General features: G+C 57.1%; 173 protein-coding genes, 4 tRNA genes and 3 pseudogenes (1 of these 180 cut by a window edge). 92 read left to right on the top strand and 88 right to left on the bottom strand.

Going from position 1 to position 230,686, the window contains the following annotated elements:
• The 3 genes and pseudogenes from C7123_RS08195 to C7123_RS08190 form a co-directional block, all read right to left on the bottom strand.
• Positions 1–2,831, bottom strand: partial view of an InlB B-repeat-containing protein gene (locus C7123_RS08195; RefSeq protein ID WP_069174697.1) — the 5' portion only. The gene continues 583 nt to the left of window position 1, outside the view; the window shows 2,831 of its 3,414 coding nt (coding positions 1–2,831); it begins with the start codon at positions 2,829–2,831; its stop codon lies beyond the left edge, outside the window.
• Between the two features lie 609 nt (positions 2,832–3,440).
• Positions 3,441–4,640 (bottom strand): annotated as a pseudogene (locus C7123_RS13625) (IgGFc-binding protein); the annotation flags it as partial.
• A gap of 7 nt (positions 4,641–4,647) precedes the next feature.
• Complete coding sequence (locus tag C7123_RS08190; protein ID WP_038010487.1) at positions 4,648–5,160, bottom strand: hypothetical protein; 513 nt, start codon at positions 5,158–5,160, stop codon at positions 4,648–4,650.
• A gap of 869 nt (positions 5,161–6,029) precedes the next feature.
• Between C7123_RS08190 and C7123_RS08185 the strand changes: the two genes are divergently transcribed.
• Entirely contained in the window at positions 6,030–6,974 is a 945-nt protein-coding gene (locus C7123_RS08185; RefSeq protein ID WP_069174696.1) for a DUF6261 family protein, read from the top strand.
• A gap of 178 nt (positions 6,975–7,152) precedes the next feature.
• Here C7123_RS08185 and scpA read toward each other — a convergent pair whose 3' ends face one another.
• From scpA to C7123_RS12940, 19 genes and pseudogenes are all read right to left on the bottom strand, one after another.
• Positions 7,153–9,309 (bottom strand): methylmalonyl-CoA mutase, encoded by a 2,157-nt coding sequence (gene scpA, locus C7123_RS08180; RefSeq protein ID WP_069174695.1) that lies wholly within the window; start codon positions 9,307–9,309, stop codon positions 7,153–7,155.
• 12 nt (positions 9,310–9,321) lie between these two features.
• Positions 9,322–11,187 carry a methylmalonyl-CoA mutase small subunit gene (gene mutA, locus C7123_RS08175; protein WP_069174694.1) on the bottom strand — a complete coding sequence of 622 codons (1,866 nt, stop codon included), beginning with the start codon at positions 11,185–11,187 and terminating at the stop codon, positions 9,322–9,324.
• A gap of 80 nt (positions 11,188–11,267) precedes the next feature.
• On the bottom strand, positions 11,268–12,263 hold the full coding sequence (locus tag C7123_RS08170) for an HU domain-containing protein (RefSeq protein ID WP_159049874.1): 996 nt from the start codon (positions 12,261–12,263) through the stop codon (positions 11,268–11,270).
• Positions 12,264–12,826: 563 nt separating this feature from the next.
• Complete coding sequence (locus C7123_RS08165) at positions 12,827–14,365, bottom strand: helicase HerA-like domain-containing protein (protein ID WP_069174692.1); 1,539 nt, start codon at positions 14,363–14,365, stop codon at positions 12,827–12,829.
• A 237-nt stretch (positions 14,366–14,602) separates the two neighbouring features.
• Positions 14,603–18,841, bottom strand: a pseudogene (gene rpoC / locus C7123_RS08160) (DNA-directed RNA polymerase subunit beta'); the annotation flags it as partial.
• 586 nt (positions 18,842–19,427) lie between these two features.
• Positions 19,428–23,243 carry a DNA-directed RNA polymerase subunit beta gene (rpoB, locus tag C7123_RS08155; protein ID WP_069174691.1) on the bottom strand — a complete coding sequence of 1,272 codons (3,816 nt, stop codon included), beginning with the start codon at positions 23,241–23,243 and terminating at the stop codon, positions 19,428–19,430.
• 110 nt (positions 23,244–23,353) lie between these two features.
• Positions 23,354–23,728 (bottom strand): 50S ribosomal protein L7/L12, encoded by a 375-nt coding sequence (rplL, locus tag C7123_RS08150; protein WP_037984117.1) that lies wholly within the window; start codon positions 23,726–23,728, stop codon positions 23,354–23,356.
• Positions 23,729–23,770: 42 nt separating this feature from the next.
• A complete protein-coding gene (gene rplJ / locus C7123_RS08145; RefSeq protein WP_037984115.1) occupies positions 23,771–24,298 on the bottom strand; it encodes a 50S ribosomal protein L10 in 528 nt (175 codons plus the stop codon).
• A gap of 14 nt (positions 24,299–24,312) precedes the next feature.
• Positions 24,313–25,008: a 50S ribosomal protein L1 gene (gene rplA / locus C7123_RS08140; RefSeq protein ID WP_037984112.1), complete on the bottom strand. Its 696-nt coding sequence runs from the start codon at positions 25,006–25,008 to the stop codon at positions 24,313–24,315.
• Positions 25,009–25,022: 14 nt separating this feature from the next.
• Positions 25,023–25,469, bottom strand: coding sequence for a 50S ribosomal protein L11 (gene rplK / locus C7123_RS08135; RefSeq protein WP_037984110.1), 447 nt, complete (start codon positions 25,467–25,469; stop codon positions 25,023–25,025).
• Positions 25,470–25,535: 66 nt separating this feature from the next.
• Positions 25,536–26,078, bottom strand: coding sequence for a transcription termination/antitermination protein NusG (gene nusG / locus C7123_RS08130; protein WP_037984173.1), 543 nt, complete (start codon positions 26,076–26,078; stop codon positions 25,536–25,538).
• Between the two features lie 8 nt (positions 26,079–26,086).
• The gene (secE, locus tag C7123_RS08125; RefSeq protein WP_037984107.1) at positions 26,087–26,275 is read right to left on the bottom strand and encodes a preprotein translocase subunit SecE; all 189 of its coding nucleotides are present in this window, start codon (positions 26,273–26,275) and stop codon (positions 26,087–26,089) included.
• A gap of 18 nt (positions 26,276–26,293) precedes the next feature.
• Positions 26,294–26,366 (bottom strand) — tRNA-Trp (locus C7123_RS08120).
• Between the two features lie 52 nt (positions 26,367–26,418).
• Complete coding sequence (tuf, locus tag C7123_RS08115; protein WP_037984105.1) at positions 26,419–27,615, bottom strand: elongation factor Tu; 1,197 nt, start codon at positions 27,613–27,615, stop codon at positions 26,419–26,421.
• A 45-nt stretch (positions 27,616–27,660) separates the two neighbouring features.
• Positions 27,661–27,732, bottom strand: a tRNA-Thr gene (locus C7123_RS08110).
• A gap of 177 nt (positions 27,733–27,909) precedes the next feature.
• A complete protein-coding gene (hpf, locus tag C7123_RS08105) occupies positions 27,910–28,209 on the bottom strand; it encodes a ribosome hibernation-promoting factor, HPF/YfiA family (RefSeq protein ID WP_037998806.1) in 300 nt (99 codons plus the stop codon).
• Between the two features lie 10 nt (positions 28,210–28,219).
• Complete coding sequence (locus tag C7123_RS08100; protein ID WP_069174690.1) at positions 28,220–29,116, bottom strand: tyrosine-type recombinase/integrase; 897 nt, start codon at positions 29,114–29,116, stop codon at positions 28,220–28,222.
• A gap of 62 nt (positions 29,117–29,178) precedes the next feature.
• Positions 29,179–29,370: a 30S ribosomal protein S21 gene (gene rpsU / locus C7123_RS08095; protein WP_037984481.1), complete on the bottom strand. Its 192-nt coding sequence runs from the start codon at positions 29,368–29,370 to the stop codon at positions 29,179–29,181.
• 18 nt (positions 29,371–29,388) lie between these two features.
• The gene (locus C7123_RS12940; protein ID WP_159049873.1) at positions 29,389–29,550 is read right to left on the bottom strand and encodes a hypothetical protein; all 162 of its coding nucleotides are present in this window, start codon (positions 29,548–29,550) and stop codon (positions 29,389–29,391) included.
• Positions 29,551–29,571: 21 nt separating this feature from the next.
• Here C7123_RS12940 and C7123_RS08090 point away from each other — a divergent pair, with 21 nt between their 5' ends.
• The 3 genes from C7123_RS08090 to C7123_RS08080 all read left to right on the top strand — a co-directional run bounded on the left by C7123_RS08090 (position 29,572) and on the right by C7123_RS08080 (position 33,349).
• The gene (locus C7123_RS08090) at positions 29,572–30,084 is read left to right on the top strand and encodes a gamma carbonic anhydrase family protein (RefSeq protein WP_069176307.1); all 513 of its coding nucleotides are present in this window, start codon (positions 29,572–29,574) and stop codon (positions 30,082–30,084) included.
• Between the two features lie 61 nt (positions 30,085–30,145).
• On the top strand, positions 30,146–31,240 hold the full coding sequence (locus C7123_RS08085) for a CapA family protein (protein WP_394365939.1): 1,095 nt from the start codon (positions 30,146–30,148) through the stop codon (positions 31,238–31,240).
• Between the two features lie 51 nt (positions 31,241–31,291).
• Positions 31,292–33,349: a ComEA family DNA-binding protein gene (locus C7123_RS08080; protein WP_069174689.1), complete on the top strand. Its 2,058-nt coding sequence runs from the start codon at positions 31,292–31,294 to the stop codon at positions 33,347–33,349.
• 325 nt (positions 33,350–33,674) lie between these two features.
• Here C7123_RS08080 and C7123_RS08075 read toward each other — a convergent pair whose 3' ends face one another.
• The 14 genes from C7123_RS08075 to C7123_RS08010 form a co-directional block, all read right to left on the bottom strand.
• Positions 33,675–34,907 carry a 3-deoxy-D-manno-octulosonic acid transferase gene (locus C7123_RS08075; protein ID WP_069174688.1) on the bottom strand — a complete coding sequence of 411 codons (1,233 nt, stop codon included), beginning with the start codon at positions 34,905–34,907 and terminating at the stop codon, positions 33,675–33,677.
• Entirely contained in the window at positions 34,907–36,427 is a 1,521-nt protein-coding gene (gene gltX / locus C7123_RS08070) for a glutamate--tRNA ligase (protein ID WP_069174687.1), read from the bottom strand. Before gltX ends, C7123_RS08075 begins: the two co-directional genes overlap by 1 nt.
• 313 nt (positions 36,428–36,740) lie before the next feature.
• Positions 36,741–37,556 carry a PorV/PorQ family protein gene (locus C7123_RS08065; protein ID WP_037998790.1) on the bottom strand — a complete coding sequence of 272 codons (816 nt, stop codon included), beginning with the start codon at positions 37,554–37,556 and terminating at the stop codon, positions 36,741–36,743.
• Positions 37,557–38,203: 647 nt separating this feature from the next.
• Complete coding sequence (locus C7123_RS08060; RefSeq protein ID WP_159049872.1) at positions 38,204–42,388, bottom strand: DUF6383 domain-containing protein; 4,185 nt, start codon at positions 42,386–42,388, stop codon at positions 38,204–38,206.
• Positions 42,389–42,490: 102 nt separating this feature from the next.
• Positions 42,491–46,063: a DUF6383 domain-containing protein gene (locus C7123_RS08055; RefSeq protein WP_069174685.1), complete on the bottom strand. Its 3,573-nt coding sequence runs from the start codon at positions 46,061–46,063 to the stop codon at positions 42,491–42,493.
• A gap of 514 nt (positions 46,064–46,577) precedes the next feature.
• A tRNA-Thr gene (locus tag C7123_RS08050) sits at positions 46,578–46,650 on the bottom strand.
• Between the two features lie 66 nt (positions 46,651–46,716).
• On the bottom strand, positions 46,717–47,286 hold the full coding sequence (locus C7123_RS08045) for a hypothetical protein (protein WP_159049871.1): 570 nt from the start codon (positions 47,284–47,286) through the stop codon (positions 46,717–46,719).
• A 36-nt stretch (positions 47,287–47,322) separates the two neighbouring features.
• A complete protein-coding gene (locus C7123_RS08040) occupies positions 47,323–48,369 on the bottom strand; it encodes a DUF6340 family protein (RefSeq protein ID WP_069174683.1) in 1,047 nt (348 codons plus the stop codon).
• 17 nt (positions 48,370–48,386) lie between these two features.
• Positions 48,387–51,044 (bottom strand): valine--tRNA ligase, encoded by a 2,658-nt coding sequence (locus C7123_RS08035; protein WP_069174682.1) that lies wholly within the window; start codon positions 51,042–51,044, stop codon positions 48,387–48,389.
• Between the two features lie 367 nt (positions 51,045–51,411).
• Positions 51,412–52,746 carry a PDZ domain-containing protein gene (locus C7123_RS08030; RefSeq protein ID WP_069174681.1) on the bottom strand — a complete coding sequence of 445 codons (1,335 nt, stop codon included), beginning with the start codon at positions 52,744–52,746 and terminating at the stop codon, positions 51,412–51,414.
• 272 nt (positions 52,747–53,018) lie between these two features.
• Positions 53,019–53,348 carry a cupin domain-containing protein gene (locus C7123_RS08025; protein ID WP_069174680.1) on the bottom strand — a complete coding sequence of 110 codons (330 nt, stop codon included), beginning with the start codon at positions 53,346–53,348 and terminating at the stop codon, positions 53,019–53,021.
• A gap of 26 nt (positions 53,349–53,374) precedes the next feature.
• A complete protein-coding gene (locus C7123_RS08020; RefSeq protein WP_037984074.1) occupies positions 53,375–54,319 on the bottom strand; it encodes a ribose-phosphate pyrophosphokinase in 945 nt (314 codons plus the stop codon).
• Between the two features lie 150 nt (positions 54,320–54,469).
• Positions 54,470–56,176, bottom strand: a complete 1,707-nt coding sequence (locus tag C7123_RS08015) for an alpha-amylase family glycosyl hydrolase (RefSeq protein ID WP_069174679.1) — start codon at positions 56,174–56,176, stop codon at positions 54,470–54,472.
• A gap of 71 nt (positions 56,177–56,247) precedes the next feature.
• Complete coding sequence (locus C7123_RS08010; protein ID WP_083206776.1) at positions 56,248–57,150, bottom strand: patatin-like phospholipase family protein; 903 nt, start codon at positions 57,148–57,150, stop codon at positions 56,248–56,250.
• A gap of 188 nt (positions 57,151–57,338) precedes the next feature.
• Between C7123_RS08010 and C7123_RS12935 the strand changes: the two genes are divergently transcribed.
• Positions 57,339–57,791 (top strand): hypothetical protein, encoded by a 453-nt coding sequence (locus C7123_RS12935; protein WP_159049869.1) that lies wholly within the window; start codon positions 57,339–57,341, stop codon positions 57,789–57,791.
• 242 nt (positions 57,792–58,033) lie between these two features.
• On the opposite strand, the gene tsaE is transcribed toward C7123_RS12935, so the two are convergent.
• The 5 genes from tsaE to C7123_RS07985 all read right to left on the bottom strand — a co-directional run bounded on the left by tsaE (position 58,034) and on the right by C7123_RS07985 (position 62,496).
• Entirely contained in the window at positions 58,034–58,459 is a 426-nt protein-coding gene (gene tsaE / locus C7123_RS08005; RefSeq protein ID WP_069174678.1) for a tRNA (adenosine(37)-N6)-threonylcarbamoyltransferase complex ATPase subunit type 1 TsaE, read from the bottom strand.
• The gene (gene porX / locus C7123_RS08000; RefSeq protein ID WP_037984454.1) at positions 58,456–60,000 is read right to left on the bottom strand and encodes a T9SS response regulator signal transducer PorX; all 1,545 of its coding nucleotides are present in this window, start codon (positions 59,998–60,000) and stop codon (positions 58,456–58,458) included. The genes tsaE and porX overlap by 4 nt, the downstream gene beginning before the upstream one ends.
• Positions 60,001–60,241: 241 nt before the next feature.
• Positions 60,242–61,141, bottom strand: a complete 900-nt coding sequence (locus C7123_RS07995; protein ID WP_083206775.1) for an FKBP-type peptidyl-prolyl cis-trans isomerase — start codon at positions 61,139–61,141, stop codon at positions 60,242–60,244.
• Complete coding sequence (locus tag C7123_RS07990) at positions 61,141–61,851, bottom strand: FKBP-type peptidyl-prolyl cis-trans isomerase (protein ID WP_037984059.1); 711 nt, start codon at positions 61,849–61,851, stop codon at positions 61,141–61,143. Before C7123_RS07990 ends, C7123_RS07995 begins: the two co-directional genes overlap by 1 nt.
• A 60-nt stretch (positions 61,852–61,911) precedes the next feature.
• On the bottom strand, positions 61,912–62,496 hold the full coding sequence (locus C7123_RS07985) for an FKBP-type peptidyl-prolyl cis-trans isomerase (RefSeq protein ID WP_037996739.1): 585 nt from the start codon (positions 62,494–62,496) through the stop codon (positions 61,912–61,914).
• Positions 62,497–63,432: 936 nt separating this feature from the next.
• Between C7123_RS07985 and C7123_RS07980 the strand changes: the two genes are divergently transcribed.
• From C7123_RS07980 to C7123_RS07970, 3 genes are all read left to right on the top strand, one after another.
• Positions 63,433–63,903 (top strand): DIP1984 family protein, encoded by a 471-nt coding sequence (locus C7123_RS07980; RefSeq protein WP_069174677.1) that lies wholly within the window; start codon positions 63,433–63,435, stop codon positions 63,901–63,903.
• Positions 63,900–65,261 carry a DUF2130 domain-containing protein gene (locus C7123_RS07975; RefSeq protein WP_069174676.1) on the top strand — a complete coding sequence of 454 codons (1,362 nt, stop codon included), beginning with the start codon at positions 63,900–63,902 and terminating at the stop codon, positions 65,259–65,261. The genes C7123_RS07980 and C7123_RS07975 overlap by 4 nt, the downstream gene beginning before the upstream one ends.
• A 399-nt stretch (positions 65,262–65,660) precedes the next feature.
• Complete coding sequence (locus tag C7123_RS07970) at positions 65,661–68,822, top strand: glycosyl hydrolase (protein ID WP_069174675.1); 3,162 nt, start codon at positions 65,661–65,663, stop codon at positions 68,820–68,822.
• 842 nt (positions 68,823–69,664) lie between these two features.
• Here C7123_RS07970 and C7123_RS07965 read toward each other — a convergent pair.
• Both C7123_RS07965 and C7123_RS07960 read right to left on the bottom strand, forming a co-directional pair.
• Entirely contained in the window at positions 69,665–71,137 is a 1,473-nt protein-coding gene (locus tag C7123_RS07965; protein WP_069174674.1) for a RagB/SusD family nutrient uptake outer membrane protein, read from the bottom strand.
• A gap of 27 nt (positions 71,138–71,164) precedes the next feature.
• Positions 71,165–74,164, bottom strand: coding sequence for a SusC/RagA family TonB-linked outer membrane protein (locus C7123_RS07960; protein ID WP_069174673.1), 3,000 nt, complete (start codon positions 74,162–74,164; stop codon positions 71,165–71,167).
• Between the two features lie 263 nt (positions 74,165–74,427).
• Here C7123_RS07960 and C7123_RS07955 point away from each other — a divergent pair, with 263 nt between their 5' ends.
• Positions 74,428–75,318, top strand: coding sequence for a mechanosensitive ion channel family protein (locus tag C7123_RS07955; RefSeq protein WP_069174672.1), 891 nt, complete (start codon positions 74,428–74,430; stop codon positions 75,316–75,318).
• Between the two features lie 332 nt (positions 75,319–75,650).
• On the opposite strand, the gene C7123_RS07950 is transcribed toward C7123_RS07955, so the two are convergent.
• Positions 75,651–75,872, bottom strand: coding sequence for a dephospho-CoA kinase (locus tag C7123_RS07950; RefSeq protein ID WP_069174671.1), 222 nt, complete (start codon positions 75,870–75,872; stop codon positions 75,651–75,653).
• A 557-nt stretch (positions 75,873–76,429) separates the two neighbouring features.
• On the opposite strand from C7123_RS07950, the gene C7123_RS07945 reads away from it, so the two are divergent.
• The gene (locus tag C7123_RS07945; RefSeq protein WP_038012362.1) at positions 76,430–76,921 is read left to right on the top strand and encodes a hypothetical protein; all 492 of its coding nucleotides are present in this window, start codon (positions 76,430–76,432) and stop codon (positions 76,919–76,921) included.
• Positions 76,922–76,926: 5 nt separating this feature from the next.
• Positions 76,927–78,345, top strand: coding sequence for a THUMP domain-containing class I SAM-dependent RNA methyltransferase (locus C7123_RS07940; protein ID WP_083206774.1), 1,419 nt, complete (start codon positions 76,927–76,929; stop codon positions 78,343–78,345).
• 89 nt (positions 78,346–78,434) lie between these two features.
• Here the strand turns inward: C7123_RS07940 and C7123_RS07935 are convergent, their stop codons facing one another.
• From C7123_RS07935 to C7123_RS07930, 3 genes are all read right to left on the bottom strand, one after another.
• Positions 78,435–80,072 (bottom strand): DUF4139 domain-containing protein, encoded by a 1,638-nt coding sequence (locus C7123_RS07935; RefSeq protein WP_069174670.1) that lies wholly within the window; start codon positions 80,070–80,072, stop codon positions 78,435–78,437.
• 13 nt (positions 80,073–80,085) lie between these two features.
• Positions 80,086–80,886, bottom strand: a complete 801-nt coding sequence (locus tag C7123_RS12930) for a DUF6261 family protein (RefSeq protein WP_069174669.1) — start codon at positions 80,884–80,886, stop codon at positions 80,086–80,088.
• 419 nt (positions 80,887–81,305) lie between these two features.
• Positions 81,306–81,923 (bottom strand): TetR/AcrR family transcriptional regulator, encoded by a 618-nt coding sequence (locus tag C7123_RS07930; RefSeq protein WP_069176304.1) that lies wholly within the window; start codon positions 81,921–81,923, stop codon positions 81,306–81,308.
• Between the two features lie 142 nt (positions 81,924–82,065).
• Here C7123_RS07930 and C7123_RS07925 point away from each other — a divergent pair, with 142 nt between their 5' ends.
• The 4 genes from C7123_RS07925 to C7123_RS07910 all read left to right on the top strand — a co-directional run bounded on the left by C7123_RS07925 (position 82,066) and on the right by C7123_RS07910 (position 84,787).
• On the top strand, positions 82,066–82,659 hold the full coding sequence (locus C7123_RS07925) for an NDR1/HIN1-like protein (RefSeq protein WP_038012356.1): 594 nt from the start codon (positions 82,066–82,068) through the stop codon (positions 82,657–82,659).
• Positions 82,660–82,830: 171 nt separating this feature from the next.
• The gene (locus C7123_RS07920; protein WP_038012353.1) at positions 82,831–83,262 is read left to right on the top strand and encodes an Hsp20/alpha crystallin family protein; all 432 of its coding nucleotides are present in this window, start codon (positions 82,831–82,833) and stop codon (positions 83,260–83,262) included.
• Positions 83,263–83,486: 224 nt separating this feature from the next.
• Complete coding sequence (gene tpx / locus C7123_RS07915; RefSeq protein ID WP_037984020.1) at positions 83,487–84,011, top strand: thiol peroxidase; 525 nt, start codon at positions 83,487–83,489, stop codon at positions 84,009–84,011.
• A gap of 53 nt (positions 84,012–84,064) precedes the next feature.
• A complete protein-coding gene (locus tag C7123_RS07910) occupies positions 84,065–84,787 on the top strand; it encodes an SDR family NAD(P)-dependent oxidoreductase (protein ID WP_069174668.1) in 723 nt (240 codons plus the stop codon).
• Positions 84,788–85,729: 942 nt separating this feature from the next.
• On the opposite strand, the gene C7123_RS07905 is transcribed toward C7123_RS07910, so the two are convergent.
• Both C7123_RS07905 and C7123_RS07900 read right to left on the bottom strand, forming a co-directional pair.
• Positions 85,730–89,041 carry a TonB-dependent receptor gene (locus C7123_RS07905; RefSeq protein ID WP_069174667.1) on the bottom strand — a complete coding sequence of 1,104 codons (3,312 nt, stop codon included), beginning with the start codon at positions 89,039–89,041 and terminating at the stop codon, positions 85,730–85,732.
• 143 nt (positions 89,042–89,184) lie between these two features.
• Positions 89,185–90,633 carry a bifunctional metallophosphatase/5'-nucleotidase gene (locus tag C7123_RS07900; RefSeq protein WP_069174666.1) on the bottom strand — a complete coding sequence of 483 codons (1,449 nt, stop codon included), beginning with the start codon at positions 90,631–90,633 and terminating at the stop codon, positions 89,185–89,187.
• Between the two features lie 829 nt (positions 90,634–91,462).
• On the opposite strand from C7123_RS07900, the gene ilvD reads away from it, so the two are divergent.
• The 19 genes and pseudogenes from ilvD to C7123_RS07800 all read left to right on the top strand — a co-directional run bounded on the left by ilvD (position 91,463) and on the right by C7123_RS07800 (position 116,899).
• Positions 91,463–93,244, top strand: coding sequence for a dihydroxy-acid dehydratase (gene ilvD, locus C7123_RS07890; RefSeq protein WP_069174664.1), 1,782 nt, complete (start codon positions 91,463–91,465; stop codon positions 93,242–93,244).
• A 50-nt stretch (positions 93,245–93,294) separates the two neighbouring features.
• Positions 93,295–94,989, top strand: a complete 1,695-nt coding sequence (gene ilvB / locus C7123_RS07885; RefSeq protein ID WP_038012344.1) for a biosynthetic-type acetolactate synthase large subunit — start codon at positions 93,295–93,297, stop codon at positions 94,987–94,989.
• Positions 94,990–94,992: 3 nt separating this feature from the next.
• Complete coding sequence (gene ilvN / locus C7123_RS07880) at positions 94,993–95,586, top strand: acetolactate synthase small subunit (RefSeq protein ID WP_069174663.1); 594 nt, start codon at positions 94,993–94,995, stop codon at positions 95,584–95,586.
• Positions 95,587–95,745: 159 nt separating this feature from the next.
• Positions 95,746–96,483 (top strand): acyl-[acyl-carrier-protein] thioesterase, encoded by a 738-nt coding sequence (locus C7123_RS07875; RefSeq protein ID WP_069174662.1) that lies wholly within the window; start codon positions 95,746–95,748, stop codon positions 96,481–96,483.
• 249 nt (positions 96,484–96,732) lie between these two features.
• Positions 96,733–97,776, top strand: coding sequence for a ketol-acid reductoisomerase (gene ilvC / locus C7123_RS07870; RefSeq protein WP_037984145.1), 1,044 nt, complete (start codon positions 96,733–96,735; stop codon positions 97,774–97,776).
• 657 nt (positions 97,777–98,433) lie between these two features.
• Positions 98,434–99,945: a 2-isopropylmalate synthase gene (locus tag C7123_RS07865; RefSeq protein ID WP_069174661.1), complete on the top strand. Its 1,512-nt coding sequence runs from the start codon at positions 98,434–98,436 to the stop codon at positions 99,943–99,945.
• Between the two features lie 189 nt (positions 99,946–100,134).
• Positions 100,135–101,532: a 3-isopropylmalate dehydratase large subunit gene (leuC, locus tag C7123_RS07860; protein ID WP_069174660.1), complete on the top strand. Its 1,398-nt coding sequence runs from the start codon at positions 100,135–100,137 to the stop codon at positions 101,530–101,532.
• Positions 101,533–101,756: 224 nt separating this feature from the next.
• Entirely contained in the window at positions 101,757–102,353 is a 597-nt protein-coding gene (gene leuD, locus C7123_RS07855) for a 3-isopropylmalate dehydratase small subunit (protein ID WP_069174659.1), read from the top strand.
• A 30-nt stretch (positions 102,354–102,383) separates the two neighbouring features.
• A pseudogene (locus C7123_RS07850) lies at positions 102,384–103,891 on the top strand (alpha-isopropylmalate synthase regulatory domain-containing protein).
• A 597-nt stretch (positions 103,892–104,488) separates the two neighbouring features.
• Positions 104,489–105,916 (top strand): LysM peptidoglycan-binding domain-containing protein, encoded by a 1,428-nt coding sequence (locus tag C7123_RS07845; protein WP_237269297.1) that lies wholly within the window; start codon positions 104,489–104,491, stop codon positions 105,914–105,916.
• A 245-nt stretch (positions 105,917–106,161) separates the two neighbouring features.
• A complete protein-coding gene (locus C7123_RS07840) occupies positions 106,162–106,737 on the top strand; it encodes a DUF1599 domain-containing protein (RefSeq protein WP_069174658.1) in 576 nt (191 codons plus the stop codon).
• Positions 106,727–107,992, top strand: a complete 1,266-nt coding sequence (locus tag C7123_RS07835; RefSeq protein WP_107490627.1) for a BT_3928 family protein — start codon at positions 106,727–106,729, stop codon at positions 107,990–107,992. Before C7123_RS07840 ends, C7123_RS07835 begins: the two co-directional genes overlap by 11 nt.
• Positions 107,989–108,744 carry a triose-phosphate isomerase gene (gene tpiA / locus C7123_RS07830; protein WP_069174656.1) on the top strand — a complete coding sequence of 252 codons (756 nt, stop codon included), beginning with the start codon at positions 107,989–107,991 and terminating at the stop codon, positions 108,742–108,744. Before C7123_RS07835 ends, tpiA begins: the two co-directional genes overlap by 4 nt.
• 143 nt (positions 108,745–108,887) lie before the next feature.
• Positions 108,888–109,499, top strand: coding sequence for an SPOR domain-containing protein (locus C7123_RS07825; RefSeq protein WP_083206769.1), 612 nt, complete (start codon positions 108,888–108,890; stop codon positions 109,497–109,499).
• On the top strand, positions 109,496–110,086 hold the full coding sequence (gene folE, locus C7123_RS07820; protein WP_037983992.1) for a GTP cyclohydrolase I FolE: 591 nt from the start codon (positions 109,496–109,498) through the stop codon (positions 110,084–110,086). The genes C7123_RS07825 and folE overlap by 4 nt, the downstream gene beginning before the upstream one ends.
• A 564-nt stretch (positions 110,087–110,650) precedes the next feature.
• A complete protein-coding gene (gene porW / locus C7123_RS07815; RefSeq protein ID WP_069174654.1) occupies positions 110,651–114,316 on the top strand; it encodes a type IX secretion system periplasmic lipoprotein PorW/SprE in 3,666 nt (1,221 codons plus the stop codon).
• A 210-nt stretch (positions 114,317–114,526) separates the two neighbouring features.
• Complete coding sequence (locus C7123_RS07810; RefSeq protein WP_069174653.1) at positions 114,527–115,231, top strand: 50S ribosomal protein L25/general stress protein Ctc; 705 nt, start codon at positions 114,527–114,529, stop codon at positions 115,229–115,231.
• Between the two features lie 102 nt (positions 115,232–115,333).
• Positions 115,334–115,915 (top strand): aminoacyl-tRNA hydrolase, encoded by a 582-nt coding sequence (gene pth / locus C7123_RS07805; protein ID WP_037985429.1) that lies wholly within the window; start codon positions 115,334–115,336, stop codon positions 115,913–115,915.
• Between the two features lie 558 nt (positions 115,916–116,473).
• Entirely contained in the window at positions 116,474–116,899 is a 426-nt protein-coding gene (locus C7123_RS07800; protein ID WP_069174652.1) for an RNA-binding S4 domain-containing protein, read from the top strand.
• Positions 116,900–117,051: 152 nt separating this feature from the next.
• On the opposite strand, the gene C7123_RS07795 is transcribed toward C7123_RS07800, so the two are convergent.
• The 4 genes from C7123_RS07795 to C7123_RS07780 form a co-directional block, all read right to left on the bottom strand.
• On the bottom strand, positions 117,052–118,203 hold the full coding sequence (locus C7123_RS07795) for a cytochrome d ubiquinol oxidase subunit II (RefSeq protein ID WP_069174651.1): 1,152 nt from the start codon (positions 118,201–118,203) through the stop codon (positions 117,052–117,054).
• Between the two features lie 18 nt (positions 118,204–118,221).
• Positions 118,222–119,772, bottom strand: coding sequence for a cytochrome ubiquinol oxidase subunit I (locus C7123_RS07790; RefSeq protein ID WP_037998271.1), 1,551 nt, complete (start codon positions 119,770–119,772; stop codon positions 118,222–118,224).
• Between the two features lie 34 nt (positions 119,773–119,806).
• Complete coding sequence (locus C7123_RS07785; RefSeq protein ID WP_037998268.1) at positions 119,807–120,046, bottom strand: DUF4492 domain-containing protein; 240 nt, start codon at positions 120,044–120,046, stop codon at positions 119,807–119,809.
• A 906-nt stretch (positions 120,047–120,952) separates the two neighbouring features.
• On the bottom strand, positions 120,953–122,659 hold the full coding sequence (locus C7123_RS07780) for a nucleoside kinase (RefSeq protein WP_107490626.1): 1,707 nt from the start codon (positions 122,657–122,659) through the stop codon (positions 120,953–120,955).
• A 78-nt stretch (positions 122,660–122,737) separates the two neighbouring features.
• On the opposite strand from C7123_RS07780, the gene C7123_RS07775 reads away from it, so the two are divergent.
• The 6 genes from C7123_RS07775 (at position 122,738) to C7123_RS07750 (ending at position 128,938) form a co-directional block, all read left to right on the top strand.
• The gene (locus tag C7123_RS07775; RefSeq protein ID WP_107490625.1) at positions 122,738–124,543 is read left to right on the top strand and encodes a Na/Pi cotransporter family protein; all 1,806 of its coding nucleotides are present in this window, start codon (positions 122,738–122,740) and stop codon (positions 124,541–124,543) included.
• Between the two features lie 23 nt (positions 124,544–124,566).
• Positions 124,567–125,979 carry a glucuronate isomerase gene (gene uxaC / locus C7123_RS07770; RefSeq protein ID WP_159049868.1) on the top strand — a complete coding sequence of 471 codons (1,413 nt, stop codon included), beginning with the start codon at positions 124,567–124,569 and terminating at the stop codon, positions 125,977–125,979.
• A 150-nt stretch (positions 125,980–126,129) separates the two neighbouring features.
• Complete coding sequence (locus tag C7123_RS07765; protein WP_069174646.1) at positions 126,130–126,456, top strand: hypothetical protein; 327 nt, start codon at positions 126,130–126,132, stop codon at positions 126,454–126,456.
• On the top strand, positions 126,453–126,743 hold the full coding sequence (locus C7123_RS07760) for a Txe/YoeB family addiction module toxin (protein ID WP_069174645.1): 291 nt from the start codon (positions 126,453–126,455) through the stop codon (positions 126,741–126,743). The genes C7123_RS07765 and C7123_RS07760 overlap by 4 nt, the downstream gene beginning before the upstream one ends.
• A 399-nt stretch (positions 126,744–127,142) precedes the next feature.
• Positions 127,143–127,973 (top strand): 1-acyl-sn-glycerol-3-phosphate acyltransferase, encoded by an 831-nt coding sequence (locus tag C7123_RS07755; protein WP_069174644.1) that lies wholly within the window; start codon positions 127,143–127,145, stop codon positions 127,971–127,973.
• On the top strand, positions 127,973–128,938 hold the full coding sequence (locus C7123_RS07750; RefSeq protein WP_069176300.1) for a GNAT family N-acetyltransferase: 966 nt from the start codon (positions 127,973–127,975) through the stop codon (positions 128,936–128,938). Before C7123_RS07755 ends, C7123_RS07750 begins: the two co-directional genes overlap by 1 nt.
• A gap of 88 nt (positions 128,939–129,026) precedes the next feature.
• Here C7123_RS07750 and C7123_RS07745 read toward each other — a convergent pair whose 3' ends face one another.
• On the bottom strand, positions 129,027–130,190 hold the full coding sequence (locus C7123_RS07745; RefSeq protein WP_069176299.1) for a TlpA disulfide reductase family protein: 1,164 nt from the start codon (positions 130,188–130,190) through the stop codon (positions 129,027–129,029).
• 263 nt (positions 130,191–130,453) lie between these two features.
• Here C7123_RS07745 and C7123_RS07740 point away from each other — a divergent pair, with 263 nt between their 5' ends.
• The 4 genes from C7123_RS07740 to C7123_RS07725 all read left to right on the top strand — a co-directional run bounded on the left by C7123_RS07740 (position 130,454) and on the right by C7123_RS07725 (position 134,939).
• Positions 130,454–131,071: an SIS domain-containing protein gene (locus tag C7123_RS07740; RefSeq protein WP_394365898.1), complete on the top strand. Its 618-nt coding sequence runs from the start codon at positions 130,454–130,456 to the stop codon at positions 131,069–131,071.
• Complete coding sequence (locus tag C7123_RS07735; RefSeq protein ID WP_069174643.1) at positions 131,068–131,994, top strand: carbohydrate kinase family protein; 927 nt, start codon at positions 131,068–131,070, stop codon at positions 131,992–131,994. The genes C7123_RS07740 and C7123_RS07735 overlap by 4 nt, the downstream gene beginning before the upstream one ends.
• A gap of 113 nt (positions 131,995–132,107) precedes the next feature.
• Entirely contained in the window at positions 132,108–133,826 is a 1,719-nt protein-coding gene (locus tag C7123_RS07730) for a DEAD/DEAH box helicase (RefSeq protein ID WP_083207015.1), read from the top strand.
• A 480-nt stretch (positions 133,827–134,306) separates the two neighbouring features.
• Entirely contained in the window at positions 134,307–134,939 is a 633-nt protein-coding gene (locus tag C7123_RS07725; protein ID WP_069174640.1) for a ribonuclease H1 domain-containing protein, read from the top strand.
• A gap of 93 nt (positions 134,940–135,032) precedes the next feature.
• Here the strand turns inward: C7123_RS07725 and thiL are convergent, their stop codons facing one another.
• The 5 genes from thiL to C7123_RS07700 form a co-directional block, all read right to left on the bottom strand.
• Positions 135,033–136,070, bottom strand: a complete 1,038-nt coding sequence (gene thiL, locus C7123_RS07720) for a thiamine-phosphate kinase (protein ID WP_069174639.1) — start codon at positions 136,068–136,070, stop codon at positions 135,033–135,035.
• Between the two features lie 144 nt (positions 136,071–136,214).
• Positions 136,215–137,321 (bottom strand): tetraacyldisaccharide 4'-kinase, encoded by a 1,107-nt coding sequence (gene lpxK, locus C7123_RS07715; RefSeq protein ID WP_069174638.1) that lies wholly within the window; start codon positions 137,319–137,321, stop codon positions 136,215–136,217.
• A 9-nt stretch (positions 137,322–137,330) separates the two neighbouring features.
• On the bottom strand, positions 137,331–139,106 hold the full coding sequence (sppA, locus tag C7123_RS07710; protein ID WP_069174637.1) for a signal peptide peptidase SppA: 1,776 nt from the start codon (positions 139,104–139,106) through the stop codon (positions 137,331–137,333).
• A gap of 96 nt (positions 139,107–139,202) precedes the next feature.
• Positions 139,203–140,138, bottom strand: a complete 936-nt coding sequence (locus tag C7123_RS07705) for a DUF4922 domain-containing protein (protein WP_069174636.1) — start codon at positions 140,136–140,138, stop codon at positions 139,203–139,205.
• 74 nt (positions 140,139–140,212) lie between these two features.
• Positions 140,213–140,770 (bottom strand): helix-turn-helix domain-containing protein, encoded by a 558-nt coding sequence (locus C7123_RS07700; RefSeq protein ID WP_069174635.1) that lies wholly within the window; start codon positions 140,768–140,770, stop codon positions 140,213–140,215.
• Positions 140,771–142,068: 1,298 nt separating this feature from the next.
• Between C7123_RS07700 and C7123_RS07695 the strand changes: the two genes are divergently transcribed.
• From C7123_RS07695 to C7123_RS13205, 3 genes are all read left to right on the top strand, one after another.
• Positions 142,069–142,641 carry an NAD(P)H-dependent oxidoreductase gene (locus C7123_RS07695; protein ID WP_069174634.1) on the top strand — a complete coding sequence of 191 codons (573 nt, stop codon included), beginning with the start codon at positions 142,069–142,071 and terminating at the stop codon, positions 142,639–142,641.
• 206 nt (positions 142,642–142,847) lie between these two features.
• On the top strand, positions 142,848–143,462 hold the full coding sequence (locus C7123_RS07690) for a LemA family protein (protein WP_069174633.1): 615 nt from the start codon (positions 142,848–142,850) through the stop codon (positions 143,460–143,462).
• Positions 143,463–143,474: 12 nt separating this feature from the next.
• On the top strand, positions 143,475–144,593 hold the full coding sequence (locus C7123_RS13205) for a TPM domain-containing protein (protein ID WP_083206767.1): 1,119 nt from the start codon (positions 143,475–143,477) through the stop codon (positions 144,591–144,593).
• Between the two features lie 122 nt (positions 144,594–144,715).
• On the opposite strand, the gene C7123_RS07680 is transcribed toward C7123_RS13205, so the two are convergent.
• On the bottom strand, positions 144,716–145,066 hold the full coding sequence (locus C7123_RS07680) for a winged helix-turn-helix transcriptional regulator (protein ID WP_069174631.1): 351 nt from the start codon (positions 145,064–145,066) through the stop codon (positions 144,716–144,718).
• A 266-nt stretch (positions 145,067–145,332) separates the two neighbouring features.
• Between C7123_RS07680 and C7123_RS07675 the strand changes: the two genes are divergently transcribed.
• Positions 145,333–145,983: an NAD(P)-dependent oxidoreductase gene (locus C7123_RS07675; RefSeq protein ID WP_069174630.1), complete on the top strand. Its 651-nt coding sequence runs from the start codon at positions 145,333–145,335 to the stop codon at positions 145,981–145,983.
• Between the two features lie 102 nt (positions 145,984–146,085).
• Here the strand turns inward: C7123_RS07675 and C7123_RS07670 are convergent, their stop codons facing one another.
• Genes C7123_RS07670 through C7123_RS07660 form a run of 3 tightly spaced genes read right to left on the bottom strand, consistent with a single transcriptional unit; the run spans position 146,086 to position 148,079 of the window.
• Positions 146,086–146,808, bottom strand: coding sequence for a DUF6064 family protein (locus C7123_RS07670; protein ID WP_069174629.1), 723 nt, complete (start codon positions 146,806–146,808; stop codon positions 146,086–146,088).
• Positions 146,809–146,814: 6 nt separating this feature from the next.
• Positions 146,815–147,306, bottom strand: coding sequence for a threonine/serine exporter family protein (locus C7123_RS07665; RefSeq protein WP_037980702.1), 492 nt, complete (start codon positions 147,304–147,306; stop codon positions 146,815–146,817).
• A 2-nt stretch (positions 147,307–147,308) separates the two neighbouring features.
• The gene (locus C7123_RS07660) at positions 147,309–148,079 is read right to left on the bottom strand and encodes a threonine/serine exporter family protein (protein WP_037980558.1); all 771 of its coding nucleotides are present in this window, start codon (positions 148,077–148,079) and stop codon (positions 147,309–147,311) included.
• Between the two features lie 164 nt (positions 148,080–148,243).
• Here C7123_RS07660 and C7123_RS07655 point away from each other — a divergent pair, with 164 nt between their 5' ends.
• From C7123_RS07655 to miaA, 6 genes are all read left to right on the top strand, one after another.
• Positions 148,244–148,981, top strand: a complete 738-nt coding sequence (locus C7123_RS07655) for a hypothetical protein (protein WP_069174628.1) — start codon at positions 148,244–148,246, stop codon at positions 148,979–148,981.
• Positions 148,982–149,519: 538 nt separating this feature from the next.
• The gene (lpxD, locus tag C7123_RS07650) at positions 149,520–150,554 is read left to right on the top strand and encodes a UDP-3-O-(3-hydroxymyristoyl)glucosamine N-acyltransferase (RefSeq protein WP_069174627.1); all 1,035 of its coding nucleotides are present in this window, start codon (positions 149,520–149,522) and stop codon (positions 150,552–150,554) included.
• A 35-nt stretch (positions 150,555–150,589) separates the two neighbouring features.
• Positions 150,590–151,975, top strand: coding sequence for a bifunctional UDP-3-O-[3-hydroxymyristoyl] N-acetylglucosamine deacetylase/3-hydroxyacyl-ACP dehydratase (locus C7123_RS07645; RefSeq protein WP_037980566.1), 1,386 nt, complete (start codon positions 150,590–150,592; stop codon positions 151,973–151,975).
• A 6-nt stretch (positions 151,976–151,981) separates the two neighbouring features.
• Positions 151,982–152,764: an acyl-ACP--UDP-N-acetylglucosamine O-acyltransferase gene (gene lpxA, locus C7123_RS07640; RefSeq protein WP_037995945.1), complete on the top strand. Its 783-nt coding sequence runs from the start codon at positions 151,982–151,984 to the stop codon at positions 152,762–152,764.
• Positions 152,765–152,863: 99 nt separating this feature from the next.
• Complete coding sequence (locus C7123_RS07635; RefSeq protein WP_069174626.1) at positions 152,864–153,445, top strand: IS1096 element passenger TnpR family protein; 582 nt, start codon at positions 152,864–152,866, stop codon at positions 153,443–153,445.
• A gap of 80 nt (positions 153,446–153,525) precedes the next feature.
• Positions 153,526–154,437, top strand: coding sequence for a tRNA (adenosine(37)-N6)-dimethylallyltransferase MiaA (miaA, locus tag C7123_RS07630; RefSeq protein ID WP_069174625.1), 912 nt, complete (start codon positions 153,526–153,528; stop codon positions 154,435–154,437).
• Between the two features lie 611 nt (positions 154,438–155,048).
• On the opposite strand, the gene C7123_RS07625 is transcribed toward miaA, so the two are convergent.
• From C7123_RS07625 to C7123_RS07590, 8 genes are read right to left on the bottom strand one after another with little or no spacing between them, the layout of a single operon-like run.
• Positions 155,049–155,894 carry an aldo/keto reductase gene (locus C7123_RS07625; protein WP_069174624.1) on the bottom strand — a complete coding sequence of 282 codons (846 nt, stop codon included), beginning with the start codon at positions 155,892–155,894 and terminating at the stop codon, positions 155,049–155,051.
• 55 nt (positions 155,895–155,949) lie between these two features.
• Positions 155,950–156,522, bottom strand: coding sequence for an electron transport complex subunit RsxA (gene rsxA, locus C7123_RS07620; protein WP_037980584.1), 573 nt, complete (start codon positions 156,520–156,522; stop codon positions 155,950–155,952).
• Between the two features lie 12 nt (positions 156,523–156,534).
• Positions 156,535–157,116, bottom strand: a complete 582-nt coding sequence (locus C7123_RS07615) for an RnfABCDGE type electron transport complex subunit E (RefSeq protein WP_037980587.1) — start codon at positions 157,114–157,116, stop codon at positions 156,535–156,537.
• Positions 157,117–157,127: 11 nt separating this feature from the next.
• A complete protein-coding gene (locus C7123_RS07610) occupies positions 157,128–157,796 on the bottom strand; it encodes an RnfABCDGE type electron transport complex subunit G (protein WP_037986705.1) in 669 nt (222 codons plus the stop codon).
• Positions 157,797–157,799: 3 nt separating this feature from the next.
• Entirely contained in the window at positions 157,800–158,756 is a 957-nt protein-coding gene (locus C7123_RS07605; protein WP_038012296.1) for an RnfABCDGE type electron transport complex subunit D, read from the bottom strand.
• 58 nt (positions 158,757–158,814) lie between these two features.
• Positions 158,815–160,146, bottom strand: a complete 1,332-nt coding sequence (gene rsxC, locus C7123_RS07600; protein WP_037980595.1) for an electron transport complex subunit RsxC — start codon at positions 160,144–160,146, stop codon at positions 158,815–158,817.
• Between the two features lie 25 nt (positions 160,147–160,171).
• Positions 160,172–161,125 carry a Fe-S cluster domain-containing protein gene (locus tag C7123_RS07595; RefSeq protein WP_038012292.1) on the bottom strand — a complete coding sequence of 318 codons (954 nt, stop codon included), beginning with the start codon at positions 161,123–161,125 and terminating at the stop codon, positions 160,172–160,174.
• A gap of 23 nt (positions 161,126–161,148) precedes the next feature.
• Entirely contained in the window at positions 161,149–161,598 is a 450-nt protein-coding gene (locus C7123_RS07590; protein ID WP_069174623.1) for a SoxR reducing system RseC family protein, read from the bottom strand.
• Positions 161,599–161,702: 104 nt separating this feature from the next.
• On the opposite strand from C7123_RS07590, the gene C7123_RS07585 reads away from it, so the two are divergent.
• From C7123_RS07585 to C7123_RS07540, 8 genes are all read left to right on the top strand, one after another.
• Positions 161,703–162,188 (top strand): hypothetical protein, encoded by a 486-nt coding sequence (locus tag C7123_RS07585; RefSeq protein WP_107490622.1) that lies wholly within the window; start codon positions 161,703–161,705, stop codon positions 162,186–162,188.
• A gap of 481 nt (positions 162,189–162,669) precedes the next feature.
• Complete coding sequence (locus C7123_RS07575) at positions 162,670–165,327, top strand: DNA gyrase/topoisomerase IV subunit A (RefSeq protein ID WP_107490621.1); 2,658 nt, start codon at positions 162,670–162,672, stop codon at positions 165,325–165,327.
• A gap of 3 nt (positions 165,328–165,330) precedes the next feature.
• On the top strand, positions 165,331–166,188 hold the full coding sequence (locus C7123_RS07570; RefSeq protein ID WP_083206766.1) for a DUF3316 domain-containing protein: 858 nt from the start codon (positions 165,331–165,333) through the stop codon (positions 166,186–166,188).
• A gap of 1,140 nt (positions 166,189–167,328) precedes the next feature.
• The gene (locus C7123_RS07565; RefSeq protein ID WP_069174619.1) at positions 167,329–168,345 is read left to right on the top strand and encodes a S41 family peptidase; all 1,017 of its coding nucleotides are present in this window, start codon (positions 167,329–167,331) and stop codon (positions 168,343–168,345) included.
• 1,272 nt (positions 168,346–169,617) lie between these two features.
• Entirely contained in the window at positions 169,618–170,598 is a 981-nt protein-coding gene (locus tag C7123_RS07555) for a DUF6261 family protein (protein ID WP_069174617.1), read from the top strand.
• A gap of 691 nt (positions 170,599–171,289) precedes the next feature.
• Complete coding sequence (locus tag C7123_RS07550) at positions 171,290–172,693, top strand: alpha/beta hydrolase family protein (RefSeq protein WP_069174616.1); 1,404 nt, start codon at positions 171,290–171,292, stop codon at positions 172,691–172,693.
• 150 nt (positions 172,694–172,843) lie between these two features.
• The gene (locus C7123_RS07545; RefSeq protein WP_069174615.1) at positions 172,844–173,803 is read left to right on the top strand and encodes a GSCFA domain-containing protein; all 960 of its coding nucleotides are present in this window, start codon (positions 172,844–172,846) and stop codon (positions 173,801–173,803) included.
• A 248-nt stretch (positions 173,804–174,051) separates the two neighbouring features.
• Positions 174,052–176,526, top strand: coding sequence for a bifunctional UDP-N-acetylmuramoyl-tripeptide:D-alanyl-D-alanine ligase/alanine racemase (locus C7123_RS07540; protein WP_069174614.1), 2,475 nt, complete (start codon positions 174,052–174,054; stop codon positions 176,524–176,526).
• Positions 176,527–176,957: 431 nt separating this feature from the next.
• Here C7123_RS07540 and C7123_RS07535 read toward each other — a convergent pair whose 3' ends face one another.
• The 4 genes from C7123_RS07535 to C7123_RS07520 all read right to left on the bottom strand — a co-directional run bounded on the left by C7123_RS07535 (position 176,958) and on the right by C7123_RS07520 (position 180,606).
• The gene (locus C7123_RS07535) at positions 176,958–177,650 is read right to left on the bottom strand and encodes a DUF421 domain-containing protein (protein ID WP_069174613.1); all 693 of its coding nucleotides are present in this window, start codon (positions 177,648–177,650) and stop codon (positions 176,958–176,960) included.
• Between the two features lie 212 nt (positions 177,651–177,862).
• Entirely contained in the window at positions 177,863–178,426 is a 564-nt protein-coding gene (locus C7123_RS07530) for a DNA-3-methyladenine glycosylase I (protein WP_069176297.1), read from the bottom strand.
• Between the two features lie 42 nt (positions 178,427–178,468).
• Positions 178,469–179,011, bottom strand: coding sequence for a helix-turn-helix domain-containing protein (locus C7123_RS07525; RefSeq protein WP_083206765.1), 543 nt, complete (start codon positions 179,009–179,011; stop codon positions 178,469–178,471).
• Positions 179,012–179,586: 575 nt separating this feature from the next.
• Complete coding sequence (locus C7123_RS07520; RefSeq protein ID WP_069174612.1) at positions 179,587–180,606, bottom strand: FecCD family ABC transporter permease; 1,020 nt, start codon at positions 180,604–180,606, stop codon at positions 179,587–179,589.
• Positions 180,607–180,785: 179 nt separating this feature from the next.
• Here C7123_RS07520 and C7123_RS07515 point away from each other — a divergent pair, with 179 nt between their 5' ends.
• The 4 genes from C7123_RS07515 (at position 180,786) to C7123_RS07500 (ending at position 185,878) form a co-directional block, all read left to right on the top strand.
• Positions 180,786–181,883 (top strand): metallophosphoesterase, encoded by a 1,098-nt coding sequence (locus C7123_RS07515; protein WP_069176296.1) that lies wholly within the window; start codon positions 180,786–180,788, stop codon positions 181,881–181,883.
• Positions 181,880–183,025, top strand: coding sequence for a metallophosphoesterase (locus tag C7123_RS07510; protein ID WP_069174611.1), 1,146 nt, complete (start codon positions 181,880–181,882; stop codon positions 183,023–183,025). Before C7123_RS07515 ends, C7123_RS07510 begins: the two co-directional genes overlap by 4 nt.
• 45 nt (positions 183,026–183,070) lie before the next feature.
• Complete coding sequence (locus C7123_RS07505) at positions 183,071–184,354, top strand: hypothetical protein (protein WP_083206764.1); 1,284 nt, start codon at positions 183,071–183,073, stop codon at positions 184,352–184,354.
• A 603-nt stretch (positions 184,355–184,957) separates the two neighbouring features.
• Positions 184,958–185,878 carry a DUF6261 family protein gene (locus C7123_RS07500; protein ID WP_069174609.1) on the top strand — a complete coding sequence of 307 codons (921 nt, stop codon included), beginning with the start codon at positions 184,958–184,960 and terminating at the stop codon, positions 185,876–185,878.
• 162 nt (positions 185,879–186,040) lie between these two features.
• Here the strand turns inward: C7123_RS07500 and C7123_RS07495 are convergent, their stop codons facing one another.
• A complete protein-coding gene (locus C7123_RS07495) occupies positions 186,041–186,424 on the bottom strand; it encodes an START-like domain-containing protein (RefSeq protein WP_037980652.1) in 384 nt (127 codons plus the stop codon).
• A 208-nt stretch (positions 186,425–186,632) separates the two neighbouring features.
• Here C7123_RS07495 and C7123_RS07490 point away from each other — a divergent pair, with 208 nt between their 5' ends.
• From C7123_RS07490 to C7123_RS07470, 5 genes are read left to right on the top strand one after another with little or no spacing between them, the layout of a single operon-like run.
• Positions 186,633–189,470, top strand: a complete 2,838-nt coding sequence (locus C7123_RS07490) for a trypsin-like serine protease (RefSeq protein ID WP_069174608.1) — start codon at positions 186,633–186,635, stop codon at positions 189,468–189,470.
• Positions 189,454–191,073: a glycosyltransferase gene (locus C7123_RS13355; RefSeq protein ID WP_159049867.1), complete on the top strand. Its 1,620-nt coding sequence runs from the start codon at positions 189,454–189,456 to the stop codon at positions 191,071–191,073. Before C7123_RS07490 ends, C7123_RS13355 begins: the two co-directional genes overlap by 17 nt.
• Positions 191,070–191,786: a hypothetical protein gene (locus C7123_RS07480; protein WP_069174607.1), complete on the top strand. Its 717-nt coding sequence runs from the start codon at positions 191,070–191,072 to the stop codon at positions 191,784–191,786. Before C7123_RS13355 ends, C7123_RS07480 begins: the two co-directional genes overlap by 4 nt.
• A 13-nt stretch (positions 191,787–191,799) precedes the next feature.
• Positions 191,800–192,882: a DegT/DnrJ/EryC1/StrS family aminotransferase gene (locus C7123_RS07475; RefSeq protein ID WP_069174606.1), complete on the top strand. Its 1,083-nt coding sequence runs from the start codon at positions 191,800–191,802 to the stop codon at positions 192,880–192,882.
• A 24-nt stretch (positions 192,883–192,906) separates the two neighbouring features.
• Positions 192,907–193,287, top strand: coding sequence for a RidA family protein (locus C7123_RS07470; protein WP_037980662.1), 381 nt, complete (start codon positions 192,907–192,909; stop codon positions 193,285–193,287).
• Positions 193,288–193,382: 95 nt separating this feature from the next.
• Here the strand turns inward: C7123_RS07470 and C7123_RS07465 are convergent, their stop codons facing one another.
• The 4 genes from C7123_RS07465 to C7123_RS07450 all read right to left on the bottom strand — a co-directional run bounded on the left by C7123_RS07465 (position 193,383) and on the right by C7123_RS07450 (position 199,544).
• Entirely contained in the window at positions 193,383–193,934 is a 552-nt protein-coding gene (locus C7123_RS07465) for a hypothetical protein (protein ID WP_069174605.1), read from the bottom strand.
• Between the two features lie 178 nt (positions 193,935–194,112).
• Positions 194,113–196,374, bottom strand: coding sequence for a cation:proton antiporter domain-containing protein (locus tag C7123_RS07460; RefSeq protein WP_069174604.1), 2,262 nt, complete (start codon positions 196,372–196,374; stop codon positions 194,113–194,115).
• Between the two features lie 607 nt (positions 196,375–196,981).
• A complete protein-coding gene (locus C7123_RS07455; RefSeq protein ID WP_159049866.1) occupies positions 196,982–197,728 on the bottom strand; it encodes a hypothetical protein in 747 nt (248 codons plus the stop codon).
• 121 nt (positions 197,729–197,849) lie between these two features.
• Entirely contained in the window at positions 197,850–199,544 is a 1,695-nt protein-coding gene (locus tag C7123_RS07450) for a tetratricopeptide repeat protein (RefSeq protein WP_069174602.1), read from the bottom strand.
• A gap of 372 nt (positions 199,545–199,916) precedes the next feature.
• On the opposite strand from C7123_RS07450, the gene glmS reads away from it, so the two are divergent.
• The 13 genes from glmS to queC all read left to right on the top strand — a co-directional run bounded on the left by glmS (position 199,917) and on the right by queC (position 212,813).
• Positions 199,917–200,351: a methylaspartate mutase subunit S gene (glmS, locus tag C7123_RS07445; protein WP_069174601.1), complete on the top strand. Its 435-nt coding sequence runs from the start codon at positions 199,917–199,919 to the stop codon at positions 200,349–200,351.
• Between the two features lie 33 nt (positions 200,352–200,384).
• On the top strand, positions 200,385–201,764 hold the full coding sequence (glmL, locus tag C7123_RS07440) for a methylaspartate mutase accessory protein GlmL (RefSeq protein WP_069174600.1): 1,380 nt from the start codon (positions 200,385–200,387) through the stop codon (positions 201,762–201,764).
• A gap of 537 nt (positions 201,765–202,301) precedes the next feature.
• Positions 202,302–203,771, top strand: a complete 1,470-nt coding sequence (locus C7123_RS07435) for a methylaspartate mutase subunit E (protein ID WP_069174599.1) — start codon at positions 202,302–202,304, stop codon at positions 203,769–203,771.
• Between the two features lie 456 nt (positions 203,772–204,227).
• Entirely contained in the window at positions 204,228–205,475 is a 1,248-nt protein-coding gene (locus C7123_RS07430) for a methylaspartate ammonia-lyase (RefSeq protein ID WP_069174598.1), read from the top strand.
• A gap of 96 nt (positions 205,476–205,571) precedes the next feature.
• Entirely contained in the window at positions 205,572–206,945 is a 1,374-nt protein-coding gene (locus C7123_RS07425) for an acyclic terpene utilization AtuA family protein (RefSeq protein WP_038012264.1), read from the top strand.
• Between the two features lie 15 nt (positions 206,946–206,960).
• On the top strand, positions 206,961–207,281 hold the full coding sequence (locus C7123_RS07420; RefSeq protein WP_107490619.1) for a DUF4387 domain-containing protein: 321 nt from the start codon (positions 206,961–206,963) through the stop codon (positions 207,279–207,281).
• A gap of 383 nt (positions 207,282–207,664) precedes the next feature.
• Positions 207,665–208,606, top strand: a complete 942-nt coding sequence (locus C7123_RS07415; protein ID WP_038012262.1) for an alanine-tRNA synthetase second additional domain-containing protein — start codon at positions 207,665–207,667, stop codon at positions 208,604–208,606.
• Positions 208,603–209,445, top strand: coding sequence for a fumarate hydratase (locus C7123_RS07410; protein WP_069174596.1), 843 nt, complete (start codon positions 208,603–208,605; stop codon positions 209,443–209,445). Before C7123_RS07415 ends, C7123_RS07410 begins: the two co-directional genes overlap by 4 nt.
• 270 nt (positions 209,446–209,715) lie before the next feature.
• A complete protein-coding gene (locus C7123_RS07405) occupies positions 209,716–210,288 on the top strand; it encodes a Fe-S-containing hydro-lyase (RefSeq protein ID WP_037983622.1) in 573 nt (190 codons plus the stop codon).
• A gap of 111 nt (positions 210,289–210,399) precedes the next feature.
• The gene (locus C7123_RS07400; protein WP_037980691.1) at positions 210,400–210,654 is read left to right on the top strand and encodes a type B 50S ribosomal protein L31; all 255 of its coding nucleotides are present in this window, start codon (positions 210,400–210,402) and stop codon (positions 210,652–210,654) included.
• Positions 210,655–210,853: 199 nt separating this feature from the next.
• Positions 210,854–210,927 (top strand) — tRNA-Ala (locus tag C7123_RS07395).
• Positions 210,928–211,452: 525 nt separating this feature from the next.
• On the top strand, positions 211,453–212,151 hold the full coding sequence (locus tag C7123_RS07390) for a queuosine precursor transporter (RefSeq protein WP_037980945.1): 699 nt from the start codon (positions 211,453–211,455) through the stop codon (positions 212,149–212,151).
• Positions 212,148–212,813 (top strand): 7-cyano-7-deazaguanine synthase QueC, encoded by a 666-nt coding sequence (queC, locus tag C7123_RS07385; protein ID WP_069176293.1) that lies wholly within the window; start codon positions 212,148–212,150, stop codon positions 212,811–212,813. Before C7123_RS07390 ends, queC begins: the two co-directional genes overlap by 4 nt.
• 232 nt (positions 212,814–213,045) lie before the next feature.
• Here the strand turns inward: queC and C7123_RS07380 are convergent, their stop codons facing one another.
• From C7123_RS07380 to C7123_RS07345, 8 genes are all read right to left on the bottom strand, one after another.
• On the bottom strand, positions 213,046–215,289 hold the full coding sequence (locus C7123_RS07380; RefSeq protein ID WP_069176292.1) for a choice-of-anchor L domain-containing protein: 2,244 nt from the start codon (positions 215,287–215,289) through the stop codon (positions 213,046–213,048).
• A 237-nt stretch (positions 215,290–215,526) separates the two neighbouring features.
• Positions 215,527–216,471, bottom strand: a complete 945-nt coding sequence (locus tag C7123_RS07375) for a glycosyltransferase family 2 protein (RefSeq protein ID WP_037980939.1) — start codon at positions 216,469–216,471, stop codon at positions 215,527–215,529.
• The gene (locus C7123_RS07370) at positions 216,468–217,223 is read right to left on the bottom strand and encodes a hypothetical protein (protein ID WP_069176291.1); all 756 of its coding nucleotides are present in this window, start codon (positions 217,221–217,223) and stop codon (positions 216,468–216,470) included. The genes C7123_RS07375 and C7123_RS07370 overlap by 4 nt, the downstream gene beginning before the upstream one ends.
• Positions 217,224–218,199: 976 nt before the next feature.
• Positions 218,200–218,826 carry a TatD family hydrolase gene (locus C7123_RS07365; RefSeq protein WP_069176290.1) on the bottom strand — a complete coding sequence of 209 codons (627 nt, stop codon included), beginning with the start codon at positions 218,824–218,826 and terminating at the stop codon, positions 218,200–218,202.
• A gap of 11 nt (positions 218,827–218,837) precedes the next feature.
• Complete coding sequence (gene yidD / locus C7123_RS07360; protein ID WP_069176466.1) at positions 218,838–219,059, bottom strand: membrane protein insertion efficiency factor YidD; 222 nt, start codon at positions 219,057–219,059, stop codon at positions 218,838–218,840.
• Positions 219,059–219,457, bottom strand: a complete 399-nt coding sequence (locus C7123_RS07355; RefSeq protein WP_069176289.1) for a ribonuclease P protein component — start codon at positions 219,455–219,457, stop codon at positions 219,059–219,061. Before C7123_RS07355 ends, yidD begins: the two co-directional genes overlap by 1 nt.
• Positions 219,454–220,224: a uroporphyrinogen-III synthase gene (locus tag C7123_RS07350; RefSeq protein ID WP_069176465.1), complete on the bottom strand. Its 771-nt coding sequence runs from the start codon at positions 220,222–220,224 to the stop codon at positions 219,454–219,456. The genes C7123_RS07355 and C7123_RS07350 overlap by 4 nt, the downstream gene beginning before the upstream one ends.
• Positions 220,221–220,952: a DUF4271 domain-containing protein gene (locus C7123_RS07345; RefSeq protein WP_069176288.1), complete on the bottom strand. Its 732-nt coding sequence runs from the start codon at positions 220,950–220,952 to the stop codon at positions 220,221–220,223. The genes C7123_RS07350 and C7123_RS07345 overlap by 4 nt, the downstream gene beginning before the upstream one ends.
• Positions 220,953–221,452: 500 nt before the next feature.
• Here C7123_RS07345 and trpB point away from each other — a divergent pair, with 500 nt between their 5' ends.
• From trpB to C7123_RS07305, 8 genes are all read left to right on the top strand, one after another.
• Complete coding sequence (gene trpB / locus C7123_RS07340) at positions 221,453–222,646, top strand: tryptophan synthase subunit beta (protein WP_069176287.1); 1,194 nt, start codon at positions 221,453–221,455, stop codon at positions 222,644–222,646.
• A 177-nt stretch (positions 222,647–222,823) separates the two neighbouring features.
• Positions 222,824–224,242, top strand: a complete 1,419-nt coding sequence (locus C7123_RS07335; RefSeq protein WP_069176286.1) for an anthranilate synthase component I family protein — start codon at positions 222,824–222,826, stop codon at positions 224,240–224,242.
• A 452-nt stretch (positions 224,243–224,694) separates the two neighbouring features.
• Positions 224,695–225,267: an anthranilate synthase component II gene (locus C7123_RS07330; RefSeq protein WP_069176285.1), complete on the top strand. Its 573-nt coding sequence runs from the start codon at positions 224,695–224,697 to the stop codon at positions 225,265–225,267.
• 161 nt (positions 225,268–225,428) lie between these two features.
• Positions 225,429–226,427 carry an anthranilate phosphoribosyltransferase gene (gene trpD, locus C7123_RS07325; protein ID WP_069176284.1) on the top strand — a complete coding sequence of 333 codons (999 nt, stop codon included), beginning with the start codon at positions 225,429–225,431 and terminating at the stop codon, positions 226,425–226,427.
• Positions 226,428–226,624: 197 nt separating this feature from the next.
• Positions 226,625–227,443, top strand: a complete 819-nt coding sequence (gene trpC / locus C7123_RS07320; RefSeq protein WP_069176283.1) for an indole-3-glycerol phosphate synthase TrpC — start codon at positions 226,625–226,627, stop codon at positions 227,441–227,443.
• Entirely contained in the window at positions 227,440–228,105 is a 666-nt protein-coding gene (locus C7123_RS07315) for a phosphoribosylanthranilate isomerase (protein ID WP_069176282.1), read from the top strand. The genes trpC and C7123_RS07315 overlap by 4 nt, the downstream gene beginning before the upstream one ends.
• Before the next feature lie 270 nt (positions 228,106–228,375).
• On the top strand, positions 228,376–229,173 hold the full coding sequence (gene trpA, locus C7123_RS07310) for a tryptophan synthase subunit alpha (RefSeq protein WP_069176281.1): 798 nt from the start codon (positions 228,376–228,378) through the stop codon (positions 229,171–229,173).
• A 110-nt stretch (positions 229,174–229,283) separates the two neighbouring features.
• On the top strand, positions 229,284–230,660 hold the full coding sequence (locus C7123_RS07305; RefSeq protein ID WP_069176280.1) for a tetratricopeptide repeat protein: 1,377 nt from the start codon (positions 229,284–229,286) through the stop codon (positions 230,658–230,660).
• Positions 230,661–230,686 lie beyond the last annotated feature (26 nt).

The following is a 230,686-nucleotide window of genomic DNA, read 5'->3' as shown; positions in this document are numbered from 1 at the left end:
CCAACATAGGTCACGCCTTTCTGCAGGTAGTCGGGCACATTGTCGCTCTGACCGTTCGGACCCGTCTTATCCTCACCCCATACGGCGTATAGGTTTGCGAGTGCGGATGAGTAAGACACTTGCTGATTCGGCTGCTTCATGTCGGCCGGTACAGCGGATGCAGTTGTCACTACAGATACACTTGAAGTGTGCCATCCGATAAATACCGTCTGGTTAAGCGTCAAGTCGCCCTTATCCTTGATGGTCACTTGGTCGTCATTATTATAGAGGTTGGCATCCTGCGGAGCCGTGCCACTGGCGCCATTAGCATGATAGGTCACGCCATCTTGGCTATAGTCTGGCTTGCCGTCTGGTGTGCCGCTCGGACCGGTCTTATCTACTGCCCATACCGCATAGAGCGTCGTATCGGCCGTGATGGCGAAGGTTCCACCTGGCTGCTTCAGATCGGTTATTGCACTTTGTGCGGCCGACGTCTCAACCAAAGGATGCACGCCGAAGCTCCAGCCGATGAATACGGCTTGATTACGGGTCAGCTGTTCTTTGTCTTTCACCGTTACGGTTGCGTTGTTGTCATAGCGGTTGGCATCTGTCGGCGCTGTGCCTGTGCCACCGTTACCGTCGTAGGTCACACCCATCTGTAGGTAGTCGGGCACATCATCGCTCTGTCCAGCTGGGCCGGTTTCGTCCTTACCCCATACGGCGAAGAGCGTCGTGTCGGTGGTGATGGTGAACGTCTCGTGTTCCTTCTTCAGGTCGGTCACTGCATCGTGCTCGGCTTTCGTGGTCAGCAGCGACTTCTTACCGAAGCTCCAGCCAACAAACGCGGCCTTATCGCGGGTCAGATCATTCTTGCCCAGGACGGTCACTGCGTCATTGCTGTTATAGCGTTTGTCATCCGTCGGTGCTGTACCGGTAGAGTTCTCGTTGCCGTCGTAGGTAACGCCCTTCTGCAGGTAGTCGGGGATATTATCCGAGTTGCCGTTCGGGCCGGTCTTGTCCTGACCCCAGATAGCGTAGAGCTTATTGGTCGTAGACGAGTAATTGAACTTGTCTCCGGATTGCTTCAGACCTGTCGGCACATCGGCAGCCTTCGTAACCAAGGCGTGGCTATTGAACAGCCAGCCAATAAACACGGCCTCCGTGTGTGCCAAGGTGCCTTTATCCTTCGCGGTCACTTCGTCATTGTCGTTATAGAGGCTGTTGTCCGTCGGAGCGTCGCCTGTGCCACCGTTAGCATAGTAGGTCACGCCGTCCTGGCTATAGTCCGGCTTACCGTCAGGCGTACCGTTCGGGCCGGTCTTGTCGATTGCCCATACAGCGTAAAGCGTCGTATCGCTTGTGCTTGCGAACGTAGCACCCTTCTTCTTCAGGTCGGCAGGTTCATCTGCGGCCTTCGTGATTACAGGTTTCTGTGTGAAGCTCCAGCCGATAAATACAGCCTCGGTGCGTGCCAGTGAACCAGAATCTTTCACCGTTACGTTCTCACCATTGTTATAGCGGTTAGCGTCCACGGGAGCCGCGCCGCTGCTCTGATTGTTGCCGTTGTAGGTGACACCGTTTTGCAGGTAGTCAGCGATACCGTCAGAGGTCCCGTTCGGGCCAGTCTTATCCTCTCCCCAGAGTGCGAAGAGGGTCTTCTGGTTAGCCGAGTACTTGAAGGTGGCATCCTTCTGGTAGATCGTTGCCGGTACATCAGCCTTCTTCGTGATCAGAGGCTTCTGCTCGAAGAGCCAGCCGAGGAAGACGGCATCCGTACGAACCAAGCTACCCTTATCGAGCACTTTCACATCGTCGTTGTCATTGTAAAGCTTCGAATCTACCGGAGCCGTACCACCGGTATTGTCGTTGCCCTTGTAGGTCACGCCGGCTTGGCTGTAGTCAGGCTTACCGTCGGGGGTACCGCCCGGGCCCGTCTTGTCGATTGCCCATACGGCAAAGAGCGTCGTATCGGCCGTGATGTTGAAGTGGGCACCGGTCTTCTTCAGGTCTGCGGGTTCATCCGCGGCCTGCGTGATCAGACCCTTTTGCGCGAAACTCCAGCCAAGGAACACGGCCTCGGTGCGAACCATCGTGCCGGAATCTTTTACAGCTACTGACGTGCCGCTGTTATAGCGGTTGTTATCTACCGGAGCGTCGCCACTGGTTTGGTTGTTACCGTTGTAGGTGAGACCCTTTTGCAGATAGTCGGGGATACCGTCAGAGGTTCCGTTCGGGCCGGTCTTGTCCTCACCCCATACGGCGAAGAGTGTCGTGTCCTGGGTAATGGTGAAGTTCTGGCCTTTCGTCTTCAGGTCGCTTGGCACCTCGCTGGCCTTCTTGATCAGCTCTTTCTGCGTGAAGCTCCAGCCGACGAATGCTGCACCCGTACGAACGAGGCTGCCGGAATCTTTCACCTCAACCTGCGTATTGGCGTTGTAGAGGTTATCATCCGTCGGAGCGGCACCGGTTCCACCGTTACCGTTGTAGGTCACCCCGTTTTGCAGGTAGTCGGGCACATTGTCACCGTTGCCATTGGGACCTTTCTTATCGACGGCCCATGTGGCGTAAAGCGTCGTATCGGTCTTGATGGTGAACTTGTCGTTCTCCTTCTTCAGGTCGGTCGGCTCGTCGCTCTTGGCGGTGATGACGCCTTGCTTCTGCGTAAAGCTCCAACCGATGAACGTAGCATCCGTACGCTTGAGGTCGCCCAAGCCCTTTACGGTCACTTCGGCATCCTCGACATAGGGACTCTTCTCGTCCGTCGGCACCGTGCCACTGTTACTGCCGTTTCCGTTGTAGGTCACATTGAGCGTAGCGTTGCAGCCGTCTACCACGGTTACGGTGTCACTCATCGGGGAGGTGCACTTACCATACGAGCCAATTACTGAGTATTGACCCGCTTTATCCGACGTAACCGTGTATGTATTCTCTATGGCTCCTAAAATAGGATTGCCATTATAGTACCACTGATAACGTGTCGGACCACTTTCAGCTGTCAACACCGTATTTTTTGCAGGTGGGCAGATAAAACGGTCACCCGTAATCTTCAATGGTTTGGGATCTACTACTGTTATCGTAGATTTTATCGTGAGCTGCTTTCCATCTTCTCCGATAACGACCAATTTGATCTCTTGAGGGGTCTTCAATGGGAATGACGACTTCGTCCATTCGATCTTATCTTGAGCGGTGGGCTCTTCGACTCCGTTGACATACCATTTTATATGTCCGGGATTCGCACTTAGCGGGAAATTCAATTCAGCCTTGAATTTGAACGAGCCATTGCAGTACGTCTGCCCATTCGCATTTTGGAAATGGACATCATTGATATAGAATGAAGGGTTCAGCTGCCGTAGGGATGATGCTGCCATGTAGTAGTAGGATATGAAAGATCCAAAGCCATATCCATAAACAATAAGGCCCTCTTCGTTGTCAAACAGATAAGAGGCCGAAGACTCCGTAAGCTGTAGGTTGTAGAATGACATACCGGAGCTCGGATTGTCATACCACGTACCGTTTTGACTACTCAAAAGCATCGTCTGTCCAGCCCCAATCTTAATGGTCGTTTTCTCTTTTGTCGCGGTAGGGGTCACGATCAATGCATAATGAGACGACAACCTATCTGAACCAAATGGTGCAATCAAGGCTGTTTGCACAGACTGCTCAACAGGAGGAATCCACACAAGCGATTCATCACCATTACCAACCGCACCATTATTGTAATTCATTCCCACCATGTAGGAGCAGACTTGCACTGGCTTATCACTCTCGATATAGCAGCCCTTATTAGCTAATGAAATCTGAAGCTCTACGAACTCTCCGGCGTTAAGTGTATAAGTCTGTTGAGCAGGTGTAGACGTTTTAGGGAGTACCGCCCCGGTCTGCGTAACCTTGGTGTTATTATGAGACGCAACAATCCTAATCAATTCAACACCTCTCAAGCTGACCGGTACAATAAACTTGGTACCCCAAGTTTCGGTGGAGGTCAATTGCTGGAAGATATTGTCACCACCACCATCTATCTGATGATAATTGTGGGCTGTGAAGTAGGCTATCGGATTGTTTGAGGTGATGTGACGTCCACTCAAATCTTGGCTCATGTTATCAGCTCGTCTGAAATAGACTTGCCCTTTTGAAAGGTGTGCCACATCATTTCCATTCTCGTAGACGATCGTGTTATCCTGAGTGGCTACAACCATGTAGTTGTCAGTAAAATTACTATTAACAGCAGCTCGCCCCAAATGATAATAATCGCTTCCCAGTGTGGGGACAGGCAACAAATTCGTCGCATCAGCCAATGCCGCATAGGTATTAAAGGCATACACCGTCACGGGAATATCATTGTCCGTTTGGATTCGGATAGACTTGCTGCTTATCCTCGTTTCAAGGGAGTAGGAGGCAGCTCTATCCTCTTGAGTCAGGGTGTAATTGAACGCGTCATTATCTGAGATTGAGAAGGGAACAACCTTGTTGTTCTCCGTAAACGTAATCCGACCCGTTACCGCTTGTTTGGCTACGATTCGCAACTGCAGATATACGCCATTCGATGGGGCGTTTGCATTATTACCGAACGTAATCCAGAAATCAGACCCTCGCGTCTCGACTTGCGCACCAAGAGAACACGCAAATACCAAGAGGAGGAATAGTGTAATTATTCGCTTCATACTCCGATCAATTTTGCTTTTTCAAATCCACGATCAATTGTTCTTCCTCTTTGCCGTACTTAAAGATCGACGTTAAGGTCATCGTATTCCCATTCACGCTATACGAATAGTCAAAAATGGCGCCCAAGCTGTTGATGGAGAACTGTCCGTCTCCCAACTTATACTCAAGCACTTCTTTCCGCCCATCCTCAAAATACATTTCCAACTCCTTGCTATTCATCATCCTCCATCTCTGAGGGCAAGGGATGAACGACTCCACCTTCTGACCGGCCGAATAGGTGCGCTCGGAGGAGACACCGTCGACGGTCTTTTTGACCTTCACCCGGTTGATGGTCCAGGTGCCAAGCAGATCACCATCGGATACTGCGGGGTTGGATAGCGGTGCCCGAAGGCTGGCCTCTCCATTCCGGCCACTGGCGTCCGGGCTGGAGGCCCAAGCGTCGTGGGATGGTGCTGCAAAAAACGTCGTGGCCGCAAGGGCCATAGCGAACGTCCTACCAGAAATTCTTCTCTTCTTCATTTTGTAACACTTTATTGATTTGGAATCTGCCCTGACGCCTCTGTTCGGGGCGCCAGCGCTTTTATCGTCGTTTTAGTTATTACGGTCGAGTTTACCCGTTCACGGGGGGCACTCTTTTGTTTGATAGTTGGGCCATGTTCAAGCGTAAATGCGCCGCAAAGGGGCGGAAAAGATTTCGCCTTCGCCAGCGGCTACGTTTTTTCACGGATCTCCAGCGTCATGCGTGGTGGATATTAGGGAAAAACGGGGCCATCAGCGCGATTTTCCCGCTTCGATTCCTCAAAAACGGATAACGCACTCCTGTTGCCATTCCAGCTCTACACGCCTACCTTTGCCCTCGCTAAGTCGGATAGGATTCACCGCAAAAAGTCGCTTGACAGGGTTGCTGGGTCGAAGGTGGCGTCAAAATGTCGCATGACGGGGCCGCTGGCACGCAGGCTTCCCGAAATGTCGCATGACGGGGCCGCTGGCACGCAGGCTTCCCAAAATGTCGCATGACGGCGCCGCTGGCACGCAGGCTCTCCAAAATGTCGCATGACGGCGCCGCTGGCACGCAGGCTTCCCAAAATGTCGCATGACGGCGCCGCTGGCACGCAGGCTTCCCTAAATGTCGCATGACGGGGCCGCTGGCACGCAGGCTCACCAAAATGTCGCATGACGGCGCCGCTGGCACGCAGGCTTCCCAAAATGTCGCATGACGGCGCCGCTGGCACACAGGCTTCCCAAAATGTCGCATGACGGCGTCGCTGGCACGCAGGCTCTCCAAAATGTCGCATGACGGCGCCGCTGGCACGCAGGCTTCCCAAAATGTCGCATGACGGGTCACCTATCCGATAAACAGAAAGAGATACACTAATAATCTATAGGAAATGAATGAGAACAGTAAGGACCTTCCATGGGTCGAGAAAATTGAGCCAAGCAACAGCGGGATTTTCACCCTATCGTTGCATGTAGAGTACCAGAACGAACAGTATGCGCGGGTCAAGGCTTTTGACCAGACGAAGCTGAAGCTGCCCGCTGGGCTGATGGCGGCCTGGGACGGCAGGCGTGAGAAAGAGATTCAGGTCAACAAAACAGTGACGGAATCGGCTTACACCAAGCGGTTGGAGGAGGCCGACAAGAAGCGCGATAAGGTGTTGACCTTCATCTTCACCTCGGTGCGCAGCCAGAGGCTCTCCCCCACCGAAGCGGTGGCCGAAGCAGCGGAACGTATCGCACGCACCTTGAAGCCTTACGGGGGTTCGCAGATCGCCGCTTTTGACGAAGAGACGGCCAACATCCGCGGACTGCTGGAGGATCTGAGCAAGCAGACGACTGACGTGACCGCCCTCGGACTGACCGACGCCGTCACCCGACTGGGGGCGCTGAACACGGAGTTTATCAACCTGCGAGCCGAGCGCCGCGTGGAGTCGCCCGAGGGTGATCTGCCCAACTCGAGAGTCGTACGGGCGGAGACGGATGCGGCCTACGAGACGGTCTGCTGCTACATCGAGGCGGCCTTCCTCTATGCCGCCACCGACGAGGATCGCAAGGCCATCGCCAACTTGATCAAAGAGCTGAACAAGACCACGGCGGCCTACAAGACGACGCATCGCATGAAGGCTGCGCAACGCAAGCCCAAGGATCCGAAGGATCCCAAGCTGCCCAAGGAGCCTAAGCCGAACACGCCCAAGCCCGACGATAAGCCGGACATCAAGCACCCGGAGGAGGGGCCTAAAAAGCCCGATCCGAAGAAGCCCGAAGAGGGCGGCGGCAAGAAGCCTGAAGGCGGCGGTACGGGTGGCGATCCGGATATCCGTCTGCCGGAGGAGTAATTGATTGCGCGCGTCCCCCCCCGGGCGGTTGGGGCGCCGCATACAAAAAGAAAACAGGGGCGAACATCCCATCGCGGGGGTTCGTCCCTGTTTCGTTATAGTCGTGGAGCGTGGGGAGAGGAGAGAGGGCGCTCCCCCCTCGACTCCACCTTCAGCGCATTTTCTGCGCCGATGCCGTTTACTTATTCTCTTCCCCTAAGAGGATCTCCAGAATCTGGCAGGCAGCCTTGGCCACGGAGGTTCCGGGGCCATAGATGGCGGCCACACCGGCCTTGTAGAGGAAGTCGTAGTCCTGCGCGGGGATCACACCGCCGGCGATCACGAGGATATCCGGACGGCCGAGCTTCTTCAGCTCTTCGATCACCTGCGGCACGAGCGTCTTATGACCTGCAGCCAGCGACGATACGCCGAGCACATGCACGTCGTTTTCGACCGCCTCACGCGCAGCCTCGGCCGGCGTCTGGAAGAGCGGACCCATGTCCACGTCGAAACCGCAGTCGGCATAGCCCGTGGCTACGACTTTGGCGCCGCGGTCGTGTCCGTCCTGGCCCATCTTGGCGATCATGATACGCGGCTGACGGCCTTCCTTCTTGGCGAACTTCTCGGCCAATTCGCAGGCACGCTGGAAGTCGCTGTCGTTCTTTGTCTCTGATGAATACACGCCTGATATGGTTCTAATGATTGCTTTATAACGTCCCACTACGGCCTCGCACGCGTCGGAGATTTCACCCAGCGAAGCGCGCAGTCCGGCGGCCTTAACGGCCAATGCCAGCAGGTTGCCCTTCTTCGTCCGGACGCACTCGGTGATGTCAGCCAGCGCCTTCTGTACGGCGGCCTCGTCACGCTCGGCACGCAACTCCTTCAGGCGGGCTTCCTGCTCCTCACGCACGGCGCGGTTGTCCACCTCGAGGATGTCGATCGGGGCTTCCTTAGCCAAGCGGTACTTGTTCACACCGACAATCGTCTGCACGCCCGAGTCAATGCGAGCCTGCGTACGTGCGGCGGCTTCCTCGATACGCATTTTCGGCAGACCCGTCTCAATGGCCTTGGCCATGCCGCCCATGCTTTCGATTTCCTTGATCAGCGCCCAGCCCTTGTGCACGAGCTCGTTCGTCAGCGTCTCCACGTAGTAGGAACCGGCCCAGGGGTCGATCTCCTTGCAGATCTGCGTCTCCTCTTGGATGTAGATCTGCGTGTTACGGGCGATACGAGCGGAGAAGTCCGTCGGCAAGGCGATGGCCTCGTCGAGGGCGTTCGTGTGGAGCGACTGGGTATGTCCGAGCGTAGCGGCCATGGCCTCGATACAGGTACGGCCGACGTTGTTGAACGGATCCTGCTCCGTGAGCGACCAACCCGACGTCTGGCTGTGTGTACGCAGCGCCAACGATTTGGGATTCTTTGCGCCGAAGCTCTTCACGATCTTGGCCCAGAGCATACGCGCAGCGCGCATCTTGGCGATCTCCATGAAGTGGTTCATACCGATGGCCCAGAAGAAGGAGAGACGCGGAGCGAAGGCGTCGACGTCGATACCGGCGTTGATACCTGCGCGGAGGTACTCCATACCGTCCGAGAGGGTGTAAGCCATCTCAATGTCGGCCGTAGCGCCCGCCTCCTGCATGTGATAGCCGGAGATAGAGATGGAGTTGAACTTGGGCATGTTCTGCGAGGTGTACTCGAAGATGTCGGCAATAATGCGCATTGAAAATTCGGGCGGATAGATGTAGGTGTTACGCACCATGAACTCCTTGAGGATGTCGTTCTGGATCGTTCCCTGCATCTCCTCGAGCTTAGCCCCCTGCTCCAGACCGGCGTTGATGTAGAACGCGAGGACGGGCAACACGGCGCCGTTCATGGTCATGGATACGGACATTTTGCTCAAGGGAATACCATCGAAGAGCACCTTCATGTCCTCCAGCGAGCAGATCGACACACCAGCTTTACCTACGTCGCCCACCACGCGGGGGTTGTCAGCATTGTAGCCGCGGTGCGTCGGAAGGTCGAAGGCTACAGAGAGACCTTTCTGACCCGAAGCGAGGTTACGGCGATAGAAGGCGTTCGACTCCTCGGCCGTGGAGAATCCGGCGTACTGACGGATGGTCCAAGGGCGCATGGCGTACATACCGCTATACGGGCCGCGCAGGTAGGGGGGCAGACCGGAAGCGTAGTGCAGGTGCTCCATGCCGTCGAGGTCTTCTTTCGTGTATACGGATTTCACCTGAATGTGTTCAGGCGTTTTCCAGTCGGCAGTGATGCCGTTGGACTTTGCCCAAGCCGTCGCATCCGTAGCGACAAAGCCGGCTGACTTGATATCTATGTTTCTAAAGTTCGGTCTCATAAGATCTTTCCATCAAAGAAGTTTCGCGTTAAACATCTGCAAGGTCTCCAGCACGTTCGATTTCACGTGAATGAAATTTTCGATGCCGGCAGCTTTCAATTCCTCCATGCAAGCAGGCGCACCTGCCACCACAAACAATTCCTTGCCGTCGATCAGCTTGAAAGCTTCAGGGGCATGAACGGCATACTCGTCGTCGCTCGAGCAGAGCACGATGATGTCGGCCTTCTTCTCGCGAGCGGCCTTCACACCAGCCTCCACGGTCTCGAAACCAAGGTTATCGATGATCTCGTAGCCTGCGCAGGCGAAGAAGTTGGACGAGAACTGCGAGCGTGCCAGACGCATGGCCAGGTTGCCAATGGTCAGCATGAACACTTTCGGGCGCTTGCCGCTGTGCTCCGTGGCCAGACGCAGGGTTTCAAACTCCGATGCACCGCGAGAGAAGTCGAGCTTCTCGATCGAGGCGTCTTTGCTGCAACCGCATCCGTGGCCGGTGCCCTCTTCTTTCTTCTCGATCTTGTCGCCAGACATCTCCGTGAAGTTCGGGAAGATGTTCGTGCCCAGCAGACTGATGCGACGCGTGGCAACGAGCTTCTTGCGTGCCTTGTTCGATTCGTTGATGGCCTTCTGCACTTCGCCCGTGTTGGCTACGGCGGCAAATCCGCCCTTATCCTCTACCTCGAGGAAGAGCTTCCATGCGGCGTCAGCCATCGACTGCGTCAGCACTTCTACGTAATAGGAACCCGCTGCGGGGTCAACCACCTTGTCGAAGTGGCACTCTTCCTTGAGCAAGAGCTGCTGATTGCGTGCGATACGTTCCGAAAATTCGTCGGGCGTCTTGAATACGCTGTCGTACGGCAGGACAGTGATGGAGTCAACGCCTGCGATGGCGGCTGACATCGTCTCCGTCTGCGTGCGGAGCAGGTTTACGTAGGCGTCGAACACGGTCATGTTCCACATCGACGAGCGAGCATGGACGCGGATCTTGCAGGCGCAGTCGCACGAGGGGTTGTAGGCCTTGACGATCTCGGCCCAGAGCCAGCGTGCGGCGCGGAACTTGGCCATCTCTAAGAAGTAGTTCGACGAGATACCGAAATTGAATTTGATCTTCTTCGCCACCTTCTCTGCGGGCACACCGGCCTCGCTCAGTTTGGCGATCAAATCGTTACCCCAAGCCAGCGCATAGCCTAGCTCTTGGGTGATGTACGAACCGGCGTCGTTGAGGTTGACGGCGTTGACGGCCAGCACGCGATAGCCCGGCAGAGCTTCGGCGGCGTTCACCACAGCGACAGCTTCCTGCACCCAAGCGCCTGTCAAAGCCACACCCTTAACGAGGGGCTTCTTGAGCGGATCGTAAGCCACGGAGCCTACGACCTCGTCGAGGTTGACGCCCTTGGCCTTGAAATAGTCAGCGAGGATGCTGATCAGATCCGTCACGCGATGGTTGCAGGTGCGGAAATTGAGTTCTACAGCCACCGGATCGATGCCGTCGAGCAACGTGGCGATGTTCGCAGCGTCGATGAGGGTACTCTTTACATTGAAACCGAGGGCCGTGACGCCACTCTCTGCGATGAGGCGTTTGGCTTTCTCGTTTGCCGCCGCACAATCGTCGACGGCGAGGTCCTGACGGACCAACCACGTGTTGCAGACTTTCGTACCGCGCACGTAGGGGAACTCTCCGGGCAACGAGGTGGCGGTGGCCAGTCCTTCGATGTCTTCGGCGCGATAAAACGGATTCACATTGAATCCTTCGCCCGTTTTCCAAACCAGTTTCTTCTCGAACGGCACGCCCTTTAGATCGGCTGTGATCTTGGCCATCCACTCTTCGGTGGTGACGGGCGGGAACTCCGAGAACAGTTTCTCTTTTGCTGCTTCTGCCATAAATTTCTTCGTTTTACTGTGTAAAAAAATGACTGTATTGTATTCCTCACTTTTTGGGGGAGAGGAAGAGGATCTATGCTTTAAGGTCCGACGATGAGCCAGGCTGTTTCAAACTTGGGATTCTTTCGCCACCGCGCCAGCTCGGCCTCCGCCTCTTTCCGATCCGTATAATCGCCGATTATCACGCGGATCTTGCGGACCACTCCGTTCATCCGGATTCGAGCTCGAGCCCGATCAGCGGGCGTTAGCTTCGAGACAAGCTGCTCAGCGGCTTCGAGACGATCCAGACTGGCGATGACGATCCTATATCTCTTTTTCTCTGCTGCTTTTTGAGTCTTCGTTTGCCCCTCCCCTTCCGGCTGAATCTCTGGGACAGGCGCGGGCGGTGCGGCGGGCGTTTTTTCGCTCAGATCGTGGAGCAATTCAGAGGGGACAAAGCCGGCGGTATAGGCTGATCGATCCACCTCCTTCACGGGTGTGGACACCGTAAAATAGAAGGCGCATGCGACGGCGGCTACGGCGGCCGTCTGTCCCACCACACGCAGGGCGGCGGGGAGATGCGCCTTTACACTCTCAGGGATCAGGCGACGTGTGACGGGTATCGAATCGGGAACAGTAGGTTGGTTGATCGGCTGGGCCTCGGACGGTTCGGGGATGAGCGGCGGCATATAAAATAAAGGTAGACCGTAAGAACCGATGCCATAAAGGGGCGTTCGATCGATAGGATCAAAGAGGAGCGCACCGTCATCGTTGCGACGGAGCGTTCCGATAGCGTCCAATCGGAGGATGCCCTCCTCGTCGAGCTGGGCCAGCAGGGCGCTGACGTCGTGCCGGATAGCCTGTTGCGCCTCGTTGAAATCCATGCCGTACATCTCCATATACGACTCGGCCAGCAGGCCGTCGTTATGGGTGAGCGTGGGATTAAAAACGATTTCTTTTCGGGCGGGAAGGAAGGCACATTCCCGGGTTTTGTGGACGGCAGCATGCCGCCGGAGGATGAAGCCTCCGAAATCCGGGATTATTACGCAATCATTAACAAGGAGGATGCGTTCGATATGTAGCGGGATTCGTAGCACGAGCGCAAAAGTATTTTTTTTTCGGAATTGCGGAGATGCCGAACGGGACGCATTTGAAAGTACGGAAGGGCCTCCAGCGCTGTTCAAATCCACATTTTCCCCATGAAAATGCCCATCGACAGTGTAGATCGAGGCTTTCCAAATCCGAAATGCCGAATCGACAGTGTAGATCGGTATTTTTCAAGTCTGAAATGCCCCATCGACAGTGTAGGTCGGCGTTTTTCAAGTCCGAAATGCCCCATCGACAGTGTAGATCGAGGCTTTCCAAATCCGAAATGCCGGATCGACAGTGTAGGTCGGCGTTTTTCAAGTCTGAAATGCCCCATCGACAGTGTAGATCGAGGCTTTCCAAATCCGAAATGCCGAATCGACAGTGTAGGTTGGCGTTTTTCAAGTCTGAAATGCCCCATCGACAGTGTAGATCGAGGCTTTCCAAATCCGAAATGCCCCATCGACAGTGTAGGTTGGCGTTTTTCAAGTCTGAAAAGCCGGATTGACAGTGTAGGTCGGTATTCCCCCCAAAAAGAAGACCCGCACATCGGTATGATATGCGGGCCTTATGGCTATTTCAGGAGCGATCCCAGCAGGCCGCGACCGAATTTGAAGAGGAGATTGATCACCTCACGCTTGGCTTTGGTGGAGGCCATTTTGGTGAGGCTTCCCGTGAGGCTGTTGTCCTTCTCGCGCTGGCGCTGGCGTTCGAGGCGCTCTCGCTCGACACGCTCGGCCCGTTCGCGACGCTCTTGCTCCTTTTGTTGACGCAGCTCCTCCTTTTCGCGGAGGGCGTCGGCTTGCTCACGGCTGGCGCGCTCCATGCGAGCGGTGAGGAGTTCGAAGGCCGATTCGTTGTCGACCGCTTGGTCATACTTGCCCAAGAAGGGCGACGACTGAATCACGGCCCGACGCTCGTCTGCGGTGAGGGCGCCGGCGCGGCCCTCAGGCGGGATGATGACAGCGCGCTCGACGATGGATGGCCGTCCGGCGGCGTCGAGGAAGGAGACGAGCGCCTCGCCCACGCCAAGCTCTGTGATGGCTGTGCGCGCATCAAAAGCGGGATTGGGGCGGAAGGTGGAGGCGGCCGTCGAGACGGCTTTCTGGTCGCGCGGGGTGAAGGCACGCAGGGCATGCTGCACACGGTTGCCGAGCTGACCGAGAACAGTGTCGGGGATGTCGGCCGGATTTTGTGTGCAGAAATAGATGCCCACGCCTTTGGAGCGGATGAGCCGGACCACCTGTTCGACCTTTTCGAGCAGCGAGGGAGCTATGCCATTGAAGAGCAGGTGGGCTTCGTCGAAGAAGAAGACGAGGCGCGGCCGGTCGAGGTCGCCCACCTCGGGCAGGCGCTCAAAAAGCTCGGAAAGGAGGTAGAGGAGGAAGGTGGTATAGAGCTTCGGGGAGCGCATGAGGCGTTCGGCCTCGAGGATGTGGATGACGCCGCGGCCGTCGCGTGGCTGGAGGAAGTCGAGGATGTCGAAGGCCGGTTCGCCGAAGAAATGGTCGGCGCCTTGCTCCTCAAGCGCCAGCAGTCCACGCTGTATGGCGCCGATGGTGGCCACGGAGATATTGCCGTAGGCCGTGGTGTAGCGGGTGCGCTCTTGGCCGATGTGCTCCAACATTTTGCGGAGGTCTTTGAGGTCAAGCAGCAGGAGTTGCTCGTCGTCCGCGATGCGGAAGGCGATCGAGAGGACGTTGCTTTGGATGTCGTTCAAGTCGAGCAGCTGGCTGAGGAGCAGCGGTCCCATCTCGGAGATGGTGGTGCGCAGCGGATGACCGGCCTCGCCGAAGATGTCCCAGAGGCAGACGGGTGAGGCGGCGTAGGCAAAGCCTCGTTCGGCAAGGTGGTGCGCGTCCACGCTGCGTTGCAGGGCGGCGTTACCACCGCCCGGGCGGGCCACTCCGGAGAGATCGCCCTTGATGTCGGTGGCAAAGACAGGGACACCCATGCGACTGAATGTCTCGGCCATGTTTTGCAGCGTGCAAGTCTTGCCCGTGCCTGTGGCACCGGCGATGAGGCCATGCCTATTAGCCATCTGCGGGAGAAGGCAGACGTCGCCCCCTCCCGCAGTTACGGCTATGCATGCTCTGTTTTGGTTGTCAAGCATGAGGTGATGGATTGTTATAAGTAAGGAGAGCTTCTGAGAAGTAGTTACGAGTTACAAGTCGCCGGATAGGCTGCCTGTAACTCGTAACGTGTGCGCTTACGGCTCCACGATAGCGTCGGAGGTCAGAACGACCGTCTCGGACTCGACCACAGGTGCGGGGGCAGGCGCCGGGGCGGCTTTCTTCTTCTTCGTCTTGCGTGGTGCAGGCGTCTCAAGGGTTTCGCCCAGCTCGGCCAGCTCGCGTTCGGCAACAATGCGATCGAAGTCGTCCTTGGCGCCAACGATGAGTCGATCGAACTCGCGGCGGCCCGTTCCGGCGGGGATCAAGTGTCCGCAGATGACGTTCTCCTTCAGTCCCTCGAGACGGTCAGACTTACCGCTGATGGCGGCCTCGTTGAGCACCTTGGTTGTCTCCTGGAAGGAGGCGGCGGACATGAAGCTGGACGTCTGAAGTGCGGCGCGGGTGATACCCTGAAGGATCTGGATCGTTGTCGCTGGTTTCGCGTCACGAGCCTCGACGAGCTTTTTGTCGCGGCGCTTGAGCGAACTGTTCTCGTCGCGGAGCTTACGCGCGGTGACGATCTGTCCAGCGTTGAGCGTATCCGACTCGCCCGGATCAGTCACCACCTTCTTGCCCCACATGCGATCATTCTCCTCCATGACGTCGATCTTATCGACAAGCTGTTGCTCGAGGAAACGCGTGTCGCCCGCATCGGCAATCTCCACCTTGCGCATCATCTGGCGTACGATCACCTCGAAATGCTTGTCGTTGATCTTCACGCCCTGCAAACGATAGACGTCTTGCACCTCGTTGACGATGTACTCTTGCACGGCCGTGGGGCCCTTGATGGAGAGAATATCGGACGGGGTGATGGCACCGTCAGAGAGTGGCATACCGGCGCGGACATAGTCGTTTTCCTGCACCAGAAGCTGCTTGGAGAGCGGCACCATGTACTTCTTCGTTTCGCCGAGCTTGGAGGTGACCATGACTTCGCGATTGCCTCGCTTGATCTTACCGAAGCTGACCTCACCGTCGATTTCAGACACTACGGCCGGGTTGGACGGGTTACGCGCCTCGAAGAGCTCCGTGACACGCGGCAGACCACCGGTGATGTCGCCCGTCTTACCGACGGCGCGCGGAATCTTTACGAGCACCTCGCCCGTCTTGATCAGGTCGCCATCCTCCTTGATCACGTGAGCACCCAACGGCAGCGCATAGTTTTTAAGCGTCGTACCCTCGTCGCTGACTACGTGCGCCACGGGAACCTTCGTTTTGTCTTTCGACTCGATGATGATCTTCTCCTTCAAGCCCGTGGTTTCGTCGCTTTCCACCTTGTAGGTGATGTTCTCTTCCATGCTTTCGAACGTGATCCGTCCGGCGGCCTCGGAGACGATAACGGCATTGAAGGGGTCCCATTCGATGATCTTGTCGCCCTTCTTCACAGTGGCGCCGTTGTCGAAGAAGATCTTCGAACCGTAGGGGATGTTGTGGTTATGCAACACAATCTTCGTGTTCGGGTCTACGATGCGCAATTCGGCCAGACGGCTGACTACGATCTTGCAGCCATCGCTCTCAGAGTCTACCACGCGCAGCTCATCGATCTCCAGCACACCGTCGTACTTGGAGATGAGGCTGTTTTCGGTAGCGATGTTCGAGGCGATACCACCGACGTGGAATGTACGCAGTGTAAGCTGTGTACCCGGCTCACCGATGGACTGAGCGGCGATGACGCCGACCACTTCACCCTTCTGCACCATGCGACCCGTAGAGAGATTGCGGCCGTAGCACTTGGCACAGACACCCTTCTTCGATTCGCACGTAAGCACGGAGCGAATCTCGACACTTTCGATCGGCGATTCCTGGATCTCCATGGCTTCCTTCTCGCGAATCTCTTCACCCGAGTGGACGATGATTTTACCCGTGATCGGGTGAACGACATCATGCACAGATACGCGGCCTAGGATACGTTCGTAGAGCGAGGCGATGACGTCTTCATTGTTCTTCAATTCCGTGCAGACGAGGCCGCGCAGCGTACCGCAGTCTTCCTCGTTGATGATCACGTCGTGCGAGACGTCCACAAGTCGACGCGTCAGGTATCCGGCGTCGGCTGTCTTGAGGGCAGTGTCGGCCAAACCTTTTCGGGCACCGTGGGTGGAGATGAAGTACTCCAACACGGAGAGTCCCTCTTTGAAGTTCGAAAGGATCGGGTTCTCGATGATCTGACCGCCGTCGCTACCGCTCTTCTGCGGCTTGGCCATCAGACCACGCATGCCCGAAAGCTGACGGATCTGCTCTTTCGATCCACGAGCACCGGAATCCATCATCATGTAGATGGAGTTGAAGCCGTCGTTGTCCGAACTGAGCTGATCGATGAGCGTCTTGGAGAGCTTACTGTTGACGTGCGTCCAAGTGTCGATGATCTGGTTGTAACGCTCGTTGTTGGTGATGAAGCCCATGTTGTAGTTGGACGTGATCTGCTCCACTTCGTCGTATCCCTCCTTGACGATGCTGTCCTTTTCGGGCGGGATAAGCACGTCGGCTAGGTTGAACGACAGGCCACCCTTGAAGGCCATGTAATAACCGAGGTTCTTGATGTCGTCGAGGAACTGTGCCGTACGGGCCACGCCGCAGGTCTTGATCACGTTGCCGATGATGTCGCGCAGAGCTTTCTTACCCCAAACCTCATTGACGTAACCCACTTCTTCGGGTACGAACTCGTTGACCATGAGTCGGCCCACGGAGGTCTCGACCATGTGACGGACGGGGTTTCCTTCGGCGTCGCGGTCGTTGACATAGACCTTGATCGGGGCGTGGATGTCGAGCTTCTTTTCGTTGTAAGCGATGCGTGCCTCCTCGGGCCCGTAGAAGATGAGCCCTTCGCCGCGGGTGCCTTTACGGAGCTTGGTGATGTAATAGAGTCCGAGCACCATGTCTTGCGAGGGCACGGTGATGGGGGCGCCGTTGGCAGGGTTGAGGATGTTATGCGAAGCGAGCATGAGCATCTGCGCTTCGAGCACGGCCTCGTTGCCCAGCGGCAGATGGACAGCCATCTGGTCACCGTCGAAGTCGGCGTTGAAAGCGGTACAGGCCAAGGGGTGGAGCTGAATGGCTTTCCCCTCGATCATCTTCGGCTGGAAGGCCTGGATACCGAGGCGGTGAAGCGTCGGAGCACGGTTGAGGAGCACGGGATGACCCTTCATGACGTATTCAAGGATGTCCCACACGACGGGCTCTTTGCGGTCGACGATCTTCTTGGCCGACTTGACCGTCTTCACGATGCCACGCTCGATGAGCTTACGGATGATGAACGGCTTATAGAGTTCGGCGGCCATATCCTTGGGCAGACCGCATTCGTGCATCTTCAGCTCGGGGCCAACGACGATGACGGAGCGTGCGGAGTAGTCGACACGTTTACCGAGCAAGTTCTGGCGGAAGCGTCCCTGCTTACCCTTCAGACTATCGGAGAGAGATTTGAGGAGGCGGTTGGCGTCCGTCTTGACGGCGCTCGACTTACGCGAGTTGTCGAAGAGCGAATCGACGGCCTCTTGGAGCATGCGCTTCTCGTTGCGGAGAATGACTTCCGGGGCGCGGATGTCGATGAGCCGTTTGAGACGGTTGTTGCGGATGATGACACGACGATAGAGGTCGTTCAAGTCAGAGGTGGCGAAGCGTCCACCATCGAGCGGAACGAGCGGACGCAGCTCGGGCGGAATGACGGGCACGACTTTGATGATCATCCACTCCGGACGGTTGCGCCCCTTTGACGCACGGAAAGCCTCGACCACCTGCAGGCGCTTCAGGGCTTCGTTCTTGCGCTGTTGCGAGGTGTCGGTCATGGCGTGGTGGCGCAGGTCGTAAGAGAGGGTGTCGAGATCGATGCGCGTCAAGAGGTCATAGATCGCCTCGGCGCCGATCTTGGCGATGAACTTGTTCGGGTCCGTATCCTCGAGCATTTGGTTTTCCTTCGGCAGGGTGTCGAGGATGTTCAGGTATTCCTCTTCGGAGAGGAGGTCCATATCATTCACATTTTCAGCCTCACCGGTCTGGATAACTACGTAACGCTCATAGTAGATGATCGAATCCAGCTTCTTGGTTGGCAGGCCAAGCAGATAGCCGATCTTGTTGGGCAATGAGCGGAAATACCAAATGTGAGCCACGGGAACGACGAGCTGTATATGTCCCGAACGCTCTCGCCGCACCTTCTTTTCCGTCACCTCGACCCCGCAACGGTCGCAGACGATGCCTTTGTAGCGGATGCGTTTGTATTTTCCGCAATAGCATTCGTAGTTCTTCACCGGACCGAAGATGCGCTCGCAGAACAGTCCGTCGCGTTCGGGCTTGTACGTGCGGTAATTGATCGTCTCGGGCTTGAGAATCTCACCGTAGGAGTTCTCCAAAATCTCCTCCGGTGAAGCCAGTCCGATCGTGATCTTCGTGAAATCCGTCTTTATCTTATTCTCTCTCCTAAAAGCCATAATCCTCTTCTATTATATAGTCGTATTTGTATCGCGATGGGTCGCATGAAATGGGGTGAAACTGAATTTCCTCGAGTGTTTGGGCCTTCCGTAGGTCTACGAACATCTCCTGCAAGTTGCAGGGGATCACTGTAGGTCTACGAACATCTCCCGCAAGTTGCAGGAGACCTTCCGTAGGTGTACGAACATCTCCCGCAGATTGCAGGAGACCTTCCGTAGGTGTACGAACATCTCCCGCAGATTGCAGGAGACCTTCCGTAGGTGTACGAACATCTCCCGCAGATTGCAGGAGATCACCGTCGGTTGGCGAACATCTCCCGCAAGTTGCAGGAGATCACCGTCAGTTGGCGAACATCTCCCGCAAGTTGCAGGAGATCACCGTCGGTTGGCGAACATCTCCCGCAAGTTGCAGGAGATCAACCGTCGGTTGGCGAACATCTCCCGCAGATTGCAGGGGATCACCGTCAGTTGGCGAACATCTCCCGCAGATTGCAGGAGTCTGCTGTGCCCCCTGCTATTCGTCCCTATGAACAAGGGAAAGCGAGGGGTGTGCCCTCTCTTCCGCCCTGATTCATGCGCTGTATCTTTAATCTAATGTGAGGCTCAAGCAGAGCCCTTTGAGTTCATGGAGCAACACGTTGAGCGACTCCGGAATGCCCGGTGTCGGCATGTTGTCGCCTTTCACGATGGCCTCGTAGGCTTTCGAGCGGCCCACGACATCGTCCGACTTCACGGTCAAAATCTCCTGCAAGATGTGCGCAGCGCCAAAGGCCTCGATGGCCCAGACCTCCATCTCTCCGAAGCGCTGTCCACCGAACTGGGCTTTACCGCCGAGTGGCTGCTGTGTGATCAGAGAGTACGGTCCGATGGAGCGAGCGTGCATCTTGTCGTCCACCATGTGGCCGAGCTTGAGGAAGTACGTCACGCCCACGGTGGCTGGCTGGTCGAAGCGTTCGCCCGTGCCGCCATCGTAGAGATACGTCTTGCCATAGCGAGGAATGCCTGCTTTGTCCGTCCATTCGTTCAAGTCGTCGATCGAAGCGCCGTCGAAAATCGGTGTAGCAAACTTCACGTCGAGCGTCTTTCCAGCCCATCCGAGGACGGCCTCGAAGATCTGCCCGAGGTTCATTCGCGAAGGCACACCCAGCGGGTTGAGACAGATGTCCACCGGTGTACCATCCTCGAGGAAAGGCATGTCCTCTTGGCGCACAATCTTCGACACGATACCCTTATTTCCGTGACGACCGGCCATTTTGTCACCCACCTGGATCTTACGTTTCTTGGCGATGTAGACCTTCGCAATCTGCACAATGCCGGTCGGCAGCTCGTCGCCCACGGTGAGGTCGAACTTCTTTCGCCTAAGCTCCGAATCCAGCTCCTTGTATTTCTTGAGGTAATTCACGATCAGCTGCTTGATTAGCTCGTTTTTGGCTGCATCCGTTGTCCACTTGCTGACTTGGATCGCGTTGTAGTCCAGCTCCTCGAGCATCTTGCGCGAGAACTTCACACCGCGGGGTATGACCTCCGTATTCAGATAGTCCTTCACGCCCTGCGAGGTCTTTCCGTTCGTCAGCGATTGCAGTTTATCGACCAGCGAGGTCTTCAGCTGCGCCAATTTCTCCTCATATTCCTCGTCGATCTTGGGCAGTATAGCCTTGTCAGCCAAGCGTGACGAGGCGCGCTTTTTCACCATCTTCGAGAAGAGGTTCGTCCGAATCACCACGCCTCGTAATGACGGTGTAGCCTTCAGCGAAGCGTCCTTCACGTCGCCCGCCTTATCGCCGAAGATGGCGCGCAGCAGCTTCTCCTCCGGTGTCGGATCCGACTCTCCCTTCGGCGTGATCTTCCCGATCAGGATGTCACCCGGCTTCACGTGCGCACCGACGCGGATAATGCCGCGTTCATCTAAGTCCTTAATTGCATCCTCGCTGACGTTCGGAATATCGGAGGTCAACTCCTCCATACCGCGCTTCGTTTCACGCACCTCGAGGATGTATTCGTCCACATGCACCGAGGTGAAGAAGTCCTCCCGAACCATGCGTTCGTTCAGCACCACGGCGTCCTCATAGTTGTATCCCTTCCACGGCATGTAAGCCACTTTCACGTTCCGTCCCAGCGCCAATTCGCCATTCTGCGTGGAGTAGCCTTCTGTCAGAATGTCACCCTTCTTCACTCGTTGTCCAGGATGACAAATGGGCCGCAAATCGACCGTCGTACTCTGGTTCGTCTTCCGCCACTTGGGGATGTTGTAAGTCTTAATTGCATCCTCGAAACTGATGAATTCTTCTTCCTCAGTCCGGTCGTATTTGATCTTTATGCAGGTCGCATCTACGAACACAATCTCGCCCTCTCTTTCGGCAATCACCTGCGTTCGCGAGTCGCGTGCCACCTGTCCCTCAATACCCGTTCCCACGATCGGCGCATCGGTGCGGATCAACGGCACAGCCTGGCGCATCATGTTCGATCCCATCAGCGCTCGGTTCGCGTCGTCATGTTCCAAGAAGGGGATCAGTCCAGCAGCAATCGATGCGATCTGTGTCGGAGAGACGTCCATCAGACTCACCTTATCCGGCTCCACTACAGGGAAGTCTGCTTCATAGCGCGCCTTAACGCGGTCGAGCAAAAAGTGACCGTCGTCATCCAGCGGCGTATTCCCTTGTGCTACGATCTTGTTCTCCTCTTCCTCTGCGGTGTAATAGGTTATGGCGTCTTCCGAGAAGTCCACCTTTCCGTCCTCAACCTTTCGATAAGGTGTAGCGATGAATCCGAGGTCATTGATCTTGGCATACACACACAGCGACGAGATCAGTCCGATGTTCGGACCTTCTGGTGTCTCGATGGGGCACAGACGGCCATAGTGCGTATAGTGCACGTCGCGAACCTCGAATCCGGCGCGTTCACGCGACAATCCACCCGGTCCCAGAGCAGACAAACGGCGCTTATGCGTAATCTCAGCCAACGGATTCGTCTGATCCATAAACTGCGACAAAGCGTTCGTTCCGAAGAACGAATTGACGACAGACGAGATCGTCTTAGCATTGATCAGGTCAATCGGAGTAAAGACCTCATTATCGCGTACGTTCATTCGTTCGCGCACTGTACGCGCCATACGTGCCAACCCGACACCAAATTGATTGTACAGCTGCTCACCCACCGTACGCACACGACGATTACTCAAGTGGTCAATATCATCAACAACCGCCTTGGAGTTGATCAGCTCGATGAGGTATTTGATGATTTCGATGATGTCCTCCTTCGTCAACACCTTTGTGTCCACCGCTGTCGACAAATTCAATTTGCGATTGATCCGGAAGCGCCCCACATCGCCCAAATCATAGCGTTTCTCGGAAAAGAACAGATTCGTAATGACCTCTCTGGCACTTGCCTCATCCGCCGGATCAGCATTACGCAACTGACGATAGATGTACAACACAGCTTCCTTCTCCGAATTACTCGGATCCTTTTGCAGCGTATTGTAGATGATCGCGTAGTCTGACAGATTTTGGTCTCCACGATGGAGCAACACATACTGTGCACCCGAATCCACGATGGTGTTGATGTTGTCCTCATCCAGCTCAGCCTCACGGTCAATCACTACATCGTTTCGCTCTATCGAAACCACCTCACCTGTGTCTTCATCCACAAAGTCCTCAACCCAAGTCTTCAACACACGAGCCGCCAATTTGCGCCCGATAAATTTCTTCAGATTGGCCTTAGACACCTTCACCTCTTCGGCCAAATGGAATATCTCCAAGATGTCTTTATCGCTCTCGTAGCCTATGGCGCGAAGTAAAGTCGTAACAGGCAGTTTCTTCTTTCGATCGATGTAGGCATACATGACATTATTAATGTCTGTAGCAAATTCAATCCATGAGCCCTTGAATGGGATAATTCGAGCTGAATAGAGTTTCGTCCCATTAGCGTGAACACTCTGACCAAAAAAGACGCCTGGCGAACGATGTAACTGAGAAACGACCACTCGTTCTGCACCATTAATAACAAACGTTCCCCGCTCCGTCATATACGGAATCGGCCCTAAATAAACGTCCTGAATGACCGTATCAAAATCTTCATGCTCCGGATCCGTACAATACAATTTCAGTTTTGCCTTTAGAGGGACGCTATACGTCAGTCCACGTGCAATGCATTCGTCAATCGAATAACGAGGCGGATCTACATAATAATCCAAGAACTCCAACACGAAATTATTTCGCGTATCCGCTATGGGGAAGTTCTCAGAAAACACTTTATACAACCCTTCCTTCTTCCTCCTCTCTGGAGGCGTATCGAGTTGCAAAAAGTCTTGGAACGACTTTAACTGTACTTCGAGAAAGTCCGGATAGGGTAGAAACTTTTTTATCGAAGCGAAATTTATTCTCTGGACTTGGGCTGTTGAAGACATCTTCTATTGAACGAGTTTATTCTGAACTTATGAGATAGACACAAAAAGGTTAAGTATCCCCACACATAGGGGAGACTTAACCATATTACCTGATAAACAGGAGATAGAGACTATTTAAGCTCAACTTCAGCCCCAGCCTCTTCTAACCTCTTCTTCAAATCTTCAGCCTCGGCTTTCGCTGCACCTTCCTTTACATTATTGGGAGCACCATCAACCAAGTCCTTAGCTTCCTTCAAGCCCAGACCGGTAAGTTCCTTCACCAATTTAACGACAGCCAACTTATTAGCACCTGCAGCCTTCAATACCACGTCAAACGAGGTCTTCTCTTCAACAGCTGCAGCACCTTCAGCCGGTCCTGCAGCAACAGCTACAGCAGCAGCTGCGGGCTCGATGCCATATTCGTCTTTCAATATCGTCGTCAGTTCGCTAACTTCCTTTACGGTGAGGTTCACTAATTGCTCTGCTAAAGCTTTCAAATCTGCCATTTTCTTATGATTTAATCGATTATTATTCTGTATTAATATTTTCTATCTCTTCTCGAGAGTTTGTAAAACACCATGTATAACGTGTCCAGAAGAGGACTGCAATGCCGAGATCAGATTCTTTATCGGCGATTGCAACAAGCCGATCACATCTCCCAACATTTCCTCTCGGCTCTTCAGACTTGCTAACGTGTCAAGATGTTCAACTCCTACATAAAAACTTTCCTGTACATATGCGGCCTTCAACTGAGGTTTTCCCTCACCTTTCGTACCCTTAGTAAAGTCTTTAATTAACCTAGCCGGAGTATTCACCACGTTAGAGAACATGACAGCGGTATTCCCCTTTAGCGTCGAATATAATGCTGAATAATCAACATCCATATTCTCTAGAGCCCTCTTAAACAAGGTGTTTTTAACAACGACTAACTTCACATTCTCTTTAAAGCACAATCTTCTCAGCGCACTTGTCTTCTCAGCATTCAATGCCTCAATATCTGTCAAATAGAAGTTGTCATACTCCTTCAGTGTCTCAGTCAATTGTCCTATAACAATGCTCTTATCTTCCTTCTTCATCGTACTTACATGTATTACTCATCAACAGATTTCGGTTCAACCCTAATACCCGGACTCATGGTACTAGAAAGATATATACTCTTGATATAGGTACCTTTTGCAGCCGTAGGTTTCAACTTAACCAATGTGGAAATAAACTCCTTCGCATTTCCACTAATCTGCTCTGGATTAAACGAGACTTTTCCAATGGAAGTATGAACGATACCGGCCTTGTCAACTTTAAAATCAATCTTACCTTGCTTAACCTCTTTAACGGCACTACCTACATCATTAGTAACAGTACCACTTTTTGGATTAGGCATCAAACCACGAGGGCCTAAGATTCTTCCTAAAGCTCCAATTTTTCCCATGATGGACGGCATCGTAATGATAATATCGACATCGGTCCATCCACCTTTAATCTTCTCGATGTAATCATCTAATCCGACAAAATCTGCACCTGCAGCCTTAGCCTCAGCTTCTTTATCAGGCGTACATAAAGCTAAAACCTTAGTCTCTTTTCCAGTTCCATGAGGAAGAGATACAACGCCACGAACCATTTGATTAGACTTACGAGGATCTATCCCAAGGCGGACATCAATATCCACAGATGCATCAAACTTCGTCATCGAAATTTCTTTCACCAATACCGAAGCTTCTTGCAGTGTATACGACCTTCCCGCTTCAAGTTTGCTCTCAGCCAACTTTCGTTTCTTAGTTACTTTACCCATCTTCTTAATTGAGTTTATTGATTCGTCGTTGGGAAAGCGCCCCTTACAGCAATGCCCATACTTCGAGCAGTTCCAGCTACCATCCGCATAGCAGACTCAACAGTAAAGCAATTCAAATCTACCAGCTTATCCTCAGCGATTTTCCGTACTGTTTCCCAAGTAATCTGAGCCACCTTCTTACGATTAGGTTCAGAAGATCCTCCCTTTTGCTTAGTAGCCTCTAATAGCTGAACCGCAACAGGAGGAGTCTTTACTATAAAATCAAAGGTCTTATCCGCATAATAAGTAATTACTACGGGAAGAACTTTTCCGGCTTTATCCTGAGTTCTGGCATTGAATTGCTTGCAGAACTCCATTATATTAATACCCTTAGAACCCAATGCGGGTCCAACGGGGGGAGAAGGATTAGCCGCCCCTCCCTTAATCTGCAATTTAATTTGTCCAGCAATTTCTTTCGCCATCTTTCTTACCTAAAACAATTCACGAATTATCTCATAGAATAAAGATCCGCCATCCGTAACCAATGGCTATTCTTTCTCCACCTGCACATAACTTAACTCAAGAGGCATCTTGCGCCCAAAAATCTTAACTATTACCTTGAGCTTCTTCTTCTCAGCGTTGACTTCTTCGACTAGGCCGCTAAAACCATTAAATGGACCGGAAATCACCTTGACGGTTTCTCCCACAAAATACTGAATCTCCATTTCCTCTGGCTGCTCTTGTAGTTCATCCAAAGTGCCTAACACTCGGCTTACTTCAGATGGGCGCAACGGCACTGGTTGCCCTTCTCCCCCTAAAAAACCGATAACGTTAGGAATCTCACGTAAGCGATGAATAACCTCTCCAACCAAATTAGCCTCTACCAAAACATATCCAGGTAAATATGCCCGCTCCTTCATCACTTTCTTGCCGTTTCTTACAACGAAAGTTTTTTCAGTAGGAATCAAAACTTGGGAAACATAATTACCCAAGTCCGAATTCTTGATTTCGGCCTCCAGATATTCACGTACCTTGTTCTCCTTGCCACTAATAGCTCTGAGAACATAAAATTTTTGCTGAGAATCCGGCATTATAACCATTATAAGCTATAGATGAAATTCATCACAGCCTCAAATCCAAAGTCAACAACTCCAATTAGTACTGCTATGATAAGGGAAGCGAACATAACAACAACAGCACTACTCGAAAGCTCCGACCTCGTCGGCCAAGATACTTTATATACAAGTTCGTTATATGAGTCTTTAATATATGAGATAACCTTCTTCATTCATTATCCTATTTATTGCACGGAAGGAGAGGCTCGAACTCCCGACAGCCGGTTTTGGAGACCGGTACTCTACCAACTGAGTTACTTCCGTATATATGCAGCCGACCCACCGTTAGTGAAAATCGGCTGCAATTAACCCAATCCTAATCTAACAATTCCGTTATCTGACCTGCACCCACCGTACGTCCACCTTCACGAATAGCAAAGCGCAGACCCACATTGCATGCTACGGGATAGATTAACTCAACCTCAATCGTAACATTATCACCCGGCATTACCATCTCAACACCAGCCGGTAATGTTATCTCTCCAGTCACATCCAATGTACGGATATAGAACTGAGGGCGATATTTATTATGGAATGGAGTATGACGACCTCCTTCCTCTTTCTTCAAGATATAGACCTCGGCCTTAAATTTAGAATGAGGCTTAACCTGACCTGGATGACAAAGTACCATACCACGCTTAATCTCATTCTTGTCGATACCACGGAGTAAAAGTCCAACATTATCACCCGCTTGACCTTCGTCTAATATCTTTCGGAACATTTCAACGCCTGTAACCACGGATTTTTTACCATCAGCACCTAAGCCGATAATCTCAACTTCATCCCCGGTCTTGACAATACCCGTTTCTATACGACCTGTTGCTACCGTTCCACGACCTGTAATCGAAAAAACATCCTCCACAGGCATCAAGAAAGGTTTATCGACATCGCGAGGAGGAAGCGGAATCCATGTATCGACAGCCTCCATAAGCTCCAGCACCTTCTCCTCCCACTTCGGATCGCCATTAAGAGCGCCCAACGCAGAACCACGAATGATCGGCGTATTATCACCATCAAACTTGTAGAAACTTAACAACTCGCGCATTTCCATTTCTACAAGTTCCAACATCTCTTCGTCGTCTACCATGTCACATTTATTCATGAAGACAACCAACTTAGGTACATTCACCTGACGAGCCAAAAGAATATGTTCACGAGTCTGAGGCATTGGACCGTCAGTCGCAGCAACTACAATAATGGCACCATCCATCTGTGCAGCACCAGTAACCATATTTTTCACATAGTCGGCGTGACCTGGACAATCTACATGGGCATAATGACGATTGGCCGTCTCATACTCTACATGCGAAGTATTGATGGTAATACCTCTCTCCTTCTCTTCCGGGGCGTTATCAATTTGATCAAACGACTTTACGCCCTCTGCGCTAGAAAAACCCTTCTCAGCCAACACTTTCGTAATTGCAGCCGTCAGAGTCGTCTTACCGTGGTCAACATGACCAATCGTACCGATGTTTACATGCGGTTTACTCCTGTTAAAATGTTCTTTTGCCATAACTCAAATGCCTTTATACATTCAATTCTCTAATCTTTAATATTGAGCCGGTGCCGAGACTTGAACTCGGGACCTCTTCCTTACCAAGGAAGTGCTCTACCGCTGAGCTACACAGGCATTACCCTCTTGAAAACGACACATTCACACCTAGCCCACGTAAGAAGCTATCGCCATCACTGGATGGAAAACTCAGCAATGAATGGTCGAGTCTAGTTTAAAAGAGCCGTTCCGTTATCACGCGAAACGGCCGCAAATTTAGAATGAATTTGTTACGCAACAAATCTCCGGTCTTTTTTATTTGGATCTACTCTTTTCTTTGGCTTTAATCAGTTGCTTTTCCAAAGCAACTACAGCCTCGTCAACAGCTTCTTCAAAAGTATCACTTACCTTTTCGGCGAAACAGTCATTGCTTTTAATCTGTAAACGTATGCCGGCCTGCTTATTTCGCGCTGTCTCCGGCTTGACTACTCGCAATATGACTTCAGCATCCAAAATACCATCATGGTACTGATTCAATTTAGCTACTTTCTTCCGAATAAACGCATCTAAGCGTTCCGTTACGTCAAAATGAATTGCCTGAATTCTAATTTCCATAATTACCTCCTTATCTATTAGCCCTAGGATGAGCACAATACATTTCTTTCAACTTATCAAAGGTGATATGCGTATAAATCGAAGTTGAGGCTAAACTACTATGTCCCAGTAATTCTTTAACAGCGTTTAGTTCTGCACCGTTATTCAATAAGCTCGTCGCAAAAGAATGCCTCAGCATATGAGGAGCACACTTTGTACGCAAGCCCCTGTTAGAGACATATTTCTTCACGACATTGTATACTGTTGCACCAGTGACAGAACGACCATCCTTACGAACAAAAAAGTGAGTGTTATCACATTGCAGCACAGACCTTCTCTTTTGTAGATAGCTAACGATCTGCACCTTCAACCGTTCCGAGAAAGGGACTAGACGTTCCTTATTGCGCTTTCCACAAACCCTTACCACCATCGCCATTAGATCTATATCTGAGCACTTCAAAAAAGCAAGTTCTTGACGTCGAAGTCCGGTCTCATATAGGAGCTCCATCATTAGTCGATCACGTATTCCTATAAAATCATCCTTAAAACAACTCCCATCAAGCAATTCTGTCAACTCATCTTCCTTTATGATCTGAGGTAACGGACGGAAGAATTTGGGAGCAATAACTAAAGACGCCGGATTATTCAAGACCAATCCCTGCTTCATCAAGTACTTAAAATACGATCTTAATGCGCTCAGCTTTCGATTCACTGATATTGGAGACATATGTCCATCCATCAATGATGCGACCCACAGACGTATTAAGTCCGAATCGACAGACCCAAAGGTTGCTTTGCCATTCTCCGTGTGTCCACGCACATATGCCACAAATCGAAGCAAGTCATTTTTATAAGCAACTCTCGTAGCAGCACTTGCCCCTCTCTCGTATCGGAGATAGTCTATAAAAGATGCGATAGATGCTTCCATATCACCTCTCCATACACCTACTATCGTGACAAACACACGAAAGACACTTCGTGTAAGCGGAATTACTCTTCTTCCTGCTGCAAGTGCTGCACGTAGACCGCACGCATACGTTCCTTTCGTTTTTCCACCGAAGGCTTCGTATAAGCCTGACGACTTCTCAGTTCTCGAATAACACCAGTCTTTTCAAACTTCTTCTTGAACCTCTTCAGTGCTCGCTCGATGCTCTCTCCTTCTTTCAACGGAACTACAATCATATATTATCGCTTTTAGAATTACTCAGTATCTGTTTCTCTTCTACTTATACTAAAAATCAGGCGCAAAAGTAGAGATATTTTATTCCCAGCAAAACTTTCAGTTGGATTTTCATCCATGCTCTCCCACGCAAAATGGCTGTCTTTCTTTTGTCTACTTTTGTCGGCGTTAATTTCATTCATAACCCATCAAAGAAGAGAACAATGGCGCTTATCAAATCGGTAAGAGGATTTACTCCCAGCATTGGGAGAGATACTTTCCTCGCAGACAACGCGACGATTATTGGTGATGTCGTGCTTGGCGAAGGATGTAGCGTTTGGTTTGGCACGATATTACGTGGCGACGTAAACTCTATCCGCATCGGAAACGGTGTAAATATTCAGGACGGATCAGTGTTGCACACCTTGTACCAAAAGTCAACCATAGAGATTGAGGATGATGTCTCGGTAGGACACAATGTCACTATCCACGGAGCCAAGATCTGCAAAGGGGCCCTTGTAGGTATGGGGTCCGTAGTGCTCGATCACGCAGTGATCGGCGAAGGGGCAATTATAGCCGCAGGATCTGTTGTATTGAGCCACACACAAGTTGAGCCGTGGAGTATTTATGCGGGTGTACCTGCCAAATTTGTAAAGAAAGTAGACCCAGAGCAGGCCAAAGAGATGAATCAGAAGATCGCTCGCAACTATCACATGTACGCCTCGTGGTATGAATAAAGGCATCGCACGCGTAATACACAGATCGGCCACCCGTCCCCACCGCCTCTACTGGCTCGCGGTGGCTCTCCTATTTTGCATCGCATGCACGATGCATCCGCGGGAGGGACAATCGGGTGAACTCGACTCAAGCGCTTCGGACACGGTGCGCAGGGAGGCGAGACTGGTATTCGCGGGCGACCTAATGCAGCACATGCCGCAAGTAAGAGCAGCCCAACGTCCAAACGGTCGTTTTGATTACTCCGAATCGTTTCGTTACGTCAAGCCACTTTTCGAACAGGCTGATTATGCCATCCTGAACTTCGAGACAACTCTGACTCCAACAACTGATTATCACGGCTACCCTACGTTCCGATCGCCGGGAGCTGTGGCTGACGCTCTGTGTGACATAGGGATCGACGCTGTGATGTTCGCGAATAATCATATCTGTGACAACGGTCGTACGGGAATCGAATACACGACACGACGCTTCGATTCGCTCGGAATTGCACACACGGGAGCCTTCGTCGACAGTAGTCGGATACGCAGAGAACATCCGCTGTTGTTCCAAGCTGGAGGGCTACGGTTTGCGCTCTTCAACTATACCTATGATACGAATGGCATGCCGATACCCAAAGGCATGATCGTGAACCTGATTGATACGAATGCTATTCGTAGAGACCTATCGCAAGTAAACCGTAAGCACATCGACTGCGTGATCGTCTTTTTCCATTGGGGCATAGAGTATGCCCGTCGACCGAATGACGAGCAGCGCCGACTGGCCGCGCTCTGCCATCGACTTGGCGCCGAGATTGTCATCGGTAGTCACCCACACGTTATTCAACCCATTGAAGCGAAGCGCGACAATGAGGGTGTCGTGCGCAGCGTCACCGTCTATTCGCTCGGCAACCTCGTTTCGAACCAGAAGGAGCGTTACCGGAACGGTGGACTGATCGTCACGCTCGACATTAAGAAAGAACGCAATGGTGCTCTCCGGATCGCTCCCGCCTACACGCCCGGATGGGTCTGTCGTCCCGGTGGCTACCGGATTATTCCTCCGTCTGCGGCTGACTCCATCGCGCTACCAGCTGACCTACGCGCAACCTGCACGCAATTCTTCGAAGACACCCGCGCATTGCTCGAAGGGAACAAGATCTTCGAGGAGAGAGTCCGGTAAAATCGGCCAGCTCATCCTGAAATTCCACCAACACCTGAATCTATACATGCCATGCTCCGCCCCCTATTCGTCGTCCTGCTTTTACTCGTTGTGGCAAGCAACGTCGTCAGGTCGCAGGACACCCACCCGACGGACGATTGGATGGAGCAGCTGCGTGAACTTTCCGAATACACTGACGATGAGTTCGACGAAAAGCGACTTGAAGCACTCTACACCGACCTCTCCCACCTGGCTGAACATCCGATCGACCTCAACACAGCCACCACTTACGACCTTCACCAGCTTCCCTTCCTCTCCGACGCACAAGTCGACTCCATCCTCTCCTACCGCCAGCGGCACCACTACTTCCTCACCGTCTACGAACTGAGAACCATCGACGTCCTCGACTGGATCACACTCCGACGCGTCGCCCCCTTCGTTTGCGTAAACAGACATGGCCCCGAACGCCCGGCTATCACCCTTGCTAATCTGCTACACCACGGCGCCAGCGAATGGATCGTGAAATACAACCAGACTGTGGAACGAAAGCGCGGCTACTCCCCTGCTCCGGACAGCACCTCCCGCCGCTACCTCGGCGAGCCCTTCGGCCACGCCATCCGATACGTCTACACCTTCGACGACCGTCTGCAAGCGGGCTTTGCGGCAGAGAAAGATGCCGGAGAGCCCTTTGCTAATGCGACTCATAAGGGCTACGACTACTATTCGGCTCACCTCGTCCTGAAAGATTTCGGGCACCTGCGCACCCTCGCTGTGGGCGACTTCAAGGCCACCTTTGGGCAAGGGCTCGTCGTAAGTCATGACTATGCGCCCGCCCGTGGCACACTCGCCGCCGAACCCGAGTATCGCAACAACGGTTTCCGCCGCCATTATTCCACCGACGAACAGCAGTTCTTCCGCGGTCTTGCTGCCACCCTCACACTTTCGGACTGGCAGCTGAGCCTCTTCGGGTCGAGCCGCAAAGTGGACGCCACGACAGACGGCACCACCATCACCTCTCTCAAGATCAACGGCCTGCACCGTACCCGCAACGAACGCCTCACCCGACACACGGTCAGCCTGCGTGCCATCGGCGGCAACCTGCGCTATGCCCGCTCCCGCATGCACATCGGACTTACAGCCTTGGCCTACGATTTCGGTGGCCAACGCGTCGATCCACCACCTAAACCTTACAACCACTACGACTTCCGCGGCCGCAGCAACGTCGACCTTGGCCTTGACTACATGATCAAGAACGACCGTCTGAAGCTCTTCGGTGAGACGGCCCTTTCCACCGCCTCTGGCGCCACGGCCACACTCGCCGCCCTGCAATGGACACCCAGCTCCGAGATCATCGCCACCCTACTCTACCGCAACTATTCGCCCCGCTACCACGCCCTTTTTGCCTCTGCCTTCGCGCGCACGGCCCGCGTCCGCAACGAAGAGGGGCTCTACCTCGGCCTCACCTTCACACCCGCCCCACGCTGGTTGCTCACGGGTCATGCCGACCTCTTCCGCTTCCCCTGGATGAAGCCCCGCGTCTGCTTCCCCTCCACCGGCAGCGAATACGCCTTGCGAATCGATTGGACCGATCCACGCGAGATCATCGCGGCTTACGTCCGTTTCCGTAGCCAACGCACTGAAGGCGATGCCGTTCGCGGACATGAGATCGCCCTTCGCCCCATCATCAGACATCGACTCCGCACCCAAATCACCTGTACAATCGACACCGTTTGGGCGCTCCGCACCGCCCTCGACGTCTCGCTTCACCAGCCCGACGGAGCCCCTACCGCACGCGGCCACATGCTCTCCGAGGCCATCAGTTGGCGCCCTCAAAGACTGCCCGTCCGCGCCGAACTCTTCGCCGCCCTCTTCCTGACGGATGGGTTCGCCACCCGACTCTATTCCTACGAGAAAAACCTGCTCTACACCTTCGCCACGCCCTCGCTCTACGGCCGCGGACTGCGCCTCTCCGGCCTGCTCTATTGGCGCCCCGCGGGTCGTCGGCTCACCCTCTCAACTAAAATCGGCTGGACGCACCTCTTCACCGGCGACTCCATCGGCTCAGGCCTCGAAACCATCCGCGGGCGCAATCGCACGGACCTCTATGCCATGCTACGCTGGACGTTCTAAGGTGGGCCGTCGTTAACGCAAAGTGCATGCACACCTACCAGTAGGAGCGGGTAGACGAGTCCAATTTGATTGGACCTATAAGTCCAAAATGATTAGAACTATAAACCCAAATAGATTGGGTTTATGCATCCAAAGTGATTGGGGATATAGACCCAAAGTGATTGGGTTCATGCGCCCAAATCAAACCAAAACACATCCCAAGGTTTGTCACCACTACCCTATAAGGTAGGTCATCACTATCACGTAAGATAGGTCGTCGCTAACAAGCCATGGTATGACATCGCTAACCGGAGACGCACCTATATATAGGCTCCCACAGCCTGTTTTATAGGTCGATGGCGCGGAGGATCTGCTCAGTGGCGCCGCTATGTTGCTGGATATATGCGCCGGCAGACTCTCCCGCCGCAGTGCAGGCGTCGGGGTCGGCGAGGAGCGCATCGAGGCGGGTAGCAAGGGTGGACGCGTCAGTGATGGAGTAGGCGCCGCCGCAAGCGATGAGGTCAAGGGCCTCGCGAAACTTGCGGTGGTTGGGGCCGAAGAGAACGGGAACGCCGTAAACCGCAGCCTCGGGGGCGTTGTGGATGCCGTGGCCGAAGCCGCCGCCGATGTAGGCGATGCGGGCGTAGCGGTAAATGGACGAAAGGAGGCCAAAGGAGTCGACGATGAGGCAGTCAACGCCCGCGGCCGTGTCGGCATCGGCGCGGGAGAGGCGCAGGGCAGGGCGTGTGAGCCGGGCCTCAATGGCGGCGAGGTGCGCCTCGTGGATCTCGTGCGGAGCGAGGATGAGCTTCAGGTCCGGGTGGGCGTTGAAATAGGGGATCAGCAGCGCCTCGTCTTCTGGCCACGAGCTACCGGCAATCAGCACAGGGCGGGCGTCGCGTTCAGCGAAGGCGGCTACGACGGGGAGCGGCCGCGCGGCATGGCGGATGTCGATCACGCGATCGAAGCGGGTGTCGCCCGTGACGGTGACGTTCGTCAGACCGATGCCGGCGAGGAGCTGGCGCGAGGTCTCGTCCTGCACAAAGAGGTGATCGAAACAGCGGAGCGCATCGCGATAAGGTCGGCCGATGGAGCGGAAGAAGAGTTGACCGGGACGGAAAATGCCGGACACAAGGTAGGTGGGGACGCGTCGGCGCCGCAGCTCATCGAGCGTGTTCAGCCAAAACTCGTACTTGACAAAGAGGGCGAGGGTGGGGCGGACACGGTCGAGGAAACGGCGGATGCGGCGTGGGAAGTCGAACGGGAGGTAGCATACGACATCGGCGCCGGGGTAGTCACGGCGGACGTCGTAGCCAGAGGGGGAGAAGAACGTGAGGACGATTTTGTAGTCGGGGTGGCGCTGGCGGATGGCCTCAAGCAGGGGTCGCCCCTGCTCGAACTCACCGAGCGAAGCAGCATGGAGCCAGACGTAGCGCGCACCGGGGACTATCTTCTCACGCAAGACGTCATCAATGCTCCGCCTCCCGTCGATCATCTTGCGCGCCTTCCCATGAAAAGGCGCAGCGGCGTGGACAGCCGCTGCGTAGAGGCGGATAGCCGCCGTATAGAGGGGACGCATCACCCGAGTATTTCGATGGCGCGCTGAATGCGCCGAATGGTTTCGTCCTTGCCGATAGCCTCGGTGATGTGGAAGATCTGCGGCCCAATGCCCTGCCCAACGAGCGCCAGCCGGACGGCATTCATGATGTTGCCGAGATAGTAGCCCTTCGCTGCAATCCACTCCTTGACGTACGCCTCGGTACCCTCCACGTCGAAGGGCTCACGTCCACGCAAGACCTCGATCAGCTCCGTGAGTTGTGCGGCGCTGTCCTCGCGCCAACGCTTCTTGCGGGTCTTCTCGTCGTACTCGGTCGGCGCGACGAAGAAGTAATAGGTCAGCGGCCAGAGTTCGGGCACAAAACTGACGCGCTCCTTCATCAGCCCAACCACCTTCTCGACATACGCCTGGTCGGCATCCTTAATGCCATGACTTTCGAGCACAGGGCGGAACATGTCAGCGATGTCGCGGTCGCTGCGCAGCTGGATATAGCGGTGGTTGAACCACTTGCCTTTCTCGTAATCGAACTTGGCGCCGCTCTTGCTGCAGTGGGTGAGGTCGAAGAGGCGAACCATCTCGTCGAGGGTCATCAGTTCGATGTCGTTGCCCGGGTTCCACCCGAGGAGCGCAAGGAAGTTGATCACCGCCTCAGGCAGGTAGCCACTCTCGCGGTAGCCAGACGACTTTTCGCCACTCTTCGGGTCGTGCCACTCGAGGGGAAAGACGGGGAATCCGAGGCGGTCGCCGTCGCGCTTGCTCAGCTTGCCTCCGCCCTCAGGCTTGAGCAGCAATGGCAGGTGCGCAAACTGCGGCATCGTATCAGCCCAACCGAGGTAACGGTAAAGCAATACATGCAACGGCGCACTCGAGATCCATTCCTCGCCGCGGATCACGTGCGTGATCTCCATCAGATGGTCGTCCACGATGTTCGCCATGTGGTACGTGGGCAGTCCGTCAGCCGATTTGTAAAGCACCTTGTCGTCGAGGATGGACGAGTTGATGACCACCTCACCGCGGATCAAGTCGTTGACGCGGATATCCTCGTTCGGTTCGATGCGGATACGCACCACGTAGCGCGCACCGCTGTCGATCAGCCGCTGCACCTCGTCAGCTGGGAGCGTCAGGGAGTTGCGCATCTGCCCGCGCGTCGAGGCGTCGTATTGGAAGTTGGGGATCTCGCTCCGTTTCGCCTCTAATTCTTCGGGCGTATCAAAAGCGATGTAGGCCAGACCAGCATCCAGCAGCTGGTCGACATACTGGCGATAGATGGCTTTCCGCTCACTCTGTCGGTAGGGGCCATAGTTGCCGCCAAACCCGACGCCCTCGTCGAAGCGGAGGCCAAGCCACTCGAACGACTGAATGATGTATTCCTCGGCGCCAGGCACGAAGCGCTGGGAGTCTGTATCCTCAATGCGGAGAATGAAGTCGCCGCCGTGCTTTTTCGCAAACAGATAGTTGTATAACGCGGTACGTACACCGCCGATGTGAAGGGGTCCCGTAGGACTGGGCGCAAATCGCACCCTAACTTTTCGTTCTGACATGATTCGTATAGGCTTATTCGTTGAAAACGACGCCAAAAATATAGGGCGAATGCTTACCCGCCCTCCATAGCTGCCACAATACGTCCCTCCCCGTCGAACCTATTCGAGACCTATTCCGCCTTTCTGTCTCATCTTTTCCGTCACATAGCATGCTCTGCCCCTTAACGTGAGCTCGATGTAAGAACAAAGTCAGCAAAGAGTTTCTACGGGAGTCACACGTTGGCTGCTACTGCGCGCTATCAAAGACATTCTTCAGGGATTAGGGAGTCCATTCTTTCGTCGAACTCACGTTAAAAAAGAATGGCTTCTCGCATCAAAACGAATATGCCAGCCCAATTCCCACACTGGCTCCAAGCGCGGGGTGATAGTATAGTGCCGTGTCGAGGGTCAGGCCGATGAAGGAATAGCTCACGCCCAGCGAAGGGCTGAAGGGTGACGACTTCACACCGGCACGCAGTTGGAAATTGGCAAAAGGCGTGTACTCTGCCCCGACTGAAAAGAGGAAGGGCTCATACTGCCGATACTCCGCCTCGGCCGACAGTTCCAAGCCCTCGTCCATCATATAACGCGCCCCGAGAAGGACCATCCGCGGCGTCATGTGCACCTGATTCGTCTCATCGGAGCCGATCGAAACAGCGGGGAAATGAAGTACCGACAGTCCCAGCAGCCACTTATCTGTTGGCCGTAGCGCCACACCCACGTCGGCCGACAGCCGCTGCCCGTCCTGCTCAAAGATCTCAGACTGCAGGAGAGCATACTGTACACTCACCCCCAGTGACCACATGCTGCTCAGCCGCTTAGAGACCGAAAGGCGGAACATGCTCTCGCGATATCTGTCATAGCCAAACGAGGCGATGTGCACACCGAACGGCAGGATGCGGTTCGGTACGTTGAGCCCAGCACTGACCGTGACTAACTCCTTCATCCCATAGGGGTTGAAATAGTCACCGCGCAGCTGACGATGTGCAAAGAAGGGCGTCAGCGATGGGTTGAAGAGCGGCGAATAGACGACCTCGGAACCAGCCAATCCCAGCGCACGCGTATCTGGCCGACGCACATTGTCATAAGCTCGCATGTACAGGCTAACAGCGAGGCAAAGCAGTAACAGTAGGGTAAGACGTGTTTTCATACTCTATTTTCATTTGATGTTTAGTGATCTTCATTGCTTCCATGACTGTTTGTTCATAGAAATCGAAATGCTCCCGCAAAGCAAATAATTGTAATGGAAAGCATCAACTATATGAGGACGAATTAGGGTAACCTCGTATCAAAATGGCGATAGGCTCGAGATACACTCTTCATACTTACTCCTACGGAGATCAAAACCACACGTGGTTCCAATGTCTGTACCCCTACGGAAAGCAAAACCACGTGTGGTTTTAATGTCTGTACCTCTACGGAGATCAAAACCACACGTGGTTTTAATGTCTGTACCCCTACGGAAAGCAAAACCACGCGTGGTTCTCATGTCTGTACCCCTACGGAGATTAGAACCACGCGTGGTTCTCATGTCTGTACCCCTACGGAGATTAGAACCACGCGTGGTTTTGATCTCTGTAGCCCCTCAGCCCCCTCACCGTTGTACGGTTTTGCCCTCTCCTAACGAATGGGAATCTTGGAAAAGGAGGCCATGTTCTTAATAGGATCGCCCTTCGTGCGTGAAAGATTATCCCCTATCCATTTCTGATTGACAATAATTCCATCGGACCATAAGATCAAAAAAGAAAGGCTGCCCCCATACAGGAGCAGCCTTCCCTCAATTAATATCACTAGTTGTTACTTCACCAGTGCCTTCACAACCGGTTCGCCTTCAACGGCCACAAGCACAACTCCCTTCGGAGCAGATACCGTAGCACGATCAGAAGTCAATACCGTATTAGCCACCGTCTGACCCAGTACATTGCTGATCACTACACGCTTGCCAGAAGCGTTGAGCACAGTTACAGAACCGTTCTCAGCAACCACCTTCACACCCGTAGTAGCCGGAACAACTACGTTAGAAACAGGATCTTCAGATGTCATCTCTACATTGAACAGATCACCTTCCGGTATTCTCTTCTCTTCGTCAGAGCGGCTGATTACAGGTACACCATTCTGGATCTTCAACCAACCACCAATACACGGTGCGATCATCGGATTCCGATCCGTAATAGGCTCACCACGATATGCAGTCTCAGACTCGATCAAGAAGTCCTTCTGGGGCGATCCACGCTCAACCAAACGGAAGGAGAATACGCAGTCTTTGTGGTAGTTGTTACCCAAAGCGATCTTGCGGATCTTACCGTTCTTCGGTGCAGCCGGTGTCGTATCCGATACGGCATCCAACTTAGCCAAATCAAGCGCCTTCGCATTACCCTTAGCATCAACCTTCGTGTAGAGGTTGCTCAAGTCAGCACCACCAAGGATATAGAGAGCGTCGTTTGCATGGATAGCATCCGTGAACACAAAGCGTTCCCACCGAGTGTTCCAGAGGTAAGTGTTACGCTCGTCATCAACACCGGCCGTTCTCTCCATATTAGCAGAGTCGGTAGCATTGATCAGGTACATACCTCTACGGTAGCCCGGCAGATGGATCGTCAATTCACCATTGTCGTCGCAACCCAATGTATCGCTTACAATCGACGGACGGATCATGAGCAAGTACTGCGGTTTGATATAACCCGTTCCACGGTTTACATAAGCCGTATCCACGAAGATCGAAGTCTTAGCGTTAGGATTAGAGTTGCTACTTACAAGACCCAGATAGTTTCTCGGGCCCTTGTAGTAAGCCTTCTGATCCGTCAGAGCACCCGTATTCTCGAAGAGGTAATCCTTACCTGTCGTCATACTGCTTGTTCTGAAGAACTTCATCGTTCTGGGCGAGTCATCACCGACCTTACCCTCAAGCTCCGTATTGAAGCGACGGTAGATCGGATCTGCATCCTTCTTCAGTCTGAAGGTCGATACACGTGTTACAGAATTACCGCGATAGTCAAACTTCAGCTTCAGCGTCGGTTCGTCTACAGCCATGACAAAGAGACCCGGATTGAATTTACCAGCGATTCTGAGGTTCCTCATCATCAGGTCAGAGACCTGAGATCCCAGCGTCTGAGTCATATAAGTCTTCAGCTGCGTAGAATCTGCACTCTGCATAGCCACCGTATCCATTACCTGTACAAGAGCGAAGTCTTTTACACCATCGTTCTCCATATATACATCACGCAAGTAGAAGACGGGTCTACCCAGAATGTGGGTAAGAGGAGCTGTCAATCTCGAGCTCAATGAATAGTAGTGCTGTGCAGCATTGCTTACAGAAAGCGTACCCAAGCAGTACTTGAACGGATTCTCGAAGTTCAGACGATAAGCCTGACGCTTCAGCGTTACGAGGTCGCCTACTTGATTCCTATTAGAAACCACCTTGTAACCGTACTCGTTCAACTTACCATTCTCAGCACCGATCGTATCCATACGGAAGTAGGCAACATCGAAATTGTCCTTAGCACCGATATAGAGAACCGTATCCGTTTTGGGATAAGCATTCATATCGAAGTTCTTAGCGGTTGATATGTAACGGCTGTCATCGATACCACTTGCATAGTTAAATGCATAGAGGTTCACGATCGAAGTATCCGGATTAATCCACTGGTAACCCAGCAACGGATCATTCTTATACTTCTTCGGCAACGCAATAAACGTAGCGCCGTTCTTTTCACTCATGTTCGACTTAGCAGCATCGAACGTGGTCGTTCTCTCGTTCACCTTCTTCTCCTCATTCCATCTCCAGCGATCAGTACGGAAAGAGAAGTGCTCCATGTCTTTCTTCAACTGTACGTTTTCGAAAGCCAGACCATACTTATTACCAACTCGATGACCAAACTCACGGTTAATGATGTTGATCGGAGAGTTCTCCGAGTTCCTATAACGCTTCTCTACAATCCACTGGAAAGAAGGAAGTTCTTCCGGATGTACGAACTCGTCTAAGTAAGTCCAAACAGCAGAATCGTGAGCTGAGTACAACGGAACATGCAGATACTGCCCATCCGTATTACGGATCAGATACAAATCTGACGGGATCGAAACGCGATCAGAACCAGTAGCCAAGCAAGGAGTATAGTAGCCACCAAAATTGATGTGCGTATTGATACTGCAATCACCGGCTGGTAAGAATCCGCTATGGTTCGAGTGGAGAGTAACCTCACGTCCCGATGCCAGATTCTGAATCGATACATACAAACGATGACGATACTTATATGGTAATGGAGCATCCTCACCTCTCGTATTATAAGCGAATGTCATAAAGCCATCCCTTAAGCGAGCTGTCTTTATCTGATTACTGTCAAGGCCATTCGAGAGCGGAAATAAGCCATTAATCATAGTAGTTGTATTCGTAGTCCGAAGCGTAGTACGTGCCGCACCCAGATGTCCACTAAGCTTATCACTCTGCATATAGAGTACGCCCGTATCAGGAATTGCAGCAAACGTATAACGCTGTTGAGTCACCCAACCAATGGAACGGACACTATCCGCACCATTACGCCATATGGTAGGATCATATTCCGGACGATAAGCCGCCTTGAATGGATTGATATAAACACTATCTCCCGAAGGATAGTAAACCAGACGCCATACATATTGACCATACATCAACGAGTCCCGACGAGACACTGTATCAGTAGTATCAGTAAGTTTCTTCCACATCTGAGCCTGCGTGCCCGTTGCAAATTTTAAGAACTGATCACCTCCGGCATTACGCACGTGGAAGTTTGAATCAACACGGAGATAATTATTGCCACTCTTCAAGTGCATATAACCCATGTAGTCCAATACAGAGTCAGGGAAAGCCACAAACATCGTATCTGCCAAACGGGGATTCTGCCAATCGCCAGTGAAAGAAGGCGTAGGCGATGCATTTGATTGTAAGAATGCCACATCAACCAAAGCAGCACGATGCACATTTGTATCAAGTTGTGCTGCCTTCAGACCAGAGGTGAAAATATTGTTCGACGCAGCGTCCGGAGAGAATTTCAGCGGATTCGTACGACTCAATGAATTGAAATCATTGGCATCCAATGCGAACGGAAGCGCTTCACGCAAAGTGAAGTAGAGCATACCATCCACTTTACCAGCCCTTACATCCGTTGCCGGAGCAATCTTCACACAGATAAAGCTATCCGGAACTAATTTCCCAAAATTGGAGCCACCAGAAGTATCACGCGGCATACACAATACAGCCACTGTATCATGCGTGTCATCCAAATAAGTAACCAATGGACGACCTGTATTTAAAACAGTTGCATAAGTCTCTGAGAACTCCCATCCAGAAAGGCCACCAGGAACTAACGAGGTATCACCATGTGCAGGAGACATTCTCCAGTTATTCCGATCTGCATTTAAGGAACTAGATGAGTCACGTCTCCAACTCTCATGATTATAAGCATCTATTTCCAACAGAGTCTCATACTGCTTATTCGTAAAATCAAATGTTGGATTCTGCCCCTGTAGATAGTCCGTCACATTTACACACCACAGAGCAGAGGCTGAAATCTCTGTCTTCGGCGTATTATCCTTAAAATAACCCTTCCATTTAGCCTTTACAGAGTCTCGACTTCCTGAACGTCTGATTACATTAAGCGTATCAACAAAAAGGGAGTACCTCCCATTTTTGTTTGTATCCGGCCGCATAAACAGAACCATTAAATTCTTCGATCCATTATTACCGTCTGGTATGTAAGAATTAATCGTATCTCCGCGGCCTCCCTGCAGTTCACTCAGTGGGAGAGTGGGAGGAGTGAATCCCACGACACTATCTACAGATAAGTAGTAATAGCCTTTGTTGGGGCCAGCCTGCAATTTTCTCACGGGTTTTCCCACACGCAGGTCTTGCTTCTTTAAGAAGGTACTCCTCCCCTGGGCATTACCCGAGACCGCAAATAGCCCCAACATGAGAATTCCCGCTAATAGCGTGAAAATCTTTTTGTTCATAATCATTATCGTTTTAATATTCAAATAGTCGATTATAATTCGATCGAAGGAATCCGGACGGTAGATAGAACTCTACCGTCCGAAAATCTTCATCCCTATCTTTTACTTCACGACAGCCTTCACTGCATTCTCACCTTCTACCGACACAATAACGACACCTTGTGGTGCAGAAATCGTCTCGTTATCAGATGCCAATACGGCTTTTGCTACCGTTTGTCCCAAGATATTGCTTACAGTAACAGCCTTACCTGAAGCATTCAGAACAGTCACGTTACCAACACCAGCAGTTACCACTACATTCGTCGTAGATACTTCCTTGTTAGCCAACGGAGCCTTGTCCGTCTTACGTACATTCCAAACTTCGGCCTCAGTAATCGCATCGTAGTACGATCCACGGCTGACAACAGGCACACCATTCTGAATCTTGATCCATGCACCCTGCATCGGAGCAATCATGCGTCCAGCACCACGATTCCATGTCTCAGACTCGATCAAGAAGTCTTTCTTCGATCCACCACGAGGTTCGATATAGCGGAACGAGAACACTTCGTCCTTATGGAGATTGTTACCCAAGAATACTTTCTTTACACGCGGTGTGTTGTTCAGTTTCTTGTAGTTCACATAACGCTGTCCGTTAGCACCTTTCACATAGAACTCTTCAATCGAATGTCCATTAAGAACATACAACGTATCGCCTGCATGGATAGCAGGAGTGAAGGCCAAACGATCCCAGTTAGAAGGCAAGATGTAATCACGATCGCGGATGGCACTCTGCGAACCCAATTGAGGATCAGTGCGTGCAGAATCCGTCTCGTTACGTAAGAAGCGGCCATATACATATGGACGATTCAACTCATCTTCGCCACAAACCGGGCAACCCAGCCAACCAAATTCCGGACCTACTACCAGCAAGTACTGCGGTTTGATCAGACCCGTACCACGGTTCACATAAGCAGTATCTACATAAATAGCCCAATCTGTATCAATGTGGCGTTTGAATACCTGATCCTTATCCTTATTCTTGATAGCATCGTCTGCATTCTCTACACCAGCGAAATTGATATTGCTATAGCCAGCCGCATTCTGCTTCTTAGTCGCAGAATATACACTGTGCGCATCTTCATACAGATAATCATTGGGCTTTGCTGTACGACGGAATGCTACCGTATCAGGATCATCAGTTGCAATAGACCCTTCATCTAAAGAATTGAAGCGACGATACAATGGCTCTGTTTCATGAGTCAAAGCAAACGTTGAAACACGATACGTACCAATCGTCTTCGGCTGTGCGGCTACATACATCGGAGCGTGATCCGTTACGCTAGCAGCTACTACACCAAACGAATTCTGCCTGATGCTGCCATGACTCCAATCATAAGCCTTAATCGTATCCGTAACAGCAAGACCCTTTACATACGTCAGGTAGTGGAAGTTCGAGATATCGATTCGATCTAACAGCGTATAGTAATCCTTCCCATTTGTCTCATACGTAAAGCGCAGATAGAACTTCGCCTTATTCAAACGACGACTATTCGCATTTCTCTCTGGCGTATAACCATAACGTGCATTGTCGTCCATTACAACATAGTTCTCATTCCGCTTAAACTTCCAATAGTCATTCACTTGTAAGTGATAGAACCAGCGTTTCAACGGAGCGATATAGTCGTCGCTATTTGTGTTACTGAAGTTAGCTAATAGACCATCATTCCAGCCAATACCATATTTCTCAACACCATAAGCCTCTCTACGCAGAGTGTCGGGGACAACAAGTTGGAAGTATGTTCTGTCATCCTTTAAGATATATAAACCTGTATCTGTGCTCGAAGCATTGTCACGGAAGCCCATATAGTGATTACCATCACTCAACTTATTCAAGTAATTGAAGGCATAAGCGAACCAATTCAATGAGTCAGTTGCTTCCTTAATAGCAGCAGCCTCATCGGGATTCTTACTAAAGAACTTATATCCCAAGTAAGGATCATTACGATATGGCTTCGGAACTACAGTAAAACCAGCCAGATTTACATAGTTTCTACCCATAATCGGGCTATAGTCACGTCCTAATCCGTTTTCGTCAATACGATGCCATACACCCTTAAACAGATGGTAGTCATTATATACTTGAACAAACTCGATGCGGATATTATTGAATTCACGGTTCGTCAGATGAATCTTCGATATACCCGATCCATCATTCACCTTCGTCACAAACCACTGGTCAGACGGTGTACGATTTGCATTTTCAATATCTTCCAGACGCATCCATTGGGGTGTGAGGTCACCTGCATACATCGGAACCACTAAGTAGCGACCCTCACGATCCCTTACCGTATACAAGTTCGAAGGAACAGTTGTCCGATCCGTATCATATACCACGCAATTATTAATATTGAAATGAATGCGTGTATTAGCCGGTGCATTGGCTACTGTTAGTATACGACCAGCCGTAGCATTTAGATCCTGTACACGAAGAATTAAATAATTCAAAATATCATTGTTGTATAAGTCCTCATTAAGAGAGTATGAACCCGGATCTTTCTGAGTACCATAACTTACATGATTCTTATACCCCTTCACATTGACAATCAAGCTATCCTCTGAAGGATAGTAAACCAAGCGCCATTTACTCTGATCTTCATTAGTAGCACCTGTCGTTTCAATCTTTGGATAACGAATACCCAAGTCACTATTGTAGTCCGACGTGGACATAGTTATATACTGACCTCCGGTGGTATTCAAGTAAAGATAATGATTATCCTTCCCACGGGTAGATGACTGAACATCCGTAGCCTTCAGCAATTGAGCAAAAGCATTCGTCTGTCCTGGTGTTACATCTGGAGAGAAGAACAGCTGAACCGGGCCTTCCGTCGGATTTTGATGCATCTTCGTATTGAAATCGTGAGCAGTCAACACTCTCGGAGATGCATTGACCAATCTGAAGCGAACCAATTCCTTTTTGTAAAAGCTTGAAGTATCAGCGAACTCATTCTTATGAGCTACAACTAGACGAATTTTACCCTGCGAGGTACCCGCAGAAGGAACTGCAAACGTCAGATAATAATCTGGTTTTACTTCAATTGCTAAATATTGATCTTTCTCTAATTCTGCAGATCCGTGTGCTCCATTATATGTACGTGAAAATTTCCATTTAGACAAGTTACCACCTACCAACGGAGCTGACGTCTGACCCGCAATCAGATCAATGCCATAACCTGGAACCAATCGTGCCCACCAATCGTGGTAGATTTCAGTTCGTGTACTCGTCGTACCCGTATCAGTAAACAAATGAGGCTGATAGTCGAATGCCAGCTCCGTCCCATACTCTTTGTTTATAAAGGTAAAGGCGGGAACTTTTCCTGCATTCTCTGGTCTACCAACATTGACGCACCACAAGGAGGAACGCAATTTGAAAAATGCAGAATCTGGATCTCCATCCTTATTCCACACATAAGCACTATCAGCAAAGTCCAAACGACCCTCCTGATCCATCATCAAAACGCTATCCTTAATAGCCCTCTGACCGATGAACGACACCTGAAGGTGGTAAGCACCCTTTCCTGTGCCATCGGGTAGATACTTTACAGAATCCCCCCATGCAGGCCTAGCACTTGCCCCTACTGCTCCTAAGAGTAGCATGAACGAAGCTGCCAACAAAGTAAATACTTTTTTGTTCATAATCAATTAGTTAAATATTAATACTCGTAAAATCTCTTCTTTCGCCTCATCCTTCGCCTCTGCAACCAACAATCGCTGCTTAGCTCCACACGAGTCAATCGCCGCAACAAAAATACAGATTTGCCCTATTCTCACAATCCATCCCCCTCTTTTTTCTGATCCACTCTTCTAATTCTTATCCAAAAGGCAAAGCGCTCCAACAAAACAGTAAAATCCAAGAACAAACAGCGCTATGCTCATCTTTCACTCTCGAACCTTAATCCCTCTCTGAAGCACACTTGCATCTATTCGGTATCTATTACACATAGACAATCTCCAAGGCTACTTTTTCATCCTAGCATTCTATTCCGCACCACTTCTTACGTAAAATCGATCTCCTTCTATCGAAGCTTAAGGACTTCTACGTGACTTGACTTATTCCGCATAGAGGTGTTCTGCATTTCTCTTTTACAAGAAAGGGTATACGCCTATATATATATACGTATACCCTTCACATTCCTATTATTTTTATTTGAGCCGAAACCCGGACTCGAACCGGGGACCTATTCATTACGAATGAATTGCTCTACCAACTGAGCCATTTCGGCAATTTACGACTATGATCTTATCAAATCCAACAATCGTTCTTCTTATCGGGGGACAAAGATAGAGCTTTATTCCATATCTGGAAATAGTTTCCGATAAAAATCATCCAGTTCTTTTTCTAAGCCCTCCATCAAGCATTCCTCTCCTTTTTCTGACTGCTCTTTCTGTCCAAACAACACTTCTGACTCTTTAAACTCATCATCTACTAGACTAATAAAGAACGGCTTTGAACACTTTGGATGATTAAAGACGCCTTTCGCTGCCACACGAGCTATTGCCGAACGAATCATCGCAAGTTTTCGCTGCAAAAAAACAGCTCCCTTATTGCGCGGATCAGCCCAATCGAAGATGACCTTCTTCTTTAATAAGTGTTCAGGCTCATCAAAAATCTGGATCTCACCTGCGTCAGCCTCCAGTTGCACGTACAAACGGCTGATCGTCTGTATTGCTCCATCTTTTGTTACCCGGTCTATCGCGGATAAGAATATGGACTCTATTATTCCCTGAATCTTTGGATTCTCTTTCACGTATTCTTCTGTTTGTCGGCGGGCAAAGATAGAAGGGTTGGCCGGAGATTCTAAAAGCAGGTGCCTATTTCTTTGTGCTGTACCCCTTCCCTTGGTGGCCTCGAAATTCACATCTATACAAAGCCACATCGTGGAACATCGCAAGACTCACTTCCTCCAATCCCTCAGTTCTTTGTCAGAGCGAAGACGCTGCTTCATGGCTTCCGTGTAGCGTCGCTGGCGATTGAGTGTGGTGGAGTCTACCACCGAGGCATACTCGAGATAGTGGGTGTAGGAACGTTCGGCCCAGTCGGAGGCTATTGATAGATTGCCACATAGCTCCTCGCTAACAGCAATGTTGGAGGCTAAACGTGCCTTGACTTTCCCGTTTCGAGCTTGGTCGTAGAGGCGATGCCAGATTGCGGCGGCCTCCTTCCATTTCTCTGCAGCGGCATAGGCGCTGGCCTCTTTCCATGCGGATGAAGAGGAGGTATAGTACCAACGAACATTCGGTTCCCAGTGTGGAACAAAGCGCGAAGAGGATTTGTCAGCCATGTAGAGTGAAACTTCACGTAATACGGTACGCATGGCCTGGCTAATGGCTTCGGGGCTATCGATGGTACCCTCTAACGCAGCGCGGAGCGTGTCGGATAGGTGGACGGTACGGGCCATCGTTAGGGTATCGGATGGGATGGATAGACGGATGAGACCAGACACTTCGACCCGTAACGGCTCGTGGGTGAGAAAATAGAGCGGGTCGACGTCCCCTTTGATGCTGAACTGTAGGCGATCGAGCGAGATGACGGCGTCTACACCCTCGTCCGTACATAGTTGGCGGACTTCGGAGGCTGATAGCGGTTGATCGGAGAGGTGGGAGGGGCGATAAGCTCTGTCGTAGAGACGAACATCGTCGTAACGGTGTGCATCGGCGATGCGTTCGCCCAAGGTGTGGCAGTAGTAAAACGCCATGCTGTCAGTCGTCACTTCCTTCACCTCCAGTGGAATCTTCCCCAACGTCAATGCACAAGGGGCGACAGATGGCATCGCAGCGTTATCCACAATCAGCACTCGACGGACTGTGTGCGGAACATGCAGCTCGGAAGGCTCCAAAGTGTCGATCCCAATGAAGCGGATGGTACTGCATGAGGCAAGTAACAGTAAGAGGCTGAGGCATACGTATATGCCCCAACCTCTTCTTTTATCGGTTTGTGTCATTTCTCTACTTCGATAAGTCACGCATTGTCTTTCAGCTTAGCCACGTTTTCTCGCAGGAGCGCGAGTTTACTCTCGGCATCGGCACGCTTCTTTCGCTCGACAGCCACGACTTCGGGCTTAGCGTTGGCGACAAACTTCTCATTGCCGAGCTTCTTCATCACCGAACGAAGGAAGCCCTCGAGGTAGTCAATCTCAGCTTCCATCTTCTGGATCTCTTCAGCCACATCGATGGTGTTGCCCAGCGGTACAGCATATTCTGTCGTGCCGACCATAAACGAGGCGGCAGTGGCATCTTTCGGAGCTCGCACGATCGTATCGACGTTGCACATCTTCATAATGACCGGATTATACGCCTCGTTATGATCACCCGTAACGACCTGCAACGTGAGCGACTCCTTGTTCGGGATGTTGCGCTCGAGTCGAATGGAGCGTACACCGCCCACGATGCTCTTTACCACCTCAAAGTCGGCCGTCAATCGGTCGTTCGTTTGCTCCGGGTGAGGCTGCTGAGTGACCATAATGCTCTCACCCGGCTGACGATCGGCCAATGCCTGCCATACTTCTTCCGTGATGAAGGGCATAAACGGATGAAGGGTCAGCATGAGTTTCTCAAACAGCGAAATCGTGGAACGATATGTTTTTGCATCGATGGGCTGACCGTAAGCAGGCTTAACAGCCTCGAGATACCACGCAGAGAACTCATCACGAAAGAGTTTGTAAGCCGTCATCAACGCTTCGGAGATACGGTACCTCGAGAAATCATCCTCAAGTTCCACGATCGTCGCGCAGAACTTCGCCTCCATCCAATCGATCGCAATTCTTGCCGCATCGGGCTGTTCTGCTGCATCGGAAACCTCCCAACTCTTCACCAAACGGAGTGCGTTCCAGATCTTGTTGTTGAAGTTGCGCCCCTGTTCGCACAACGACTCGTCGAAGAGGATGTCGTTACCCGCTGGAGCGGCCAGCATGATACCCATGCGCACCCCATCGGCACCGTATTGGTCGATAAGAGCGAGCGGATCGGGTGAGTTGCCGAGCGACTTCGACATCTTCCGCCCGAGCTTGTCGCGCACGATGCCGGTGAAGTAGACGCTACGGAAGGGCTTATCCCCCTCATACTCATAGCCGGCCATGATCATACGCGCCACCCAGAAGAAGATGATATCTGGGCCAGTGACAAGGTCCGCCGTGGGGTAGTAATAACGCATTTCGTCGTTACCGGGATGGTTAATTCCGTCGAAGAGGGCGATGGGCCAAAGCCAAGAAGAGAACCATGTATCAAGGCAATCCTCATCCTGCCGCAGTGTGAACGAGCGTCCTTTCAACATGGGGTGTTCAGCAGCCTGTGCGCGCGCTTCCTCCTCGGTTTCGGCTACGAGAATCACGACCGGCGCCACATTGCCCGACGTACCCTCATCGGTCGGCGAGGCATAGTAAGCCGGGATGCGATGCCCCCACCACAGTTGGCGACTGATGCACCAATCTTTCACGTTCTCCATCCAGTGGCGGTAGGTGTTCTTGAACTTCGGCGGGTAGAAACGGATCTCGTCGTTCATCACCGCATCGAGTGCCGGCTTAGCCAGACCGTCCATTTTCAGGAACCACTGCATGGAGAGCTTCGGCTCGATGGGCACATTGGTACGCTCGGAGAAGCCCACCTTGTTCGTGTAATCCTCTGTTTTCTCGAGTAGTCCGGCGGCATCAAGGTCGCGGACGATCTGCTCGCGGACGGCGAAGCGATCCATGCCGACGTAGAGCTCGCCCGCCGGAGCGATGGTGCCATTGTCGTTAAAGATGTCGATGGAGGGGAGGTTGTATTTCTCGCCCAGCATATAGTCGTTTACGTCGTGCGCGGGGGTGACCTTGAGGCAGCCGGTGCCAAACTCAATGTCGACGTAGTCGTCCTCGATGACGGGGATCTCGCGCCCCACGAGCGGGACAATGACGCGCCGTCCGCGGAGGTGTTGGTTCTTCGGATCGTTCGGATTGATGCACATAGCCGTGTCGCCCATGATCGTTTCGGGTCGGGTCGTAGCCACGATGGCGTATCCGTCTTCGCCGACGATGCGATAGCGCAGGTAGTAGAGTTTGCCCTGTTGCTCCTTATAAATCACCTCCTCGTCGCTGAGGGCGGTGAGGGCGGCGGGGTCCCAATTGACCATGCGGACGCCACGATAGATCAGTCCCTTACGGTACAGATCGCAGAAGACGCGGATGACGCTCCGGGAGCGGATGTCGTCCATAGTGAAGGCCGTGCGATCCCAGTCGCAGGAGGCGCCAAGGCGTCGGAGTTGCTTGAGGATGATGCCTCCGTGCTCCTCTTTCCACTCCCAAGCGTGGCGCAAAAACTCCTCGCGGGTGAGGTCTGACTTGCGGATGCCGCGCTCAGCCAGTCGTGCCACCACCTTGGCCTCGGTGGCGATGGAGGCGTGATCCGTGCCCGGCACCCAGCAGGCATTGCGGCCCGTCATGCGTGCACGGCGCACAAGGATGTCCTGAATCGTGTTGTTGAGCATGTGCCCCATGTGGAGCACGCCGGTGACGTTGGGCGGCGGGATGACCACCGTGTACGGCTCGCGCTCGTCCGGAAGGGAGCGAAAGAAACCGTTGTCCAACCAGTATTGATACCATTTCCCCTCGACCGACGAGGGATCGTATTTCGATGCTAATGCCATGTTCCTATGATTTTTAATTGCAGCGCGCAAAAGTAAGCAGCAGCGGTGAACGTTTAGAGGCGACAACAACGCCAACTAAGGATCAATGGAGGCGTTTCTTTGAGTAATTTTTACCGATGACTGGCCAACGGTGAAAATTACTCAAGGAAATTCCTTCAAAAGAGATCGGTTGGAGGAATTTACTCGGAGAAATTCCTTCAAAAGAGGTCGGTTGGACGAATTTACTCGAGGAAATTCCTTCAAAAGAGATCGGTTGGAGGAAATTACTCGGAGAAATTCCTTCAAAAGAGATCGGTTGGACGAATTTACTCTGGGGAACGCCTTCAAAACGGATCGGTTGGAGGAATTTACTCGAGGGAACAAGACCTCACAGCGCCAGCCGCGTCTCTCCCTTACCCTTGATTCGTAAGCGGATCTCCTTCTTACCGGCTGTATATCGGATGAAATCTTGGCTGGTGAGTAAGGCTCTGGGCGCGCGTCCGTCCAACTCCAGCACCACATCACCTAAGGCGATGCCGGCCTTCGCGGCGATGCCGTCCGGCTCCAATCGATTGACAACGATTCCCTGTTCCCTCTCCTCTATATTGACTCCGAATGCGGAAAGCACGGGCTTAGCGCGCTGTTGCTCGAAGTCTTTGCTCGGTTGGATGTATAGGTCGTTTCCCTCATCTGCTCCATAGTCCAAAATAAAATTGAAGCGATGCATCAGTTGAGCCCCGAAGATGTTCTTGTTAAAAGCAAACTTGGGGTTGTTCGCGATTTGGCAGTTGGGGATCGTTATCCCATCCCACACCACCGGAACGCCATCAAACACAAACAAGGAGTCGATGCTGTTATCCCCCCGAAGCGTAAGAATCACCTTATAAGGATACCGCTCCTTCAGCTGGGCGGACACCTCATTGTTGACTATGACTTCAGCGTCTACCCCGATAGCTAACGAAAATGCCAGATCTTCTTTAAGCGATCCGAGGCGAGCGCTGATACCCTCTTCTTCCAGCCCATCCTGAATCTTATGGAAGCCCTTGCTCTCCTGTTCGAGCCGCTTATCATTAGCAACACTGAATATGCGCACCCGTCCTTCATCCACTGAAAAAAGCCAATTGCATTGCTGCATGATGTTGAACCCCAAGACACCATTTCCCATCAAGTTATCACGTCTAATGTCCGCCTTTGCCTCATCTAAAGCAATGACCACATGCATCTGCCCCTCCTTAACCGAAAAGATCCTTTTGCTCCGCTGAAAGATATTGTCTTCGAAAACGCTGTCTCCCACCAGCAAATGCATGTAATTGTGCTTACCGACAGACGCAAAAAGGGGATTCATCGCGAACGTATCTATGCGAAAATCAGGAATGCGGTAGAGGCGTAGCCAATCCCACTGTCCACGAACATTTCTCGTAGGCAGCGGAGCCCTTCCGAAATAGATGGCGTGATATTTCTTGAGGTCTTCTTCTTTCATCAAGCAAATCCCGCTTGTGCTTATGCCCATGTTCACCTCTTTACCACCAATGGTGCATCGCACGGAGAAACAACCGTCATAGGAAAAAGGAATGTCAAGAGACAGTTCATCCGGAATGCGTTGAAACTCCTGATAGTTGTGCACACTGTATCGCACGATCGGATACAGAAAATAACCGACACTCAACAGGAGGACGGCGAGGACGGCGAGGATGATTGCTCTCTTCTTGCGTCGAATTTTCATTGCAGTAAGCTGGGGATATAGATGTCTCAAGAAAAAAGGAGAATAGCCAATAGCCGCCACCTCGGGGGGGGCGGAACACAAATAGAGGTAGGGTAGCCACATCAAAATGAGAGATAGCCTTGGGGGGGACATGCGTTTTCCGCGCTCCACACCCCTACGGAGATCAAAACCACACGTGGTTTAGATGCGGTTGCCCTACAAATAGGGGCGCTATTCCCCGAAGGTAGCGCCCCTATGCTTCATCGGTGAACCGGCCACTCTGGGCCAGCCGCTCATTGCTCAGGTACGACGGCGAAGAAGACCAGGTCGGCGTCGCTGTCGTTGACGAGGCTGTGCGTGTGGCCTTTCGGGCAGTAGTGACACTGGCCAGCGGCGACGCGCTCCTCGCCGTCCGCAAGCAGCACCTTGCCACGGCCCTCAAGGAGGTATATAATCTCACTGCTCGTCTCGTGCGTATGCAAGCCGATCGAAGCGCCCGGCTCGAGTCGGCCGTACATGATGCGGTTCTGCCCGTCGAAGAACATGCGGGCGATGTACTCTTTCTCGCCGCCCTTGAAGTTCGGCAGGCGTTGTTCTGGGATGTTGGGGAAGTCGATAATCATAATTGAATGGGGTTAGAGGGGGGGGGTTACCTGATGGCGTACAGCGTGCTGATCGACTCGTCGTGGCAGACGCGGCGGATGGCTTCAGCGAACATGTCGGCCACAGAGAGGATCGTGACTTTGCTGCACTCCTTCTGGTAGGGGATCGAGTCGGTGAAGATCATCTCCTCGAGGCAGGAGTTGGCAATGCGCTCCGTGGCGGGATCGGACATGACAGCGTGGCTGGCCATCGCGCGGACGGACTTGGCGCCGTGTTGCTTGAGCAGGTCGGCTGCACGGGTGATGGTGCCAGCCGTGTCCACAATGTCGTCGATAAGAAGGACGTCCTTCCCCTCCACGTCGCCGAGGATCTTCATGTCGCTGATCTGGTTGGCCTTTAGGCGCCTCTTGTAGCAGATCACCATCGGCAGCTCGAGGAACTTAGAGTAGCTGCTGGCGCGCTTCGTGCCGCCCACGTCGGGCGTGGCTATAACGAGGTTGTCGAAGGGTAACTCCTCGCGGATGTAGTCTAAGAAGACCGACGAGGCGTAGAGGTGATCGACGGGCACGTTGAAGAAGCCCTGGATCTGGTCAGCGTGCAGGTCCATAGTGATCAGGCGATCGAGACCGGCTACGCTGAGCAGGTCGGCAATCAGCTTGGCGCCGATGGAGACGCGGGGCTTGTCCTTCCTGTCCTGCCGCGCCCAACCGAAGTAGGGAATGACGGCAATGACCGAGTGCGCCGAGGCGCGTTTGGCTGCGTCCATCATCAGCAGCAGCTCCATGAGGTTGTCCGAGTTGGGAAAGGTGGATTGCACAAGGAAGACATCCTTGCCGCGGATACTTTCTTCGTACGAGACGGAAAATTCACCGTCAGCGAAATGCTCGATGTTCATCTGCCCGAGAGGGCAATGCAGGCTTTTGCAGATTCGCTCTGCGAGGTAACGGGAGTTGGTTCCCGAGAAGATGGCAAAAGGCGTATAAGCACTCATCCGTTTAGTGGGTTGTAAGTAGTTTGAGCGCGGAGGGGCGTCCTTCACCGGTTGCGATGGCGGACTGTCTCCCCCGCTGTATCAGTTAAAAATATGGCGCCAAAAGTAGGGCGCGACGAGCTAAAATCTAAAAGCTCCCTATGAACGGGGTCACGACAGGCCGGAGTAATCGAACTTCAGCAGCCGACCGGAGCACGGCGGCAGCTCCACCTCATAGGCACAGGCGTGGGTCAGGGTGCCGATGGCAACCGTGCCCGTGAGGAGGTCGGTCAGGCGGGCGGGGGCATTGTCGGGGATGGACATGGCGCGGAAGGCGTCCTCGGGGATGCGTATCCGGACACGCCGCGGAGTATCGGCAAAGTTCACGGCCACGAGCACCACCACCTCGTCGGCCTTGCGTAGATAAGCGTACTGGCGGGCGGGGTCGAAGCTGTCGGAGGCAGGATTGACGTACATCAGATCGAAGAACGTGCCCTCGGCCAGGGCCTTCTCCTCACGCGAGAGGCGCAGGATGGCCGTGTATTGGTGCAGCAGGCTACGCTCGGCGTCGGTCAGGAGGGCCTCGTCGTAGCGTCCGCCGTGACAACGTCGGCGCAGGGTGTCGAGGCTCCAATAGTCGAAGATGGACGTGCGACCGTCGCGTCCGCTAAAGCCCTCCTCGTCCATGCCACGCTCGCCGAGCTCTTGGCCGAAGTAGACCATCACCGGGCCCGTGCCGATGGTAGCGGCGACGATCATCGCGGGGATACCCGCCTCGGCGCGGCCGGCGAAGAAGTCGGAAGCGATGCGCTGCTCGTCGTGGTTCTCGAGGAAAGAGAGCATGTGCGGGCGGATGTCGTCGACGGCCTGCCAGCATTCCGTGATGCGTGAGGCTGGGGCATGGCCGCAGACGACGCTGCGGAGTGTGTCGTAGAGCCCCACCTTGTCGTAGAGATAATCGAAGCCGCCGGTGCGGATATAGTCACGATAGAGCGCGGACTGGTAGACCTCGGCGATGAAGATGACCTGCTTCCAACTCTTGACCCGCGGGATGACCCACTGCCAGAACTCGACGGGCACCATCTCAGCCATGTCGCAACGGAAGCCGTCCACGCCGCGGGCGATCCAGAAGCGGAGGATGGCCAGCATCTTATGCCACGTGTCGGGCACGGGATAGAAATACTTCGTGCCACCGCCTTGCAGGTCGACGCCATAGTTGAGCTTCACCGTCTCATACCAGTCGTTGCGGCCGGGCGTGGCGCTGAAGCAGTCGTTGCCGGTGACCTTGGCGGGAAATTCGCTGTACTCAAAGTCCTCCTGTTTGGCGCCGAAGTGGAACGCGAGGGCCTGTCCGGGCAGGTAGTAGAAGTTGTTGTCGCGGGCGAAGGCGCGGCTGGTGTCGTCGTTCTGACCAAGGTCGGGCTCGAGGGGATCCTTGGCGTCGGAGTGGTATTGACGGGCCACGTGGTTGGGCACGAAATCGATGAGGACCTTCAGCCCAGCCTCATGCGTCCGCTCCACGAGGGCCTCAAACTCGGCCATGCGGTCGGGCACGCTCACGGCCAGATCGGGCGCCACGTCGTAGTAATCCTTCACCGCGTAGGGCGATCCGGCCTTGCCCTTAACCACGGCGTTGTGATCCTTGGGGATGCCATAGGCGGAGTAGTCCGTGCGGGTGGCGTGCTCTAAGATGCCGGTGTACCAGACGTGCGTCGCGCCCAATTGGCGAATGGCATCGAGCGCCTCGGGGGTGAAGTCGGCCATCTTGCCGCAGCCGTTCTCTTCAATGTTGCCATACTCCTTCGCGGGGCACTGCATGTTGCCAAAGATCCGCGGGAGGACTTGATAGATGATGGGTTTCTTGCTGTTCTTATTCATAGTGAGTGACGGATGTAGGGGGGGAGACGGAGTGCTTCTTTTATGCAAGAAGCAAAAGGAGATCAAGGCCTCTACCGAGGGCGGCCGACTTCGCTAGCTACCTGCTTGGTGGGGGCAGCCGACTTGGGCGCGGTACGTTTGGGCGGCGGATAGGCGCGCAGGAGCTTATTGTTCTTATCGGCCGTCCGGGCCAGGCGGTTGTAGGCGCGGACAGCGGTGACATAGCCCACGCGGGCGATGTGGTCGATATTCTTCAGGTCGAAGAGCTTGTAATGGCCGAACTCCTCGGTCTCGATCAACAGGTCGCAGAGGCGCCGATCCTCGACGGTGTTGGCGCGGAACATATAGTGGAACGAGCGCTCGCCGATGCTGTAGATGTTCTTGCTGTACTTGCGGGCGGTGTAGGGGTTGACGTTGACGCCGATGACCATCTCGCAACTGTCACGGATGATGGAGACGGGGAAGTTGTGGAAGAGTCCGCCGTCGACATAGTGCACGCCGTCGATAACGACGGGGCTGAAGATGATCGGTATGCTGCACGAGGCGCGCACGGCCTCCACGATGGGGCCAGAGCTGAACCGATGGCCGCAGCCGTTGTCGAGATCGGTGGCCATGACGATGGTGGGGATACGAAGCTCCTCGAAGGTCTTGGCGCGGAGGTTACGCTTCAGAAACTCACTCACGCCACGGCTGTCGAACAGGCCCGTGGTGGGCACTTGCACCCGAGCAAACTCGGAGAACTCACGCCCGGCGAACATTTCGCGGATCTCGTCCGAGGTGTGTCCGTCGGCCCACAGCACAGCCGCTATGGCGCCGGCGCTGGTGCCCACAATGACGTCGGGACGAATACCGCGCTCCTCCAAAAACTTAAAGACGCCCACATAGGCCAATCCTTTGGCTCCACCGCCGCTCAGGGCCAGTCCGAGTCGGTAGGGCTTCCTCGGCTCGATCCATTTCAATAAGGGGAAATTCATACGTAATGCTCAAATAACCAATTGCTATAACAGTCGGACAAAAGTATGGTTTAGCAGTAAAACGCATCTCCGCCAACGCTCCCCCATTCGCATGCCTCGAATAGGTGCACTCTGGCTCTCCTTTTCTAAGCATACAGCCAGCAGAGAGTCTCTACGGAAGCCACGCGAGGGCCAAAACGTTTCTGGAAATGCTTGCAGAAGTTCTGCAAGGGCCGTTTCCTCCATTTTGGCATTTGCAGCGTTCCTGCAAACACCAAAAAATTCTTCGAGGCATTTGCAGCATTCCTGCAAACACCAAAAAATTCTTCGAGGCACTTGCAGCATTCCTGCAAACACCAAAAAGTTTTTCGGGGCATTTGCAGCATTCCTGCAAACGCCAAAAAGTTTTTCGGGGCATTTGCAGCATTCCTGCAAACGCCAAAAAGTTTTTCGGGGCTCTTGCAGCGTTGCTGCAAACGTTTCCAAAAACACTTTGGCCGTTAGAGCGCTCTATCAAAGACATGCTCCAGGGGCAACAAACCTCATTCTTTCGTCGAACTCGCGTTGCGTATAGAATGGGCGCCGTTGTCAGACAAGAATATCCAACGTGCCCGAAGGTTTTTCTGTCCAAGAAAGGCCGACGCCTCGTCCGCGCATCATGACGGAGAGAGGCGTCGGCCCAATTGGAGCCCTTCAGCTATTCTCGATGTACCCGGCCAAACTTCCCTGCCCTCGGCAGAGGGCTTTTTCTTGCCTTGATGCAAGAAAAGAAGCAAAAGAAGATCAAGGCGTCAGGGACGCCTGCCAAATTTGGCGGGGTACCCGATGGGGGCCGGCCATTTTGGGGACTTTCGGCGATTCTCGATGTACCCAGCCAAACTTCCCTGCCCTCGGCAGAGGGCTTTTAATCACTGATCGTTAGCTCGCGGGCGCCGTCGGCTTGCTCGGTGATGTGGACGCGGACGGCTTGGGGCGGGAGGAGCGACTCGATGCGCTCGGGCCACTCGATAAAGCTCCACGAGGGGCGCTCGAAATAGTCTTCGGTGCCAATGTCGAGGGCTTCAGCGAGGGTGCGGATGCGGTAGAAGTCGAAGTGGTAGATGAGGTGATCGGCGTCGCGGCCGACATACTCGTTGACGATGGCGAAAGTGGGGCTGTTGATGGCGTCGCGGACACCGAGGGCTTCGCAGAGGGCCTTGATGAAGGTGGTCTTGCCGGCGCCCATCTCGCCGTAGAAGGCTACGACACGGGGCGCGGGGCCGACGGTGCGGAGGAACTCCTGGGCCGCGTCGTGGAGGTAGGCCAGCGAGGGGATGTGGATCGTGCTCATTTGGGTTGCAGGGTGATGAAGGGCACCATCATCTCCTCCATCGAGATACCGCCATGCTGGAAGGTGCCTCGATAGTAGGGGACGTAGTAGTTGTAATTGTTGGGGTAAGCGAAGAAGTAGGCGTTGGTGGCGAAGACGTAGCGCGTGCTCAGGTGCGGCGAGGGCAGTCCAGCCCGGGCGGGGTCGTTGATCTCGAAGATGTACTTGGAGTCGCAGGTCATGTGTCGGCCGGTCTTGTAGCGGAGGTTGGTGTTGGTGTTGCGATCGCCGGTGATCTTGATCGGGTCGTCGACCTGGATGGTGCCATGATCGGTGGTGAGGATCACACGGCAGCCCTCATCGGCCAGTCGGTTGAGCAGCTCGAGCATGACGGAATGTTGAAACCAAGAGCGCGTCAAGCTGCGGTAAGCGGCCGCACTCTGGGCCAGCTCACGGATCATCTTACTCTCGGTACGGGCATGCGAGAGCATGTCGATAAAGTTGATGACAACAACGTTGAGCTGGTTGCGCAGCAGGTCGTTGAGGCCGTTCAGGATACGCTCGCCGTACTGCGATTCGTAGACCTTGTGGTAAGAGAAGTCGTAGCGTTTGCGGAAGCGGTCGATCTGGGTTTGGATCAGCGGCTCCTCGTTCGTGTTCTTGCCCTCCTCGCTCTCCTCGTCGACCCAGAGATCGGGAAACATCTGGGCGATCTGTGCCGGCATGAGTCCGGAGAAGATGGCGTTGCGGGCATACTGGGTGGCGGTGGGGAGGATGCTGTAGTACATCTCTTCGTCCACCGTGAAGCGGTCCGAAAGCAACGACCGCACGACGCGCCACTGGTCGAAACGGAAGTTGTCGATGAGGATGAAGAAGACCTTCTCGCCAGCGTCGAGCAGGGGGAAGACCTTCGTCTTGAAAAGGTCGGGACTCATCAGCGGTCGACTGGCAGGATCGGCCATCCAGCCCATGTAATTCTTGCGGATGAACTTGCCGAAGGCACTGTTAGCCTCCCGCTTCTGCATGATGAGCATTTCCTGCATGGGGGCTTGGTTCTCCTCGAGTTCGATCTCCCAATAGACGAGTTTCTTGTAGACCTCCGCCCAGTCGTCGGCGGTGAAGGAGTCGTTGATCTGCATGCCGATGCGACCAAACTCCTGCTGATAGCTCTCGGAGGTGGCGGTGGTGATGATGTCGTTCTTGTGGAGGTTCTTTTTGATGGAGAGGAGCAGCTGGTTGGGGTTGACAGGCTTGATAAGGTAGTCGGCAATCCGGTTACCGATAGCCTGGTTCATGATGCTCTCCTCCTCGCTCTTGGTGACCATGATGACGGGCACGGCGGGGTCGATCTCCTTGATGGAGACCAAAGTTTCGAGTCCGGTGAGTCCGGGCATATTCTCATCGAGGAAGATGAGGTCAAAAGTCTGTTCGCTACAGCTGTCGATAGCATCTTGTCCGCTGATGACGGGCGTCACGTCGTAGCCTTTCTCTTCGAGGAAGAGGATGTGCGGCTTGAGGAGGTCGATCTCGTCGTCAGCCCAGAGGATCTTGTTTCTTTTCATAAGAAGTAGGGGGGGATTAAGTGGTGGTGAGAGCGAGTAGTTAGAAGTGGTGAAGGGTCCGCTCTGCCCTGATTCAACCGGGGATTAAACGGCGGAGGAGGGGTGGATATTATACGATATAAAGAAGCGGTGCATCGGGGGTGTCCAACTCTCTGGACATGGCCCACCGATACACCGCTATCGTTTCGTTGTCTCGCCTCACAGAGGTTGCTCTTGTGGGCGGAGGGGGATTTGGCTCGTCTTACTTCTTCTCCGTCTTCTTGACAGCTTTCTCGGCTTTCTTAGCAGCCTTCTCAGCTTCCTTGGCGGCCTTCTTAGCGGCTTTGTCCACCTTCTCTACGGCTTTGTTTACGACCTTCTCGGCGGATTCCACAGCCTCTTCAGCCGCCTTCTCCACCTTGGGTTCAGGCTTGATGATGTCCAGCAGCTCGATCTCAAACTCGAGCGTAGCGTTCGACTTGATCATGTCGCCAGCGCCACCCGTACCGTAAGCCAGGTCGGAGGGGATCCACACTTGGAGCTTCTCGCCCTTGCACATCAACTTGAGCGCCTCCTGCCATCCGCGGATGACCTGCGTCACGCCGAACTCGGCCGGTTCGCCACGCTCCACTGAGCTATCGAACACCTTACCGTCGAGCAGTCGGCCGGTGTAATGCACCTTGACACGGTCAGCGTCCGTCGGCTTCTCATCACCCTCACCGGGCTTGAGCACCTTGTATTGCAGACCGCTCTCAGTCGTCACTACGCCTTCCTTCTTCTTGTTGGCGGCAAGAAATTTCTCGCCTTCGGCCTTGCGAGCGTCGCCTTCCTTCTGCTGCGCTTCCATCACATAGTTCTGGATGCACGTCTCGGAGGCTGCGTTGTTCATCAGCAGTCCAGCGGTATCGCCCTTGAGCGTACGGACGAAGATCTCGGCCAAGACATTGATGTTGACTGGGCCGTTGGGGAAGGTCTTGAGATTCTCGCGGAGGCTGCTGCCGATGTTCACACCCAGCGCATAGCTGACCGTATCAAGCGGCGACTTGAGTGCGGGGCCGGATGCCTTACGTGTCGGCTTAACAGCCGCATTGGCCATCGCACCGCCGAGCAGCATGGCTGCGCAGACGAGTGCGAGGGTTGTCAACTTGTGGAACTGCTTCATTACTTCACGATCTCAAGCAGTTCGATTTCGAATTCGAGCGTAGAGTTAGGCTTGATCGGCCCTGCGCCCTGCGTACCATAAGCCAGATTGGAGGGGATCCATACTTGGAACTTCGATCCTACGGGCATCAGCTGCAGCACTTCCTGCCATCCCGGGATCACCTGACCCACTTCAAACTCAGCAGGCTGTCCACGCTGTACCGAGCTATCGAAGACGGTTCCGTCGAGCAATCTACCGGTGTAGTGGCAGCGCACCTTATCCTTCGCCGTCGGCTTAGCACCCGTACCCTCGGTGATGACCTTATACTGGAGTCCGCTGGCGGTCGTTATGACGCCTTCCTTAGAGCGGTTAGCGGCCAAGAAGTCCTGTCCCACCTTCAGCTCGGCCTCAGCCTGCGACTGCTGAACCTTCATCACATAAGCATTGAGATAGGCATTGGCATTGTCGGAAGTCATCTTCAGGGCCGAAGTATCCTTCAGCACAGCCAGAATACCCTTGATCACGAGATCCATCTTCAGCGAGTCGTCGCCGGGGAAGGTAGCCAGACTAGCCTTGATGTTATTTCCAACGTTCACACCGACGGCGTAGCTCAAGCTGTCGTTCTGTGAACCCAGCGTGGCATCTGCTGAAACGCCGCCTTGATTACACGAGTTCATCGTTACACAGGCAGCCGCTGCGGCCGCCATCATCCATACATTAATCTTTTTCATCTTCCTGTTTGGTTGTTATGTAGTTACTATTCTATTGTTATTCTCTTCGTCGTCTCTCATTCATTCGATGCCGAGCAGTTCGACGTCGAAGATGAGCGTCATATTCGGCTCGATAGCCTCGCCTGCACCGTGTGCGCCGTAAGCCATGTCGGAGGGAATAAAGAGGCGCCATTTGGATCCGACGTTCATCAATTGCAACGCCTCGGTCCATCCGCGGATCACCTGCGAAACGCCGAACACAGCCGGCTGACCACGCTCTATGGAGCTATCGAAGACGCGTCCATCGATGAGTGTGCCGTGGTAATGGCAGCGCACCTTGTCGTTCGGCCCAGGCTTCTGCCCGTCGCCAGTCTTGAGCACTTCGTACTGGAGGCCGCTGGGGAGCGTCACCACGCCCCGCTTCTCCTTATTAATTCGTAGAAACTCTTCACCGACCTGCTTATTCATCTCAAACTTCTCGGCCTGAAGGTCCTTGAAATACGCTTGAAGCAAGCGTTGCGCCTCGTCGAAAGCGATGGCAGGCTTAGCCTCATTAAATACGTCGTTTATGCCCTTGATGAAATCATCGATTTCCAGCCCTTTGATACCCGATGCTCGGAAATTGTTCCCGATGCTCAGCCCGAGGGCATAGCTTATCTTATCCATTATCGAACTGTCTTTCTGTTTTGTAAATCAGGCCGCAAAAGTAGAAACAATTCCATACGGCCTACAGGGCTGGCAATGGGCGTCAGACCAAGGAATACCGTACCGAAAGCACATGTGGAGAAGTTCTCCATAGGCCCTACAGACAGCATAATCAACCGAGACAAACCTTTTCCGCCGGTTGGATATTCTTGCCTTACAAGCCTATCTATAACGTGAGTTCGACAGCCAGCAGAGAGTTTCTACGGAAGCCACGCGATGGCCAAAACGTTTTTGGAAATGCTTGCGGGACTCCCGCAAACACCAAAAAGTTTTTCGAGGCACTTGCGGGGTTCCCGGCATTCGCCGAGACGTTTGCGCAGGCCGCGCAAGTATCCCGGCATTTGCCGAGACGTTTGCGCAGGTTGCGCGAGGCTCCCGGCATTTACCGAGACGTTTGCGCAGGCTGCGCAAGTTCCACGGCATTTACCGAGACGTTTGCGCAGGCTGCGCGAGGCTCCCGACATTCGCCGAGACGTTTGCGCAGGCTGCGCGAGGTTCCCGGCATTTGCCGAGACGTTTGCGCAGGCTGCGCGAGGCTCCCGACATTCGCCGAGACGTTTGCGGGGCTCCCGCAAACGCCAAAAAGTTCTTCGCGGCATTTGCAGCATTCCTGCAAACGCCGAAAAGTTTTTCGTGAGACTTGCAACGGTGTTGCAAACGCCAGAAAGTTTTTCGCGGCACTTGCAGCATTCCTGCAAAGGCCAAGAAGTTTTTCGTGGCACTTGCAGCGTTTCTGCAAACGTCAAGGCAAACGCCGCGAGTCCTGCGGAACTCCCGCAAGGGGCTTTGTCTTCGTTTCGACAATACCGAGGACGTGTCGCTAATGCTGCTGCGACTTACTTTTGCGCGCCCATCAAAGGGGGATCTACATTTAATCATATAGCAATAACGACTACGATGAAACTGGCAGAAGCGCTCAGCCTCAGGGCTGACTTACAGAAACGAGTGAACGAGCTGAAGGTGCGGTTTAAGGACAGCGCCAAGGTGCAGGAAGGCGATACGCCGGCGGAAGATCTGGCTGCGCTGGATGTGGAGCTGAATACGGCTTTGGAGGAATTGGAGGATCTGATCTACCGCATCAATGCAACGAACATGCGGACGGTGCACGAGGGCGAGACAGTAACGCGACTCATGGCCCGTAAGGATGTGCTGGCCATGCGTGTACAGCTGATGAAGGAGGTGCTCAGCCATGTGGTGGAGGGCGATGCTCGCTATGGGCGCAACGAGATCAAGACGGTGCGCGTGGTGTATGTGCCCGACCTGCGCCGACGCACGGACGCTGCGGCACGCGAACTGCGTGAACTGGACATGAAGATCCAAGCCCTGAACTGGTCTGTGGACTTGATCGAAGAAGACACGAACAAATGAAGGAACTGATCTGTCCCAATTGCCAAAAGGCTTTCAAGGTGGACGAGGCTGACTATGCGGCCATCCTAATGCAAGTCAAGGATCGCGAGTTCAAGGCCGACCTCGACCGACGCATTGCCGAACTGCACAAGCAGCACGAGGCTGAGCAGGCGGCAGCGACCCTGAAGGCCAACCAAGCCTACGAGCGTTCCTTGCAGCAGCGGGAGGTCGCGCTGAAGGAGAAGGACGCGACCATCGCACGCCTCGAAACGCAGCTGAACGGCATGGAGGAGAAGAAGCAGTTGGAGCTTAGCGCACAGCTGGCGCGCAAGGAGCAGGAGATCGACCGTCTGAAGGCTGAGATCAAAGGCAACGACGACCGAGTGAAGCTCGAAGTGCTCAAGGAAGGACAGCGATGGAGGGAGGCCCTGCAAAAGGCCAAGAGCGACGGCGAGCAGTTGCAGCACGAGATCAAGCTGGAGCAACAAGCGGCCGCCATCCGCGAGAATACGCTGAAGGAGGACTATGAACGGCGCCTCAAACAACAGCAGGAGCAGGTGGATTATTACAAGGATCTGAAGGCCCGAATGTCGACCAAGATGATCGGCGAGAGCCTCGAGATCCATTGCAGCACGGAGTTCAACCGCGTCCGTAGCAGCGTCTACCCCAACGCCTATTTCGAGAAGGACAACGACGCCAGCCGAGGCACAAAGGGCGACTTCATCTTCCGCGACCATATCGACGGCATGGAGTACATCTCCATCATGTTCGAGATGAAAAACGAAGCCGACACCACCGCCACCAAGCATCGCAACGAGGACTTCCTGGCCAAGCTCGACAAAGATCGCCGCGAGAAAGGCTGCGAATACGCCGTGCTGGTCTCCCTGCTTGAGCCCGAGAGCGAGCTCTACAACGAGGGCATTGTGGACGTGTCGTACCGTTACCCCAAAATGTTCGTCGTCCGCCCGCAGTTCTTCATGCCCATCATCGCCCTGCTCACCCAGGCCTCGCGCAACAGCGTAGCCTACAAAAAGGAGCTCGAGCAAGTGCGCCAACAATCGGTCGACGTGCACAACTTCGAGGAGCAACTGGAGACGTTCAAGGACGGCTTCGCGCGCAACTACCGCTTGGCCAGCGATCGCTTCCGCACAGCCATCGACGAGATCGATAAGTCCATCGAGCATCTGCAAAAGATCAAGGAGGCACTCGTAGGCTCAGAAAACAACCTCCGCCTGGCCAACAACAAGGCTGAGAGGCTCACCATTCGCAAGCTCACCTACAAGAACCCGACGATGAAGCGCATGTTTGACGAGGCCCGCGCGGCGAACCAAATGGAAGAGGTCTCGGAGGAGATCGAGGAGGGGGAGGTGGATGAATAAGTAAGACATAAAGGCAGCGTTCGTCTATTATCAGCGGCGTACGGGGGCGGTACAAACCCGCCTCACTCCCCCCGGGGAGACGAGGTAAAAAGTCATCGAATTAGAAATCGAGCCCGCATTGTGCACATCGGCACAGCGCACAGGCGCAGGGAGCATACCCGAAACGTAATTGATTCGGTGCATTGCGCATCACCACGTATCGACCGACGCCACGACGCGACGAACGCGGGTGGGACAGTGGGTAGAAGGGCTGCGGCACACACATGGGTGCTGCGGCCCTTCGTCTTTTTCGGGGGCACCGTCAGGAGGAATGGGAATCCGCACACCCCACACCTCTCTCCGGGTTTTAACCGCGTCCTTACTTTTGCCTCCGTGAATCGCAAACGACATATCCGGTTGATGGTCCTACGGTCCCGACGCCTGATCGTAGGCGCGTGGCGTACGGCTTGGCTCACGGGCACGCTGTGGCTTGGACTCACGGCTTGCAATGGTGGTGCGGGCGGCAGCGCCGACGGCAGCGACTTTGTCGACCCCTATCTGGAGCAGGACTCGGGCGGACGACGCAACGACGTCACCCGATTCCAGAACAGCGCAGACCTGGCTCGCGACTTCACCAATCCCCCCTCCTACGCACGCCCACGCATCGTCTGGCAATGGCCCGGCGGACGCATCTCGGAAGAAGGCATCCGGCACGACCTGACTGAGATGTGGCGTGTCGGCATACGCGGCGCCGTGATCTACGAGACGGGAGTCTCCGCCCCGGATCGCACGCCGGGCGCAGCCTCCATGGGCACAGGCTTTATGAGTCCGCGCTGGCGTGCACTCTTCCGCTACGCCTGTCAGGTGGCCGACAGTCTAGGCATGGAGATCGGCCTCAATCTGGGCAGTGGCGCCGATAGCGGGGGGCCGTGGATCACGCCCGAGCTGTCCAGTAAACGCCTATTCTGGAGTCAGACGGACGTCGAGGGGGGCCGACGGATACGCATTCAGTTGGCACTGCCCGAGGGCGTGATGATGCGCCCGGGGCTGAAGGTGCCCTTCTACATCCCAGTGGCCGTGCTGGCTGTGCGCATGGACGACGCCTATGGCGGCGAGGAGGAGGTGCCTACGGAACCCTCGACCGAGCCGACGGACTCCACCGCGACCGATGCGCCCAAGACCACGACACGCGTGCTGCTGCCGATTCGTCCGGGCGACGTCTACGACCTCAGCGAGCGCGTCGACGCCGATGGCAATCTCTCATGGGAGGCGCCCGCAGGCACCTTCCGCCTCTTCCGTTTCGTCTGCTCGGGTTCGGGGCGGCGATCGGCCCACGCTACGCCGGGTGCGGGCGGACTGACGCCGGACTTCCTCAGCGTGGAGGCTACCGACGTGCACTTCGACCACACCGTGACGGTGCTCCTTGGTGAGATGCGTGACCATCGGCCGCAGAGCTGGACTTATATCACGGACGACGGCGCCATGCCGTCCGATGCCGACTGGACACCCTCGCTGGCCACGGAATTCCGACGCCTGAATGGCTACGACCTCACGCGCTACCTGCCCGTCTTTGCGGGTCTTACGATCGAGAACTACGACGTCTCCGAGCGCTTCCGTGCGGACTATCGGCGCACGGTGGCCGACCTGTTGGCGCGCAACCGTTATGGACGTCTCCGCGAGCTGGCTCACCAGCGTAACCTCAGCATCCACCCCATCAGCCGATCGGCCCTATCTGTGCCCGCCGACGCGGTGCGCAACGCAGCTTTCAGCGATGTGCCCGCGGCCCATTTCCGCCTCCGTACGCCCTCGCCCTTAGCAACCTATCCCACGGGTAGGGACGCGTCGATCAAGATCGCGGCTTCCGCTGGCCACCTCTACAACCGGCGATTCATCGCCGCCAAAGGCCCTCAGACGGATGGCGGCGGCGGATGGGAGGTGGACCTCCGCGCCCTTAAGCCTCTCGTCGATCGCGTCTATGTGCAGGGCGCGAACCGCATCTTCATCAACGCCTTTACGCACTCGCCCGCCTCGGCCGGCGTGCCGGGCATCGAGTGTCCGGACGGCGTCTGCTTCAATGCCAACGCTACGTGGTGGCGCCAGTCACGGGCCTTCCTGACGTGGACGGCTCGCAACGCAGTCATGCTGGTGCAGGGCAAGCCGGTGAGTGACGTCTGCGTCATCTGCGACGACGAGGCGGCGGCCTGTGAGGCCCTGCTCCGACGGGTGGAGGAGGAGTTGGGCGGACGGTATGACTACGACGTGGCCGGTACCGATGCCCTGCTGACACGTATGACTGCGCACTCCAGCGGCGCCATCGTCCTGCCCGACGGTGTGCGCTATCGCCTGCTCGTCCTGCCCGATCGTCCCGCCATGCGCCCCGAGGTCATGGCCAAGATCAAGGAGCTGGTGCGGGGTGGCGCCGTCGTCATGGCGCCTAAGCCGCTGACCACCGTCGGCCTGCAAGGCTACCCAGAGTCTGAGGCACTGCTCCGCGCCGACGCCGATTCCGTCTGGGGGCGCACGTTCACGGGCGAGAGCGTCTTTGGGCGTGGGCGAGTCGTTTGGGGCAAACGGCTCAGCGAGGTGCTGAGCCATATCGGCGTCCAGCCCGACTTTGAATACATCGGCACCCCGCCCCTCGGCACCCACCTCAGCTATATCCATCGCACGACCGACGGGGCCGACCTCTACCTCGTGGTTAATCGGCGCGACCGACCGGAGTTCGTCAACCTGACCTTCCGCAACGGGGGTGGTCGTCGGCCTGAGATCTGGGATCCGATGACGGGCACCATGACGCCGCAGCTCATCTTCCGCAGCGACCGGCTGGGCCGCATCAGTGTGCCCGCCTTCCTGCCACCCTACGGCTCGTTCTTCGTCGTCTTCCGCCGCCCGATCGAGGGGCCCTACTTCACCGCCCTCATGCGCAACGGCGACGACCTCTTCCCCAAGCTCCCCCCCTACCCCTTCGGTCAGGCGCCCGTGACGACCGTCGACGGCGGCGCAGCCTTCTGCTTCCAGACCGGCTGGAAGTATGGCCTACAGAAGCGTGGCGGCCGTCGGTTAGCCTTGCGGGGCTATCACACGGAGACGGTGCCCGTGGCCACGGCCTGGAGCGTCTGGTTCGACCCGCGATGGGGCGGCCCCGGCGAGCTGCGTTTCGATCGCCTCTACTCCTGGCCTACGCACCCCGACCCGGGCGTGCGCAACTATTCGGGCACGGCCGTCTATCGCAACACCTTCCGCCTCTCGACCGCCCAGCTGAGCCATACGAACGTGGTGCTGTCGCTCGGGCAAGTGCTCCATCTGGCGGAGGTCGAGATCAACGGCCGACCGGCTGGCGTGTGGTGGTGTCCGCCCTACGAGCGGGAGGTGACGTCGCTCCTCCGCGAGGGCGAGAACACGTTAGAGGTGCGCGTGACAAACCTCTGGCCCAACCGCCTGATTGCTGACCTGCGCGAGCAGCCCTCCGACCGCCTGACGCAGACGAACCTGCGCGGTCGCTACACGGGCGGATCGCCTTCCACCATCTCCGGCCTCCTCGGCCCCGTGCGGCTCAGCGTTCGCCCCATCAAACGACCGTAAGGAGAAACGCAAAACCACCCAGTTTGGCTCCAATCGGGGTCGGGTTTTGCTTCAAACCACCTGGTTTGGCCTAAATCGGGGTCGGGTTTTGCTTCAAACCACCTGGTTTGGCCTAAATCGGGGTCGGGTTTGCTTCAAACCACCTGGTTTGGCTCCAATCGGGGTCGGGTTTTGCTTCAAACCACCTGGTTTGGCCTAAATCGGGGTCGGGTTTCGCTTCAAACCACCCAGTTTGGCTCCAATCGGGGTCGGGTTTTGCTTCAAACCACCTGGTTTGGCCCCAATCGGGGTCGGGTTTTGCTTCAAACCACCTGGTTTGACTCCAATCGGGGTCGGGTTTTGCTTCAAACCACCCAGTTTGACCCTAATCGGGGTCGGGTTTTGCTTCAAACCACCTGGTTTGGCTCCAATCGGGGTCGGGTTTTGCTTCAAACCACCTGGTTTGGCCTAAATCGGGGTCGGGTTTTGCTTCAAACCACCTGGTTTGGCCTAAATCGGGGTCGGGTTTCGCTTCAAACCATTGGTTGGGCCTAAATCGGGGTCGGGTTTTGCTTCAAACCATTGGTTGGGCCTAAATCAGGTTCGGGTTTTGCTTCAAACCATTGGTTGGGCCTAAATCAGGGTCGGGTTTCGCTTCAAACCATTGGTTTGGCCTAAATCAGGGTCGGGTTTCGCTTCAAACCATTGGTTTGGCCTAAATCGGGGGTGGGTTTTGCTTCAAACCATTGGTTTGGGCCTAAATCGGGGGCTAACCTCTCTCTCGCCCTTCTCCATAAAAGCAAGCGCCCCCGAATATGCGGCAAGGCATATCCGGGGGCGCGGTGCATAAAGATTCAGAGGCGCTACTTCTTCGGCAGGGCGTCTGACCAGCCCGGCGTCTGAGTCACACCGAAGCCGGCGTTAACCTCGTCCGCAGGGATGGGATAAACAAGGTCAGAGATCTTGTAGTTCGTGTAGGTATACTTCTCATTCGGCGCACTGATGGCGTAAACCTCAGTCTGCTCATCCCAACGGCGGAGATCCCAGAGGCGGAATCCCTCCTGGAAGAGCTCGCGGGCACGCTCATCCTTGATGAAGCTATAGAGGGCGTCCTTCGTCTGCGGCAGGTCGCTTACGGCCTTGATCGATACGTCTCGGCGAGCCACATTGAGCAGGGCCTTGCGAGCGCCGTCGAGGTCGCCCTTCTGGAGGAGTGCTTCGGCTTGGATGAGGTACATCTCAGGGGCATTGACGATGTAGTTCGTAGCGAAATAGGGCGAACTACCGGCTAAGTTGAACTTACCGCCGCCGTAGTACGGCGTCGCAGGTTTGTTTCGTGCCCCCCATGTCATGATGGATCGGCGGGAATCCGACTCCTTATACAGCCGCTGCAATTTCGGGCTCGGGCTGAAGCAGTAGGCGCTCCAAACGTTGCCGAGTGAGGAGGCGCCAAAGTTCTTCGTGGCGTTGATGGCCAGAGAGAAGAAGGATTCGTTGTTGCTCTGCTCGCCGGCATAGAGAGCACGGTAAGCAGCGGGCGTATCGGCCAGTGAGGTGACCTTGGCAGAGTCTAACGCAGCGCGTGCGTGGGTGATGGCCTCGTCCCAGTTCTCCATATAGAGGTAAGCGCGTGCCAAGACGCCGTGAGCGGCCGGGATGCGCCAGTAGACGCGCTCGGTGCGGCTGCCACCGGACTTGAAGTGTGCCAGAGCGTTCTTAAGATCGCTCACCACAGCGGCGTACGATTCGCCCACCGTGGAGCGCGCTACCTGCGTCTCAGGAAGGATGACCTGATCCGAAATAACAATGCCCGGACGATCGGAGAAATCCGTGCCGTTGACCTTGATCTGATGGCTGAAGATGTTCGTCAGCATCAGGCGGGCATAGCCACGCATGGTGTAGGCCTCGGCCATGTCACGATCGAGTTCTTTCTTCTCATCGTCCGAGGCCTTGTCATAGAGCGCCTGTGCACCGACAATAACGCGAGTAGATTGGTTGATGGCCTTGTAGCCATATTCCCAGATGTCGGCCAAATAGCCTTCTGTATCCAAATAGGTGTAACCGTAAATGGCAGACCAGTGTCCGGTGACGCCGTTCCAGTAGGTAACGTCGGTAGGGATGTCACCGATGGCAATGGCGTAGTTACCGGCGAAACGGTAGTTGTAGAAGTTGTCGTAGGTGCCGTTGAGGGCAGAGCTAACGACGGGCACAGTGGTGAGCCCCTCAGAGAGGTCTTGCCCCCGGTAGAACTTCGTGTCGAGAAAGCTGTCGCCGCAGCCAGAGAGTCCGGCTGTCAACGCTACAGCAACGAGTGTATGAATGAGGATTTTCTTCATTGCTATTCTTCTTGAATGGGTCATGAATTAAAATGTGATTTGAACGCCACCGATGAGGGTCCGCGAAGCGGGATACTGCCAGGCGATGTACCCATTGTCGTAGGTCTCGGGGTTATACCCGACAAAGTCCGAAGCGGCGAAGGTGTAGAGGTTGTCTACGGAGGCGTAGACGCGCACGCGGTTCATGTACGCCTTCTTAGTCAAGTTGGCCGGCAGGGTGTAGCCCAGGGTCAGGTTGCTGACGCGCAGGAAATCGCCACTGAAGAGGAAGCGTGTAGAACGTTGCGTGGCCTGGTTCGGATCGCCGAAGATGTATTGCGGATTCTTGGCGTCCTTGTTCTCAGGCGTCCAAGAGTCTTCCACGATACGCTTGAGCGCCGGGCGATTGTTCATGCCCCATCCGGTGAAGGAGGCCCCAAAGTCAAACACCTTGCTGCCCAAGCGATAGTTGAACGTCGCAGAGGCGTCGAGGCCTTTCCATGTAAGCGAGGTGCCGAAACCGCCGTACACCTTCGGATCGGCCGATCCTACGTAGCGCTTGGCAGCCTTGCTGTAGTTGCTCGTTGTCTCGTTGCCTTCCTTATTGAGATACCACAACGGTTTACCCGTCTCGCGATCCACACCGGCGTATTCCTTCATCCAAAATTGGCGATAGGGGCGTCCCTCTTCAATGATGGTGTAATTGCCTTCGATCGGCTTATGGTCAGCCAGCTCGATCACCTTGTTTTGGTTATAGGTCATGTTGACGTAAGCCGTCCAGTTGAGGGTTTTGTTGCGAACTAAGGTGCCGTTGAGGGCTACTTCAACCCCCTGGTTACGGATGGAGGCAATGTTCTTCAGCAGCTCTTTAAAGCCCGTGGGACGAGACATAGGCACATTATAAAGCGCGTCGGTAGTGGTCTCGTTATAGAAGTCTACGGAGAGGTTGTAGCGGTTGACGAAAGAGAGGTCGAAACCGACGTCAAACTTCTTCGACGTTTCCCACGTCAGCTCCGGGTTAGCATACTGTTCGGGGGCGATACCGGCGGCCAGGTTGTAGTTATGCCCGGCGCCATAGAGGCCACGCGCGGCATACCAACCGATGTCTTGATTGCCGACCGTACCATAGGATACGCGCAGCATGGCGTTCGTGAGCTTCGAGTTGTCCTTGAGGAACTCCTCGCCCGATACGCGCCATTTGCCACCCACGGACCAAAAGTTACCCCAGCGGTGGTTGGCTCCGAAGACGGACGAGCCGTCGCGACGCAACGCCAACGAAGCGTAGTACTTATCGGCATTGGAGTAATGAGCATCCATGAAGTACGAAGCCAGACGAGCCTCGCGGATGCTGACCTGCTCATCCTTCCAACTGGCAGCCGTAGTCAGTTCGCGCTGGCCGATAGAAGCATAGGGGAAATCAGAGCCGGTGAGGTAGGTGTACGAGTAATGTTTACGCTGCGACTCCTGACCGATGAGGACGTTGAGGTCGTGTGCATTGATCCGTTTGTTCCATCCGGCGATGTTGGTCCAGGTGACGATCGTGGAGCGCGAGGTGTACTGCGATCCGGCGCCGTTCTGCTGCATACCGTCGGGGTCATAGATGGCGCTGTTGTAGCCATACTCGTTGAGGTCGTTGATATTCACGCCGAGCGTAGTCTTCACATAGAAGCCACGGCCGAGGTCAACTTGCAAATACGGGCTGAGATTGACCACCTGCGTCTTCGTGCGGTTGATGTTACCTAACTCGGGGTCGTTCACGGCCAACGGATTCACCTCGTCGATGTGCGTGTAGTTCCCGTTCGCATCACGCGGCGTGTAGAACGGTTTCATGAGCGAAACGGCAGCCACGAGCGGGCTATTCATCGTGCCAGAAAGGCCCTGCGAGAAGCCGTTCTTGACGGAGTAGGTGAACGAGGTGTTGGCGCCCACAGTGAGGCGGTCGAACTTGCTATCCACGTTCAGTCGGCCGGTAAAGCGAGAGAAGTCGGAGTTGATCACGATACCCTCTGCGTCCATATATCCGAGACCAAGGTAGTAGCCCGTCTTGCCGGTGCGACCGGACACGTTCAGGTTGTAGTCCTGATAGTGGCCCGTACGAGTAACGAGGTCGAACCAGTCGGTGGACGAAGTGCCGTCCCAACCATAGTTCTTCGTCAAGGTCTTATAGGCCGCATCGTAGTCGGCAGCGCGACCAGCAGCCACCCATCCCTTGGCGTAGAGATCCATGGACGACTTGGCGTCGGCGTAGTCCATGTTGTGGTTGCCCACAGAGACAGCGCCCTGCTTCATCTCGAAGTTGACCGTCGTAGCGCCCTCAGCGCCCTTCTTGGTGGTGATGACGATCACACCGTTACCAGCGCGCGAGCCATAGATGGCCGTTGCGGCAGCGTCCTTGAGGATGGTGATGTTCTCGATGTCAGAAGGGTTCAGCGCAGACATCGGGTCCACGTTGTTGTTGCTCGTGGAGGAGCTACCCTCGTTCTCAGCATTCACAGGCACACCGTCGATCACATACAGCGGGGCCGTACCCGAGTTGAGCGATCCGCGGCCGCGCACAAAGACGCTTCCGAACGTTCCGGGCATACTCGTGGCGTTGTTCATCTGCACGCCTGGCACAGCGCCCTCGAGCGACTTCATAAAGCTGGCGTCGGTCTTCTTATTCAAGGCCTCCTTGTCCACAATGGCGGCGGCGCCGGTGAACGAGGCGCGGCGCTGGGTGGTGTAACCGGTGACTACGACCTCGTCGAGCAACTCGTTGTCACCCTTGAGGACGACCGTCACGCGGGGCGCTACGGCCACCTCTTGCGTCTTATAGCCGATGTAAGAGACGACTAACGTCTTGGCACCTGCGGGCACCGAGAGGGTGAAGTTCCCATCGATGTCCGTCACCGTTCCCGTCGTCGTACCCTTCACTAATACGGAGGCACCGATGACCGGCTCTCCGTCGTCAGCCGAGGTGACGGTCCCCGTCACGCTCGACACCTGGGCCGAAGCCCAGCCTACCCCCAAGAGGAGGAAGGCTAACATGTACAGTACTTTTTTCTGCATACTCTTTGTTTGATTAGTAAAACGGTTTGTTTTTGCGGCGGCAAAACTATCTGTAATAGGATCATCTCCCCAATCTCCCCCCACAAAACAGAAAATCAGCCATCGATTACCCCCAATCTGTAGAATCATCTTACGGCAACAGCTTCCTTTCATCACCCCCTCGCGGAAAGAAATTCGGACACGGGGAAGCGCCCCTAACCGACTGGCACAAGGCGCACGCCTACCTTTGCCACACATCAAACATCCCCCCTATTCCTATTATTATGCTTACCGCCGCCACCCTCCCCGACTTCGGCCTGAACCTCGACGCCGACTTTCATAGCAAAGTAATCCTCTCGGTCATCGTCCTTGTGGGCGTTTGGCTCGCTCGTGTCCTCATCCTGCGCATGGTGTGGCGGAGCACAACGAACCATAAGGTGCGCTATCGCTGGAAGCGCGCCCTCTCATACGCCGCGCCAGCCTGCCTCTTCCTCTTCGTGGCTCTGGTCTGGATCAACGCCTTCCGACACGTCAGCACCTACCTCGGCCTCCTCTCGGCCGGCATCGCCATCGCCCTCAAAGACCTCCTGGAGAACATGGCCGGATGGCTCTTCATCGTCATTCGCAAACCCTTCGCCGTGGGCGACCGCGTGCAGATTGGCGACGACCGCGGCGACATCATCGACATCCGCCTCTTCCAGTTCACCATCCTCGAGATCGGCAACCGCATCGACGCCGAGCAGAGCACAGGCCGCATCATCCACATCCCCAACGGCCGCGTCTTCACCATGCCTCAGGCCAACTATGATCAGGGCTTCCGGTATATCTGGAACGAGGTCAGCCTCCGCCTGACCTTCGATAGCAATTGGCAACGTGCGCGTGAGATCCTGCTCGAGGTGCTTAACCGTTACGGCGGCGACGTCGTCCTCGACGCCGAGCAGGGGCTGAACGAGGCCAGCAAGATGTACTACGTGCACTACCAGCACCTCACGCCCATTGTCTACATCGCCCTCATGGAGGACGGCATCACCCTCACCGGACGCTATCTCTGCGAGCCGCGCCGCATACGCAGCACCGAGTCCGCCATCTGGGAAGACCTCCTGACCACCTTCGCCACCCACAACGACATCCGCTGGGCTTACCCCACACGGCGGTTGGTGGGATACGGCGACTAAGCAGCCGCCGGCTCACCACGCCCCCCGGGATCCATGGATCCTGCGAAGTATCCCAAAAGCAAAGCCCCGGAATCGTGAACTCCGGGGCTTTGTGAAAAGAAACGTGCTACGCTTGGGGAGGAAGCGTGCACCGATCGTTTATTTCATCCAAAAAACGATCGATGCCAATCACCGCGAGCTTGGGAAAATCGATCTTCTCCAAGACTTCAAAGTGTCCGTAGTGACACACAAGGTGTATTCACCTTGCAGAAACGACTGCCAAACGGGATAGTAGCGACTCCGCGACGAGATAGCCATCAGCAGGCAGTTCGTATCCAATACGATCTTACCGCTCATGGCCGATAGGGGGTCCGTTCGTGGAGGTGGCGAAACGATTCTACACGCTCTTCCGTCAGGCGGCCATCCGCCCACATGCGATCGATCTCTTCTGCGGCCTTGCGGGCAAAGTGGTCCGAGATGGCCTGCTTCAGTTCGGCCGGCTCCTCAGGGGTCTTTATCACAGACATCAGTTTGAGCATTTCCAATTGGGCTTCATTGAGAGTCGTTGCTTCCATATATAATCCGTCTTTGTTGGTGGCACAAAAATACGACGCCTCCCCCGCGCGGCCTTAGACTCCACCTCCTTCTTGTACCAAGCAAACTTCCCTGCCTCGGCAGAGGCCTGCGCGAGAGTAAACAGGCGCCTGTTTGGCGCTACACAATTTGCGCGAGGGTAAACAGGCGCCTGTTTGGCGCTACACAATTTGCGCAAGGGTAAACAGGCGCCTGTTTGGCACTACGCAATTTGCACGAGGGTAAACAGGCACCTGTTTGGCGCTACACAATTTGCGCAAGGGTAAACAGGCGCCTGTTTGGCGCTACACAATTTGCACGAGAGTAAACAGGCGCCTGTTTGGCACTACACAATTTGCGCGAGGGTAAACAGGCGCCTGTTTGGGGCTACGCAATCTGCGCGAGGGTAAACAGGCGCCTGTTTGGCACTACACAATTTGCACGAGGGTGAACGGGCGCCTGTTTGGGGAGCGGAAGGCCATTTTTCGTTTGTAGGTTTTAGTTTTTCGCTTCCTACGCCCCTACCTTTGTCCCATCATCATCAAAATAGCAGACCATTATGAAGAAGTATCTCATCTTACTGGCAGCCGTCATCATGGCGCTGACCGCGTGCGAGGGGCCCATGGGGCCTCCGGGACCTGTCGGACCGCAAGGCCCTCCGGGTACGGGATCCGGATCAGGGGATCATGTCCGTTGGAAAGTCTTTGAATACACCGTCCTGGAGCGCGATTGGGAACTGGTGGGCGGCAAGGATGCGCTCAATTCGCACTACATCTTTGAGTTCAAAGAGAACCTCCTGACCAAAGAGATGACCGAAGGAGCCATCGTGGGCTACCGGATCTTGACGCTCGACAACGGTAGCAAGGTCTACACCCCGATGCCCTACAACCTGCCTCGCGGGGAGCGCAGCGGCAACCGAGAGAACCTCTGGAACGAAGTCTACACCTTCGACTTGCAAGCCGGTTCGATCGCTTTCTATGCCTATTACTCTGACTTCAAAACCGGAAACCGCCCCCCGACGTGCAGCTTCCGCATCGTCATACTCTATTAATAGGAATGGCTGACGAACAATTTGATTTAGTAGCCAAAACGCTCTACGGACTGGAGGATGTGCTGGCCGACGAGCTTCGCGCACTCGGTGCCGAGGCCGTCGAGACGGGCCGACGCATGGTGGCCTTTCGTGGCGATAAGGCCATGCTTTACAAGGCCAACTTCCACTGTCGAACCGCCCTGCGCATCCTCAAGCCCGTGGCCCGCTTCCGTGCCGAAAACGCGGACGAGGTTTACGAGGCCGTCAAGGCCGTCGAGTGGGAGCGATACCTCTCGCCCGAACGCACCTTCGCCGTGGACGCGGTCATCTATTCCGAGAATTTCCGCCACTCCAAGTTCGTGGCTTACCGCACGAAGGACGCCATAGCCGACCGCTTCAAGGAGCGCACCGGCCAGCGCCCCTCCGTGCGCCTGAGCAACCCGGACATGGCGATCCATATCCACATCTCGCACAACGATTGCACGCTGGCCCTCGACAGCTCGGGCGAGAGCCTGCACCGCCGTGGATACCGCGTGGAGCAGGGCGAGGCGCCGCTGAACGAGGTCTTGGCCGCCGGCATGATCCTCTTGACCGGATGGCGCGGCGAGTCGCACTTCGTCGACCCCATGTGTGGCTCCGGCACCCTGCTCATCGAAGCCGCCATGATCGCCCTCAACATCCCGCCCGGCGTCTATCGCAAGGGCTTCGCCTTCGAGCGCTGGCCAGACTTTGACCGCGAGCTTTTTGAGTCGATCTACAACGACGACTCTGGGGAGCGCGACTTCGAGTTCCTCTGTCACGGCACCGACATCTCCGCCGACGCCATCCGCCGCACCGAGCGCAACGTGCGCAGCGCCGGCCTCTCGCGCTACATTACGCTCCGCACCATGCCCTTCCAGCAGTTCATGCGCGCACCGCAACCCGCCATCCTCGTCACCAACCCGCCCTACGGCGAGCGCATCGCGATGGACAACGTGGCGGAGCTTTACGGCATGATCGGCGAACGGCTGAAGCACGTCTTCATGGGCTGTCAGGCGTGGATCTTGAGCTACCGCGACGAGTGTTTCGACCACATCGGCCTCCGCCCCAACGCCAAGCTCCAGCTGATGAACGGCGAGCTGACGTGCGAATACCGCGGTTACGAACTCTTCGCCGGCACGAATAAGGACCATCGCAAGGCGCAAAACGAGGCTCCACCCACCCGCCGATTCGAGCGTGGCGAACGCACAGCGCATTTTTCTCGTGGCGAGCGTCCGGAGCGCAGCGAGCGATTCAAACGCAGCGATCGGCCCGAACGTTCTCCACGCGGCGAGCGACCAGAACGCAAAGAGCGCAATGAGCGGCCAGTCCGCAACACATTTACCGGCAAGCCTCGCCTCAGTCGGCTCGACCTCGACGCCCTGCGCCGAGCCATCGACAAGCCCGACGCCACGGCCGAGGAGTAGCCTCACGTACCGAAAAAAGGGGGGACGCACCTTGAGAATCCAATCTCGGTGTGTCCCCCTTTTGTTGTTACAAGTGATCGGTGACTGAGTTACAGATCGAGGTCCATGCCCTTCGGATACTTCACGCTATAACTGAAGGTGAAGGTGCGCGCCTCGCCGGCCTTGAGCGTCACGTTCCACGTCACGACACCCGTTTCGGTGTTGTTCGTCGTCGGCGTGGTGGTGTCCTTGAGCAGCTCCACCTCGATGTTTTTCTGCGTCGAGATGGGATACTGATCCTTGAGCGTGAGGCGGACGTCACGCTTGCGATTGTTCTTCACCGAGATCGTGTAGGCGAACACCTGCCGTGTGTCTGAACCGAAGGCTTTCTTGGCGCTGAAGTCCTTCACCTTCTCACGCCGTATGGTGATGCGTTTGTCGGTGCCGAGCGTCAGGGTGAGCTTCTTGAGCGCCTCGGCATTGTCGATGTAGGTCTCGCCGAGGTAGACGCCGTCGTAGGTGATCTGCGCCGATCCGCTGGGCAGATCCAGCTTGTCGCTCTCCTTGATTTCGGCCAGGAGGTAGGCATCCGTGTCCAGCTTCGGCGCGGCGTAGTAGTAATAATCCGCGGCGGCCTCCTGGGTGCGCAGGTCGATGTTTTGCTCCTTGCCGTTGCCGGGGATGGTGTAGGGCAGATCGATGGCGTAGATGGTGGCCACGGCCGAGTTGTCGCTCACGATCACGTGATCATCGAGCGACATCTCCATCGGCTTGGCCTCTGCCATGTCTTCGACCGCCATATCGGCCTCTGCCTTGGCGACGGATCGGGTCTTCATGCTATACGCGTTCTGCACGGTCATTTCGGCCAACATCATGGGGGGATTCTCGCGGAGGAACCAGGTGTTGAAGAGTGGCGCCACGCGTCCATTGTTGGGCGATCCGGTGGAGAGGGTCAGCTTCACCTGCTTCCAGTCGACGCCCGTCGTCTGCTTCACTTTCGCTTTCTGCACGATGCGGATCGGCTTCTCGGGCGACTCCACGTTGATGCTGTAGTAAGGCGTCCAGCTGGCGGCGAAGGTGCAGTAGCTCACGGCCACGCGTACGGCGCCGGCCACGGGTGCCGTCACGTTCAGGCGCAGCGCTCCGGCATTGTGACCCGCCTCAGCGAGCTGCTGACTGAGCCGCTTGACGGTGACCTCGCACGTCTTCTTCTCCTCACGAAGGCGAATCAGCTCATTTTCGATGGCCATCATCTTCGTCTTGTAATAATCCATGCTCCGCGAAAGCTCATCGAGCGACACGCCGCGCTCGGACGGGGTGGCCATCTTTTGCGTCATGCCCGTCTCGAGGAGTTTGAGCATTTGCTCGTTCGTCTTCGTTTCGATGCCGATCTGGCGGAGCTTGTTTTCGTACGTTCGGAGTGAGTCCAGCATGCGTTGCGTGCCCGCATCGGCGGCCTTATCGGTCTGGTGGCGCGGCACATACTCGTAGGCCGTGATCAGGGCGCCGCCGCTCATGCCGATCCGGAGGCTGCTCTCGTCGATGCCTGAGCTGAGGCCTTCGATCCACACTTCGTTGTCGCCCTTGTCCAGTGTCACCGAAGCGGTATGCTCCAGCACAGCGCCGCGATAAAACACGGTCGCCTCGTTCAGTTTTGCCGGTGCCGATTTGGGTTCGCCGCCGGCCAGTGCATCCATTGTCATGCTCATAAATAAAATACCTGCTGTGATTAATAGGGTCGCTTTCATATTCTCTTTTCTATTAGGGGTTCGTGGCAAAGGTAGACGGTGCCGTGCTCTCGGCCGCTGCCTCGGCGAGGGCGGCGGCGTTCTTTTTGGCGCGTCGGGTACCGGCGCGTCGGGCGAGGAGCTCGGCGTAATGCTTACGGAGGATGTTGACGCCGGAGAGCGTCCGGCTCCACGCCTCCACCTCGGGGTAGGCGTCGGCCATGACGGCCAGGTAGAGGCTGAGCCGGGTATAGTCCTCCGTGATGGCGCGGCGCATGATCCCGACGTCGACCGGGGTGCGCTGAGCTTCATTGGCGCGGCGCTGGGCCGCGTGGGTGCGATAGGCCTCGTTGGCGGCGCGGATAGCGTCCACGTCCGTCTGCAGGTGGAGCCGCTGGACGGCTTCGGCGTAAGGCGATTTCGTGAGGTCGTTGAGGAAGTTGTCCGTGGCGCCGGTCAGCTTCTGGACGTTGAGGGGGTAGACGAGCCGATGCTTCCGCCAGAGGATGTTCAGCGCCTTGTAGGCCTGGTGGTCCTCCACGTCTTCGGACAGCCGATAGACCTTGAATCGGAGTCCGAAGCGGCTGATGGCTGTCCGCCGCTCGCTGTTTTTCGTGTGGGCCACGGCCGTCTCGGGCCTCCGCTGGGGGTCGCGCGTGGCGCCCTCCAGGGGTCCGATAGCGGCTTTGATAGCCATCGTGTAACGCTTCAGCGGCGCGTCCGTCTCGATCAGCGTCGCACCTCTCATTTCGATCTGTTCCACCGTCTCGCGCATCAGCGTGATGAACTCCATCTGCTGCAAACGGGTGGTGTTGCAAGCCATTAATTCCTTCATATCGTTATTCCTTCTGACTTCTTCTGACAAGGGGGTGAATCCGGCGTATAAGCACTCATTGTCTGCAGACAAATCGGCGTATAACATGTTTCAATCTCTATTGTCTATAGACAAACCTCGCATTTACATGCTTCAAATACTCTTGTCGGCAGACAAAAGTATGCATTATATCTATACACATCTATTGTCTACGGACAAACCTACCCAAAATAGGTAACGCCTCGTTTTGTCCATAGACAATCCTATGTTTTAGATGTAAACGACCATTTTGTCTGCAGACAAAATCAACTGTAACACGTTTTCCAGCCCATTGCCGACCGTCAACCCTCCGCCCGAAAACAAAAAGCCCCCATCTGCAACAGCAGACAGGGGACAAACGTGCGGGAGTAAGGCGAGGGCGACAGTAGCGCCCCCTCTTCTCACAGTCCCAGCAGCGCCTTCCAGCCGGCGGTACCGAAGGCCAGGTATTCCGAAAGAAAACGCTCGATGTCGGCCTCCGAAAGCTCGTCGTGACGGACGATCTCGCCCATGACGATCAGCCAGAGCGAGCTGACGGTGCGGAGGAAGAAGGGCGATACGTCGCCCGTGACGCGGTCCGGATAGCGCTCCTTCATCAGGCGGATGTAGCGGATGCCCTCGCGAGTCTGGCGCTCGCAGAAGTCGTCGCGGAAATGCTCCAACGACGAGCCTGCGGCGTGGAAGAGCAGCAGGCGGAGCTCGGCGCGAAAGTGCTGCGGGAGGCGCATGAACTCGTTCAGCATGTGCTCCTGGTACGACTTCATGGAGTACACGTCCGTGGTCAGGTAATAGTCGCTGTTGTGACGGGCCAGGAGGTCTTCGAAGGCGTCGAGCAGGGGCTGCAAGACGGCCCGAAAGAGGGTGTCCTTGTCGCGGAAGTAGTTGTAGATGTTGCTTAGCGTCACGCCCGAGAGGCGGGCTATGGTGCGCATGGAGGTATCCTGAAATCCTCGCTCGAGAAACTCCGCCCGAGCGGCTTGCAGGATGGATGCGTGGTTCTGTGTCTTGGATTGTGCCATGATGTCTCTGTAAACTCCTTTCTGTCGATGCATGATATCGTCCATTTTCTATGTGCGACAAAAGTAGGGGGCTTTGTAGAAGGAGGCGGCGGGGCCTACTTTTGCGGCCGATAAACCCCAAATAATTAATGTATCACAGCGTATGAAGAAGAAAAAGATGATGTGGCTCTGTGCCGCCGTAGCCGTGGTCGTGCTGGCCACGGCCTGTGGTGTGACGAAGGATCTGGAGAACGCTTACAACCTCAAGGATTGCAAGTATTCCTACCGCTCGATCTCGAATATCCGGGTCAATAACGAGGAGCTGGGACTGGTGAGCGGTGCCAAGCTGCTGGCCCAACTCAGCAGCGGCGGATCTATCTCGTCGCTACCGCTACAGTTCACGCTCAACCTCAACGTGGAGAATCCGAACGCCTCCGCTGCAGCTTTCCAGGCGATGGAGTACAAGGTGTCGATCGACTCGCTCGACTTTACCGAGGGCAAGCTCATGGAACCGTTCAGTGTGAATGCAGGACAAACGAAGACGCTCAGCGTGGGCATCGGTACGGACGTCGGACGACTCTTCTCCGGAGAGTCACGGGGCGCCATGATGCGGATCTTGCAGAACCTCGTCGGCTGGGAATCGAAGACCCAATCGACCGTCACGGTGCAGCTGCGCCCGACGTTTAACGTAGGCGGTGTGCCCATCACCTCGCCGCTCTACATCCCGGTTAGCTTCAAGATTGGCGGGAAGAAGTAACCCTGCACGACTGACAGAATTGACAGTCCACTCCGGACGAATTGTCCGCCTCCGATTTCGGTACACGGTTTGCAATAAGGGAGGGAGAAGCGGCCGATCCCCCGCAAGAGGGAAAGGCGCTTCAGACAACCCAACAACATAAGCAGTAACATAAAAACGGAGGATTAGAAAATGACTTTAGCAAGAAGGAATCAGAACTATTGGTTGCCGTCGATCTTCAACGACTTCTTTGAGAACGACTGGATGAGTAGACAAGGCACCACGGCCCCGGCCATCAACGTGAAGGAGTCGAAAGACGCTTACACCGTGGAGGTGGCTGCACCGGGCATGACGAAGTCAGATTTCAGCGTCAACATCGATGCCGACAACAACCTGGCGATCTCTATGGAGAAGAAGGACGAGCACAAGGAGGAGAACCGCGAGACGCGTTACCTGCGCCGCGAATTTTCCTACGCCAAGTTCCAACAGACCATGATCCTGCCCGACGATGTGGACAAGGATCGCATCACGGCCCGCGTGGAAGACGGCGTGCTGCTCATCGGTCTCCCCAAAGTGTCGCGTGAGGAAGTGCATCGCTTCGGACGGAGTATCGAGATTGCATAAGCCGGACACATTCGGCAATGTTTAGACACACGAGGAATTACAGAAAACAGCGTGTTCATGGTAATGTATTGAAAGTGGATGAGGGACGGTGGTTCGGCGCTACAAGGACGCTCGGGCCTCCGCCCCTTTTCTGTTTCCCCCGCTGCCGCGAACACACCCCTTGATATATGAGAACAACCATAACCATCACCCTATTATTCATTCAATCCATCATTCAATTAGTCATGGCACAAGAGAAAGAGAACCAAGGTGTAGTAACGTTCGCAGGAAACCCTGTGACGCTGCTCGGAGAACTGATCAAAGTGGGCGACACTGCGCCCGAATTTACTGCTACGGGCGAGGGCCTGAAACCCGTCCGCCTGTCTGACTTCAAGGGCAAGACCGTGATCCTGTCCGTCTTCCCGTCGGTCGACACGAAGGTGTGCGCCGCACAGACGCGCCGCTTCAACAAGGAGGCTTCGGAGCTGTCGGAGAACGTGGTCGTGCTGACCCTCTCCAAAGACTTGCCCTTCGCGCTCGGTCGCTTCTGCGCCGCCGAAGGCATCGACCGTATCCACACGCTCTCGGACTATCAGCACTCCGAGTTCGGCCTGAAGTACGGTTTCCTGATGAAGGAGAACATGCTGCTGGCGCGTGGCGTAGTGGTCGTGAACCCCGAAGGCAAGGTCACGTATGTGGAGTATGTGAAGGAAGTAACCCACGAGCCGGATTACGCTAAGGCGCTTGAGGCTGCTCGCGCTGCGCTCTGATCCGCCACGTATGAACGTATGACTGCCGTAGAACGGACATAGTTCCCCCCCTTATGAAACGAGCAGTAATCGTTGGAGCCACCTCGGGCTTGGGCCTGGAGGTGGCTCGTTTGTTATTGGAGCGGGGCTGGAGCATCGGGGTGGCCGGCCGACGCGTCGAGGCGTTGGAGCAGCTGCGGGCCGTGGCGCCGGACCGCGTCCGGGTCCGTGCCATCGACGTCACCCAGAGCGACGCCCCGGACCGTCTCCACGCCCTCATCGACGATCTCGGCGGGATGGATCTCTACTTCCACTCCTCCGGCATCGGTCGGCAGAACTCGGACTTAGATCCGAGCATTGAGCTGTCCACGGTCCGCACCAACGGCGAAGGCTTCGTGCGTATGGTGACGGCCGCCTACCGCTATTTCCGCACCCAAGGCCGCGGACACATCGCCGCCATCACGTCCGTAGCCGGTACGCGTGGCATGGGCGCCGCCGCGGCTTACTCGGCCACGAAGCGTTTCCAGCGCACCTACCTCGACGCCCTCGCCCAGCTGGCCCACCGTGAGGGTCTCCGCCTGCGCATTACGGACATCCGCCCGGGCTTCGTCCGCACCGCCCTCCTCAATCCCGAGGTGCGTTACCCGATGCTGATGGAGCCAGCGCCCGTGGCCCGACGGATCGTCGACGCTGTGGAGCGTAGGCGTCGCGTGGCCACCATCGATAGGCGCTACCGTGCGCTCGTCCTCCTCTGGCGCCTCCTGCCGCAGTGCGTCTGGGAAAGGATGAAGATCTGATGGGCGGCTGCGGCCGCCGGCGAAGTTTTCCCCATCACGTTTCGGATACATCCATACCCGGCCAACTTGGCCGGCGCCCCTGGCGCCTTGATCTTCTTTTGCTTCTTTTCTTGCATCAAGGCAAGGGCGGCTGCGGCCGCCGGCGAAGTTTTCCCCGTCACGTTTCGGATACATCCCATACCCGGCCAAGTTGGCTGGCGCCCCTAGCGCCTTGATCTTCTTTTGCTTCTTTTCTTCCATCAAGGGAAGAAAAGATGACCCCAAGGCGTAGCGTCAAGCGAGTAGATATTAAGCCTTGATTTCAAGATTGACTGGCAGGCGAGTTGATACTAAATCTTGATTTCAAAATTGACTGGCAGGTGAGCTGATACTAAATCTTGATTTCAAGATTGACTGGCAGGCGAGGTGATACTAAATCTTGATTTCAAGATTGACTGGCAGGCGAGCCGATACTAAATCTTGATTTCAAGATTGACTGACAGGCGAGCTAATACTAAATCTTGATTTCAAGATTGACTGGCAGGCGAACTGATACTAAATCTTGATTTCAAGATTGACTGGCAGGTGAGCTGACGTTAACCCATAAGCCTAAGGGTTGATAATCTGCGACTCGGAAAGGCCTCTTAGCCCCCACACCCCACGGAAAAAGAGAGGGAGACGATTGCCGTATCGCCTCCCTCTCGCTGTTTACAGGCCGGGAGCGCGCGACCCCACGGCATGATTACGGGTAAGAAGCTGTTTGGAATTTATTTCGGAGGATATTCAGAGAATATTTCCGGGGATTTTGTTTCATCTTTTAAGGAGCATAGCAAGCTATGTGACGAAAAAGATGGGACAAAAGGGCGGAAATAGGCCTGAATAGGCCCGAAATAGAAAGGAGAAAGATCCGCCCAAACAGCTCCATAAAACAATCATCCAATAAATTCCAAACAGCTTCTCAGTTTAGTTGAAGATGTAACGCAAGCCGATCTGCATCTGCCAGCAGTTAGAACTGTTGCGATACGGTTCGTAGGTGCGGCTGTAAAGCTCCTTCTTCTTATTGACGGTGTTGTAACCCATCGAGTAGGTGGGCACGCCGTTGGCATCCTTGCCCTCGTAGCGGAGGATCTTGCCGTAGTTGCTGGGCGAGGTGGTCTGCGTCACACCCCAGGAGCTTTTCAGCAGGTTGCCGACGTTGAGGATGTCAAACGAGAGCTGCAGCGTGTGGATGGCTTTGCCCGCGCGCAGGCGGAAGTCTTGCGTCACCTTCAGGTCGAAGCGGTGTACCCACGGCAAGGCTGCGCCGTAAGCCTCGGCATACTCGCCCTTGTGGGCGCTCAGGTACTTGTCTTGCTCCACGAAGCGCCAGAAGGCTTCGGCCTGCTCGGCGGCGGTGAAGCCGTTCTTGTCGACAAACTTCAGCTCGTCTTTCGTGCGGGGAATGTACATGAGGTCGAAGGAGTTCTTGTCGCCATTCATGTCGTTGCTGTAATAGTAGTTGTACATGCCGGAGGAATAGGCGGCGTAGTAGAGGCCGACGGAGGTCGCAAAGTACTTGCCGTAGTCCTTGCGATAGGTCAAGGAGGCGATGAGCTTGTCCGGCGTGAGGTACTGCGCATTGTGGAGCTCGGCGTTGTTGGGGCCGTCGACGGCATAGAGACCCTGCCAGGTGGAGTAGGCTTGATTACCGGGCAGGCCGGTGATCTCTTTCGCCCACTGGTGGGTGTAGGAGAACATGAGGTTCAGATCCTTGATCGGCTCAGCGGTCACCATGGTGTTGAAAGAGGCGCTGTAACCGCGCGTATCGTTGTCGAGGATGACGGCACCACCGGTCACATTCTTATCCACCAAGTAGTTGCCCGTGGTGGAAGTAGAGTAATCCAGACGGTTGTCGGGGCCAGCGAAGCGACTGAGGTTGCCGTTGTTGACGATGTTCCAGTTGCGCATCACGACGTTGTAGATGTCCTTGTTATACATCCCTTCCACGGTCAGGGTCAGCGGGAAAGAAACGGGCAGGCGATAGTCCACGGCGAGCGTGTTCTTCCAGATCTGCGGCATTTTGAAGTCATCCGCTATGCCCGCGATCGAGGCGCGTGAGGCGGTGGAGTTCGGGTCGCCATAGATCGGCGTCGTGGGGGCGTCGAGGAGCTTGATCATGTCGTCCACGTTGGTGAGCATGTTGTTCTTGAACTTATCGAGTGTCTTGGCGTCGGTCACGGTGATCGTGTTCTGGATCATCGCGCTGTTGGTCGGCATATTGACTAAGAAGACCAAGGGCACGCGGCCGGTGAAGACGCCCGTACCACCACGCACGACCAAGGAGCGATCGCCGTTGATGTCGTAGTTGAATCCTACGCGCGGCGAGAGGAGTACGGAGGTTTTGGGCCACTTGCCGGTGTTGACACGCGGCGACTGGAAGGAGGCGTAGTTCGGGTCGTTCTTAGCCACGAAATGGTCGCGCCAGTTGAGCTTCAGGTAAGCCTGATTCGTTTCGATGGGCGTGACGAAGTTCGTCATGTCTGCACGCAGGCCGTAGGTCAGTTTGAAACGGTCGGTCACGTTCCATTCGTCTTGCAAGAAGAGGCCGGACTGGATGAAGGCCACTTCCGAAGCCGGATTCTTATCGCCGTTATAGCCGTAGGTCAGACCGAAAGCGATGGGCGCATTGCCAGCCTTGAAGTCTTCGAACGAAGCGTATTTGTAGTAGCCCGTACCATAGCGCATGTAGGTGTTGATGGCCTTCTGATACTCCACGTTCAGACCGCCGATGAGACGGTGCGAACCGATGGTCCAGGTGAGATGGTCCTGCAGGTTGAGGACGTTATTCTGCGATCCGGTGGTCCAGGTAAAGAGCTCGTAACCGGCCGACATAAAGGCATCGCCCGCACCGTCCCAAATGTCGATGAAGGGGAAGGGCTTGGAGGTGGAGTTACGCTTGTCGTGGATGTCGGAGTAGGTGAAGAGGATGCGGTTCTGGAGCGTGTTGCTGAAGCGGCTGTTAAGCTCGCCGGTGACGGACCAGACGTTGTTCTCCATCCCGTAGCAGGAGTTGCGGAAAGAGAAGGCCTTGTCAGAGATGCGGCTCGACGAGGCGCGTGGATTGATGCCCGACGTCCAGTTGGGCTCATTGATGTGCGAGTTCGTGGTGTAGTTGAAGCGCACGCTCAGCTTGTGGGCGTCGTTGATGTTCCAGTCCAGACGGGCCAGGGCCTTGTAGTTCTTCGTGCCGCCGTCGCTGAAGTCGGTGTAGGAGCCGGGCTCGTAGCCGTACTTGTCGCGGAGGATCTTGGCGAAGGCTTCCATGTCGGCCGCCGTGACGCGTGAGGTCTGCGTGGCGCCGTTGCCCACGCCGTCGGTGGAGACGTGATACTTCGTGATCGGGTTGGGCGAGTTCTCGTACTCTCCGTTGATGAAGAAGAAGAGCTTGTTTTTGATGATCGGTCCGCCGAGCGTGAAGCCGTACGTCTCGGTGCGTTCGCGAGCGCGGTCGCCGAGGTCGTGACCGTCGACGGTGTTCCCGCGCAGGCTCTCGTTGCGGTGGTAGGTGTAAGCCGTACCCTTAAGGGTGTTCGTACCCGACTTGGTGATGGCGTTGATGCCGCCGCCCATGAAGTTCGTTTGGCGCACATCGAAGGGCGCTACGACCACCTGAAGCTCCTCGATAGCGTCGAGCGAGATCGGGTTACCGCCACCGGGCAGGGTGCCCGAGAGGCCGAAGTTGTTGTTCAGGTTCGCCCCATCGACGGTGAACGTGTTCGTACGTCCGTCACGGCTGGCGATCACGGTGCCGCCGCCCGAGTAAGGCGACATACGCGTGAAGTCCGTCAAGCTGCGGTTGATGGAGGGCAGGAGTTGCAGCTGTTGCTTGGAGACGTTCGTCGAGGCGCCCGTCTTCAGTCCCGTGAACTTCGACGAGGCGGCGGTGACGACCACCTCGTTCAGTGTCAAGTCGTCGCGGAGCACCGCGTCCAGCGTCGCCATTTCGCCCAATTGGAGCGTCACGTCGCGATACTCGACGGACTTCAGCCCGACGTACGACATGGTGATCTTGTACGGCCCGCCGGGGCGCATACCCTCGATCGAATAGCGACCGTCGGCGTTCGTGACGGCGCCGTACTGCGTGCCCGAAGGCTCATGCACGGCCACGATGGCGGCGCCGATGAGCGCTTCGCCCTCCTGGTCTGCGATCTTTCCGCCGATGGCGGACGTTGTGATCTGTGCCGATGCAATGGCTGGCAAGATCACTGCTAACAATAGCAGATAGATTCTCTTCATGATCAATGCGTGTTTAGTGTGACATATAATAAATAGTTAGAGCCAGTGTCTGGAAGGCGGCCCTTTCGGTGTCCGCCCGTGTGCTTATAAAAGAAGGAGCGGCGACGAAGCCTTCATGCACTTCGTTGCCACCCCTTGCCTTTCTATTCTTCGATCAGCTTAGTCCGCGGAGCTTGCGGAGCAATCTCTTTGCGGCTGCGGATGTATTCAATAATGGTTTCTTCGGACGACTTGCCCGTGGGCTTCGCAGCGCGCGCATGCGAGAACTTGTAGGCCGACACGATGTAGTCGTTCAGCGCCACGCGATAGTATCGGCCCTCCTCGAGTGGTCGGCCGTCGGGGAACGCCATCTCGATGCGATCCGGCTCGCCGTTCTTCGTGTAGAGCGTGTAGGTCATGCCCGAGACGAGCAGGTCGACGGCGTGGCGACGCTTGTTGTAACGATGCGACACGCGGATCAGGTCGCGCATCTCCGCCGGCGTCAGTTCCACCACGTTCACCTCGTTGCCGAAGGGATCCATCTCGTAGACCATCTTGGCCGTCATGTCGCCCGGCTCAAGCGCCCCGATGCGTATGCCGCCGGCGTTTTGGAAGGCGAAGTCGGCACCGTTCATGGCCGCTTCGGCATCCGTCACGAGGTTGCCCAGCCCTTCCTTACCCTCGATCCGCGCCGTGACACGGCCGATCACTTCGTTCAGCGGCGACTCGTCGTAAAACTTCTTGATGGCGGCCTTCACGGTCGCGTCCTCCGCCGTCATACTGGCCACGGGGATCAGCCGATTGCGCCTCGCAACAACCTTACGTCCGCGCAGCGTCAGCTCCGTACGCCCAACATATTGCAGGTATTCGCCCGCTTGGGTGATGAGTACGCCGTTGACCACTACGCCCGTGTCGAGGCGCGTATGCGAATGCCCGCCCACGATCAGGTCAAGCTCCGGCATCCGCTCGGCGAGCTTCTTATCTTCCTCCACGCCCATGTGGTTGAGGGCGAGGAAGACGTCGCAGCGCTTCCGCATATCGCGCAGCTTCGTAAGCTCCTCGACCGGTTCGGTGAACGTTAGGCCGGTGAGGCGCCCCGGGTGCGACGACGGGATGAGCCGCCCGCTGATCGCCTCCACCTGTATGCCAGAGATGATGCCGAGGCGCAGGCGGCCGACCCGGATCACCGTCGACGGCTCCGGCTGATGGATCTCGGCGCCCTCGCCGACGTGCAGGTTGGCGCAGAGGAAGGGGAACCGGGCCTGACGGATGCGTTCGGAGAGGACACGTTGGCCGTAGTCAAACTCGTGGTTTCCGACAGCCGATGCGCGGTATCCGACGCGGTTCATGAGGTCAATGATGGGGTAGCCCTTGCCCGGCCGATCGCAATGATCCACCACGGGGTTGCCCGAGAATAGGTCGCCACCGCTGAGCACGACGACGCGCCCCGGGTGTGCCTTTTGTTCTTGGCTGACGAAGGCGGTCACCTTCGCATAATCGTCGATATGCGCGTGCATATCGTTCGTCGAAAGGATGACGAGCTGCGTCTCCTTCGTCGTGCTACAGGCGGCGAATCCGACGGCGATCATCCATAGAATGAAGATCCTTTTCATGTGTGCTATCTCTTCTTGCTGTTATTTCTTTTAAGGCAAAGGTACACAGCTGTTCAAAATCATTAAAACGGAAACGAAGAGATCCATCTATCCGCCCCACGTGCAGAAAATGAGCGGCCCAATAAGCGTCGGAGGCGACGCGCACAACGTCCAGCGGCCGATGCCTCAGCGCGCACTCCGCCCCAAGCGATCAGCGGCGCCCACAGAGCCGTCCGGGGACTGTCCCTCGGGCGGCTCTTGCGCTATATATATAGGTATGTCGTCGATCAGATCGATCCATAGCATCCGTAGGACCAAAAGCCTGAGGAAATCGCTCGCCACAAACTTTTTCGGCTCATTTCCTCAGGAAATCGGCCGCCACAAAACTTTTTCAGCCAAAAGCCTGAGGAAATCGACTGCCACAAGCGAAAAAGAAGGCATAGAGGACGGGGCGCAAGAGAATGGAATATTTTTCGGCCTTTTACGGGATATTGTAGAGATTTTTTTTGCCTGTTACAGAAACGGCTCTATCTTTGCCGCCGTTTCATGGCATATGTAAGATAAAAATGAAGTCCGTATATACACTTTCCGTCGTCCTATCGATTAATGTCATTATTATTCCAATGGCGTTACGGGAAGGGTGTAAACGATTCGGTTTTTGACAATTCGTTTTGTGCGAAAAAGGGCCTTTCTCATCAAGCGTGGGGAGGGCTTTTTTTTTGACATGTTGCCAAGAGCCTTCCCCCCTTTAGAAGGCATGAGGAAGACCCAGAGCCGCACAACAACGGAACAAACAGAAGAAATAAGAAGAATGGATTTACGTAGTTCAAAGAGTACACAGGGGCGCCGCATGGCGGGCGCCAGAGCGCTCTGGGCCGCCAACGGGATGAAGCGCGAACAGATGGGGCGACCCATCGTGGCCGTGGTCAACTCGTTCACGCAGTTTGTGCCCGGACACACACATCTGCATGATGTGGGGCAATTAGTGAAGCAAGAAATTGAGCGAATGGGCTGCTTCGCGGCCGAGTTCAACACAATAGCCATCGACGACGGCATCGCTATGGGGCACGACGGCATGCTCTACTCCCTGCCCTCGCGCGACCTTATCGCCGACAGCGTCGAATACATGGTGCAGGCGCACAAAGCCGACGCCATGATCTGCATCAGCAATTGCGATAAGATCACGCCGGGCATGCTTATGGCGGCCATGCGGCTGAACATCCCCGCCGTGTTCGTCTCCGGCGGACCCATGGAGGCGGGGCGCCACGGCGAGCGGTCGCTCGACCTCATCGATGCGATGGTGATGGCGGCCGACGCGTCCGTCACCGACGCCGAAGTGGAGGCCGTCGAGCGGAACGCCTGCCCCACCTGCGGCAGCTGTTCGGGCATGTACACGGCCAACTCGATGAACTGCCTCAACGAAGCCATCGGACTGGCGCTGCCGGGCAACGGCACGGTGGTAGCCACGCACGCAAATCGCCTACAACTCTTCCGTGACGCCGCCCGGCGAATCGTGGAGAACGCCTACCGCTATTATCGCGACGACGACGCCTCCGTGCTGCCGCGCAGCATCGCCACCCGTGCGTCCTTTCTCAACGCCATGCGGCTGGACATCGCTATGGGCGGATCGACCAACACGGTGCTTCACCTCTTGGCCATCGCTCACGAGGCGGAAGTGGACTTTACGATGGACGACATCGACGCCCTCTCGCGTGAGACACCCTGCCTCTGCAAGGTGGCCCCGAACTCGGAGAAGTATCATATCCAAGACATCAACCGCGCCGGCGGCGTGATGGCCATCCTCGGCGAACTCTCCCGCGCGGGTGTGCTCGACACCTCCGTTCGGCGTGTCGACGGACTGACGCTGGCCGAAGCCATCGACCGCTACGACATCCGTAGCCCGCACGTGACGGACGCCGCAAAGGCCGTCTATCACAGCGCGCCGGGCCTCCGCTTCAACCTCAAGATGGGGTCGCAACGCACCATCTACGACAAGCTCGACACGGATCGCGCCGAGGGTTGCATCCGCGACGTGGCGCACGCCTACTCGAAAGATGGCGGCCTGGCCATCCTCAAGGGCAACATCGCCCTGCGCGGCTGCGTGGTCAAGACGGCGGGCGTAGACGAACGCATCCTGTGCTTCAGTGGGCCGGCACGCGTCTTCCAATCGCAAGACGACGCCTGCGAGGGTATCCTCGGCGGACAAGTCAGCGCCGGCGATGTGGTCGTCATCACGCACGAGGGGCCGAAGGGTGGCCCCGGCATGCAGGAAATGCTTTATCCCACGTCGTACATCAAATCCATGCACCTCGGCGCCGAGTGCGCGCTCATCACTGACGGACGCTTCAGTGGCGGCACATCGGGGCTGAGCATCGGGCACATCTCGCCGGAAGCAGCCTCAGGCGGCGCCATCGGACTCGTCCGCACGGGCGACATCATCGACATCGACATCCCCGCGCGCACCATCAACGTGCGTCTCAGCGAGGCCGAACTGGCCGAGCGCCGGCGGGAGGAGGAGGCGCGTGGTGCGGAGGCGTGGCAACCACACCGCGACCGTACCGTATCGAAGGCTCTACGCGCCTACGCCAGCATGGTTTCATCGGCCGACGAGGGGGGCGTGCGAATCATCTAACATCCCCCTCAACTACTACTTTCTGACTACTTCTAACTATACGCTTATAAATGGAGAATAAGGATACAATAACCGGTGCGGAGGCATTACTCCGCGCATTGATAGCGGAGGGAACGGAGTGCATCTTCGGCTACCCTGGCGGACAGGCGATCCCAGTCTACGATTGCCTCTACGACTACCGCGACCGGCTGCGCCACGTCTTGGTGCGCCACGAACAGGGAGCCGCCCATGCGGCCCAAGGATTTGCTCGCGTCAGCGGACGCGTCGGCGTGGCGCTGGTCACGTCCGGACCGGGCGCTACGAACACCATCACGGGCGTAGCTGACGCTATGCTCGACAGCACCCCCATCGTCGTCATCACCGGACAAGTCCCCTCGCCCTTGCTGGGCACGGACGCCTTTCAGGAGGTCGACGTAATCGGCATCATGTCGCCCATCACGAAATGGGCCTACCAAGTGCGCCGCGCCGACGAGATCGCGTGGGCCGTGGCTCGCGCCTTCTACATCGCCTCCACCGGCCGACCCGGGCCGGTCGTGCTCGACATCTCAAAAGACGCGCAAGTGGGCCGGACGGTCTTCGAACACAAGCCCGTCGACTTCATCCGCAGCTATCGCCCGTGGCCCGAAATCAACGCCGAGCGTGTGGCAGAGGCGGCGGCCCTGATCGACGCAGCCGAGCGTCCCTTTGCGCTGGTTGGGCAGGGTGTCATCCTCAGCGGTGCCGAACAGCAGCTGAAGGACTTCCTCGAAAAAGCTGACATCCCCGCCGGAGCAACCATGCTGGGACTCTCCGCCATGCCCTCCGACTTCCGCCTAAACAAAGGCATGCTGGGCATGCACGGCAACGTCGGCCCGAATCGCAAGACGAACCAGTGCGACGTGCTCATTGCTATCGGTATGCGCTTCGACGACCGCGTTACGGGCGAACTCAAGAGCTATGCACGCCAGGCCAAGATCATCCACCTCGACATCGACGCCTCGGAGCAGGGGAAGAACGTCCGGGCCGACGTCAAAGTCTTAGGCGACGCCAAGGCCTCCCTCAGCGCCCTCACCAACGCCGTACGTCCGGCCCGCCACACGGCGTGGATCGAGTCGTTCGCCACGGACGAGGCCGAGGAGTGGGAAAAAGTGATCGAAAAAGAAATACACCCCACCGACGGGAAGCTGCACATGGGCGAAGTGGTGCGGCGCGTCTCCGAGGCCACGAACCATAACGCGGTGCTCGTGACCGACGTGGGGCAGAACCAAATGGTGGGCGTACGCTACTTCCAGTACACCCAGACGCGCAGCGTCGTCACCTCCGGCGGACTGGGCACGATGGGCTTCGGCCTGCCTGCCGCCATCGGCGCCAAGCTCGGCGCACCGGATCGCACCGTCTGCCTCTTCGTCGGCGACGGCGGATTGCAGATGACGATTCAAGAACTCGGCACCATCATGCAGGAGCGGCTGGACGTGAAGATCATCCTCCTCAACAACCACTTCCTCGGCATGGTGCGCCAATGGCAAGAACTGTTTTTCAACGAACGATATTCGGCTACGGAGATGGAAAACCCCGACTTTGTGGCCATCGCACGGGCGTTCCGCATTGCCTCGCGGGAGGTCAGCCGTCGCGAAGAGTTGGACGAGGCCGTCGAAGAAATGATGGCCACTGACGGGCCCTACCTCCTGGTGGCCGACGTAGAAAAATGCGGCATCATCTACCCGATGGTGCCCGCCGGAGCGAGTATCAGCAACATATTGATGTAACCCATGCAGACAAACGAAAAAAACATCGTAGCCCCCACGGACGGCCGCCGGCTCTACACCGTGATCATCTTCTCGGAGAACACCGTGGGCCTGCTCAACCAGATCACGATCATCTTCACCCGCCGACAGCTGAACATCGAGACGCTCTCCGTCTCGCCCTCAGCCATACCCGGCATCCATAAGTTCACCATTACGACCTACGCCGACGAGGTGATGATCGAAAAAGTCGTCAAGCAGATTGACAAGCGCGTGGACATTCTCAAATCGTATTACAACACCGATGAGGACCTCGTCTACCAAGAGATCGCGCTCTACAAACTGGCCACCGACAAGTTTATCCGCATGGGCGGCGTGGAAGATCTGATCCGTAAGTACGACGCCCGCATCCTCGAGATCAACGAAGACTGTGTCGTGGTGGAGATGAACGGGCATTACGAGGAAACGCAGGCGCTCTTTCACGAACTCAGCGACCGCATCGGCGTCCTCCAGTTCATCCGCTCGGGCCGAGTAGCCATCACCCGAAGCCGCGTCGAGCGACTGAGCGACATGCTTTCCACCATCGAAGAGGAGATGCACCAGAAAGGCAGCTCTTATTGAGCCGCCCGGGTAGTTACGGCCTAAAGGCGGGTAGTTATGCGGATGCACCGCGGTAGTTACAAGTAGCTATATGCTTGCTACTGTTTCTACCACTACCTCCGACTACTGCGTCGCAGCCGCATAACTACCCTCGACTATTTCTAACTGCATCAATAGAGTATGGATCCCATAGGCATATACGACTACACGACCGAGGCTTACTCGCTCGATTTCATGGGGCGCCTGCCCCTGCCCACGCTCGGCAACTATCTCCTCGACGCTGCCACGCGCCATGCCGAAGAGCGCGGCGCCGGATATACCGTGATGGAGGGCCGTGGCACGGCTTGGGTGCTCTCTCGCCTCGCCGTCGAGGTGATCGACACGGAGGGACTGACAGCCCCCATCCGCGTCAGCACGTGGGCCGAGGCCGTGGAGCGGATCTTCATCCGGCGCTGCTTCGAGGTGACGTCGGCGGCCACAGGCAAACCGCTGGCTTACGCCCGCTCCATCTGGGCGGCGATCGACAAAAACACGCGCAGACCGACCTCGCTCGTCGGGGCGTGGGCCGACCGGATGATGGTGCCCGACCGACACTGCCCGGTGGAGATCGCTGGACGTATCGCCGCCGCAGAAGAGGCGCCGGACAATGAACCTACCACACGCGTCGTTCGTTACAGTGACCTAGACATTAACGGTCACTTGAACAGTATCCGCCACATGGAGGCGATGCTCGATGGATTCGACCTCGAGACCTACCGCACGATGTGGGTGCAGCATTTCGAGATCTCTTATCACGCAGAAGGGCGCTACGGCACGCCGCTCGCGCTCTTCCGCCGCAAACTCGAACCGGGGGCGTTTGCCTGTGCGCTGGTCGACGGTGATCGCGCTGTCAGTCGGGCGCTGATCCGTTTTGTCTAAGGGGAGCGACGCTCCTCGCTCATTCTTTCTTTTCTTGTTTTGACATGCGCCCGAACGTGATCCATGCTTTCTTTTCTTCTCTTGATAGAAGAAAAGAAACAAAAGAAGATCAAGGCGTCAGGGACGCCGGCCAAGTTTGGCCGAGTGCTCGATGGCGTCTTTGATGATGCCGATGGGGATGGCCGGACGCAGGCGCATATTTCTGTTTTTTATAAGCATTCACCTAAACCCAATTATATAGATAACGATATGGCAAAAATGAATTTCGGCGGGGTTGAAGAAAACGTAGTTACCCGCGAAGAGTTTCCAGTTGTGAAGGCGCTTGAGGCGCTCAAAGGCGAGACAATCGCTGTGTTAGGTTATGGCGTACAGGGCCCCGGTCAGGCGTGCAACTTGCGCGATAATGGTTTCCATGTCATCGTGGGCCAGCGCCCCGGAAAGACGTACGAAAAAGCTGTTGCCGACGGCTGGGTGCCGGGCGAGACGCTGTTTTCTCTCGAGGAGGCGGCGGAGCGCGGCACGGTGATCTGTATGCTTCTCTCTGACGCGGCTCAGATCCAGTGCTGGCCGCAGATTAAGCCGCATTTGACGGCCGGCAAGACGCTCTACTTCTCGCATGGCTTTGCGATCACGTGGAGCGACCGCACGGGTATTGTGCCGCCGAAGGATATCGACGTCATCTTGGTTGCACCGAAGGGATCGGGCACGTCGCTGCGTACCCTCTTCGTTGAGGGACGGGGTATCAACTCCTCTTATGCCGTCTACCAGGATGTCAGCGGGCGGGCGCTCGATAAGACGCTGGCCATCGGCATCGGCATTGGCTCGGGATATTTGTTTGAGACGACCGTCGAGCGTGAGGCTGTCTCCGATCTGACCGGCGAGCGCGGCTCGCTGATGGGAGCCATCCAAGGACTCTTTGCAGCGCAGTATGAGGTACTCCGCGAGCACGGCCACACCCCCTCCGAAGCCTTCAACGAGACGGTGGAGGAGCTCACCCAATCGCTCATGCCTCTGGTTGCACAGCGCGGCATGGACTGGATGTACGCCAATTGTTCCACCACAGCCCAGCGCGGCGCCCTCGACTGGATGGGCCCCTTCCACGACGCCGTGAAGCCCGTTGTCGAGAAGCTCTACGACGAGGTGAAGACCGGACGCGAGGCTCAACGCTCGATCGACAGCAATTCGAAGCCCGACTACCGCGTTAAACTCGAGGCCGAGCTGAAGGCGCTTCGCGAGAGCGAGCTTTGGCAAACAGCCGTCACCGTACGCGGGCTGCGTCCGGAGGGCGTTTAATGGATCAGGCCGGGGCGGGAAGCGTCTCGCCCCGCCGTCGAGTCACTCGGCGGGAGCGCCTCAGTCTGAACGACTCCCGCCGAGAGGCTCTCCATTCACCCGTCACCACAGAGCATCCTCATCGCCCTTGCCATCGGCACTGCTCCCATGCGGATACACCTCGCTGCGCGAGGAAATAAGGTGTATCCGGTGTGGATACACCCCGCAGCGTGAGGAAATAGCACTGCCCCCGTGCGGATACGCCCCGTTGCGCAAGGAGATAGCGTGTATCCGGTGTGGATACACCCCGCTGCGCGAGGAAATAGCCCTGCTCCCATGCGGATACGCCCCGCTGCGCAAGAAAATAGCGTGTATCCGGTGTGGATACACCCCGCTGCGCAAGGAAACAGCCATGCTCCCGTGCGGATACGCCCCGCTGCGCAAGGAAATGGCGTGTATCCGGTGCGGACGCACCCTGTTTCGCGACGAAATGGCAGTGCTCCGGTGCGGATACACCCCGTTGCGCAAGGAAATAGCACTGCTCCCGCGAGGAGCATAGGTTTTTCCTGACGAAATGGCAGTGATCCCGTGCAGATACACGACGTTTATTTCATTTTATGCTTCCCCACACGCTTCTTTTTCCCCTTTTCTCTTTTCATTTTTAGCTACACAGAATAAATGGATAACAAACTCTACATCTTCGACACCACCCTGCGCGACGGCGAGCAGGTGCCCGGTTGCCAACTCAATACGGTCGAAAAGATCGAAGTCGCCAAAGCCCTCGAGACGCTCGGCGTAGACATTCTCGAAGCCGGATTTCCCGTCTCCAGCCCAGGCGACTTCCAGTCGGTCGTCGAAATCTCGAAAGCCGTCACCTGGCCCGTGATTTGCGCCCTCACCCGCGGCGTCAAGAAAGACATCGACGTGGCGGCGGAGGCCCTCCAATATGCCCGCCGCAAACGCATCCACACGGGCATCGGCACAAGCGACTACCACATTCAGTATAAGTTCCGATCGAACCGCGAAGAGATCATCGAGCGCGCTGTAGCCGCCACGAAGCACGCCAAAAGCTACGTGGAGGACGTGGAGTTCTACTGCGAGGACGCCGGACGCACCGATAACGAGTATCTGGCACGCGTCGTGGAGGCCGTCATCAAAGCTGGCGCCACGGTGGTCAACATTCCGGACACGACCGGCTACTGTCTGCCGAGTGAGTTCGGCGAGAAGATCCGCTACCTCATGGAGCATGTCGATGGCGTGCACAAGGCGGTCCTCTCCGTACACTGTCATAACGACCTCGGCATGGCGACGGCCAACACCATGGCCGGCGTTCTGGCCGGCGCACGCCAGGCGGAAGTGACCATCAATGGCATCGGCGAGCGCGCCGGCAACACCTCTCTCGAAGAAGTGGCCATGATCCTCAAGTGTCACCATGCGCGCCTCGGCATCGACACAAACATCAACACCCAGCGCATACACGCCACCAGCCGCCTCGTCTCCAGCCTGATGAACATGCCGGTGCAGCCCAACAAAGCCATCGTAGGCCGTAACGCCTTCGCGCACTCCTCCGGCATCCATCAAGACGGCGTGCTGAAGAACGTGCAGACGTACGAAATCATCGACCCCAAGGATGTGGGCATCGACGACAATAGCATCGTACTCACCGCCCGCAGTGGCCACGCGGCGCTCAAGCATCGCCTCGAAGTGCTCGGCGTAGACCTGGGCAGCCGCGAGAAGCTCGACAAAGTCTATCAGGACTTCCTCCGCCTGGCCGACCGCAAAAAAGAAATCAGCGACGACGACCTGCTCATGCTTGTCGGCGAAGACCGCAAGGCCCTCCATCGCATCAAGTTGGCCTACCTGCAAGTCACGTCCGGCGTCGGGGTGCGCTCCGTAGCCAGCGTAGCGCTCACGATCGCCGGCGAAACGTTCGAGGCCGCCTCTTCCGGCAACGGACCCGTCGACGCCGCCATCAAGGCCGTCAAGAGCATCATCCGCCGCAAAATGACCATCCGCGAGTTCCTCATTCAAGCCATCGACAAAGGCAGCGACGACATGGGCAAGGTACACATGCAAGTCGAGCACGAAGGCAATAACTACTACGGATTCGCCGCTAACACTGACATCATCGCCGCCTCCGTCGAGGCGTTCGTCGATGCCATCAATAAGTTTGAGGGAGCGAAAGGCTAACGGCTAAACACGGACTACTAAAAATGCCAAGCGCGGTAGGGAGGCCATCGGTTCGATTCGTTTTTTGCCTATCGTCCGCAGTTTCCCACCGCTGCTAATCTCGTTTTTAGCTTTGCGTTTTTAGCGTTCATCGCCTCCGATTACGTTTTTCACAGCTAACTTTTAGTTCACACCCGTTTTTCATTTTCAATGAATACCCTTTTCGACAAAATATGGGACGCCCACGTCGTCCAAACCGTGGCCGACGGCCCGACGCAGCTCTATATCGATCGCCTTTACTGTCACGAAGTGACGAGCCCCCAGGCCTTCGCCGGCCTTCGCCGTCGCCAGCTGCGCGTCTTCCGCCCCGACCAAGTTTTTTGCATGCCCGACCACAACACCCCCACGCACGATCAAGACAAACCCATCGAGGATCCCGTATCGCGCACCCAAGTCGACACGCTTGAGAAGAATGCAGCCGAATTTGGTCTCACGCACTTCGGCATGATGCATCCCAAGAACGGAATCATCCATGTCGTCGGCCCCGAGCGCGGCCTGACGCTGCCCGGCATGACCATCGTCTGCGGCGACAGCCACACCTCTACGCATGGCGCAATGGGCGCCGTAGCTTTTGGCATCGGCACCAGCGAGGTGGAGATGGCGCTGGCCTCGCAATGCATCCTGCAACAGAAACCCAAGACGATGCGCATCACCATCGACGGCCGACCCGGCCCGGGCGTCACCGCCAAAGACCTCGCACTCTATGTCATCGCCCGCATGACGACCGGCGGCGCCACCGGTTACTTTGTGGAATACGCCGGCGAGGCCGTCCGCAGCCTCACCATGGAGGGCCGACTGACGCTCTGCAATCTTTCCATCGAAATGGGCGCACGCGGCGGCATGATCGCCCCGGACGACGTCACGTTTGCCTACATCCACGACCGCGAGTATGCCCCTAAAGGCGACGATTGGGACCGCGCCGTGGCGCACTGGCGTACCCTCCGTAGCGACGACGATGCCGTCTTCGACCGGGAGATCCGTTTCGACGCCGCCGACATCGAGCCGATGATTACCTACGGCACCAACCCAGGCATGGGCATGGGCATTACGCAGACCATCCCCACGGCCGAGAGCGTTCCCGAAAGTAGTCGCGCGTCGTATCGCCGCTCCCTCGATTACATGGGCCTCACGGCTGGCAGCCAGCTGCTCGGCATGCCCGTGGACTATGTTTTTTGTGGCTCCTGCACCAACGGACGGATCGAAGACTTCCGCGCCTTCGCGTCGCTGGTCAAAGGCAAACGCAAAGCCCCAGGTGTGACGGCGTGGCTCGTGCCCGGCAGCTGGATGGTCGATGCGCAGATCCGCCGCGAAGGCCTCGACAAGATTTTTACCGATGCCGGCTTCGAGCTGAGGCAGCCCGGCTGCTCGGCCTGCTTGGCGATGAACGATGACAAGATCCCCGCCGGGAAATATGCCATCTCGACCTCCAACCGCAACTTCGAAGGCCGTCAAGGCCCCGGTGCCCGCACCCTGTTGGCTGGCCCCCTTGTTGCCGCCGCGGCCGCCGTCACCGGCGTAGTCACCGATCCCCGAAGCATGATGGGTTAAACAGTGCGCAGCCAACCCCTCGACATCAGCAATGACCGCCTCGCATACTCGGCCATCCTCCCCGCCTTCGATAGAGAGGACTGCGAGTATTGAGGCCTCCCCTTATACATTTATATATAGGATGACTGTCCGTGGGGGATTACCCATCATCTGGTATATCCTTATCACCCCCTAACGGGCCTCCGATTTTTCATCCTATTTATTCACCCCCTCGTCAAACGATTATGAACGAAAAATTCACCATCCTCCGCAGCACCTGCGTCCCCCTTCCACTCGAGAACGTCGACACGGATCAGATCATCCCCGCCCGCTTTCTCAAAGCCACTACGAAAGAGGGCTTCGGCGACAATCTCTTTTACGATTGGCGCTACGACAAGCAAGGCCAACCCATCCCCTCTTTCGTGCTCAATAATCCAGCCTACGCCGGCGCCCGCATCCTCGTCGCTGGCCGCAACTTCGGTAGCGGCTCGAGCCGAGAGCATGCCGCATGGGCTATCGCTGGCTATGGCTTCCGGGTCGTCGTCTCCAGCTTCTTTGCCGACATCCATAAGCAGAACGAACTGAACAATGGCGTCCTTCCCGTAGTCGTTACGGACGCCTTCCTCGCCCACCTCTTCGCCGCCATAGAGGCAGACCCGAAGACCGAGGTCGAGGTTGATCTTCCCGCCCAAACCATCACGCTACTCTCCTCCGACGAGAGCGCTCACTTTGAGATCAACAATTACAAGAAACATTGCCTCATGAATGGCCTTGACGACATCGATTTCCTCATCGAAAACCGCAACCTCATCGAGGCCTACGAACAAAACATCAATGCATAAGTCATGAATCAGAATCCCTCCACCATGCCCATGATCGAAATCATGGACACCACCCTGCGCGACGGCGAACAGACAAACGGCGTCTCTTTCACCGCCCATGAGAAGAAGAATATCGCTCGTCTACTCGTCAAAGAACTGAATGTAGACCGCCTCGAGATCGCCTCCGCGCGTGTCTCTGACGGCGAACTGGAGGCCGTCCGGCGCATTGCTCAATGGGCCAACGAAGCCGGATGCCTCGACCGCTTCGAAGTGCTCGGATTTGTCGATGGCGGACGGTCGCTCGCCTGGATTCGCGACGCCGGTTGCCGTACGATGAACTTGCTCTGCAAGGGTTCCCTGCGCCACCTCACCGAGCAACTCCGCCGGACTCCCGAACAGCACGCCGCCGACATCGCCGAAGAGGTACGCCGCGCCGAAGAGGTCGGCGTCACCGTCAATCTCTACCTCGAGGATTGGTCCAACGGCATAAACGATTCGCCGGACTACGTCTTCGCCCTCGTCGACGCGCTCCGTCACTTGCCCATCCGCCGCTTCATGCTGCCCGACACGCTCGGCGTCCTCAACCCCGAAACGACCTACGAATTTTGCCGTCGCATGACCGAGCGCTATCCTGAACTCCATTTCGATTTCCACGCCCACAACGACTACGGTCTGGCCGTAGCGAACACCTACATGGCCATTCGCGCTGGCGTCCGCGGCGTACACGTCACCATCAATGGCCTTGGCGAACGTGCCGGCAACGCCACATTCAGCAGCACCGTGGCCGTCATCCACGACCAGCTCCACTATCGCACCGCCATCCGCGAAGCTGGCATCTATCGCGTCAGCAAAAGCGTCGAGACCTACTCCGGCATCCATATCTCCCCCAACCAGCCCATCGCAGGCGAGAACGTCTTCACCCAATGTGCTGGTGTACATGCTGACGGCGACGCCAAGAGTAACCTCTACTGTAACCCGCTCGTTCCCGAGCGCTTCGGCCGTACCCGTGAGTACGCCCTCGGCAAAACATCCGGCAAAGCCAACATCCGCAAGAACCTCGAAGCCCTCGGCATTGAGTTGGACGATGAGACGATGAACAAAGTGACCGAACGCGTCGTAGAACTTGGTGACAAAAAGGAGCTCCTCACCCAAGAAGACCTCCCCTACATTGTTTCTGACGTCCTCCGCCATAACATCCACGGCAACCGCATCCGCATCCTCAACTACTCCCTCTCCCTCACCCACGGCCTTCGCCCCGTAGCCACGATCAAGATCGAAATCGATGGCCGCGTCTATGAGGAGACCGCGACGGGCGACGGACAATATGATGCCTTCGTAGCCGCCCTACAGAAGATCTACAAATCACTCGGCCGCACCCTCCCCATGCTCACGAACTACGCCGTTACCATCCCCCCGGCGGCCGCACCGATGCGTTCGTCCAGACCATCATCACGTGGAGCCACAACGACACAGAATTCAAGACCCGTGGCCTCGATGCCGACCAAATCGAAGCAGCCATCAAGGCTACAGTCAAAATGTTGAACAAAATCGAATCCTAATCCAGCCCATACAAAGAGGGGCATGACTCTCCGGAGACGTTTCCAAAGACGCTGTTAGGAAAACGCGTCGGAGATCAGACCAAACAAATATGCAGATAGGCCTAAGGGAAGAGGTCTATTTGGAGATGTTACGCCGATAGGCTCAGAATATGTTCGGATCGTCCAAAATCACACTCCAAAACCTCTCCAAACACTGAGACCACCCAACGAAAGGTTATCCAACCCCTTCGAATGATGATCAAACCTATCCGTATGGTTATCCAAATCCGAGAAGAAGGGATGAAAAGAGTGCGTCAAGACCGAAATATGTTGTAAAACATGGTAGTCAGCTATTTCCCTGAAAATAAAACGGATGACGGGCTTATCAAGCCCCACACAAACACCTCCAAAGTGTCCAAAACCCGCTTTTTTTTGGCCGGTATGCTTGTTATACAGACCTTTGGGCGCTTTTTTTAGAGACGACAAACTATGAATGTATTACGAAATGTAAGCGTCTTGTGCTGCTTTGCCCTATTCTCCGTAGGAGGAAGCTACGCACAAAGAACTCACAACAAAAGGTTGCCGACACGTGTGCAACAAACCGTACGCTCTCGTACGATGGAACGTAAGGCGTCGGAATTGATCGCCGGTCACATAGACGTGACAAAAAAGAAGATGACGTCGGACAAGTTAGCCCCCGTCACCTACTCTTCCCAAGCAGAGCTTCTCCGTAATGAAGAGCTACGCTTCCCTGCCGACGAGCTCTATGCCTCGAGCTGGGACACCCGCTGGGTCAATCCGTTTCGCAGTAAGAATATTCCCTTCCCCGATTCATTCAGGGTCGACTGTTCATCATTTGTATGTCCCGTCGGAAAACGTCTGAAAATAAACTCAGAGTACGGCATACGTCGTCGCTGGATGCATCGCGGAATCGATCTCGATCTTAACATAGGCGATACGGTGCGTGCAGCCTTCAGCGGAAAAGTCCGGATCAAGAATTTCGAGCGCGGGGGCTATGGTAATTACCTCGTGATTCGCCATCCCAACGGTCTGGAAACTGTTTACGGACATCTGTCCGGATTCTTAGTGGGAGAAAATCAGATTGTCCTTGCCGGCCAGCCCATTGGCCTTGGAGGATCTACCGGACGCTCTACGGGTCCGCATCTTCACTTTGAGACCCGATTCTTGGGTGAAGCCTTCAATCCCCATGAAATCATCGACTTTAATAACGGCACCCCTCGCCGTGACTTCTACGTGATCCGTAAAAGTACCTTCCGAAGAAACGTCAACATTTATACATCTACCTCTGAACGCATCGTTTACCACCGCGTAAGACGAGGCGAATCAGTTGCTATGATTGCACGTAAGTACCACATTTCGGTAGCCGAACTCTGCCGCCTGAACGGACTCAGACGTAAGTCGCGCCTACGTGTCGGACAGGCTCTTCGCTGCGGGAAGATCTATATCACTACTCCTAAACGTAAAATTGCCGAGGACGAAGCTGTAGCCTCAACGACAACCACGAACGTAGACCGTACCGTGGTACGTCCGGCGGCCTACCATCGAGTAGAAAGCGACGAAACGCTCATGTCTATCGCTCGTCAATACGGCACAACGGTCGATGCCCTCTGCAAGCTGAACAACATCCGCCCCACCTCTGCACTGAAACCGGGACAAAACATTTGCTATCGTGCAGAGCGCAAGATCTCCTTGGATAAGAATGGAGAGGCCATCGCTAAGGCTACACCCACGACTAAGGCCGAAGCATCCGCCGCCAGAAAAGTCGCTGACAATAGCGAATACATCGACGTGGATGACGATTCGGATAACGGCGCAGCAGTAGTTGCCCCAAAGGCTTCTAAAAAAATGACTCCTGGTGGGCGCAAAATCGCCACCAGCAAGCAGATTTATTATCGAGTGCGGAAAGGCGACACACTGAAGTCCATCGCACGTAGATACGGTATGACCGTCAACCAGCTCTGCCGCATCAATGGCCTCCGTAAAACCTCCAAGGTAAAAGTCGGGCGTTCGCTGCGTTGCTCATAAACACATAGAAACAACAGGGTTTTGGTGCACCGGTTACTGAAGGAGATGTCCGCATCTCCGCGGTAACAGGTGCACCTCTTTATTAATGTGAGTCCGATGTAAGAGTAAAGCCAGCAGAGAGTTGCTACGGAAACCATGCGATGGCCAAAACGTTTTTGGAAACGCTTTGGCTGTTACAGCCTCTATCAGAGACATACTCCAGGGATAAGAAACCTCCTTCTTTCGTCGAACTCACGTTTCATTATATGTCTATGTCAAAGACAGAAGAACAATTTGCTGCAGCCATCAAGGATTGCAGGGCAATGTTCAAAGCTAAACTGGCTGACTATGGCGCATCATGGCGCATCATGCGACCGACGTCGGTCACGGATCAGCTATTTATCAAGGCCAAACGCATCCGTACGTTGGAGGCGATCGGTGAGGATCACAGTCTCGTAGGCGAAGGCATACGGCCAGAGTTCGTCGCCATCGTCAACTATGGTATCGTCGGACTGATACAGCTGGAGCTGGGGGCGGTCGACAAGCCGGATATCGACCCGGAGCGGGCGCTCTCGCTCTATGACGCCCACATCAAGACGTCTACCACACTCATGCTGGCCAAGAATCACGACTATGGCGAGGCATGGCGCAGCATGCGCGTGGCCTCCTACACGGATCTGATCCTGATGAAGCTGAGTCGCGTCAAGGAGATCGAAGACCACCGCGGAAAGGTGGCCGTCTCCGAAGGGATCAGCGCCAACTATATGGACATCGTCAACTACGCTCTCTTCGGAATCATCAAACTCTCAACGGAAGAAATCACCCCTACACATCATGCGTAAAGAGACTCTCATCAAGATCATAGCCGAGCTCAGCCGGATATTGCTGGGCGTCACCTTCATCTTTTCGGGCACCGTCAAGGCTATCGACCCAGAAGGCACCATCATCAAAATGGGCGACTACTTCACTGCCTTCGGCTGGGGGCACGCCATATGGTCCGACGCGCTACTATCGTTCGCCATGATCGCCTTCGAGTTTATGCTTGGCGTCTGTGTACTGCTCGGTGTCCACCGCCGACTCTCCACACTGGGCATACTGATCTTCATGGCCATTATGACGCCCGTGACACTCTATCTGGCGCTCTACAACCCCGTGTCCGACTGCGGATGCTTTGGCGACGCACTGATCATCACCAACTGGCAGACGTTCTACAAAAACATCATCCTCTCAGCCGCAGCCATCATTGCCTTCATCTACTGTCGGCGGCTCACTCCCTGCTATAGCAACCGGGCACACTCCATCGTCGCACTCTTCGCCTTCGCTTTTGGCGTCGCCTTCTGCTACTGGAACTACAGCCACCTGCCGATGGTCGATTTCCGCCCCTATAAGGTCGGCGCCAACATCCCCAAGCTGATGGAGATCCCTGCTGACGCCCCGCAAGACGAATACGTCTTCATCTACCAAAAAGACGGCGTGCAGAAGGAGTTCAAGCTCGAGGAAGCACCCGCTGGCGACTCCACTTGGGTCTACGTTGACGCACGCTTAGTCAAGCAGGGCTTTATCCCGACGGTATCCTCCTTCGACCTATATAATGAAGCGGGCGACAATGTGGCCGGGGAGATCCTATCCGACGAGAAGCCAGTCTTACTGCTCATTTCGCCCCACTTGGAGCAGGCCAGCGAGGCACACGTTGCCGAGATCGAGGCCATCAGCGACTATGCCCGCACGGACGACCTACCGATCTACACCGTCACCGCCTCCAACGAGGCGCAATGCCACGAATGGGCTAAGCATACGGGGCTTGACATCCCCTTCCTCACGGCTGACGATGTGCTACTCAAAACCATCATCCGGTCAAATCCCGGGCTGGTGCTCATGAAGCAGGGCACAATACTCGACAAGTGGCACCACAACGACATCCCGACCCCCAACGAACTGCAAGCGCTCATCGAGGCTAACCACCCAAATCTCCGCTCCGCAGGCCGGATCTGGCTCTATACAGTCCTCGCTTTTGTCTTACCTTTGCTCCTGTTTTGGGGCTGCGACAGGGCCCTTAAACCGAAGAAATTAGGACAAGTAAAAAACGAACAGATATGAGAAAGCAAATTGTTGCAGGTAACTGGAAGATGAACACCACCCTGCCCGAAGGTTTGGCACTGGCCAAAGGCATCGACGAAGCACTCCGAGGCAAAACCGTCCATTGCGACGTCATTCTCGGCACCCCATTCACCCATCTGGCCTCCGTGGCCGCAGCCATCGACACAACGCGCATCGGCGTAGCTGCTGAGAACTGCGCCGACAAAGAGAAGGGCGCCTTCACCGGCGAAGTATCCGCCGCCATGATCGCCTCCACCGGTGCACGCTATGTCATCATCGGACACTCCGAACGCCGCGCCTACTATCACGAGACGCCCGAGATCCTCAAGGAGAAAGTACGCCTGGCACTGGCACACGGCCTGACGCCCATCTTCTGCGTCGGTGAAGTGCTGGCCGAACGTGAAGCGGACAAACACTTCGACGTCGTAGACGCGCAGATCCGCGAATCCCTCTTCGATCTTACGGCCGACGACTTCGGTCGCCTCATCCTCGCCTACGAGCCTGTCTGGGCCATCGGCACCGGAAAGACAGCTACCGCCGCTCAGGCACAGGAGATCCACGCACACATCCGCCAAACGATCGCCGCCAAGTATGGCGCCACGGTGGCCGACGCCACCTCCATCCTCTACGGCGGCAGTTGCAACGCTGGTAACGCCCGCGAACTCTTCGCCAACCCCGACGTGGACGGCGGACTCATCGGCGGCGCATCCCTCGAGGTCGAGAAGTTCCTCCCGATCATCGAAGCATTCTAAAGCATCCCCCTATTCCCTCCACCCCGATCCTCCCTGGCGCCCATTCTTTTCCATATCACCCCCTACTCTAGGCGCCCCCTCACGACAAGGAGGAAAAGGTGGAGGGATCTTCATGTCTATCTTACACACAAACGCACCACCTCATGAAACGATTCTTCTGCCTCTGCCTTTTGCTTTGCTGCAGCGGCGCACTGATGGCGCAAAACTCCATCTTCGACGAATTGGCGCGCAAGTCACCTAAATACGGCACCGTCACCATCCATCAGTCAGCGGCCATTCGCAAACTCGTCGGCGCCGTTATCCCCGCTGCGGATAAAGCGGACAAAGCCGACAGCAAGTCGGACAGTAAGTCCGACAGCAAATCCGACCTCGACTTCATTGCCGCCATCGCAGCCATCACGGGCAACACCAACGCCGCCGTTGAGCGCACCATCAACGACATCGAGCTGGCCCCCACGGAAAAGACCGAGGGCCACGCCTACCGCGTGCAAGTCTACTCCGGCAACAACCAACGCCAATCCATGCAAGAGGCCCAAACGATCGAATCGCAGATCAAACGCGCCTTCCCCAAGCTGAACGTCTTCCGTAGGTATCAAGCCCCCGTCTGGAAAGTCTTCGTCGGCCATTTCGGCACCTTCGAAGAAGCCATGTACATCAAGGAGCGCATCCATAAGACCTTCCCCGCCTACCGCGGCATGAAGGTCGTCCACGGTGAGCTCCCCAGATCGAGCAGCAACTCCAGCAGCAGCAAATGAAGGACTTACAAGATACTCCGGCCCTGCTTGAGGCACGCGAATCGCTCTGCGGACACTATCGCGATATCATCACCCTGCTGGGCGAAGACCCCAATCGCGAAGGCCTCCAAAAGACCCCCATGCGTGTAGCCAAAGCCATGCAATTCTTGCTCCGCGGCTACGACGAAGACCCCGAAGCGGTGCTCGCCTCAGCCATGTTTCAAGAAGAAGACTACAAGCAGATGGTCATCGTCAAGGACATCGACTTCTTCTCCCTCTGCGAGCACCACATCCTGCCCTTCTTCGGTAAGGTGCACGTGGCCTACATCCCCCGCCGTTACATCACGGGCCTGAGCAAGATCCCCCGCGTGGTCGACATCTTCTCCCACCGCCTCCAGATCCAAGAGCGCCTCACGCTACAGATCAAGGAGTGCATACAGAAGACCCTCAACCCGCTCGGCGTGATGGTCGTCGTCGAGGCCCAACACATGTGCATGCAAATGCGTGGCGTGGAGAAGCAGAACTCCCTCACCACCACGTCGGACTTTACGGGCGTCTTCCAGCAAGTCCAGACCCGCGAGGAGTTCATGAACCTCATCAAGAAATAAGCGCGCGCTCGACAAGCCAATAACTCATCGCGCCTTCACCCCGGACCTGGAGAGCCTCAACCCCTCTCCGTCCGGGGATTTTTGTTGCAGCCCACCCCGGTCCTTTTTTTCGGGCGCCCCAAGCATTCCCAGATCGGTATCAGCGCAGAATCACGGTTTCTGGACTGTTCCCGAGCGGTATCAACGCAGAATCACTGTTTCTGGGCCGTTCCCGAGCGGTATCAACGCAGAATCATTGATTCTGGAGCATTCCCGGACGGTATCAACGCAGAAACACGGTTTCTGGGCCGTTCCCGAACGGTATCAGCGCAGAATCATTGATTCTGGAGCATTCCCGAACGGTATCAGCACAGAATCACGGTTTCCGGAGCATTCCCGAACGGTATCAGCGTAGAATCACGGTTTCTGGACCGTTCCCAAACGGTATCAGCGCAGAGGCGCCGTCTCCCCGATCCCCCGGAGGCGCTCCATCGCGTAAGCCGTCTGGGACACGCAAATCCCTACAATAAACACACGCGCAACCAGTTATCATATCACTTCAAACCAGAGAGAAAAAGAGAGGACGTGAGAAGATATTACACCATCGTTTGCTTCGCCCTGCTGCTGACCGCCGTGGCATGCAGCACCAAAAAGAACACAGCGGGCACACGCCGCTGGCACGCCTTCACGGCGCGCTACAATACGTATTTCAACGGCAAAACCTCCTTCGACGAGCAGTTAGAGACGATGCTAAACAGCTATCACGAGAACTACACCGAGCGGATCCTCATGCACCCCGTCAGCGCGCTGCCGAAAGAGAAACAGTCGGCCGGAGGGCCCTTCGACCGCGCCATCCTGAAGGGTAACAAGGCCATCAAACAGCATTCGATCCAGAGAAAGCCCGTCCGCAAACCGGGCTGGCAGGGCAACGCCCGCGAAGTGGCCATGCAGAACCGCGAGGAGTACAACCCCTTCCTGAAGCATTGCTGGATGCTGGTGGCCGAGGGGCAGTTCTACAACGGCGACTTCCTCCAAGCCGCAGCCACCTATTCCTACATCGCCCGCCACTACGCCACCGAGCCCGAAGTGGTGGCCGCAGCGCACATCGGCCGCGCACGCTGCTACGCCGAGATGGGCTGGCTCTACGAGACGGAATCGACGCTCGAACGGCTCGAGAAGAACGGCTTCCCCGCCGCCAATCGGAAGGATTACGACCGCGTCTATGCCGACTTTCTGGTCAAGAGCAACCGCACGGAGCAAGCCATCCCGGCCCTCAAGAAGGTGATCGACACGGAGCGCAACCGTCGGCAACGCACCCGCATGCGCTACCTGCTGGGGCAACTGCTCACCGAGGCGGGTCGGAACGACGAAGCCTACCGCGAGTTCGGTCGCGTGGCCTCCGCCAACCCGCCCTACGAGCTGGAGTTTGCCGCCCGCATCCGTCAGGCTGAAGTACTGCCGCCGTCGCGTTGGCAACAGGTGCTCAGCATGCTCCGACGCATGTCCAAGAGCGACAAAAACAAAAACTACCTCGACCAAGTTTATATGGCCATCGGCGACGTCTACATGAGTCGGCACGACACCGCGCAGGCCATCGCCGCCTACGCTCAGGGCGTGGAGAAGAGCGTGCAAAACGGCCTCGACCTAGCCATCTGCCAGATCAAGCTCGGCGACATCTATTTCACGCAAAAGGATTACGTCCGGGCGCAACCCTGCTTCAGCGGCGCACTCTCGGCCATGCCCCGGGAGTATCGGGATTACGAACGCGTCGCCCGCCTCTCGTCCGTGCTCGACGAGTTGGTGGTGCACGTCGAGGCGGTACACCTGCAAGACAGCCTTCAGGCCCTGGCGCGCATGCCCGAAAAGGAGCGGCTGGCGGTGATCGATAAGATCATCGCGGAGGTGAAGGAGAAAGAGAAACGCGAGGCCGAAGAGGCCGACAAGGAGCGTTACCTGGCCGACCAACAGAGCCGCGGCAATGACTTTCAGCGCCAGCGGCAGAACATACAGACGCCGCAGATGCCACTGCTCAACGGGAGCAATGGTGGCTTCTATTTCTACAACGAGCAGACCGTGGCGCAGGGCAAGACCCAGTTCCAAAACAAGTGGGGCAAGCGTGTCAATCAGGACGATTGGCGTCGCCGCAACAAGGCCATGCCGCTGGCTTCGTCCACCGACAACGCCGACGGTAACCTGCCCGACACGCCGCAACTCGACGCCAACGGCAACCCGATCGCCTCCACCGACTCGACCGACGCACTGCAAGACTCCATCTCGTCCGACCCCAAGTCGCGCGAGTATTACCTACAGCAGATCCCTCTCACGGCGGAGGACGTGGAGGCCTCGAACGTCATCATCGCCGACGGGCTGTACAACATGGGCATGATCTACAAGGACAAGCTGGAGAATAAGCCGCTCTCGGTCGAGACGTTCGAGGAGCTGGAGCGGCGCTTCCCGGACAACAAGTACCGGATGGATTACTACTTCCAGTCTTACCTCATGGGCCTTCGGTATAAGGACAAGCCGCTCGAGACACGCTCGCGCGACCGCCTCGTGAAGGCCTTCCCCGAGAGCGACTATGCCACCGCCGTCGCCGATCCGAACTATGAGTACCATATCCGCATGATGGACCGTGTGCAGGATTCGATTTATGAGCAGGCGTACAACCGTTACCTCAAGGGCGACACGTCGTTCGTGCGCCGCAGCTATCGTGAGTTCAGCCGCACCTATCCGCTGGCCACACTGATGCCAAAGTTCATGTTCGTCGAGGCGCTCACCTATGTGCAGTCCGGCAACGTGGCGTCGTTCAAGTCGGCGCTGCAAACGCTCGTGGAGAAGTATCCCACGGCCGATGTGACGGAGCTGGCCAGCGAGATGCTGAAGGGTGTGTTGCGTGGGCGGGCGCTGGTGCAGGGTAGCCTGACGGGCATGAAGTGGGATTTGCGCTTCGGTACGGATGAGTTTGGCGAGATCTCCGACTTAGATTCTGCCCGCGCCTTCGTCGACGAACCCGAGTCGCCGCATCGCATGGTGTTGCTCTACCCCAAAGGCGCCGTCGAAGCGAACGCCCTGCTCTACGCTGTGGCGGCCTACAACTTCGCGCACTTTGAGGTCAAGAGCTTCGACCTCTCGACCGACGAGGCGGGCCGCTTCGGCCTGCTTATCGTCAGCGGTTTCGACAACCTGCAGCAGGTGCTCGAGTACTACGGCATGATCTACGCCCGCGACGGATACGCCCGCAAGGTGGATCGCGCCGTCATGTTCTTCCCCATCTCCGACGCGAACTACGAGACCCTCCTGCACGGCAAGTCGCCATCGGACTACATGGCCTTCTTCGCCGAAGTCTATGGTCGACAAGCGCCCCAGTTGGTGGCCCGTTGGCGCACCCAAGTGGCCGCTGACGAACGTGAGGCGAAGCGTGAAGACCAAGCCGTGGAGCAAGCCGCCGATGAGGTGAAAGAGCGTGTGCAAGACTCCGACGAGTCCACCGTGGACGAGCCGCAACCGATCGACGCCGCCCAACCGGAGGACTCCATCCCCGCAGAGAAACCCCACGCTACCGATTCCATCGCCCCCACGGACAGCGTCACCATAACACAAGATCAGTCCGCCGCCTCCGTCAAAAAGAAGAAGACGAAGGAGGAGCGAGCGCAGGAAAGGGCGGCTAAGGCTGAGAAGAAGAAGCAGGAGAAAGCCGCCAAGGCTGCCGAAGCGGAGCGGAAAAAGCAGGAGAAGGCGGCCAAGAAGCAAGCTGCTACCTCCGTCCGCCGCCGCAAGAACAAACCGGTGCAGCAGGCTGACGAACCCCTCCCGACCGACACCACGGCACGGCCCGAGTCCCTACCCTCCGACACTGCGACAACCGAGCCCCCGGCAATCGACACCACCGCCACGCCCGAAGTGGACATGGACACGGTGCTCGTGAAGCCAAAAGAGATCACGCTGGAATACCTCAAGAAGCGACGCGAACTGGAAGAGCGCAAGGCACGTATGGCGCAAGGCGAGAAGGCCCAGACCCAGGCCGAGCGACGCCAGGAGGCCGCCGAGCAACGCAAGCAGCAGCTCAAGGAGCGCGAGGCACAGCGTAAGCAGAAAGAGAAGGAGGCCCGCGAGCGCATGAAGCAGCGCGAGAAGGAGCGTAAGGAGCGCGAGAAGGCCAACAAGCAACGCCTGAAGGAGAAAGAGGCGGCTCGCCGCGCGGCACTGCGTGAGAAGGAGGCTGCCCGTCGTGAGAAGGCGAAGAGCAAGTAGGCCGTCGGTGGCATCGCCTGCATCCCGTTTCCCCCGCCCCGAATGCTTCGCACACACGATGGAGGCTGTTCCGGGTGGCCTAATCGGCCCCTGCATATTCCAAACAGCGGCTTATTTTTGCCGCCGCTTTGAAGAAAAGCCTATCTACACGTGTGATGGGAAATCGGAAAGAGCAAGACTGATTTTGAGTAACACAATAGCTTAAGGAAAATGAAGACATTCAATTTGAACTGCACGCCGCGGGAAGACCTCGGCAAGAAAGCAACCAAGGCGTTGCGCAAACAAGGACTGATCCCCGCCGTACTCTACGGCAACGAACCGGTGAAGCTGCCCTACGAAGGCACGCTCAAGCCGGGTGAAAAGCTGGTTGAGATCGAAGGTGGCATGGGCATTATCGTAACGGATTTCACGGTCTCGTTCGACGGTGTCCGCAAGCTGATCTACACGCCAGACATCCACCTCGTAGAGATCGACTGGGAAGATGGACGCCGCAACCGCGCCATCTTGAAGGACATCCAGTTCCACCCCGTGACGGACGCCATCCTGCACCTGGACTTCCTCGAGGTATTCGGCGACAAGCCGATCGTGATGAACGTGCCCGTTGAGCTGGTGGGCCACGCCAAGGGTGTGAAAGCCGGTGGTAAGCTCAACCACGCTATGCGTCGCCTGAAGGTGAAAGGTCATGCGGAGCAGATCCCGGAGAAGCTCGTGGTCAATGTAGACAAGCTGGAGCTGGGACAGGTGATCAAGGTCGGCGAGCTGACCTTCGAGAACGTGGAAGTGATGAGTCCGAAGAACGCTGTGGTTTGCGCCGTGAAGATGACGCGTGCCGCTCAGAGTGCCGCCGGTGCACAGACCTTCGACGAAGAGGGCGAAGAGCATACCGAGGGCGAAGAGGCTCCGGCAGCCGAATAACAACAGGCCGATATCATTTCGTGAATATTCAAGGAGGGGGAGGGTGCCCGTGCTTAGCGGCGCATCCCTCCCCCTTCTTCGTGCTTCAAACATGACTCAGAGATGAAATTTCTCATTGTCGGACTGGGCAACATCGGCTCCGAATACTGGGGCACGCGCCACAACATCGGCTTCCGCGTGGTCAACGCCGTGGCGGAGGCCGCCTCGGCAGACTTCACCGAGGAGCGTTACGGCGCTGTAGCCCGCCTGCGCTTCAAGAGCGCCGAGCTGGTCGTCCTCAAGCCCAATACGTTTATGAACCTCAGCGGAAACGCGGTCCGCTACTGGCTGCAACGCGAGTCCATCCCCCGCGAGCGGCTGCTGGTCGTGGCCGACGACCTCTCGCTGCCCTTCGGCAGCCTGCGCCTCAAGGCGCGCGGCAGTCACGGCGGGCACAACGGCCTGCGCAACATCGGCGAACTGCTCTCCACGGATGACTACGCCCGCCTACGCTTCGGCATCGGCAACAACTTCCCTCGCGGACGGCAGGTGGACTATGTGCTCAGCCCCTTCACGGACGACGAGCTCGCCCAGATGCCCGCCATCGTCGACCGGGCCGTGGAGATCGTGCGCAGCTTCTGCCTCGAGGGCGTGGATGTGGCGATGAATCGATATAACCGCAACGCACCCGGGAATGCCTCATAAAGGGCCAACTGCGGCGTAAAGCGACGGCTGGAACGCCCCAAAGGCGCCGCCGTTTGCATAGCCGCCACCCTGCGCGATGAAAAAGGCGGCCTGTTTTGCACCGTTCCGAGCTGCGCGGTGAAAAAGGCGGGCTGTTTTGCACCATTCCGGGCTGCGCGGCGAAAAAGGCGGGCTGTTTTGCACCGTTCCGGGCTGCGCGGCGAAAAAGGCGGCCCGTTTTGCACCATTCCGGGCTGCGCGGCGAAAAAGGCGGGCTGTTTTGCACCGTTCCGGGCTGCGCGGCGAAAAAGGCGGCCCGTTTTTCACAGTTCTTGGGTGCGCGGTCAAAAAGGCGGCCCGTTTTTCACAGTTCTTGGGTGCGCGGTCAAAAAGGCGGGCTGTTTTTCACAGTTCTTGGGTGCGCAGGAGGTGAAAAGAGAATCATAAGGCGTGCCCGGGCGCTATTTTATACCCCAAAGAGGAATGGACGGCCCATTCATAGGCGTATGCCCCGCGGGGGTGCCGCATTCGCCATCCATTCCTGACGAACGATAACTATCCCTCTAACGACTACAACTTATGGACGAAGTCAGAATAGATAAATGGATGTGGGCCGTGCGACTCTTCAAGACGCGGTCGCTGGCGGCCGAGGCCTGCAAGAAAGGGCGCGTCTCGATGGGCGGAAACAATGTCAAGCCGTCGCGCACCGTCCGCGTGGGCGACGTCATCGAGGTGCGTAAGCCGCCTGTCACGTTCTCTTTCCGTGTGCTCGACCTCACGGAGAGCCGCATGGGTGCGCCGCTTGTGCCGCGGTTCATGGAGAACGTCACGCCGCCCGAGCAGTACGAAATTCTGGAGATGAACCGCATCTCCGGCTTTGTCGACCGCGCCCGTGGCCTGGGTCGACCCACCAAGAAGGAGCGGCGCGATCTGGAGCAATTCACGCACCCCGACGCTCCGGACTTCCCCTTCTTCGACCTCGATGAGGACGACGACGGCGAATAAGCTCAGCCTCACATCCCCCCTCCTGTCAGGTTCGGGCCACGCCTCCCCTATCAGAAGACGAAAAGGTGACCACCCCCGTTCGGGTAGTCACCTTTTCTCATGCAGGTTGTTTGTGTCAGTGGATCACGATCCGCCTGATCACGGCTTTTCGTTTAGTAGTTGTGCTCCCCCTCCTGCATCTCCTTCTGGTCGATCTTGTGCAGATCCAGCGCACGCCAGGTGTAGAAGATGTAAGCCAGCACGAAGGGGATAATGAACGACACGTACATCATCGTCCGCAGCGTGAACTCGCTCGACGAACTGTTGACAATCGTCAGCGAGCTCTGCAAGTCGACCGTCGAGGGGTAATAAGCCGTGTTGTTCCAGCCGGCCGTGAGCAGCAGCGCGAGCACGGTCAGGACGGTGCCCGCCCCAGCCGACCAAATGCCTTTCGTGCACGTGGCGGATAAAACGGTCCGACCTATGCCGAAGAGTACACCGACAACACCGACCAAGAAGAGCACCGCCACGAGCGGCATCTGCACGAGGTTGTTGAGGTACTTATGCGGCTCCATGAAGACATGGCCCGTCGCCGGATCGACCGCGAAGCCGTCGGCCATGAGCAGGTGACCCACGAAGGGCAGGAAGACCACCAGGAAGGCCACCGCCTCGATGGGCAGGCGGCGACGACAAGCGGCGCTCACCTCCTCGTCGCGGATGTTGTTGATGAAATAGAGCAGCGCCAGCACACGGGAGAGGAAGAAGACGGACGCACCAAGGAGCAGGTTCCACACCACGAGCGCAGCCTCGAGTCCGTGCCACGACGTGGCCCAACGCGAGATGACCGGCATACCGATATCTGTCAGCTGCACGCGGTCCACGACGAACGAGGCACCGCTGAAGAACGTGCCCACGGCCGTTCCCAACAAGAGCGGGCCCAGGACTCCATTGATGAAGAGGAACACCTGGTACGTGCGTTTGCCGAGCAGGTTGCCCCGCTTAGCCTGAAACTCATACGATACGGCCTGCAGCACGAAGCACAGCAGGATGATCGTCCACACCCAATAGGCGCCGCCGAAGCTGGTGGAGTAAAACAGCGGGAAGGAGGCGAAGAAGGCGCCGCCGAAGGTCACGAGCGTCGTGAACGTGAACTCCCACTTGCGGCCGATAGAGTTGATCAGCAGCTTTTGTTGCCGCTCCGTGCGGCCGACGGTGAAGAGCAGCGACTGCCCGCCCTGTACGAACATGAGGAACACCAACAGCGCGCCAAGCAGCGACACGAGCAACCACCAGTAGTGTTGAAGAAAGCTATACGTTATATCCATGAGACGATGTGCTAAGGGTTAAGATTCCATGTCCGGCCCCTGCTTGATGGCCCGCGTCATGATACGCAGCTCGGCCACTAACAGCACGGTGAAGAGAATGAGGAAAAGGAAGAAGGTGAGCTGCACCGAGCCGGTCTGCAGCTTCGAAACGGCGGCTGTCGTCGGCATCAGGTCTTGGATGACCCACGGCTGACGCCCCGCTTCGGCCACGATCCAGCCGGATTGGCTGGCCACAAAAGCCAACGGGATGGTCCACAGGCAGACGGTCTGCAGCCAACGGTGCGACGCGATCCGGTTCTTTCGCCCGAGCCACAGCACCAAGAGGAACATGAGCACGAAGTATCCACCCAGCGCCACCATCACGTGAAACGCGTAGAAGGTCAGGCCCACGGGCGGGATCAGCTCGGCTGGATCCTTGATATACCCATAGCCGAAGTTGGGGAAGTTCTCCTCCAACACAGCCCGACTGGTGCGCATGGCCTCCTCATCCTTCGCCGCGAGTGCCTTGCGATAGTCAGCCAGCGCTGCGATGGCGAGGCGTCCGCTGGCGATGCGTTCCTCGACCGAAAGCGCCCGTGCGCCCGACCGCGTCGTGTATCCACCCTCGATCAGGTCGGTGATGCCCGGCACGAACGCGTCCAGATCTCGCTCCGCCAGATACGACAGCGCGTAGGGGATCTCCACCTTCATCACGAACGGATCCGTACTGTCAGCGTGCGACTGCTTAGCCGGGTTCAGTATGCCCACGGCCACCAACCCCGCACCGTTCGTGCCCTTATACAGGCCCTCCATGGCGGCCAGCTTCATGGGCTGAAACTGCGCCACGTTATACGCCGAACCGTCGCCCGTCAAGACGGCCAACCCCGAGGCCACCAGCCCGAAGATGGCAGCGACACGTATGCTCTGCACCGCAAATTCACGATGCCGGTTGCGGAGCAGGAACCAACTGCTGACGCCCACCACAAACACGGCGCCCAAGACCCACGACGAGGTCACGGTGTGCAGGAACTTGTTCACCGCCATCGGCGAGAGTGCCACGGCCCAGAAGTCGAACATCTCGTTGCGCACCGTCTCCGGGTTGAACTGCATGCCCACGGGGTACTGCATCCACGCGTTGGCCACAAGGATCCACAGCGCCGAGAGGGTGGCCCCGATGACCGTCAGCCACGTAGAAGCCAGGTGCATGCCACGGCTCACCTTGCCCCAGCCGAAATACATCACGGCCACAAACGTGGCCTCCATGAAGAAGGCCACAATGCCCTCGATGGCCAGCGGCGCACCGAAGATGTCGCCCACGAACCAGCTGTAGTTCGACCAGTTAGTGCCGAACTCAAACTCCAGAATCAGCCCCGTGGCCACGCCGATGGCGAAGTTGATGCCGAAGAGCTTCATCCAGAACTTGGTCGTCTGTTTCCAAAACGCCCGCCCCGTGCGGACGTACATCGTCTCCATCAAGGCCATGACGACGCCCAGCCCGATCGTGAGCGGCACAAACAGCCAGTGATAGATGGCCGTCAGCGCAAACTGCGCCCGCGACCAGTCGATCAAAGAAGTATCCAATTGTTGCATATATAAATGTGTAGTTAGAGTAAGTCGGTGGGGGTCAGGGTGTCGCGCGGTGGATGAGTTCTTCGGAGACATACTGCCGGCGCTCGCCCTCCGTGTCGAAGCGGCTCAGGAAGCGGGGGAAGAAGATCATGCGCAACACGACAAACATGATGATCAGCTTCACCAGGATCAGAATCCACAGCGTGCGCCCCCAGGTCATCTGCCGGAAGCCGTCGATGTAGAAGCGTGCGACGCGTACCAAGGGGTTGCGGGGGCGGTTGTTCTCTACAGTCATCTCTTTCTTTTTGTACCAAATACAATTTTATTCGGGTGCGAAAGTAAGCCCTTTCCTCTTTCTCACGAAACACGTCGCCGACGACGCATCCCTCTATTCCTCAACCTCCATCGCCCCTTCTGACGGCCTTGACCTACCCCATGAGCCTCCCTTTATCCGCTTCGACGGCCTTGACTCACCCCATACAACTCCCGTCAGACCCTCTGCCCGGATCACTATGCCCCATCCGACTCGCGGCAGACCTTCTGCCCGGATCACTATGCCTTGTAGATGTGGTGTTTATGCTATTAACAGTATGTCCAAAAGAATTTATTCCCTGTCTATAACTCAGACATCAAGTAAAAAGATGTATGACGCTTGTCCATGATCAAAACAGGATAGTCTATCATTTTCACCTCGTGATTTATCTATAAACATCCTATCAAAATGATTTATAAGCTCGTTTATATACAAAATATAGACGCTAAAAGCCTTATCTATCCTGTTTATAATCAAAACAAGAACCAAATAGGATGGATGATTCCGTCTATATTATGGACAGTAGAGGAAACGATTTTGAGCACCTATTTGGCTTCAAAACAGTGGTTCTAAAAAGTGATACAACGTGTTCATGATATAGACACCGGCTCTACAAGGCATAGTGATCCGGGCAGAAGGTCTGCCGAGAGTCGGACGGGGCACGTAAAGGGCGGCAGAGGGTGTGACGGGGGTTGGGTGGGGCCGATGATTCGCTTTGCACGCCTTGATGAGAGGAAAGTGGCCCGAGAAGATCGTGGCAGACACAGCGCCGAGCCTGTTCGGGGGCATAGAAAGGCCGGATACAGGCGGAGTGGGCCTCCCATCTGTGTCCGGCCGTTCTGAGCGCCACCCACTGGGGCGCCCATCCCCGATGGCTCGCCGTGAACTTCAGTAGCGGAAGACACCGCCGCCGAGGAACTCGCGGAGGAGCGAGGTGGCGGGCAGCTCCTCGATGGGGATGTAGTTGAAGTAGCGGAGGAAGCGGAGCAGGCGGTAGGCCTCGGCGCTCTCGGCGTCACGCTCGCGGATCTCGCTCAGGACGGGCTCGGCGTAGCGGCGGAGGGCGGCCAGCTCGTAGATCATGGCGCTGTTGAACATCGCGTCGGCGTTCTCCTGGTAGGGGAAGACCCAGCGGTCGTCGCCGCGGCGCACCTTGGGCCACATGGCGATCGTCTCGCGGGCGGAGTAGCCGCGATAGTGGTAGTCGCGGACGATGCGGCGGAGCAGACGGTTGTCGGACGTGGGGATCCAGTTGTGGCCGTCGAGCGAGATGGTGGTCAGGGCCGAGACGTAGATGCGATAGATGCGCTCGGGCGGGATGTGGGCCGTGAGCTCGGGGTTGAGGCCGTGGATGCCCTCGAGGATGAGGACGGAGTTGTCACGGATTTGGAGCATGTCGCCACGGAAGACGCGTCGGCCGGAGGAGAAGTCGAACGAGGGCAGCTCGATCTCGTCGCCGCGGAGGAGGCGCTCGAGGTCGCGGTGGAAATAGGGGAGGTCGATGGCGTAGAGGGACTCGAAGTCGTAGGCGCCGTCGTCGTCGCGGGGGGTGTCCTCGCGGTTGACGTAGTAGTCGTCGAGGGAGATGCCCAGAGGGTGGAGCAGGTTGGTGACGAGCTGCACCTGAAGGCGTTTGCAGAAGGTGGTCTTGCCGGACGATGAGGGGCCGGAGATTAGGACGATGCGGACGCCGTCCTCGCGGTAGCGTCGGGCGATGTCGTCAGCAATCTGTGCGATCTGCTTCTCCTGCATGGCCTCGGAGACCATGATGATGTCGCGGGCGTGGCCCTCGGAGACGGCCCGGTTCAGGTCGCCGACGTAATTCACGCCCACGGTGCGCTGCAGCTGGAGGTGCTGCTTGTAGGCGTTGAACATCTTCTGCTGCGGCACGAGGGGGTAGAGCCGAGTGGGGTCTTCGCGCTGGGGCAGCTGCAGGAGGACGCCGTCAGCGTAGGGGATGAGGTCGAAGAGCGGGATGCGGCCGGAGGAGGGCGTGAGGCAGCCGTAGAAGTAGTCGATGTAGCCGTTGAGGCCGTAATAGGTGGTGTAGGCCATGCCGGCGGTCTCGATGAGCAGGGCACGGTCGTTCATGCCCTTCTCACGGAAGGTGGCCAGGGCATCCTCGGTGCGGACGACGTAGCGGACGAAGGGGCGATCCTCGCCGATGATCTCCTGCATGCGCTGCTTGATGCGGCGGACGTCGTCCTCGGTCATCGGTTCGCGGTGTTCGAAGGCACAGTAGAGACCTTTCGACACGGGGTGCTCGAGGCTGAAGGGGCGCGAGGGATAGAGGTCATAGACGGCCTTGACGAGGATGAAGCAGAGGGAGCGCAGGTAGATGCGGTAGCCCGAGGGGTGGGTGTAGTCGACAAACTCGACGTCCTTCGGGTTCCAGCAGCGATAGGTGAGGCCCTCTACGCGCTTGTTGACCCGTGCGCCGAGGGGCGGGTAACGTAGGGGTCGACCGGCGGCCTCATAGATGGCTTCGAGGGTGGCACCGACGGGGACGCGGACGGTCTGCTCGGTGTTTTTGCAGTAGATCTCAATGGAGTCCACCCGGCTTTCGTCGGGGGTAAATGTGGTGGGGGTAAGCATTGTCTTCCTTTCGTGTTTAGTGTAATCTCTACTTTTGTCGGGCAAAGAAAAATTGATTATTCCGAAACATAACCCCGTATGAACTACTCCTTTCTTGACTTTCTGACGCTCCTCGGCTCGCTCGGCATGTTCCTTTATGGCATGAAGATCATGAGTGAAGGCCTTCAGAAGGTAGCCGGCGATAAGCTGCGCAACATTCTCTCTGTGATGACGACTAACCGCTTCACGGGCGTCCTGACCGGTATGCTCGTGACGGCCCTGATCCAGTCCTCCAGCGCCACGACCGTCATGGTGGTCAGCTTTGTCAACGCCGGTTTGCTCACCCTCGGGCAGTCCATCAGCGTGATCATGGGCGCCAACGTCGGCACCACGGTCACGGCGTGGGTCATCTCCTTCTTCGGCTTCAAGTTCGACATCAGTATCCTCTCCCTGCCGCTCATGGGTCTGGCCATCCCGCTCATGTTCGCCAAGAAGAGCAACTACAAATCGCTCGGGGAGTTCATACTCGGGTTCGCCTTCCTCTTCCTCGGCCTGTCCTACCTGAAGGACTCTGTGCCCGACCTTCAGGGCAACCCTGAGGTGCTTTCCTTCATTCAGAACTACACGTCGATGGGCTACCTCTCGCTGCTCATCTTCCTGGCCATCGGTACGATCCTGACCATCATCGTACAGTCGTCCAGTGCCACGGTGGCCATCACCCTCATCATGTGTACCCAAGGCTGGATGCCGTTCGAAATGGCCGCTGCGATGGTGCTCGGTGAGAATATCGGTACGACCATCACGGCCAATCTGGCCGCCCTCTCGGGCAACGTCTCCGCCCGCCGTGCCGCCTTGGCCCACCTTATGTTCAACCTCTTCGGCGTGCTCTGGGTGATGATCCTCTTCTACCCCTTCTGCCACACGGTCGAGTGGCTCGTGACGCGCTTCGGCCCCGGCGATCCGCACGCCATGACGAACTTCATCCACTCGCTCGACAGCCAGACCGTCCGCCTCATCACCTCGGACGAGAAGCTCACCGATCAGCATCTGATCAGCCTCCGCGAGCAGCTCCAGGCGCAACAAGTGGCCGTCTCCTACGGGCTCTCGCTCTTCCACACGCTGTTTAATGTCTGCAACATCCTTGTCATGATCTGGTTCGTCAAGCTCTACGAACGCATCTGCTCGGCACTCATCAAGTCGCCGCGCGAGAGCGAAGACGAGGAGTTCCAACTCAAATACATCTCGGCCGGTATGCTCTCCACCTCTGAGCTCTCGCTCATACAGGCCAACAAAGAGATTGCGGTCTTTAGCGACCGCACCTATCGCATGTTTGGCATGATCAAGACGTTGCTCCACGAGACCGACAGCGAGAAGTTCCTCAAGACCTTCGTCCGTGTCGAGAAATACGAGCAGATCAGCGACCGCATGGAGGTGGAGATAGCCAACTACCTCACCCGTGTGCTTGAAGGCCGACTCAGCGCCGAGGGTAAGAACAACATCCGCGTCATGCTCCGTGCCGTCTCCGAGATTGAGAGTATCGCTGACTCCTGCAACAACATCGCCCGCACCATCAAGCATCGCAACGACGCCAAGGGCCATTTCACGGAGGAGCAGAACCACAGCGTGGAGCACATGATGAGCCTCACCGATGCCGCCCTGGTGCACATGAAGGACATCCTGCACCGTCAGGCCGGCACGCGAGACGACATGGTGCTCTCCTACAACCTCGAGAACGAGATCAACTCCTATCGGAACATGCTCAAAAACGAGAACATCGACAACATCGACAACAAGCGCTACAGCTATTCCGACTCTGTCTACTACATGGACATCATCTCTGAGTATGAAAAGATGGGTGACTACATCCTCAACGTCGTCCAAGCCATTGTCGAAAAGAAGTTCTGATTCACCCCTGACCTCACCGCATGATGATACGCTCCTTCCTCGACGCCAATTTCCTACTCCGCACCGACACGGCCGTAGAGCTCTACCGCCGTCACGCCGAGAAGCTCCCCGTAGCTGACTACCATACGCGGCTCCGCGCCGACCTCATCGCCGCCAACCAACCCGTGGCGGATCTCACCACCCTCTGGCTCGACACCGACCCCGACAAATGGCGCCTGATGCGTGCCGGCGGGGTGTCTGAAGACTATATCTCGGGCAATCGTACGCCCTACGAGAAGTTCGAGAAGTGGGCCGAGATCCTACCGCAAGCCATGCGCCACCCGATCTATCATCAGGCGCACATGGAGCTGAACCGCGTGTTCGGCATCGGCGAGACGCTCAAGCCCTCCAACGCCCGCGACATCTACGAGTCCTGCACCGCCAAGCTGCAAACGCCCGAGTACCTGCCACAGGCCATCCTCCGACGCCTACGCATCGAGACGCTGGCTACGACGGACGATCCCGCCGACAGCCTCAATGCCCACCTTACGCTGCGTGAGACTGGCGGTGCTGATGCTCTCCGCATCATCCCCACTTGGGCGCCCGACCGTGTGCTCGACCTCCGCCACCCGGAGCATTACAACCTCTACCTCGACCAACTGGCCGCCGCATCCGACACCGTAATCTCGACCTACAACGACCTGCTCACCGCACTCCGCAGGCGGCACAAAGCCTTTGGCGAAGCTGGCTGTGTGGCCACGTTGCATCGGCTGACCACCTTCCCCGACGCACCGAGCGCCGATGACGCGCAAGTGGCCCATGAGGCGCTGCGTAAGGTGCGCGAGGGTGGTGAACCGACAGCGGACGAGTGCCTCAGCTTCCGTGCCGTATTGCTCCGCGATCTGGCGGAGATGGACGCCGAGGCGGGACGTATGCAGATGTTCCACGTTGGTACGCTCCGTGACCTTCATCCACGACTCTACAAGAAAATCGGCCCTGACGCAGGCTTTGACGCACCGACAGACCGGCCTACAGCGGAACAGATGGCGCGCTTCTTTGCTCGGCTCGATGCCGACGGCGCCCTACCGGAGACGATCGTCAGTTGTGACCGTCTGTCCGACGCGCCATCGGTGGCGGACGTAGCCGCATGCTTCGCAGGCCGAGGACTGCGTGTGCAGTATGCGCCAGCGGGATGGCATATCGGACGCCCCGGGGCACTCGAGACACATCTCGACGTGATGACGACGGAAGGACTCGTCGCACAGTCGGTCGGGTTTGCCTCCGGAGCACGCACGCTGCTGGCTCCGGTACGGCACGAGTATTTCCGCCGTGTGATCTGCGACGTCTTCGGCCGCGAGGTGGAGCAGGGTCTGCTGCCTCACGGCGACTTAGCGACCGTGAAGCGTACGATAGAAAACATCTGTAGCACCAATGCACGCCGCTTGATGAACTGTTAAGTGGCTCTTGTTTTTGTTCATGAGGAGCCGGCAGCTTTCCATGGCTGTCGGCTCTTTTTTCTGCCCATTGGGCGGCCCGATCCTCCCTGTAGGAGATGGGCGCAATGCAGACAGGCGTATTTTTGTGTACACATTTAATCAGCACCTACGATGAAGATCTTAACAACAAGAGAATTTAGAAGTGAGGCGAAGTCATATTTCGAAATGGCAGAGAAAGAGCGTGTCGCAATCAAACGAGGGAAGAAATACATCAACCTGATTGTATCTGACGACCCCGCGAAGCGGTATGTGGACGAAGATTGGATTGCGGCCTTCTTGTCCATTCCGGCCGAGTATCGGGTCAACCCGTTTGATGTCAGCCCGTCAGGCGATCTATACTTTGCTGACAAACGAAATCTGGATCGCATAGATAAAGCCATGTCAGACGAGAGCGTCTCTTTATCCAAAGAAGAAGAGAAGGAGCTTTTCAGTTTATGATCGAAGAAAAGGCGTACAAGATCGTCTACAGAAAGCAGTTTCTCGAAGATATTCAGTTGCACAAAAGGGCCGGACGGAAATCTGTCTTGGTCAAATTGGCTGCTATCATCGAAGAGTTGAAAAAGCATCCCATGAGGGGTACAGGCAAACCTGAGCCTTTAATCGGAGATAGGAGGGGACAATGGTCAAGGCGGATCACTGCAAAGCATAGATTGATCTATGAGATTTATGAAGACGTAGTGACCGTCGATTTGATCAGTGCAGCGGGGCATTACGACGATAAATAAATATAGCTTCTGCTGGCAGAGAAGGTTGTAGGCACCCGACCCCCGTCCCGTGGCGGGACAGCATCTCAACCGCCATTTTAGCCCCGTCCCGTGGCGGGACGACATCTCAACGGCCATTTTAGCTCCGTCCCGCGGCGGGACAGCATCTCAACCGCCATTTTGGGCCCGTCCCATGGCGGGACAGCGTCTCAACGGCCATTTTGGCCTCGTCCCGCGGCGGGACAGCATCTCAACCGCCATTTTGGGCCCGTCCCGTGGCGGGAGGGCGTCTCAACGGCCATTTTGGCCTCGTCCCGCGGCGGGACGACATCTCAACGGCCATTTTGGTCTCGTCCCGTGGCGAGACGAGGTAGCTCCCTCCTGTGTCCCTATTCAAGCGGGGGTATCTTTGCCCGCATCATGGAGGAAGAGAAACGAATCATTGACGTCCGCGAGGTGCTCCGACGCAAGGCGCCGGGGGCGGCACGGTGGATCCCCGCGGCAGTGACAAACTGGCTCTCACGCACGATTCACGAGGCAGAAATGAATGACATCTTGACGCGTTACGCCGACCTCGACGGGGTGGCGTTTATGCAGGCGTTGGTGGCGGAGTTTGATTTGACGCTGGATCTGCACGGCGCGGAATGTCTGCCCACGCCCGATCGGCGCAGCCTTTTCGTCTCGAATCATCCGCTGGGCGGGCTGGACGGCATCTGCCTTTCGGCGCTGCTGGGCGGGCGATACGGGTCGACGTTTCGCTGCGTGGTGAACGATCTGCTGCTCTTCATCCCCAACCTGCGCTCGATCTTCCTGCCGGTCAACAAGCACGGTCGGCAGCGACGCGAAGCTGCGATACGGTTCGACGAGGCCATGCGCGGGCCGGGACAGGTGCTGACCTTTCCCGCCGGGCTATGTTCGCGGCAGCAGAACGGGCAGATCGCTGACGTAGCCTGGCGACCCTCGTTCGTGCGCGACGCGGTGCGTTACCGGCGCGACGTGGTGCCCATCTTCTTCGACGCCCGCAACTCCAACCGCTTCTATCGGGCGGCACGCTGGAGGCAACGGCTGGGCATCAGCCTGAACGTGGAGATGATCTACCTGCCGGACGAGATGTTCCGAAACAAACACCAGCGGTTTGGCGTTTACATAGGCGCTCCGATCGCGTGGCAGACGCTTGCTGACGGGCGGCCGCAGGAATGGACGGCACGAGTGAGAGAGATGGTTTATCGATTAAAAACGAAACAGGAATGATTGAGCAGATTATACCGCCGGTGGATCCGGACGAGTTGGAGAGAGAATTGACGCCTGCGCGGCGGTTGCGACGGACGAATAAGTCGGACAATGAGATCTATGTAGTCACCGGGGCCGAGGCGCCGCAGGTGATGCGTGAGATCGGGCGGTTACGCGAGGCGGCGTTTCGCTACTACGGCGGCGGCACGGGTCGTGCGCTGGATGTGGACACCTTCGACAGTCGGCCGGGGGCTTACCGGCAGCTGATCGTATGGAGTCCGAAGGATCGACGGATACTGGGCGGCTATCGGTTTCGCTGCGGGTCGGAGGCGCTCGATACCGACGGTGAACCGGCGCTGGCTACGGCGGCACTGTTCCATTTTTCAGATCGCTTTATTCGGGAATACTTGCCATACACGGTGGAGCTGGGGCGATCGTTCGTCTCGCTCGACTATCAGGCCACGCTGCCACGGCCGGGCAGCATCTTCATCCTCGACAACCTGTGGGACGGGCTGGGGGCGCTGACGGTGATCGACCCTACGCTGCGATATTTCTTCGGCAAGGTGACCATGTATCCGGGCTACAACGTGGAGGCGCGCAACATGATCCTCTACTTCCTCCGCCGTCACTTCCCGGATCCTGACCGACTGGTGGAGCCTATCCATCCGCTGACGGTGGACGTGGACGAGGCCGCTATGGAGGCGCTCTTTCGGTATGGGAGCTTTCGGGAGAATTATCGGGTCTTGAATCAGGAGGTGCGTAAGCGGGGGCTGAACATCCCGCCACTCGTCAATGCCTACATGAGCCTATCGCCACAAATGCGGACGTTCGGCACGGCCATCAATCGGCGCTTCGGCAACGTGGAGGAGACGGGCTTGCTGATCGCCATCGACGAGATTTTGGAGGAGAAGAAGAAGCGCCACATCGAGACCTACCTCAAGGAGGAGGCTGAGACGCCTGCCTTCCGACGGGTGGAGATCCGGTGACGGAGCGACGGCTATATAATAGGAAAGGCGACCACTTAACGGGGCCGCCTTTTTTCTTTTGGTGCAGGCCAAACTGGCCAGGTACACGTCATAGCAAGGCTTGGATCTCGCTTTCGAGCCGGTCAGGGTTGTCGACGCGCTTGACGGGGGCGCCGTGTCGATTGAGCAGGAAGAGGGTCGGCAGGTTGCGGACATTATACAGGGCGGTGTAGCGCGAGTAGACGGATTCGGGGTCGCGCACACAAGTCCAGGCGAGGTTGGAGGCGACGTTCTTCCAGAGGTGGACGTTGTCGTCGAGCGAGACTTGGTAGATGACGAGGCCACGGCCGCGGAACTTCTCATAGATGGAGCCAAGCGTGAGGTTGAGGGTGGGGGCCCACTCGGCCTCGTAGGCCGTGAAGCAAAGCAGGGTGATGTGGCCCGGGGCAACGTCGGAGAGCTTAACCGTGCGACCGTGTAGGTCGGGCAGCTCGATGTCGATCATTTCGACCTCTTTCGTGGGGATGCCCTCGAGATTCAGCTCGGGGCGGTTACGGGTCACTTTGAGCGACTGGAGCGCGAGGTTGTAGAGATGTTTCGAGCGGGGGCTTTCGGGGTAGAGGTTGTTGTAGCTGGTGGCTACGGCCCCGAAGGCGCGCGAGTCGTTCTTGTCATAGAGGTCAAAGAGGAGCATGCCGTCGACCTGCTGAAAGAGGGCGAAATAGGCGGCGGTGGACATGGGCTGGGCGTAGATGTATTTGCGGGCCACCTCCTTGTAGGCTTCAGCGGCGCTGATGATACGCTGGCGGTAGGCGGAGTCGCTAAGGGTGCCAGCCTGATACTCGTCACGAGCGTGAGCGATCTCTTGGCTGGCGTCGAGCTGCGCCAGGGTAATCGCCTTAATGGCCGTGCAATTGTCGGAGCCCTCGACGGTGTACGAGGTGGCGAAGCTCTTGGCGTCGGCCGTGAAAGTGATCGTCTCGGTAGAGTCGATGGCGAAGTTGATCCACTGGTTCTTCAGACGCAGGCGATAGAAATCCGGATAGTCCGGGCGGGGACGCTTGAAGTTGAACTTGCCCGAGGTGCCGACCTTGGCCGAATCGAGTAGGGTGACGGAAGAGAGTCCAATGTTTTCGAGATAGATCGTTTGTCCCTCTGCGCCGGCCACGATGCCGGAGACGGTGAAGTCCTTTGCCGATCGTTGGCAGCCGGAAAGTAGGCCGATCAGCGTGCAGAGAAGGATAGTTAGGGGATTGAGGCGGTTCGTCTTCATAAGATGGGGGATCATTCATTCTTGTTCTACGGCTGCAAAAGTATCTTATTTTAACGCCATAACGGGGAAGATCTCGATCTAATCTGAAAATATATTGACCCAAAGCCACAGGGAAAAGCATTCCTTCCCGCCGCGGGAAGGCGCTCCCGGCATCCGTCATTCCCAAGTCGGCAGTTGGTTTCCGGATAAGCAAGGTCGGGGACAGCTGTTTTGGACAGAAACCCCTATTTATCTGTGTAGCCGCTTACTTTTGCGGCCCTATGATGACAAATGACATACGCTCGATCATCGAGCAAGAAGCGGACGCCGTGCGAAACATACCCATCTCGGAGCGCTATGCGGAGGCCGTGGACTTAATCGTAAAACATGTACACAAGCAGGGGGGGACCCTCATCACGGCCGGCATGGGTAAGGCCGGACAGATAGCCATGAACATGGCCACCACCTTCAGCTCTACCGGCACTCCGGCTTTCTTCCTGCACCCCGGCGAGGCGCAACATGGCGACCTCGGCATCGTCCGACGGAACGACCTGCTGCTCCTCGTCTCCAACTCCGGCAAGACGCTCGAGCTCATCGAGCTGGTCGACCTGGCCCGCGGACTCGTGCCCGACATCCCTTTTATCCTCATCACTTCTGACCCGCAGAGCGAGCTGGCCCGACGGGCCACCCTCTGTCTGCCCACCGGTGCGCCGCGTGAGGTCTGCACCTTGGGGCTGACGCCAACCACATCGACGACGGTGATGACCGTCATCGGCGATGTGCTCGTCGTGGGCACGATGGACCGCATCGGCTTCACCACAACCGACTATGCCAAGCGCCACCACGGCGGCTACCTCGGATCGAAAAGCCGGCAACTGAGCCGAAAGGAGGCCGAGGCATGAGACGCGTGATCGGTATTGGTGAGACCATCCTTGACATCCTCTTCCGCGATGGACAGCCTTACACGGCCCTGCCCGGCGGATCGATCTTCAACACGCTCGTCTCGCTCAGTCGAGTGGGTGTGCAGACGTCGTTCATCGGTGAGCTGGGCGACGATCGCGTGGGCCAGATCATCCGGGATTTCATGCAGCAAAACGGCATGTCGACGGACTACATGGATAGCTTTTCCGAGGGCCTCAGCCCCGTCTCGTTGGCCTTCCTCGACGAGGGGCAGGGCACGGACTATATGTTCTACACGAACCGCTCCAAGCGGCGGTCGAACATGGCCCTGCCCGACATTCAGCCGGACGACATCGTCCTCTTCGGCTCCTATTACGCCCTCAACCCCGACACCCGCGACCGCGTCATGGACCTCGTGCAGTACGCCCGGGAGCGACGGGCTATCGTCTATTACGACCCCAACTTCCGCAAGGCCCACGCCCACGAGGCCATCCAGCTCCGCGCCACAGTGATGGACAACTACGAGGCGGCCGACCTCGTGCGCGGCTCGGACGAGGACTTCGTGAACCTGTACAAGAAGACCGACCCGGACGAGGTCTACCGCGACGAAGTGCAGTTCTATTGCAAGCGCCTCATCGCCACCCGCGGCTCGGGCGGCATCAGCCTCTACACCGAAAAGGGTTGTACGCATTACGACGTGCCGCCACTCACGGCCGTCAGCTCCATCGGCGCCGGCGACGCTTTCAACGCAGGGTTGATCTACAGCCTCATCAAGTATCGCATCGGCCAGATGGACCTCCCCGAGCTTAGCCCCATGATGTGGGACAAGATGATCGCCCTCGGCATCGACTTCGCCGCAGAGGTATGCGGCAGCCTGGCCAACTACGTCTCGCCTGAATTCGCCGCGAAGTATCGCGAAGAATGACCGGCCCCCTCCCTCCCGCTCTCCATTTCCCCTCACATTATAACAACATCATCCACTTGAAGACTTTCGAAGAATTAGGGATCGCCGAGCCTGTGCTGCGCGCCATCCGCGAAATGGGCTACGAGGCCCCCATGCCTGTACAGGAAGAAGTGATCCCACTCTTGCTCGGCGAACACCTCGACATCATTGCTTTGGCACAGACCGGCACCGGCAAGACGGCAGCCTATGGCCTACCTATCTTGCAGAAAATCGACATCGCGCGACGCCAGCCGCAGGTGCTCATCCTCTGCCCCACACGCGAACTCTGCCTCCAAATAGCCGGCGACCTGAGCGATTATTCGCGCTACGTAGACGGCCTGCACGTGCTGCCCGTCTACGGCGGATCAAGCATTGAGAGCCAGATCAAGACGCTGCGGAAAGGTGTACACGTGGTCGTGGCCACGCCCGGCCGACTGCTCGACTTGCTGAACCGAAAGACGGTAGATCTCGGCGGTGTCCGCGACGTAGTCCTCGACGAGGCCGACGAGATGCTTGACATGGGCTTCACGGACAGCATCGACGCCATCCTGGCCGAAGTGCCCGAGGACCGACACATGCTGCTCTTCTCCGCCACCATGCCGCAAGAGATCGCACGCATCACCCGCAAGTACATGAAGGAGCCGCGCGAGGTCGTCATTGGTCGCCGCAACGAGGGCAACCAGAACATCCGGCACGTCTATTACATGGTGCACGCCCGGGACAAGTACGCCGCCCTAAAGCGCATCGCCGATTATTATCCCGGCATCTACGGCATCGTCTTTTGCCGCACCCGCAAGGAGACGCAGGAGATTGCCGACCGACTGATCCAGGACGGCTACAACGCGGACTCGCTGCACGGCGAGCTGAGCCAGGCGCAGCGCGACTACGTGATGCAGAAGTTCCGCCTCCGCAACCTGAACATGCTTGTGGCCACCGACGTGGCCGCGCGCGGGCTGGACGTGGACGACCTGACGCACGTGATCCACTTCGGCCTGCCGGACGACAACGAGTCGTACAACCACCGCAGCGGACGCACCGCCCGCGCCGGCAAGACGGGCATCTCGATCTCCATCTGCCATGTCCGCGAGAAGAGCAAGATCCGCCTCATCGAAAAAGCCATCGGCAAGAAGTTCGAGCGCGCACAGTTGCCCTCGGGCGAGGCCATTTGCGAGAAGCAGCTCTTCCATTACGTCGACCGGCTGGAGAAGGTGAAGGTGGACGAAGCCGAGATCGAGCGCCTCATGCCCGCCGTCTTCCGCCGCTTGGAGTGGCTCGAGAAGGAAGACATCATCAAGCGGCTGCTGTCGCTGGAGTTCAACCGCATGCTCGACTATTACCGCGACGCCGAGGTGATCGAAGATGTGGACGACGCCCGCCCGGAGCGCCGCGAGAAAGGCGACAAGAAGGAGCGCACCGACCGACGCGCCGCTAAACGCGAAAACCGTGGAGACGACACGGGTTTCCGCCGCCTACGCCTCAACTTCGGCAAGGACGACGGCCTCTACCCCGCGCAGGTGATCGACCTGATCAACCGCTGTGTGCCCGGCCGTAAGGTGGATATTGGACGCATCGAAATCGGACGCGATAGCAGCTATTTCGAGGTGGAGCGCGACGCCGCGCGACGTGTGGCCGACAGCATGAACAGCTACGAGGTGGACGGCCGCCCTATCTCTGTCTCCCCCATGCACGACGACGACGCCGATGGCGATCGCGGCGACCGCAAGCCCTACCGACGCAAGGCATCCGCCCCCCGTTCGTACGGAGGCGGCAAGCCCTGGCGCCGCACGCCCGACCGTAAGCGGTCACGGCGATAGGCGTCAGGGACGCCGGCCAAGTTTGCCGGGTACACGGGGGAGAGCCCTTCCGCCTTTCGATTGTACGATACAATGGGTCCAAAGGCTCTCCCTCAATTGTACGATACAATGGGCCCAAAAAGTTTTTTTCAGGCCATTGTACGATACAATCAGCCCAAAAAGTTTTTTTCAAGCCATTGTACGATACAATTGGCCCAAAAAGTTTTTTTCAAGCGATTGTACGATACAATCGGCCCAAAAAGTTTTTTTCAAGCGATTGTACGATACAATCAGCCCAAAAAGTTTTTTTCAAGCCATTGTACAATACAATCGGCCCAAAAAGTTTTTTTCAAGTGATTGTACGATACAATGAGCACAAAGGGTCTCTCGCGATTGTACGATACAATGGGCACAAAGGGTCTCTCGCGATTGTATCGTACAATCGGCCTCTGCAGAGGCCTTCCCCCTCCTTTCGTTTTTAGCTTTTCGTTTATCGTTCCCATGTCAGGAAAGAGCAAATACTACGTCGTATGGAAGGGCGTCGAGCCGGGCGTCTACGACAATTGGGCGGACTGCCTCCGCCGCACCCAAGGTTTTGAAGGCGCTCAGTACAAGTCGTTCGCCACGCGCGAAGAGGCCGAACGCGCCTTCTCCGAGTCGCCCTACGAACACCTCGGCCGCACGCCGCGACGTGCCGGGACCGCCGTGTCGAAGGCCGTCGGACCCTGCATCCCGCAGAGCCTGGCCGTCGATGCGGCGTGCAGCGGCAACCCGGGCGACATGGAGTATCGCGGCGTGCATGTAGCCAGCGGCCGCCAGCTCTTCCATATCGGCCCGATGGCGCAGGGCACGAACAACATCGGCGAGTTTCTGGCCATCGTCCACGCCCTAGCTCTCTGCGCTAAGACGGGGCAAACCCAGCTGCCGATCTACTCCGACAGCCGCAACGCCATCGCGTGGGTCAAGCAGCGTCACTGTCGCACGAAGCTCGCCCCCACCGCAGCCAACGCCCCCATCTTCGACCTCATCCGCCGTGCCGAGGCGTGGCTCCACGCCCACACCTACACCAACCCCATCCTGAAATGGGAGACGGAAGCGTGGGGCGAAAACCCCGCCGACTTTGGGCGGAAGTGACGACGCATACGCAAACAAAAAGGCCGGGTACATGGCTGGGAACGTCCCCATCCGTGTACCCGGCTAATCTTTTACCCCTATCCGTGTGCCCATTTATCGCCCTTGCCAACCTTGCGCTTGCAAGGGCACCTCACCGCCATCGCGGCCGACGAGGATACAGCCCTGCTCCGGGCGCGTGATGTGGCCAATGATGCGTACACCGGGTAACCGCTCGGCGCGATCGTAGACTGAGAGGGGGAGGGTGAAGAGGAGCTCGTGATCGTCGCCGCCGTTGAGGGCCGCTGTGGCGAGGTTCATGTTGAACTCCTCGGCCATGACGGCCGTCTGGTAATCGATCGGGAGGCGATCCTCGTAGATACGGCAACCGACGTGACTACGGGTGGCAATGTGGAGCAGCTCGGAGGCGAGGCCGTCGGAGATGTCGATCATGGCCGTGGGTAGCAGGTCGGCCTCAGTCAGACTGTCGATGATGTCGCGGCGGGCTTCGGGTCGGAGCTGTCGCTCGAGCAGATATTCACGACCGGCGAAGTCTGGCGCAAAGTCCGACTCGCCACGGAAGACGCGTTTCTCGCGCTCCAAGAGTTGCAAGCCCATGTAAGCTGCGCCGAGGTCGCCCGAGACACAGATGAGGTCCGTATCGTGGGCACCGTCGCGGCGGACAATGCGGTCGGAGGGCACGTCGCCGATGCAGGTGGCGGACAGCGTGAGGCCGGTCAGGGAGGCGGACGTGTCGCCACCGACTAAGTCGACGCCGTAGACGTCGCAGGCGTGGCGGATGCCGTCATAGATGGCCTCGATGTCCTCCACGGCAAAGCGTTTGGAGAGACCCAGGGCCACAAGCAGCTGCGTAGGCCGACCGTTCATGGCGTAGATGTCGGAAAAGTTGACCACGGCCGTCTTGTAGCCCAGGTGCTTGAGGGGGGTGTAGGTGAGGTCAAAATGTACGCCTTCGAGCAGCAGGTCGGTGGTGACAAGCGTGAGGCGATCTGCGGAGTGACGGATGGCGGCTGCGTCATCGCCAATGCCGAGGATGGTTGTGTCGTGGCGGGGCGTAATGCCGTGCGTCAGTCGGTCGATGAGTCCGAACTCGCCCAGCGTGGCGATTTCGGTGCGGGGGGAGAGATCTTTCATGTGAGACAAAAAATAAGAAGCTAAAAATGAATGGTACTAAGGGGACGGAAAAACGAGCGACGCAACGAGAGACACGACGAAGTACCCTCTAAAAAATTCAGCGCAGACTGGGCGTGTTGCCCCGCTTGCTCTCCATTTTGTGCGTTACCGCCTAAGGATATGGCTCTTCTCTATGGTTTCTACGTGGCGGATGACAAATTCATCGAAGCGTGACGAGGCGCCGAAGAGAAACGTGGCCTCTATCGGCAGGGCATAGGTGCGGGCGTGCCACTCAGCGGGGAAGAGGGGCGTCGTGCGCAGCCGCTCGGCGTCCTTTTCGGTGCAGAGGATGAGGGTCTCTGGCCGTTGCTTCTTGAGGGCGACGCGGATCTTGTCGATGTCCGTGCGATGGAACGTGTGATGGTCGGGGAAGGTCAGGGCGACCACCTGCTCGGTGTGCCGGCGGAGCTCTTCGATCAGGGGGGACGGGTCGGCGATGCCAGCGATGAGCAGCACGTCTGTGTCGGCCCCCAAAGACGACAGTTCGCGGGCGGGGCACTCCTCGGGCCAGACGCCCTCGAGCCGCCGGTAAGCGATGGAGGTGAAGAAGCGCGGGCGACTGATGTCGATCCGCAGCTCATCCTCGATGATCCGACTCTCAATGGGCTTCATGGCGGGATCACACTTGGTGACCACCACCATATCGGCACGGCGGACACCGGAGCGGGGCTCGCGGAGGGTACCCACGGGCAGCAGACGGTCGCGGGTGAAGAGGCGGTGGCTATCGGTGACTAAAATGGAGAGCGAGGGGCGGACGTAGCGGTGCTGAAAAGCGTCGTCGAGTACGACCACCTGCGGCCGCTCCGCCTCAGGCAGGGCCAGGAGGCGACGCATGCCCCGCCGACGGTGGCCATCGACGGCCACGGTGACGGATGGGTATTTGCGCTTGATCTGGCTGGGCTCGTCGCCGATCTCTCGCGCCGTGCTCGAGGCGCTGGCCAAAACGTAGCCCTTCGTTTTCCTTCGGTACCCCCGGCTGAGCACCGCCACACGATAGCGCGGCGAGAGCAGGCGGACGAGATATTCCACGAGCGGCGTCTTTCCCGCCCCCCCGGCCGAGAGATTGCCGACGCTGATGACGGCTATCGGGTAGGTCTCCGAGGGAAGGATCCCCAGACCAAAGCAGAGGTTACGCAGGCGCACGCCCAACCCGTAGCACAGCGCTAAGGGCCATGCTACGGGGTATTGCTTGTTTGTTTTGTTTGATTTCATCGGGTTGTGTCAGAGATTATTGGGCGTGTAAAGCATGCGCGCTTGCACGCCGTAGGTCGGATGGGCCGTGCGGAGGGCCTTGACATATTCGTAGTCCTCGCCGAGGGCATCCTTCAGGATAGACATCTTGATGCGCCCCACCTGTTTTTCGAGCAGATCGCGCAGGAAGTCGCTCTTGGAGGTCACCTCGATCACGTTATAGTTGATGATCTTGGCCTGCTCTCCGGCTAATTCAATGGCGCGCTCGAGTCCCCCCAGCTCATCCACGAGACCGATCTTGAGGGCTTGTTCCCCCGTCCAGACGCGTCCCTGAGCGATCGAGTCGATGTCGGTTTTGCTCTTGCCCCGTCCGTCGGCGCAGCGGGTGAGGAAGGTTTCGTACCCCCGGTTAACGAAGGCCTGCATGAGCGCTTTCTCGTCCTCGGTCATGGGACGCGAAGGATCCAGCATATCTGCGTAACGGTTCGTCTTGACCACGTCGGTCGTCAGGGCCACCTTCTTATAGAGGCCCGTGGCATTGGGGAAAATACCGAAGATGCCGATGGAGCCGGTGATGGTGTTCGGCTCTGCCACGATCTTACTGGCGCAGGCGGAGATGTAATAGCCCCCCGAAGCTGCGACGCTGCCCATCGAGACGATGACCGGCTTTTTTTTCTTCAGATCGCTCACTGTCTTCCAGATCTGTTCGGAAACGTAGGCGCTGCCGCCGGGCGAGTTGACGCGGAGCACGACGGCCTTCACGTCGTCGTCGCCCTCCAGCTTCTTCAAGTCGTCATTGAGGCGCTCCGTGATGGCTGCCTCGCCGGCACTGAAGCCCCCGGGCAGGCTTTCCACGATTTCGCCCTCGGCATAGACCACGGCGATCTTGTTGCGATATTCCTTCTCCTTCTTCTTGGCGCCCTTGAGCGCAGCAACGCTGGTTGCCTTCAGCTTGTCGCCCTTCTGGCCGGCGCGATCCATGAGGTACTGCTCCACCTCGCGGCGATATTTCAGTTCGTCGACGAGTTTGTACGCCACCGCCTTACGGGCGTCGAGCAGGGCGCCGCCTTCGTCGGCAAAGCGGTTCACATCGTCGGCCGTGATCTTGCGGCTCTTGGCGATGGAGCGGGTAATGTTGCCCCAGATGGTGCGCTGGTAGGCCGTGATTTGCTCCCTGTTGGCGTCGCTGAGCTTGTCGGTCATAAACTGTTCGACGGCGCCTTTGTAGGTGCCCACTCGGAAGATCATCATCTCCACACCGATTTTTTCCAGCGCCCCTTTGACGAAGGTGGTCTGCGAAGAGAGGCCGTTCAGCGAGAGCATCCCCTCGGGATTGAGGAAAACTTTGTCGGCTATGGAGGCTAAGTAATAGCCCCCCTGGGTATAGCGATCGGCATAGGCGACGACGAACTTACCACTCTCCTTAAAGTCGGCCAGCGCGCGGCGTACGGCATCGAGCGTGACCACGCCGCTCGAAAAAGCGCCCAGGTCTAAGTAGATACCCTTCACGGTCTCCTGTTCTTTGGCGTTGCGTATAGCAGCCACGAGGTCGTGCATGGACAGCGCCTCGTCGTTGCCGCTGACCAGAGCCGAAAACGGGCTCTCGGGCGTGGTCTCGGGGATCTCACCCGCCAGTGTAATCTTGAATACGCTCTCCCCCGCCTTCGGACCTACCGCTGCCGCGGAGCTTTTGCTGAGCCCGGCCACCATGCCTATCATTGTGACAAACAGGATGGCGCTGACTATGATCGAAGCCAGGATAAAGCCCAGCGTCGACGCAAACATCATCTTGAAAAACTGCTTCATATTTGGATTGGTTAGATATTAATACGTGATATGAACTGGCCGCTGAGACAACGGGAGATACCTCCTCGAGGCGTGCCCCAATGGCACAGTCATGGTTTACTTATCGAATCGGAGAGCTCGGATGGCCTCGTCCGAGGGGCAAACGGCACGGTAGACAGCGCGGAGTGTCTCGGCGTCGGTGGCCTCAAAGTCCTCGGTACGGACCGATATGAAGAGGCCGCCCATGTCGGCTGCGCCGGGAGCTGTCAGGATGCCCTCGCCGGGTTCCCAGGGCCGGTGGCGACGGCGGGGCATGACGATCACGACCCACTCCCCGGCCTCGTAGCGGGCCGTGAGGTTCATCATGGGCTCCTCGTCCGGGGAGGTCCGGGGCAGTGCGCGGACGACGCGCCCGAAGAGGGCCTTGGCAGCCTCCGCCGTCCGTGCGCGGATGACTAAGAGGGGGCGCAGGCAGCCAAGGATGCGGCTGAGGGTGGCCTCCGGCGAGCGAATCAGCAGCGTGGCGTGCAGGCTGTCGACCTCTGTGTCGAGGGGCATCTGCCCGCGGGTGACGGCCTGAAAATGGAGGTGATCCGGGGCGGAAGCGCCGCAGCTGGGGCCGTTGTAGAGGAGGGTGAGTCCGCTCAGCTGCCGCGCAAGCTCGAGGAAGTCGGCCATCCGTCCGTCGGCGATCGACTGAGGCGTGTGTGTGCGCTCGACGATGGTGTAATGGCGGCGGAAGATGGGGAAAGGGTTGACCAGGAGCAGGTAACGGTCGTCGAGGCAGGGCAGGGCGTCCTGCTCCGGCGGCCGATTGGCGTCGCAGAGGAAGCAGGGGCGCTGGCTGATGGAGGCCGCGTCGGTGCGGGCGCCGGACGAGACGATGCGAGCCGGGTTAAACTGGACGTCGATGCGGAATGCGCCGAAGCGCACTGTGCGGATGCGTACGTCGTTGAGGGCCTCGTAGTTCTGTCGGGCCATGGGCCAATGCGCCAGGTCGCGCTCCAAGAGCGCCTCCGCGCCAAGGGCCGAGAGTTCGTTTGTTGTAGACATGTTGTATAAGTGGTCGGGGGAAAAAATCGTGAATCAAAGTTAGACCGAGGCGCCAAAAGCCGTGCGGATGGGGCTTATCGGTAGCGCCCGAGGTCGTTCGCTTGGCGCAAATGGCGACGGCGTTGCGAGGGAGAGCAGTGGAAGTCGCGGTGGCAGGCATAGAAGAGGTTGGTGGTCGATCCCACGCCGCTCTGTCGGGCCACCTCCTCGATGGAGAGGTCGGTGTACCGCAGCAGCTCGTCCACCCTCCGCATCTGCCAGGCTATCCGGAAGGTGATGGCCTCCATGCCGGTCAGGGCCAGCACCAAGCCGTTGACATCGCTGGGCGTCAGGCCGTAACCCTCGCCAAAAGTCTTCAGGTTGCTTTTCCCCTCGCTCAGCATCCGCCGGAGATCGTCGAGCAGCTCTACGCCTGTATCCGCCGCGCGCTGAGGGATGGGTTCGTAGTGGATGGTACCGTCAGGCGCGTAGACGCGTCGCTCGAAAAAGAGCGTGATATAGATCTCATCCAGCGGAAACTGTGGCCGCACGGCAAGGGTTCGTCCACCCGTGCGCCGTCGTCGCTTTTCTTCGGGGACTTCCTGATCGCGCTCGTAGTTCCAGCGGCGCATGTAGAGCCTCTCTCGTGCCATTATCTAAGGATGTTTATGGTTTTCGTATTTACCTCCTCATTCACTCCGCAAATGTAACGCTTTTTATTCACTTCCAAGCCCATCCACCTCTGATTGTCACGGACAACGTTAACCTCCACCCCCACCGAGCTACGATTGCCTCAGGCAATATTCACACCTAACGTTGCGAGCTATGATTTTTCTGAGCAACATTCACTCCGAACCTTATGAGCTATGATTGCTTGAGACAACGTTCACTCCCAACTTTCGAAACTATGATCGCGCAGACGAACGTTCCGTCTAAAAATTGAGGGTTACTATTGTCTCGGACAACGTTAACTCCCAAGTCTTGCGGGTTATTATGGATAGAGACAACCGAGGATTCCTCGGCCAGGTATTTCCCATTGTCTCGGACAATCAGAGCTGAATACGTGTCCCTTTTCGCCATGCCTCAGACAATGGCAGATTCCTTGGATAGGTGTTTCCTATTGTCTCGGACAGTGAGAGATTAATACGTATTTCATTTCTTCATGTATAATCGATTATTAGATAGGTACCCGGGTAGGGGCGTATTGAATACGCCCCATATAGATTCAACGTCTACCCATTCGCCCTTTGCAGGGCGTTTGGTAGGGCGTATGCAATACGCCCCTACATTTCCGGAAAAAGATAAGGTTTTCTTGGGTAGGTATTACCTATTGTCTCCGACAATCAGAGACGAATACGTATTTCATTTCTCCATGTTTAATCGGTTATCAGATAGGGACCTAGGTAGGGGCGTATTGCATACGCCCCATATGCGTTTATCGTCTACCCCCACGCCCTTTGCAGGGCGTTTGGTAGGGCGTATGCAATACGCCCCTACCCTGCCGGCAGAAAAATCGGATTTGAAGGGTTGGCGTGGGATTACGTTTAGGAGAAGGGGAGATTCATTGATAAGAAGAACGAAAAAAGGAAGGATTTTTTGGCGGAAAGATAGGAGGCGGAAGATATAGCACGAACGGTTCAGACCTATTCTGCCGAGTAAACCATAAAAGAGAATAAGGATACAGAATACCCGCCGATGGATACGACGCTTCGGCCTACTTTTGTGGGCAGAAAGGGCCGACCGAGAGTGATCGGCGACGATTTTTTGAGGTATCAGGCCGAAAGATGCACGTCTTGACGCGTCAATCCCTCGCGCCGTTCGGAGGCGGTTCGAAATCACTGTGCCGACGGTGCGTGCCTACCCGAGGCGTAGCCTTCTGACTACGCTTAACTACCGCGCCAGAGGCGCATAACTACCGGGGCGAAGCCCCATAACTATTTACTAAACAAGTATGAAGAAAGTATTGATCGTGTCGGGACATACCGACATCCAGCACGGCTCCGTGGTGAACCGTCGCATCCTTGAGGTGGTGAAGCGAGAGCTGCCTGAAGTGACTATTGACTCGCTGAGCGAGCATTATCCCGACTTCCGCATCGACACGGCGGCGGAACAGAAGAAGGTGGTCGACGCCGACGTGATCGTCTGGCAATTCCCCCTCTTTTGGTACGCCAAACCGTCGCTGCTGCAGCGCTGGGAGGAAGAGGTATTTACTCACGGCTTCTCGCACGGCACGAATGGCAAGGCGCTGCAAGGTAAAAAGCTCATCCTATCCGTCACCACCGGCGCCACGGCCGAGTTCTACGCCCGCGAAGGCCGACCCAACGGCGGACTGGAAGACGTGCTCATGCCCGCCACGCAGGCTACGGTCAGCTTGACCGGCATGACGCTCGTCGATCCGGCGGTCATCACCTACGGATTCTCCTATGCGTTCCGCAATGATCCGGAACAGGCCAAGGAGTTTGACCGCAAGGCCGACGATCACGCCGCCCGACTGGTGGCCCTGCTCCGCGACGCAGCTAAATAAACAGGGATAGAGACTTAGCGTACTGATTTGTCCTATTTGGATCGGTCGCTCCCGAAACCGCCCCTCATCGGGCGGAGGGAGTGGCCGATTGTTTTTTACCCCCTACACGCGGCTCGGAGCGAATGGCCGCGACGCGGGGAATCGTCTCAAAGAGTGTATCTTTGAGGCCGATAAAACAACATCTCAACCACTAATAGCTTAAAGAAATGGAAACAAAATCTTCATCCATCATCCGTAAGCCCGCCTTTCGGATCGCCATCGTGGCCGTAGTGCTCATCGGGCTCTACGCTTTTTTCGCGGGTACTTACAACAGAATGGTTCAGCTCGACGAGAACGTGCAAGGCGCCTGGGGACAGGTCGAAAACCAGTACCAACGGCGCGCGGATCTGATCCCCAACCTCGTCAACACGGTCAAAGGTTATGCGGCACACGAGCAGGCTACGCTCACCGCCGTCATTGAGGCGCGCGCCAAGGCCACCCAGATCACCGTCGACCCCAATCACCTCGACGAGGCCGCGCTGAAGCGCTTTTCCGCAGCGCAGGGCGAACTCTCCTCCGCCTTAGGTCGCCTCATGGCGGTATCGGAGAGCTACCCGGAGCTGAAGGCGAACGAGAACTTCCTCATGCTCCAGTCCCAGCTCGAGGGAACCGAAAACCGCATTGCGGTGGAGAGAAAACGGTTCAACGAATTGGTGAACGTTTACAACGGCTACATCCGCCACTTCCCCAACAACTTCTTTGCGCAAGCCTTTGGCTTCCAACGCCGCGCCTATTTTGAGGCCGACAAGGAGTCGGAGAAAGCGCCCAACGTCAGCTTCTAACGCCGCAAAGAGATGACCGCGAGAAGGCTATACCAGGGGCTCGTTGTCTGGATCGTGAGCTGGCTCTCCGTCGGCCTATCGGCGCAGACGAGAGACGTTTACAGCGTGGAAGACGTGCCGAACGTGCAACTCATCGACAGTACGCGCTTCGTCTCCGACCCCAACGACGCCATCCCCGACGACGACGAGGCCGCCCTCAACCGCCGCCTCGGTCAGCTCCGCGATTCGCTCTCGGTGGAGATCGCCATCGTCGTCATCCCGGCCTATGACGTGGAGAAGTACAGCTCAGCCCGCGAATTTGCCAACGAACTTTTCAACACCTGGGGCATAGGTGACAAGGAGACGAACCGTGGCCTCTTGATCCAGCTCGTGACCCGTGAAGACCTCCGCGAGATCACTTTCGAGACCGGCTATGGTCTCGAGGGCGAACTGCCCGACGGCCTCTGCATGCTGATCCAGAAGCGTCGCATGATCCCGCCCATGAAGGAGGGCCGGTATGGCGAAGGACTCCGGGCTGGCCTCGAGGAGGTGCGCAAGGCACTCAGCAACGAATCGACCCTCGAGGCGGAGGAGGAGAAGAAAAGCAACACCCTCGCGGCCTTTGTCTGCTCCATCTGGTGGGCGCTCGGGCTGCTCGGCTTCGGTGGGATGCTCCGCAAACAGTGGCGTGCCGCCCGGACGGTCAAAGACTTCTCCGAGTTTAAGCAGATCGCTTGGGGGCATAACATCGCCGCGGTCTTTTCCGGCCTATTCCTCTGCCAAACGCCGATAGCGCTGCTCTACTTCCTGCTCAAGCTCATTCTCCGGAAACAATTGAGGCCCCAGATACGGTGCGAAGGCTGCAGCGCTGTCGGTCGCTTCTATCAGGAGAAGGGCTACCCGATCAAGAAGCCGAGAACGAACGGCACACTCAAGGTCTACCATTATGTCTGTCGCAATTGCGGACAGGTGAAGGTCGAGAAAGTCTTTAAGCGGACGCCGGACAGGTGGAGCGGCGGCTCAAGCAGCGGCAGCTCGTTCGGTGGCGGCTTAGGCGGAGGCTTCTCGTTTGGCGGCGGAAGCAGTGGCGGGGGCGGAGGCTCCTGGGGCGGCGGTTCGAGCGGCGGAGGCGGAGCCAGCTCGCGCTTCTGACCCATCGACGCGCCCTATTCCTGCTGGCGGAAACGTAAAAAGGGTATCCACCTCCTTTTCTGGAGAGGGATACCCTTTTTCTCTGCCCTCGGGACGACGGTAAGCCCGCGGTGCTGTTCGTTTTACGACACCGCGCCGGTCACCTCGTCAAAGTGTCGCTCGGCCCACTCGATCAGCGTCGCCAGCACCGGAATAAGCGAGCGCCCAGTCTCCGTAAGCGAATACTCTACCCGGGGTGGCACCTCGGGATAAACCACACGACGAATCAGGCGGCTGCGCTCCAAGTTCTTGAGCGTCGCTGTGAGCATTTTTTGCGAGCAGTCGGCCATGCTCCGGCCCAATTCGCTGAAGCGCAGTACGCCCCCCGGGCAGTCGTGCAACGTCCAAAGAACGAGGATAGACCATTTGTCGCCGAAGCGACTAATGACATGCCGGATGGGACAATTGGGGTAATTCGTTTTAATGTCGATCATACGTTTGGTGGATACTATGGGCGGACAAAGGTAGAGGCGCAAACAGTCGGCGCCAAGCCCCCTCGTTAATCTCGGTTAATCTTCCAAACTGCCCCGCTGATTCCGCCCCAATTCTTACCTCCCAGAAACTGACGCACCCTCCGGTTCCTTCTTTCACAGCCCGACGAACACGGGCACCTTTGCTTCGTCAAAGAGAGACGGCTTCGCACCGCCAATCAGAGGCTCAGACACAGTAACCCTATAAAAAGAGAAAGGATAACCAGATTATGGCAAATGTGATTTTAATCGGAGCGACGGGATTCGTTGGATCGGCCGTCCTCAACGAACTGGTAGAGCGCGGCCACCACGTGACGGCGGTCGTACGTAACGCTGCCAAGCTCTCTAAGAGCTCCCAAGTAGAGGCAGCAGAAGCTGACGTAGCCGATGTGGAGAAGGTGGCCGACCTAGCACGTGGCAAGGACGCCATTATCTCAGCCTACAATCCCGGATGGGCTAACCCCGACATCAAACGGCTGATCGAGACGAACTATCCGCGCATCCTCGAAGCAGCGAAGCGGAGCGGTGTGCCCCAACTGATCATTGTCGGCGGCGCTGGTACCCTCTTCGTTAAGCCGGGGCTGCGCGTGGTGGACTCCGGCGCCATCCCTGCCGAGATCATGGATGGTGTGCGCCCCCTCGGCGACTTCTACCTGAACACGCTCACCCGTGAAACGGACATCGACTGGGTCTTCTTTTCTCCCGCCGGTGAGTTCGACGCTGAGGGGAGCAAGACGGGTAAGTATCGCCTTGGCCAGGACGACTTGATCGTGGACGCTACGGGCAAGAGTCACATCTCCGTACGCGATTACGCAGCCGCCCTCGTCGATGAGCTCGAGCACCCCGCACATCACCGCACCCGCTTCACCATTGGCTACTGACATCACCAACATCTATCGGAGAGGCAACACCAAAGATCCGATGGCGTAGGGATTTTCCCCCTCTTACGCCACCGGATCTTTCTCGTTTCCGCCTATACACTGCTACAAGAAGAAGGCATTCGCCATCGTGACCAGCAGTAGCGTGGCCAGACCGATGCAGACGGCGATGAGTAGGGCGTTGATGTATTTCGCATCTGGCTTGGTGGCTCGATAGGGGTCGGTCAGGTAGCGCTCCTTGAAGAAGAGATACAGCCCCGGGATGGCTGTGGCCACCAGCACAAAGTCCTCGGGGATATGAAAAGATCCGGCCTTCGTCAACCCGATCAGGGCCCAGTGACAGAGCAGCAACACAAGAAAGAGGTTCACCCGACGGACGAAGAAGAGTAGCAGTCCGATGGTGAAGACCGACACGGAGCAAGGCATCACGGGCGAGGTGACCATCGGGAAGGTGAGCCCGCGCGCCAGCGAAATCAGCGGATAGACGAAGGACATGGTCAGCAGCACGCAGGCCACAAGGTCATATTTGCGCGACCGCTCGAAGGTGGTGTAGCCCGTGGCCAGATCCCACACCCAGATGGCCGCCAATAGCGCCCAGTAAAGCGCCATCACCTCGTTATAGTCACGCTCGCGGCAGCAGACAAAGTAGTAGACCACGGCCACCCACAGATAGATCGCGGCCAAGTAGACCTTCATCGCCCACTTGACCCACGGGGCGGGACGCCGTACCAGCAGCACCGTCAGGCAGATACCCACAAGGATAAGGATCAGCTGACCGGCCCAAGTGGAGGCATTGTAATAGGCTATCGTGCGCCAGAATGTTTCCATAAGGCTTCAATGGCGCGTTAAGGAGAAGGCTCGACCGGGGAAGAGGAACATGGGGAAGGTGGCGCCGACGGCCAGCAAGAAGATGACCGTGACGGTGATCATCCCATTGGAGAAGAACATCTCCATGTAGCGCCTGAGTCCTTCGGGATCGTTAACCCGCTGGAGGCACATGATGAGCGAGAAGACCATGTTGTAAGCGTATCGTCCGGGGATCATCGGCAGCAGGGCGGGGATGTAGAGCACCGTCATGGGGCAGTAGACCTTCTTGCCAAGCCACAGACTGCCGAAGCCAATGAGGAACGCCGCCGCCAGTGAGGCTGTGGCGATGTCTATCCCCGCATAGGTCATCAGGCAGAAGCGACACGTATGGCCCACCGCGGCCAGCAGGGCAATCATTTTGAAGGCCTTCAGGGGCGGATCGGAGATGGCCCCGAAGCCGATGCCGGCCACGGCTGCAAAGAGGGCGTCGGAGAGGATGTCGAGGGTGATCGTCAGCATATTCACAGCAGGCTACTCTTGACTAAAAGCAGGGTGAAAGAGAGTCCGATGGCGATGTTGACGATCAGCAGCGCGGCCTCTGTGAGGCGTGCGAAGCCCGTCAGGACGTGCCCCTCGACGACGTCGATCACGCCATTGATGAGCGGTACGCCCGGCACCAAGTAGAGCACGCTTGTGGCCAGGGCGATGTCAGACGTGGTGCTGAAGATGAGCGACGTGGAGGCACAGAGCGAGGCCACGAAGGCGGAGACAATGAAGGTGACATAGGGGTTGATGCCCCGCTGTTGCATCCGTTGCTTGAGGTAGAAGCCGGTCAAGGTGGACGAGAAGACGATGCCCATCGAGACCGCATCACCGCCGAAGAGTCGGCAGAACGAGGCGTTGGCAAAGCCCACCAACAGCAGCACAAACAGCGGATGGATCATGGGCGCCGAGACGATGCGTGTGTACTCCGCCCACAGCTCATCGAGCGATAGGTGGCGGTCCGCCGCGGCCCAACTCAGGGCACTCAAGGAGGCGTTGTGCTCGAAGCTGATCGGGTGCGGGGGCACCTCCACCACCCGGTTGCTTTGCTCCGAGGTGGTGCGGTCGATCACTGTCAGAATGATGTGTTTGTGAAGGATGCTCATCTTCACGTCCGCCTCAAAAGAGCTGCCGATGCGCTTCGAGTTGCGCATGACACGCGACGTGTGTACCCCCGCCGCCATCAGGTGTGAGGCGTATTCGGCGATGAAATCGCAAAGCGACGAGAGGCTTTCTTGGGTGTGAGTCATACGGATTGCTATGCTGATCAAATTCTTCCGACCGCAAAAGTACAGCCCCCGCCTCCACCCTCTACTCTCCACCCTCTACCCTCTACTCTCCCCACCAATCGGGATTGCCCAGAAGCAGCCACAGTGCGTCCTTTGCAGTCGAAACATCAACCCCATAAACCGCAATGAACAAGAGACTGCACAACCTTTCACTGGCCGCGCTGCTGGCCCTCCTGCTCCTCCTCCCCGCCGTCACGAAGGCGCACACGATGTGGATCGATACACCCTTCGAGGGGCACATCGGACAACCGCAAACCGTCCGCATCTTCTTCGGTGAGTTCTCCTTGAGGATGATCTCCCCCGCCGACCGCTGGTTTTCGGACATCGCCAACTGTCGCCTCACCCTCCTCGCCCCCGACGGCACGCGTATCCCACTCGAGAAGGCCCCCACCGACAGCTGTTACACGGCCTCGTTCACCCCAACCACCGACGGTTGGTACCTGCTCTACTTCGAGCACACCGTCCGCGACCTCTACGAGGGCATGCGCATCACCTACGGCGCCCAATCCTGGGTGCGCGTCGGTCACCCTGACGGGTCGCCCACCGTGGCCTCACCCTTCAGCCACGGCCAACTCTTCCTGCCGCCTGCTGAGCCTTTCCGACTCGACCGACCCGCCGCTGTCACCCTCACCGAGGGCGGCCAACTCGCCCCCTCACGCCGCCTCACCCTAACCTCCGACAAGGGTTGGCGCAAGAACCTCCGCAGCGATGCCACGACGGCCATCGCCTCCACGCCCCTCCTCTTCCCCGCCGATTACCTCTTCGAGTGGACCGACAATCCGCCCATCACAGACCCCGCCCAACGCATCTCAACCGACCATCAATCGGACTACATCACCCTCAACTACTTCTTCCGGCCCTGAAGGGGCGCTTCGGAGAGCCATTCGGGGTATCGCACAGCCCCACGCAGGAGGCTCTTGGCCCGAAATGGATCAAGAATCATAACTCGAAAGGTTGTGAGTTACGATTCCTACCAGGCCTAATCACCCCATCGCAAATGGTTTATTATCCTTTCTAGGAATCATAATCCTTGTGCATTCGAATAACGATCTTCAAATAGCGATATTCAATCATGCACAAAAGGATTACGATGCTTGTGGAATATAATAAACCATTCGCCAAAGGATTATGATTTTCGCAAGAGAAAATAAAGCATTTGTGATTGGATCACGATATCTAGCAAAGAATCATAAACCATGAACAATCCAATTACGATCCACGCAAAGGATAATAAGCCGAATGCACGTGACTTATTATTCTTAGCAAGCATAACGGCCGACGAGTGCTCGAGAGGCTATTCCGACCTTATTGTCACGCTCCCCAATAAATCGAAAACAGGTATCAGATTAAAAACAGCGTCTACCTTTGGGGCCGGTAATAATAAAGAACGTAAGACACGGAATGGAGTTTACAGCTAAACAGATAGCTGAGTTCCTCAACGGAACGATCGAGGGCGATGTGACAGCTAAAGTGAATGGCTTCTCAAAGATCGAGGAAGGGAAACCGGGTACCCTCACCTTCCTTGCCAACCCCAAATACGAACATTATATATATGGCACGAAGGCGGCCATCGTTCTGGTCAACGATGACTTCCATCCCTCGGCGCCCATAGAGTCCACCCTGCTGCGTGTGCCTAACGCCTACGCCGCGCTGGCCTCGCTGCTCCACTTTGTGGAACAGACCCAGACGCAAAAAGAGGGCATCGACCCCTCGTCCTTCATCGCCCCTTCGGCCCGGGTGGGCGCGGGCGGCTATGTGGGGCACTTCGCTTACATCGGTGAGCATAGCGTCATCGGCCGCGGCTGCCGCATCTATCCGCACGCTTACATCGGCGACAATGTCCAGATCGGTGACGACACGATCGTCTATCCGCACGTCACCATCTACAACGGCTGCGTCGTCGGATCCCGCTGCATCCTGCATGCAGGCGCCGTCGTCGGCTCGGACGGCTTCGGGTTCGCACCCGAAAACGGGACCTACCGCAAGATCCCACAGTTGGGCAACGTGGTCATTGAGGACGAAGTCGAAGTGGGCGCCAACACCACCATCGATCGCGCCGTGATGGAGTCCACCACCATCCATCGGGGCGTCAAGCTGGACAACCTGATTCAGATCGCACACAACGTACAGATCGGCGAGAATACCGTCATGGCCTCGCAAGTCGGTGTGTCAGGATCGACGAAGGTGGGCCGTCATTGCATGATCGGCGGGCAAGTCGGCCTGGGTGGGCACATCCACATCGGCGACGGCACCCAGATCGGCGCCCAATCGGGCATCATCAGCAACATCGACGCCGGATCGCGCGTCATGGGCTCACCCGCCATGCCCCTCAAGACCTTCTTCCGATCCAGCATCACCCTGCGCAAACTGCCAGACATGTACCTCGAGATCGACCGCCTGCGTAAGGAGGTCGAAGAGCTGAAAAAGAGATTATGAACCCCCATTAAATAACGATCATACACCCACACATCATGCAAAAGCAAAAGACACTCGCGTCCGAATTTTCACTGCAAGGCAAAGGCCTGCATACGGGCCTCGACATACACATCACCTTCAAACCCGCCCCTGAAAATCACGGCTACCAAATCCGACGCACCGACTTGGAGGGTGCACCCATCGTCGAAGCACTGGCTGAGAACGTGATCAACACCCAGCGTGGCACCGTGGTGGGAAAGAAGGACGTGCAGATCAGCACCATCGAACACGCTATGGCTGCGCTCTATGCCTGGGAAGTGGACAACTGCCTGATCGAAGTCGACGCCCCCGAATTCCCCATCCTTGACGGCAGCGCACACCCCTTCTCCGAGGGCATCCGTAGCGTGGGCCTCACGGAGCAAAACGCCCCCCGAGACTACTATATCGTGCGCCACAAAATGGAAGTCAAGGACGAGAAGACCGGCTCGTCGCTCACCATCCTGCCCGACGACCGGTTCAGCATGAACGTGCTGATCGACTTCGATTCGCCTGTCCTCTCCAACCAATACGCCACCCTCTCTGACCTCAGTCAGTTCGCTGACGAGATAGCGGCCTCACGCACCTTTGTCTTTGTTCGTGAGATCGAAATGCTCCTCCAAAACGGACTCATCAAGGGCGGCGACCTCGATAACGCCATCGTCATCTACGACCGCGAAATGCCGCAGGCAGAGCTCGATCGCATCGCTGACGAACTGGGTCTGCCGCACAAAAGCGTCTGCGAATTGGGCTACGTAAACAACAAGCCTCTGGCCTACGCCAACGAGCCCGCACGCCACAAACTGCTCGACGTGATTGGCGACCTCGCCCTCATCGGCAAACCCATCAAGGGCCACATCATCGCTACCCGACCGGGCCATAAGATCAACAACCAGCTGGCGCAGGTGATCCGCAAAGACATCAAGCTGAATAGCATCCAAGCCCCCGTCTACGACCCGAACCGCGAGCCGCTGATGGACATCAACCGTATCCGCGAGCTCCTGCCCCACCGTTACCCCTTCCTCTTGGTCGACAAGATCATCGAGATCGGCGGTGACTACATCGTGGGCATCAAAAACGTGAGCGTCAACGAACCCTTCTTCCAGGGCCACTTCCCACAGGAGCCGATCATGCCAGGCGTCTTGCTCGTCGAGGCTATGGCACAAACGGGTGGGCTCTTGGTGCTGAACTCCGTCGACGAACCGGAGCGTTACTCGACGTATTTCATGAAGATCGACGGCGTCAAGTTCCGCCAGAAAGTTGTCCCCGGTGATACACTCATCTTCCGCCTCCAGCTCATATCGCCCATCCGACGCGGCATCTCCACGATGAAGGGCTACGTCTTCGTCGGCGAGAAGGTGGTGTGTGAGGCAGAGTTCATGGCCCAAATCGTCAAAAACAAGTAAGCCGACATGCACGCACCCACAGCCGTCATCCACCCCGAAGCCCGCATTGGCCAAGGCGTGACCATCGATCCCTTCGCATACATCGAGCGCGACGTCGTCATTGGCGACGGATGTCACATCTACCCCCACGCCGTCATCCTCAACGGTGCACGCATCGGCCGTGACTGCCGCATCTTCCCCGGAGCCGTTATCTCTGGCATCCCCCAAGACCTGAAGTTTGCGGGCGAAGACACCACCGCCGAGATTGGCGACCGCACCACCATCCGCGAATGCGTCACCATCAACCGTGGCACCGCCTCGAAAGGCCGCACCGTGGTGGGCAGCGACTGCCTGATCATGGCCTATTCGCACGTGGCACACGACTGCGTCGTACACAACCATGTGATCATCGGCAACGCCTCACAGATCGCTGGCGAGGTGGAGATCGACGACTTTGCCATCCTCAGCGGCAGCGTCCTTGTGCACCAGTTCACGCGCATCTCACAGCACGTGATGATCCAAGGTGGATCACGCGTTGGCAAAGACATCCCCCCCTACACGCTGATCGGTCGCGACCCGATCGTCTACTGCGGCATCAACATCGTTGGCCTACGTCGGCGCGGCTTCTCCAATCAGCAGGTCTACCTCATTCAGGACATCTATCGCACCCTCTACACCCGCGGCCTCAACAACACCGACGCCTTGCAGGCCATCGAAACCGAGTACGAGCCCGGTGCGGAGCGCGACCTGATCCTTAACTTCATCAAGCATTCCAAACGCGGCATCGTCCGCGGCTCCATCGATGAATAGAGGGTAGAGGGTAGAGCCGGGTACATGAGGCGACTCTCTATTCTCCAACCTCTACCCCCTACTCTCTATTCTCTACCCTCCACTCTCTACCCTCTAACTATGGTTTACCGATTCCTACTTGTTTCTGACGAAGTCGAAGACTTCAAGCGCGAGATACAAATCGACGCCGAGGCCACCTTCCTCGACCTCCATCAAGCCATCCTCCAGGCTGTCGACTTCCAGCCCGTGGAGATGAGCAGCTTCTTCATCTGCGACGACGACTGGACACGCCGCACCGAGATCACCCTCGTCGACATGGGCGCACCCACCGACGCCGACACGTGCCTCATGGAAGACACACGGCTCGAGGAGCTTCTCGAAGACGAGCACCAGCGACTCATCTACGTCTTCGACTACATGTTCGACCGCGCCTTCTACATGGAGCTTCGCGAGATCATCACCGGACGCACCCTCCAGGAGGCCGTCTGCACACGCTCTGTCGGCGATCCGCCCGAGCAAGCCTTCACCGAAGAAGAGCTCGAAAAAGATCTCGGTAAGACGCTCACCCCAACCGTCTCCGCCACCGGCGAAGACTTCTACGGCGACTCCGAGTATGACGACGACGAACTCGATCGCGAGGGCATGGGCGGCTTTGAGGATGGCGATAGCGTCGGCCTCTCCGACTTAGAAGAGCGCTATTGAGCCGCCTCTACCGGTACCCGGCCAAGTTGGCCGGCGTCCCTGACGCCCTCGCGAACAGGATAACCTCCCCACTTTACCCATTGACAACGACGACGCCCCCCACCCTCCTCGTCCTGCTCGGCCCCACCGGCGTGGGCAAGACGGCGCTCAGCCTGCGACTGGCCGAACGCCTCGGCAGCCCCATCCTCTCGGCCGACTCCCGACAGATCTATCGCGGCATGCCCATCGGCACCGCCGCCCCCACAGCCGACGAACGCGCCCGCGTCACGCACTACTTTGTCGACCTCCTCGACCTCGCCGAACCGTACAGCGCCGCACGCTATGAAACGGACGCCCTCGCGCTCCTTACGACCCTTTTCACGACCCACGCCACCGTCCTCCTCACCGGCGGATCGATGATGTACATCGACGCCGTCTGTCAGGGCATCGACGACATCCCCACCGTACCCACCGACATCCGTGCCGCCGTCCTGGCGGACTATGGGCACCTCGGACTCGACGCCCTGCTCGACGAGCTCCGACAGGCCGACCCCGTGCACTTCGCCGAAGTCGACCGCCGCAACCCGCGTCGTGTCATCCACGCCGTCGAGATCTGCCGTACCGCCGGCCGCCCCTACTCCGACTTCCGCACGCGTACCGTCAAAGTGCGCCCCTTCCGCATCCTCAAGATCGGGCTCGTCCGCCCGCGCGAAGAGCTCTTCCGTCGCATCGACGCCCGCGTCGACCAAATGATGGCCGACGGCCTCCTCCGCGAGGCCCGCGCCCTCTACCCCCAGCGTCACCTCAACGCCCTCAACACAGTCGGTTACAAGGAGCTTTTTCAGCACTTCGACGGCCAGCTTTCGCTCGACGAGGCCGTGGCCCGCATCAAGCGCAACACCCGCGTCTACGCCCGCAAACAGCAGACCTGGTTCCGCCGCGACCCGTCCATCACCTGGTTCCACCCCGACGACACGGCGCACATCCTCCGTTTCCTCGACGAGGTGCTCTGACATCTAATACTCCAGAAACCCACCCTGATTCTGTACCGAAACCGTTCGGGAATGATTCAGAAACACCGATTCTACGCTGATACCGTTCGGAAATGCTCCAGAAACACCGATTCTACGCTGATACCGTTCGGAAATGCTCCAGAAACACCGATTCTACGCTGAAACCGTTCGGGAATGATTCAGAAACACCGATTCTACGCTGAAACCGCGCGGGAATGCTTCAGAAACACCGATTCTGTACCGAAACCGTTCGGGAATGCTCCAGAAACACCGACTCTATGCTGAAACCGTTCGGGAATGCTCCAGAAACACCGATTCTACACTGATACCACGCGGGAATGCTCCAGAAACACCGACTCTATGCTGAAACCGTTCGGGAATGCTTCAGAAACACCGATTCTGCGCTGAAACTGCGCGGGAGAATACGCCCGCACGTAAAAAAGGCACCCCCACACACGGTGGAGGTGCCTTTTTCTTGACGCGCAACCCCTGGAAATGACGGAGCGTCACACGACGGCCGGAGAATCTTTCGGGGAACCCGTCCCCAGGCTATCGGTCAGGATACGGTATGAGCTCCTATTGCTTGCTACACGTATCCAAACAGCTTCTCACTATAGGCTACGCCAGCCCATGAACATCTTCACGGTCTCCGGGTCGTTGTGATCGAAGAAGAGACTGTGAGCGGTGTCGAGCCGTTCGATGCGTGCCATCTCGTCTGGCGTGAGCTTAAAGTCGTAGATCTGGAAGTTCTCCGCCATGCGTTCGCGGCGCACAGATTTGGGAATGATGATTACGCCGCGCTGTGTGAGGTAACGCAGGGCGACTTGTACCACGCTCCGGCCGTGCGCCTGGCCGATCTCTGCCAACGTGGGGTTGGTGAAGAGGCCATTGCGTCCCTCAGCCAGTGGGCCCCATGACATGATCTTGGTGTCGAACTCGTCCATGTACTTCTTGGCGCGGATCTGCTGATAGAAGACGTGTGTCTCCACTTGATTTACGGCCGGCACTACCTCCACGTTGCTGGCGAGGTCGATGAAGTGGTTCGGCTGGAAATTGCTCACGCCTATGGCGCGCAGCTTGCCCGCGTGATAGGCCTCCTCGAGGGCGCGGTAAGCGCCATAATAGTCGCAGAAGGGCTGGTGAAGCAGCATGAGGTCGATGTAATCCGTTTGTAAGCACTTCAGACTGTCATCGATGCTGGCTCGGGCACGCTCGTAGCCATAGTTGCTGATCCACACTTTGCTGACGATAAAGACCTCGTCGCGCTTGAGGCCGCTCTTCTTGACGGCCGCGCCCACACCCTCCTCGTTACGGTAGGCCTGCGCCGTATCCACCATGCGGTAGCCCACGCTGAGGGCGTCGCTCACGCAGCGTTCGGCTTCGGCCGGTTCCACCTGATACACGCCGTAGCCCAGCTGCGGCATCTTTACTCCATTATTCAATGTGATGGTTTCCATTTCTTCTTTTACTCCTTTCTATTCTATGTCTATGCCTATTTGCATCGCAATCGCGTCACACGATGCCGGAGAAGCCCATGAAGGCCATGGCCAGCAGGCCGGCGGTGAGGAGCGCGATGGGGATGCCTTTCATCGCCGCGGGGACGTTCAGGCGCGAGAGCTGCTCGCGGATGCCGGCGAAGATGATGAGCGAAAGCGCGAAACCGATGGCTGTCGAAAAGGCGAAGACGATGGACTGCGGCAGGTTGTAATCCTTCTGAATAACGAGGATGGCGACGCCAAGGATGGCGCAGTTGGTCGTGATCAGCGGTAGGAAGACGCCGAGGGCTTGGTAGAGCGCGGGGGAGACTTTCTTGAGGATGATCTCCACCATCTGCACCAAGGCGGCGATGATGAGGATGAAGACGATGGTCTGTAGGTAGGCCAACCCGAAGGCGTCGAGGATGTATTTCTGGATCAAGAAGGTGACGATCGTGGAGATGGTGAGGACGAACGTCACGGCCATGCCCATGCCCATCGCTGTGTCGATCTTTTTCGACACGCCCAGGAAGGGGCAGATGCCGAGGAATTGCGACAGGACGATGTTGTTGACAAAGACGGCGGCGATGAAAATGATGATGTATTCCATAAGGGCGGGGGGTTATTTCTTCAGTTTATTGACGATGGCGATAAGGTAGCCCAGGGCGATGAAGGCGCCGGGGGCAAGGACGAAGAGCAGGGCGCCGTAGTGCTCGGGGAAGAGGGTGAGCGAGAAGGCGCGGCCGGTGCCGAGGAGCTCGCGGCAGGTGCCGAGCAGGGTGAGGGCGAGGGTGAAGCCGACGCCAATACCGATGCCGTCGCAAGCAGAGGCTACGACGCCGTTTTTCGAGGCGAAGGCTTCGGCGCGACCGAGCACGATGCAGTTCACCACGATCAGCGGGATGAAGAGACCGAGGCTCTTGTAGAGTTCTGGCATGTAGGCCTGCATGCACATCTGGAGGATGGTCACGAAGGAGGCGATAACGACGACGTAGACGGGGATGCGCACCTCGTCAGGCACGAGCTTCTTGATGGCCGAGATGGCGGCGTTGGAACAGATGAGCACGAAGGCGGTGGCCAGGCCCATGCTCATGCCGTTGATGGCCGAGGAGGTGGTGGCCAGCGTGGGGCACATGCCCAGGAGGAGGGCGAAGGTGGGATTCTCGGTGATCATCCCATTCTTGATGACTTTGAGGTAGTTCATAGTCCGGGGGGTTATTTGCTGTGAGACGTTGAGGCGGTCGAATCGGCAGCCGTTTGTTGGGTGGCGCCAGAGGCACCGTCGGCTTTGGCGTCGCCCTTGCTAGCACCTTGTGCGTAGGCGGCATAGGCGCGGTTGATGGCGTCGAGGAAGGCGCGTGAGGAGATGGTGGCGGCCGTGATGGCGTCTACTTCGCCGCCGTCTTTCGAGACTTTCAGCGCGCCGCCCTTCATGTCGCGTCCGAGGACGCTCTGCTTGCCTTTATCCGTGCGGAACCACTCCTCCATCTTCGATCCGAGGCCGGGGGTCTCGTTGTGCTCGAGCACGGAGTAGTTGACGATCTTCTGGTCCGCGTCGAAGCCGACCATGATGCGGATCTCGCCGCCGAAGCCCTTCTTGGTGTTCGTCTCTACGGCGGCACCGACCAGCTTGCCGCCCTTCTTGGCGGGATAGATGGTGAGCGAATCGCCGTCGGCTGTGGCGGCCCTGTATTGTTCGGCCGAGGGGTCGTTGTCGAACTCGGGCGCCACCTTCTTAATGGCTTCTTGCAGGGCGGCTGCTTTGGCGGCGGCGATTTTATCCTCGGTCAGCTTGTTGGCTACGGCCAGCGCGGTGCCTGCGATGAGGCAGAAGCACGTGAGCGACGCCAGAATGGTGATGAATGTGGATTTGATTTTTTCCATCGTTTATCTGCCTCCGAAATGTTTGGGTTTGATGTAGGTGTTGATCAGCGGCGTGAGGCCGTTCCAGATCAGAATGGAGAAGGACATGCCCTCGGGGTAGGATCCGAAGATGCGGATGAGCACGGTCAGGAGGCCGATGCCCGCGCCATAGATCAGCGAGCCGCGCTTGGTCATGGGCGAGGTCACATAGTCGGTGGCCATGAAGACGGCGCCGAGCATGAGTCCGCCGGAGGTGAGATGGATCAGCGGGTTGTTGACTTCGGTCGGGTTGAAGAGGTACATGATGGTGGTGAACACAGCCACGGTGCCGATGATGGCCACGGGGATGTGCCACGTGATGATACGCCGATAGAGCAGGTAGGCAAAGCCCAGGAGCAGCGCCACCTCACTCATCTCACCGAGGCTACCGCCGGTCAGTCCGATGGCTGACGGGCCGAAGCCGGCAATGTCTTTCGTGAAATGGATCAACGAGAGCGTCGTGGCACCGGTCTGCGCGTCGGTGTAAGTCAGGGGGAAGACGCCGGCCACGGGCCACGTCGTCATCTGTGCTGGGAAGGAGATGAGCAGGAAGACACGCCCCACGAGCGCGGGGTTGAAGATGTTGTTGCCCAATCCGCCGAACGACATCTTGCCGACGCCGATGGCAAAGAGTGCGCCCAGGATGACGATCCACGCGGGCAGGTTGGACGGCAGGTTGAACGCCAGCAAGACGCCCGTGAGGATGGCCGAGCCGTCGGCAATGGTGGGCTCGCGCTTGAAGAGGTACTTCTGAATGAGATACTCGAAGATGACGCACGAGGCGACGGATACGAGCGTCACGACGAGTGCGCCCAACCCGAAGCAGTAAAGCGACACGAGGAAGGCCGGCACCAGTGCGATAAGCACGCCGTACATGTTTTTGCTTATCGAATCGCCCCCATGAATGTGTGGCGACGGAGAGATGATCAGTTTGGAGTCCATGTTATCCGGTTATTGTCTGTTCATACATTAAAACTAAGTCTGTTCGTCTCTCGGGGGGTTACTTCTTCCGCGAGCGGATGATGCCCATCACCGTGCCCTTGCCCATGCGGATATAGTCCAGCAGCGGGCGATACGAGGGGCAGGTGTAGCTGCAGGAGCCGCACTCGATGCAGTCGACGATGTAATGTTCTTCGGCCTCGTCCCACGTCTTATGGACGGCCAGGTTCATCAGCAGATAGGGCTCCAAGCCCATCGGGCAGACGTCGACACACTTGGCGCAACGGATGCAGTCACGCATGGGTTTGCGCATGGCCTCGGCGCGTGGGATGAGCAGGATGCCAGAGCTACCCTTCATCATCGGCACATCGTCCGTGATCATCGTGCGACCCATCATGGGGCCTCCACCGATGATCTTACCCGTGTCTTCGGGGATGCCGCCAGCGGCTTCGATCAGGGTGCTGATCGGCGTACCGATGCGGGCGATAAAGTTCGATGGCTTCACAACGCTCTTGCCCGTGACGGTGATGACGCGCTCGATGAGCGGCTTATTCTTCTGCACGGCCTCGTAGACGGCGAAGACGGTGCCCACGTTTTGCACCACGGCGCCGACCGAGATGGGCAGTGCGCCGCTCTTCACCTGACGGCGAATCACGGCGTCGATGAGCTGCTTCTCGCCCCCTTGCGGGTAACGCATCTTGAGCGGCATCACCTCGATGCCCTGCTCTTTGGCGGCCAACTTCTTCATCAGCTTGATGGCGTCGGGCTTGTTGCTTTCAATGCCGATCACGGCGCGGCGAACGTCGATGGCGGTCATGAGGATCTTCACCCCGACGATGATTTCTTCGCCTTTGGCCAACATCAGCGAGTGGTCCGACGTCAGATACGGCTCGCACTCGACGGCGTTAACGATCAGTATCTCGGCCTTGCTGCCCGGGGGAGGCGAGAGCTTGACTTGCGTGGGGAAGGTGGCGCCACCCATACCGACAATGCCGGCGGCAGCGATCTTTCCGATGATCTCTTTGGCGGACAGCGTGCAGTCGCGGACGAGGGTCTCGCTGCGGTCGATGGTCTCTTCCCATTCGTCGCCCTCGACGTTGATGTAGACTGCGGGCTTGGGCAGACCAGCGGCGTCGAGCATGGTGTCGATCTTGGTCACGGTGCCCGAAACGGACGAGTGTACGTTGGCCGAAACGAAGCCTGCGGCCTTGCCGATCAGCGTCCCGACCTTCACCTTGTCGCCTTTGGCCACCACCGCCTCAGCCGGTGCACCGATGTGCTGCCCGAGCGGTATGACCACCTTGGCCGTGGGCGCGATCGCCTCGATCGGTCGCCCGGCCGATAACTTGTTTCCTGAGGGGTGAATGCCCCCTATTCTAAAAGTGTACATTATAGACAGGTCGTTGTGTGGGTGTGGGTTAATCTTTCACGGCTGGTTCAGCAGTGGCAACAGCCGTTTCAGCCAGAGCGGGTTTAGCCGCCGGGGTATTGGCGCGAGCGGCCTCCACGAGCGACAGTGCGGCTGGAGCAGCGGCCTTCGGTGCGTCGGGCTTCGGCTCCTTACGCGGCGGGAAGTTCAGTTCATGGATGGCCTTCGTGGGGCAGACCACGACGCACTTGCGACAGAGGCGGCACTTCGTGTCGTCGATGTAAGCCAGGTTGCTCGTCACCGTGATGGCCTCGAAGGCGCACTCCTTGACGCAGCGTGCACAGCCGATGCAGGCGTTCGAGCAGACTTTACGCGCCACGCCGCCCTTGTCCTTGTTCATGCAGGAGACGAAGATGCGACGCGACTTCGGCCCCTTCTTACGCAGCTCGATGATCTTCGTCGGGCAGGCCTTAACGCACGCCCCGCAGGCTACGCATTTGTCTTCTACCACCTCCGCGATGCGTGTCACGGGGTTGATGTGGATGGCGTCGAACTCGCAGGCGTCCACGCAGTCGCCCAGACCGAAGCAGCCGAACGAGCAGCCCGTCTCGCCCCGATAGAGTGAGGCGGCGATGGTGCAGTTCGATGCGCCGTCGTAGGTGTTCGTCCGCGGACGCGCCTCGCAGGTGCCGTTGCAGCGCACCACGGCGATCTTCGGTGCCGCAGCCACCATGGCCACGCCCTTGATCTCGGCCACTTTCTTCATCACGTCCTGACCGCCCACGGGGCAATACAGCCCGTCGAGCGCCTCAGCCTTAAAGCACGCGTTGGCAAAGCCGCCGCAGCCCGGGAATCCGCAGCCGCCGCAGTTGGCGCCCGGCAGGGCTTCCTGTATCTGCCCGATGCGCGGATCTTCATGCACCTCGAATTTCTTCGATACCGCAAATAGGATGAGCGCCGCAATGGCCCCCACCGTTCCTAATAAAATGATCGCTATATACATTTCGTGTAAGATTGATTTGGCGGTTAATAAGCAGCTGTGTCGAGCTGAGAGCCAGCTTCGAGCTTAGCGACGGAGAATGAAAACCGTCGCCCGATCTTCTCCCGAAAGGCGTACAGCAGGGCGTAATAGACGGCCAGGACGGCCAGCCCCGCGAGTCCACCGATGCCGTCGTCGCCTCCGCTCAGGCGGGCGCCGATAAATACGGCAGCCACCACCAGCACAAAGGGCACGGCGAACGCAAGGGCTACGGCCTGCATGCCGCTCGAGGATTGGGCCACGACCATGACCTCCTCCCCGGGAGCAAACTGACGGCTCTCGCCCTTCACCTCAATGAGTTTCTCCTTTTTGTCCGATGCGAGGCAGGCCGAACGGGCATGGCACGCAGAGCACGCGCTTTGCTGTTCGATACAGACCACAATACGGCCTCCTCCGGTATGTCTTACAATACCACGATGCTGAATAAATTTCTTCATAATAAACCCAATTGCTATATCGAGTTTGCAATACGGCGGCAAATGTAAGCAGCAGTTTCAATTCCTGAATGCAGCTATACCGCTCAAATTCATCCGCCCCTGTCATGCCCCGCGACACGACCGCGCCGATTCGCAAATTCCTCATTCTGTCCAACGACCCTACGGGCTGGATTCGTGAAGGTTTCATCGTGCCGAACGACGCCACGGCTCGGGTGTGTGAAGACCCCATCATGTCGCGCGAAGGCATGGTCCGGGTGCGTGAAAGCCCCATCATGTCGCACGAAGGCACGGTCTCGGTGCGTGAAGGGTTTATCATGTCGCACGAAGGCATGGTCCGGGTGTGTGAAGGCCCCATCATGTCGCACGAGGGCATGGTCTCGGTGCATGAAGACCCCATCATGCCGCACGAGGGCATGGTCTCGGTACATGAAGGCCCCATCATGTCGAACGAGGGCATGGTCTCGGTTGCTTCGGTTTTTAGCGGGTCACTTTTTATTACTGAACAAACTCTCTCAGAAATAAAACAGCGACTTTTTTATTGTGAGCAAGTCTCCATCGGAAATAAAAAGTCACCCGTTTATACCCAATAGACTTTATCAGGAATAAGCGAGTGACTTTTTTATAGGCAATCGACTTTATCGGGAATAAAAAAGTGGACGATTTATTCTCAACAAAATCTCTCTACTTATAAATGGTCACCATTTTATTATCGAGATATTTTCCACAGATATAAAAAGTCGCTCGCCAAAAACCAACAGACACAAGGCCATGCCCTCGTTCGGCATAATGGGGCTTTTATGAATTGAGACCATCACATCATTCAGCACGGCGGGAGTTTTATGGGTTGAGACCGTCGCGTCGTTCGGCACGATGAGGGTTTTACGGATTGGGGGCATCGCGTCGTTGGAGACTTTCGAGGGTAAACCGGGAGCGGCAGACGGATTTGCGCAGTATTTCCGCCCCGACGCGGATGGCCGCCATTTCGCGCCAAAGGGGTGGGCAAATTCGCCTACTTTTGCCCGCCGCCGATGGAAACGGCGCGTAGGTTAGACAGATAGAATCCCCATCAATATGAAAGAAGAAGACGAACGCGAAGAGGAAAGGCTGCCGGACGAGGCGATGGAGGCGAACACGACCGAGGGCACGGGCGGAGGCTATGTGGTGCCTGGGGGGGCGATCGGTGCGGACAGCGTGCGCCATCTGCCGGGCATGTATCAGAGCTGGTTCTTGGATTATGCCTCGTACGTGATCCTGGAGCGGGCCGTGCCACACATCAACGACGGGCTGAAGCCAGTGCAGCGGCGCATCCTGCACGCCATGCGGCGGATCGACGACGGACGATATAATAAGGTGGCCAACGTGGTGGGCCAGACGATGCAGTTTCACCCGCACGGCGACGCCTCGATCGGCGACGCGCTGGTGCAGCTCGGGCAGAAGGATCTGCTGATCGACTGCCAGGGTAACTGGGGCAACATCCTCACGGGCGACAGCGCGGCGGCACCGCGATACATCGAGGCGCGCCTCTCGCGGTTCGCGCTCGAGACGGTGTTTAACCCCAAGACGACCGTCTGGAAGCAGTCGTACGACGGGCGCAACCGCGAGCCGGTCAGCCTACCGATCAAGTTCCCCCTGCTGCTGGCGCAAGGGGCGGAGGGCATCGCCGTGGGACTGTCGTCGAAGATCCTGCCGCACAATTTCAACGAGCTGATCGACGCCTCCGTGGCCTGTCTGCGCGGCGAGGAGTTCACGCTCTACCCCGACTTTCAGACGGGCGGTTTGGTGGACGTGGCGAAGTACAACGACGGCAACCGCGGCGGCATGGTGAAGGTTCGGGCGCGGATCACGAAGGTGGATAACCGCACGCTGGCCATCACCGAGATCCCCTATGGCTACACGACGGGCACCCTGATCGACTCCATCATCAAGGCCAACGAGAAGGGGAAAATCAAGATCCGCAAGGTGGACGACAACACGGCGCGCGAGGTGGAGATCCTGATCCATCTGGCCCCGGGCGTATCGTCGGACAAGACAATCGACGCGCTCTACGCCTTCACCGACTGCGAGAAGAGCGTGTACATGAATTGCTGCGTGATCGAGGACAACAAGCCGCGATTCATGTCGGTCAGCGAGGTCTTGCGACACTCCACCGAACAGACGCTCGGGCTGCTGCGCACGGAGCTGGAGATCGAACGCAGCGAGCTGCGCGAGGAACTCTTCTACGCCTCGCTCGAGCGGATCTTCATCGAGGAGCGGATCTATAAGGATAAGGAGTTCGAACAGGCGCCGGACATGGACGCGGCCGTGGTGCACATTGACCGCCGGCTGGAGCCGTTCAAACCGCGGCTCATCCGGGAGGTCACCCGGGAGGACATCCTGAAGCTGATGGAGATCAAAATGGGGCGCATCCTAAAGTTCAACGCCGACCGCAACGACGAGCAGATCGCGCGGCTGAAGACCGAGATCGAGCGCGTGGAGCATCACCTGTCGCACCTCACGGATTACGCCGTGACGTGGTTCGAGGGGCTGAAGAAGAAGTACGGCGCCGACAAGCCGCGGCGCACGGAGATCCGCAGCTTCGACCGCGTGGAAGCCACCAAGGTGGCCGAGGCCAACGAAAAGCTCTACATCGACCGCGAGGAGGGTTTCGTGGGCACAGGGCTAAAGAAGGCCGAGTTCGTCTGCAATTGCTCGGACATTGACGACATCATCCTCTTCTATCGCAGCGGCGTGTACAAAGTGATGCGAGTGAGCGAAAAGATCTTCGTCGGGCAAGACGTGATCTACGTCAACGTCTTCAACCGCAACGACACACGGACGATCTACAACGTGATCTATCGCGACGGCCGCGCAGGCTGCAACTACATCAAGCGGTTCGCCGTCACCGGCTCGACGCGCGACAAGGAATACAACGTGACGCGTGGCACAGAAGGCTCACGCATCCTTTATTTCAGCGCCAATCCAAACGGTGAGGCAGAGACAGTGAAGGTGATCCTCAAGCCGAAGCTACGGCAGAAGACGCTCGTCTTCGAGAAAGACTTCAGCGAGATATTGATCAAGGGTCGCACCTCGCTCGGCAACATCCTCACCCGGGCAGAGATCCACAAGATCTCGCTCAAGCAGCGTGGTTCGTCGACGCTCGGCGGGCGCGAGGTGTGGTTCGACCGCGACGTGCTCCGCCTGAACTACGACGGCCGCGGCGAAGCCCTCGGCGAGTTCCGCAGCGACGACCGCATCCTCGTCGTGTTGCAGACGGGCGAGTTCTACACCACGGGCTTCGACCTGAGCAACCATTACGAAGAGAACATCCTGCTCATCGAGCGTTACGACGCGCGCAAAACATGGACGGCCGTCTACTTCGACGCCGATCAGGGCTATGTCTATCTCAAGCGCTTCCCGTCCGAAGACTCCGAGAAGCGGCAGAACCTGATGGGCGACAACCCTCGTCACCGCCTCTTCCTGCTGACCGACGAGGCTTATCCGCGCATCGAGGTGACCTTTGGCGGACACGACAGCTATCGCGATCCCTTGACCATCGAGGCGGCGGAGTTTGTGGGCGTGAAGAGCGTCAAAGCGCGCGGCAAACGGGTGACGACATTCACCGTCGCCTCGGTTGACGAACTGGAACCGACGCGCCACGCCCCATCACCCTCATCCGACGGAGAGCCATCCGCTACCGATGTGCCGTCGGAAGAGGATGAGGATGGGCAGATGTCGCTGTTTGAGGAATAAGCCATGATCCGCAGCTTCCTCTTTCTGCTCACTCTCTTCATTCTCCTTCCTCTCACCCTGCGTGCACAGACGGATAGCGTCGTTCAAGCACCGCGGTCGGTGAATGAAGGCACGATGGTCAGCCTGGGCAGTCGCTACGTTAAGAACACATACCTCTCCGACGTCGGTTATGATGGCCTGGGCATCGGCGTTATCAACGAACGTATGCGGATCATCAATGACCGTTGGTCGCGGCAACGCACCTTTCGCATCGATCTCGCTTCGATCCGCAATCCAGCAGGCACATCGAGTGGTTACGCGGCCTTCATTGACTACAGCTACAGCCTGCACCGACGTCTGGAGACCAGTGTGGACGGTCTGCGATTGCTCGTCGGCGGTACGGGGCGCTATCTCTTGGGCACGGCCTATCGCTCGCAGGGCGGCAATAACCCTGCGGTGCTGCACGTGGAAGGCGATCTGGGGCTCTCTGCGGCTATCCTCTACGGTTTCGACTTGGGTCGCCGGCGCTATCCGGTGACTGTCCGCTGGCAGGCCAACCTCCCACTCGTTGGTGTCTTCTTCTCCCCGCACTACGGGCAATCGTACTACGAGATCTTTACTCTTGGCCATCGTGCCGGTATAGTCCGATTGGGATCGCTGCACAATAGGTTCGCCTTGCGGAGCCTGCTCACCGCCGATGTGCCCGTGGGTCCATGGACCATGCGGATTGGGTATGAGGCCGACGTTTACCAATCGCACACCAACGGCATTCGCACGCATTATTTCGGTAGCAGTATCCTCCTCGGTGTGGCCAAGGAATTCATACCCTTTTCCGGCAAGCGCGTGCGCCATAACAAGGCCTTCCGGAGTGCATATTACTGATCCGAAAATAAAAGACTAATGGCGAATCATTCCTGTTTTCCTATCAGAGAGTGCCAGCGATTGTATTCCGAAGTGTCGGCAGCTATTCGCCGTCATTCATTGAACACCTATGAAAGCACGTATCGCTAACTCGATAACGAAGGACTAAAGGCGGATCATTCCTGTTTTCCTATCAGAGAGTGCCAGCGATTGCACTCCGAATGGTCGTCGGCTATTCGCTGTCTCTCATTGAATGCTTTTGAAAGCACGTATCGCTAACCCGATAACGAAGGACTAAAAGCGAATCATTGCCGTTTGCCTATCGTGAAGTGCTGGCGATTGCGCTCCGAAGGATCGACGGCTATTCGCTGTCTCTCATTGAATACCTATGAAAGCACGTATTGCTGACCCGAAAATGAAAAACGAAAGGCGAATCATTTCCGTTCGTCTATCGTGAAGTACTGGCGATTGCACTCCGGATGGTTGGCGGCTATTCGCTGTCTCTCATTGAATGCTTGTGTAGTTACGTGTCGCTGATCTAAAAGCGAAGGAGTAAAAGCGCATCGTTCCCGTTTTCCTATCCTGAAGTGCTGGCGATTACGATCCGAAGGATCGGCAGCTATTCGCCGTCATTCATTGAACACCTATGAAAGCACGTATCGCTAACCCGATAACGAAGGACTAAAGGCGGATTATTTCCGTTTGCCTATCGTAGAGTATCAGCAATTGCACCTCGAAGTATCGGCGGCTATTCGCCGTCATTCATTAAACACCTATGGAAGTACGTATTGCTGATCCGAAAATGAAAAACTAAAGGCAAATCATCTCCATTTATCTATCGGTGAGTGCCTGCATTTGCACTCGAAGTGTCGGCGGCTATTCGCCATTACTCATTGAATATTTATGAAAGCACATATTGTTGACCCGAAAATGAAAAATGAAAGGCGAATCATTGCCGTTTATCTATCGTATAGTGCTAGCGATTGCGCTCCGAAGGATCGGAAACCATTCACTGTTACTCATTGATTGCTTATAAAAGTGCGTATCATTGACCCGAAAATGAAAAACGAAAAGCGAATTAGGGTCGTTTGTCTATCGGGGTGTGTCAGTGATTGCGTTCCGGAGGGTAGGCGGCTATTCGCTGTTACTCATTGATTGCTTATGAAAATACGTGTTCCCTATTTCCTGATCTTTTTGATTCTGCTTTTGCCGGGCTGCGACAAAGCGGACCGTTACAGCGCAAGCCCTCGCGAGAACTTTGAAGCGCTCTGGCACATCATCGACGAGCATTATTGTTTCTTTGAGGAGAAGGGCGTCGACTGGGAGGTTGTCCGCAGAAAGTACGAACGGCAACTCTCGGATACGATGAGTCGCTATGAGCTCTTCGATTTGCTTTCCGATATGTTGGCGGAGTTGAAAGACGGTCACACGAATCTTGTATCTCCGTTCAATACGGCTCGCTACTGGGCGTGGTTTGAGGACTATCCGCGCAATTTCAATGCCGACATCCAGCGAAATTACTTAGGCACGCGCTATGGGATAGCCGGCGGCATGCGTTACGTCAAGCTGCCGGGCACGGAGATAGGCTACATCTATTACGGTAGCTTTTCATCCGCAGTCAGCGAAACAAATTTGGATGAGATTTTCTATTTCTTCCGCACTTGCCGAGGGCTGATCATCGATGTGCGTGGCAATGGCGGGGGCGCATTGACTAACGTCGAGCGTATCGCGTCACGATTCCTGAGTGAGCCGATAAGGACGGGATACATTGTGCACAAGACTGGCCCGGGTCATTCCGACTTCTCCGAACCTTATCCCGTCGACCTCCGACCCTCGACGCATACGCGCTGGCGTCGGCCGACGGTTGTCCTGACTAACCGACATAGCTACAGCGCAACGAATGACTTTATCAACGTCATGCGGCGAATCGATCGCGTCGTTATTCTTGGCGATCGCACGGGCGGCGGGGGAGGCATGCCGTTTAGCTCGGAGCTACCGAACGGGTGGCAGGTTCGCTTTTCGGCGTCGCCGTTGCTTGACGCTGACAAACGGAGCATAGAGAGCGGAATCGATCCGGATATTCGCGTGGATATGACGAAGGCCGACATGGATTGCGGTAAGGATACGATGATCGAGGCCGCTATCCGTAACATCCGCGGGCGGACTAAGGACGAGTAAACAGAAACGACGAAAGCTATTTCTGAACAGTCCTGCCGGACGATTGGGGTAGATCACCCTGACGTCTGGTGGGATTTTCTTTTTCTCGCCACTTGACCTCCGCATGTAGTTCATACTATTGTCCGCATTCGGCAGTTATCCGTCTGAACTCCTTTCATCTATCTCTATGCTTAGGGGTATCACGCCCGCACTTCTTGTTTAGCTACGTAGGACATCAGTCATAGCCTCCACAGATCCTTATTTCCCTTCGCCAATACCCGATGAATCCGGAGACAAATCTTGATTCTGATTCCCTGTCTTTCCACGAAGCTGAAAACAAATATCGATTCTGATTCTCGGCTATTCTATGAAGCGAAAAACAAATCCAGATTTCAATCCTCGGCCACTCCATGAAGCCGAAAACGAATCTCGTTTTTGATTCCCGGACACTCCATGAAGCCGAAAATGAATCTCGTTTTTGATCCACGGACACTATGCGAAGCCAAAAATGAATCCCGATTTTGATCTCCGGGTACTTGGCGAGGCAAAAATGAATTGCAATTTGGCTTCCTGGGTACTCAGTGAAGCAAAATCGAGATTCATTTTGGCTTCCCGGAGACTCAGTGAAGCGAAAAATGAATTACGATTTGGCTCTCCGGGCACTCAGGAAGCCAAAAATGAATCTCGATTTTGCTTCCCGGACACTCCGAAAGCCCAAAATGAATCTCGATTTTGCTTCCCGGACACTCCGAAAGCCCAAAATGAATCTCGATTTTGCTTCACTGAGTGTCGGTGAAGGCAAAAATGATTTTCGATAAGCATGCTCAAATGCCCTCAGAAGACTGATCAGAAGCCATTTTTGGCTGCATCTACTTCCGATGATAGGGAACAGGGGTTGCTTTACCCATTCACCGAGGCTGGGTGATTCGCAGAAGTAGGTACGGACTCGCTTCAGCGGTACTCCGCGAAGCTCCACAGGTGTTTCTTAGGCCTATCGCCCGATACGGATGAAGCCAGAAAAAAATTTCGATTTAGATACTATGAGGCGAGGTGATAACCAAGAGTTGTTTACATTTGCAGCGCCGAAGGCTCCGAGGTTGCCCGCAAAAAATTGTGTGAGCGATCCGGGGCATGAGGAAGTTCCAAATACCTGTTTATATTTGCGACTCCATAGAGTCAGGCATTGAAAATACACTTACCTATTCTATAGCATCGCTCATCAGCGCAACACATTTGTAACACATATATTCATCCAGTTAGACCTCTTCATTCACTAATCAAAGATTGTAAGACATGAGAAAATCAAAGATCATTGTTGGCATAACCAGCCAGTACCCTTTGGGTATGCACGTCGATTTGCAACAGCAAATCTATGACCTTGTCCATCCTTTCGGCGCAGAGAAAATCCTTTTGGATGCGACAGACATCCCGAAGTGGAAGTCGGACATCGATCTCGAGAAGGAGTCAGTTCGAGAGCCGACGGCTTCCAAAGTAACCAAGTATTTGTCTGAGAAGAATAAGAAGCGTAGTGAAATCATTTCGCTTTTGTTTCAGGAGATCCGCCTGGCATCGAAGTCTCCGATCGAGGCGCGTAGCACGGCCGGTCATCGATTGCGTATCGCAACAGATGCGTACAAAGGTTTGCAGAACGAGAATATGAATGATGCCACCGGACACATATCCGGCTTGCTCATTGATTTGGAAAAGACGGACGCGGCGGCAGATCTGGCCACTATTGGAATGGCGCCACTGGTTCAGATGCTTCGCACCATCAACTCGGAGTTCATCACATTAAGAGATGAGCGCTTAAAGTCGGAGGCGTCGATTGGCGTCACAAAGGGCTCTGTCCTTCGCACGAGGAACGATGAAACGGCAAACGAAGTCTTTCGGCATATCGAAGCCGCTTACCTATCGACCACATCAGATGATGACCGCAAAGCCATTGGCGAATTGATTGACCGCATCAACAAGGCGCTCCAGTACACGAAGACATCGTATCGCCGCAGCTTAGCCCAGAAGAAAGCATCGGCCGACCGGAAAAAGAAACCGAAAGATCCGAAGGCTCCGAAGCAGCCTAAGGAACCCAAGAAAAAGAGAAAGGAGAGCGATCCCGACATCCGTTTGCCTGAGAATGGGCCTAAGAAACCCGGTGGTGAGGGTGAAGGCAAAAAGCCTGACGATGGCAAAAAGCCTACCCCGGGCAGTCCGGGCGGCGGCACAGGAGGTGGTGCGGGCAGTGGCGGAGGCCCCGAGATTCATCTTCCGGAAGAGTGAGACCTATCGCGGAGCACGGGGGATAGCCATCAGGCGTTCTTATGGGTATTCCCCGGCGCCATTGGAAGGGCAATCGGGGTTTACTGCGCGTTCCCCATTCATTAGATGAAGGGCCGTCGGTATTTGCCGCGCGTTTCCCATTCATTAGATGAAGGGCAGCCGGAGATTCTTTCGTTATTCATTTCTATTTGGGGATATTTGGCGAGCGTATATAATAGATACCGGCGCGAGCGTTGGAAAAATCCCGCCTAAAGCTGCGGTCTTTCATCCCCATCCGGGGGTGCTTGGAGGGCGTATGCAATACGCCCCTACCTTGACGGATGAATGGATACCGGAGGATCGATTGGTAATACCATTTTCCTAACGAAGGGATGCCGGAGGTTCATTCTTCATTCATTCTCTTTAGAGGATAGTTGCGGGGAGTATGCCATACGCCCCTACCCTGACGGACGAATGGATGCCAGAGGATCGATTGGTAATCCCATTTTCCTAACGAAGGGATTCCGGAGGTTCATTCTTCATTCATCCTCTTTAGGGAATATTTGTGGGGCGTATGCCATACGCCCCTACCCTAACGGATGAAGGGGGGCCGGAGATTCGATTAGTAATCCCATTTTCCTAACGAAGGGACGCCGGAGGATCGATCGGCAATCCCATTCTATCAGCGATCACTTATTAATTGTTATACATCATGGCAAAATATCTCTACGTATGTATCATCGCGCTATGCATGACCTGCACAGCCGCTGCACAAAGCGTGACCGGCCGATGGGTCGGCAAGTTGCAAGTCTCCGGGGGACAGCTCACGCTTGTTCTTCGTATACAAGAAGTCGAAGGCGGTAAGCTATCGGCCTTCATGGATAGTCCCGATCAGGGAGCCTATGATATCCCCTGCGATTCGGTCGTCTACTCCGCGCCCCATTTGAAGGTCATCATCTCCTCCATTGGCGCTCGCTATGAGGCGACACTTGAGGACAATAGTCTCCGAGGCCAATTCATTCAGGGCGGAGCATCCTCTCCGCTTGTTCTTACGCCTTCCGCCGAGGAAGATCGATCGGCGCTCCACCCTCAGGAGCCTAAACCGCCGTATCCGTACCAGGTCGAAGAGGTTCGCTTTGTCAATTCAACCGATGGAGACACTTTGGCCGGGACACTCACGATGCCTACCACGCCGGGTCCGCACAGGGCCGTCGTTATGATTACCGGTAGTGGTCCGCAGAGCAGGGATGAGCCCATTATGAACCATCGACCTTTCCTGGTCTGGGCTGATGCCCTTACGCGGCTCGGAATAGCTGTCCTCCGCTACGACGACAGGGGCGTAGGCGCTTCTACGGGCAATTTCAACGAGGCGAGGACTACCGACCTTGCTCGCGACGTCGAAGCTGCAGTCGATTACCTCCGCTCACGAAAAGAAATTGACAATCAGCGGATCGGTCTGATTGGCCACAGCGAAGGCGGAATGATTGCGCCGATCGTAGCCGTAAGCCGACCGAAAGACGTGTCGTTTATCGTCCTCCTCGCGGCTCCTGGACTGCGAGGTGATAGCATCTTGCTCATGCAGAGCGAGGTGATCTCCCGACTTTCCCATACGCCTGACAGCATACGCGAAGCAACCGTGCAGCTGAACCGTTCGCTCTTCGCGCTGCTCGTGCCACCGACCACGGACGAGGAGGCGCTCCGTCAATCGCTGGCCGAGGTGCTCCGTGGCGCTTTCTTTGACGGACCGCTGGCTCCGCCCATGCCACACGAGCAAGTCGAGTTGGCTATCAATCAGGAGATGGAAATGCTAACTGCACCTTGGATGCGTGACTTCCTGCGCTATGACCCAGCCCCCATGCTTTCCCGCGTGCAATGTCCCGTGCTCGCCGTACAGGGAAGTGAAGATGTGCAGGTACCCGCCGCGGCAAATCTCCCCATCGTCGAGAAGGCTTTGACCCTTCACGGGAATAAGGCAGTTACCGTCAAGGAGTTCCCCGGGCTTAACCATATGCTCCAGCATTGCCAAACGTGTCTGCCAGATGAATACGGAGAGATCCGCGAGACGGTCTCGCCAGAAGTGTTGCAATTCGTCGGTGAGTGGATCATGAAGCGCTGAACTTCGTGTGGGCAATCGCCCGCACCAGATGATTGCCACGCGGCGCTTTAGTCGATAACTGATGCCGGTAGGGGAAAGGCCTTCGCCACCTCTATCGGCATTCATTCGGATCATTCGCAACCCCAAACTCTTTCCTATCGCTTATCCCCTATGAATTTCATTACCCCGATTCAGATTCCGCCGTCTACCATCCGCATCGGCTATGAGCATCGCACGATGATTTTTGGCTCCTGCTTTGCCGAGGCGATAGGTCAGCGGCTTTCCGATCTGCTATTCCCCGTTGACCTGAATCCCTTCGGCATACTTTATAATCCCGACTCCATCGCCGCGGCGATACGTCGCCTGATGGACGGCAACCTATTCACGGCCGACGAGCTTACCCGATACGATGATCTGTACCATAGCCTGCTGCATCATGGATCCTTCTCCGCACCTACGGCGGACGAGTGTCTTGAGCGAATCAATGCCCGCCTGAGCGCCGGAGCCGAATTCCTGGCTGCGGCCGATCGCATCATCGTCACCTTTGGCACATCCTACGTCTATCGGTGGAAGGGCACAGGCGCCGTGGTGGGCAACTGCCACAAGATGCCGGATAGCTATTTTCGTCGTGAACGGCTATCGGTGGATAAGGTGGTACACCGGTGGAACTTGCTTTTGGATAGCATGGTGCGCCGGCGACCCGAAGTGAAATGGATTTTCACAGTCAGCCCCGTCCGCCACTTGCGCGACGGCGCCCATGAGAACAACCTCAGCAAGTCCGTGCTTCATCTCATCATCGAGAAGCTCATCTCCCTTTACCCTACGATAGCCAACTACTTCCCGGCTTACGAACTGATGATGGACGAGCTAAGGGATTACCGATTCTATGCGGAAGACATGTGCCATCCGTCACCCGCCGCTATACATTATATTAGTGATCGATTCGAGTCGACGTATATGGACGCGAAGACAATCGCCTGGCTCCGACGCGCCGAGGCTCTGCACCGCGATCTGCAACACCGACCCATCCACCCGGACAGTGAGGCGCACCGTCGCTTTTTGGTGCAAACTAAGTTAAAGCTGAAGCAGCTACGGGCCGAATTGCCAACCCCGCCTACTTTTGCTCGATAGAAAACGTGCTTATGTGGTCTTCACCCCCGTCGGTCAGATGCGCTCCGAACCTTCTGCGGCCTATCGGTGTGCCTCAGTGATCGAGGAAACGAGGCGCCAAGACGGACTGCCGTCCCTCTGGGATAGGGCATCGGAATGCCTGACGGCTATCGCTGGCCCCGGGGGATATCCCGCCGTAAGTACATCTATGAATCGGGGGAACTGGCCCCTATAAATCAGCGGCTTCTGGCCGCAACTACCTGCTTATAATGAAGTACTCCATTCAAGAGATCGCTAAGATCATTCGTGCCACCCATCGCACACTGAACGACGGCGTCATTGAGCGCTTGCTCATCGATAGCCGTATGCTCTCCTTTCCGGAGACTACCCTCTTCTTTGCATTGAAAACCCGAACGAATGACGGCCATCGCTATCTCTTCGAGCTTTACCGCCTGGGCGTGCGCAGCTTTGTCGTCAACCATGAGCCTGCCGAAGCGCGCATGATGCCCGATGCCAACTTCCTGGTGGTTACCGACGTGCTCGCGGCGATGCAATCGCTGGCTGCCTACCATCGCAAAAGATTTCAAATACCGGTAATCGGCATCACCGGGAGCAACGGAAAAACAATTGTGAAGGAGTTGCTCTATCAGCTGCTGCATGCCGACTTTAATATCGTTCGCTCTCCCCGGAGTTACAACTCACAGATCGGGGCGCCGCTTTCGGTTTGGCAAATGGACGAACGACACACCTTAGGAATTTTTGAGGCAGGCATCTCGCAGCCGGACGAGATGGAAAAACTGCAGCGCATTATCCTCCCCACCATAGGAATCATCACCAACATCGGTGAGGCCCATCAGGAGAACTTCGCGTCTGCCACACAGAAGTGCTTAGAGAAACTATCCTTGTTCACCGATAGCGACGTGGTAATCTACAACGCTGACGACGACTTCATCGCATCCTCGCTGGATAAGGCTTACCTATCCCATAAAGCCGTCGGTTGGTCTCGGAGAGACTCGGAGGCTCCGCTCTACATTAAGTCTATCCAAAAAAAGGAATCGACGACCGAGCTCCGTTGCGAGATGCTAGACCGCGAGCATGTCTATGAGATACCGTTTACTGACGACGCATCCATCGAGGATGTTATTCACTGTATCGCCCTCATGCTCTACTTGAAGCCCACATCGCTGGAGAACAAGCAAATTTTCTCCGAGCTTGAGCCCGTGGCTATGCGTTTGGAAGTAAAGGAAGGCATCAATGGGTGTCAGCTCATCAATGACACCTATAACTCGGACATCAACTCTCTCGATATAGCTCTCGATTTCCAACTAAGTCGTCGCGCCGGTAAGCCACTTAAAACGACGATCGTTATCTCCGACATTCTCCAGTCGGGCATGCTACCTAAGACGCTCTATCGGAAGGTGGCCGAGCTACTGCGTCGGAAACACGTGGAGCGTATCATTGGCATCGGACGCGACCTAAAAGAATATGCTGCGGCCTTTGAAATACCCGAGAAGGAGTTCTACTTAACTACCGATGAGTTTATCCATTCACCCTCCATACGCTCATTTGATCACGAATTGGTATTGCTCAAGGGTTCGCGAGTGTTCCACTTCGAACGGATTACCGAGCTCCTGGAGAAAAAGGTTCACGAAACTGTTCTTGAGGTCAACCTCGACGCCGTGGTGCATAACTTCAACTATTTCCGTTCCCGACTCCGGAGAGAAACCAAAATGGTTTGCATGGTCAAAGCCTTTGGCTATGGTGCCGGAGCATACGAAGTGGCGCGCACTTTGCAAGAGCACCGGTGCGATTACTTGGCCGTAGCCGTTGCTGACGAGGGAGAGGCACTGCGGAAGGAAGGCATCACGATTCCCATTATGGTTATGGATCCGGAATTTAGTAGCTTCAACACCCTCTTTGAGTATAGGCTCGAGCCCGAGGTTTACAGTTTTAGACTGCTGGAGGCACTCATCCACGAAGCGGGAAGGCGCGGCATAACTTCTTACCCCATTCATATTAAGTTCGACACAGGCATGCATCGTCTCGGTTTCCAACCGGAGGATGTGCCCGCAATCTGTCAGCGCCTCTCTTCGCAAAGCGAATTGGCCGTGCGATCGACCTTCTCACATCTTGTGGGCAGTGACAGCGCCGAGCATGATGACTTCACGCGTCGCCAATTCCAACTGTTTACCGACGCCGCAAGCCAATTGGAACACGGATTGGGTTACTCCATCCTCCGCCACATCCTAAACTCAGCCGGTATTGAGCGTTTCGGAGAGCAGCAGATGGACATGGTGCGTCTCGGGATCTCACTCTACGGCATCAGCGCAACCGATCGCGACAGCCGTCGCCTACAGCCGGTCAGCTCGCTACGCACAACGATCCTCCAAATACAAATCGTCCCCGCCGGCGACTCGGTCGGATACGGTCGGCGCACCTACCTCCAGCGCCCGTCACGCATCGCCATCATTCCGATTGGCTATGCCGACGGCATGGACCGACACCTCGGCAATGGCGTTGGGCAAGTGCTGATAGGCGGACATCGCTGTCCGACGGTCGGGAACATCTGCATGGACCTCTGCATGATCGACGTCACCGATACGGACGCCAAAGAGGGAGACTCGGTGACTATCTTCGGGCCCGGCTTACCCGTATCGGAGATGGCCGAACGCCTCGGAACGATCCCCTACGAGGTACTCACCTCCATCTCGCCCCGCGTAAAACGCATCTATTATAAGGAGTAGCCAGACCGCCCGATAGGCCGCAGAAATTGCTGCGGGCTATCATCCGATGCGGCGGATAGGCCTTCTCTGGTTCGGATGGCTTTCGTCTGGTGCAGCGGATAGACGTTCCGTGGTTCGGAGGGCTTTCGTCTGGAGCGGCGGATAGGCATTCCGTGGTTCGGAGGACTTTCGTCTGGTGTAGTGGATAGGTCGCTGAAATGGCGGAGGGCTTTCGTCTGGTGTAGTGGATAGGTCGCTGAAATGGTGGAGGGTTTTCGTCTAGTGCGGTGGATAGGCTAACGGAATCGCTGAGGGTTTTCGGATCGACCGGCGGATAACGAAAAATGCCGAGCACATGCTTGCGGATATTTCCCGCGCATGCGCTCGGCATTCGTTTTTGGCAACCCCAGACTGAAGGGGGATGCACATAGCTTTCGATACGTCCCTACGGTTTAGTTCAGCACTTCGGAACCGATCTTCTCGACGCCAAACTCCTCTTCCCCACGCTTCACGTCCCCACTTTTAGCGACCAAGTAAAAACCGCGACCCGGAGTCCACTCCAAATAGAAAAGCTCAGACGGCCGCTTGTAGCCATAGGCGTGAATAACTTGTAACACCCACTCCTCCGTGCGATCGCAATGCACCAGCGAACTCTGTACGATTGCGCCGTTATTCACCAATAGGTACGAGGTAGTTGTATCGCCAATCCCGGGCACCGTGACTGCGCCATTCGTTTCAAAGCGTACGTCCTCCACGTCGAACATGCTAAAGATTCCTTTCTGCCGAAGCATTAGCCGGAATTGCTCCATTTCCAAACTGTTTCTCTTGAAGACTTTGAAGTTCAGTACGCCATTCTTCACCAGATAGACGCTGTCCCCTTTGATGAGTCTCCGCAATAGGGAAGAACGCATACAGAAGCGTATGAACAGGTTGAAGACAGTCCACACCGCTAATGCAAATAGGATATGCCAGACACTCATGTCAGGGTTATAGAGAACGCCGCCGACAAGCGCGCCGATCACGAATGCGCTCACCGTATCTAATGGCGTCAATTGCGCCATCTGTGCCTTACCCGCCACACGTAAAAACACCAATATGCCGACCATGCCGACAACCAATTTCGCTGCAATTGCAATATACTCCATTGTTCAGTGATAGATAAAATGAATAATGATTCGTATTCGCTGAGTGCGTCTACATGCCCGCAAAGATCGCTGTTGGGCTTCAGTCAGCCCAAACGCTTGGAGAAAATACCGTCTGCGAGGCTTCAGCCAGCCTAAGTGCTTGAGAAAAGCATCGTCTATGGGGATTCGGTCAGCCCGGATGCTTGGGAAAAGCATCATCCATGAAGATTCAGTCAGCCCGGATACTTGAAGGCACAATCCTCGATATGGTCGTTCACCAAGCCCGCGGATTGCATAAAGGCGTAGGCCACGGTTGTGCCGAAGAACTTGAATCCGCGACGTTTGAGCTCGGAGGCTATCGCGTCGGAAGTCTGATTGCTAGCCGGGACATCCTCCAGCTTGCGGGGATGGTTCACGCAAGGGCTCCCGCCGACAAAAGCCCAAATAAACTCGGAGAATGATCCGAATTCCTGTTGTATTTCCATAAATCGGGCGGCATTCTGAATGGTCGCCAAGATCTTCTGCCGGTTGCGGACGATCCGTGTGTCTTGCATGAGCGCCTCCACTTTCACATCGTCGTAAGTGGCGATAAGCCGATAGTCGAATCCGTCGAAAGCCGCGCGGAATCCCTCACGCTTGGCCAGAATCGTGTACCAACTCAACCCGGCTTGGAAACTCTCCAAAACAAGCAACTCGAACAATCGCCGATCGTCATGGATAGGCCTCCCCCATTCCTCGTCGTGATAGGCGCGATAAAGGGCATCCCGTTCGCACCAACTACATCGTTTCGCTGTCATCATCTGATTGCATCTAATTGTTTCGTTTCGGTTTCATCCCGCTTAACGGAAACGCCCCACATCATTCGGTTGGCGAATGGCGCGGCGCCGCTCTGAGGGCGAGCAATCATAGTCGCGCTGGTAAGCATAAAAGAGGTTGGGCGGCGTACCTACACCGCTCATTCGGGCAACCTCAGGGATAGACAGATTGGTGTACCGAAGCAATTCGTCGGCACGCTTCATTTGCCAAGAGAGACGATAGTCGGTGGCGTCCATACCGGTGAGGCAGAAGATCAGGCCATGCAAATAGGGAACGGTGAGTCCGTAGGATCTGCAAAAGTTACGCAGGCTAGACTTCCCCTCGTCCAAGTAATAGCGAAAAGCATCGAACATCTCCACCTGTGTGGACGTCCGGCGAGGCTTTATGGGATCGTAATGTATATCCCCGTCAGGATCGTATATCCGACGTTCGGAGAAAATGGTAATGTAGGTCTCATCGAAGTTGAATTGCGGTTCGACTCTCAGCGTTCGGATGTTCACATGGCGTGTCCTATACCTCTCCGACGATGAACTGTAGTCGTCCAGCGTATCGTTCTCGTATTCCATAATGGGTTGCGTTTACGTATAGTGGATATGAATAATGATTGTCTCTCTGAAGCTCGGGCTTCATTGGGTGCCAAAAATAAGTCTGACGTCCTATCAGGCAAGCGTTCCGATACTGTCCATAATGTGAGTTCGACAAAAGAATGAGACTCCCTTATTCATAGAGAATGTCTCTGATAGCATGTTGTAATGGCCAAAGTGCCTTTGGAAATGCTTGCAACAGTCTTGTAAGCGCCAAAATGGAGAAAAGCGCTCTTGCGGGACTCCCGCAAACGCCAAGGCAAACGCCGTGAGACTTGCGGGAGTACCCGCAAACGCCAAGGCAAACGCCGCGAGACTTGCGGGAGTACCCGCAAACACCAAAAAGTTCTCCGAAGCATTTGTCGCAGTGTTGTAGGCATTTCCAAAAACGTTTTGGCCAGGCTTCCGTAGAAACTCTCTGCTGGTTTTATTCTTACACCGAACTCACGTTTCATAGACTGCGAAGACGCATTCCACACTGCCCGAGATAGCCCCCAGAGCTCTGACGATAGCCCGCCAACATGTGCAGGCCGGAAATGGTCTCGACGCGCTTAGGGTCATATTCCACGGCGGCGCAGGATGACGTAGATAATCACCGGGGCACCGAAGATGGGCGTCACGGCATTCAGAGGGAAGACTGTGCCGGTGCCGGGGATGACGGTCAAGAGGTTGCAGAGCAGTGCCATTGCGGATCCGAGCAGCATCGTAACGGGCAGGAGCATGCGATGGTCAGCGCGGCCGAGCGTAAGACGCGCCACGTGTGGCACAGCCAAGCCGATAAACGATACGGGGCCACAAAAAGCGGTGGCAGTGGCCGTCAGCAACCCTGTGCAAAGCAGGATAAGAACGCGCGTCCGACGGATCTTAACGCCCAAGTTCGTGGCGTAACGTTCGCCAAGCAGCAGGGCGTTCAGGGGCTTCACAAGGAGCAGCGCGGCAATCAACCCACCCAAGGTGCAAAGCGCAAAGAAGGGCAGGCGGGTATTGGAGACGGAACCGAAATCGCCCATGCCCCACATGACGTAACCGCGGATGCGATCGGCCGAGGCGTAGAAGTTCAGGAGCGAGATCAGCGAGGAAGCGAGGTAGCCCACCATGATGCCGAGGATGAGGAGCATCACGTTGCCGCTCACCCGCGTAGAGAAATAGATGATCAGCGCCAACACGCAGCAAGCACCGGCAAAGGCTGCCAGAATGAGCGCCAAAGAACCACCGATGGCCGCCCCGCCCGTCGTCAGGCCGATGGTTCCGCCGAAGAATAGCATCACGACAGCCACACCGAGGTTGGCGCCGTCGCTGATGCCCAGGATCGAGGGGCCGGCCAGAGGGTTGCGGAAGAGCGTCTGTAGGAGCAGTCCGGCGGCGGCCAGAGAGGCGCCCACGAGAAGGGCCGTCGTGGCTTGTGGCAGGCGTGACTCGAGGACGATGGTGCTCCATGCCACCGGGTCTGAGGGCTGACCAAGCAGAATCCGGACGACGTCAATGGGCGGGATGGGCACAGTGCCGTAGGCCAGGCTGGCTATCCACAAGACGGCTACGAGTAGCCCGAGCAGGGCGAAGAGTAGGGATGATTTCATACGTGTAACGATTTTGTTAGGGCGGCCTCGTGCGAGGGGCGCCTGACGCTGCGCATCGGCTTAGGCGAAGCGGCGCCAAAGGTAGAGCCACAGCCGATTCATAAAACGGCTTCTCGTTTCGCGCCCTACCTTTGGCCCGTCATTCCAAACAACATCAAACACATAACAGAAAATACATGATGCCTTTTTTCCTCATCCTTATGCTGGCCGCCTACATCGGCGGCAACGCCTACATCTTCACGCGTGCCCTCCAAGCCTTACCGCCGATGCCCGCCATCTTTAAGTGGCTCTTCGGGCTGGCCTACTGGGGCTATGCGCTGTCTATCTTTTTGGTCTTCATCTTCCGTGCACGGGAGAGCGCCGATCCTTGGGGGCACTTCTTCTTTCAGGTCAGCACGGGCTGGCTCGTCTTTACGCTCTATATGGTGCTGGCGCTCGTCTGCTTCGACCTCTTCCGACTGCTTGTCCCCAGCTTCCGACACGGTTTCGCGTGCGCCCTGCTCGTTACGACTGGGGTGCTCGCCTACGGATACTACACCTATAAGCATCCTCAACTGCGCGAAGTAGACATCATCACAGACCGACTGCCCGCGGGATCGCTGGGCCTGAAGATCGTCGGCGTGAGCGACGTCCACTTGGGGCTCGGTACGACCCGCGACGATCTCAGTCGCTATGTGGATCTGATCAACGCCCAGCATCCGGACATCATTCTGATCAGTGGCGATCTGATCGATAACGACGTCCGACCGGTGGACGAGGCGGCCATGGACGAGGAGCTCAACCGTCTACATGCCACGTATGGCATCTACATGGTGCCGGGCAACCACGAATACCTCAGCGGAATCGATGCCTGCAAGCGCTTCATCCGCGGACGCACAAACATTCATCTGCTCATGGACTCCGTGGCTACCCTGCCCGACGGCATACGGATCGTGGGGCGAGACGACCGCACGAACACGGCGCGAAAGACACTGCCGGAGCTGATGAGCCGCATCGACACGGTGGTGCCCATCATCGTGCTCGACCATCAGCCGACCGACTTGACGCAGGCTGAACGCGCCGGGGTAGACCTGATCTTCTGCGGACATACGCATCACGGGCAGGTTTGGCCGCTGAACCTCGCCACCGATCGACTCTTCGATGTGGCCTATGGCTACACACGCCGCGGCCGGACGAACATCTATGTCTCCTCGGGCCTCTCGCTCTGGGGGCCGCCCTTCCGCATCGGCACACGCTCGGAGCTGGTTGTCTTCCGACTCATCCCCGCTGAGTTATGAGGGTCTTCCTGCAAGCGATCTTCGGGCAGCTGCTCTTCACCCTCTACATCTACCTCCGGGGGCGCGCTGTCTTGCCGAGGCGACGCCGATGGCGCCTCCTCTACACGCTCTTCTTTGCTGCCGAATGGGCCCTGTACTTCTTCGGCTACTTCACGCACTCGGAACTGCCGGACAGCGTCATGGTGCCGATCCTTATGATCTGTGGCACGTGGTACATCGCCTCCATTTATCTCGTCACCGGGCTACTCTTCTTCGATCTCTGCCGTTGGATCTACCGCCGTCGGCCGGGCTGGTTCCCCGCATGGATCACGGCGAACGCCCTCCAGCTGAGGCGTGGCGCCTACCTGCTGCTGGCCCTTTTCACGGTTGGGCTGATGATTCAAGGTTATCACAACGTCGAAGACCCCAGAGTGAAACACGTCCGGATCACCATCCCCAAGTCCACGCCCGGGCGCGACAGCCTGAAGGTGGTGCTGATGACGGACACCCACTTCGGCGAGTCGATCGGTAAGCGCAACGCCCAACGGTTCGTGACCCTCAGCAATGCCGAGCAGCCGGACATGGTCGTCATCGCTGGCGACGTGATCGACTACGAGCTGCGCATCGCCGCCCGCGAACACATCGAAGAGGATCTGCGTCGGCTCCGCGCCCCCTTGGGCGTCTACATCACGCTTGGCAACCATGAATATCGCGCCAACCGCATCGCCAAGCAGCGGTGGCTCCGACGCACGGGGGGGACGCTACTGATCGACTCCGTCGTGCAGCCCGACAGCACCTTCACCCTCATCGGCCGCGACGACTACACCAATCGCCATCGCGCCGCCCTGAGCCAACTCATGCGCGGGGTAGACACGAGCCGCCCCGTGATCGTGGCCGACCATCAGCCTAAGTTTCGCGAGGTGGTGATGAACGGCGCCGACCTCGGCCTCTTTGGCCACACCCACGCGGGGCAGATCTGGCCCTTCTCGTGGATCATTAAGCTGGCCTACAAACACACCTACGGATACTTCCGCGAGGGGCCTGCGCAGTTCTACATCTCGTCCGGCATCGGCTGCGCCGGTCCGCCCTATCGCATCGGCACCCGCTCCGAACTGGTGGTGCTGCATATCCGCTTTGAGAAGCCTGCCAGCCCCGGCCAATGAGTCGGGAGGCACGATGATGAGTGCCCCTTAAACGCCTCCCCCACGATGCGCAACAAACTGCTCCCCCTCCTGCTGCTGAGCCTGGCTACAACCATCGCCCATGCACAATCCGAAGGCCTGGCCGACAGCCTCGCAGCCGATCTCCGCATGATCCGTCAAGCCACTGCACGACACACGGCCCTCTGGGGCTTCGACCTCTATGGCCCACTCCTATTCATTGACCCCGAGACACGCGTGGCCTACGCCAACGAGCCGGACAGCGCGGGCTTGCTTCGGCCCTGCGGCTCCCTCTATGCGGGTCGCCTGCCGGAGGATGTCCTCACCGCCAACACCGCCACGAAGTGGGGCGGACGGACGTGGGCGATGATCCTCTTGCCTCTGCCCAAGGATTCGACAGATCGCACCGTCCTGTTGGCCCACGAGCTCTTCCACTGCGCCCAACCCCGACTGCACTTCACGGGTCATGGGGGCGACAACGGGCACCTCGACACGGAGAAGGGGCGCGTACTGATGCGACTCGAGCTGGAGGCGCTCCGAGATGCCCTCCGCGCCACCACGCCCGACGAGCGTCGCTCGCACCTCACCCATGCCCTCGCCTTCCGCACGGAGCGCCACCGACGTTTCCCCGGCGCCGCCGAGTCCGAACATGCCCTCGAGCGCAACGAGGGGCTGGCGGAATACACCGGCCAGACCGTGGCCAGCATGCCAGCCGACCTTGCCCAAGCCTATCTCATCGCGCGCATCGACGCCCTGCTCGGCAATCCCACCTTCGTCCGCTCGTTTGCTTACGCCACCCTGCCCGCTTACGGTCGGCTCGCCGCCGACGCTGCGCCCGATTGGCATCGCACCATCACGGACGAGACGCCCATCACGGACCATCTCGCCCGGCTCTTTGGCCTCACCCTGCCCGACAGCCTCCCCGCGTCATGGGTCGCGGCCTATCATGGCGACATCATCATCCGCCAAGAATCCGCTCGCGAAGCCGACCGGAAGTCGCTCACCGACAGCCTCCGCGCCAGCCTCGTGGACGGCCCACACCTGACCCTGCCCCTCCGCGCCATGCAGTTCTCCTTCAACCCGAACACCCTCATCTCGCTCGGCAGCACCTTGGGCACCGTCTATCCGCAGCTCCAGCTCACCGATCTCTGGGGCACCCTCGACGTAACGGACGGCGGCGCGCTGATCTCGCCCAGCTGGACGACCATCACCGTCCGTGCCCCACACACCACGAGCCCCACCGGCGCCGTCGGCTCCGGCTGGCGGCTGACGCTTGCTCCGGGCTACCAGATCGTCCGCCGCGCGAAGGATTACGCCGTAGAGAGGAAGTGACCGAACGCGCCCCCAATTGGCGGCCCGTTTTGCAGGCCAACACCCCGTCGAGGCCCAAAAGGCGGTCTGTTTTGCAGGCCAACACCCCGTCGAGGCCCAAAAGGCGGGCTGTTTTGCAGGCCAACACCCCGTCGGGGTCCAAAAGGCGGTCTGTTTTGTAGGCCAACACCCCGTCGGGGCCCAAAAGGCGGGCTGTTTTGTAGGCCAACACCCCGTCGGGGTCCAAAAGGCGGTCTGTTTTGTAGGCCAACACCCCGTCGAGGCCCAAAAGGCGGTCTGTTTTGCAGGCCAACACCCCGTCGGGGCCCAAAAGGTGGCCCGTTTTGCAGGCCAACACCCCGTCGGGGCCTAAAAGGCGGTCTGTTTTGCAGGCCAACACCCCGTCGGAGCCCAAAAGGCGGTCTGTTTTGCAGGCCAACACCCCGTCGGGGCCTAAAAAGTGCTGCCCGTTGTAGACTTCTTTACTTCTGCCTATACATTTGTCCCCCGTCGGACGGCGGAACTCTTTACTGGCGTCCGATGGGGAGGGCCAATCGGCGTCCGGCCTCATCCCATGAAGATAAAGAGCACATACAATCACCCTATCCCCCCTTTTCAAACAAAATGGCAAGGACAATCGAGATCAAAAAAATCGGAACGGATAAGCTGGATAACTCGCTCCATGTGCGTTACCACAGCGAACTCTATGGCATCGTCCATCGGTTCGATCTGACCAAAATCGGTCTCCCGAACGAGCTGATGAACGAATGGGATGGCGACCTCAAGGTGGAAGGCAACATCAACAAGGAAGCGCTGATGAATGTCAACACCGAACTCATGGACAAGAAAGATGTGGAGCGTGACAACCTGCTCACGTTCATCTTCAGCCTGATCCGTGACTATCGCCTCTCGCCCGAAGCAAGCGAAGCAGAAGCAGCCAAAATGCTTTACACCCTGATCCGCGCTTACGACCGTATACAGCAGAAGTCTAACGACCGCGAATCGGCTGACATCGATGGCTTAGTGACAGACTTCAGAAGCGAGAAATACGCTTCGCATGTGACCACCCTCCGGCTTACCAACGCCGTAAACAAGCTGGAGACGGTCAACAAGGAGTTTGACGCCTACGCCGCTAAACGCACTCAGGATCGCACCGCCTCCGCCAAGCTGCCCCCTGCACGCGTGGCACGCGCCAAGACGGACGAGGTGCTCGACCAAATCTTCTTCGTGCTCCAAAACGCCTACAGCTTCGGCAAGGCGCCCGTGGAGAAAGACCTCATCGCCACGATGGTCGACGAGATGAACACACGCACCAGTGAGCTGAACGAGGTCTATCGCCAAAGTCAGGCTCAGAAGAAGGCCGCTAAGCAGCCCAAGGATCCCAAGACGCCCAAGGAGCCTAAACAGCCCAAAGAGCCGAAGGAACCGAAGCAGCCAGACACGCCCAAGGACCCGAAGGATCCCAAACAGCCGGGCAAACCGGGCGAGAAGCCCAAACCCGGTGGCGACGACGGTGGCCCCGACATCCATCTGCCGGAGGAATGACGAAGAGGCGGCCAGGCACCGACGGGTGAGACCACTCACCGGGTGTTCTGGCCGCTTGCTATCGCTCCCGCTACGTGTCGCACGCAAAAAAGGAAGGCGCCTCCCCTCTGTTCGTTCCGAGGGTGAAGCGCCTTCCTTTCTTTATGGGGTGACTTCGGGGGGTCAGATGCCCAACGTGCGACGAAGCTCAGCCACTTGGGTGTCCCACAGCTCGATCGCGTCCGCCTTTTCGTCCGGCGTAGCGAAGTCGGTTATCTCGAGCGCCGTGGCGCCGGTCAGCTCAATGTGATGTATGATGAACTCGAAGTAGCTCGCCGCCTCCTCGTCGTCCACCCAATGGAAACGGATGCAGACCTCGGGCTCTAACTTGATGACGACCGCCTGCTCCTGCACTTTCCGCCAAGTGAAGGTGTAGGTCTGTGAATGGATATTGACGTCGTCAGCAAACCAGGACGAGAGTCCGCGCGGCGTAGTCAGATGATTCCACAAGCTGTGGTTCGACACCTTGTCGAAGATGTACTCGATATGGAACTTTTCCTTTTGCATACACATAACCTTTTGTTTTTGTGGGCGCAATATACGACAAGGCCTGCATTCCGCTCCGGGCTGCCTTGCGGCCACCTCCCCAAGTCCGACCGGCCGCGAGGCAGGACGGCCCACCCCCGGAGCGTCGGTTCACGGCCCCCCTCGATCGTCGAAATCGGCCTACTTTTGCGCCGCTCGCCTCCACTTGCGAGCCGTAACTATTGCTATTATGACTCCTATTCAATCAACGATCCTGCGCGCCGCACTGGCGGGGTGCCTGGCCTGGGGAATGGCCTGGGGCGCTAAGGCGCAGATAAGTCTGGGGGGCACACCTCCCAGCTTCCGCTATGAACAGACGCTGCGCAGTCGAGCCGCGGCCGAGAAGGTGGCCGTGAACTTCAGCATAGCCGACGAAAAGCTGGTCGGCAGCTGGCGCGAGAGCGAGGGATTGGCGCCGCGATGCGTCTCCCGACTCATCGACGTCAAGATGACCCCCCAGAACGCCGGCGCATGGACCACCCTCCCCGACGGCCAGACCATCTGGCAGCTGGAGATCGAGGCCGAGGGTGCACAGGCCCTGATGCTCTATTACGCCGACTTCCTCATCCCCGAAGGTGGGCGCCTCTACCTATATAATCAGGACAAATCGGAGCTGTTGGGGGCCTATACCCACGCCACCAACCCCGACGGCGGACGCTTCGCCACGAGTTTCATTTCGGGCGATGCCATCACGCTGGAATACGCTCCGGGCCCGGACGGCCGTCAGCCACGACTGGAGATCGAGGCCGTAGGGTATGGCTACAACCTGCCCGAGGGCGACCGTACGTGGCGACAAGGGGCGCAGCTCCGACGGACAGCGGCCTCGTGCGAGGTGAACGTGAACTGCTCCGAGGGCGACTCCTGGCAAAACGAGAAGCGGGGCGTCTGCCAAATGATCCAACGGATCAACGACCGTGGCTATGTCTGTACCGGCGCCCTGCTGAACAATACGGCTCAGGATCTGAAGCCCTACATCCTCACCGCCACCCATTGCGGACAAGATGCCACAGGCGTCAAGGCTACCGACGAGGAGCTGCGCCAGTGGCAGTTCATCTTCCATAAGGCGTACAGCACCTGCCGCAGCGACGGGCAAACGACGCCCACGCGCAGCATGGTGGGCTGCACCCGCCTGGCCTCCACGCCTACCCACGGCGGATCGGACGGACTCCTGCTGTTGCTCCGGCAGAGCATCCCGGAGGATTACAACGTCTACTATAACGGCTGGGATCGCAGCGAGCAGGCATCGGCCTGGGGCATCTCGCTCCATCATCCGCAAGGCGACTACATGAAGATCTCAACCTATACCCGCCCCCTAAGCTCGGCTACGTTCTACGGCGAGGGTAGCCTGGAAGGCGCACCGAATGCCCACTGGAACGCCGTCTTTGCCCAGACCGACAATGGCCACGGAGTGACCGAGGTGGGCTCGTCGGGTGCACCGCTCTTCAACAGCAGCCACCGCATCGTGGGTTCGCTGACGGGCGGTACGTCGGCGTGCACAAAGCCTGAGGGCGACAACCTCTATGGCAAGCTCAGCTATCACTGGAACAAACAGGCGGGCACAGACACGCATTTCGACCGTTTCCTCGACCCCACGAACAGCGGTGTGGAGGTGCTCGATGGACGTTATCACCGCAGCGCCAGTGCTCCGAGCGGATTGAAGGCTGTCATGGATAACGGACGCGTCCGCCTGACGTGGACAGCCCCGACTTCGGGCGCTCCCCGTACCTACTACATCTATCGCAACCAAACGAAGATCGGCGAGTCGACCACGACCTCCTACATCGATACGACACCGGGACAGGGGACGCTCGCCTACGCCGTGACCGCCGTCTATGCGTCCGGCAACGAGTCGAACGGCAGCACGACCCTCCTCGAACAGGTCGCCCTCAAGGCACCGACGAACGTGAAGGTGACACGCACCACCAATGGCCGGGCAGCCATCCTCTGGGAGGCTCCCGTGTACGAGCAATCCATCTACTGGGGCGGCTCGCGGGCACACTATCAGGTGAACGTGAACAATACCGGCGAGGCGCGTCCCTTCTATTTCGGCCAACGCTGGGAGCCTACGGACATTGCGCCCCTGAACCTCCGCACCATCACCGCCGTACGCTTCTCCCCCACACGCGGCAACACGTATGAAGTCTACATCTCACAAGGTCGCCGTGTCTACCGACAGGCTATCACGCAAGCCTTCACCTACGGCGTGACAAACACCGTGACGCTCACCACGCCTTTCACCATCGACGGTGCCGAAGCGCTCACGGTAGCCATCTATGTGGCCCACCTCACGGCCGACGCCACCAACTTCCCCGCCGTCTGTGACGAGGGCCCCGCCATCGATGGCAAGGGCGACCTCTACTCCTTCGACGGCCACGCTTGGGAACGTCTGCACACGGGCAAGGACGCAGCGAAATTCAACTACAACTTCTTCCTCTCCGCCGTGGTCAGCTCGCGCAGGGGAGTGCAGGAAGAATGCGGCACGAATGCAGACTGTCGTCGGGCACAAGTGCTCCCCCCGTCTGATGTTACGCCTCGCCTGCGCAGTGCACGGGTGGAGGACGTCAGCGAACGTGCAGCGCTGCGCAGTATGCAGCCCTATGCCTTCCCCGAGGTGACGGGTTACACCATCTATCGCGATCGCGCCAAGCTGGCCACCGTCGGCACCACACCGACGCGCTACACCGATCCCTCAACGCTGACGCGGACGGTGAACTATCAGGTGGCAGCTATCTATGGCCGCAATGAGAGCGAACCGAGCGCGGTCGTGTCCTTCACCCCGACGGCCAACGCCGAGGTGGATGCCGCTGAGCCAGCCATCTACCCAAATCCCTTCGGCGATCACCTCACCCTCAGTGCCCCCGAGCGCGTCAGCCAGATTGAGATCTTCGGCGCTGACGGCAGACTCCTCCTGAAGCAGGATCGCCCGGGCACGACGGTCGACACGCACACACTCCCCACGGGTGCCTGCCTGATTCGCCTCACGCTGAACGACAACTCGCAACGCACGCTCCGTGGCCTCAAGCATTGACGTGACGCTCACCCCCGACGCCGACGAGTCGCTGCGCCGCTTCGTCCATTCGCTGCCCGAGACCTTCGAGCAGGGCGGCCGGGTGATCTATCGCCAGCGTAACGAGATCCGTGTGTTTGACCTCCCGGACGGCCGCCAGATCAACGTGAAGCGTTATCGCGTGCCGCCCCTCCCCTTACGTTTCGTCTACACGTTCTTCCGTGCCCCCAAGGCTCGACGCGCCTACGACTATGCACTGCGCCTACGTCAGGCGGACATCGAGACGCCCACACCGCTGGCCTGCCTCATCGAACGGCAGGGCGGACTGCTCCGCCGCAGCTACTTCGTCAGCGAGCAAGTGCCCCACGACCGCAACTTCTACGAGTTCGGGCGCGGCGGCATCGACGGTCGGGAGGACATCCTCCGCGCCTTCGCCCGCTTCACAGCGCGGGTGCACGAGGCGGGGTTCCTGCACGCCGACTATTCGCCCGGCAACATCCTCTTCCGGAAAGGTGCCCAAGGCATAGACTTCTGTTTGGTCGACATCAACCGCATGCACTTTGGCCCCGTATCGGTGCGCAGTGGCTGCGAGAACTTCGCCCGACTGTGGGGCGGAGATGGGATGTTCTTCCTGTTGGCCAAAGTGTATGCCGAGGCACGCGGAGCAGACGAGGTGCAATGCACGGCGTGGATGCTCTCGGCCCGACGGGCCTTCTGGCGACGCTTCGCCCGCAAACGTCCGCTGCCTATCGCCCTGGATGATGTGGCGGCGGAGGGCCACCGGAAGAAGTTGTCCGTGATCCTTTCCACCTACAACCAGCCCGAGTGGCTCGAGAAAGTGCTCTGGGGTTACGAGGCGCAGACGGATCGGCGCTTCGAGGTGGTGATTGCCGACGACGGGTCGGACGACCGCACCCGAAGCCTAATCGAACGCATGCAGGGCGAGGTGACCTTCCCCATCCGCCACGTCTGGCACCCGGACAACGGCTTCCGCAAATGCGAGATCCTGAACCGAGCCATCGCAGAGGCCACGACGGGCTACCTGCTTTTCAGCGACGGCGACTGCATCCCGCGCTGCGACTTCGTGGCCATGCACCTCGCACGCCGTGCACCAGGACGCTTCCTCAGTGGCGGCTACCACAAGCTGCCGATGGCGACGTCGAAGGCTATTACCCGAGACGACATCCTCAGCGGCCGGTGCTTCCGCAGCCCGTGGCTCAAGTCGCACGGCATGCCGCGGTCGTTCAAGAACAACAAGCTCACCGCCTTCGGCCTCAAGGAGTCTCTGCTGAACACCTTCACCCCCACGCGCCCGACATGGAACGGGCACAACGCCTCGGGCTGGCTCCTCGACATCTTGGCTGCGAACGGTTTCGACGAACGCATGGCCTATGGCGGCGAGGACCGCGAGCTGGGCGAACGCCTCGAGAACGCAGGCATCCGTGGCCGACAGATCCGCTACTCCGCCATCTGCCTCCACCTCGACCATTCGCGCGGCTACGTCACACCCGACGCCCTCCGCTTCAACCATGCCCTGCGCCGCGAAACACGCACCCATCGCCTGACCCGCACACCCTTCGGCATCGTCAAGGAGGAGCAGCCGAAACAACAGCCAGAAGTATGAAGGAGGCACGTGTGCACAACTATCGGAAGGGGTGTGATAACGCCGGCGACACTGTCGCCAGGGCTACCATGGGGTGTGATAACGCCGGCGACACTGTCGCCAGGGCTACCATGGGGTGTGATAACGCCGGCGACACTGTCGCCAGGGCTACCATGGGGTGTGATAACGCCGGCGACACTGTCGCCGAGGCTACCATGGGGTGTGGTAACGCCGGCGACACTGTCGCCAGGGCTACCATGGGGTGTGATAACGTCGGCGACACTGTCGCCAGGGCTACCATGGGGTGTGGTGACGCCGGCGACACTGTCGCCAGGACCACCATGGGGTGTGATAACGCCGGCGACACTGTCGCCAGGGCCACCATGGGGTGTGGTAACGCCGGCAGACATTCTGCCGAGGCTATCATGGGGTGTGATGATGCCCGCAGACATTCTGCCGAAGCTATCATGGGGTGTGGTAACGTCGGCAGACATTCTGCCGAGGCCACCATGGGGTGTGGTGACGCCGGCGACACTGTCGCCAGGGCTACCATGGGGTGTGGTGACGCCGGCAGACATTCTGCCGAGGCTATCATGGGGTGTGATGACGCCGGCAGACATTCTGCCAAGGCTTCAGGTTACATGGAGCGCTCTCTTCGTCAAACAACAGGCGGACATATGAACCGCCCCGACATAGAACAATTCTCTAATTACTACCCGGCCAAAGGCCGATAACGATTCTGACAATATGATCCTATTCAACGAATTCAAGCGCGAATACGAGGCTATCCGCACCGAGATCGACGCGGCCCTGCGCCGTGTGCTCGACTCCGGCTGGTACATCCTCGGGAAAGAAGGCGAGGCCTTCGAACGTGAGTTTGCCGACTACCTCGGCGTCCGCCATTGTGTGGGTGTGGCCAACGGTACCGAGGCCATCGCTCTGGCCTTGCGCGGCATGGATATTGGCCCCGGCGACGAGGTGATCACCACCGACATGACCGCCTTCGCCACCGTCACCGGCATCGTACAAGCCGGCGCTACCCCGGTCGTCGTCGACATCCGTCCGGAAGATGGCCTCCTGGACGAACGCCTCATCGAGGCACAGATCACCCCACGCACCAAATGCCTCATCCCCGTCCACCTCTACGGGCAGAGCTGCGACATGGACGCCATCCTCCGTATCGCACGGGCGCACGGGCTGAAGGTGATGGAGGACTGTGCGCAAGCGGCAGGCACGACCTATCACGACCGTAAGGCGGGAGGCTGGGGCGACTGCGCCGCCTACTCCTTTTACCCCACCAAGAACCTCGGCGCCTATGGCGACGGCGGTGCGATCACAACCAACGACGACGCCACGGCCGAACGCCTCCGCTCGCTGCGTAACTACGGGCAGACGGTGCGCTATCATCACGACTACGAAGGCATCAACAGCCGGTTAGACGAGATGCAGGCGGCCATCCTGCGCGTCAAACTGCGCCACCTCGACACTTGGAACGTCCGTAGGCGCACCATTGCAGCACGCTACCGTGCCGGACTGACGGCTGTGGAATGCCTTACGGAGCATGCGTACGGTCTGCCGAACTACCACCTCTTTGTCGTCCGGGCCAAGGACCGCACCGCACTCTCCGAGCGACTGGCACAAGAGGGTGTCGGCACACTCATCCACTACCCAGTTCCCATCCGTCGACAACGTGCCTACCACGGCCCATGCAAGGACGTGCCCCGTACCCCGACCGACGACTTCGCCGACGCGATCCTCAGCCTACCGATGTATCCTACCCTCACCGACGAGGAGGTGGACGCTGTGATTCGCGCCGTCAACCAGGCATAAATTCATCCCTAACCCTATACTGAAATGAAAAGAGTAATTGCAACCAACCAAGCGCCCGCGGCCATTGGGCCCTACAGTCAGGCTGTAGAGGCGGGCAACCTGCTGTTTGTGTCCGGTCAGCTGGGCCTCGACCCGGCTACGGGCGATTTTGTACCGGGCGGTGTCCGCGAACAGGCCGAACAGGCCTTCCGTAACCTCCGCGCCATCCTCACCGAAGCCGGATACACGCTGGCAGACGTGGTGAAGGCCACCGTCTTTCTGGTCGACATGAACGACTTCGCCGTCGTCAACGAGGTCTACGCCGCGCAGTTTGCCGGCATGGATTGTCCCGCACGGTCGGCCATCGACGTGTGCAAGTTGCCGAAGGGCGGTCTCGTGGAGATTGAGGTCATTGCCGCGCACTGATCCCGCTCTCGCTGCGTCCGACAGCACAGAAGAAGGGGGTATGTCCCAATGAAGGACATACCCCCTTTCGCGTCTGTAGACTGAGGTCGAAACGGTCAGAACTCCAGCTCCAACCCGATCATTAGCTCTTCGGGATCGAAGCGTATACCGAAGCCGTCTTGCCCGAGGCCTGGTTCTTCACCGGAGAAGTAGCCACTGCGGTAGCCGAGAAAACCGAAGCGAAGGCAGAGGCACAGTCCCTCGGTCAGATCGACACAGCCACCGGGGCGGATACCGACCTCAAAGCCGTTGCGACGCTCCACCGATCCGCCCTTGCGCTCCTCGGCAAAGTTGACTCCCGCGCCGCCATCCATGAACAGGTTGAAAGGCCCCCGATGCATGTAGTAGCAGCGCACGAAAGGGGAGATCTTGAAGGCATTCTCTACGCTGCGAGCAGGGCCTTCGCCTGCCGACCCGTGCTCATAGCCGAGAAGGAGGCCTGTGCCCCAGGTGTCGTTGAAGAGATAGCCGATCTCGGGGCTAAAGTCGAAGGTGGTCGTTCGCTCCTTCGTGTTGCGCCAATAGGTCAGTGCACCACCGGCGAAAATCCGCCCTTCGTGGTCGTGATCATGCGCCTCTGTGGGGCGCCCAAGCTGCGCGTGCGCCACCGAAGGGGTGACGAGGGCCAGTAGGACAAGCAGCCCTACGAGGCACGTCGGCCGACGGCCGAGACGAGTAGTAGTTTTCGTTCTTTCATCATGTGTGTAGTATAAAATGGGTTTGATTCTTCTGGGTGAGTGAGGAGGGGGCTGTCGGGCAGCCGATCTAATCACAGACAATTCGCCATCACAACGTCTTGCCCTCGCTCAGCTGGATGGCTTTCTCGTGTTCGCCCACGATCCAGACGATGTCGCCCGGCTCGAAGACGGTGGAGGGCGGCGGATTCTTGAGCGACGTGTCGCCGCGCTCGATACCGATCACGAGGCACTGCGATTTGTCGCGGATGCCGGACTCACGGATCGAGCGGCCCACCAGTCGCGAGCCCTCCACGACGATGAACTGCTCGATGTTCATCTCCTTCCGCTTCTGTTTACGGCGTGCCTCGGCGGCCTTGTTGTAGCGGTCGGTCACGTATTGCAGGAAGCGCTGGATGTCGGCGTCGGAACCGACCACGACCACCTTGTCCGACGGGTAGAGGCGCTCTTCACCGCCGGGGATATTGATCCGCCGACCGCCGCGAATGATGGTCACCACGTTCACGTTGCACTTCCGACGAAAGTCCAGCTCTTTCAGCGTCAGCCCTACGCTGGGCGAGTCGGGGCGGATCTCAATATCCGTCAGGTGGAGGTCGCGCTCCAGGAGATGGTTGGCAAAGTCACGCCGCACGGGTGCACGCCGATCCTTCTCGGCCTCACGCGCCGAGAGGTTGCTGACGAAATGTTGCTCGATGAGGATCGACCGTGCCTGGACGCCCTTCGAAAACAGGATGACGAGCACAACGCCCACCGTGATCGCGGCCTCCCACAGCGGATTGATGTGCAGCAGCATGGCCGTAGGCACCTGCACCAAGGCCAGCGCCAGGACAATGCGCAGCGCAATGAGCGAAACGAGCGGGCCACGGTTGTATTTGTTGTCGCTCCAGAGCCGCTGGAAGGCCTCGGAGCGATTCTTCTTCATCATAATGGCCCGCAGCAGCGGCGCCATGAGCAGGAGCAGCGCCACAAGCGATACCAGTCGGCCGTTGAGCCCCGGGAGCAGGCGGCAGATGAGCGGCACGGCGAATTGCAGCCAGACGAAGAGCAGCACAAGCGTCACGGCCAAGTAAACGCCCACAAACCGACTGACGGCGCGCAGGAACTGTCGCCATTCGCTCTGCTGGCGGATGGTGTTCGAGCCCGATGCGTAGCGGTCCAAGAAGCGGATCCAGCTGGCGGGCAGGCCGCGCTCCAGGCGGGCATAAGCCGGATCGGCCAGGCGGATCATGTAGGGCGTGAAGAAGGTGGTGACCACGGAAACGGCCACGATGATGGGGTACATATAGGGCTGCATCACCTTCAGCGCTATGCCTTGCGAGGCGAGGATGAAGGCGAACTCACCGATCTGCGTCAACGAGAAACCGCTCTGGATGGCCGTCTTGAGCGGCCGGCCCGAGAGCAGCACACCGCACGTGCCAAACAGCAGCTGCCCGACCATGACGACCGCCGTGAGGATGGCCACGTACCATTTATATTCCCACAAGACCTCGAGGTCGATCAGCATGCCCACGGAGACGAAGAAGATGGCCCCGAAGAGGTCTTTCACCGGCTTGACCAGCCCCTCGATATGCTCCGCCTCGACCGTTTCGGCCAGGATGGCGCCCATCATGAACGCTCCCAGGGCCGACGAGAAGCCCATCGCGTTGGCGATGTACACCAGCCCGAAGCAAAGCCCGATGCTGACGATGAGCAGCATCTCGTCGGTCAGGTATTTCCGTATCGCCCGGAGGATCGTGGGGATGAAATAGATGCCAAACACGAAGCAGCCTACCAGGAAAAGCACCAGTCGGCCGATGTTCATCAGCAGCTCCTCGCCCTCGAACGAGCGGCTGACGGCCAGCGTGGAGAGCAACACGAGCATGAGCACGGCGAAGATGTCTTCCACGATGAGGATACCGAACACGACGCCCGTAAACTGTCGGCTGCGCAGCCCCATCTCGTCGAAGGCTTTGAAGATGATCGTCGTGGACGACATGGACAGCATGGCGCCGAGGAAGATGCAGTTCATCCGATCCAGCCCGAGGGCCGAGCCGACCGTGTAGCCGACGAACATCATGCCGATGAGCACCGTGGCGGCGCCCACCGTGGCCGTACCCCCGACTTTCATCAGCTTCTTGACGCTGAAGTCGAGCCCGAGGTTGAAGAGCAGGAAGATGACGCCGATCTCGCCCCATGTGTCGATGCTCGAGACCTCGCGCACCGTCGGCAGTACCTTGACGGCCGGCCCCGCCAGCACGCCCGCCAACAGGTAGCCCAATACGAGCGGCTGTTTGAGCCATTTGAAAAGCAGGGTGGTCAGGCCCGCAGCAATGAGAATAACGACCAAATCGACAATAAGCGCAGGTAAATGCATAGGGTTCGGAGTCAAATTCTAATGTACGGGCGCAAAGTTAGGGCGAATCGGGGGTGCGAGCGGTGTCTTTAGGTGTGTTTTTGGGTCTGTTCACGGCCAAAAACGGCGTCTGCGGTTCATTTCTCGGGCTGTTGGGGGCCAAAATCCGGCCTGTGGGGGCGTTTCTTCTTTGCTGTATATCTAACATGTTGCGCGTCTTATCTCTCATACATTAAGCAATACACCAACTATCTACCATCTCATTCACACCTCCACCTCGCGAATCTATACCCTGTATCGCTGCTCACCTCTCCGCTTTATTCAAAACAGCCAACTACCTACTGAGGCACACCTCCGATCCCATTCAAAAGCACAAACTTGTTTATGAATTACACACCGCGCCGCAATCAAGACCATTATTCACTTACATTTTATGCCTTTGATCGCAATCAAAAGCTATTTCGAGTTACATGATTATGCCTTTGATCTTATTCAAAAGCACTTTCGAGTTACATGTTAGACCTATTTATCACGATCAACGAACCGAACCAGTAAAAATATAGGGCTACCGCCCGAAGACGATAGCCCTAAAATGATACGTCGATCCAGGATCGCGCATAGGGTGCTTTTATTTCAACTCAAAGGTTTGCAGGATGCGCTGCCCCGTGATGGCTTGCTCGCCATCGTTTCCCTCCTCGCGACTGAACGCAAGCAGGTAAGCCTTTCCGTTGATGACCCACACGTAAAGCTCGTTCGTAGTCACAATATCCAACGCAGGTCGCTGCGTATAGACCAATCGGCGCCCCACGTGACCGGCCCACTCGACGCGCTCATTCTTTGTCACCTGAACTTGCAGGAGTTTGACGGCCTCCTCGACGTAGCTATCGGCATCGTATTTCCCGCTGGGGAGTACCTCCACGACGAGCGACACATTCTCGCGGAACCGATCCCCGTCGCTCTCTGCCGGGGCATAGAGATAAAAGACAGCGTTCTCGATCTCGGGCTGCAGCGTCCAGTCGCTCGGATACCGGATGGAGAAATCGGCACGATCGATCGTCTGCCACGCCGCAGAGTCAGCGTATTGTCGCGCAGCCTCACGGGCCGCCAGATCCTCTTTATCTATCCGCGCCTGTCCGCCGCATGCAGACAAGCAGATGGCCAGAACAGCCACATTCAGTATCGGGGCTAACACCCGGAATTTGGGCGTAAACCCATGTAGCAACGCGCCCGGGACGCCGTTTTTGGGTGTGAACAGACCAAGCAACACGCCCAAGACGCCGTTTTTAGGTGTGAACCAACCGAGCAATGCGCCCAGGACGCCGTTTTGGGGTGTGAACAGACCAAGCAACGGCCTGGGGAGAGGGTTTTCAGACATAATCATGAAGAAAAAAGGGGTGAAAAAAAGCGAGGCGGCCGGGCCCTTCACGGGTGCGCGCCGCCTCTAATTCTTTTAGAAAACGAGATCGGCCGAGGCCGTCTCTAATGAATTGTTTCAGTTATCGCACGAGGTTCGTGAAGGCTGCGTCCTTGGCGTACTTAGCGAACTCCAGGTCGTTAGCAGCCTCACGGGCCAGGGATTTCTTCTTGCTGATGGCCGCCTTGAGGTGGCTGATGACGCCGGCAGCGTCGTTCGTGCGGGCGGAGACGATGGCCTTGAGGTAGTCCGTCGTTGCGTCCGGGCGGGTGACGGCGTTGAGGGTCTGCGAGGCCTTGCTGTAATCCTTGGTGAGGATCTGGGCCAGGGCGGCGTTGTTCGTCTTCGCAGCGCCGAACGAGCTGACGGCCTTGGCGTAGTCGCCCTGCTCGAGGTAGAGCATGCCGAGGGCCTCGCCAAGCTCGGCCACGTCAGAGGCGCCGCCGATGAGCTGCTGCGCCTTGTCGCGCTCGCCACGGGTGAGGGCCAGGAGGCCGAGGTTGATGTTGGCGGCGCTATTTTGCTGCACGCTGTTGGACTTGTTGAAGAGTTCCTCTGCCTTGCGGAGGTCGCCGGCGTAGTAGCGCTGCATACCGATGTTGTTCCAAGTGCGGCAGTCGCCGGGGAAGAGCTCGGAGGCCTTGGTGTAGATCGCCTCGCGGTCGACGTCGTTCGTGGTCAGGGTGGCGGCGTAGAGCAGCTCCTCGACGTTGAGCGCTTTAGGGTTCGACTGTGCCAGACGGCTGATCTCCTCGTCCGATTTACCGATGATTTCGATGTTGGCCGTCAGGCGTGAGCGGCGCAGCTTGGGCAGGATCTCGTCGGCCAGGGAGCGGAAGACGGTGGAGATGTTCTTGATCTCACGCTCGCGCTGCTCAGGGTCGGAATACATGGAGAGGACGCGCAGGACGAGGTCTTTGTCTTGCAAGTTCGACTTCGAGACGAGCTCCTTGAAGCCCTCCCAGTCCTGAGCCGTATAGTGTGCGCCGACGGGGACGTCGATTTTGCGTTTGTTCAGTTCGCCTTTCAGGTAGCGCGTCGTGTTGGCTTCGCGTCGCTCGGCCAGCGATTCGTTGAGCGAGAGTCCGCCGTCGGGTGAGGCGTAGGCAGAGACTTCGACGGAGACGTTTTGGTTGGCGGCATCGTTAGCCTTCTTCACGCGATCCTTCCAGTCCTTCAGTTCGCCCTTGCTCAACTCATTGGAGCGGAGTTCGGCCTGCTGGATGAGGAAGAGGATGTTGGCGTCGTAGGCCTCCTTGATGATGCGTTGGAACTTGTCGGCACCGACGGCGGGGTTGGCCGTGGCGGCGTTAGCCAGCGCGGAGGTGGCGATGACGCCGTCGGCTATTTTGATGTCGGGCAGTCGCGACGACTTGTTGCCGATCTTCACGTCGAAGGTCAGGTAAAGCTCCGATCGCTTCATCTCGGGTTTATACTTGAAAGACGACTTCATGGTGACGTTGCCACCCGTACCGTAAGGGATCACTTGGTTGTTGGCGCGCACCTTTTCGCCTTGGAAGGTGTAAGCCGTGCCCCACGTTTCTCCACCGGGATAGCGGAGCACGGGCGTGATCGTCAGCGTAGCGTTTTTCTTGAACCACTTGGCGGGATAAGCGATACTAATCGTGACGGGCACTTGTCCGCCGACGACCTCTAAGGGCTGCGGATCGGCCTGAATGTACTGCGCCGAAAGCGGCTTGAGCTTCCCCGAGCAGGAAGCGAGTGCCATGAGAATGGCGGCCATTACAAGGAATGGCAAGAAGTTCTTTTTGCTCATGATTTTCTCTGTGAGTGTGTGATTGATGTGTGTATTGTTATTGTGTATCTCTCTTATGAGTGTCCCTTCCCCCTGATTTTGGGAGCGCAAAGCTAAGTGAATAACTAAATTCTAATAACGGAAGTTGGATGGGCGCAGGCAGCTGTGCGACGGTCGGCCGAGAGGCTGGAAAGCTCCGCGGCGACCTTGCGCCCATCAGGCTCCTCGCAGGGCCTCAACGGATCGAAACTGAAAGGCGGCCTTTGCTGTCGGTTTGTTACCGCACGAAATGCTGTTTAGACGAGATCGTAAGCTCGTTAAAAAATCCGCAGATCAGGCTTGTTTTATTCATGGCAAAGTCTTTTCCTTTGCCCCATCCTCAATCAAATAATAATGGAACAAAAAACTATCGTAACAGGAGTGATCGGAGCTGACGCGCATGCTGTCGGCAATAAGATCATCGCCTTTGCGCTCCAGCAGGCCGGCTTCAAGGTCGTCAACCTGGGCGTGATGGTGGCACAGGAAGAGTATATCGAAGCCGCGTTGGAGACTAACGCAGACGCCATCCTCGTTTCGTCGCTCTATGGGCACGGCGAGATCGACTGCAACGGGCTGCGCGAGAAGTGTGACGAGGCCGGTCTGAAAGACATTCCCCTCTTTGCTGGCGGCAACCTCGTGGTGGGTAAGCAGAACTTTGAAGACGTTGAGAAGCGCTTCATGGCGATGGGCTTCAATAAGGTTTATCCCCCGGGCACAGCCATCGAGACGACGATCCAAGACCTGCAAGCACTCCTCGAAGCACGCGAAGCCGCTGCGGCCGCTCAATAAGCATTCTTCCCCCACACACTCTCACATTCAACGATGAAATACCTAACTGTCGATTTCGGGTCTACGTACACGAAATTGAGCGCCATCGACGCTGATCGCGGTTGTGTGGTGGCCACTGCTGCGGCCTTCACCACGATCGACACGGACGTGCGTGTGGGCTTCCGCAACGCACTGGCGCAGCTGGAGGAATCGCTCGGCGAACCGTTTGCGTACGACGAGCTGCTCTGCTGCAGCAGTGCTGCGGGCGGGCTGAAGATGGTCGCATTAGGGCTGGTGCCTGAGCTGACATCCAAGGCAGCCCGTCTGGCAGCCTCCAGCGCTGGCGCCAAGGTGGTGAAGACGTACGCCTTCGAGATTTCGAAGCAGGAGCAAGACGAGATCTACCGTATCGACCCCGACTTAGTGCTGCTCTGCGGCGGTACGGACGGCGGCAACAAGGAGGTGATCGTGGCCAATGCCCGACGCCTCTGCGCCATCGATCGCAACTTCTCCGTCATCGTGGCTGGCAACAAGTCGGCCTCGTACGAGCTGGAGGAGGTCTTTGCAGCGTCGAACAAGAACTATGTGATCACGGACAATGTGATGCCGGAGTTTAATCGGCTCAACATCGCGCCGGCGAAGGAGAAGATCAAGGAACTCTTCATCAGTCGCATCATCGAGGCCAAAGGGCTGAGCCGTGTGCAGGAAATGACGCCGCACCGCATCATCCCTACGCCACTGGCGGTGATGAACGGTTGCGAACTCTTCAGCAAAGGCACCCGCAAGGAGGCCGGCGTGGGCGATCTGCTGGCTATCGACATTGGCGGAGCCACGACGGACGTCTACTCGATGACGGACGGTAAGCCGACGATCGACGGCGCAGTGACGAAGGGTCTGCCGGAGCCGTATGCCAAGCGTACGGTGGAGGGCGATCTGGGCATGCGTTACAGTCTGTCGTCGCTGGCCGATGAGCTGGATCTCGACGCGGTGGCCGATGCGGCTGCTGCCGGACGCGATCAGGTGGAGGCGTGGGTGCACCGCTGCACGGAGCATCCGGACACCTTGGCCGAGTCGGGCAGCGTGGAGCAACGCATCGAGGAGGAGCTGGCACGCGGTGCCATACGCCTCGCGGTGGAGCGCCATTGCGGCGTCTACCAGACGGTCTACACGCCGTGCGGACAGTTGTTCGCGCTGACGGGGAAAGACCTCGCCGATGTGGCTTACGTGGTCGGCATTGGCGGCGCCATCATCCACAGCGAGCACCCGGACTACATCCTCGAGGGTTCGAAGGCCGACGCGAGCGACTTCACTTACGCCAAACCGCAGCACCCGTCCTACAAGTTAGACCGACGCTACATCTTCGCCTCGATGGGGCTGCTGAGCGCCGTCAATCCGGAGCTGGCGCTGCGCATTATGAAAGAAGAGATTACTTAACGGCCTGTCGGCCGCAGGTAGTTATGCGCCCATTCGGGCGCGGTAGTCAGGGGGCTTTGCCCCCGGTAGTTACGGCCTAAAGGCCGGGTAGTCAGAAGTGATTCTACCCTCTACCTACTGCGCCGTAGATGCATAACATACCCGGAAAACTTGGCCAGCGTCCCTGACGTCCCCTGCCGGGGCAGGGAAGTTTGGCCGGGTACCCGGAAAACTTGGCCGGCGTCCCTGACGCCTTGATCTTCTTTTGCCTTCTTTTCTTCCCTTGATGGAAGAAAAGAAGGTGGGGGTAAAGGGGCAAAGCCCCTGTTCTTCTCCTTTTCTTGTCTTGACACGGGATAAAGAAGCCCTTGTTCTTCTCCTTTTCTTGTCTTGACACAAGAAAAGGAGCAAAAGGCCCCCACCGGGGGCAGGGAAGTTTGGCCGGGTACCCGGAAAACTTGGCCGGATATAAACTGGGGCGTATGTAATACACTCCGAAAGCGGTTAAAGACCGCATCATCAAAATAGAAACAGCAAAAACAGAGAGACATAAGACACATGGAAATCAGCAATCAGAAGATTTCAGAAGACGCCTTCTTCGCCGAGCGTAAGGAGGTGCTTGGACAATGGCACACGGGGCGAGACATCGATTTCGACGAGGCCGTGGCCTATCAAAAATCCATCCCCGCAGAAAAGCGTTTCGGCGCTAAGCTGCAAAAGGCTACCGAGGAACGGCGGACTCTGATCCAGCCGCGTGCCGGTGTGGCCCTGCCGGAGGAGCACAAGAAGCTGCTCCAATTCCTCGAGACCGAGGGCGAGGCCGACCTGCTGCCTACGACGGTGGACAGCTACACGCGTCTGAACCGCTACCACGAGGCCGAGACGGGTATCGAAAAGAGTAAAGAGACGAACCGCTCGATGCTGAACGGATTCCCGATCGTGAACTATGGCAAGACGATCTGCCGCGACGTGACCTCGGCGCTCAAGAGCCCCGTGCAGGTGCGCCACGGTACGCCCGACGCCCGCCTGCTGACGGAGATCTCCATCGCCGGCGGATTCACCTCGTATGAGGGTGGCGGCATCTCGTACAACATCCCCTACTCCAAGAGCCACTCGATCGAAAAGACCATCGCACACTGGCAGTACGCCGACCGCCTGGTGGGCCTCTACGAAGAGGCGGGCGTGTCGATCAACCGCGAGCCGTTCGGGCCGCTGACGGGCACACTGATCCCGCCTTGTATCTCGAACTCGGTGGCCGTCCTCGAGACACTCCTCGCCGCTGCGCAGGGCGTGAAGGACATCACCGTGGGATACGGCCAGTGTGGCAACCTGATCCAGGACGTGGCCGCGCTGCATACTCTAAACGTACTCACGCGCGATTACCTCGATAGGTACGGCTTCCACGACGTGCGTGTGACGACCGTCTTCCACCAGTGGATGGGCGGATTCCCGCAAGACGAGGCCAAGGCCTTCGGCGTGATCTCGTGGGGTGCGGCCGCCGCAGCGTTGGCCAAGGCCACGAAGGTGATCGTCAAGACGCCGCACGAGGCGATGGGTGTGCCCACGAAGGAGGCTAACGCCGCCGGGCTCCGCGCCACGAAGCAGGTGACCTCCATGCTGCGCGACCAGGACTTCCGCACCGTACCCGCCGTATTAGAGGAGAGCGAGATCATCTCGGCCGAAATGCACTGCATCCTGGGCAAGGTCGAGGAGCTGGGCCGCGGCGACTATGCCGTGGGCACGGTGGCCGCCTTCGAGGCCGGTGTGCTCGATATCCCCTTCGCCCCCAGCCGCTACAATGCGGGTAAGGCCATGCCGGCGCGCGACAATGTGGGCGCCGTCCGCCTGCTCGACATGGGCGCGCTGCCGCTCTCGAAAGACATCGTAGACTTCCACCGCCGCAAGCTCGAGGAGCGCGCTGCGTTTGAGAACCGCCCTGTGAGCTTCCAAATGGTCATCGACGACGTGTACGCCATCGGCAAGGGCTTCCTGGTCGGACGCCCGCGCGGAGCGAATAGCGAACACTAAAGGCGACTGCCTTCCGAGGGGCTTGGTTTGGATCAAACCCGGTGGTTTGATCCAAAACCGGCCCGCGATTGGGTCAAACCAATGGTTTGAAGCAAAACCCGACCCCGATTCGGGTCAAACCAATGGTTTGAAGCGAAACCCACCTCCGATTTGGACCAAACCAATGGTTTGAAGCAAAACCTGACCCCGATTCGGGCCAAACCAATGGTTTGAAGCAAAACCCGACCCCGATTGGGGCCAAACCAATGGTTTGAAGCAAAACCCGACCCCGATTGGGGCCAAACCAGGTGGTTTGATGCAAAACCCGACTCCGATTGGGGCCAAACCAGGTGGTTTGATGCAAAACCCAACCCCGATTGGGGCCAAACCAGGTGGTTTGACTCCATCCACAGCCCCGGCAGAGGGCATCACACATAGACATAAGGAATAAGTACACACAATCAAATAGAAACAGAAATGAAAATCACCCAAGTAATCTGCGCTCCCGGCAAGACGGGCTTCTTCTTCGACGATCAGAAGGCCATTAAGAACGGAGCGAAAAACGACGGCGCTTTCTATGAAGGAACGCCTGTAACCCCCGGATTCACGGCCGTTCGTCAGGCTGGCGAATCGATCTCAGTCATCTTCGTACTCGAAAACGGTGCGATGGCTTACGGCGACTGCGCCGCTGTGCAGTACTCCGGAGCCGGCGGACGCGACCCGCTCTTCCTGGCCAAGGACTTCATCCCCGTTATCGAGAAGGAAATCGCTCCGCTTTACGTGGGCAAGGAGATCACCACCTTCCGCGAGATGGCTGACCGCACCGACAAGTATGTAGACCCCAAGACGGGCCAGAAATATCACACCGCCATCCGCTACGGCGTGACCCAAGCCTGCCTCGACGCTGTGGCCAAGAGCCGCGGCCTGCTCATGGCCGAAGTCATCGCTGACGAGTACGTCACGAAGATCTCCGACACCATCATCCCCATCTTCTCCCAGTCGGGCGACGACCGCTACCTGAACGCCGACAAGATGATCATGAAGGCCGCCGACGTACTGCCGCACGCCCTTTTCAACCACGTCGAGACGAAGGTGGGCCTCAAGGGCGAGAAGATCAAGGAATACGTGGAGTGGCTGCGCAACCGCATCCAGAAGCTGAAACCCTTCGAGGGCTACAACCCGACGATCCACATCGACGTCTACGGCACGCTGGGCATCGTCTTCAACAACGACCCCGAGGCCATCGCTCACTACATCGGTGAGGTGGCAGCCATCGCAGCGCCATTCAAGCTGCGCGTCGAGGGTCCAGTGGACATGGGCGAGCGCGAGGCACAGATCAAGGCTCTGCGCGACATCCGCGCCGTGATCGACCGCGAAGGCATCAACGCCGAAATCGTAGCCGACGAATGGTGCAACACGCTGGAGGACATCGTGGACTTCTCGAAGGAGAAATCCGGCCACATGGCCCAGATCAAGACGCCCGACCTCGGCGGCATCAACAACGCCATCGAGGCAGTCCTCTACTGCAAGGAGCACGGCATGGGCGCCTACCTCGGCGGCACCTGCAACGAGACGAACCGCTCGGCCGAAGTCTGCGCACACATCGCTATGGCCACTCAGCCCGTACAGTATCTGGCTAAGCCGGGCATGGGCGTCGACGAGGGCTATATGATTGTATTCAACGAGATGAGCCGTATCCTGGCCATCCGGAAAGCGAAGAAGTAAAACCTTTAGAGGGTAGAGGATAGAGGATAGATGATCTCTATCCTCCGATCTCTAACCTCTACCCTCTACCCTCTAACCTCTACCCTCTAAATAGAAATGGAAGAATTAAGAGTCTTATCCCCCACCGCCATCCTGGGCTACGGCTTCCCGATGGAGTCGTTCGTGGAGGGCATGAAACGTGCGCCGCACGTCATTGCTGTCGACGCCGGATCGTCCGATCCCGGCCCCTATTACCTCGGCGCCGGCAAGTCGTTCACCGACCGCAACTCGGTGAAGCGCGACTTAGAGATTATGATCCCCGCCGCCATCGAGGCCGGCATCCCCGTCATCGTCGGCACGGCCGGCGGCAGCGGTGCTACGCCGCATCTGGACTGGGCCGTGGACATCGTCAAGGAGATCGCCCGCGAGAAGAAGCTCAGCTTCAAGATGGCCATCATCGGCTCCGAGCTGGACAAAGAGCTCGTTAAGGAGAAGCTCCGCAAGGGTCAAGTGACGCCCCTGCACCCGGCCAAAGAGATCGCCGAAAAGGACGTCGACGAGGCCGTACACATCGTCGCTCAGATCGGCGAAGAGCCCTACATCAAAGCCTTGGACGAAGGCGCGAACGTGATCATCGCCGGTCGCTCGTACGACCCCGCCGTCTTCGCCGCCCTCGCCATCAAGCAGGGCTACGACAAGGCCTTGGCGCTCCACATGGGCAAGATCCTCGAGTGTGCCGCCATCGCCGCCCTGCCCGGCAGCGGTAGCGACTGCATGTTCGGCTACCTCCGCAAGGATCACTTTGTGCTCGAGCCCCTCTCGCCCCTGCGCAAGTGCACCACGCTCTCCATCGCCGCCCATACGCTCTACGAAAAGACCAACCCTTACGTACTGCCTGGCCCCGGTGGCGCCCTCGACTTGCACGAGTGTACCTTCACGCAGGTGGACGACAACAAGGTGAAGGTGGCCGGATCGAAGTTCGTCCCCACGGACAAGTTCTTCGTCAAGCTCGAAGGCGTGCGCCGCGTAGGCTATCGCACCATCTCGTGCGCCGGCGTCAAGGATCCGATCATGATCTCGAAGATCGACGACATCGTCCGCAGCGTCAAGGATCGCGTGAAGAACAACTTCGAGCACTATGGCATCACCGACTTCTACCTCGACTTCAAGATCTACGGCAAGAAGGGCGTCATGGCCATGTTCAAGGACGCCGAAGAGTCGCACAGCGACGAGCTGCTGATCATCATCGAGGCCGTGGCCGCCACCCAGGAACAGGCCAACACCATCTGCGGATTCGCCCGCAGCACCATGCTCCACTTCGGCTACGAAGGGCGCATCGCGACGGCCGGCAACCTGGCCTTCCCCTTCTCGCCCTCGGATGCCAAGATGGGCGAGGTCTTCGAGTTCAACATCTACCACCTGATGCAGGTCGACAACTCCACCGAGCTGTTCCCCGCGCGCTACATCAGCTTCAATCAGGGACAGGAATAAGAAAGGAGGATATCTATCATGCATTACAAACTGACAGACGTGGCTTCGGTGATCCGAAGCAAGAACTCGGGCCCCTACGAGCTGACCTTCGACGTCATCTTCAAGGACTATGAGATGTATGAGCGCGTCAAGGCCGCCGGCGTATTCAACAACGCCATGTTCGCCTCGCTTTACCACATCCCCGAGACGGACATCATCGGCATCGTGCACTTCGACCCCGCCAAGGCGATCAAGACCACCATCGTGCGTCCGATCCCCTCCGGCGCGCTCGGCGAAACGGACGTCTACGGCGCCCAACAGCACGTCCCCCTGATGAAGCTAGAGTTTGATTTATAATCGTTCATTGTCCTTATATGAAGAAGCGGGGGCAAGACCGACACAAACGGTTCCTGCCCCCGTTTTTGTTCCAAAACCCGATGCGTTAGTGATGACTACCCTTATAGGTTAGCATCGTCCTACCCTATAGGTTAGCGAGGAACTACCTTATAGGGTAGTGCCGGCATAACATCCTCGTCTCATTCTGCCGGTAGGGTAGGGGCGTATCGCATACGCCCTACTAATGCCCCGGCAGGGGCAAACCTCGGTATCTGTATTCGGCCCTGCGGGCCGTCTAAAAGGGCGTATGCGATACGCCCCTACCCTACCGGCAGGAGGGAGGGGGACTGATGTCCCTTGGCCCCGGCACTTTTAGTTTTTAGTTTTTAGTTCCAACAGCTCCTATGCGCAATCACGCACAAGAATATATGGTCTCGGCGCAGTACTTCGCGCCGCGTGGCAAAGAGCGACTCATGTTCCTCGGCGAACAGATCAGCCACCGCCACCTCTTCTTTAACGACCGCCTCATCGGCATCCTCGGCGACGCCGGCGCTGGCAAATCGTCCTTCATCAAGGGCATGTTCCCCGGCCTGCAACTCTCCAACGATGACGACATCGTCAACCCGCGCAAGATCATGCAGGTGCGCAACCCGCTCAACGACATCGAGGACGCCACCACCTATCACTTCGACGTCCGCTTCCAGATGGCCTTTATGCAGATGTACGAGATCGCCGACTTTGTCCGCTCGCTGCTGGAGCGCAAGCGCCGTGTCGTCGTTGAGCACTTCAACCTGCTCTACGACGCCCTCGGCCGCAACGCCGACCTGCTCGTGGGTATCGGCGAAGAGATCATCGTGGCCCGCCCCGGCGTCTTCGGCCCCTTGCCACAGAGCATCTACGACATCGTCCACGAGTCGCTCAAGTATCGCAAGATGGCCCACTCGGCCGAAGACATCACCACGCTCCTCCTCAGCGACGAGTTTGGCATCTCTGACGACGAGTACTACTTCTCCGACGTCCGAAACGGCTTCATGCTCAAGTTTCGCCAGCGCCCCGAGATCGATCTGGAGCGCCTCGAGGCACGTGTCCGCGAGCGCATTGCCGAGCATCTCCACATCGCCTACCACGACGAGGATCACGTCCGCATCGGCGACCGTGTCATCCCCTGCGATGGCCCTCGTTTCCACGTCCGCAACACATCTGAAATCATTGACTTCTCCCTTCACAAGACCCTCGTCGAAGACCCCAAGACAGGCCACTTCTGCCTCATCGGCTTCATCGACGATCCGCAGGAAGACGTCAGCAACCGCAATACCCATTACTTCTTAGCACGTAACTACCAATGAGAGAAATTCAAGCAGAAAAGATCACCACCCTCGTCGAGCGTCTCTGCATCGAAGCCTGCTATGTGCTGGCCGACGACATCGATCGTAAGTTTCATAGCTGCCTCCAGACCGAGCGCTCACCACTGGGTCGTCAGGTGCTCACCACCCTCATCGACAACGCCCGCATCGCCCGCGAGGAGCGCGTCCCCATCTGTCAAGACACCGGCATGACCGTCATCTTCGTCACCTGGGGCCAAGACGTCCGCATCACCGGCGGCTTCATCGAGGACGCCATCAACCAGGGCGTCCGCCAGGGCTACGAGAAGGGCTACCTCCGCAAGTCTGTCGTTCGCGACCCCATCGACCGCGTGAATACGAAAGACAACACGCCCGCCATCATCCACTATGAGATGGTGCCCGGCGACGCCTTCCACATCGTTGTCGCGCCCAAAGGCTTCGGCAGCGAAAACAAGAGCGACCTGAAAATGCTCATGCCCAGCGACGGTGTGCCCGGCATCAAGCAGTTCGTCATCGATACCGTCTCGCACGCCGGCGCCAACCCCTGTCCGCCGACCATCGTCGGTGTCGGCATTGGTGGCACGATGGAGCGCGCCGCCTACCTCAGCAAGAAAGCCCTGCTGCGCCCCGTCGGCTCCGTCAACGAGCGCCCCGACCTGGCCGCCCTTGAGCAAGAGCTGTATGACGACATCAATCGCCTCGGCATCGGTCCCGTCGGCTTCGGCGGATCTACCACCGCGCTGGCCGTCCACATCCTCACCTTCGCCACCCACATCGCCGGCCTACCCGTCTCCGTCAACATCGGCTGCCACGCCACCCGCCACGCCGAAGGGTCACTCTGATCTTGAAGTACCCGGCCATATTCCCCGGCCCCGGTGGGGCCCTCTACCGAGGCAAGGAAGTTCTCCCGGTACCCGGCCAACTTGGCCGGCGTCCCTAACGCCTTGACCTTCTTTTGCTTCTTTTCTTGTGTCAAGACAAGAAAAGAAGAGACATCAAGACAAGAAAAGAAGAGCCACCAAGGGAAAAAAAGAAGAAGCATCAAGACAAGAATAGATCCGGCCTCCCCTCCCCATCATCCAAATAGAAATTGAATTTGACTATCACACATAATGGAAGCAACACCCCAAATAGAGAAACGCATCCTGCGTGCCCCCTTCACCGACGACGTCATCCGCTCACTCACAGCCGGCGACCTCGTCTACCTCTCCGGCACCATCTACACCGCCCGCGACGCCGCCCATAAGCGCCTCTACGAAATGCTCGACCGCGGCGAACCCATGCCCTTCGACTTCACCGGACAAGTCGTCTACTACGCCGGTCCCTGCCCCGCCAAGCCCGGGCAACCCATCGGATCCGTCGGCCCCACCACGGCCGGTCGCATGGACGCCTATTCGCCCCGCCTCATCCGTGAAGGCCTGAAAGTGATGATCGGCAAAGGCCTCCGCAACGCCGAAGTAGTCGACGCATTAAAGCAATACACCGGCGTCTTCTTCGCCGCCATCGGTGGAGCAGCCGCCCTCATGGCCCGCTGTGTCGACACTGCCGAGGTGATCGCCTTCGACGACCTCGGCCCCGAAGCCATCCGCCGCCTGACCGTCACAGAGCTGCCCGTCATTGTAGCCATCGACAGCCAGGGCCGCAACGTCTACGAGACGGGCCGCGCTGCTTACGAACAGGACTGACACGCTGCGCAAGTGCCTCACTTCTTGCGCCAATAGACATTTATCCTACTTTTGCGCACTGTTTCACAGGAAGAAACGAATCAATTTTATACATATAAAAACAGCACCGCAATGAAAAAAGGACTTCATCCGGAAAACTACCGTCAGGTAGCCTTCAAAGACATGTCGAACGAAGAGGTATTCATCACCCGCTCCACGATCAACACGAAAGAGACGATCGAAATCGAAGGTGTGACCTATCCCTTGGTCAAGCTCGAAATCTCCAGCAGCTCGCACCCCTTCTACACGGGCAAGGCAAAACTGGTGGACACCGCCGGCCGCGTCGACAAGTTCATGAGCCGCTATGGCAACCGCTACAAGAAGTAATCGCCAATCGGCTTTACAGATCACAGAGGCGGGCAGGTAGAACGAATCCGTTCTGCTTGCCCGCTTCCTTTTTCTGCCCCCAGTGGGACAGATAGCGCGTAGAGCATCCCCAGCAACGCACGGTACCCAAGCGAAAATGCGGTTTCAAAATCCATCTATCTTTGCCCCGTCATTTCCGGAGGGAAACGGGCAAAAACATGGGGCATTAGCTCATCTTGGTAGAGCATTTGGTTCGCAATCAAAAGGTGACGAGTTCGAGTCTCGTATGCTCCACGCGAATTATTCCAATAACAGCTTACACAAAAAGGTGGCGCCCGACTTTACACGCAAGATGTAAGGCCGGGCGCTTTTCATATGGGTCTACGCCTGGGCGTTGAGATGCTCCGACGACCGTCCGAGGGCAAAACCCTCAGGGTTCGGAGCTCCGACGACCGTCCAAGGGCGAAACCCTCAGGGTTTAGAGCTCCGACGACCGTCCAAGGGCAAAACCCTCAGGGTTTAGAACTCCGACGACCGTCCGAGGGCGAAACCCTCAGGGTTCAGAGCTCCGACGACCGTCCGAGGGCAAAACCCTCAGGGTTCAGGGCTCCGACGACCGTCCAAGGGCAAAACCCTTAGGGTTCAGAGCTTCGACGACCGTCCGAGAGAGACACTCTATTCCTCCCGTAGCCTCGTTTCCCTACTTTTGCGCCCGCCGCGATGGTTTGCGGCGCAGGGAGTGGCAGCGATCTCCGAGATAGGCAGCCATACGACGCCTCTCCCCCCGTGTGCTTGAACACCACGTTAAAAACAAGATAGATGAAAAGTAAAGTATCCGTATCCTTCATGATGCTCGGCGTGCTCTTCTGCACCTGCCTCGTAGCGTCCAACCTGTTAGAGACCAAAGTCGTGAGGCTTTGGCAAATGCCCGGCGGGCACATCCTCTCCGTCACTGCCGGACTGCTCGTCTTCCCCATCTCCTACATCATTAACGACTGCATCGCCGAAGTCTGGGGCTACCGCAAGGCACGCCTCATCATCTGGCTCGGCTTTGCGATGAACTTCCTCGTTATTATCCTCAGCCGCGTAGCCGTCATGCTACCCGCCGCACCGTTTTGGGAGGGCGAGGAGGCCTTCAATTTCGTCTTCGGACTCGCTCCACGCATTGCCGCTGCCAGTCTGCTGGCCTTCCTCGTTGGGTCGTTCCTCAACGCCTATGTGATGAGCCGCATGAAGATCCGGTCTGCAGGCCGCAACTTCTCAGCGCGCGCCATCCTCTCCACGTTGGTGGGCGAAAGTGCAGACTCGCTCCTCTTCTTCCCCATCGCTTTCGGCGGCATCATCCCGGCCGATGAGCTACTGAAGATGATCGCGGTGCAGGCACTGCTCAAGACGCTCTACGAGATCCTCATCCTACCCGTCACCATCCGCGTGGTGCATTACATCAAGCGCGTCGACGAGACCGACACCTACGACGAGGGTATCTCATACAACGTTTGGAAGATTAAGGAGCTATGAAAACCGATACACGTCACGACGCTGCGCTCGTCGTTTTCAGTGGTGGACAAGACTCCACCACGTGCCTCTTTTGGGCCAAGGAACACTTCGCAGAGGTCCGTGCGCTGACCTTCCTCTACGGGCAAAAGCACCGTGAGGAGGTCAACGTGGCGCAACGTATCGCCCGCACGGCTGATGTAGCATGGGATGTGCTCGACGCGTCTTTCATCGCCTCCCTCGGCACCAGTGCCCTCACCGACACCCGCATACTCATGGACAGCGAGAAGCCCGCAGAGGGCCCACCAAACACGTTCGTGCCCGGTCGCAATCTCTTTTTCTTGAGTATGGCCGCTGTCTACGCTGCTGAACGTGGCATCCGTCACCTCGTTACGGGCGTCTCCGAGACCGATTTCAGTGGCTATCCTGACTGCCGCGACACGTTTGTCCGCTCGCTTAACGTTACGCTCAACCTGGCAATGGATGCACAGTTCGTCATCCATACGCCACTCATGTGGCTCGACAAGGCCGACGTCTGGGCCCTCTCCGACCGCCTCGGTGTCTTCGATCTGGTCCGCCGCGAGACCCTCACGTGTTACAACGGCGTCCTTGGTGACGGTTGCGGACATTGTCCTGCTTGTCGCCTACGCCATGAAGGACTGGAGCGTTACCTCGCCCGACGATAAACTCCTCCCCACGTACACAAATAGCAAGAAGGCTCGTAAGCATCATCGTCTTACGAGCCTCTTTCATTTTGGGGGTCACACGTCGCAATCGCCTCTCCCTTTTCGTACTGAGGTAGGTGTACAAAAAATAGAAGCCCCGAGACATCACGCCCCAGGGCCTCCCACAAAAAAAGCTATGAAACTAAAATCTTTACAGACTCAACTCTTATCTCTTTTCAGTAAGCGGAATCGCTTACTTCACAATCACTTTATGCGTATTACCATTCCCCAGAGCCACCACATAGAAGCCCGCAGGAAGTGCCGTGCGAACTGTCTCGCCGGCTGAGAGGGTCAGCGTGCGTACGAGCACACCACTCACATTGTACACTTTGGCCGTGTTGGCCGTGGGACTCGTCACATAGAGGGTCTCACGCTCGGTGTAGATCGAAGAACCGTCAGCCTCCACATTGCTATTCGGAGCAGCAAACGAGATTCTGAGATCGATCGCTTCACGAACCATATAAATCGTTACCGTATAGGTGCCATCGCCATTGCTGACCACGCGTACACCTTGTTTGTCGGGGATAGACTTTCTGCCTGTCTCCACCACAGGAACCTTACCGGCATTCGCACCCGTAGGCATCACTCGGAAGGTAAGATCGCTACCTGAATTCACGTAGTGGATTCCCGGAGCATAGCTCGAAACCAAACCTGACACTTCGGGCATAATTACCTGTCGTGATATTCCTGGCTGAACAGGTCCAGCTAAAGAATCCTTTGTGAAGTGGAAGAACTGCACCTGTGCACACGCATTGGGCTCACGCAGCCAAATATTACGATCGCTGGCCAAGAAGTACTCCATCTGATCGTGGGTGAAAGGACGTTCCTCACCCGTAGCTGTATCACGAGCGAACTCCCAATGTAAGCCGTTATCAATGCTTCGATAGACCTTATTCGAACCTCCAGTAATGTTCAGTTTGAATCGACCGGGATATTTCGGTGATGGTGCCACAAAGTCAATGTTCGTCTGAATGCCATTGAAGAACTTGAAGAAGTGTTTGGTGGTCTTGTTCATCACCGTATCACAATCTCCACTTACGATACAAGCCTTGATCGCACCTTCTTTTCCGTTATCCGCAGCGGGAACAGGAAGGATCTTAACAGGGAAGGTGATCAGCTCCTCGTTGGCTTTCAAATCTAATGTATCGGGCAACGGAGATCCATCCGCCTTTCTAATGTTCTCTTTTGAAGCAATACCCATATAAGAAAGAACGAGTTTACGATCAAATGCCGCAGGGAGGAAGCCCAGTTTTAGTGTCTGGATACAATCTGTATAGAGGTGATCTTTACCTTGTTCGTCCCATTCCCGATTCCAAGCACCCATATAAGGGGCATCTAAACCCACTTGAGGTGCACCCAAATCAAGATTGGAGAGGAAGACTGCAGAACCCAGAATTTGGTCGACCACATTCGCTATTTTGAGTTCCAGACGATACGTTTTTGATGTAGACAACCCTAATGCCTTCGCAGTAAGCATAACCGTGTGCCCATCATATTCCATCTTAGCATCATTATTGAACACTGGAATATGCCATTCGGGATGAGGAGAACCAGGCAGAGCATGATTACCTGGAAAACTGGACGGCACGTTAGCTGAATGTGGATTACCCCAATTTGAATTATTAATCGTTACCGATGTCGATCCATCCGAGAAGTAAGCAATATTCTGCTTGGGGCCCGAGGGCAGTTCTCTCACAAAAAAGCCAAAGACATCATTGAAAGTAGATCCCGAATATTCAGGATACTCTGTAGAGGCAAAGATGAAGTCAAACGTCACATCCGGCTGAAATGGCTTGAAGTCAAAAGAGAGAATAGATCCACAAGTCACCGAACCTGTCGTCAACGGCGTTAAATCAGGATCTGATCCAACCGCAATATCGCCACCATCCAAACCTCCAGTAAGATCATTTGGTCCCTCAGCATTATTGGCTGGAACAGAGCCAATCACATCACCCGTTGCGAGGATTAACCCTTTATCGATAGGGAAGCCGCTGGATCCTGCTTCAAAATAAGCCAAAGAACGCGCCGTGGCTGTCCATGTCCCAGTGAATTGTACGTTTGAAATGGCAGATGCAGCTGCTGGATTATTCAACAGTACATTGGTGATTAACTGGGCGGGGGTATATGCATGCTGAGCGGAGTATCCGCCTGGTGCTGTACCGCGATCCACCAAAATAGAGCCTGCATGTGGCGTAGCAAGACGCGTAGAGGATCGTAGTTGCGCTTTACTCTCCCGCTCAACGATCATTGTGGCGCGTTTCTCAGCCCAATGAGCCGGAACACCCTTCTTAATATATTCTTGTTTGAGGGAGTCGATTCGGGCTTGTTGTTCAACCGTGAACGTGTTCACGCGCTGTGCTTGTATGACAGTGGGGAACGCGATCCCTGCGCTAAGCATCAGGGCGGCCGCACATAGTCGTGTAATCTTCTTCTTCATTCAGTTTTTCTTCATTTATAACGTATGGCATCGCAGAGGGGGGGATAAATGCCGATTGTTTTGTTCGTATAACACATTACCCTTTCCGAATGCAGGGGCAAAGAAGGAGAGGATTCTTTGAATACGCAACTTCATAAGGGGCGAAATGGATCACATTAGTGTTTTTTGTATGTATTACAAGTCGGACGTTCCTACCCAGATCGAGGCAAAACGACGGTCCGTGGCGACGGTTGGAGGTTATGAATCAGTGCAGTTACGGCATTCGTCGATGATGTATTCCGGGCGGTTTTTGATCTCGTCGAAGAGGACGCCAATGTATTGCCCGAGTACGCCGATCGTGAGCAGTTGCACACCTCCGAAAAAGATGATGGCGGTCATGATCGAGCTCCATCCGGTTTCGGCATGACTGAAACCGCAGATCTTGCCCAAGAGGGTCCAAAGGGCCAGCAGCAGCCCCACGATGACGGCCAGGAATCCGAGGCTCGAGGCCAGTCGCAGTGGCTTTTTGGAGAAATACAACAAGGCGTTGGAGGCGAAGCGGAGCATTTTACTCAAGGGGTACTTCGTTTCGCCCGCCACGCGTGCCTTACGTTCGTAGTAGAAGGGCACCTGCTTGAAGCCGATCCAACTGATGAGGCCGCGGATGTACTTCCCATGCTCGGGCAGGCGCTTGAACTGGTCCATGATCTTGCGATCGATGAGGCGGAAATCGCCCGTATCGAGCGGGAATTGCACCTCACTCATGCGGTTCATGGTGCGATAAAACAGGCGTGCGGAGAGGCGTTTGAAGAGCGTTTCCTTTTCGCGCGATCGGCGGACGCAGTAGACGCTGTTTGCGCCTTCGCGTTCGCTGAGGGCCAGAATGTCGGGGATCAACTCCGGAGGATCTTGCAGATCGGCATCCATAATCACGGCCCAATCGGCGGTACACTGGTGAATGCCGGCCGATACGGCGGGTTGATGGCCAAAGTTGCGCGAGAAGTGGAGCACTTTCACCCTTGGATCTTCGTCGGCTAACTCGTTCAGCATGTTACGCGTACCGTCTCGACTGCCATCATTGATGTAAATAATCTCGCCCTCGCAGGGCAGACGGTCGATCACAGCGCGCGTGCGCCGATACGACTCGGCCAGCACTGCCTCCTCGTTATAACAGGGGACGATGATTGATAGGCGCCGTGTCATTGTTCTTCGTCTAAAAAGTTCTTCCCTCGACTGCTGCGGATGGTGGCACGGATCTCCTCCTCGTTCATCTCCTTCATATTCGAAATCGTGTACGTTTTGGCCAGAAAGTCGCCATACTGGTTGCACTCCCAGAGCACCCCGTCGAGCACCGCCTTCAGGTCCGCACGAAGAGGCAGCAGCACCACCAGTTCAGCGTAGTCCGGATGTATCGTCAGGCGTTCGATGTCCCAATCGGCCTGCCGAAGCGCGAAGTTGAACTCACGCTCCACCACGTCTCGCCGATAGCCCTCGATCGTCATGCCCTCCGCCGCAGGGAAAAGCAGGTAGAAGCGCAACTTCTGCCCCTTGCCGCCCAGGCCAGTGGAGATATAAATCTGCTTTTCGTCAGAGAGTTCCGACTCCAGAATGATGCGCCCTTCCATGAGTGCCATGTAAGCCCAATCGCGCATGTCAGGCTCGGCCAACCGTGCGTAACGCTCCAACCGTCGGTAGGCAGTCACGTCGCCCGAGATGGCGAAGATGGCCAGGATGCGCCGCTTGTATTCTTCCGTCGTTTCGGGGTTATAGAGGTCTATTTCAAATGCTTCGAGGTCGCCCGCTGTCCACGGGATCCTCTCCTGCTTGATCCGGTTCGAGAAATGGAAGTACTCCATCTGTCGCTCCACCGGAATCTGATGCTCAAGCACATGAAAACTTCCGCTCGTTTTGGCCAGAAACTTCTGAAATTGATTGTATTCGGTTTGTTGTATCATTCTATTTCTCCGCTGTTCGTCCCCCTCCGCTTGGAGGGAGAGCAAAAGTATCTCTTTTCACCAAACCGCGGAGTCATGCGCCCTGCAAGCCGTTTGCTCCCTCCGGTCATGGGCTTTCATTTGTTTCACGCTGTCGTTCCACAACGTCCTCATTTGCGCATCCCCCTGCGCGATGATGCAGGAAAACTTCGTTGAGCGGAGGTTTCAAAACAGGCTGCGTAGAAACAAACGACTGCGCCATTCATTGCAAAGCATATATCGTAAGATCATCTACCAAAGTAATTTCTCGCAATGCAAGTGATTTACGACTAATTACGGGAGTAATTTGTCGCAATGCAAATGCTTTCCGACTACTTACCAGAGTAATTCTTTGCAATGCAAGTGATTTACGACTACTTACCAGAGTAATTTATTGCAAAGCAAATGCTTTGCGACTATTTACTGGAGTAATTTATTACAATGCAAATGCTTTGCGAATAATTACCGGAGTAATTTGTTGCAATGCAAATGATTTACGACTAATTACCGAAGTAATTTATCGTAATGCAAATGCTTTGCGACTATTTACCGGATTAATTTGTCGCAAGGTAAATGATTTGCGAATACTTACCGGAGCAATTTGTCGCAAGGCGAATGATTTGCGATGATTTACCGGAGTAATACATCGCAATGCAAATGCTTTGCGAATACTTACCGGAGTAATTTATCGCAATTCAAATGCTTTGCGAATACTTACTGAAGTAATTTATTGCAAGGCAGATGATTTGCGAATACTTACCGGAGTAATTTATTGCAATGCAGATGCTTTGCGACTACTTACTGGAGTAATTTATTGCAAGGCAAATGATTTGCGAATACTTACCGAAGTAATTTATTGTAAGACAAGTGATTTGCGATGATTTACCGGAGTAATTTGTCGCAAGGCAAGTGATTTACGATGATTTACTCCCGCTGAAATGGGGAAACAAGGTGGATTTTAAGGGAAGAGCGCCGCGAATCGTTTCTCTACATCATGCGCCAACGATTCGACGGAGACGTGTAGTTCCCCGGCAATGCGCTCGTAAACTTCGACGATCGGAGTAGGACTATCGTCCGTTTCGACGAACAATCGGCGCCGGTCCCAAGTCGTCCGCAAGGCGTCGGGGCGGTGCAGGAGGCCGAAGGAGAGGCTGAGGCCAGCGTCAAGGAGTTGCGTGGCCAAGGGCGACTTGCCCCGAAAGCCGTGGACGATCCACGGGCTATCCGGGCGAAGGCGTTTTCTGACCTCGAGCAGTTCTCCCCAAGCACGTACGCAATGGATGATCAGCGGTTTACGCAGCTCATCGGCCAGCCTGACCTGCGCCTCGAAGAGCTCGATTTGCAGCGACATCGGCGCCTCAGCCAACCGATCGAGGCCGGCCTCGCCGATCATCACGACCTGCGGATGGGCGGCCCGGAGGCGCAACAGCGGAAGGCGATCCGCCGCGGCATGCCAAGGATGAATGCCCACCGCATAGCGTCCCCCGGGCCGTGGCTCGAAGGGCTCACTGGCGTCGATGCTGACCACGGCGGGCGTGGTGAGGTCAGCGGGCGGACGATGGGTGTGAACGTCGTAAAGTCGCATGGGGAGCGGGATCAGGGTACGGGGTCATAGCCGCTTCCGCCCCAAGGATGGCAGCGCAGAATGCGGCGAATGGCAAGCCACGATCCGCGTAAGGGGCCGTGACGGCGGAGCGCCTGGATGGCGTATTCGGAGCAGGTGGGGGTGTAGCGGCAGCTGGGCGGCGTCAGCGGGGAGATGCAGCTGCGGTAGAAGTAGATGGGCAGGAGGAGGAGGCCGGTGAGGAGACGGCGGATCATGTCGTTTTTTGTAGGATCTGGCTGACGGCTTTGTGCATCGCTTTTTCGATGGCCGCATGCGTGGGCAGGTCATTGCCGACGTACATGAAGCCGATGTGCAGGCATCGGCCATGAAGGGCGCAGCGTTCGGTCAAGGGCGTCTTGCGGGTGCGATAGGCCTCGCGGATGAGTCGCTTAATGCGGTTCCGATCGACGGCATGGCGCACGCGTCGTTTGGGAGCGCTGGCCAGGATGGCTACTCCGGGCGCACGGTCCGTGGCTGGCTCCGAGCAGTAGACGACCCTAAGGGGATATGCAATGAACGACTGCCCGCTAGCGAACAGTCGTTCAAGATCTCTTTTCAGATAAAGTCGCTCCCTTTTGGGGAGTTGATTTTTCGTCTCGCCCGTTGTCATTCGTCGTTTTGCGGGCCGTCGTTTTCCAGTTGCTTCCTTAAGTATTGCTCCAGTGCGGCGGTCATGGAGGGCGCTTCGGGCGTAGGGGCTTCGATGTCAAGACGGAGCCCTGCCTCAAGGGCCGCTTTGGCGGTGGTGGCGCCGAAGCATCCAATACGGATGTCGTCCTGCTTAAATTGTGGGAAATTCTTCATCAACGATGAGATGCCGGATGGGCTAAAGAAGACAAGCATATCGTAGTCGAACGATTCGTCTTTCGAGAACTCGCTGCAGACGGTGCGATACATGATGGCTGTCTTGCAAGGGATCTTCTTTTCTGTAAGTGCCTCAGAGATGTCGTCTTTATGGATATCGGAGGCGGGGAGTAAGTACTTTTCTTTCGGATGCTTCACGATGAGGTTAATCAGATCGTCCGTTTTGCCAGTGGCTCCGAAGAAGATCTTGCGCTTTCGGTAGACGGTGTATTTCTGCAGATAGACGGCAATGGCTTCTGTCATGCAGAAGTATTTCATCGCTTCGGGAACAACGATGCGTAATTCTTTGCACAGGTGAAAAAAATGGTCAACAGCCGTACGGGCCGTAAAGATGACTGCACTGTAATCTGGTATAACGATGCGTTGCTTTCTGAACTCTTTAGCCGTCAAGGCCTCAACCTTGATGAAGGGGCGAAAGTCAATATCCACGCCATATCGTTCCGCGATGTCGAAATACGGTGATTTCCCGGTCTCCGGTTTCGGTTGCGATACCAGCAGTTTTTTTATACTCAATGCCATAAAGAACTTATATCCGTTAATTGAAGTGTGTATCTCAACCCCTCGTAAGCCAAGAATAAGGGGATGATTTCTTGGGCGCAAAGGTAAGAACATAAAAACAATATGCCCGTGCGCCTGTTGTAAAATATGCGGATAGTGATATATATCAACAAGATACGATAGAGCGCATAAAGCGCAAGGAAAGCGGCAGCGACATAATGAGGATAACGACTATCGAAGAAGAGCCAGAGAATAGGCACGTAGAGCGTGCATCCCCAAATGCCCGTTAGAGCTTGATAACGATTATCCCACATGGCGTACCGTTCGCCAGCGTCGAAAGCATGGCCGTAAAGGAAGTAGATGATGCGCTTGAGGAGGTAGTAAAGCCAGACGGCTGCGAAGATGAGTCCGAGAGGCAGCAACACCGAGCGGAGATCGTCGGTGGGCATGGGGTAGTAGTGACCGGCCAAGAGATAGAAGAAGAGTGCGCAGAGGGAGAGCATCTGCAACTTCATGAATCCACGAAAGAAGAGGTCGCTCTTGACGGGACGATCGAAAAGGTTGTCGCGCACCTTGACGGAAAGGAGATCCTTGGCCATCTTCCGAAGCAGGAAGGCATGGGAATGGAAGACGGCAGCAAAAAGCGATATTTCAATGAGCAGGATGACGGGGATGACGTCATTCAAATAGGATCCGTCGGCCAGACGGAGGCCGATGTATCCCTCAAAAAGCCCGTTGTCCATTGTGCATTCTTTTCTGTTGGAGATTCATATATACGATGTACGCTTTGTATTGGGGGCGCGAATGTAGAGAGAGTTTGGAAAGTGGCACGTCTATATGGCTCTGCCAGACGTCTGTGCGGCGATAGAAGGTCATTCGCGCCCATCACACGCAGATGGATTTTCGGCAAGATCCGCTTAACGGGGAATAAATGCGCATGAATTTGGGTGTTTAGCAGGCGTGTTTATCTTTGCGGCCCGGAAACGAAAGGAAATATGATCCGTTTAGTGAATACAATGACGATGTGTGGGTGGTGGTGGCGCCCGATGATGTTCCAATACTGTCGTGAGATTGGGAGCACGCCCGCATGTCCATAAGTCACAAACGATCCGATTGACAATAGAGACAATGAATGGAGGCTCTGTCGCACACGACTTGCGGCAGGGCCTCTGCTGTTTTCGGGGAGTAATCCGTGCCTTGGATGTAATCCCCCCAAAAGAACGATGACATAAACCCCAAAAGAATGGAAGGACAAGACAACAATTACCGGGTCAGCCCGGAAGGATACTACGGAACGTTTGGCGGCGCGTACGTGCCAGAGATCCTGCACCGATGCGTGGAGGAGCTGCGCGAGAGTTACCTGCGCGTGATCGAGAGTGAAGCGTTCATGCAGGAGTTCAGCACACTGCTGCGTGACTATGCGGGTCGGCCGTCGCCACTTTACCACGCGGCACGCATGTCGGAACGCTACGGATGCCGCCTCTACCTCAAACGGGAAGACCTGAACCACACGGGCTCGCACAAGATCAACAATGCACTGGGACAGGTGCTGCTGGCACGACATATGGGTCGGCGGAGGGTGATCGCTGAGACGGGCGCGGGACAGCACGGCGTGGCCGTGGCCACCGTCTGCGCACTGATGGGCATGGAATGTATGATCTACATGGGGCGGACGGACACAGAGCGTCAGCGGGCGAACGTGGAGAAGATCCGTATGCTGGGCGGGGAGGTGACGCCGGTGGAGTCGGGTAACATGACGCTCAAGGACGCCACGAACGAGGCGATCCGCGACTGGTGCCGTCACCCGTCGGACACGTACTACGTGATCGGCTCGACGGTCGGACCGCACCCCTACCCGGACTTGGTGGCACGACTGCAATCGGTGATCGGACGTGAGATCAGCTGGCAACTACAGGAGCACGAGGGTCGTGACAGGCCAGACTGCCTGATGGCGTGCGTCGGCGGAGGGAGCAACGCGGCGGGGACGATCTATCCGTTCGTGGACGATGAGCGGGTGCGGATCGTATTGGCCGAGGCGGCGGGCTGCGGCGTGGAGAGTGGACGGAGTGCGGCGACGCTTCACCTGGGTCTGCCGGGCATCATCCACGGAGCACGGACGCTGGTCATGCAGGACAATGACGGACAGATCGAGGAGCCCTATTCGATCTCCGCGGGGCTGGACTATCCGGGCATCGGACCGATGCACGCTAACCTCTTTGCTCGCGGACGGGCGGAGGTGGTGGCCGTGACGGATCGGGAGGCGGTGGAGGCGGCTTACGAGCTGACTCGGCTGGAGGGGATCATCCCGGCGCTGGAGTCTGCTCACGCGCTGGGGGCGCTCGGTCGACTGCGTTTCGGACCGGATGAGCTGGTGGTGCTGACTGTCTCTGGACGGGGGGATAAGGATATGGAGACGTATCTCTCTGCGAAGCCTTAACGGCCTTCCTTGATGACCTTCTTTTCTTGCCTTGATGCAAGAAAAGAAGCAAAAGAAAATCAAGGCGTCAGGGACGCCGGCCATCCTTGCCGGGTACCTTGGTGGGGAGAGGCTGACTTTGGCTGTCTTTGCTGGGTGCTTCTAATTTTTGACTCATTATTAATTGATCTACATCGTATGGAAACTTATAACTACACTACTCATAGCAAACGGATCCCGGGCGATATGCATACGCCGGTGAGCCTTTACCTCAAGTTACGCGACCTCTATCCGCAATCGGTGCTGATGGAGAGCTCGGATTATCACGCGGGCGAGAACTCGCGTTCGTTTATTGCGCTCTGTCCGCTGGCGAGCATCGCTATCAACCGCGGCACGGCTACCGTAACACTGCCCGACGGCGCCCGCGAGGAGCACACGCTGCCCGACCGCCCCGAGGCCGTGACCGATGCCTTGCGCGACTTCATGAACCGCTTCCATGTCTCGGGCGACGACCGCCGGGTGTGCGGCCTCTATGGCTACACCACCTTCAACGCCGTCCGTTACTTCGAGCGCATCCCCGTCCGCGAGAGCCGCGAGGAGCGCAACGACGCCCCGGACATCTACTACATCCTCTACCGCTACGTCATCGTCATCAACCCCTTCCGCAGCGAGCTGCGACTCGTGGAGCTTAGGGCCGACGGAGAGGAGAGCGGGCTGCCGGCGCTGGAGGCGGCCATCGACAACCGCAACTATGCCACCTACGCTTTCGCCCGACGCGGCCCGGCGGTGAGCACCCTCACCGACGAGGAGCTGCGCGCCAATGTGCGCCGCGGCATTGCCCACTGCATGCGGGGCGACGTCTTCCAGATCGTCCTCTCGCGCCGCTTCATCCAGCCTTTTGACGGCGACGACTTCCCCGTCTATCGTGCCCTGCGCCGCATCAACCCCTCGCCCTACCTCTTCTATTTCGACTTCGGCGGCTACCGCATCTTCGGCTCATCGCCCGAGACGCACTGCAAGATCGAGGGCCAACGCGCCTTCATCGATCCCATCGCCGGCACCACCCGACGCACGGGTGACGCCCCGACCGACCGCCACCTGACGGAGGCGCTCCTGAACGACCCGAAGGAGAACGCGGAGCATGTCATGCTGGTCGATTTGGCCCGTAACGACCTCTCTCGCAACTGTCACGACGTGCGCGTAGTCTTCTACAAAGAGCCGCAGTATTACAGCCACGTCATCCACCTGGCCAGTCGCGTGGAGGGCACCCTCAACGCCGGGGTAGACCCGCTCCGGGCCTTCGCCGACACCTTCCCCGCGGGCACACTCAGCGGGGCGCCCAAGGTGCGCGCCATGCAGCTCATCAGCCAGATCGAGCCGCACAACCGCGGCGCCTATGGAGGCACGATCGGCTTCATCGGCCTGGATGGCGACATGACGCAGGCCATCACCATCCGCACCTTTGTCAGCCGCAACAACGAGCTTTGGTATCAGGCCGGATGCGGCGTCGTGTCCGACAGTAGCGACGAGGGCGAACTGCAAGAGGTGAACAACAAGTTGGCCGCCCTCCGGCGCGCCATCGAGGAGGCGGAGGAGCAATCCGCCACACTCGGATAGCTCTTTCCACACGGAAATTCATCCACCCGAGGGTTGGTGAAGGTGTTTCTTCGAAGAAATTCGGCCAACGACCTTCGGTTGAAGGAATTTCTTTGAGTAATTTTTACCGTTGACTGGTCGTCGGTGAAAATTACTCAAGGAAATTCGGCCAACGGCCCTCGGTTGAAGGAATTTCCTCGAGGAATTTTTGCCGTTGACTAGTCGTCGGTGAAAAATACTCAAGGAAATTCGACCAACGGCCCTCGGTTGAAAGAATTTCCTCGAGAATTTTTGCCATTGACTGGTCGTCGGTGAAAAATCCTCAAGGAAACACCCTCACCAGCCCTCCATTGGGGCCATTGTCGTACGACAATTCGTTCAACCGAGGGTGATTGGGGCCGTTGTCGCGAAACATCGTGTCCACGGGCCCCCATATTTAGTTTTTCGTTTTTAGTTTTCCCCATCCCCCTTTTATGAAGATCCTCCTTTTAGACAACTACGACTCCTTCACCTACAACCTGGTGCACGCCTTGCACGACGCTGGGGCGCAGGACGTCACCGTGGTCCGCAACGACCGCATCGACCTCGACGCCGCCGCGGCGTTCGACAAGATCATCCTCTCGCCCGGCCCCGGCATCCCCGAAGAGGCCGGCCTACTCCTGCCGCTCATCCGGCGTTATGCCCCGTCGAAGCCCATCCTGGGCGTCTGCCTCGGCCATCAAGCCATCGGCCAAGTGTTCGGGGCACGCCTCGAGAACCTCTCCGACGTCTTTCACGGCGTCCAGACGCCCATCCGACTCACCGCCACCGACGAGCCCCTCTTTGCCGGCCTCACGGGCGAGTTCACCGCCGGGCGCTACCACTCGTGGGTCGTCAGCCGCGAAGGCTTCCCCGACGACACGCTCCAGGTGACAGCCGAAAGCCCCGACGGCTACATCATGGCCCTACGCCATCGCACCTACCCCGTGCACGGCATACAGTTCCACCCCGAGTCCATCCTGACGCCCGTCGGAGAAAAGATCATCCGCAACTTTTTAGCCCAATGATCCACACGGCCCGTCAGGAGGGCGTATGCAATACGCCCCTACCGCGATACACGTACCCGGCCAAACTTGGCCGGCGTCCCTGACGCCTTGATTTTCTTTTGCTTCTTTTCCCCACATCAAGGCAAGAAAAGAAGGTCCCAATCCCCCAACTACTCACCCTTATGAAAGATATCCTCAACAAGCTCACCGAGCACCGCTGCCTCAGCCGCGACGAGGCGCGCGCCATCCTGCAAGACATCGCGCAGGGGCGCTACAACGACGCCCAGACAGCGTCCCTCATCACCGTTTTCCTCATGCGCGCCATCTCCGTGGACGAGCTTTGCGGCTTCCGCGACGCCCTCTTGGAGATGCGCCACCCCGTCGACCTCTCGGACTACGCGCCCATCGACATCGTGGGCACCGGCGGCGACGGTCGCAACACGTTCAACATCTCCACCGCCGCCTCGTTCGTCGTAGCTGCCGCCGGACTGCCCGTGGCCAAGCATGGCAACTATGGCGCCACGTCGGTCAGCGGTGCCAGCAACGTCATCGAGCGTATGGGAGTGCGCTTCACGGCCGACGAGGGGGCACTGCGCCGCAGCATGGACGGTTGCCGTCTGGCCTACCTCCACGCCCCGCTCTTCAACCCCGCCATGAAGGCCGTCGCCCCCGTGCGCAAAGCCCTCGGCGTACGCACCTTCTTCAACATCCTCGGCCCCCTGGTCAATCCCGCCCTACCGGCCGCACAGCTGTTAGGCGTCTACAACTTGGCTCTGCAACGGCTCTACACCTACACCTATCAGGCTGCCGGCACGACACGCTTTGCCGTGGTGCATAGCTTGGATGGCTACGACGAGATCTCGCTCACGTCCGACTTCAAGGTGTCGGGCGCCGACGGCGAACAGATCTATCGCCCCGAGACGTTAGGCCTCGCGCGACTACGTCCGGAGGCGCTCTATGGCGGCGCGACACCCGACGAAGCCGCCGACATCTTCCGTCGCGTGCTCGAGAACCGTTCGACAGCCGCGCAGAAGCAAGCCGTCGTCGCCAATGCCGCCTTCGCCATCCGCCTCATGCGTCCCGACGCCACCCTCCCCGACTGCATCGCCGAAGCCACGGAGACCATCGACAGTGGCCGCGCCCTCCAAACCCTCAAGCGATTCATCGAACTCAATCAATAAACAAGAAACAGATCTCTTTTCAGCCGGTAGGGTAGGGGCGTATCGCATACGCCCAACAAACGCACCCGAAGGGGGCGAATGCCGGATACATGTATTCGGCCCCTTCGGGCCCGTCAGGAGGGCGTATGCGATACGCCCCTACCCTACCGGCTGGAGACACATCATATACACATCCCCTCTAACCATTGACCATTCAAATGCAAGACATCCTCTCCCAAATCATAGCCAACAAGCGCTTCGAGATCGACATCCGCAAGCGCATCATCCCCCAAGAACAGTTCGAAGAAGCCCTCCTCGACGGCATGCCACGGCCGACGCACTCCATGCGGCGCGCCCTGGCCGAATCGCCCACGGGCATCATTGCCGAGTTCAAACGCCGATCGCCGTCGAAAGGCTGGATCGCCCGCGAGGCCGACCCGGCGCACGTCGTGCCCGACTATGCCCGCGCTGGCGCCGCCGCCCTCTCCGTGCTCACGGACGAGAAGTTCTTCGGCGGCACCGTCCGCGACCTCCGCGCCGTCCGTCCGCTAACGGATCTGCCCATCCTCCGCAAAGACTTCATCATCGACGCCTATCAGCTCTATGAGGCGCGTATCATCGGCGCCGACGCCGTGCTGCTCATTGCCGCCGTGCTCTCGCCCGACCAATGTCGCGAGCTGGCCGACGTGGCGCATCGGCTCGGGCTGGAGGTGCTCCTGGAGCTGCATACGGCCGACGAGCTGCGGCACATCTGCCCCGAGGTGGATATGATCGGCATCAACAACCGCCACCTCGGCAGCTTCTCCACCGACCCCGAACACTCGCTGCGCATGGCCGGACTGCTGCCCGCGGGCGACGACGTCGTGCGCATCTCGGAGAGCGGCCTTTCGGATCCGGCCACCATCCACCGGTTGCGCCGAGCGGGCTATCGTGGCTTCCTCATCGGCGAGACGTTCATGCGCGCCAGCCGCCCGGGCGAAGCGCTCGCCTCCTTCCTCCGCGACGTGGAGGCGCAAGGCACGGAGGCCACAGCATGATCGGCGGCCGACTGATCAAGGTCTGCGGACTGCGCGCGGCGGACAATGTGCGCGCAGTGGCGGCGCTGCCCGGCGTCGATCTGGTGGGCTTCATCTTCCACCCTGCATCGCCGCGCTGCGTGACAGATGTGCCAGACGTGCCGCTGCCCGATGGCGTGCGTCGCGTGGGCGTCTTTGTCGACGTCCCCGCGGAGCAGATCGTGGCCACGGCCCGTCGCTATGGCCTGCATCTCGTGCAGCTGCACGGCCACGAGTCGCCCGACATGTGTCGCCGTCTGGCCGACGTGGGGCTGGGCGTCATCAAGGCTTTCCCCGCTACACCCGAGGCGGTGCGTAACGACACGGCGCGCTATGCCACGTCCGGCTGTCGCCTCTTCCTCTTCGACACCCCCACGACCTCGCATGGCGGCTCGGGACGCACGTTCGACTGGCACGTGTTGCAGGACTACGTGGGCCAGACGCCCTTCCTGCTCGGTGGCGGACTAGGGCCCGATGCCCGCGACGCCCTCAGCCGCTTCACCCATCCCCGCTTGGCCGGCTATGACCTCAACAGTCGCTTCGAATGCTGCCCCGCCGAGAAAGACGTCGAGGCGCTACGCACGTTCCTGCAACGCTTAGACGGCGTACCCGGCCAAACTTCCCCGGCCTCGGTGAGGCCTTGATCTTCTTTTGCCTCCTTTTCTTCCATCAAGGGAAGGCCCCTACCGGGGCAAGGAAGTCTTTCCTGGTACTTTTTCAAGGCTGATCATATACCCGGCTAAACTTCCCCGGCCTCGGTGAGGCCTTGACTTTCTTTTGCCTCCTTTTCTTGTGTCAAGACAAGAAAAGGAGGTAGGGGTTCGGGGGCAACGCCCCCGCAATATGCCCGGCCATGACGCCGCCCCTCCATTATTTCACTCATCATCCATCCCCATCACACCACAAACCCCAATATGAATCGTATAGAAACCCTCTTCCAGAGCGGCCGTCGCGACCTGCTCTCCATTTACTTCTGCGCCGGCACACCGCGCCCCGACGCTACGGCCGACACCATTCGCGCCCTGGAGCGCCACGACGTCGACCTGATCGAAATCGGCATCCCCTTTAGTGACCCCATGGCCGACGGCCCCGTCATCCAGCGCGCCGCCACCGACGCCCTTCGCCACGGCATGACGCTCCGCCGACTCTTCGACGACCTGGCCGACATCCGCCGCGACGTCCGCCTACCGCTCATCCTCATGGGTTACCTCAACCCCATCCTTCGCTTCGGCTTCGAGGCCTTCTGTGCCCGCTGCGCCGAGGTGGGCATCGACGGCGTCATCATCCCCGACCTCCCCTTCGCCGACTATATGACGGACTACCGCCCCCTGGCCCAACGCTACGGACTGGATATGATCATGCTCATCACGCCAGAGACGTCCGAGGAACGGATCCGCGCCATCGACGCCGCCACCGACGGCTTCCTTTATATGGTCTCGTCGGCCTCCACCACCGGCGCCCGCGACGCGTTCGACGCACCCACGCTCGACTACTTCCGCCGCATCGCCGCCCTACCCCTCCGCAATCCGCGTATGATCGGCTTCGGCGTCTCCAACCGTGCCACCTTTAGCGATGCTTGTCGCCACGCCTCGGGCGCCATCATCGGCAGCCGCTTTGTCAGTCTGCTTGAGGAGGAAGGCGGCGACGCCACACGCGCTATTGTCCGTCTCAAGGAGGCGATCGGGGCGTCTACGGACGCCAGCGAAGTTTGACCGGGGGGCTGCGGCCTCTGCCGAGGCAGGGAAGTGAGGCCGGGGGCGTGAAGGGGGCAATTCTCTCCCCTCCCCTACCTTTGGCCGCACATCATCCATCATGCACACACATGAAAGCATTCTACACCCTCCTCACCCTTGCCGCACTGCTTGCCGGGCAGACCCTTCAGGCGCAGCGCGATGACTGGCAACGTATGGTCGACCAGAAGCATTTTGCTGAGGTGTTGGCCTTGGCAAAGTCGCATCCGGACACGACGGACTTTGCCGCCCTTTATGCCGCAGGACAGGCCGCAGAGGGCCTGCTCAAGTACCGCGACGCCTACCATTATTATAGGCGTTGCCCGGCCACCGACTCCGCACGCACGGAGCTGCTTGTGGCGCTCGCACGCACCGCCGGCGCCATCGGGCAGACGGACGAGGCAGAGCGCTACCTGTTGCAACTGCGTGCGCGTGACACGGCGGACTTCTACGCCAACCATCAGCTGGCCCGATTCTATGACCGGCAGGGCGACACCGAGCGTGCGATGGCGTATTACGAGAAGCTGCTGGCCAGCGACCCGCAGAACCCGGTGCTGATGCGCAACGTGGCCGACTGTGCCCGACAGTTGGGGCAGAATGGCGTGGCGATGGTGACCTACATGGAGGCGTTCCAAGTCGAGCCGGAAAATGCGCTGGCCGCAGCGGCGCTGGCCAACTATATGCTGTCGATGCAGCTGGCGGACATCGCCCTCGAGGTCTGCGACAAGGCCCTCACCTATCACCCACGCCATCGCGCGCTCCGACGTAACCGGGGCATGGCGCTCTTCAGCATGGGCGCGTATCTGGCGGCAGATTCGGTTTACGCGGCCCTCCTCTCCGAGGGCGATTCGTCGCAACTGACGCTCAAATACGGCGGTTGCGCGCGCTATTACACGGGCCACTTCATGGATGCCATCCCGCTCTTAGAGTCGGCTTACGATGGGGACACGACCGCCGTCGACGTCTGCCTGCTGCTCGGATCCGCCCTGGGTCGCACCTACGATCGCCGCCGCGCCTTCGCCCTCTTCGACCGTGCCGAGGCGCTCATGCAGCCCGCCCCTGCACTGACCGACATGCTCACTCGCTTCCGCGCCGAGACGTTCGAGCGCGACGGCCAAAAGGAACGCTCCGATGCGCTCTATTATCAACTCTGGACGGAGCGCAACCGCTTCGATCTGCTGGGCCGCATCTGGGAGCATTACAACGACACGGAGCGCGCCGAGAAAGACGAAGCCTATGCCCGTCGGAGCCGCTTCATCACCGTGCTTTTTGCTACCGAATACCTGGCCCGCCCCAAACGCGACGCCAAGCTGATGAGTTTCCTGAACACGCAACTGAACAAGTTCGTCTCCGATATGTTTTTCCGCCAGACGAAGCAACTGCCTACCCTCGCGCCCGACGGTAAGGTCGGCGTCTGCACCGAGCAACAATTGCAAGCCCTCATGTCGCGTCTGCAAGGCGTACGATGAGCTTTTTTGTTGAACGAAAAGCGCAA

This window comes from Tannerella serpentiformis, from assembly GCF_003033925.1.
Lineage (GTDB): Bacteria > Bacteroidota > Bacteroidia > Bacteroidales > Tannerellaceae > Tannerella > Tannerella serpentiformis.
The sequence above is the reverse complement of the archived record's forward strand: the minus strand, read 5'-3'. Positions and strand labels throughout refer to the sequence as shown.

Excerpts from the sequence above, each read along its gene's own strand:
- C7123_RS08190 (WP_038010487.1), bottom strand. The coding sequence starts at position 5,160 with ATGAAGAAGAGAAGAATTTCTGGTAGGACGTTCGCTATGGCCCTTGCG.
- C7123_RS08185 (WP_069174696.1), top strand. The coding sequence starts at position 6,030 with ATGAATGAGAACAGTAAGGACCTTCCATGGGTCGAGAAAATTGAGCCA.
- scpA (WP_069174695.1), bottom strand. The coding sequence starts at position 9,309 with ATGAGACCGAACTTTAGAAACATAGATATCAAGTCAGCCGGCTTTGTC.
- mutA (WP_069174694.1), bottom strand. The coding sequence starts at position 11,187 with ATGGCAGAAGCAGCAAAAGAGAAACTGTTCTCGGAGTTCCCGCCCGTC.
- C7123_RS08165 (WP_069174692.1), bottom strand. The coding sequence starts at position 14,365 with ATGCTTGACAACCAAAACAGAGCATGCATAGCCGTAACTGCGGGAGGG.
- rpoB (WP_069174691.1), bottom strand. The coding sequence starts at position 23,243 with ATGTCTTCAACAGCCCAAGTCCAGAGAATAAATTTCGCTTCGATAAAA.
- rplL (WP_037984117.1), bottom strand. The coding sequence starts at position 23,728 with ATGGCAGATTTGAAAGCTTTAGCAGAGCAATTAGTGAACCTCACCGTA.
- rplJ (WP_037984115.1), bottom strand. The coding sequence starts at position 24,298 with ATGAAGAAGGAAGATAAGAGCATTGTTATAGGACAATTGACTGAGACA.
- rplA (WP_037984112.1), bottom strand. The coding sequence starts at position 25,008 with ATGGGTAAAGTAACTAAGAAACGAAAGTTGGCTGAGAGCAAACTTGAA.
- rplK (WP_037984110.1), bottom strand. The coding sequence starts at position 25,469 with ATGGCGAAAGAAATTGCTGGACAAATTAAATTGCAGATTAAGGGAGGG.
- nusG (WP_037984173.1), bottom strand. The coding sequence starts at position 26,078 with ATGCCGGATTCTCAGCAAAAATTTTATGTTCTCAGAGCTATTAGTGGC.
- secE (WP_037984107.1), bottom strand. The coding sequence starts at position 26,275 with ATGAAGAAGGTTATCTCATATATTAAAGACTCATATAACGAACTTGTA.
- tuf (WP_037984105.1), bottom strand. The coding sequence starts at position 27,615 with ATGGCAAAAGAACATTTTAACAGGAGTAAACCGCATGTAAACATCGGT.
- hpf (WP_037998806.1), bottom strand. The coding sequence starts at position 28,209 with ATGGAAATTAGAATTCAGGCAATTCATTTTGACGTAACGGAACGCTTA.
- C7123_RS08100 (WP_069174690.1), bottom strand. The coding sequence starts at position 29,116 with ATGGAAGCATCTATCGCATCTTTTATAGACTATCTCCGATACGAGAGA.
- rpsU (WP_037984481.1), bottom strand. The coding sequence starts at position 29,370 with ATGATTGTAGTTCCGTTGAAAGAAGGAGAGAGCATCGAGCGAGCACTG.
- C7123_RS12940 (WP_159049873.1), bottom strand. The coding sequence starts at position 29,550 with ATGAATGAAATTAACGCCGACAAAAGTAGACAAAAGAAAGACAGCCAT.
- C7123_RS08090 (WP_069176307.1), top strand. The coding sequence starts at position 29,572 with ATGGCGCTTATCAAATCGGTAAGAGGATTTACTCCCAGCATTGGGAGA.
- C7123_RS08080 (WP_069174689.1), top strand. The coding sequence starts at position 31,292 with ATGCTCCGCCCCCTATTCGTCGTCCTGCTTTTACTCGTTGTGGCAAGC.
- C7123_RS08075 (WP_069174688.1), bottom strand. The coding sequence starts at position 34,907 with ATGCGTCCCCTCTATACGGCGGCTATCCGCCTCTACGCAGCGGCTGTC.
- gltX (WP_069174687.1), bottom strand. The coding sequence starts at position 36,427 with ATGTCAGAACGAAAAGTTAGGGTGCGATTTGCGCCCAGTCCTACGGGA.
- C7123_RS08065 (WP_037998790.1), bottom strand. The coding sequence starts at position 37,556 with ATGAAAACACGTCTTACCCTACTGTTACTGCTTTGCCTCGCTGTTAGC.
- C7123_RS08060 (WP_159049872.1), bottom strand. The coding sequence starts at position 42,388 with ATGAACAAAAAGATTTTCACGCTATTAGCGGGAATTCTCATGTTGGGG.
- C7123_RS08055 (WP_069174685.1), bottom strand. The coding sequence starts at position 46,063 with ATGAACAAAAAAGTATTTACTTTGTTGGCAGCTTCGTTCATGCTACTC.
- C7123_RS08040 (WP_069174683.1), bottom strand. The coding sequence starts at position 48,369 with ATGACACAAACCGATAAAAGAAGAGGTTGGGGCATATACGTATGCCTC.
- C7123_RS08035 (WP_069174682.1), bottom strand. The coding sequence starts at position 51,044 with ATGGCATTAGCATCGAAATACGATCCCTCGTCGGTCGAGGGGAAATGG.
- C7123_RS08030 (WP_069174681.1), bottom strand. The coding sequence starts at position 52,746 with ATGAAAATTCGACGCAAGAAGAGAGCAATCATCCTCGCCGTCCTCGCC.
- C7123_RS08025 (WP_069174680.1), bottom strand. The coding sequence starts at position 53,348 with ATGATTATCGACTTCCCCAACATCCCAGAACAACGCCTGCCGAACTTC.
- C7123_RS08020 (WP_037984074.1), bottom strand. The coding sequence starts at position 54,319 with ATGAGTGCTTATACGCCTTTTGCCATCTTCTCGGGAACCAACTCCCGT.
- C7123_RS08015 (WP_069174679.1), bottom strand. The coding sequence starts at position 56,176 with ATGAATAAGAACAGCAAGAAACCCATCATCTATCAAGTCCTCCCGCGG.
- C7123_RS08010 (WP_083206776.1), bottom strand. The coding sequence starts at position 57,150 with ATGAATTTCCCCTTATTGAAATGGATCGAGCCGAGGAAGCCCTACCGA.
- C7123_RS12935 (WP_159049869.1), top strand. The coding sequence starts at position 57,339 with ATGCTTGCAGAAGTTCTGCAAGGGCCGTTTCCTCCATTTTGGCATTTG.
- tsaE (WP_069174678.1), bottom strand. The coding sequence starts at position 58,459 with ATGAGCACGATCCACATCCCCTCGCTGGCCTACCTCCACGACGCGGCC.
- porX (WP_037984454.1), bottom strand. The coding sequence starts at position 60,000 with ATGAAAAGAAACAAGATCCTCTGGGCTGACGACGAGATCGACCTCCTC.
- C7123_RS07995 (WP_083206775.1), bottom strand. The coding sequence starts at position 61,141 with ATGAAGCAGTTCCACAAGTTGACAACCCTCGCACTCGTCTGCGCAGCC.
- C7123_RS07990 (WP_037984059.1), bottom strand. The coding sequence starts at position 61,851 with ATGAAAAAGATTAATGTATGGATGATGGCGGCCGCAGCGGCTGCCTGT.
- C7123_RS07985 (WP_037996739.1), bottom strand. The coding sequence starts at position 62,496 with ATGGATAAGATAAGCTATGCCCTCGGGCTGAGCATCGGGAACAATTTC.
- C7123_RS07980 (WP_069174677.1), top strand. The coding sequence starts at position 63,433 with ATGAAACTGGCAGAAGCGCTCAGCCTCAGGGCTGACTTACAGAAACGA.
- C7123_RS07975 (WP_069174676.1), top strand. The coding sequence starts at position 63,900 with ATGAAGGAACTGATCTGTCCCAATTGCCAAAAGGCTTTCAAGGTGGAC.
- C7123_RS07970 (WP_069174675.1), top strand. The coding sequence starts at position 65,661 with ATGGTCCTACGGTCCCGACGCCTGATCGTAGGCGCGTGGCGTACGGCT.
- C7123_RS07965 (WP_069174674.1), bottom strand. The coding sequence starts at position 71,137 with ATGAAGAAAATCCTCATTCATACACTCGTTGCTGTAGCGTTGACAGCC.
- C7123_RS07960 (WP_069174673.1), bottom strand. The coding sequence starts at position 74,164 with ATGCAGAAAAAAGTACTGTACATGTTAGCCTTCCTCCTCTTGGGGGTA.
- C7123_RS07955 (WP_069174672.1), top strand. The coding sequence starts at position 74,428 with ATGCTTACCGCCGCCACCCTCCCCGACTTCGGCCTGAACCTCGACGCC.
- C7123_RS07950 (WP_069174671.1), bottom strand. The coding sequence starts at position 75,872 with ATGGAAGCAACGACTCTCAATGAAGCCCAATTGGAAATGCTCAAACTG.
- C7123_RS07945 (WP_038012362.1), top strand. The coding sequence starts at position 76,430 with ATGAAGAAGTATCTCATCTTACTGGCAGCCGTCATCATGGCGCTGACC.
- C7123_RS07940 (WP_083206774.1), top strand. The coding sequence starts at position 76,927 with ATGGCTGACGAACAATTTGATTTAGTAGCCAAAACGCTCTACGGACTG.
- C7123_RS07935 (WP_069174670.1), bottom strand. The coding sequence starts at position 80,072 with ATGAAAGCGACCCTATTAATCACAGCAGGTATTTTATTTATGAGCATG.
- C7123_RS12930 (WP_069174669.1), bottom strand. The coding sequence starts at position 80,886 with ATGAAGGAATTAATGGCTTGCAACACCACCCGTTTGCAGCAGATGGAG.
- C7123_RS07930 (WP_069176304.1), bottom strand. The coding sequence starts at position 81,923 with ATGGCACAATCCAAGACACAGAACCACGCATCCATCCTGCAAGCCGCT.
- C7123_RS07925 (WP_038012356.1), top strand. The coding sequence starts at position 82,066 with ATGAAGAAGAAAAAGATGATGTGGCTCTGTGCCGCCGTAGCCGTGGTC.
- C7123_RS07920 (WP_038012353.1), top strand. The coding sequence starts at position 82,831 with ATGACTTTAGCAAGAAGGAATCAGAACTATTGGTTGCCGTCGATCTTC.
- tpx (WP_037984020.1), top strand. The coding sequence starts at position 83,487 with ATGGCACAAGAGAAAGAGAACCAAGGTGTAGTAACGTTCGCAGGAAAC.
- C7123_RS07910 (WP_069174668.1), top strand. The coding sequence starts at position 84,065 with ATGAAACGAGCAGTAATCGTTGGAGCCACCTCGGGCTTGGGCCTGGAG.
- C7123_RS07905 (WP_069174667.1), bottom strand. The coding sequence starts at position 89,041 with ATGAAGAGAATCTATCTGCTATTGTTAGCAGTGATCTTGCCAGCCATT.
- C7123_RS07900 (WP_069174666.1), bottom strand. The coding sequence starts at position 90,633 with ATGAAAAGGATCTTCATTCTATGGATGATCGCCGTCGGATTCGCCGCC.
- ilvD (WP_069174664.1), top strand. The coding sequence starts at position 91,463 with ATGGCGGGCGCCAGAGCGCTCTGGGCCGCCAACGGGATGAAGCGCGAA.
- ilvB (WP_038012344.1), top strand. The coding sequence starts at position 93,295 with ATGGAGAATAAGGATACAATAACCGGTGCGGAGGCATTACTCCGCGCA.
- ilvN (WP_069174663.1), top strand. The coding sequence starts at position 94,993 with ATGCAGACAAACGAAAAAAACATCGTAGCCCCCACGGACGGCCGCCGG.
- C7123_RS07875 (WP_069174662.1), top strand. The coding sequence starts at position 95,746 with ATGGATCCCATAGGCATATACGACTACACGACCGAGGCTTACTCGCTC.
- ilvC (WP_037984145.1), top strand. The coding sequence starts at position 96,733 with ATGGCAAAAATGAATTTCGGCGGGGTTGAAGAAAACGTAGTTACCCGC.
- C7123_RS07865 (WP_069174661.1), top strand. The coding sequence starts at position 98,434 with ATGGATAACAAACTCTACATCTTCGACACCACCCTGCGCGACGGCGAG.
- leuC (WP_069174660.1), top strand. The coding sequence starts at position 100,135 with ATGAATACCCTTTTCGACAAAATATGGGACGCCCACGTCGTCCAAACC.
- leuD (WP_069174659.1), top strand. The coding sequence starts at position 101,757 with ATGAACGAAAAATTCACCATCCTCCGCAGCACCTGCGTCCCCCTTCCA.
- C7123_RS07845 (WP_237269297.1), top strand. The coding sequence starts at position 104,489 with ATGGAACGTAAGGCGTCGGAATTGATCGCCGGTCACATAGACGTGACA.
- C7123_RS07840 (WP_069174658.1), top strand. The coding sequence starts at position 106,162 with ATGTCTATGTCAAAGACAGAAGAACAATTTGCTGCAGCCATCAAGGAT.
- tpiA (WP_069174656.1), top strand. The coding sequence starts at position 107,989 with ATGAGAAAGCAAATTGTTGCAGGTAACTGGAAGATGAACACCACCCTG.
- C7123_RS07825 (WP_083206769.1), top strand. The coding sequence starts at position 108,888 with ATGAAACGATTCTTCTGCCTCTGCCTTTTGCTTTGCTGCAGCGGCGCA.
- folE (WP_037983992.1), top strand. The coding sequence starts at position 109,496 with ATGAAGGACTTACAAGATACTCCGGCCCTGCTTGAGGCACGCGAATCG.
- C7123_RS07810 (WP_069174653.1), top strand. The coding sequence starts at position 114,527 with ATGAAGACATTCAATTTGAACTGCACGCCGCGGGAAGACCTCGGCAAG.
- pth (WP_037985429.1), top strand. The coding sequence starts at position 115,334 with ATGAAATTTCTCATTGTCGGACTGGGCAACATCGGCTCCGAATACTGG.
- C7123_RS07800 (WP_069174652.1), top strand. The coding sequence starts at position 116,474 with ATGGACGAAGTCAGAATAGATAAATGGATGTGGGCCGTGCGACTCTTC.
- C7123_RS07795 (WP_069174651.1), bottom strand. The coding sequence starts at position 118,203 with ATGGATATAACGTATAGCTTTCTTCAACACTACTGGTGGTTGCTCGTG.
- C7123_RS07790 (WP_037998271.1), bottom strand. The coding sequence starts at position 119,772 with ATGCAACAATTGGATACTTCTTTGATCGACTGGTCGCGGGCGCAGTTT.
- C7123_RS07785 (WP_037998268.1), bottom strand. The coding sequence starts at position 120,046 with ATGACTGTAGAGAACAACCGCCCCCGCAACCCCTTGGTACGCGTCGCA.
- C7123_RS07780 (WP_107490626.1), bottom strand. The coding sequence starts at position 122,659 with ATGCTTACCCCCACCACATTTACCCCCGACGAAAGCCGGGTGGACTCC.
- C7123_RS07775 (WP_107490625.1), top strand. The coding sequence starts at position 122,738 with ATGAACTACTCCTTTCTTGACTTTCTGACGCTCCTCGGCTCGCTCGGC.
- uxaC (WP_159049868.1), top strand. The coding sequence starts at position 124,567 with ATGATACGCTCCTTCCTCGACGCCAATTTCCTACTCCGCACCGACACG.
- C7123_RS07765 (WP_069174646.1), top strand. The coding sequence starts at position 126,130 with ATGAAGATCTTAACAACAAGAGAATTTAGAAGTGAGGCGAAGTCATAT.
- C7123_RS07760 (WP_069174645.1), top strand. The coding sequence starts at position 126,453 with ATGATCGAAGAAAAGGCGTACAAGATCGTCTACAGAAAGCAGTTTCTC.
- C7123_RS07755 (WP_069174644.1), top strand. The coding sequence starts at position 127,143 with ATGGAGGAAGAGAAACGAATCATTGACGTCCGCGAGGTGCTCCGACGC.
- C7123_RS07745 (WP_069176299.1), bottom strand. The coding sequence starts at position 130,190 with ATGAAGACGAACCGCCTCAATCCCCTAACTATCCTTCTCTGCACGCTG.
- C7123_RS07740 (WP_394365898.1), top strand. The coding sequence starts at position 130,454 with ATGACAAATGACATACGCTCGATCATCGAGCAAGAAGCGGACGCCGTG.
- C7123_RS07735 (WP_069174643.1), top strand. The coding sequence starts at position 131,068 with ATGAGACGCGTGATCGGTATTGGTGAGACCATCCTTGACATCCTCTTC.
- C7123_RS07730 (WP_083207015.1), top strand. The coding sequence starts at position 132,108 with ATGGGCTACGAGGCCCCCATGCCTGTACAGGAAGAAGTGATCCCACTC.
- C7123_RS07725 (WP_069174640.1), top strand. The coding sequence starts at position 134,307 with ATGTCAGGAAAGAGCAAATACTACGTCGTATGGAAGGGCGTCGAGCCG.
- thiL (WP_069174639.1), bottom strand. The coding sequence starts at position 136,070 with ATGAAAGATCTCTCCCCCCGCACCGAAATCGCCACGCTGGGCGAGTTC.
- lpxK (WP_069174638.1), bottom strand. The coding sequence starts at position 137,321 with ATGAAATCAAACAAAACAAACAAGCAATACCCCGTAGCATGGCCCTTA.
- sppA (WP_069174637.1), bottom strand. The coding sequence starts at position 139,106 with ATGAAGCAGTTTTTCAAGATGATGTTTGCGTCGACGCTGGGCTTTATC.
- C7123_RS07705 (WP_069174636.1), bottom strand. The coding sequence starts at position 140,138 with ATGTCTACAACAAACGAACTCTCGGCCCTTGGCGCGGAGGCGCTCTTG.
- C7123_RS07700 (WP_069174635.1), bottom strand. The coding sequence starts at position 140,770 with ATGGCACGAGAGAGGCTCTACATGCGCCGCTGGAACTACGAGCGCGAT.
- C7123_RS07695 (WP_069174634.1), top strand. The coding sequence starts at position 142,069 with ATGAAGAAAGTATTGATCGTGTCGGGACATACCGACATCCAGCACGGC.
- C7123_RS07690 (WP_069174633.1), top strand. The coding sequence starts at position 142,848 with ATGGAAACAAAATCTTCATCCATCATCCGTAAGCCCGCCTTTCGGATC.
- C7123_RS13205 (WP_083206767.1), top strand. The coding sequence starts at position 143,475 with ATGACCGCGAGAAGGCTATACCAGGGGCTCGTTGTCTGGATCGTGAGC.
- C7123_RS07680 (WP_069174631.1), bottom strand. The coding sequence starts at position 145,066 with ATGATCGACATTAAAACGAATTACCCCAATTGTCCCATCCGGCATGTC.
- C7123_RS07675 (WP_069174630.1), top strand. The coding sequence starts at position 145,333 with ATGGCAAATGTGATTTTAATCGGAGCGACGGGATTCGTTGGATCGGCC.
- C7123_RS07670 (WP_069174629.1), bottom strand. The coding sequence starts at position 146,808 with ATGGAAACATTCTGGCGCACGATAGCCTATTACAATGCCTCCACTTGG.
- C7123_RS07665 (WP_037980702.1), bottom strand. The coding sequence starts at position 147,306 with ATGCTGACGATCACCCTCGACATCCTCTCCGACGCCCTCTTTGCAGCC.
- C7123_RS07660 (WP_037980558.1), bottom strand. The coding sequence starts at position 148,079 with ATGACTCACACCCAAGAAAGCCTCTCGTCGCTTTGCGATTTCATCGCC.
- C7123_RS07655 (WP_069174628.1), top strand. The coding sequence starts at position 148,244 with ATGAACAAGAGACTGCACAACCTTTCACTGGCCGCGCTGCTGGCCCTC.
- lpxD (WP_069174627.1), top strand. The coding sequence starts at position 149,520 with ATGGAGTTTACAGCTAAACAGATAGCTGAGTTCCTCAACGGAACGATC.
- C7123_RS07645 (WP_037980566.1), top strand. The coding sequence starts at position 150,590 with ATGCAAAAGCAAAAGACACTCGCGTCCGAATTTTCACTGCAAGGCAAA.
- lpxA (WP_037995945.1), top strand. The coding sequence starts at position 151,982 with ATGCACGCACCCACAGCCGTCATCCACCCCGAAGCCCGCATTGGCCAA.
- C7123_RS07635 (WP_069174626.1), top strand. The coding sequence starts at position 152,864 with ATGGTTTACCGATTCCTACTTGTTTCTGACGAAGTCGAAGACTTCAAG.
- C7123_RS07625 (WP_069174624.1), bottom strand. The coding sequence starts at position 155,894 with ATGGAAACCATCACATTGAATAATGGAGTAAAGATGCCGCAGCTGGGC.
- rsxA (WP_037980584.1), bottom strand. The coding sequence starts at position 156,522 with ATGGAATACATCATCATTTTCATCGCCGCCGTCTTTGTCAACAACATC.
- C7123_RS07615 (WP_037980587.1), bottom strand. The coding sequence starts at position 157,116 with ATGAACTACCTCAAAGTCATCAAGAATGGGATGATCACCGAGAATCCC.
- C7123_RS07610 (WP_037986705.1), bottom strand. The coding sequence starts at position 157,796 with ATGGAAAAAATCAAATCCACATTCATCACCATTCTGGCGTCGCTCACG.
- C7123_RS07605 (WP_038012296.1), bottom strand. The coding sequence starts at position 158,756 with ATGGACTCCAAACTGATCATCTCTCCGTCGCCACACATTCATGGGGGC.
- C7123_RS07595 (WP_038012292.1), bottom strand. The coding sequence starts at position 161,125 with ATGTATATAGCGATCATTTTATTAGGAACGGTGGGGGCCATTGCGGCG.
- C7123_RS07590 (WP_069174623.1), bottom strand. The coding sequence starts at position 161,598 with ATGAAGAAATTTATTCAGCATCGTGGTATTGTAAGACATACCGGAGGA.
- C7123_RS07585 (WP_107490622.1), top strand. The coding sequence starts at position 161,703 with ATGCCCCGCGACACGACCGCGCCGATTCGCAAATTCCTCATTCTGTCC.
- C7123_RS07575 (WP_107490621.1), top strand. The coding sequence starts at position 162,670 with ATGAAAGAAGAAGACGAACGCGAAGAGGAAAGGCTGCCGGACGAGGCG.
- C7123_RS07570 (WP_083206766.1), top strand. The coding sequence starts at position 165,331 with ATGATCCGCAGCTTCCTCTTTCTGCTCACTCTCTTCATTCTCCTTCCT.
- C7123_RS07565 (WP_069174619.1), top strand. The coding sequence starts at position 167,329 with ATGAAAATACGTGTTCCCTATTTCCTGATCTTTTTGATTCTGCTTTTG.
- C7123_RS07555 (WP_069174617.1), top strand. The coding sequence starts at position 169,618 with ATGAGAAAATCAAAGATCATTGTTGGCATAACCAGCCAGTACCCTTTG.
- C7123_RS07550 (WP_069174616.1), top strand. The coding sequence starts at position 171,290 with ATGGCAAAATATCTCTACGTATGTATCATCGCGCTATGCATGACCTGC.
- C7123_RS07545 (WP_069174615.1), top strand. The coding sequence starts at position 172,844 with ATGAATTTCATTACCCCGATTCAGATTCCGCCGTCTACCATCCGCATC.
- C7123_RS07540 (WP_069174614.1), top strand. The coding sequence starts at position 174,052 with ATGAAGTACTCCATTCAAGAGATCGCTAAGATCATTCGTGCCACCCAT.
- C7123_RS07535 (WP_069174613.1), bottom strand. The coding sequence starts at position 177,650 with ATGGAGTATATTGCAATTGCAGCGAAATTGGTTGTCGGCATGGTCGGC.
- C7123_RS07530 (WP_069176297.1), bottom strand. The coding sequence starts at position 178,426 with ATGACAGCGAAACGATGTAGTTGGTGCGAACGGGATGCCCTTTATCGC.
- C7123_RS07525 (WP_083206765.1), bottom strand. The coding sequence starts at position 179,011 with ATGGAATACGAGAACGATACGCTGGACGACTACAGTTCATCGTCGGAG.
- C7123_RS07520 (WP_069174612.1), bottom strand. The coding sequence starts at position 180,606 with ATGAAATCATCCCTACTCTTCGCCCTGCTCGGGCTACTCGTAGCCGTC.
- C7123_RS07515 (WP_069176296.1), top strand. The coding sequence starts at position 180,786 with ATGCCTTTTTTCCTCATCCTTATGCTGGCCGCCTACATCGGCGGCAAC.
- C7123_RS07510 (WP_069174611.1), top strand. The coding sequence starts at position 181,880 with ATGAGGGTCTTCCTGCAAGCGATCTTCGGGCAGCTGCTCTTCACCCTC.
- C7123_RS07505 (WP_083206764.1), top strand. The coding sequence starts at position 183,071 with ATGCGCAACAAACTGCTCCCCCTCCTGCTGCTGAGCCTGGCTACAACC.
- C7123_RS07500 (WP_069174609.1), top strand. The coding sequence starts at position 184,958 with ATGGCAAGGACAATCGAGATCAAAAAAATCGGAACGGATAAGCTGGAT.
- C7123_RS07495 (WP_037980652.1), bottom strand. The coding sequence starts at position 186,424 with ATGCAAAAGGAAAAGTTCCATATCGAGTACATCTTCGACAAGGTGTCG.
- C7123_RS07490 (WP_069174608.1), top strand. The coding sequence starts at position 186,633 with ATGACTCCTATTCAATCAACGATCCTGCGCGCCGCACTGGCGGGGTGC.
- C7123_RS07480 (WP_069174607.1), top strand. The coding sequence starts at position 191,070 with ATGAAGGAGGCACGTGTGCACAACTATCGGAAGGGGTGTGATAACGCC.
- C7123_RS07475 (WP_069174606.1), top strand. The coding sequence starts at position 191,800 with ATGATCCTATTCAACGAATTCAAGCGCGAATACGAGGCTATCCGCACC.
- C7123_RS07470 (WP_037980662.1), top strand. The coding sequence starts at position 192,907 with ATGAAAAGAGTAATTGCAACCAACCAAGCGCCCGCGGCCATTGGGCCC.
- C7123_RS07460 (WP_069174604.1), bottom strand. The coding sequence starts at position 196,374 with ATGCATTTACCTGCGCTTATTGTCGATTTGGTCGTTATTCTCATTGCT.
- C7123_RS07455 (WP_159049866.1), bottom strand. The coding sequence starts at position 197,728 with ATGTCTGAAAACCCTCTCCCCAGGCCGTTGCTTGGTCTGTTCACACCC.
- C7123_RS07450 (WP_069174602.1), bottom strand. The coding sequence starts at position 199,544 with ATGAGCAAAAAGAACTTCTTGCCATTCCTTGTAATGGCCGCCATTCTC.
- glmS (WP_069174601.1), top strand. The coding sequence starts at position 199,917 with ATGGAACAAAAAACTATCGTAACAGGAGTGATCGGAGCTGACGCGCAT.
- glmL (WP_069174600.1), top strand. The coding sequence starts at position 200,385 with ATGAAATACCTAACTGTCGATTTCGGGTCTACGTACACGAAATTGAGC.
- C7123_RS07435 (WP_069174599.1), top strand. The coding sequence starts at position 202,302 with ATGGAAATCAGCAATCAGAAGATTTCAGAAGACGCCTTCTTCGCCGAG.
- C7123_RS07430 (WP_069174598.1), top strand. The coding sequence starts at position 204,228 with ATGAAAATCACCCAAGTAATCTGCGCTCCCGGCAAGACGGGCTTCTTC.
- C7123_RS07425 (WP_038012264.1), top strand. The coding sequence starts at position 205,572 with ATGGAAGAATTAAGAGTCTTATCCCCCACCGCCATCCTGGGCTACGGC.
- C7123_RS07415 (WP_038012262.1), top strand. The coding sequence starts at position 207,665 with ATGCGCAATCACGCACAAGAATATATGGTCTCGGCGCAGTACTTCGCG.
- C7123_RS07410 (WP_069174596.1), top strand. The coding sequence starts at position 208,603 with ATGAGAGAAATTCAAGCAGAAAAGATCACCACCCTCGTCGAGCGTCTC.
- C7123_RS07405 (WP_037983622.1), top strand. The coding sequence starts at position 209,716 with ATGGAAGCAACACCCCAAATAGAGAAACGCATCCTGCGTGCCCCCTTC.
- C7123_RS07400 (WP_037980691.1), top strand. The coding sequence starts at position 210,400 with ATGAAAAAAGGACTTCATCCGGAAAACTACCGTCAGGTAGCCTTCAAA.
- C7123_RS07390 (WP_037980945.1), top strand. The coding sequence starts at position 211,453 with ATGAAAAGTAAAGTATCCGTATCCTTCATGATGCTCGGCGTGCTCTTC.
- queC (WP_069176293.1), top strand. The coding sequence starts at position 212,148 with ATGAAAACCGATACACGTCACGACGCTGCGCTCGTCGTTTTCAGTGGT.
- C7123_RS07380 (WP_069176292.1), bottom strand. The coding sequence starts at position 215,289 with ATGAAGAAGAAGATTACACGACTATGTGCGGCCGCCCTGATGCTTAGC.
- C7123_RS07375 (WP_037980939.1), bottom strand. The coding sequence starts at position 216,471 with ATGACACGGCGCCTATCAATCATCGTCCCCTGTTATAACGAGGAGGCA.
- C7123_RS07370 (WP_069176291.1), bottom strand. The coding sequence starts at position 217,223 with ATGATACAACAAACCGAATACAATCAATTTCAGAAGTTTCTGGCCAAA.
- C7123_RS07365 (WP_069176290.1), bottom strand. The coding sequence starts at position 218,826 with ATGCGACTTTACGACGTTCACACCCATCGTCCGCCCGCTGACCTCACC.
- C7123_RS07355 (WP_069176289.1), bottom strand. The coding sequence starts at position 219,457 with ATGACAACGGGCGAGACGAAAAATCAACTCCCCAAAAGGGAGCGACTT.
- C7123_RS07345 (WP_069176288.1), bottom strand. The coding sequence starts at position 220,952 with ATGGACAACGGGCTTTTTGAGGGATACATCGGCCTCCGTCTGGCCGAC.
- trpB (WP_069176287.1), top strand. The coding sequence starts at position 221,453 with ATGGAAGGACAAGACAACAATTACCGGGTCAGCCCGGAAGGATACTAC.
- C7123_RS07335 (WP_069176286.1), top strand. The coding sequence starts at position 222,824 with ATGGAAACTTATAACTACACTACTCATAGCAAACGGATCCCGGGCGAT.
- C7123_RS07330 (WP_069176285.1), top strand. The coding sequence starts at position 224,695 with ATGAAGATCCTCCTTTTAGACAACTACGACTCCTTCACCTACAACCTG.
- trpD (WP_069176284.1), top strand. The coding sequence starts at position 225,429 with ATGAAAGATATCCTCAACAAGCTCACCGAGCACCGCTGCCTCAGCCGC.
- trpC (WP_069176283.1), top strand. The coding sequence starts at position 226,625 with ATGCAAGACATCCTCTCCCAAATCATAGCCAACAAGCGCTTCGAGATC.
- C7123_RS07315 (WP_069176282.1), top strand. The coding sequence starts at position 227,440 with ATGATCGGCGGCCGACTGATCAAGGTCTGCGGACTGCGCGCGGCGGAC.
- trpA (WP_069176281.1), top strand. The coding sequence starts at position 228,376 with ATGAATCGTATAGAAACCCTCTTCCAGAGCGGCCGTCGCGACCTGCTC.
- C7123_RS07305 (WP_069176280.1), top strand. The coding sequence starts at position 229,284 with ATGAAAGCATTCTACACCCTCCTCACCCTTGCCGCACTGCTTGCCGGG.